This is a genomic window from Vibrio aphrogenes, from assembly GCF_002157735.2.
GTDB lineage: Bacteria > Pseudomonadota > Gammaproteobacteria > Enterobacterales > Vibrionaceae > Vibrio > Vibrio aphrogenes.
In genome coordinates this window covers 576,715-807,400 of record NZ_AP018689.1, presented here as the reverse complement: position 1 = coordinate 807,400, position 230,686 = coordinate 576,715, and the positions used below count along the sequence as shown (strand labels likewise).

The window sequence follows — 230,686 nt, the reverse complement described above, 5'->3', positions numbered from 1 at the left end:
GTACAACCCACTCTCTCCTGCTGTACTGACTGTGATTAAGCAAGTTATTGATGCATCTCACAAAGAAGGCAAATGGACAGGTATGTGTGGTGAGCTAGCAGGTGACGAACGTGCTACTCTACTTCTACTGGGTATGGGTTTAGATGAATTCAGCATGAGCGGTATCTCTATCCCTCGCGTGAAGAAAATCATCCGTAACTCAAACTACGCAGAAGTTAAAGCAATGGCTGAAGAAGCGCTTGCCTTACCAACTGCGGCAGAAATCGAAGCCTGCGTTGATAAATTTATCGCAGAAAAATCGAATTAAGAATATAATCTTTTAGTTAAAGATTAAAAAGTTAACTGCTTAGGAGCAAGACATGGGTCTGTTTGACAAACTTAAGAAGCTAGTATCTGACGACACAGCTGACGCAGGCGCGATTGAAATCATCGCACCACTTTCTGGTGAAATTGTAAATATCGAAGACGTGCCAGATGTCGTTTTCGCTGAAAAAATCGTTGGTGATGGCGTTGCTATCAAGCCAAACGGTGACAAAATGGTTGCACCAGTAAACGGTACAATCGGTAAAATCTTTGAAACTAACCACGCTTTCTCTATCGAGTCTGACGATGGCATCGAGTTGTTCGTTCACTTTGGTATCGACACTGTTGAACTAAAAGGTGAAGGCTTTACTCGTATCGCTGAAGAAGGTCAAACTGTTAAAGCTGGTGACACAGTTATCGAATTCGATCTTGCCTACTTACAAGAAAATGCAAAATCAACACTAACACCAGTTGTTATCTCTAACATGGACGAAATCAAAGAGCTTAATAAGCTTTCTGGTAACGTTGTTGTTGGTGAAACTCCGGTTATCCGTATCACTAAGTAATTTTCTTACTCAGTGATACAAAAAACGCTGCTCTCGGGCAGCGTTTTTTTATATCTTTATTTTTTATCTTTCTGCTTTTGATACCAATCACACTAATACCAACTAAGCTCATTCAGTGATCAGATATTTTAACTAACCTCAACTGCGGATAAGAGTGTCACAACAACAATTCTAACCTTACGATATATAAAAGATATATCAGGTACATAGGGTTGGTTACTTTCTCTCAATATTGCAAATTGGGATAGCTAACAAGGCAAAATCATAAGTCAATAGCTGGCCTATTGCATTGATTTTAACGAAGCTAGATGCCCAAAATGCGGTATTGAATGACTTCTAGTTATCCGCATCTGAGGTTAACTACCAAAAAAAAGGCAGCAAAATTGTCTTTGCTGCCCTTCGATGATCATTACAACGAACTAGACTAACTCTAAGCTCGCTAACATCTCTTCTGATGGCGCAAAGAAGTACGCCCCTGTTACGGCTTTGGTAAAGCGTAATAAGTGATCGGTTTTACCATCCGTTTCACCAAACATACTATCTAGTAATACTTTAAAATTATGTAGGCGATTACAATAGGCAATAAATAGCAAACCATGCTCTCCAGACACCGAACCATATGGCAGGCTATGACGGAGCATTTTTAAACCTTTACCTTCTTCTTTGATATCTACACGGCCCACGTGTGATTGCGCAGGTACATTATCCAGTTCAATTGAATCTGGCTTAGTACGACCTATCACTTTTTCTTGTGCTGCAACGTTTAAACGGCTCCACGCTGGTAAGTTATGGACATAACGCTGCACCATCACATAGCTACCACCAGCAAACTCACCTTCAGGAATGACAGCAATAGCACGACGCTCATCCCCTTCTGGGTTTTCAGTACCGTCAATAAAATCGGTCATATCACGGCTATCTAAATAGCGGTAACCGTAAGTTTCATCGATAACCTCAACCTCTTCACTGATCTCAGAGAGTAATTTACGCAATACATAAAAATGCAGATCATGACGGGTAGAATGGCAATGTATTAACACATCCACATCGGTTGCAGGAGCATAGGCATCACCTTGTCCTAGCTCACAGAAAGATTCTAACTCTTCTGGCATCGCTTGGTTTGTCTTTTTCCAAAACGCGTGAGTAAAGGCAAGAGACAGATATAAATTCGCCCCTGTTTGCTCTTTATTTAACAATGCAACTAACTCAGGAAGCGCTTTTAGTTGCTCTAATACATGAGTGTGATTGCTTTTAATTTTCAATAAACACTTCAATGAAAATGGGCTGGCTTCTGGAATAATTGCCGATTGTGGTTGTGACATGCATGTTTCCTTAATCTTTATTGATGTACTCACTCAACAAAGTACAGTTATTGATTTAATTCAGTTGTGGCGTGGTAAAGGTATCTCGAGCCCGTTTTGATTGCAGTAAGAATATCAACAGCCAAACAAGGCCTAATAGGGTAATCGCATCACTCCAATTAAACTGCCATTGGGTTATAGAGAGATGGTAAAAGGTTAATCCCATTTGTACCAACACAACCAAAACCGTATATTCTCGACCAAAAGACAATAGCCTATTTAACCATTGCCGTTCCGGTGTTCTTAAAGGCATACTCCAAGCGAGGATAATAATGGGAAAACCAACGATTAGCCCCAAGTATAAACTATCTGTCAGCGGATAAATAACTTCTAGCAAAGTCGCACTCATCGTACGGCTGGCACTGGCAACAATAAACACCACCCAAGCTTTCGCTAAAAACAGCCAACCAAACCATAACCAAAGACTGGGCTTTAAAAACCCTTGTTTATCATAATCTTCTAATCGGTACGTGACGGCATATTGCACTTTATCAGTTTATCCTCTGTTGTGACTCTTACCTATGTTAATCTAGGCATTAACTCCAATGTATCATCATTGAATCAGCCTCAATCAATCGACCGTTACTTTACCAAAAAATAAGCGCAATAAAATGAAAGTAAACAAGAAAAATATCTCTCCGCAAACTCAGCAAGATGCATTAACCGTTGCGAAATCGATTCAAAAGCCAGGTCAAACAAAAGAACAAACTAAACTTATCGCTCAAGGTATAGAAAAAGGCATCGCTTTATACAAAAAGCAGCATAAAGAAAAACTCAGAGAAGCCGATAAGCTACGTAAAAAACAATCTCAAAATGCCTTTAAGTCCGCACAAGACTTACCTGCGCACACAGAAGAGTCCTCACCACGCTCTCAGCCTACGCTTCTTCCTTGGTTACTGCTGCTCGTAAGTTGGGTTGGATTTATCAGTTATTTACTGCTCTTAAAATAAATTACGGTGCTTAAAACAAACTACTGTGCCTAAAACAAACTACCGTGCGTAAAATATGGCGCAGCTATCACAATACCCCAATAGCGCTGCCTGTTGGGGGCCCCGATTACAGCTTGGCAGGCAGGCTCAAAAAGCTCGCAATATCTGTTTTCCATTTTTTGAGTACTCGGACATCAAATGGCCCCCAGTTATTGACAGTATAATAGCCATCATTATGGCGGCGACCATCTTGCACAAAAGATAAATCAATACCAATGGCCGGCAAGGCTTTTAACACATCCTGAATGGTCCTTCTTGGCCAACCTGTTATCGCCATCAATTTCGGCACATTTGGGCGATCAACATCTTTTATTAGCAAAGCAATATACAAACGCCTTGCAAATACCGGGCTTAACTCCACAGCTTCATCCTCAACAATGACCCATTGGATCGGTAAAATCACTGTTATCCATTATCCTCAGATAAATAGCGGTCTTTTTGCTCAGGATCAATTGGAATCGAATCCCACAAAATTCTTTGTTCATTTACACGGAAAAATGTGCATTAAAACGTTCAATTGTGTACGATTCGTTACATGCTTTATTGAGATATGAATTTATCGCTTACGTTGACAGAGCATCAGCAAGTTCGCTTTTTTAATAGAAGTAACTCATTAAAAAAACAGATAAAACAGGAAAACTATATGCTTACCATGTACGGTATCCCAAATTGTGACACCATAAAAAAAGCCAAAAAGTGGTTAGAGTCCGAAGGCATTGACTATCAATTTCATAACTACCGTAAAGATGGTATTACCCCGGAACTCGTCACTGCATTTTGTCAAACATTTGGCTGGGACAAAGTCGTCAACAAACGCAGCACAACGTATCGTCAACTGACTGAAGAGCAAAAAAATCAACTGGATGAACATGCGGCGATCGCTTTATTGGTGGAACACCCTGCTATGATAAAACGTCCAATATTACTGAGTGAATCGGTCGCGCTAATTGGATTTAAAGCCGCTGAATATGATGAAAAATTAAAATAAGGAAATAACAAGGATGTCTGCTAGCCCAGTACTCGAACTTGCACAACAGCTTCTAGAACGTCAATCGGTGACACCTGAAGATGCTGGTTGCCAAGATCTTATGATCGAACGTTTGCAAGCATTAGGCTTTGAAATTGAAGTCATGGTGTTTGAAGATACGACAAACTTTTGGGCCCGCCGTGGCACCAAAGCACCACTCTTTGCTTTTGCAGGCCATACTGATGTTGTTCCGTCAGGGCCACTGGACCAATGGCATACTCCCCCGTTTGAGCCGACGGTGATTGATGGTTATTTACATGCGCGTGGTGCGGCTGATATGAAAGGTTCGTTAGCTTGTATGGTCGTCGCCGTTGAGCGATTTATTGCAGAGCATCCTAACCATCAAGGTTCTATTGCGTTTCTCATCACCTCTGATGAAGAAGGGCCTTTCATCAATGGCACCACTCGTGTTGTCGATACCTTAATGGCACGCAATGAAATTATTGATATGTGCATTGTCGGGGAACCCTCTAGCACTAGCCAAGTGGGTGATGTCATTAAAAATGGCCGTCGAGGTTCGATGACTGGCGACTTGACCATTAAAGGTATTCAAGGGCACGTGGCTTACCCACATTTAGCCAATAATCCAGTCCATCAAGCCTTGCCTGCTTTGGCCGAATTAGCCTCCACCACCTGGGATAACGGCAATGCTTATTTTCCACCGACCAGCTTCCAAATCCCCAATGTGGCCGCCGGGACTGGTGCTTCGAATGTTATCCCTGGAGAATTTCACGTCCAGTTTAATTTTCGCTTTAGCACAGAGTTGACCGATCAAGAAATTAAACGCCGAGTCCACTCTATCTTAGATGCTCATGGTCTTGACTATGATCTAAAATGGACTTTAAGCGGACAGCCATTTTTAACCGATACCGGACCATTAATTGATGCGGTGGTCGCTGCAGTAAAAGCGGTGAATCATCAACCAGCGCAACTGCTGACCACGGGGGGCACATCGGATGGTCGTTTCATCGCACAAATGGGCAGCCAAGTGGTTGAATTAGGTCCCGTCAATGCCACCATTCATAAAGTCAATGAATGTGTGAAAATTGCCGACCTAGAAAAGCTGACCGATATGTATCAAAAAACTTTAGAGAATTGTCTAGCATCATGATGAACTATTCACTTGAGCAATTAACCGGATTAACTCAAACCCATTTAACGTCAATCCTCGTGGGAGAGAAAACGTTTTTAGTGCATAAACAGATAAAACCGCAGTTAGAGGGGTTGATCCAACAGGCTCAAGTGAATGGCTTTGCATTTTCTATCGCCAGTAGCTTTCGTGATTACCCTCGCCAAGCATTGATCTGGAATGGTAAATTTTCTGGCGAACGCCCTATTCTCGATAACCATAGCCAGCCACTTGATCCTCACCGGTTATCCGATTTGGAAAAAGTCTATGCGATTATGCGTTGGTCGGCTTTACCCGGAGCCAGCCGTCATCATTGGGGGTGTGAGCTGGATGTGTATGCACGTAATTGCCTCCCCTCAGAAGTCAGTCTCAAACTCGAACCATGGGAATATTTAACTGGGCATCAAGCTGAATTTAACCAATGGCTTAACGAGTACCTGCCTCAATTTGGCTTTTATCGCCCTTATCAAGCCGATCGCAATGGGGTAGCGATTGAACCTTGGCATATCAGCCATATTCAAACTGGCCAAACGATGCTACAGCAACTCACTGTCGAAAAATTACAACACGTTTGGGAACAGCATCCATTCCTAGGCTCAAAGCTCGTCTCTGAGCATGCTGAAAGCCTATACAAGCGCTTTATTGTCAATATTAGTCAAGCATAAACTAAAACTCAGCTTATGCTCACAGTGGCTTAGGTTGAACTCTCTTAAACTGATAGAATTGGTCACACTCTGTCATTGTCGGTCAGCTCCGCTCATCATAGGTGAATAATATGAATGTCGAATGGTTACTCAATCCTTGGGTCATCAGTATCATTATCGTGGTCTTTATCATTGGTAACTTAGCTTCCATGAAATACCTAGGTAACTCTCATTTAATACGCAAGAACCCAAAACAAAAATCCGATTTAGATAAACTGATAGAGATTTATAAAGAGAAAGACCGGCAAGCAGCTCATGAGAATCAAGCTGTCCATGAAAATCCAACTGTTCATGAAGATAAAGACAAGACGCCTCACTCTTCTCATGAGCAAGAACCGCCTCAAAAATAAATCGATAAACTCCACCTCATAAAAAACCCTGTATGGCCAGCAAGCTATACAGGGTTTTGTACTTTTCATCCACTTAATAGGTGGTGGTATTGTTTAACCTTAACTGCGGATAGCGTGATTTCTCGTTATCCGCCGTTGATGAGGTTATTTATGTTGTTTATCGTTATCAAACAACGCCTGCAATACGGGGATCAAGGTTTGCAGCTGTTCTTCTGGAAGTGGTTTACCATCATCATCGGTCACGTTGATCGACGTACGGTTATCCAAGTCACCTAATAAGAAACTGTAGTTCTTATTATTTAGCGTTAATGGTTCAACCCCTAATTGCTGCCAAACTGAATCTTCAGGCGCTTTATAATCGGTATCCATCATACCTTGAGAGCGGTTCTTATCTTCTACCGTAAAACCAATCGATGGTAATGTCTTATCCAGTTTAGTCCATAACAAATCATACGGAGCACGAGCAATAATCACCGGTAAGCCACTGCGGTCTTTACCCATAACGACCGGAATATTATTAATCAATTCTAAAGCTCGCAGTCTTGCTTCTTCCGTTACTTGCTTGTCGTATTGAGTCGTAATGTAGTTAACCATAGTGCTGGAATAACGATCTTTGATCTCTGGTGTTAACTGAATCTCATCACCATTTTCTTTCCATTCCACCAAGGAAACATGAAAGCCATAACGCCCCCCGGCTTGCAAGCGCTCAATCTCATAGCGACCCGCAATTGGGTAAGATTCATCTTGAGCACTCAAATTCACCCAATCGGTTTCTAAAGAGGTCGCCGTATCGCTACGTAACGCGATCTGTTTTTCATCCGCCACTCGGTGAATCATAGTCCAAACTTTGTCTAGCTCGTCTTGGCTAATTAACCATACGGTCACGTCGCTATCTTGTTTTTCAATTCGAGCACCAGGGATAAGCTCTAACACTTGTTGTGGGGCACGAATATCAACAGCAGGGCCTAAGTTGCCAGAAAAGTTACCTTGCGGAACATTATATTGAGGGTAAAACTGAGGTTGCGCATCTGGCAAACTTTTCCATTGCTGATCTAACGAGGTATCTAAATAAGCAAAATCATCTTTTGCCTGACGACGTTCTTCAGGATCGCCAGCACATGCCGACAATACCAATACCGCTAACGAGCTAATCACCAGCTGGTGAGAGAATTTCATGTAAATACAACTCCTGATAAGAAACCTGAAAAAAGCTTCAGGTCCATCTTATTGAATACCGGCATCCTTTAATGCTTGTGTAACGATAACTTGAGCAGGCTCAGATAATACGGTTAATGGTAAACGTAAATCGCCTTCTTTAATTAACCCCATCTGATGAGCGGCCCATTTCACTGGAATCGGGCTAGATTCAACAAATAAGTTTTTATGTAAAGGCATCAATTTTTGGTTAATTTTCTCAGCTTCTTCAAACTGACCATCTGCCGCTAATTGAAACATTTGAGCCATGTCTGCCGCGGCAATATTGTTGGTCACAGAAATCACACCATCACCACCGAGCTTAACAAAATCTAAGCCTGTCGCGTCATCGCCACTTAGTAAGATAAAATCTTCACCACAAAGTTCACGGAATTTTTCAACACGAGACAAATCCCCTGTCGCATCTTTAATGCCGACAATTTTATCCAGTTTAGATAAACGACCTACCGTTTCAGGCAACAAATCAACGCCAGTACGGCCGGGTACATTATAGAGAATCACCGGAACTTCACTGACTTCAGCAATCGCTTTATAGTGCTGGTATAAACCTTCTTGTGTCGGCTTGTTGTAATATGGCGTGACGCTTAAGCAGCCCGCTACACCAGAATTGTTCAATAAACGGCTAAAGGTCACCGCTTCATGTGTAGCATTTGCTCCCGTACCGGCAATAATAGGAATACGCCCTGCCGCAAACTCTACGGTTTTATTTACAACTTTCACATGTTCTTCCACTGTGAGTGTTGCCGATTCGCCCGTCGTTCCCACTGCAACAATGCCATTTGAACCTGACTTTATGTGATATTCCACTAGGCTTTTTAGGCTATCGTAGTCAACTTCACCGAGATGATTAAAAGGCGTAACTAATGCAACAATACTTTTTGAGAACATGTTTTTCTCCTTATCCAATGATTACTGCATGTTACTTTAACCTCCTTAATAAAGACAAGCACCCAGCCAGCCTTTCTCAGCATTTACAACGAAATAATGACATGAGGCAAAGTTCTCAAGTTAAACAACTCTTTTCGATCAAATGATGGATTCGCGTATACTGAATCACTTACCTGTCTTTCATGGTATGATATTTAGGTTATTTCAATTGGGATGCTGAGCTTATGATTCATCATTTAGTCATTACTGCCGTCGGAACCGATCGTCCAGGAATCTGTAATCATTTAACGCAAGTCGTTACACACTCCGGTGGCAATATTGTCGATAGTCGCATCGCGTTATTCGGCAAAGAATTCACCTTAATTATGTTGGTGTCGGGTAAAACCAATACCATTACGCGAATTGAAAATTTACTGCCTTCGATCAGTGTTGAACACGATCTTATGGTCGTCATGAAGCGTACCGCGCCTCATCAAGTCCCCCAATATACTTACAAAATAGAATGTACTGTTGAATCAGAAGACCGAGTGGGGTTAACCGAAGCCTTCACTCAATTTTTTTCCAATCATCACATCAATATTTCAGCCTTAAGCGCACAAACGCTCAAAGCCCCGGACAATACGCATGATGCGCTCTCCGATCAGTTCCACATTTCTATTTCAGGATTAACCGAGTTAGACATCGACATTCAAGCCCTGCAAGCCTCGTTTGAAAAACTCTGTAGCACCTTATCCGTCTCAGGTGAACTACAAATCCATCCCAAAGCAGACTGATGCGTCGATGGCTCACACGATTTAACTCAAGACATTTCACTCAAGAAAGTGACAGACCATAAAAAGGAATCGATATGCAAACGCTAACGGCAGGCACCCCTGCACCACAATTTTCTTTGCTTGATCAAGATGGCAACACCGTCTCGTTGACCGATTTTAGTGGCAAGAAAGTTCTTTTTTACTTTTACCCTAAAGCCATGACACCGGGTTGTACGGTACAAGCTCAAGGCTTACGTGATATTCAACAGCAATTAGCTGACAAAAATGTTGTGGTATTGGGCGTCAGTATTGACCCGGTAAAACGTCTGGGTAAATTTATTGAACGTGATAACTTAAACTTCACTTTACTCTCAGATGAAGACCACAGTGTTGCCGAAGCATTTGGTGTGTGGGGCGAGAAAAAATTCATGGGTAAAGTCTACGACGGACTGCATCGTATCAGCTTTTTAATTGATGAGAATGGCGTTATTGAGCATGTCTTCAATAAATTCAAAACGAAAGATCATCATGAAGTTGTGCTGAATTATTTAAATGAACAAGCCTAGTTATCTGATAGCTATTTTAGCATTTGTATATCTGTAGATTCGGGTTGTTATTGTGACACTCTTATCCACCATTGAGGTTAAATAACAAAAAATGCCCAGCAAGTTGGGCATTTTTTATTCATCAGCAATAACGACTTTTCGCTTAATAATAGCTACTTTGATTGTGTTTATCGTTTTCTTCTGTACTGGGTAGCGCATGCCAAACTGCCTTGACTAAGGTCGCTAATGGAATCGCAAAAAACACTCCCCAAAAGCCCCATAATCCACCAAATACTAATACCGCAACAATGATGGCAACCGGGTGTAAGTTAACCGCTTCTGAAAATAAAACTGGCACCAATACATTCCCATCCAACATTTGTACAATCCCATAGGCCAAAATGACCCAATAAAATTGTGAACCTAGGCCCCATTGGAATAAAGCCACTAAGACCACTGGGACAGTAACGGCTACTGCGCCTATATAAGGGATCAAGACCGAAAACCCAACTGCCACTGCCAATAACACAGGGTAGCGCAAACCAAAGAAGAAAAAGACCAAATAGCTTGCCACGCCAACAATCACAATCTCAACGACTTTACCGCGAATGTAATTGGAGATTTGGCTGTGCATTTCATCCCATACTTTGGTGGCTAAGCGACGATTTTGTGGCAATACTCCACTTAAAATGGCCAGTAATTCTGATTTATCTTTTAACAAGAAAAAAATCAGTAACGGTACAAGGACCAAATACACACCTAAGGTAGCAATGCTTAATAGTGACGACATTGAGCCACTTAAAATCGCATCGCCCATCCCTAAGATTTTTGCTTGAGCGTTATGCATAATCACTTCAATAATCTGCAAATCAGCTAAGTCAGGGTAGCGTTGTGGTAACGTGGCGATGTAGCGTTGAAAGGTCGCGTACATATTCGGCATATCATTCAATAAACTAGCAATTTGTCGCCAGATAGTTGGGATAAGACCAAATAACGCCAACAACATCAAACCAATAAAAGCACTCACTACCACCGCAACGCTGGCAAGACGAGGTAACCCCATTTTGGTTAAACGATTCACGGGCCATTCCAATAAATACGCTAAAACAATTGCTATCAGTAACGGTGCAATTAAATGCCCAAAAAAATAAATAGTAATAAAACCAAACAATAAAATCGCCACTAAGCTTACCGCATGTGGGTCAGAGAACCGTCGTTTATACCAATGAACTATCATGTCAAACATTTAACGTTGTTCCTTTTTTGTCACCAATAAAGTCCACTCAGCTTGTTGCTGTTGTACTTCTACTGAATATGGGTATTGGCTAAAATAGCGAGTCATATCGACTACTGAAGCCTGATCGTGAGATAAAATGGTTAAACTCTGATGCTGCTGTAACGTTTTGCTATGCCGCTTGGCTAACAGCAGTGCCATAGGGCAACGTTCAGCTCGTAAATCCAGGCAATTGTCTTTCATTTGTCTATCCATTTTTATGCAAAACTCGACCAAATGACTTTATGATTTGAATCCCAGCGAGTATAAATAGTTTATACAAAAAAGAAACCAAGTAGAGGGCATAAGGTCTTATATAATTGAGTAACAAAAGATAAACTCTCAATCATTGACTTTATAACGTAAATTCATAAATGGATGTTGCTTAACGATATGCGCCAATTTTTTCGCACTACCGCCTGTGTTTGTCTTTCGACTTTACTGTGCCTACAACCTGTCGCTTATGCCCAACAAGATTTGCCGGATATAGGGACCACTGCGGCTGGCACATTGACTATTGCTCAAGAGCTCGAATATGGGGATGCTTATATGCGAATCTTACGCAGCAGCAGCCCTATTATTAATGACCCGGTAATGGATGAGTATATTACTGCTTTAGGCCACCAGTTGGTCGCTAATGCAAATGATGTCAAAACGCCCTTTCATTTCCATCTTATCCGAGATGGCAGCGTCAACGCCTTCGCCTTTTTTGGTGGTTATGTCGTCGCCAATACTGGATTATTTTTGCATGCAAGCAACGAAAGTGAATTGGCTTCTGTTTTTGCTCACGAAATATCCCATATCACGCAACGTCACTTAGCCAGACACATGGAAGATCAGGCTCGCCGCACCCCACTCACCATTGCGGCATTAGTCGGTTCATTATTGCTTGCGATTGCCTCTCCCGAAGCCGGGATTGCCGCCGTCAATGCTACAACCGCAGGATCGATGCAAGCCAGTATTAACTACACTCGCTCTAATGAACAAGAAGCCGACCGCTTTGGTATCGCGACCTTAGCCAGAGCCGGGTTTGATCCTGAAGGTATGCCTAACTTTTTTGGTCATCTTGCCGATCAATATCGTTATGCCAGCACGCCACCACCGATGTTATTGAGTCACCCATTACCAAAATCGCGCTTAACTGAAGCCAGAGATCGAGCAGGACAATACCCAAGAGTCAATCCCCCAGTTTCACTTGATTTCCACCTTGCCAAAGCGCGAGTGGTGGCACGCTATGCCAATATTGATTCTGATCGCGCCTTAGATTGGTTTAATCGCAAATTAAAGTCCGCCACCCCAATCATGAAACCAACCTTAGAGTATGGACAAGCTTTGGTGTATTTAGACAGCGGTAAAATTAGCCAAGCAGAGTCGATCTTAACCCGATTATTACAAAGCGATCCCTATAATAATTTTTACTTAGATGCTGCCGCAGATTTATATATCCATAAAAAGCAATATGACACGGCAATAAGCTTGTTAAAAAAAGCGTTGGAAAGAAAACCTGGCAATAGCGTCTTAACCATTAACTATGCCAATGTCTTAATTGAAGCCAACCAGAATAAAGAAGCCATTTCAATTTTGCAAAAATACACACACGCCAACCCAGATCAACCGGTTGGCTGGTCATTATTGGCAGACGCAAATGGTCACCTTGCCAATGAAGCAGAACAATTAGCGGCTCAAGCTGAAATCTTTGCCCTGAGTGCCAACTGGAATAAAGCGATAACCAATTACACCCGGGCCAGCCAAATTGTTAAATTAGGCAGTTTACAGCAAGCCCGTTACGATGCTCGAATTGATCAATTACGCCTCGAGCAACAACGTTTTGCAGCATTACAATAATCATTTATCCAATACAGGAATACACTATGTCCGTTATTATTTATCACAATCCACGCTGTTCAAAGAGCCGTCAAACCTTAGAACTGTTGACACAAAAAGGTATTGAACCACAAATCGTTAAATATTTAGATGACACCCCTAGTGTTGAAGCGTTACAACAATTATTCCAACAGCTTGGTTTAAATGAGGTACGTGACATGATGCGTACTAAAGAAGATATTTATAAACAGCTGAACTTAGCAGCAGCTCAAGTCACTGATCAGCAATTATTCGAAGCTATGGCCGCTCACCCTAAATTGATCGAACGCCCCATCGTAGTCGCTAATGGTCAAGCCCGTCATGGTCGCCCACCAGAACAAGTACTTGAGATCCTATGAGCCTCACGCCAACTCATCAAGTGAGCTTGTTAGTGTTGTACCATAGCCGCCATGGTACAACTCAACAATTGGCTCGCCACATTGCTCGAGGTATTGAAAGTGTTCCTCATTGCCAAGCGCGCTTACGAACTGTCGCGGAAATCGAGGCCAGTGACTATTCGCCCCTCGACCCAATTGTGGATATACAAGAACTGAAACAATGTGATGGTTTAGCCTTAGGTAGCCCGGTTTGGTTTGGCAATATGAGTGCTGCAATGAAGCACTTTTGGGATCAAACCAGCTCACTGTGGCTATCAGGAGCCTTAATCGATAAACCCGCTTGTGTCTTCACTAGCTCGTCATCACCCCATGGTGGACAAGAAACCACTCAGCAATCAATGATGTTACCGCTGTTACATCATGGCATGTTGATTCTAGGGATCCCTTATTCTGAACCTCAATTACACACTAGCTTTAAAGGAGGGACTCCCTATGGAGCCAGCTCTGTGAGTAAGGAAAACCAACAATTTTTAGATAAACAAGTGACCGAGTTAGCATTTGCTCAAGGTCAACGTTTAGCCAAAGTCGCATTGGCTTTATCATCTTCCGACCGTCTCTAGTTGAAAATGGATTTATGACTTACGCACCCCAACCTTCACTTCATGCTTCTCGCTATTTAGCGCTGCTCAGTTACTTGGCCTTATTAGCTTGGGTTATCTTATGGCACGGATTCCTTTCACCACACCCCGACCTCAATCCAACCGCAGTCACGGTCGGTTGGTGCATACCGTTATTGCTGCCTTTTATCGGCATTATCAAAGGTAAGCCTTACACCCATGCGTGGGCGAACTTTATTTTAATGTTTTACTTTTTGCATTCTTTGACTCTTTTATACGTTGATAATGGCGAGCGCTGGTTAGCCGCGGTAGAACTTATCCTAACCAGTCTTAATTTTGTGGGCAACATCTTATACGCAAGACAACAAGGCAAAGCACTTGGCCTTAAATTAACTCGCCTTTCAGAAGTTGAAAAACAAGAAAAGGCCAAATTTGAACATCAAAAATAATCGTCTTGGCTATTAATCTTCAAAGGCTTGCGAGATCACTTTTTGAATTTCCGTTCTTAACCAACGATGCGCCAAGTTATTATGTTGTCTAGCATGCCAAACCATATAATATTGGTAATCTGCGGTTTCTATCGGTGGCTGACGAATCACAATATCCAGTTGTTCAGCCATCTTTTTCGCCAAACAACCCGGTAACGTCAGTAACAAATCACTCTGTTCTACCGCATAAGGAGCTGCAGTAAAATGCGGCATTCTTAATACCACATTGCGCTTATGACCAATCTTGGCCAGCGCCACATCAATCGCCCCAGCGCGATCGCCTCCCATAGTGATTAAGGCATGAGCACTGTCGCAATAAGCTTGCAAAGTTAATTCTTTATCCGCTAATGGATGACCTTTACGCATGATCGTGACCAAACGATCAGGGCCTAAAGCTTGAGCATAAATATCCGCCTGCGCTTTTTGTACATTGCTACTAAACCCTAAATCAGCCTCACCTAATGACAATTTTTCCATCATGTCAGGCTGGCGATTCAAGCAGGTTAAAGACACGCCCGGCGCTTGATCAAATAAAGTTTTATACACTGGCGGCATAAACACCTGAGAAAAGAAATCACTCATCATTAAGGCAAAATGAGTATGAGCATCTTGTGGCTCAAAAGCAGCAGGATTTAACAAGGTTTCCGCATGTTGCAACAAACAATCGAGAGAGCTCGACATTTCGATGGTGCGTTCCGTTGGAATTAACCCCCCTTTAGTGCGAACAAATAGAGGATCGCCGAACTGATGCCTTAATCGCTGTAAAGTGCGACTCATTGCCGATTGAGTAATATTCAGTTGAATCGCCGCTTTGGTCACACTTTTCGCTCGTATCAAGGCTTGCAGTGCCACTAATAAATTTAAATCAACTTGGCTTAACTTATTCATGATATGATTTTTACTCATTTTGGTAATCAAAATTATGCATTAGGAATATATTACATTTACGGCTAATCTAAAAATCTAATTTGAAAGTTCTTCATCACATATAGAGGTTCCGATGCCCATTGAAAGTAAAGGTTATGCTTTAAAACAGCGCCCAGCAGGATTGCCAACCCTTGATTGTTTTGAACTCCAAACTGAAACCATCAGTGCGATTACTGATGGTCAAATTGTCATTAAAAACCTTTGGTTATCAGTCGACCCTTATATGCGTGGTCGTATGTCTGATGCAGAAAGCTATGTGCCACCGTTTCAATTAGGTGAGCTGATGCAAGGCTCTGCTATTGGTGAAGTTATTGAATCTAAGCACCCCGATTTCAAGGTAGGCGACAAAGTCAACAGCATGCTCGGATGGCGCGAATACGCCGTATCGAATGGTGACATGGTGCAAAAGCTACCGCACACCGAACTCCCAGATCAAAGCTTTCTTGGCGTGGCAGGAATGCCGGGACTCACCGCTTGGGTCGGCTTGAATATCATCGGTGAATTAAAAGAAGGCGATACCGTCTTAGTCTCTGCCGCCTCAGGTGCTGTCGGCAGCCTAGTCTGTCAATTTGCGAAACTTAAAGGTTGTCGCGTTATCGGTAGTGCTGGCAGTGCTGAAAAAATTGAATGGTTGCAATCACTTGGTGTGGATGCCGTGATTAACTACAAAGATTATCACAACGCACAACAGCTTGAGGCCGCCTTGGCAGAACATTGCCCTGATGGCGTTGACCTGTGTTATGAAAACGTTGGCGGTGATCATTTTGAAGCGGCCCTCAACCTCTTAAACCGATATGGTCGTATGGCCGTTTGTGGAATGATTGATTTATATAATTTAGAAGACGCCAAAGCCGGACCGAATAACCTGGCTAACATCGTTAAAAAGAGTTTAAAAATTCAAGGCTTTATTGTCTCAGATCACTGGGAACATTACCCCAATTATGTGGCGCAACTTAGCCAATGGGTCAAAGAAGGAAAAATCAGTTGGAAAGAAACCGTACGACACGGTATTGAATCAACGCCTAATGCTTTCCTTGGTCTATTCAATGGTGAAAATATCGGAAAAATGTTAATTCAGCTGTAAATAAATCCAGCAAGACATTAACCCAAAATAACGATCAATCCGTAGACAACATGACATATTTACACTGAGTTAATACTCGATTTTAGCCGCAGACGGACCATGACACTGGTCAGCACCAGAGATCTCTAATGCGGTTAATTTTAGCAGGAGCAATACATGAACAACTTTAGTTACCAAAACACCACACAAATTCATTTTGGCCAAGGTCAAATCGCGGCAATCGCCAGCAGTATCCCTAAAGATAAAAAAATCTTAGTCACTTATGGTGGCGGCTCAATTAAAAGTAATGGCGTATACGATCAAGTGGTCGCTGCATTAAAAGAGCATAACTGGGATGAATTTTCTGGTATTGAGCCAAACCCACAATACGATACTTTAATGAAAGCGGTCGACAAAATTCGCGCAGAAGGATTTGACTACTTACTAGCGGTCGGTGGTGGCTCCGTAGTTGATGGAACAAAATTCATCGCCGCTGCTGTCAATTTCTCAGGTGATGAAGCTTGGGATATCTTAGCTAAACGTGCACCTGTAGAATCCGCCCTACCATTAGGCTGTATTCTGACTCTTCCGGCAACGGGTTCGGAAACCAACATTGGTGCAGTAGTGACTCGCGGCAAAAACAAATTGCCTTTCATGAGTCCATTCATCCGTCCACAATTTGCAGTATTAGATCCCCAAACCACATTAAGCCTATCAGAACGCCAAACCTCTAATGGTGTCGTCGATGCTTTCGTGCACGTTATGGAGCAATACCTCACTTATCCGGTCAATGCTAAAATCCAAGACCGTTTTGCGGAAGGTATTCTGTTGACGTTAATCGAAGAAGGTCCAAAGCTTATTGATAACTTGCAAGACCTTGAAGCTCGAACCAACGTAATGTGGGCCGCAACACAAGCGTTAAGTGGTTTGATCGGAGTGGGCGTTCCTCAAGATTGGAGCACACACATGATTGGTCATGAGTTAACCGGTAACTTTGGTGTCGACCATGGCCGCAGCTTGACCATTGTTTTGCCAGCGGTTATGGATGTGTGTCGTGAAGAGAAAAAAGCGAAGTTACTCCAATACGCAGAACGCATCTGGAATATTACGGAAGGGTCAGAAGATGCTCGTATTGATGCCGCAATTGCAAAAACCAAACAATTTTTCTCACAAATGAAAACACCGGTTTCATTGTCTGAAATTGATTTAAACGCTGCCGATATTGATACTGCAATGACTAGCTTAGAGGCCCACGGGATGCTACAGCTAGGTGAACACGCTGCTATCGATTTAGCTCGTTCACGTCAAATTTTAGAAACAGCGCAATAAGCTAAAAGCCCAAAGCCCAAAGCCCAAAGCTAAAAGCTAAAAGCTCAAAGCTCAATAAGAGCAAAAATTAAGATAGAAAAAAGGGACTCTAACTAGGGTCCCTTTTCTTTCGCTTTTTGTTTGGCTCTTTTATTCACAAAATCAATATGCGATCAGCCTAAGTGATTCTGATCGTGATAAGGTTTTATTATGGAGCTAAACCAAACCACAAAGATTTTTCTGTTGACGCTGCTTGTGATTCAGTCTTTTGAGGTGATGAGGCCGTCTCACTTTGAGGCTGTCCTTGCTCAGAATCGGCTGTAGTTTCCGCTTGTGGGGCTAACGCCGGCTGAATCGGCGCAGCAACGGATGATATGCCTTTTTGCTGAGTAACTTGTTGCTTAAACGCTTCTTCGGTGGTGAGTAATTGTACCTCAAAAGTCACGCTATCAGCTTGAATCGAGCGGACTTGAACCGTCGCCACGCTATCCAAACTATTTAAACGTCTTTCCAAATCAAAAAATGCCGACGCTGACTTTATACCCGAAAAATTCGCCAAAAGATCATCATCCACTGTTTTCGATTGAGTATCAGGTTTATTTTTGTTGGCATAATAAGCGCTCACTTTTTGAATGGCTTGTGACAACGCCAACTCACTGCTTGCCGATTCCGTACCATTCAAGGTAGGTTGCGGGTTTTGCTCTATCTGTTGAGGTACGCCATCATACAACTGCCAATTCACTTCCGACGCATCACCATTTTGAGTAAGCTTTAATACTAATACCGCATCCACTGGATAACGCACGCTAGCCTGTTGTAAGGGTTCAGCAAAACTCCCCCATAAATCAGTCGCAGAAATTTTAGTTAAGTCATCCATATCACCCAATGGCAAGGTGATCGGTAACCCGGCTTGTTGCGCAGAAACTTGTAAATCATGAACTGAGTCTAACCCTGATTGTTCCCAACCAATTTCACGATTGACATTGTCATCTTGTACTAACCACACTAATAGATTTTCACGTTCAGCAGGCCAAAAAGACACCTTAGCTTGTTGTAATAAAGCATGGATTTGTTTTGGATTATATTGCATATCCAGACTTTGCTGACCATCTAGCTTACCGTAAGTAAACTTAGCCAGGTAATCCGAACCATCTCGAGCCGCCTTTTGAATGACAGGATTATTAGTAATATTGACATCACCCGATGCTTTAATCAGCACTTGTTCTAACCCTTGGCTCCATGCAATAGAACGAGAATTTTTTTCTTGAGTTAAAGGCACTTCCGCATGATAAATATCCACTTTGGTCTTCGCAAACACCGAAGTAGGTAATAACAGTGAAAGAATAATAGGGGCAACAAAATAACGCATAACCAACCTGATTTGATCTATAAGAGCTAAGTCATTTTCATCTCTATTGTTCAAATAAATTAGAGAGAAAACATTGATAAATTTAAGCGAGCTATCATACCTGATTTCAAGATAGATATCTCAATCTCCACTGTGCTTCCCTTGACTCTCTTTCAGCCTAATCGGAAAAAACAGCGGAACGTTGCCTGTTATAAAATAAAAAAGCGACCCTCTATAGAGTCGCTTTTGTGTAAATAATTCCGTCAAATATCATTGAAAAAGAATCAAAAATTATAGAGTACCGAAGATTTTATCACCGGCATCGCCTAAACCAGGAACGATATAACCTTTGTCATCCAATTTTTCATCGATTGCTGCGGTATAAAGCTCCACATCAGGGTGAGCTTTTTCTAACGCTTCAATCCCTTCTGGCGCCGCAACTAACACCAATACTTTAATCTGTTGACAACCTTGCTCTTTTAAAAGATCGATGGTTGCGATCATTGAGCCACCAGTTGCCAACATTGGATCAACAACTAATGCGATACGCTCATGGATATTAGAGGTTAATTTATTGAAGTACGGAATAGGTTCTAGTGTTTCTTCATCACGATAAACACCTACGACCGAGATGCGCGCACTTGGCATGTGCTCAAGTACTCCATCCATCATACCTAAACCGGCACGTAGAATAGGCACTACAGTAACTTTCTTACCTTTGATTTGATCAATTTCAACTGGACCGTTCCAACCTTCGATGGTCACTTTCTCAGTTTCAAAATCAGAGGTCGCTTCATAAGTAAGAAGGCTCCCAACTTCAGTGGCTAATTCACGGAAACGTTTAGTACTGATATCAGATTCACGCATTAAACCAAGTTTATGTTTAACCAATGGGTGCTTAACTTCTACGACTTTCATGTCCTACTCCATGCTTAGATTTTTGACAAACTGGACAAGTATACTCTAAAAAATGGCGAAATGGTTGATAGATATCATTTAAAATAACCACATTAGAGAGAAAAATAGCGACAAATAAAAAATGACGCAAACGTTTTCCTTTTTGTTTCATCCCCTGTTAGAATAGCGCCGTTTTTCACATCCAATCAAAATCAAAGCGAGGATATCCCCGTGAGTGGTAACAATTCTTCTCTAAGCTATAAAGACGCTGGTGTTGATATTGATGCAGGTAATGCATTAGTTGATAAAATTAAGGGTGTGGTAAAGCGCACTCGTCGTCCAGAAGTGATGGGTGGCATCGGTGGTTTTGGTGCATTATGCGAACTTCCCACTAAATACAAGCAACCTCTTTTGGTCTCAGGCACCGACGGTGTGGGAACCAAGTTACGCCTTGCTCTAGATATGAAAAAACATGACACCATTGGTATCGACTTAGTCGCTATGTGTGTCAATGACCTTATCGTTCAAGGTGCCGAACCTCTCTTCTTTTTAGATTATTATGCAACGGGTAAGCTCGATGTAGAAACTGCGGCTAGCGTGGTTGCCGGTATTGGTGAAGGCTGCATCCAAGCAGGTTGCGCACTTATCGGTGGTGAAACGGCTGAAATGCCAGGTATGTACGAAGGCGAAGATTACGATGTGGCCGGTTTTTGTGTTGGTGTCGTTGAAAAAGCCGATGTCATCGATGGTTCTAAAGTCGCAGCTGGCGATGCTTTAATTGCCGTAGCTTCCAGTGGCCCTCACTCCAACGGTTATTCTTTAATTCGTAAAATTTTAGAAGTTTCTCAAGCGGACTTAAACGAAGATTTACAAGGTCGTACTATTGGTCAACACTTAATTGAACCGACCAAAATCTACATCAAATCAGCTTTAAAAATGATTGAGACTCATGACATTCATGCGATCTCTCACATCACTGGTGGTGGTTTCTGGGAAAATATCCCTCGCGTATTACCGGAAAATACCAAAGCCGTTATCGATGGTAACAGCTGGGAATGGCCGGCAATCTTCACCTGGCTACAGCAAAAAGGTAATGTGGAAACTTACGAAATGTATCGTACCTTTAACTGTGGTGTCGGTTTAATTGTGGCATTACCACAAGACCAAGCACAAGCCGCCGTGGAATTATTAAACGCGGAAGGTGAGCATGCTTGGGTAATTGGTCAAGTTGCTCATGCGGCAACAGGCGAAGCTCAAGTAGAAATTAACTAATACCGAGAGCCGAGAGCCGAGAGCCGAGAGCCGAGAGCCGAGAGCCGAGAGCCGAGAGCATTTTGGCTTAAGGCTCATTTTATTATCAAGATTTTTCTTATTTCGGCTTCCCTCACCTTAATTTTGTTATCTCAAGTAAACCTCAATCAGCAAAAAATAACCGAGTTTAGGAAAAACATGAAAAAGATAGTGGTATTGGTTTCAGGGAATGGTAGCAATCTACAAGCCATCATTGATGCTTGTGAATCAGGACAAATTAAAGCCAATATTGCTGCTGTATTTTCTAATCAAGAAAGTGCTTATGGGTTAGAAAGAGCTCGTCAGCATGGTATTGCGGCTCACGCTATCTCAGCACAAGACTTTCTTACACCACAAAACCAACCAGACCGCCAAGCCTTTGATAGCCAATTGATGAAGCAAATTGATGATTATCAACCTGACTTGGTGATTCTAGCTGGCTATATGCGCATTCTCAGTGCGAATTTTGTTGAGCATTACTTAGGTAAAATGCTCAATATCCACCCTTCGCTTCTGCCTAAATATTCCGGCCTTCATACCCACCAGCGTGCTATTGAAGCCGGTGATAAAGAACATGGTACTAGCGTACACTTTGTGACCGAAGAACTCGATGGTGGCCCAGTGATCTTGCAAGCTAAAGTTCCCGTTTTTGAAGATGATGATGCCGAAGCCTTAGCTGAGCGCGTCTTAGTACAAGAACATCAGATCTACCCACTAGTTACCCAATGGTTTGTAGATGATCGCTTAGTCATGAAAGGCAATCATGCTTATCTCGATGGACAGCAACTTGGTTTGCATGGATACGCAGAAGATTAGAGCAGTTGCGGGTTGCGGGTTGCGGGTTGCGGGTTGCGGGTTGCGGGTTGCGGGGAAGATTGTGCTTAGCTCTTACTTAATATCAAGCACAATCTCACCATTTTATTATCTGACCTACTGCTCTCTTACCTACTATGACAAAGCTAGCTCGCGCCTAAACCGAGTGCCTAAATATCTCTAAGCAAACGATTTGTCGAGCAGCTCTAAACTGTTATCCAAAATCAGTTCACCAAATTGGAACACACCGAATTCACCCGGCTTCATCTTATGCCAGCGTTCATTATCAGTTAATGGTTGAGTTGCAATAACCGACACCACATCGTTTGGCGTGGTTTCCTGCTGAAAATCAATGGTCACATCCTCATCGATTAGGGTCGCCTGACCAAAAGGAGCACGGCGCGTAATCCAATGAAGATTATTGGTGCAATACATCATCACGTATTCACCATCACTCAAGAGCATATTGAATACACCTAAGCTTTTAAGATGATCGCAGCACTGTGCTACAAACTGAAAAACTTCAGCCATTTGACGAGCATGAGGTGGTTCTGGATAACGTTGTTCTAATTGTTTTAAAATCCAACAAAAAGATAATTCACTATCCGTTTCGCCAACTGGGCGGTGACGTCCGGTATCTAAATCTTGATAACCCGTCAACTGACCATTATGAGCAAATGTCCAGTTTTTGCCCCAAAGTTCTCGGGTAAACGGGTGGGTATTTTCTAAATTCACCTCCCCCCGATTCGCTTGACGAATATGACTGATTACTGCACAACTTTTAATCGGATAATTTTGTACTAACTCAGCAATTTTAGAATGGCAGCTTGGGTTCGGATCTTTAAAATTTCGACACCCTTTTCCTTCATAGAAAGTAATTCCCCAGCCATCGCGATGCGGGCCAGTTTTACCACCACGTTGAATTAATCCGGTAAAACTAAAGCAAATATCCGTTGGGACATTGGCGCTCATACCGAGCAGTTCACACATTCATTTTTCCTTAAATCGTATTTCAATGACACTCACCCATTCTCAGAGCCATGAGTGAGTGTCATGGCGGTTATTTTTCCATTTCTTTTTCGATCAACTGAATCACAATGTGAATGATCTTAATATGTACTTCTTGAATACGATCAGCGTAACCAAAATGAGGAACGCGGATTTCAACATCAGCAATACCTGCCATTTTACCGCCATCTTTACCGGTCAGAGCAATTGTCTTCATGCCCTTTTCTTTCGCCGCTTCCATCGCTTTTAAAATGTTACCTGAGTTACCAGAAGTAGATAAGCCAAACAGTACATCGCCTTGTTGACCAACTGCTTCAAGGTAGCGAGAGAACACATATTCATAGCCAAAATCATTACTCACGCATGATAGATGGCTGGGATCTGAAATCGCAATTCCAGGATAACCCGGACGATTTTCACGGTAGCGCCCGGTTAATTCTTCAGCAAAGTGCATTGCATCACAATGTGAACCACCATTACCACAAGACAGAACTTTGCCACCTTGTTTAAACGCATCAGCAATCAGCTTAGCGGCAGCTTCAATATCTTGGATATTTTTATCATCACTTAAAAACGCATTCAGCACAGTAGCCGCTTCGGTTAATTCACTTCGGATCAAATCTTGATACATGGGAGTTTCCCTTATTTGGATTATTATCAACCTCGAGTTTACCCATAAAGAACAACCTCTGTCACCCGTTGCTCGCAAATTTTATGGTTCATTTCTGCTTGCCTTTGCTTGTTATCACGACAAAAAGCTAAACATAGGTTTAAAACATTTATTTCATGCTTTGGATCACTTTTTGACCATGCCAACCTTTTACAATTAAGCAACAAGAGGACTACAATGAATTTACTGGTATGACCAGATATTGTTAGTGTCGGGTAATTGCTATTAACGTCAATTATTAACTGCAATCCAATAATAAAGAACAATAAACCCCGTAACGACCTAAAAGACATCATAACGTAACGTTCAACAAACGCTCTCATTCATCATAATAAGGAAGACAACGATGACCACCCTATTCACATTGATCCTCGCCTTTATTGCGTTAGGATTTTGTTTATATCACCGTAAATCTCAAATTATCACCTTAGCCTCAATGGCGGTAATCTTAGTGATTTCAACGTTAATGGGTGGCTTTTCTGCCTTTCTGCTCGGGCTCTTTATTCTGGGCTCGGCGCTTATCGCCATCCCATCTATCCGCTGTGCTTTGTTCTCCAAACCCATCTTAACGGTATTTCGCCGCATCTTACCGGCAATGTCACAAACAGAAAAAGAAGCCATTGATGCTGGTACCGTATGGTGGGAAGCCGAATTGTTCAAAGGCAAACCTGACTGGAAAAAACTCTCAGCTATTCCAGCCCCTCAACTGTCAGCTGAAGAGCAAGCTTTTATCGATGGCCCAGTCAATGAAGTCTGCCGTATGGCGAACGATTTTCAGATCACTCACGAGTTAGCTGATCTACCTCCCGAAATTTGGCAATACCTTAAAGAGCATAAATTCTTCGCCATGATCATTAAGAAAAAGTATGGCGGCTTAGAATTTTCTGCTTATGCCCAATCAGTGGTATTACAAAAATTAACAGGCGTATCTGGTGTGTTATCATCAACAGTTGGCGTACCAAACTCATTAGGCCCTGGTGAATTGCTACAGCACTACGGTACTCAAGAACAACAAGACTACTATTTACCTCGCCTGGCTGAAGGCAAAGAAATCCCATGTTTTGCCTTAACTAGCCCAGAAGCAGGCTCTGATGCGGGCGCTATCCCAGATTATGGCATTGTGTGCAAAGGCGAATGGCAAGGAAAAGAAGTGCTTGGGATGCGCCTAACATGGAATAAACGCTATATTACGCTAGCACCTGTTGCAACCGTACTTGGTTTAGCTTTTAAACTGCGCGATCCTGATGGTCTACTCGGTGATCAACAAGACATCGGCATTACTTGTGCCTTAATTCCAACGGATACCCAAGGGGTAAAAATTGGCCGCCGCCACTTCCCATTAAATATCCCTTTCCAAAATGGCCCGACCCAAGGTAACGATATTTTTGTGCCATTAGATTACATCATCGGTGGCCCTGAAATGGCAGGACAAGGTTGGCGCATGCTAGTGGAATGTTTGTCGGTAGGTCGCGGTATTACGCTGCCGTCGAATTCAACCGGAGGAACCAAAACCGCCGCCTTAGCCACCGGAGCTTATGCTCGTATTCGTCGTCAATTTAAGCAACCTATCGGTCATATGGAAGGTATCGAAGAACCTTTAGCACGCCTAGCTGGTAATGCTTATGTGATGGATGCGGCAAGCCAATTGACCGTCACTGGTATCGATCTGGGAGAAAAGCCTTCCGTTATTTCAGCTATTGTTAAATACCATTGTACCCACCGAGGCCAGCGCGCCTTAATTGATGCGATGGACATTGCCGGTGGTAAAGGCGTTTGTATGGGCCCTGCTAACTTCTTAGCTCGTGGTTATCAAAGTGCTCCGATTGCCATTACAGTTGAAGGGGCCAATATTCTAACCCGTTCTATGATCATTTATGGGCAAGGTGCTATCCGTTGCCATCCTTATGTTTTAGAAGAAATGGAGGCGGCTCATTCAAGCGAGAAAAATGCCCTATCACGCTTTGATCGTGCGGTGTTTGGTCATATTGGTTTTAGCATGAGTAATGCAATACGTAGCTTTTGGTTAGGGTTGACCGATGGTCGAGGTTCAGATTATGCGGTGCCAACTGATGCGAACTTTAATGGCATTATTCATGATCAAATTAAAGGCTATTATCAAAAACTCAATCGTTACAGTGCGAACATCGCCTTCATGTCCGATATTTCAATGGCTGTTTTAGGCGGCTCATTGAAGCGCAAAGAGCGTCTTTCTGCTCGTCTTGGCGATGTATTAAGCCAATTATATTTAAGCTCAGCCACCTTGAAACGATTTGAACTTGAAGGTTATCAAGAAGCCGATTTACCTTTGGTACACTGGGGCGTACAAGATTCTTTGTATCAAGCCGAACAAGCCATAGAGGATTTTTTACGTAATTTCCCATCTCGCGGAGCGGCAACCTTGATGCGAATGATCATCTTACCATTGGGTAAAGTGCGTCAAGCGCCTAGTGATAAATTAGACCACCAAGTAGCGCAGCTTTTACAAACACCATCACAAACCCGTTCTCGCATTGGGCGCAATCAATATCTTGAACCAAGCGAACATAATCCTGCGGGTAAAATTGAACGCGCTTTAGAGGTGATCTTACAAGCCGAGCCGATCTTCGAACACATTTGCAAAGAGCTGGGTAAGCGTCGTGCTTTTGTTCAATTGGATAAATTGGCAGACATCGGTTTAGACAACGCCTGGATTGATGAAAACCAAGCTCAAATATTACGTGATGCAGAAAGCTATCGTTTAGAAACCATCAATGTTGATGATTTTGATCCAAGCGAGCTTATGATAAAGAAGCCCCAGCCACTTAATAGCAAAGTCGCTTAATAGAAAAGTCGCTTAATCTGAAACCGTAAACTCACTATCACACCTCAATACGTCAATATCCGTATTGAGGTGTGTTTTCCTGCGCTGAATTACTGTTCAGGCTCGCAACGCCATAAACAAGTGCCTTTTTTAGCAAAGACATCCAAACGTTCTTCGTGTTGCTGTAATTCTTCTTCTGTGGCTTTCAGTACCTTCAACGCCTTACGGCCAGTAACGCGCTTAATGGTTTCTCCAACCCCACCATCTTTGGCTTGGCCAGCATTAAATTGCATCGCCGTCTGACCACCGGTCATTAACAGATAAACATCCGCTAAGATCTCGGCATCGAGCAAAGCGCCGTGCAAGGTACGATGTGAGTTATCAATACCATAACGGTCACACAACACATCTAAGTTGTTGCGTTTGCCCGGGAAGATTTTCTTCGCCATGGCTAAGGTATCGGTAATTTTACACACTTGAGAGGTTTTGACTGGCTGACCTGCGAGTTCAAACTCATAATCCATAAAGCTCACATCAAAGGGTGCGTTATGTGCAACCAGTTCAGCGCCTTTAATGAATTCGAGAAACTCTTGATGGACTTGTTGATAATCGGGTTTATCAATCAAAAATTCATCGGTGATACCATGAACCGCGATCGCTTCAGGATCGATATCTCTATCGGGTTTGATATACACATGAAAGTGCTTCCCCGTCAGCTTACGATTAACAATTTCAACCGCACCGATTTCAATAATTCGATGCCCCATATACACAGGGCCACCTTCTCTATTCATACCCGTGGTTTCGGTATCAAGAACGATGATGCGATCGTAAGACACATTTGTGCTGGTATTCATAATAAACTCTTGTCAGACTAGTCACATTATTGACTGGTTATTCCAATATGGACTCATAGTATCAAATCATGACGAAACACGTAGAAATTTTCACAGATGGTTCTTGTTTAGGTAATCCCGGCCCTGGTGGCTATGGCATCGTTTTACGCTATAAAGGGAAAGAAAAATATTTATCCGAAGGCTTTACTTTAACCACGAATAATCGCATGGAAATGATGGCTGCCGTAGTGGCATTGCGAGCCTTAACTGAACCTTGCCAGGTTACCTTAACCACAGACAGCCAATACGTACGCCAAGGTATAACTCAATGGATTCATGGTTGGAAGAAGAAAAACTGGCAAACAGCGGCCAAAAAACCAGTAAAAAATGTTGATTTATGGAAGGCGCTCGATCAAGAAACCGCACGTCATCAAGTCGATTGGCATTGGGTTAAAGGCCATGCTGGGCACAGAGAAAATGAAATCTGCGACGACTTAGCACGTACCGCCGCAGAAGCGCCCACTCAAGAAGACCAAGGCTTTGAAGGGTAAGACTATTATCTTTTAGAGCTCATCCCCTTTTAGAATTGATTACCTTTTAGAACTGATTCCGTTATTAAATCCAACACTGGCTGGTGATAAGCCTCGGCGTTTCACTTTCCAGTGGGGTTTGATGGGTTTTAAAGGGTACATCCTTTTCTTAGCCACAATGAAATACGTGGTACCAAAAGTAGAGCCAAAACCACCTAAACTGTGCTCTAGCCAAGTGGTGACGGCTTTCCCTCTACGTAGCGGAAATAACGCATAGGTATCACAATACAAGACTTCATAATTTAATAAGCCCAGCCAATCTTTAATTCGATAAGGGGTGAACATCCGCCCACTCCAAGGTAAATTATTTTTACGCCATGGCAATAAACTAGCCATCCCCGTTAAGCTTAATGGGTTAAAGCCTGTGAGGATTAAATAACCATCATCAATAATTATTCTATCAATCTCTCGCAACAATCGATGGGGATCGCTACAATAGTCTAGCTGGTGGCAAACCAACGCCGCGTCGATACTTTTTTCAACAAAAGGCAAATCATAGGCATCAGCAATCACAGAATGAAGCGGATTTTCAATATCAACGTTCACTTGGTGTTTTATATTGCAATTATGCGTGGCAAATTCACAACTCAATCCGCCGAGCTTGAGCATGTGATAACCAAATAATTTGGGGCACCACTCATCTAAGCGAGTTTGAATGGATTCAAATACCCATTCTCCATTTTTTAGCTGCTGCCAAGAATGGGGTTGAACTAATGACTTTTGAATGCGTGCTGGCTTCATTGATTCGATATCTCTTCGCAGTCAGGATTGGAGATCCACATGTTAACTGATAATCAGACTTCAGGCTTAACCGTCGAAAGCATACCTGCATTTAATGATAATTACATCTGGCTAATTCAAAAGAATAGTGCCTCTTGTGCCTTGGTTGATCCGGGAGAAGCCGCTCCAGTCTTAGCAAAGTTACAACAAGACAATCTTGAGTTAGAACTCATTCTTATCACTCACCATCATCAAGATCATGTTGGTGGGGTTGCTGAATTATTACGTCACTACCCGAAAGCCAAAGTCATTGGGCCAAGCCAAGACCCTGTATTGATGTTAACTCAATCAGTACAAGGTGGCGATAGAATCGACATCTTTGGTGAAACCTTTCTCGTCATGGATGTACCAGGCCATACGCTCGGCCATATTGCTTATGTGGGAGATGGCAAACTCTTTTGTGGCGATGTCTTATTCTCAGCTGGCTGTGGCCGCGTGTTTGAAGGCACGTACGAGCAAATGTTCCATTCGTTACAAAAATTGGCGTCTTTACCTCAAGAAACCCAAGTCTTTTGTGCCCATGAATACACCTCATCCAACCTTGCCTTTGCACTTGCTGTCGAGCCCGATAATGCACAACTTCATGAATATCGAGATGAAGTGAACCGCTTACGTGCACAAGAAAAACCAACGATTCCCACAACGATTCAACAAGAAAAATGGATCAACCCGTTTCTTCGTTGCCAAGAACCGAACGTCATGAAAGCCGTCTCAGCACGCACAGATGAATTAACTGAGTTATCGGTTTTTGCAGCCTTACGTGAATGGAAAAATGAGTTTTAACTCAAAATATTCCATGTGAATGGTCATTTTATCTAAAAAGATGTGGGTTGTTACAATTTTTTTCATTTTATGAATTGGCGGTAAATTAATCATATTACTTGCAAAATTAATCAAACCGTCATTTAGCCTTACATTTTTAATGGGAATATGGGCGGTTTTAGACTATTTCTTACTTGCCTCTTATTCATAAACAAAAGTATTATTTGCAGCCGTTTTATAGAGGCTGCTTTAATGAATTCGAAATACATTTGGACTTTGACCTTGCTATTGGCAGGCTGTCAGAGCGTACCGACAACCACCGTTCCACAGACCGATGAGCCGGCAAAAGTCACCCCAACTGTATCTGTTGAATCGCCAAAGCCAAGCAAACCCGTTGCACCTGTCACCTTGACACCTCAACAACAACAAGATCTGTGGAAGCGTATCTCAATGCAATTTAAGCTACCAATTCCTGACGATCCCTCTATCGATTATTACCGAAATTGGTATTTAAAAAATCCTACTCATTTAAAAACAGTCTCTGAACGTGCTGCCCCGTTTTTATACCTGATCACCACACGAATTGAAGAGCGTCACTTACCACTCGAGTTGGCGTTAATGCCAGTAGTAGAAAGTGCGTTTGACCCATTTGCCTACTCCTATGGCAGCGCCGCAGGGTTATGGCAATTTGTGCCTATGACTGCCGACCGCTTTGGACTAGAACGTAATTATTGGTATGACGGTCGCCGTGATGTCAGTGCATCCACTAATGCAGCATTGGATTACATGACCTATTTAGGCGATCGTTTTGATGGCGATTGGGAAAATGCGATTGCCGCTTATAATAGTGGTGGTGGCCGTGTCTCTAGCGCGATTCGCCAAAACCGCAAAGCCGGCAAGCCAACTGACTTCTTCTCGCTAAACTTACCAAAAGAAACGCGAGGTTATGTACCTAAATTATTGGCTTTGGCTGATATCTTAGCTAACCAAAAAGAATATGGTGTCGATATTCCTGCGATTGCAAACCAGCCAGTATTAGCTGAAGTGAACCCTAAAGAGCAATTGGATCTGGCTATCGCAGCGCAATATGCTGGTATTTCAGTGAAAGAATTACAAAGTTACAACCCAGGTTACAACCAATGGGCGACCTCTCCTACTGGCCCTTATAGCTTTTTGGTGCCTATTGATAAAGCCGAGCAATTTACTCAACAAGCCGCTAAAAACAAAGGCAAAGGGATTAAATTCATTCGTTATAAAGTGCAATCTGGCGACAGCTTAAGTGTGATAGCCAACAAAAACCAAACCACCAGCAAAGCGATTCAAACGGCGAATAGTTTATCGGGTAGTCAGATTCGTGCTGGACAATATTTGTTGATTCCACGTTCTACTCAGAATAATAACCGCTATACGTTAAGTGCCGAAAACCGCTTAGCCAAAATTCAGTCGACGTCTCGTGGACAATTAAAAACCGAATATACAGTAAAAAGTGGTGACAGTTTCTGGGCGATTGCAAAACACAATAACATCTCGGTCCAAGCTCTTGCAAAATGGAATGGCATGGCGCCCAATGATTCATTGCGTATTGGTCAAAAATTAGTGCTTTGGAAAGAAAATAAAACGGGTGCGGTGATTCGTACCGTGGTTTATAACGTGAAAACTGGTGATACGGTAGGCAGCATTGCCCAAAGATTCAAAGTTCAAACTCATCAAGTGTTGGCTTGGAATAATTTAAACAGCAAAGACTATTTGCAACCGGGCCAAAAACTTAAACTGTATGTTGATGTCACCAAAGTGGGTAATGCTTAACCGCTAACTGTCCTGCGTCATATCCCATCTAATATTGATAGAGCCTCGTGTTATCGCGAGGCTTTTTTAATGAGGTGATTCCAGCTGAAAGCTTATTAGCATCGGGTTGTGATCCGACGCTTCAGTTGATGGCGCTTGCGCTTGGATCAATTGTAATCCTCGATAAAAAACATGATCAAAAGGCAAACCATTTAGGAAGGTTTTTCGATGATCAGGGGTAAATTTCACCTCTTGCAAACCCAAGCTTTGAGCTATCTGATAGAGCTTGTCTAAACGTGCTTGGCTCCAAGTATTAAAGTCTCCCGCTAACAATAATGGCCCTTGATGAGATTGAACCGCTTTCTTTAATTGACCAATTTGCTGCTGAAAATCAATCGTTCCAACGGTAAAATTAATTGCGTGGATATTTAATACCACTAAATCTTGCCCATTGGACAAAGAGTATCGAGCATAAAGCGCCGATTTAGGAAGCTGGAGCCACGGCTCAACTTGAGTATAAGCACAAGCTTGCTTTGGTAGCTGAGAGGCCAAGTTTAATACCCCTGCACTCACACCAAAAGCTTTAAAGGCATTCACATAGCTGGCTCCCCAGTCTTGTGTTGCAACCCAGTCAGTTAACGCCTCAGTTAAGCTGGCTTCTTGTAATAAAATCAATTGACGATGTTGACTAAATGTCGCTAATGCTTGCTCCCAACCCTCATCATTCTGTTTATGAATATTCCAAACAAGCAGGTTAAGGTTGCCCGCCTCATCAATAGGTAAGCGGTTAGTCCGATCTTGATGACAATACCAATCTGAATGAGATTGATGCTGCTCGATTGAGATGATTTGTGGTTTATTAGGAATCGTAAAAATTGAGTAAAAACCGATAAAGCAAGCCGCAACCACCGTCATCACAAACATGACCCAACGCTTCATTTTCATTGCATACCCTAAATAAGATCAAAAAAGGAAGCTCAGTCGCTTCCTTTTTTTTGGCTATCAATTATACCGCTTCGTCATCTTCTTCGCCGGTACGAATACGGATAACGCGTTCTACGTCAGTGACAAAAATCTTACCGTCGCCAATTTTACCGGTTTGCGCCGTTTGGATAATACAATCAATACATTCATCAACCACATCATCAGAAACTACGATTTCTAATTTAACTTTAGGTAAAAAATCCACCATATATTCTGCACCGCGGTACAATTCAGTGTGGCCTTTTTGACGCCCGAATCCTTTTACTTCAGATACGGTCATACCGGTAATACCCACCTCAGCTAATGCTTCACGTACATCATCCAACTTAAAAGGCTTAATGATCGCTTCAATTTTTTTCATTGATTCTTATCCCTAAAACTCTGAAATTATTATTAAGTATACCTGCCAGACTAGATTGTGAAAAGCTCGTTATAAGGCTCTATTTAAACAGCGTTTTTAAGCCAAACAAGCTGATGATTGGCACCACTATAATCACGACCGACACAAAGCCCTACCGCGGCAACCAATTCATTTCCTGCAACTAAAAATGGAATTTGATTGCGTTGCCATGTTGGCACAGACCATTCTGGTAATAACTTTTTCAGAGCTCGACCATGGGCACGATTTTCTGGGTGGGCATGAATACCAGTGGCACTAAATGTCACGGTAAGTTGTTGCGTATTAGGAGGCAAACTTAACGTCTGAACACTTTTAGCCGCTAGCGTTTGTAGTTTAAAATCTGACCACGACTCCACAGAAATCAAATATAGCGTGCCAAGGTTATTGGGCAATAATAAAGGTTGCGTTATCTCCCATTGAAGCACTAACTCAGAATGATCCGAGCGCTTTGCAAAGACCCAAAGCTGATGTTGATGACGACCAATTTCAGTCTGACCATAACAAAAAATTGGCGCCGCATCAGGTTGCGCTAAAGCAACATCTTGCCAAATATGCGCTAATTGCTTTTCACTCGGCATTGGAAAGCCCTGCTCTTGTAACCAAAGCCGTAAAATTGCGCCTCTCGCTGCCTCTGATTGCAGTTTGAGCAATTGAATATCCAATGCCCCTTCTGGACTTAACATCTGCTGATAGCGCTCATACAAGAGCTCTTTTAATAATGCTTCTTGTTGCGCACACAACGCCGCACTGCGTGTAACGGCTTTTTCAATGTTCGGCCAACGCTGTTTTAATAATGGCGCAATGTCATGGCGAATAAAATTCCGTTCAAAACGAGTATCCTGATTACTCTCATCTTCGACCCAGCTTAATTGATGCTGATGAGCGTACTCTTGCATTTCTTCACGGGAGATATCCAGCAAGGGCCGCAATAATTGGCCGTCACCAAAAGCCATTTTTCTAGCCATCGACGATAAACCTTTCGGGCCACTCCCACGTTTTAATGCCAATAAAAAGGTTTCTAATTGATCACCTTGATGATGAGCCGTTAATAACAGGCTGCGCGAAGTGATATGTTTCTTCAAAGCCTGATAGCGAGCCTCGCGGGCGGCTTGTTCGATACTAATTCGAGGGCCTAAGGCTAATTGCACTCTTTCTGCCACAAACTCAATGCCCTCTAAAGAAGACCACGTTTGGCATTGTTCCAGCCAGGTATCCGCATTATGACTTAACCCGTGATGGACATGCACCGCGACATAATCAAAATGAGGATGCTCTTGTTTGAATCGAGCCAGTAGATGTAATAGAACCCTAGAATCCAATCCTCCACTTAACGCCAACACGCACTGTTGCAACGCCACCACACCGGGTTGCTCTGGGGTCATTTCAGCAATTAAACGTTGGGAGAATCGGGAGTACAGCATCATCGAAACACTCAATAATAAAAAGTCAGATGTACAAAAGCGAGCCGAGGCCCGCTTTTAGTGGATTAAGCATGTATTGGTTATTCAAAGCTAAGTATCCGCATTGTACTTAACCATCACCTAAGTGATTAACAATAACCATAACTCATTAGACGCTGATAACGACGCTCAAGTAAGTTGTCTTGATCTAGCCCTTCCAATTCTGCCAGTTGAGCTAATAGTGTCGCTTTCATATTTTCTGCCATGCCGACGTAATCACGATGAGCACCGCCTAATGGTTCTTCAATGATAGAGTCAATCAAGCCCAGCTCTTTCAAGCGAGGAGCAACCAGACCCATAGCTTCAGCCGCTTGAGGGGCTTTATCTGAATCACGCCATAAAATAGAAGCACAACCTTCTGGTGAAATCACGGCATAGGTTGAGTATTGCAGCATATTCACGTAATCGCCAACACCAATCGCCAAGGCACCGCCAGAGCCGCCTTCACCGACCACATTACAAATCACTGGTACTTTTAAGCCTGACATAACTTTTAAGTTACGTGCAATCGCTTCAGATTGACCACGTTCTTCTGCGCCAACACCAGGGTAGGCACCTGCAGTATCAATGAAAGTAATCACAGGAATATTGAATCGCTCAGCCATTTCCATTAAACGTAATGCTTTGCGATAACCTTCTGGACGTGGCATACCAAAATTACGGCGAACTTTTTCTTTCGTTTCGCGGCCTTTTTGATGACCAATCACCATAACAGGACGACCGTCTAAACGAGCTAAACCACCTACAATGGCTTTATCGTCAGCATAAGCACGATCACCAGCCAGTTCATCAAACTCAGTAAAAACATGCTCTATATAATCAAGCGTATAGGGACGCTTTGGATGACGAGCAAGTTGCGCAACTTGCCATGCCCCTAAGTCACTAAAGATTTTTTTCTTTAGTTCTAAACTTTTTGCTTCTAGTTGGCTGATTTCTTTACCCAAATCAACAGATGTATCACCACCATGACGTGAGACTTCACGTAAAGCTTCAATTTTCGCTTCAAGTTCAACAATGGGTTTTTCAAATTCAAGAAAATCTAGGCTCATCAAAGAATCCTTTATATCGTTTTAATTATTCCTATCACGTTCATCTTACCGCAATAAAAATCACTCGGCGCATTATTATTCATTAATGTGATAATAATGCCCTGTTCTTTAGTTAAATTCGAGTTCTACTTGCTTAGAACCAATAAGAAGTTTTAATTCATCAAGTAAATTATCATCCGGTGTGACTCGCCACTCTACTCCTAGCGAGAACTTAGCTCTAGCATTTTCCCGTTGATAATAAATATTGACTGGCACGGTACCCGCTCGATACGGCGCTAATATCTGGCTAAATTTTTCAAAAAATTGACCATCAATTTGTGATTGTTCTAAGGAGATGGACAGTCCTTTGGCATATTTTTCTCGGGCATCGCCTAAACTCATCACTTCCCGGGCCGACATTCTAAGCCCACCATTGAAGTCATCAAAGCTGACCTGTCCAGAAACTACCACTATTTTATCTTGTTCTAGCAATTCCGCATAGCGTTCCAGTGCATCGGAAAACAACATCACTTCCAAACGACCTGAACGATCGTCTAATGTCATTAAGCCAATCCGGCTGCCACGTTTGGTGGTCATCACACGAGAAGCAATCACTAATCCTGCGACAGTAATCGATTGATCGCGACGTGTCGGTTGTAAATCAGTTAAACGACATTGAGTGTACTTGGAGAGTTCTTTCAAATAAGCATTAACTGGGTGTCCGGTTAAGTATAAGCCTAATGTGGCTCGCTCACCTTCCAACCATACTTTTTCAGGCCATTTTGGAACTTGAGCATAAGCTTGTTCGACTTCTTCAGGCGCTTCAGTGAGTACACCAAACATATCCGACTGGCCGAAAGCTTCTGCTTGGTGGAATTGCCCGGCTGCTTTAACTGCTTCATCTAACGAGGCCATCATTGCCGCTCGGTGAGGACCTAAGCGGTCTAAGGCACCGGCTTGAATCAATTTTTCAATGACACGCTTGTTGCATTTTTTAAGGTCGATGCGGGCACAAAAATCGAATAAATCTTTAAAATAGCCATCTTGCTCTCGGCAAGCGATGATGTTTTCAATCGGCGCTTCACCAACCCCTTTTATCGCACCAATGCCGTAAACAATCGCGCCATTTTCATCGACATTAAAACGGTATAAACCTGAATTGACATCCGGTGGTAGCACTTTTAAATTCATGCGTTGGCATTCATCCACTAAGCCAACCACCTTCTCGGTGTTATCCATATCGGCAGTCATTACCGCCGCCATAAATTCCGCTGGATAGTGGGTTTTTAACCACAAGGTTTGATAAGACACCAAGGCATAAGCGGCGGAGTGTGACTTGTTAAAACCATAACCGGCGAATTTCTCCACCAAGTCAAAGATTTTCATCGCCAGTTCGCCATCAACGCCATTTTTCTCCGCCCCTTCTTTAAAGATTGAGCGTTGCTTTGCCATTTCTTCAGGTTTTTTCTTACCCATAGCACGGCGTAGCATATCTGCGCCACCTAGTGTATAACCTGCCAAAATCTGGGCAATTTGCATTACCTGTTCTTGATACAAGATAATGCCGTAAGTCGGTTCTAGGGTTTCTTTTAGGGATTCATGTTGCCAAGTAGAATCGGGGTAAGAGACCTCTTCACGGCCATGTTTACGGTCAATAAAGTTATCCACCATGCCCGATTGTAATGGGCCTGGGCGGAACAAGGCAACTAAGGCGATGATGTCTTCAAAACAGTCGGGTTGTAGACGCTTGATCAAATCTTTCATGCCTCGCGATTCCAGCTGGAATACCGCGGTGGTTTCAGAATTTTGTAGAATTCGGAATGAGGCAGGGTCTGCTAAATCAATCGACTCAATTCTGACTGGCTCTTTTCCCTCTTTGGCTAAGCGAGGGTTTATCAAGCCAAGCGCCCAATCAATGATGGTCAGTGTACGTAAGCCTAAGAAGTCAAATTTTACTAGACCGGCGTATTCAACATCATTTTTATCAAATTGCGTTACTGGGAAATGGCCTTCCGCATCACAATAGATCGGTGCGAAATCAGTGATGGTGGTCGGTGAAATCACCACCCCACCGGCGTGCTTACCAGCATTTCGAGTACAACCTTCCAAAATACGGCACATGTCGATCAGTTCTTTGACTTCTTCATCGGCATTGTACAGTTCTGGTAACTGTGGTTCGGCTTCAAATGCTTTTGCCAGTGTCATTCCAGGATCTGGTGGCACTAATTTAGAAATGCGATCCACAAAGCCATAAGGATGCCCAAGGACACGGCCCACATCACGAATCACCGCTTTAGCTGCCATCGTACCAAAAGTAATGATTTGCGATACCGCATCACGACCATACATTTCGGCTACGTGATCAATGACTCGGTCACGCTTATCCATACAGAAGTCGATATCAAAATCGGGCATGGAGACACGTTCAGGGTTCAAGAATCGTTCGAACAGAAGGTCATATTCAAGAGGGTCTAGATCGGTGATTTTTAATGCATAGGCCACCAAAGAACCCGCACCAGAGCCACGTCCGGGGCCAACCGGAATATCATTATCTTTCGACCATTGGATAAATTCCATCACGATCAAGAAATAACCGGGGAATCCCATTTGGTTAATCACATCCAGCTCGATTTGAAGACGTTCATCGTACTCTGGTCGTTTTTCTTTACGAACGGTTTCATCTGGAAATAAAAACGCCAAGCGGTCTTCTAGGCCTTCTCGTGATTTTTTGATCAGATAATCTTCAATCGCCAAGCCTTCGGTAGGAAAGTTAGGTAAGAAATATTCGCCTAAACGTACCGTCACATTGCAACGTTTAGCAATTTCAACACTATTTTGTAGCGCTTCTGGAATGTCTTGGAAAAGTGCACACATTTCTTCTTCGGTACGAAGGTATTGCTGCGCGCTATAGTTTTTAGGCCGGCGAGGATCGTCTAAAGTGTAACCATCGTGAATGGCGACCCGAATTTCGTGAGCGTCAAATTGATCAGGGGTTAAGAAGACCACCTCATTGGTCGCCACAACGGGTAAGTCGTATTGCTCAGCAATATCGAGGGCAAAGTGCAAATACGTTTCTTCGTCAGCGCGCCCCGTACGCGTTAATTCAAGATAAAAATGATCGGCAAAATGAGTTTGATAAAATTCAATACAGTTTTCTAGCAACGCCTGGTTGCCTTTTAATAGTGCTCGGCCAATTTCGCCAACGCGCCCACCCGATAAAATGATGAGACCTTCTTTATGGTTGATCAGCCATTCTTTATCGATCACAGGTTGGTGTTGTACATGGCCACGTTGATACGCTTCTGAAATCAATAATGTCAGGTTTTTATAGCCCGCATTATCTTTAGCAAGAATAGTCAGCCGCGTCAGTTCATCGCCAAACTCTGGAGATTGCAATGTAAAGTCGGAACCAATGATGGGCTTCACTCCACAACCGTGCGCGGTACTATAAAATTTCACTAAGCCGCATAAGTTTGTAAAATCGGTCAATGCCATGGCAGGCATGCCTAATTCCGCCACTTTTTTTACCAAGGGTGGGACTTTGGCTAAGCCATCAACCATCGAATAGTCACTGTGAATACGAAGATGTACAAACTTTGGATCGGACATAGAGTTACTACATTTAAATTAATGGATTGAAAGTGTAAGGGTTAATTGAAAGCGCAACAATGACTTTCCAAGCGCTCTCAATAACAACCTCTTATCTTAGCGAACATTAGCGTCGAGAAGACCGAGCACTTTTTTCACTGGTTTATAGCTTTTACGGTATTGCTGCAACAATTCAGGCATTGAGTTGAGGTCATATTCTTCAATGGCGGCCATGTGTGCTTTAGTAGGATACCCATTATGTTTCGCAAAACCAAACATTGGATATTGAGCATCCAGCTGTTTCATTTCTTCATCACGAGCGACTTTAGCAATAATAGAAGCGGCACTGATTTCCGCAACTCGTAAATCCCCTTTCACCACTGCGGCACTCGCCATCGTCAGTTCAGGAACTCGGTTACCATCAATTAACACATAATCGGGCGTGACCGCTAAGCCTGCGACGGCTCTTTGCATGGCAACCATGGTCGCTTGCAGAATATTGAGTTCATCAATCTCCCACGCCTCACAACGCCCTAGTGACCATGCTAAAGCTTTTTCTTTAATTTCAGGTAATAAGGCCAGACGTTTTTTTTCACTCAATTTTTTTGAATCTGTTAACCCTGCAATTGGATTGTTAGGATCCAAAATAACCGCGGCGGTGACTACGGCTCCCACTAAGGGCCCTCGCCCCACCTCATCAACTCCAGCAATCAATGAAAAGCCAGCCGGGTATTCAAAATCTGGGTGTTCTACACTCATGATGTACTCTCTGATAACAATAAATTAGCATCAATTAGGTTTAAGACAGCCTTCGCCGCTTGGGTATCGGCATCTTTACGTATCCACTGATGCATTTCATGAAACGCCATTTGCATCTCCTTACCTTCATCGGTCATCAAGCGAGTCACTTCATTGGCTAAGTTTTCAGGAGTGCATTCTTCTTGTAAGAATTCCTTAACCAGCAGTTTATCCGCTAAAATATTGGGTAAGGACACATAAGCCGTTTTCAGCATCCGGCGAGCAATGAATGCACTCAATTCATTGACTTTATATCCCACCACCATAGGACGATTGACTAACATACACTCAAGCGCCACCGTTCCTGAAGCCAGCATAACAACATCCGAGGCCTCAATGACGGTTCGCGCCGTGCCATCACGCAATTCAAAATCCAGTTCTGGAGCGATGGTTTTCCAAGCATGCTCAAACTGTTCACGTCGTTTTTGATTAACTAACGCGACCACAAATCTGAGATCGGGGTTATTTTTGGCAAGTCGTTGGCAGGTTTGTAAAAAAGGTTCGCACAACATTTTTAATTCAGCATTACGGCTGCCAGGAAGCACTGCTAACCACGTTTTATCTTGCTCTAAATTTAATGCCTGACGAGCGGCGACTTTATCGGTTTCTAAAGGAATAGCATCGGCTAGGGTATGACCAATAAACTCACAAGGAACATTAAATTTATCGTAGAAAGCTTTTTCAAAGGGTAAGAATGCCAAGACGAGATTGGTCGCTTTTGCAATACCGTGAATACGATTTTGACGCCATGCCCACACTGATGGGCTCACATAATGGACGGTTTTAATTCCAGCTTGTTTTAATGCCAGTTCAACTCGTAAATTAAAATCAGGCGCATCAATGCCAATAAAGACATCTGGCGGGTTTTGTTTAAAATAATCAACAATCGATTTTTTGATTTTTAAAATGCGGAATAAGCGGCCTAATACCTCAACCAACCCCATCACCGACAATTCTTCCATATCAAACAATGATTCGCAGCCTTCAGCTATCATTTGTGGACCACCAATCCCCACAAACTCAGCATCAGGATGAACGGCTTTAATGGCTTTGATGAGTCCAGCACCTAAAGTATCACCAGACAACTCCCCGGCAACTACCCCAATTCTCAATCGACGTTTCATAGTTTTTCCTATTAACGAAATGCTAATAAAAAAAGGCCCAATAAATTAGGCCTCTTTACAACATATTGTTCATCCTAAATCAGGCATCTTTCGTTACAATTAACGAACAATCCCACGTTTAGAAGAATCAATAAAATCAACCATAGCTTGAACTGACTCAAATTGAGCCGCATCTTCTGCCATTTCTAATTTAGCTTCTTCGATGGTGTTTTTATTACGGTACAGTGATTTGTAAGCACGACGAATTGCATGGATTTCTTTTTTCTCGAAACCACGGCGCTTAAGGCCTTCGAAGTTTACACCATACGGCTTAGCGTGATTACCTTGCGCAATAACGAATGGAGGAACATCTTGAGCCACACCTGATGCGCCACCAACCATACTATGTTGGCCGATTTGACAAAATTGATGTACTGCCGACATACCGCCAATAATCGCAAAATCACGTACTGTCACGTGGCCTGCTAAAGTCGCGTTATTTGCAAGAATACAACGATTACCCACAACACAATCGTGCGCTACATGCACATTGATCATAAAGAGGTTATCACTACCTACTTGAGTGATGCCTTGGTCTTGCGTCGTACCACGGTGCATAGTAACACTTTCGCGGATAATATTTCGGTCACCAATGATCAATTTGGTTGGCTCACCTTTGTATTTCAAATCTTGGCAAGCTTCACCAATAGACGCAAATTGGAAAATTTTATTCTCTTTACCAATGACTGTTGGGCCTTTCACCACAACATGCGAATAAATTTCAGTCCCTTCGCCGATTTCAACATCCGAGCCAATGTAGCTAAAAGGACCAATTTTAACGTTAGCACCAATGGTAACGCCTTCTTCAATAACAGCAGAAGGATGGATTTGTGCGGTTTCATGAATCATAATGACGACCTTTTAGAATTCGCGACGAGCGCATTTTAATTCTGCAGAACACACAACAGCACCGTCTACTTTTGCGACACCATTGAATAAAGCAATACCACGACGGTCCTTGATAAACTCAACTTCAATAACCAGTTGATCACCCGGTACCACAGGTTTGCGGAATTTTGCATTATCGATACTAGCAAAGTAATACAATTCATTTTCAGCCGGTGCACCAAAAGATTTAAACGCTAATAAACCTGTTGCTTGTGCCATAGCTTCTAAAATTAATACCCCAGGTAAAATAGGAAGCTGAGGGAAATGACCAGTGAATTGAGGTTCATTGACCGATACGTTTTTCAGCGCTACAAGATACTTTTCTTCTTGGTAATCAGTCACACGATCAATCAATAGGAATGGGTAGCGATGAGGAAGAAGTTCGCGAATTTCCGTAATATCGAGTGTTTTCTTTTCTGTAGTCAAAATGTGTTTCCTATTAAAAATCGTCTCTACTTAACCAGATCATTGAGGTGATACCGATATAACATGGTCTGAATGCCAAATCAGTACAATGATACAATTATAAACACAAAAGACCTGCAAAGGCAGGTCTTTATCTGTGCTTAACCTGGTTATTCGTCAAACTTTTTTTCTAATGTTTTTAGACGTTTGTACATATCGTCAATTTTCAGGGTACGAGCAGCCGTTTTACGCCACTCTTTATTTGATTGTAGTGGGATCCCTGAAGAATAGATGCCCTTCTCACTGATACTGCGCATCACCATGCCCATACCCGTAATAGTAACACCATCGGCAATTTCAATATGGCCATTGATCACGGACGCGCCACCAATAATACAATATTTGCCAATTTTGACACTGCCAGCAACGGTCGTACAACCAGCCATCGCAGTGCCATAACCAATGTGTACGTTATGGGCAATCTGTAAGTGATTATCCAAAATAACATTATCTTCAATTACAGTATCGTCGATAGCACCACGGTCAATCGTCGTACAAGCACCAATCTCAACACGATTACCAATAATCACCGAACCCAGTTGAGGGATTTTCACCCACTCACCACGATTATTTGCATAGCCAAAGCCATCCGAACCAATCACGGTATTGGCTTGAATTAAACAAGATTCGCCGATACTGATTTCATGGTAAACCGTAACATTGGCCCACATTTTGGTGTTGGCGCCAATTTTGGTATTTTTACCAATAAAACAACCTGCGCCGATCACTACGTTGTCACCTAGCACAACACCTGATTCAATCACCGCATTGTGACCAATACAGACGCCTTGGCCTAAAGTCACATCATCGGCCACCGCAGCCGTCGCTTCAATGCGCTCAGCTGGCTCTGGCGTAGTATCTAAAGCTTGTGCAATCAGCGCAAACGCTAAATAAGGATCAGGAACGACGATCGCATTAGTGTGGCAAAACTCTAACTCGCTTGACTTAATTAAAATCGCACTCGCTTTGCATTGTTCTAAATGCTTACGATATTTAACATTGGTCAAAAACGTTATGTGGCCTTCTCCGGCTTTATCCATGGCAGCAATACCGGAAACGATAACCTCACCGTTTCCATGTAACTCGCCACCAGTAATCGTTGCTAATTCAGCAAGAGTCAATTTTGGCATGTTCAACTTCTATTATTTTAATTCTTTAATAATGGCATCTGTAAGATCAGAACTTGGTGTTGCGTACACTAAGGCTTGAGCATTTACAACCAGATCATAACCTTGAGCTTTGGCAACTTTATCGATTGCAGATTTAATTTGTGTATCGATTTTCTTCATTTCTTCTTGGCGAACTTTATTCATATCAGCTTGATAAGTCTTCGCTTTAACTTCTAACTTAGCTTGCATAGATTGAATATCAATTTTCGCGTTATCCACATCCGACGCAGACATTAACTGGCCATCACGCTTTAGCTTTTCAACTTTAGCATCAATTTGGCTTTTCAGTTTATCGAGTTCCGCTTTTTTATCTTTGCCTGATTTTTGTAGTTTTTTCTCTACCGCTTGCACTTGAGGCATAGTTTGAAAGATTTTCGCCGTATTCACATAACCGACTTTTTGTGCTGCTTGAGCTGCGGTAGCAGAAAGAGAAGCAGTTAATACAACTAGGCTAATACCAGCTACTTTAATCAATTTTTTCACAATCATTTCCTTACAAAAATCTAAAATTAGAAGGTTCGACCGATAGTAAAGGTAAAGAACTCTTCATCATCACCATCGTATATTTTAATCGGTTTCGCCAACGAGAAGACCAAAGGCCCCATCGGAGACATCCATTGCATCGCTACCCCATAGGAAGCACGATATTCCATCGGATCAGAGTAATCGTAATAATAATCACGGCCAGACATATTGGCGTCCATTTCACGATATTGGAACTCGGTATCCCATACACTGGCAAGGTCAACAAACACACTTGTACGTAATGAGCTTTGTAATTCTTCCGACGCAAATGGCGTTGGAACAATTAACTCAATACTCGCCAAGGCGGTGGCGTTACCACCCACAGATTCATCGGTTGCCACATAGTTCGGGTTATTACCTCCGTCACTACCACCTTCATCATACACCGCTTTTGGTCCCGCTGAGTTAGAGCCAAAACCACGTAATGACGAGAAGCCACCAGCATAATAGTTTTCATAAAATGGGAAGAGGTTGTCATTCCCTTTTGATGAACCATAACCATTACCGTAGCCTAAGCGCCCACGTAATAGTAGAGTAAAGTCCTCTTTCTTAGTCAGTGGAATATACTGCTTAGCATCATACTGGATTTTATAGTATGGAACGTCAGAGCCAGGTACGGTAATTTTAAAAGTAGTACGTTGGTAGTTACCCGCCGTTGGGAAATACCCTTTATTCAAATTGTTTCGAGTCCAAGACACGTTGACGTCAAAGTCATTAACGTTTAGCTCACCAGATTCCGAATCGTAGTTACCGGCTGCTGCTTGGGTTTGCAAGAAACTTTCGTTTTGCACATAAGGGTCAATATTAGAAATTTTATTGTGCGTATAGCCAACCCCTAACTCGATAAAGTTAAGTTCATTAATTGGGAAACCCCAAGTTAAACTGGTTCCATAACTTTGGTTGGTATAGTCAACAATACCTGCATCGGATGCTTCAAATTCATTATAGAAGACTTTGCCGCCTAAACTCACACCATCTAATGTCCAATAAGGGTCGCGATATTCTAAGCTGACATTTTTTTGATAATCGTTGGTCATCGCGCTGATGCCAATGCGATTCCCGGTGCCTAAGAAGTTATCTTGTTGCAAGCCCACTTGGAAACTGACGCCAGACTCGGTACCGTAACCAATACCAAAGTTGATGCTACCTGAGTTGGCTTCTTTAACGTTATAAACGATATCCACTTGGTCATCCGTGCCAGGAACACGTTGAGTTTGCACATCCACCGTTTCAAAATAGCCTAAACGGTTTAAACGTGCCTTACCGGTTTCAACCGATTTGGAGTTAAGCCAACCGCTTTCCATTTGACGCATTTCACGACGTAGTACTTCGTCTTTGGTGATGTTATTTCCGGTGAAGCGAATATCACGCACATACATGCGGTTACCTGGATCAACTTGAACAGTTAACATCACTTCTTTCGTTTCGTCATCAAACTCAGGAATGGTCTGTACTTTTGGATAAGCGTAACCCGACTCACCTAGAATCTTTTTAATGCCTTCTTCAAGACTGGTAACTAAAGAACCATTGTAGACGTCGCCAGTTTCAAACGGCACAAGCGCGCTAAAGGCCTCTTGCTTACCCACCAAGTCACCACGGAATTTAATTCCCTTAATGGTGTAAGGTTCACCTTCACTTAAATTCAAGGTGATATAGACACCCTTTTTATCAGGAGAGATGGATACTTGAGTCGATAGGACCTGGAACTTCAAATAACCGCGGTCGTAGTAATAACTGCGCAGCTTTTCAATATCACCCGCTAGAACTTGCTTTTGATATTTTTCATCGGCCATGAAGTTCCACCATGGAACATCTGCATTTAAGTCAAAACGAGACAATAACTGTTCATTAGTAAAGACTTTATTACCGATAAAGTTAATTTGTTGAATTTTTGCCGACACACCTTCGGTAAAGACAAATTTCAAGTCAGAACGATTACGAGGAAGCGGAGTGACAACCGCTTTAACGGTCGCATTATATTTACCGACACTGTAATAAAAATCCTCTAAGCCTTTTTCGATAGTACTGAGCTTAGTGCGATCTAACGCTTCACCTACTCGAATACCCGAGGCATCCAAGTTCTGTTGAAGTTGTTCATCTTTAATGGCTTTATTACCAGAGAAAGAAATATCCGCAATGGTTGGGCGTTCTTTGACTTCAATTAACAGAACATCGCCATCACGAAATACTTTTACATCTTCAAAGTTACCCGATGAATACAATGCTTGAATAATGGATGAAGCGTCTTGCTCATCAACCGTGTCACCCACACGAACAGGCATTTTTAATAATACTGCACCTAAAGCGACACGCTGCAGACCTTCAATTTTGATATCAGAGACCTCAAAAGAATCTGCGCGTGCAACCGTGCTCAACATAAGCAAGGTTGAAATCCATAAACGTTTGATCGCCATAAAATTTATTATTAATCCTTTATACTTCTAGGCCTTGTTAGGCCACTACTGGCACTACAGGCGAGCAAAATCATTGAAAATTGCAATTAGCATTAGAGAAAATATTGCTGCACTACCGATACGATATCCCATTTCTTGTACTTTTTCAGGAACAGGACGACGAATCACAGCTTCTATTGCGAAAAATAACAAATGCCCACCATCAAGTACAGGTAAAGGCATCAAGTTTATGATTCCCAAGTTAACGCTAATCAATGCAAGAAAGCCTAAAAAGTACACCAAGCCATAATCTGCCGTTGTACCCGCCCCTTTTGCAATGGTAATTGGCCCACTTAAATTTTTAATACCCACATCGCCAGTGAATAGTTTTTTGACCATTGTAAGAGTTAAATCAATGATTTGCCCAGTTTTTTCTATTGCTTTAGGTATTGAAGCAAAGACGCTGTATTTTTGGTCAATCAAATACGACTCAGGCCACTGACCAATGGTTGGGGCAACGCCTGCAAAACCAATTCTTTCACCATTTTTCAATTGTTTACTAGAAGGTGTTAAAACCAAGGTAACGAATTGGTTATTACGTTCCACCTCAACATTTAATGCAGTATCTGGGTTGGCTGTCACTTGTTCAACAAATTGCTCCCAACTACTGATCGTCTTACCATTAACCGACACAATCGTATCACCGACTAACAATCCTGCTTGCTCGGCAGCACTGTCTTTGGTGATCGCCGTCAAAGTTGGTGTCACTTGTGGGCGATAAGGTTTAAAACCAAGAGTAGTAATCGCAGAATCAACTTCTGGATCAAAATTCCAATCTTGAGTATTTAATGTGATGATTCGCTCACGACCGATCTCTTCCGGTGACGTGACCTTTAAGATAATCTGGTCATCACCGATATGAGAGACCAGCGCCATATTCACTGAATCCCAATCAGGGGTTTCGATGCCTGAAATCTCTTTAAGTTCCATCCCATCTTGAATTCCTGCTTGAGCAACGATGGAATTGGGCACCACATCACCAATCACCGGCTTAACCGATGGAACGCCGATCATAAACACTAGCCAATAAGCGAACACCGCAAACAAAAAGTTAAACACCGGTCCGGCCGCAACAATAGCGCTGCGACGCCATAAGCTTTTATGGTCAAAGGCAAGGTGTTTTTCATGTTCTGGTACATCATCTACTCGAGAATCGAGCATTTTGACAAAGCCGCCCATCGGGATCATTGAAATGGAATATTCCACCCCATCTTTCCCTTTACGACTCCATAAAGATTTACCGAAGCCGATAGAAAATTTTTCAACTTTTACACCACAACGTCTCGCGACCCAGAAATGGCCAAATTCATGTATGGCGACTAAAATAGCAATGGCTACAATAAATGAAGCGAAATTCCATAAGATGCCAGTCATTAAGTACGCTCTACTCAGGTTTTAATGGATTGATAATGGAGTTACACAAATATTCAGTTGCGTAAACTCGGGCTATTCTATCGAGCTCAAGTAAGCTTTCCAAACTGTCGGTTTGCAGGGTCGAGAAAGCACACACTTTATTCATGACCTCTTCATTGACTCGAACAATATCAGTAAATTTTAGCTTACGATCTAAAAATGCAGCGACCGAGATCTCATTAGCCGCATTAATTGCCGTTGTGGCGTGTTGACCGGTATAACAAGCATCAATCGCCAATTGTAAACATGGGTAACGAGCCATATCTGGTGCTAAAAAGGTCAATTCATTTAGCTGTGTAAAATCCAACGGCTTGACCCCTGACGGAATCCTATGTGGATAAGACATTGATAACGCGATCGGTGTTTGCATATCCGGCTCACCCATCTGCGCTAGGACAGAGCCATCGTTATATTGCACCATTGAGTGAATGACTGATTGAGGATGAATCAGTACTTTTAACTGTTCTTGTTTGGCGTTAAATAACCATTTGGCTTCAATAAACTCTAAACCTTTATTCATCATAGTGGCAGAATCTACTGAAATTTTTGGTCCCATTGACCAATTAGGATGTGCGATCGCCATCTCTGGGGTAACCGCATCAAGAGTATTAATGTCACTATAACGGAAAGGCCCGCCTGATCCGGTTAACAAAATCGAATGCACGCCACCTTCTTCTAAGTCACAATAACCTAATTGGGTTTGCATCGACTGAGAAAGGCATTGGAAAATGGCATTATGCTCACTATCAACCGGCAAAATTTGAGCGCCATATTGCTTCGCCGCATCAATAAAAAATTGGCCAGACATCACTAAGGACTCTTTGTTCGCCAATAAAATGCGTTTACCTGCCTTCACCGCTGCCATGGTGGGTAATAGGCCTGGAGAGCCTACAATTGCAGCCATCACCATATCTACTTCCGGCGCAGAAGAGATCTCACATAAACCGTCAACACCTGCAACCACTCGGGTCATACTGCCCGCTTGTGCCAATTGTCTTTCTAATGCTAATGCAGCCGACTCATCGGCCATTGCAGCGTATTCTGGTTGCCATTTAAGGCACAGCGCCAACATCTTATCGACATTAGTGCCTGCCGCTAAAGCATAAACGGAAAATTGTTGCGGATTATGGGCTATCACCGATAGGGTACTTGCCCCTATTGAGCCAGTTGCCCCTAAAATCGTTATCTTTTGCATTAAAATTCAACCACTAGAGATAAAGCATCTAAACGATATTGCTTATTGGAGATTGCTTATTGGCAAACTGCTACTGAAAGAGAAAGTACAACAAGGCAAAAACAGGAAATGCAGCCATTAAGCTATCAATACGGTCCAACACACCACCGTGCCCAGGAATAATATTACTGCTGTCTTTTATATTGGAGACACGCTTTAGCATACTCTCAACTAAATCACCTAATACTGAAATCACCACCGTAACAAAGGTCGTAAAGAGCATCACAGGTATACTGCTAAAGTGAATAGACAATAATGATGAAGCAAACCAACCAACAACCATGGCTAACACTACACCACCAAATAATCCTTCTAAAGTTTTATTTGGGCTCACGTTAGGGGCCATTTTATGTTTACCAAAGGTTTTCCCCGAGAAGTAAGCACCAGTATCGGCCGCCCAAACTAATAAACAAACAAACATAACCAGTTTAGCGCCATGATATGGCAAAGAGGCGTAATCTTCTGCACGCAGCAAAAAGACGCTCCAGATAAAAGGAATGAGTGAGAGCATACCAAAGCTATGGCGTAACCATTTTTTATCTTGCCAAAGCACCATACTTTTAGGATAGGTTAAGGCTAAACCACTGGCGATAACCCACCACACGGAGCCGGCGATCAACACCCAAACATGAGACTCTGTGACTTGTGACAAACTGGCAGTATCAAAAGGAAGGGCCACAAAACTCGCAGCGACGACCATCAAAGAAGGGATTAAGCTAAGCACACGGGATTTAGGCTCGACAAACTGTGTCCACTCCCAAAAACCAATCAAAGCAACTGCGGTCAAGGCCACAATAAAGAAGGGAATTGAAAGCTCAAACACTCCCCATAAAACAAGAGGAGCTAAAATTAGGGCTGTAATTATTCTTTGTTTCAAACTTTCGTCCTTTATTCTTTTATCATCAACGCTTGTAATTGCTCACTGGTGCAGCCAAAGCGTCTTTCGCGATTGATAAACCAAGATATCGCCTCGAGTAACGCTTGCTCATTAAATTCAGGCCAACAAAGGTCCGTAAAATACAATTCTGCGTACGCCATTTGCCAAAGCATAAAGTTGCTGATGCGTCGTTCACCACTGGTACGGATCATGAGATCCACATCTGGCAGCTCCGACATAGATAGATGCTGAGAAATCATCGATTCTGAAATCTCATCGGGATGTAATTGACCCGCCGCCACATTGTTCGCAATGGATTTAACCGCTTCGGTAATATCCCATTTACCACCATAGTTTGCCGCGATATTAATCACTGTCCCGGTATTATGCTGGGTTAACTCTTCAGCAGCGGCAATTTTTTTCTGTAACCCTTCACTAAAGCGAGTTTTATCACCAATAATCTGCAAACGGAGATTATTTTTATGTAATTTTTTGACTTCACGAGTCAGCACCGTCATGAACAAGTCCATTAATACACGAACTTCTTCTTCTGGGCGTTTCCAATTTTCACTACTAAATGCAAATAAAGTAATGGCTTTGATTCTCAAGCGACTGGCAGTGGCAATCGTTTCACGTACGGCTTTGACCGCTTGTCGGTGACCATAAATGCGAGGTTTACCTTGGCGTTTTGCCCAGCGACCATTTCCATCCATAATGACGGCAATATGTTGAGGCAATAAATCCGGTGAGAATTGAAAGTCAGACATTATTTTATTCATACTTGTAGGCGGGGCTGCATAAAAAAGGCGCCATACTGCATCGCACAGCGCCTCTAGCAACAAATGAGGTAGATTACACTTCCATCAGTTCTTTTTCTTTCACTGCAAGTAGCTCATCAACATTTTTGATAGCAGCATCAGTGATTTTTTGAATTTCATCTTGCGCTTTACGATCTTCATCTTCAGAGATTTCTTTATCTTTTAATAGCGCTTTAAAATCGGCATTAGCATCACGACGAATGTTACGAATCGCAACTCGACCGCCTTCAGCTTCGCTGCGTACGATTTTAACTAGGTCTTTACGACGCTCTTCGGTTAACGGTGGAAGTGGAACACGAATAACCGTACCGGCAGACATTGGGTTTAAACCTAAGTCTGATTTCATAATGGCTTTTTCAACTGCAGGAGTCAGCTCTTTATCAAAAACAGTAATAGCTAATGTACGTGCATCTTCAGCAATGATGTTAGCCACTTGGTTTAATGGCGTTGGTGCTCCGTAATACTCTACAGAGATGTTTTGTAGAATACTTGGGTGCGCACGTCCTGTACGGATTTTTGAAAGGTTATTTTTAAGAGCTTCAACACTCTTTGCCATGCGCTGTTGAGCGTCTTGTTTAATTTCGTTAATCACGATATCACCTTGTTATTTGTCATGTTGCGAAAGAGTGAAAGTCATTTTCACTCTCGCGATATAAGTTATTTATTCAGACAAGTCGCTGATTAGTGTGCCTTCTTGCTCACCCATTACCACACGGCGTAATGCACCTGGTTTATTCATATTGAATACACGAATCGGCATTTTGTGGTCACGAGCCAAAGTAAAGGCGGCTAAGTCCATCACTTTTAATTCTTTTTCAAGGACACTGTTGTAACTCAGTTTATCACACAAAACCGCGTCTGGGTTAGCAACTGGATCAGCTGTATAAACACCATCCACTTTGGTCGCTTTTAATACAACATCTGCTTCAATTTCAATACCACGAAGACAAGCGGCTGAATCAGTCGTAAAGAATGGGTTACCCGTACCGGCAGAGAAAATGACTACACGGCCTTGACGTAATTGACTAATGGCATCAGCCCAATTGTAATCGTCACACACACCTTTTAACTGAATGGCAGACATTACACGAGCATTAACGTAAGCACGATGCAGCGCATCACGCATTGCTAAGCCATTCATAACGGTCGCAAGCATACCCATGTGATCACCAACCACACGGTTCATGCCCGCTTCTGCAAGGCCAGCACCACGGAATAAGTTACCACCACCGATCACAACACCAACTTGCACGCCTAGCTCAACAAGTTCTTTCACTTCTTGTGCCATACGGTCCAATATCGTTGGATCGATACCAAAACCTTCTTCACCTTGTAGAGCTTCACCACTTAGTTTGAGCAAAATACGTTGATATGCTGGCTTAGGATTCGTAGTCATGGAGTTTACCTTTCAATGTATGGTTGATTAACGGTTATAAATGAATAGGTTAGAGTACCTAGTACCTAGTACCTAGTACCTAGTACCTAGTACCTAGTACCTAGTACCTAGTACCTAGAGGCATGAATTACCGTACTCATTTATAACAATTAACATTTTAATTTATTTAGCTAAATATAACGTATTAATAGAACGCTTTTCCTAGAAACTAGGGACTAGAAACCTAGGGACTTTTCCTCACAAAAAGACCGCAGCACAGCCACGGTCTTTTAAGACTAACAGCTCAAATAGGGATTAGCCTTTTTGTGCTGCAGCAACTTCTTCAGCGAAGCTCATTTCTTCTTTCTTCTCGATACCTTCGCCTACTTCTAGACGAACGAATGTAGAAACAGAAGCGCCTTTTTCTTTCAGCATTTCGCCAACAGATTTCTTAGGCTCCATGATGAACGCTTGACCAGTTAAAGATACTTCGCCAGTGAATTTCTTCATGCGACCTTCAACCATTTTCTCAGCGATTTCTTTTGGCTTGCCTTCGTTCATTGCAATTTCAACTTGAACTTCACGCTCTTTAGCAACAACATCAGCTGGTACGTCAGCTGGAGTTACGTATTCTGGACGAGAAGCAGCAACGTGCATTGCAACGTGTTTTAGAGTTTCAGCATCGCCTTCACCCGCTACAACAACACCAATTTTCTCACCGTGACGGTAAGAAGCTAGTGCAGCACCTTCAACGTATTGAACGCGACGGATATTGATGTTTTCACCAATTTTAGCAACTAGAGCTACGCGAACGTCTTCAAATTGTGCTTGTAGTTCTTCAACTGTCGCTTTAGATGCTAGAGCTGCAGCTGCAACTTCGTTAGCAAATGAAGTGAAGTTAGAGTCTTTAGCAACGAAGTCAGTTTGGCAGTTAACTTCTAGAAGAACAGCTGAACCGTTTTCTTCTTGAATGATGATTGCGCCTTCAGCGGCTACGTTACCTGCTTTTTTAGCAGCTTTAGCAGCACCAGATTTACGCATGTTTTCAATTGCTAGTTCGATGTCAGCGTTTGCTTCAACAAGCGCTTTTTTACATTCCATCATGCCTGCGCCAGTACGCTCACGCAGTTCTTTAACTAGGGCAGCAGTTACGGTTGCCATGGTTTAATCCTCTGTTGATTCCAAAAAGGGTAAAAAACAGGGGCCAGCCTAATTTAAAGCATGGCCCCTATTAGTAACGATAGCTCAGTCTCACTACTCAATGATGACAGCAAGACTGAGTGACTAGGAGCTACGATATTAAGCTTCTTCTACGAAACCGTCTTTATCAGCAACTTCAGCTACGTCTTTGTTACGACCTTCAGTTACAGCTTGTGCTGCAGCGTTTAGGTATAGTTGTACCGCACGGATTGCATCGTCGTTACCAGGGATAACGAAATCTACGCCATCTGGGTCAGAGTTTGTATCAACAACAGCAAATACTGGGATACCTAGGTTGTTAGCTTCTTTAACAGCGATGTGTTCGTGATCAGCATCGATTACGAATAGAGCGTCAGGTAGGCCACCCATGTTTTTGATACCACCAAGAGATTTCTCTAGCTTCTCCATTTCACGAGTACGCATTAGAGCTTCTTTCTTAGTTAGTTTTTCAAAAGTGCCATCTTGAGCTTGTGCTTCAAATTCTTTAAGACGCTTGATTGATTGACGAACTGTTTTGTAGTTAGTCAACATACCGCCTAACCAGCGGTTGTTTACGTAGAACTGGTTGCTGTTGATTGCAGCTTCTTTTACTGATTCAGAAGCAGCACGCTTAGTACCTACGAAAAGTACTTTACCTTTACGCTCACCGATTTTGCCTAGCTCAGCTAGTGCTTCGTTGAACATAGGAACTGTTTTTTCTAAGTTGATGATATGAACTTTGTTACGAGCGCCAAAGATGAATGGCTTCATTTTTGGGTTCCAGTAACGAGTTTGGTGACCGAAGTGAACACCAGCTTTAAGCATATCGCGCATTGATACAGTTGCCATTATATAATCCTCTATATGGGGTTAGGCCTCCACATCCCCCATGATACCGACTCTTTGGCTATCAATTAGCCTAAAAGAGCACCCCGGATCACGTGTCGGAATGTGTGTGATTTAAGAAATAAGTATGTGAAAGCCACACTACCTCGTCGAATAATGAAGAAAGTAGTTGCGATTTTCGGTGCGCTTTATACCACAAAAGTAACTAAAAACACCAGAAAAACCGTTGTATTTAGCATGACAATTTATCTCAATGACCAGTTAATTCCGTCTAAAAACCAGATTTATGCGCTCAAAAACGGATTTCAATTGCGATTAAGACTCACTGTCAATACACTAGACGTAACAGAAAAAACGGATACACATTATGTCGATTAAAATCAACACCGCCGAAGAAATAGAAAAAATGCGCGCCGCCTGTAAGCTTGCAGCGAGCGTCTTAGAGATGATTGAACCCCACATTAAAGAAGGGGTAACAACCGAAGAACTTAACCAAATTTGCCATGATTATGCTTTAGAAAGAGGGGCTTACTCTGCTCCACTCGATTATCACGGCTATCCAAAATCGATTTGTACTTCGATCAACCATATCGTTTGTCATGGCATTCCTGCCAGTCAAGATGAAGTGGGCAGTAACGGCCAACTTAAACCTGCTGTGTTAAAAAATGGCGATATTGTCAACCTAGACATCACAGTGATCATTCCTAATGATCCTGATGCTGATTTAAGCGTTCGTCCAGAAGGCTATTACGGTGATACCTCTAAAATGTTTTTAGTGGGTGATGTTGCACCTGCCGATAAGCGCTTATGTATGGTTACTCAAGAAGCATTGTATGTCGGTATGCGCAAAGTGAAACCAGGTGCCACTATTGGTGACATTGGTAGTGCCATTGAAAAGTACATTAAAGACAACAACAAGAAGAACCCTCGTAATAAGTTTTCAATTGTTCGCGATTTTTGTGGTCATGGTATCAGTGATGAATTCCACTCTGAGCCACAAGTGGTGCATTACAAAAACACCGACCGTCGTGTGATGAAAGAAGGTATGATCTTCACCATTGAGCCGATGATCAACGCTGGAAAATTTGGCGTGACTGTTGATGCACAAGACGATTGGACTGTTTACACCGGTGACGGTAAGAACTCAGCTCAATACGAGCACACCATTTTAGTCACTAAAAATGGTTGTGAAGTTCTTACTCTGCGTGCAGAGGAGTCCATTCCTCGTTTAATGAACAATAACTAATACCCGAAGCTCGAAGCTCGAAGCTCGAAGCTCGAAGCTCGAAGCTCGAAGCTCGACAATAAAGCCTTTATCCTCCAAAGATAAAGGCTTTTTTATTGGTTTTTAAACTCTTGAACAGGTACTATCTAAACCAGTGTTATCTGTTGCAAGGACTGCATCTATGTCGTTTCAATCCCCCGTTTCTCTCGAGGATCAACCGTTGTCATCAATGGCGCTTAAAAGCCAACTTGAACTGTTTTCGGAATATCAAAAAGACGCGTTTCTCAATCAAAAACAACCCGTCCAAGACCTTGTCTATGAACGCTCAGCTTATATGGATACAATGCTCAGCCGTTTATGGGAATCCTTCGGGTTTAACCAAGTCGCATCTTTAAGCCTGATTGCCGTCGGCGGTTATGGACGCTCTGAGCTGCATCCCCTCTCAGATATTGATATTCTCATTCTCTCACAACGAAAAATCCCTGATGACGTCAACAAAAAGATCAGCGAATTTATTACTCTGCTATGGGATTTACATTTAGAAGTAGGCCAAAGTGTCCGTACATTAAAAGAATGCATACAAGTTGGGAAAGACGACCTCACCGTTGCGACAAACTTGCAAGAAGCTCGTTTTTTATGTGGCTGCGAAACCACTTATGATGAACTGATTACTCGCATAACCGATCAAAAATTTTGGCCAAGCGATGTATTTTATAATGCTAAGTTAGAAGAACAACGTGAGCGTCATGCTCGCTATCATGACACTACCTACAACTTAGAACCCGACATTAAATCCAGCCCAGGCGGTTTACGTGATATTCACACCTTAAGTTGGGTGGCCCGCCGTCACTTTGGCGCAACCTCACTTCGAGAAATGAGCTATGCGGGCTTTTTAACCGATGCTGAATATCGAGAACTGTTGGAATGCCAAAACTTTTTGTGGCGTGTGCGTTTTGCCTTACACATCGAGCTCAAGCGCTACGACAATCGACTGACCTTCAACTATCAAGCCAAAGTGGCAGAAAATCTCGGGTTCGTTGGGGAAGGTAACCGCCCTATCGAAATGATGATGAAAGAGTTTTACCGCACTCTACGTCGCGTCGCTGAGCTCAATAAAATGTTACTCAAACTGTTTGATCAAGCCATTATCAACAAAGGGCAATTACAGGAAGCCAAAATCATTTCCGATGATTTTCAGCGTCGTGGCTCGTTAATTGAAGCGAGAAAACCTGCGTTATTTCAAGCGCGCCCTGAAACCATCTTAGATATGTTTTTGCATATTGCCAATGACTCGACCATCGATGGCGTCAGCCCTGCCACGTTACGCCAATTACGTACCGCAAGACGTCGCTTAAATCGCTTTTTGCATACCATCCCAGCCGCACGTGAAAAATTTATGGCGTTAGTCAATCACCCCAACTCATTACATAAAGCCTTTGGTTTAATGCATAAACTGGGAGTATTAGCAGCTTACTTGCCACAATGGAGTCAAATCGTAGGACAGATGCAATTTGATTTGTTCCATGTTTATACCGTCGATGAGCACAGCATGCGAGTGCTCGAACACATACATATTTTCAGTAATATTGATAACCATGAGCGCCACCCCATTTGTTGCGAAGTTTATCCTCGCATTCAAAAAAAGAACTTATTGATACTTGCTGCTATTTTCCATGATATTGGTAAAGGTCGAGGCGGCGATCACTCTGAAATAGGAGCGGTCGAAGCGTATGATTTTTGCATCGAACACAACTTATCCAAACCGGAAGCCAAGCTGGTTTCTTGGCTGGTGCAAAATCACCTGCTGATGTCGGTAACAGCACAACGCCGTGATATTTATGATCCCGATGTCATTACCGAGTTTGCTAAAAAGGTCCGCGATGAAGAGTACCTCGAGAATCTAGTTTGCTTAACGGTTGCAGATATTTGTGCCACCAACCCAGAATTATGGAATAGCTGGAAACGAACCTTATTAGCCGAGCTCTTTTATTCCACGCAACGAGCCTTACGCCGTGGCCTAGAAAACCCGGTCGATTTACGTGACAAAATTCGTCACAACCAACACATGGCTTCTGCAATGCTCCGCAAAGAGAACTTCACTCCTCGTGAGATCGAAGTATTATGGCAACGCTTTAAAGCCGATTATTTTCTGCGTCATACCCCAAAACAAATCGCTTGGCATAGTGAGCACCTACTTACCCATCCAATCGATCAACCTTTAGTGTTAATCAGTAAAAATGCCACCCGAGGCGGAACCGAAGTCTTTATTTACGCCAAAGATAAAGCCAGCTTATTTGCCACCATGGCCGCCGAATTAGACCGACGTAATCTGAGTATTCACGATGCGCAAATTATGACTAGTAAAGATGGTTATGCACTCGATACCTTCATGGTACTGGACCAAAATGGCGAACCCATTGATGACATGCGCCATGAACAAATCCAACAATATTTGACTAATGTGTTAAATAACACCATTTCGGCCAATACCCGTTCACGCCGCATTCCAAATAAACTCAAGCATTTTCATGTCAAAACACGCGTTGATTTTATTCCGACTCGGACAGGAAAACGCAGCCTCATGGAGCTGGTCGCACTGGATACTCCTGGGTTACTGGCCACTATCGGCCAAGTATTTGCTAACCAAGGAGTGAATTTACATGGTGCTAAAATCACTACCATTGGCGAACGTGCTGAAGATTTATTCATTCTAACCTCACCCAGCGGCGGACGCCTTGAACCTGAAGTTGAAGAAAGCTTAAAGCTGGAATTAGCCGAGGCCATTCAAGCCTTATCACCACATTAAGGGTGTTTTTGTTATGGACAACAAAACTGTCGCTATACTTGATGAGAGGCAGTTTGCTGTTTCGCTGTGATCATTTTTCGATTGAGAGGTTTATAATTTATGCATCCAAATTTAACCCAGCTTGGTATTCCCGATACTTCCCTCATTTCACGTTACACCTTGCGCCAAGAAGCCCAAGTTGATGTTTTGAAAATTTACTTTCATAAACAAAAAGGGGAATTGTTTGCCAAGAGCCTCAAGTTTAAGTACCCAAGACAACGTAAAAATATTCGCATCAATAATCAATCTGGTCAGTACAAAGAAACCACCGAGATCAGCCCAAGCCTAACTCAAGTCATGACAGAGCTAAATCAAATTACTCAACATAAAGAGTTAAGCCCTGCTGATGTTAAACATAAAATCCTAAGCGATTTACGCCATTTAGAAAGAGTCGTCGCTGGCAAGATTGCTGAAATTGAAGCGGATTTAGAAAAGCTGAAATAAGAGCCGAGAGCCGAGAGCCGAGAGCCGAGAGCCGAGAGCCGAGAGCCGAGAGCCGAGAGCCGAGAGCCGAGAGCCGAGAGCCGAGAGCCGAGAGCCGAGAGCCGAGAGCCGAGAGCCGAGAGCCGAGAGCCGAGAGCCGAGAGCCGAGAGCCGAGAGCCGAGAGCCGAGAGCCGAGAGCCGAGAGCCGAGAGCCGAGAGCCGAGAGCCGAGAGCCGAGAGCCGAGAGCCGAGAATTTTTGAGTGCTGCTTTACTGGTGTCAAGCGTTCTTTTCGGCTCCCGAGCGTAGCGTACCCGTAACTCGAATGACGTTATTCCGTACATAGGCCTAAGCGAAGAAGATACAAAATATCCTACAACCTTTTGAAACTCCAATGGCTGTCGGAGATCCTGAACCGCGCTCCTACGTCGCTTTTCAGGATGACGGCTTTAAATTACAACACATACAAGCTTAAGCCATTCTTGCTAAAAAACGAAAAGTGAAATGGCTAGATTCAAGTCACGAAACCGCTGTTCGGCTCCCAAGCGCAGCGTACCCGTAACTCGAATGACGTTATTCCGTACATAGGCCTAAGCGAAGAAGATACAAAATATCCTACAACCTTTTGAAACTCCAATGGCTGTCGGAGATCCTGAACCGCGCTCCTACGTCGCTTTTCAGGATGACGGCTTTAAATTACAGCACATACAAGCTTAAGCCATTCTTGCTAAAAAACGAAAAGTGAAATGGCTAGATTCAAGTTACGAAACCGCTGTTCGGCTCCCGAGCGCAGCGTACCCGTAACTCGCCCCCGTGTCTTCCGAGCAACACGCACTCGCTAGCCGAAACAACCACTCCAACCAAACTCTTCAACAAGCTTTAGCCACACCTCATCAAGCCCAGCCTTTATAACTACCGGCGCTTGTGTAAATGGGTGATTAAATTCCAATTGACTGGCATGCAACATTAAACGTTGCGCCTGATACACTTCTCGAAAAAGACGATTTTGCTTGCCATCACCGTGTGAAGTATCTCCAATGATGGGGTGACGTAGGTGCGCCATATGACGACGTAGTTGATGTTTACGCCCGGTTAATGGCTGCATTTCAACCAAACAAAAACGGCTTGTTGGAAAACGACCTGTAGAATGGGGGACTTCCACTTTCGCTAACGGTTGATAATCCGTAATCGCAGACTGGGCTTCCACCTCTTTTGAGGCAAATTTATCCGCGATTTTATCTTGCTCTTTTTTCAACGGATAATCTAAACGCTCTCCCGTTTCAATCCAACCTCGAACGATCGCATGATAGGTTTTCACAAACTGATGTTCTGCAAACATTGGCGCGGTTTTCGAGGCAATATCACTGGATAAGGCAAACAGCAGCACCCCTGACGTAGGGCGGTCTAAGCGATGTAAGGGAAAAACGTGCTGACCAATTTGATCGCGCAAGGTTTGCATAACAAATTGTGTTTCATGTCGATCTAACCATGAACGGTGCACCAACATACCCGCAGGCTTATTCACCGCAACAAAATAATCGTCACGATAAATAATCTCTAATTCAACCGGCTCTGGGGCTATTTTTTCTAGAGCTATCGTTTCTAGCTGCGCCTTGTCAGAGGTTGTCTGTTCACCGCGCTCTATCTGTTTACCTGTGTCTATCTGTTTACCAGTGTCGGTCTGCTCACCGATATTGTGGATTGGCTCATTGGTGTGGTTAAATTCTGTTGTGCTCATCGTACCGTTTCATCTAGTTGTTGCAAAATGGAGAGGATCGTCTCTAAGTGAGGATGACTCGCCATCGATTCTTCAAAATAAGGACTGATCTCAAAACCAATCGGCACTTGCGATTCAGATTGGATCAATTCACGCATTTTAGGAATAAAGATCCATTGCAACCACTGTGTCGGTTCGAGCGTATCAACCGCAAAAGGTTGTGTACTTTGTAGCGCCGCTTCACTCGGGGGTATCGACTCCCACAATGATAATTGAATCAATTGATCTTCAAGCTGTTCAATCACATCTAATAATGCAGTGTAATCACTCATTTTATGATATCTCCCTTGATATTTGCCGCATAAGATACCATTTGATATCCAATCACGGCGATCTAATTTATCATTGCTACTTAATTTTACCTGCTTGAATGAACTTGGAATATTCTATGAATGCAATTTGCAACCTAAGCCAATTACTCGAACAAAGTCAGTGCCAATATAAAATTTTCGACTTAGGAAGACGTATTCAATCGATTGATAATAAAGAATTCAAACAGGTTGAGCGGGGTGAAAAGCCCTACCCTTATCCTTTGCAACGCTATGCGCATTTAGCCGTCACCTATTGGAATCATAGTCAACAGCCGTGGATTTGGTTCTTAAAATTCCCATTGGATGAACGAGGGCTGCTCAATCAAACCGACATTGGCAATTTCTTAAAATACGTCACTGAAGCCATGGGAGCACACCTAAGCCAAGAGTTAAGCGAAGAGCAACAACAGCACCTTGCCAATAATCCTTACACGTTCAAGCCAAATGACGACAAAATGGCGCTATTTCATAGCCTGATTCGCGCCGAGCTGTCACTGCCAACCAGCCAATATTATGAGCATGCTCAACATTACTTTAGTGGCCAATTAGGTTGGAATAACTGGCAAACCGTCGGGCTACAAGGCATCACTGATATGGTCAGTCGCTTAGATAGTGAACAAAATGGCGTACTCATTCGTAAAGCCCTCCCCCACCTGACAGCGACCACTACTCAACCGGCCTTGTATGCGCTACTCGGTGCTTTAGAACATGTCTCCTTGCCCAATAAACTGGCGCAACGCTTATTTGAGCTAGCTCAGCAAGAATGCCAAGCATCACAGCCGGATCTTTTTTTAATTTCAGCTTATGTTCGCGCACTTTCTGGGGCTCATTCGGACTATTTACAACCATTATTAGAAAGCATTTTCGCGCAAGCTGAATTAAGTCATAGTGAAATATTAATCGCCATAGCTGGTCGTTGTTGGGCCCAATTAAATACCGAAGCTCGCGCCGGTAAATTCTTATTACGCTTGGCACAAACCAACAACCAAACCTTGTTCAATCAATTATTTGCCGATTTAGTCATGATCCCCGAACTGCGTTTTACTTTTTTACCACTATTAAGCCATACTCCAAGTCCAGAACTGGCCAATGCGCTATATGCTTTGCAACAACAAACCAAAGCACGTTAACCGACAACAAAGAGCATGTAACAATGATAACGGACCTATTGATGATCCTTTTAGTGGTTTTGATCGCGTTTCTGTTTTGGCAACAACGCAGACAATCGGAGATCGCACATCACGCCATTAAACGTCATTGTGATCAATTAGATCTACAAGTACTGTCTGTTTCCTTGTTGCGTTATCAATTTCGCTTACCCGATGGACGCCTGTGTTTTCACTCACTCTATCAATTTGAATTTTCAGCCCGCGGCGATGATTATTATCAAGGGCGAATGATCATGATCGGTTTCAAAGCGGCGAAGTTTATGCTGCCACCTTATCGCCTAGTGGATAACGATTTTTAAAGGATGATCCCATGCAAACTCAGAATGTCACCGAAGAGCTACACCGCGTTTTAACCTCAATCAGTGCTGAAGGTAAAGAACCCACTGTCGCACTGATCAAAGCCCGATTATCCATTCCGGTTCCCATGCCAGCAATTATTACCACATTAAAATCATGGAAAACCTCCAATAACGTGCCTAAGGTCGAAGTTGCCGTCCCACAAACGGCACACTCTGTCGAAGAACGAATCGCTCAACTCGAAGCGCAAGTTCAAGCCTTAACCGCACGTTTAGAACAATTAGAAAGGAAATAATATGAAAATTTGGGTTGATGCCGATGCCTGTCCAAAGACCATCCGTGAAACCATTTGTCGCGCGGCTGAACGCACCGGCATCACAACCACCTTCATTGCCAATCACTTAGTCCCGGTGCCGAAACGTAATAATATTCATAGTGTGCAAGTCGAAAGTGGTTTTGATATTGCTGATAATGAAATTGTGCGCCGTGTGGAAAGCGGGGATCTGGTGATCACCTCAGACATTCCACTGGCCGATGAAGTGATCACCAAAGGTGGCCAAGCGCTCAGCTCACGTGGCGAGCTTTATACTAAAGACACCATAAAAGCACGTTTAAACATCCGTGATTTTATGGATACTATGCGCTCTAGCGGCCTACAAAGTGGTGGCCCAGCGCCTTTATCGCAAACCGATAAACGTGAATTTGCAAATCATTTGGATCGAATTTTAGCCAGAAGAGGCAACTAGGTTACTCGTCCCTAATAACTAGCCACTAGCCACTAGCCACTATTTTAAAAAATCCCACGACAAATTCGACACAATTCGGCATTCATCACATTTGAAATGAAAAATGTCATGCAGGGGTTCCGCCAACTTCCATTCCCCACCGCAGCGTGGGCATGGTCGTTGTTGTTCAGCTTGTAAACTCTGCCCTCCTACTCGATACAAATAGTAATACGTCGGGATCTTGGTCATGAACTCTAAGCGTCCACGTAAGTCCCAACCACGACGAAACAGGTCACTGTCCACTTGAGCGATTTCTCGCAGGGCGGCATGTTCGGCTTGGCAAGCACCTGCCATTTGAATTTCATCGCAGGCTTGCCACTCTGTTTGCCATTTCACAATCGATTTATGATCGCCATTTAAGGTGGGTGGATTATGATAAAGCGGGATCGGCCGGAAGGTATCGCCACATCGTAATGGAGAGCAAGAATGCACATAAGTGGTATAAAGCACTTGCCAGCTTGGTTTTTCCGCCTCATCAAATGCGACCGTTTGCTCTGAGTTGAGATCTTGCCCTAAGACCTTCACTTTGGGCGCAAGCACTTTCGCTTCGGTCAGTCTCTGCAAACACACTTTGACATAATCGGAATGATAATCTGCATGCAAGCTATCGGCTTCTGGGCAAATTAATCGAGCACGAAACTCACCTTCACCAATAATAATCGGAAACTCTCGACCTAAAATTTGCCCGTTATAACGCAAAGCATCTAACAATCCGTTAATCGATTTTTCAACGGCGGCAATGGTGGTATTATCAAAACACTCAAATCGTAACTCAACAACGTACACGTAAAACTCCAACTACACTTCGGCTTGGCACTGTAATAAAAATTGTTCAACATTCGAACATAACACGTCACGTTTATTGGTTCCTAAACGCTCCAAAATCACCTCACCACTGATATTGCAGATCGAAATCACATCAAGTTCAGCATCCGTAGTACCAATAAAAACAGTGGGTTTTAATTTAAGACGACGCTGCGTCACTAAATGACCTAAAATATTTTCTTGTAAGCGAATAAAATCCTCATCACTCCATACTTGTAACAAGGTAAATGGTTTGCCTTGCCAAGATGCCGTAAGATCGGCACTGTATTGAGAGCCATAAAAGGCTTTAATATCGGGATGGATCAATAATTCGATCCCACGCTCTAATGCGCTAAAATCTGCCACGTCATCGCGTTCTTGAGGCAGCCATTCGATGTTATGCTGATCCGAAGTAGGTTGCACACAAGGGGATGGTAATCCTTCCATTTCATTAGCCAGTGGCAAACTGTGATAAGCCTGCTGCCACTTATCGACAAATTCAGAAGTTAAAACAGCCAATGCTTGGGCGATATTGTGATTCATTGAAGACTCCATGATGACAGTAACGATTGGATTCAGTACTATTTGCGCATTTTTTAGAAAGTATTTTAACGAGATTACGCTATGTCCCATTCAACGCAGACAAAATATGCTAATGCCAAAGAATTGCAAGGATTAACATTAGGTCAAGCCACCGAATATCGTCACGATTATGATCCAACTCTACTTCAACCGGTTCCACGCAGTTTAAACCGCAATGATCTTGGCCTTGCCGATAATGCGTCCTTGCCGTTTTCTGGTGGTGATATTTGGACTTTGTATGAATTATCTTGGTTAAACACTAAAGGGCTACCACAAGTTGCAATTGGCGATGTGATTTTGCCCGTCACTAGCCCTAACTTAATTGAATCCAAATCATTTAAATTGTATCTCAACAGTTTTAATCAAACCCGCTTTGAGCATTGGCAGCAAGTTCAAGAAACCATCGCTCGTGATTTATCTCAATGCGCCGGAGAAAACGTCGAAGTCGTATTACGCCCTCTTGACGATTACACCCAACAACCGATTGTGACCATGCAAGGACAATGTATTGATCACCAAGATATTGAGATAGATAGTTATCAATTTAATGACGCTTATCTTGACGGTGCCACTCATGACGGTATGGTAACGGAGTGCTTACACAGCCATTTACTAAAATCAAATTGCTTGATCACCAATCAACCCGATTGGGGCAGTGTTGAAATTGAATATTCAGGTAAACCCATCGACCAAGAAGCCTTGTTGCGCTACTTAGTGTCGTTCCGTGAGCACAACGAATTTCATGAACAATGTGTGGAACGTATTTTCTGTGACATTATGAAATATTGTCAACCAGACAAGCTCAGCGTCTATGCTCGTTATACCCGACGTGGGGGGTTAGATATTAACCCATTCCGTTCTAATCACGCTTTGCGTCCACAACAAATGGCTCGAATGGCGCGTCAATAACTCACCGACCAATGAGCTGAGCTGAAATGAAGTGAGCTGTGACTGCGCAGCTGACTTCACTCATGTTAGAATAATAACTTTCCCGCTTTAGATAGAGATAATACTCCCATGAAAAAGACCTTTTGGCTCTGTATCGCTTTCATACTGATGTTCAGCTCAGCTATTCAAGCTAAGGTCTACCTTTCTCCTATCTTAAACGAAGCGCATAAATTACTGACCATCAACCCAGAGCAATCACTCAGTATCACTCAGCAATTTATGAGTAAAAGAAAACTGGTATCGACTAAGAGCCAAGACTACACCATCTCAAGAGAAGGCAGTGAGAATACCATCCGAACGCCATCTTCGTCGGTAGAAGCGCTACAAATTATGGCGTGTTCTTATTTTGAACTGCATGCCCCGCAAGATGCTTTTTCTGCCATCCAACAAGCTGAAATCTTGGCCCAGCAATATAATATTATACAGCCGCTTTTAAGCAGTAAGTTTATCCATATCGAACTGTTATGGCGTGCCCATAAAGACCCTCATCAAATCACACCTTTGATTGATGATTTGGCCGAACAAGTCGAAAAAGAAGCGACCAATAAAAGTTGGCAGCAAGAAACGCTTTACCAAATTTACATGTTGCGAGCTGAAATCCATGCTAGCACTGGCGATAAAGTGCGTACCAAAGCGGCATTTCAACAGGCTCTTCAGTCTCTAAATAGTGAGCCATCAACCTCTTTAACCATCGATTACCATTTACGTCTAGGTCAATATTACTTAAATCAAGATGAGTACGATGATTCATTAACAGAGTTACTGACTACCTACTGGCTTGCTATCAAAGAAAGTGACAGCATTGAATTGGCAAGAACCAACCTGTTGTTATCGGAACTATTTTACTCTCGTCATGTGTTTGATAAAGCCATTGAACACGCCACGGAAGCCGCCGATTTTTACGATAATTACCCAACCTCGAGCGCTTTAGCTGCCACCGTAAAACTCATGGCGGACACTTATTATAACCAAGGCAAATATAACTTGGCTTTAGTCAATTATTTGAATGTATTAGACAATGAACCTAACCGCTCCGATAAGTTTTATATCATTCAATTACATATCAATATTGCCAACACTTATTTAAAGCTCTTTGATTTTACCCATGCTCAAATCTACCTAGATCAGGCTGAAAAACTGGCGGCTAATACCAAACATCAACGTTTAAAATCAGAAATCCTCCTACTTAAAGCCGCCCTTTCTTTGTCCAAACACAATGCCGAGCAAGCGTTATCCAGTAGCGAAGCGGCCTTAAGTATCGCCATTAATTTGCAAAACAAACTATTGCAAATGCAAGCGTATCAGTTGCAATCAGCGGCCTACGAACAAAAGAAACAATACCAACAAGCGCTGCATGCTAAAGAGCAGTACTTACACATTTGGCAAAACCAACAAGAGCAATTTAATGCGGTCAATGAAGATGTGTTTCGTCAACAAAAAGACATCATAGAAAAATCCCTTCATTACAATGGGTTAGAGGAAAAACTACTCATTCTCAATGAAGCCTACAATAAGTACCAACGTGCCACCATTATCACTTTGTTTATCGCCTTCATTTTATTGTTGATCGCGCTTTATCGCGGCCACCTCAATCAAAAAATTCGTGAAGAACTCGAAACTCAAACTATCGATTTATACACTCATCCAAGATCAGGATTACAAAACCTGAAGCTACTAAACACTAAGCTACCGAAATCATTAGAAAAAAGTAATGTGTTGTTTGAGCAATGGCGCTTAGGCGAGCTGATTAATGAACCTCTGAGTGACCGGTTAAATTTCGTGATGTTTGATTTACCTTTTTTACGTAATATCTATTTAAAACAAGGCTATCAAGTTGGCTTACATATAGAAAAACAGTTTGGCGATTACATGAGAACCTTAATCACTAAACCCGCTCGTTTGTATCATTTTTCTGATGGCCTGTTTTTGTACATTGCGCCTCAAGTGAATGAAGAAAACGTTGCTGAGTATTTTTTCAATAAAATACAAACATGGATTGATGGTTTTGAGCACTGCGCCAATATGGACAAACATTTCAAAATGGGGCTGGCTGAGTATCCCTTCTTGCCGCGAGCCTATACTGCGATTAATGATAAAGATCTGATAGATATTTTATTTATGGCCATTTATCTGGCGAGAAAAATTCATGACCGTTACCCTAATGAGGAGCAATGCTGGGTTTCTTTGTCGGCAATCGAAAACGCTCCAGCGGCAAGCTTTGCAAGTAATAAAATTCGCCAGACTTTCGAACAAGCTGTCGAGCAAGGCTTAGTCAAAATCCATACCTCTGGCCAACATGATGAGTTAGCCAAAGCCATTTTAAGAAATGATAACGGGGTTAAAGAAAAGCAATAATACCGATCACACTAATTAGAGGGTCAGAAATTGCCTAATGAAAAGGTGTGAGAACAAGCAAGCATGAGCAGATAATTAGTACGATTGGTATAACATGTTAACTTAGCGAGAAATTTTACTCTCTAGCAGTAGCGCAGTTTCGCAAACCTGTGTAATGTGGAATCACCTAACCGAACTAACATAACGACTAATCGGTGAAAAGGAGCATTCTATGATTACACAAATTAGCCCAATGGGCAGTTTAGATTTACTCTCTCAATTAGAAGTCAATAAACTCAAAAAAGCCGCTTCAAGTGACTTATATCAATTGTATCGCAGCTGTTCATTGGCTGTATTAAATTCTGGCAGTCATACTGATGATTCTGAGCAATTATTAAGCCTGAACCAATCCTTTGAAATTGAAGTAATGAGGCGAGAAAGAGGCATCAAACTTGAGTTAACTGATCCTCCCGCTCATGCCTTTGTTGATGGCACTTTGATCAAAGGGATTCAAGCGCACTTGTTTTCGGTATTACGCGATATCGTCTTCTTGCATGTTCACCTTGCCGATAGCCAGCGCCTACATTTAACCGATTCGGCTCAGATCACCAATTTAGTGTTTGGCATTTTACGAAATGCGAAAGCGCTGCATACCGGAATGGAACCTAACCTTGTGGTTTGCTGGGGGGGGCACTCCATCAACCCAACTGAATACCAATACACTCGTGAAGTAGGTAACGAATTAGGGCTGCGTGAAATGAATATTTGTACTGGCTGTGGCCCCGGTGCAATGGAAGGCCCGATGAAAGGTGCCGCTGTCGGTCACGCAAAGCAGCGTTATACCAATCAACGCTATATTGGCCTAACTGAGCCTTCCATTATTGCCGCAGAGCCGCCTAATCCTATCGTGAACGAGCTGATCATCATGCCTGATATTGAAAAGCGTCTTGAAGGGTTTGTGCGTATGGGACATGGCATTATTATCTTCCCTGGAGGCCCGGGCACCGCCGAAGAGCTGTTGTATATTTTGGGTATTTTAATGCACCCAGATAATGCTGACCAACCTCTTCCTTTGGTCTTAACTGGGCCAAAAGAAAGTGAAGCCTACTTCCGCTCCTTGGATCAATTTATTCACGATACTCTTGGCCCTGCAGCGCAAAAACACTATCAAATTATTATCGGTGATCCGGCTAAAGCAGCGCGCATCGTAAAAGATGCCATGCCAAAAGTAAAAGAGCACCGTAAAGCGCATGGCGATGCTTATAGTTTCAACTGGTCTTTGCACATTCCGGCTGAATTCCAAGCGCCTTTTGAACCAACGCACCAGTCAATGGCGGCATTAGATCTGCATTTAGAACAACCACCAGAAAAACTTGCCGCGAACTTGCGTAAAGCTTTCTCTGGCATTGTGGCCGGTAACGTTAAATCCGAAGGCATTCGTGAAATCAAAAAACACGGCCCATTTATTATCGATGGCGACCGTAATTTGATGGAAAAAATGGACACCTTACTCAATGACTTTGTTGAGCAACAACGCATGAAATTACCGGGTTCTGAATACACTCCTTGTTATCGTATTGCCCGTTAGCTCTCTTTGTTATTGGAATAATGATGTTATTGAAATGATGCTGCTCTTGGAATGACCTTAATGAGAGGATTTTGTTCTTAAACGAGTCAAACTTATCTCACCCTCATAGCTTGTCAGCGTTCAAGAGTGTCATTCAGCACATTAAATTTGTTACACTAGCCTCTACTTTGAGTTCTGACTCAGGCAGAGGCTTTTTTATGCAAAACGATAGAGTAAATAGGAATTAATATGTCGATTCATTTGGTGATCATTGATGCACTCAACCTCATTCGTCGCGTTCACTCGGCCCAGCCCGATCCCAACGATATAGATCGCACTATCGACACCACCAGCCGTACTTTGCATAAAATTCTCAATGAATCTCAGCCGACTCACATCATTGCGGTTTTTGATCATCACTTACAAGACCGAGGATGGCGTGCGCAGGTCCTACCAAGTTATAAAGCCGACCGCAAACCGATGCCAGAACCATTAGTCGCTGGCTTAGAAAAAATTCAAGCGGCGTGGTGGGAGCTCGGTATTGATTCCTTATTATCAGATGGCGATGAAGCCGATGATCTTGTCGCAACACTGGCCCATAAAGTAGCCTCTGCGGGAGAAAAAGCCACTATCATTTCAACCGATAAAGGCTATTGCCAGTTGTTATCGCCCAACCTACAAATTCGCGATTACTTTCAACATCGGTGGTTAGATGCACCATTTATTGAGCAAGAGTTTGGCGTGAAACCTGAACAACTTGCCGATTATTGGGGCTTGGTCGGGATAAGCTCAAGCAAAGTGCCGGGAGTCCCGGGGATCGGCCCTAAAGCAGCGAAAGAGATCTTGCAACAATATCACGACATTGAAAGCGCCTATGCTGCCGAAGATTTAGTGACAAAATACCGTAAAAAACTCGATGAGCATATTGAGCTCGCACGCACTTGTAAACGGATTGCGGCACTTCAAACGGATATGGAGTTAGGATTTAATTTGCAGGATATAAGGTTTACTAACGGGACTCGTAGCTAGGACGCTACCGCTGCTCGAAGCTCGAAGCTCGAAGCTCGAAGCTCGAAGCTCGAAGCTCGAAGCTCGAAAAAGATAAAAGATAAAAGATAAAAGATAAAAGATAAATTTAAATTAGTGGCTCATACCATCGAGATACGAGCCACGCTAAGCGAAGCGCCCTAGAAGCGCAGCGATCGCTTATTAATACGGCGAAATATTTTTCAAAATCTGTACATGCACGGTAATTTCTTCACGATCATGATACAAATGTTTTGCTTGCAGTTTGAATGGCACTTCATTTTCTTTAAAGAAGATCTTTAAGTTTTCAATGTCTTCCAATACTTCGTCATAACGACCTTTCATAGGCAGTTTTAGGTTAAAGATCGCTTCTTTCGCTAGACCGCGAATTAACCATTCACCCATCAATTGCGCCACACGAGAAGGTTTTTCAATCATGTCACACACTAACCAAGTGACATTCTTCTTCATTGGTTCAAATTTAAAGCCATCTACCGCGTGGTATTTTACTTGGCCGGTATCCATCAAACTTTGTGCCATTGTGCCGTTATCGACCGCGTGCACAAACATCGAACGTTTGACTAATTGATAAGTCCAGCCTCCTGGGCAAGCTCCTAAATCTACCGCCCACATCCCCGGTGCTAAACGAGTATCCCACTCTTCTTTTGGAATAAACACGTGAAACGCTTCTTCCAATTTTAAGGTTGAACGACTTGGTGCATCGGTTGGAAATTTTAAACGAGGAATCCCCATAAAAAATTGTGAGTTATTTTGAGTGAGTGAGTAACCCACAAAACAATGCCCCGGTGCGACAAAGCACACGTGTAATACTGGTTTCTTAGCATTGTCTTTTGCGTACAAATGGCCCTTACCACGCAAAGCGCTACGCAATGGCACCGTAAACTTGCGGCAAAATTTTAATAGCTCTTTCGCTTCGTTGGTATCTGGCGTTTCAACGCGAATATCACCACAAGTCGGAAATTTCTCTAACTCATCAATGGCATGCAAAATAGGAGAAATACGATCATCACTTGGTAAATCAGTCAGTGCATCCGTCACTGCGATCATTTGACGAGCAAAAATCAACGCTTTGAAGTCGATTTTCTTAATCAGTTTGTCGGCATCACCTTGTTGATAACACTCAAATAAGACATATCCTGATTGCTTTTTGACACGTGGAAAGCCAAAAATCTCTAAATTGTTCGCTTTATCTTGGATTTCTCCCGCACATTCTTTTTCAAACCCAGAACGGCAGTAAAGTAGGACGTGTTTCACTGTGTCACCTTATTTAATCGTAGAACAGAGATGGTAAATGTAATCCAACCCAACATAAAAAAGACACCACCTAGCGGTGTAATTGGGCCAAACCACTTAATTCCAGTTAAAGCGAGTGCATACAGGCTACCACTGAAACAAAGGATGCCGATCATAAAGCAAATGCCAGCAAAGACCAGACCTTTACGCCCCTTTTCGCTATATTGTTGCGTCTCTGATTGTTTGGAATGAGGAGCAGTGATCATTAATATCACTCCACAAACCAATAAAGCAAAAGTATGCCAAGCTTGATATTGCACACCGGTTTTAAACACCGATAATAAATATTCAGGCAAACGATGTGACAACCCGTGTGCTGCAAATGCTCCTAACGCTACCGCAATGAGCCCTGAAATACCTGCCACGGCTAATAACTTTTGTCCACGACATTGTGCAATAGACATATAACCTCCAAATGACTATGAATGTGTACGGATGAACTCGACCATGCTCTCCACCGCTAAACGGCGATTACCTTGCTCGGTAAACCCAGATTTAACTCGGGGTTTAAAACCATGATCGCCATCGGGAATAAATACCAGGTCAACAGCATCAGACAATGAAAACCCTTGGCATTCTTGTTGAGTACCAAACGTGTCGCGCTCACCTTGTAAGATCAAGGTCGGTTTCGTTAATGATGCTAAATGCTCACCTTTAAAATTGTCTGGTTTACCCGGTGGATGAAAAGGAAAACCTAAACACATGACGCCGGCAACTTGTGGATGCTCCGCCAAATGGCTGGCCATCCGACCGCCCATCGATTTTCCAGCTAGAAACAAGCTCCCTTCTTGGCGATAAAATGCCGCAATTTTTTGTTCAAAATCTTCCAATAATTTCGGGGCTCGATCCGGTGGACGACGTTTGCCATCTTGTGCTCGTTTCACCATATAAGGAAAATTAAAGCGAACGACTCGCATTCCAGAGCCTGCCAACTTTTGTGCGATATCTTGCATAAATTCATGCTCCATACCGGCTCCTGCTCCATGGGCGAACAATACCGTCACTTGCGCTTTTTCATCGCCATCAATAATAATGCTGGAGTCTTGCATGTTGCCTTCCTTATCCATCGGATTTTTTATTCTTTTTTACAGGTTTAGCTGGAGTTAATTCATCTGCTGGTAGCTCATGCTCTAGCAACTGATCTTGTTCACTGGCCGCTTTACTCAGCATCCAATCACGGAAAGTCGCCACTCGTCCAACCTCCGCTTGTTTGGCATCACACACCACATAAAACGCATTTTGGCTGATCAACACTTCATCAAAAGGCTGCACCAAGCGACCGGAATCGAGGTCTGGTTGCGCTAAGACATTATTGACCAGAGCAATCCCTTGTCCATGCATCGCACCTTGTATCACCATCGTCGAGTGACTAAAAATAGGGCCATGATTCACATTGACTCCTTCCAAATGGTGCTCTTTAGTAAATTGCTTCCAATACTTACGAGAGCTGTCATGCAATAAGGTATGATGTTTAATATCAGCTAAACAATTCAAAGGCTTACTGCCTAACAGCAATTGAGGTGAACATACGGGGATCAAACATTCAAGGTATAACTTATCCGCGCGCACTCCCGGCCAATTACCACGTCCATAATAAATCGCCACGTCCACATCATCAGACAATAAACCTTCATCCATATCCACGGCTTTGATACGAACATCAATATCCGGCTCTTGCTGATTAAAATCCGCAAGTCTTGGTACTAGCCATTGAATCGCAAAACTGGGGGTCAAACTGATGGTTAATGCCCCTTTTTCGCTCCTTTCTAACACTTTATCCGTGGCATCTGAAATCGAGGTAAAAATGTCTTTAATGTCTAAAAAGTAGCTTTGTCCTTCTTCTGTTAACAATAACGAGCGGTTACGACGACGAAAAAGCTTAATTCCTAAAAACTCTTCTAATGCTTTTACTTGATGACTGACTGCAGCTTGAGTCACAAACAATTCTTCGGCAGCTCGAGTAAAACTTAAATAACGCGCTGCAGCTTCAAAAACTCGTAATGAATTTAAGGGCGGTAAACGTCTAGCCATAAATCAAACCTTTAATTAACCAAAAACGTGCAAAAATGCTTCTAATCCAAAATACAAACAGCTAATCATTATTTTTTCTTATGCGAACCATTATAATTTGTCCCTTGTCGATCTTCCATGAAAACTCTATATTTCATAGCACATTAATGAGTTACAGCATTTATCTCAAACCTGTAAATCTGTGATTGACTAATGCTAATGTTGTGTTTGCATTAACTCTTTTGAGTTTTATGACTAAATGGCGATACTCCCTCATTACCATTCTGTCCTGATTATTTGAAAATTATTCAAATTTATGCACAGTTAAAATCCTTTCGATTTAAACTGTGCTTTTTTTATCTCTGCGATTCATCCTCTTTAGCTTCCTCCATTATAAACAGCCAAATATAAAAAACGCCGACCTAAGCCGACGTTTGTATATCCTGTTGACTCAACGTAATAAAAAGCGCTCAATCAGTGAGCACCGTCATTACGATAAGAGATTATGGACGATAGACCTTCACATTTTGATAGCCTAAATCTTTAAGATATAAGGCTTGCAAACGGCTCATCACACCACGCTCACAATACAATAAGTACTGTTTCGTTTGGTCTAGATCGCCAAATTGAGTCGCAAGTTTGTAAAACGGCAGATGCTTGATCTCCACGCCTGTAATCTCAAGCGGGTTCATATCTTCTTCATCTGGGCTACGAATATCTAACACAATGGCTTGGTCTGCAATTTCGGCCACAAGTTCCACTTCTGGCACCTGTTCTTGGCTTTCTGCTTCAATCGCACGGATATCCATAACGCGAGCATTCGCTACCACTTGCTCAAGAAGCTCAAAATTGAAGTTTTGTTCTTCTTTTTCAAGCTTGCTCTTCACCGCTTTCACTGTCGGTTTTTTCGAAATTACACCACAATATTCTGGCATGACTTTGGCAAAGTCTTCAGTACCAATATCACGCGCTACATTAATGATGTCTTCTTTATCCCAGTTGATCAGCGGACGCAAAATCAAGGTATCAGTTACGTTATCGATCAAACGTAGGTTTGTCAGTGTTTGACTTGATACCTGACCGAGTGCTTCACCTGTTACTAATGCTTCGATGCCAAATTTTTCAGCAACCATGCCGCCTGCTCGCATGAACATACGCTTCAAGACAACACCCATTTGACCGTCATCGATTTTTTCTAAAATTTCCGCCACAACCGGTTCAAAATCAACCGCGATAAACTTAACTTTGGCGGATGAACCGTATTTCTTCCACAAGTAATGGGCAACTTGTTTCACGCCAATTTCGTGTGCAGGGCCACCAAGATTGAAGAAACAAAAATGGGTTTTAGAGCCACGTTTAATATGTAAGTAGCTTGATACTCCAGAGTCAAAACCTCCAGAAATCAAACTTAAAACATCTTCTTGTGTGCCAAGAGGGAAACCGCCTAAGCCTTTATGACGTGCAATAACTTGGTTAAGCTTTTCATTGGCAATCTCAAGGTTCACCGTCACTTCTGGGTTAGTCAGTTTTACTCGTGCCGATTCAACCGCTTGGTTTAAGCCCCCACCGACATAACGCTCAACGTCAATCGAGGTAAAATCGTGTTTACCACGGCGCTTAACACGCACCACGAAGGTTTTTCCTTCAATGAGGCCACGGCTTTGTTCTAAAGCTTGTTCATAGATATTATGCAAATCGGTAAAATCCGACTGCAGCACTTCTAATGAGTGATGAATCCCAGGTGTGTGTGTCAGAATCTCTAACACTTTCTCATAATATTCATCACTATTGGCAGCAACTTCAATGTGATCACGACGGTTTAACACCGCAACAGATTCTGTTTCACGTTGAATAATATTACGTAAGTTACGCTCCAACGTACGAGTGAAACGTTTACGAACCGAGTCACTTTTAACAAAAATTTCTGGATGGGGTTTTACAATAAACTTCATATCATGATTCACTTTTTATCAGATTATTTGGCATTAGCCGGACATCAACTCAAATAACGCCAAAACTAAGGCGCAAAATTATACACGACAATTGGCGACGGCGGAATGAATTTCCTAACAGAGAGTAAGAGTGGGCCCTTTTCACAGAAAATAGAGATTAGGCCTTGTTTCAAGCCCTACAGGTCAAATACAATTACAGCTAACGTTTTAGCTAATCTAAAATGCTATAATGTCTACATAATTTTAACGTCCTGACCTTGAACTCACTTAACGCTGGCAGATTTCAGGAGTAAGCGTTCTCGCGAAACTCAGCAGTAATGTGATTCACTCGATAAAAGTACTCACTATTATGTGATCGGACAGAACGTTTTTTAAAAGAAAAGCTTCATGCTATTTGGAATCCAATTAGCGCCGCCAAACTGACGCATCTTGCAACACGATGCCTTCATAACAAGCAAAATAACTATCATATAAGTACACAATATGGCCACTAAAAAACCTGAAAACATGAGCTTTGAAGAGTCATTAACTGAACTCGATGCTTTGGTTAACCAACTTGAAAATGGTGACCTTGACCTCGAAGATGCATTAAAAAAGTTTGAACGCGGCATCGCCCTAGCTCGATCTAGCCAAACTAAACTGACTGAAGCTGAGCAACGTGTTGAAATCTTACTAAAAGATGATGATACGTCAGAACTCATTCCTTTTGACACACAAAGCGACATTTAGCATGACCATTTCCTTGGCTGACTATCAAGAAAGAAATAACCAACAATTAAACCTGTGGTTGGACACGATTCCTCACCAACAACAAACCTTAACCAAAGCCATGCGTTACGGTTTGCTCTTGGGGGGAAAACGAGCACGTCCTTATTTGGTCTACATCACTGGACAAATGTTTGGTCTTACGCTCGCCGATCTCGATACTCCAGCATCGGCTATTGAATGCATCCACGCTTATTCATTGATTCATGATGATCTTCCTGCCATGGATGACGATGAGCTACGTCGAGGCCAACCCACTTGTCATATTGAATTTGATGAAGCCACGGCTATTTTAACCGGTGATGCCTTGCAAACCCTTGCCTTTACTATTTTGGCTGAAGGTCCATTATCTTCCCAAAGTGAGCCACAGCGCGTGCAATTAATTAAAGAGCTGGCCAACGCATCTGGCGCATTAGGCATGTGCATGGGTCAAACCTTAGATCTGGAAGCTGAAAATCGCGCGGTATGTTTAGAAGAGCTGCAAGAAATTCATCGCAATAAGACAGGTGCATTGATCAAGTGTGCCATTCGTATGGGCGCTTTATGTGCCGGTGCTAATGGCATTGCCACTCTTTCTCATCTTGACCGATATGCCGATGCCGTGGGGCTGGCTTTCCAAGTACAAGATGACATTCTCGATATTATCTCCGATACCGAAACGTTAGGTAAGCCACAAGGTTCTGATCAAAATTTAAATAAAAGCACTTACCCGGCTCTGCTAGGATTAGAAGGGGCGCAGCAAAAAGCACAAGACTTGTTACAAGAAGCACTTCAAGCTTTACAAGCGATCCCTTACAATACGCAATCACTCGAAGATTTCGCCCGATATGCAGTCGAGCGCAGCCATTAAATATAATAAAAACGAACAGATTAAGCGCGACTATTTATGACTCTTGATATTTCAAAGTACCCAACACTCGCCCTCGCTAATACACCTGACGAGCTGCGCTCCTTACCAAAAGAAAGTTTATCCGCTCTTTGTGATGAACTTCGTACCTACTTATTGAACTCAGTGAGCCAATCTAGTGGTCACTTAGCTTCAGGTTTAGGGACGGTAGAACTGACTGTCGCGCTACACTATGTTTATAACACCCCTTTTGATCAGCTCGTTTGGGATGTCGGCCATCAAGCTTATCCCCATAAAATTTTAACTGGCCGTCGTGAACAAATGCCAAGTATTCGTCAAAAAGGTGGGCTGCACCCTTTCCCATGGCGTGGCGAAAGTGAGTACGATACTTTATCAGTTGGTCACTCTTCAACGTCAATCAGTGCCGCGTTAGGCATGGCGATCAGTGCGCAAAAAGAAGGTCAAGACCGTAAAGTTGTGAGTGTGATTGGCGATGGAGCGATCACCGCGGGTATGGCCTTTGAAGCCATGAACCACGCTGGCGACGTACATGCGGACATGCTAGTGATTTTAAATGACAACGAAATGTCCATTTCAGAAAACGTGGGCGCGTTAAATAATCACCTTGCACAACTTCTGACTGGGAACTTTTATACTTCAATTCGTGAAGGTGGCAAAAAAGTCTTATCTAACGTGCCGCCGATTAAAGAGTTGGTTCGTCGTACCGAAGAACATTTAAAAGGCATGGTGGTTCCCGGTACCATGTTCGAAGAGTTAGGCTTTAACTACATTGGCCCTATCGATGGTCATGATGTGAAAGAGCTCGTCAAAACATTGAAAAATATGCGTGGCTTAAAAGGCCCTCAATTTTTGCATGTGATGACCAAAAAAGGCAAAGGCTATGAACCTGCGGAAAAAGATCCGATTGGCTATCATGGCGTGCCTAAATTCAACCCTGAAGAAAGTTCATTACCAAAAAGCAGTGGCGGCAAACCAACCTTCTCTAAAATTTTTGGCGATTTCTTATGTGATATGGCCGCGCAAGATCCTAAATTGATGGCCATCACCCCTGCCATGCGTGAAGGCTCTGGTATGGTGCGCTTTTCCAAGGAATACCCAGACCAATATTTCGATGTGGCGATTGCTGAGCAACATGCCGTCACCCTAGCTTCCGGTATGGCAATAGGTGGACAACACCCTATCGTTGCCATCTATTCCACTTTCTTACAACGTGGTTACGATCAGTTAATCCACGACGTTGCCATCATGAATTTACCCGTGATGTTTGCGATTGACCGTGCCGGTCTTGTCGGTGCGGATGGTCAAACTCACCAAGGCGCCTTTGATTTAAGCTTTATGCGCTGCATTCCCAACATGGTGATCATGGCACCAAGTGATGAGAATGAATGCCGTCAAATGCTCTACACGGGTCATCAACACCAAGGCCCAAGTGCGGTACGTTATCCTCGCGGTTCTGGCTGTGGTGCTGCAATAGAAAAAGACATGGTTGCATTGGAAATTGGTAAAGGCCGTCTTGTACGTAAAGCTAACCTTGAAAAGGATACGGCGAAGAAAGTTGCCATCTTATCTTTTGGTACCTTCTTACCAGAAGCCTTAAAAGCAGCCGAATCACTGAATGCTACCGTAGCGGATATGCGCTTTGTGAAGCCATTAGATGAAGCGTTAGTGCTGAAACTGGCGGCTGAACACGATGTATTAGTCACACTAGAAGAGAATGTAATTGCCGGCGGCGCAGGCTCTGGCGTAATTGAACTCTTAATGCAACGCAAACAAATCAAGCCAGTACTGCAACTAGGCTTACCCGATGAGTTTGTCCATCAAGGCACACAAGATGAGCTGTATGATGAATTAAGACTAAACGCGGCTGGAATTGAACAACAAATTAAAGCCTATTTAGACTAATTGTTATCAAAAATACATCACCATTAAAAAGAACAAGACCATTAAAAAAGGACGATCGCTCGTCCTTTTTGTGTTTTTGCCATTATGAATCTATGAAATCTTAAAACTTTGGTGCATCGAAATCATTTGGTTCATCGGTATAAACCGCGACATTCGATTTTTCCACTAAGCCCGTTTCAGCAACGCATTGTTGTTGGAAAAAATCCCCAATTTCTTTACGTTGACAATGGGCTTCAAAAGCTTCATTGCTGGCCCAGATTTCATGAAAAGCAATCGGGTAACTTTCACCGCCTGCAAATGGACTTGGGCGATGACGAGTGACTACATATTGTAAGCATCCATCTTCACGTAATGTGTTTGGCTCTAGCGCTTGTAATACCGCAAATAATTCATCTAATTTGCCTTCTTTGGGCTGAAATTGAGCCACACAATATACTTTCTTAGACATCTTTTTTTCCTACATCATTAAAACCAATACACCACGACCAACAATAAACTGATCGCGGCAAATATTCCTGCTAAAACATCATCAATCATAATGCCGAAACCACCATGCACATGACGATCCAATAGGCTGATCGGCCAAGGTTTTAGCATATCGAAAATACGAAAGAGCACAAAACCAAACGCAATAATTTGCCAATCATTGGTAGCCAGCCCTAAAAAAGGCACCACGCTCATGGTGATCCAAAAGCCAACAAATTCATCCCATACAATCGCACCATGATCGTGCACTTTCATATCATCGGAAGTTTTCTGGCAAATCACAATACCGAGCAACGCCGCTACAATGACCACGGCACAATAAGCTAATGTAGGTAATTGCACCAACAATAAATAAACAGGAATGGAAGCGAGTGTGCCCGTGGTGCCGGGAACCCATTTTGATAGGCCACTGCCAAACCCCACGGCCAATAAGTGCCAAGGATTCGTTAGCTTAATGCGTGACAATGGGTTCGTGGATGGTTGTTGTTGTGACATGTTGTGCCTATTCTTCATTATGATTAATTAAAATGGTCAAACCCTTGAGCAAGCAAAATAGGATCATTGGCTAAGAGTGGATGAGAGGCTCGCAATAAGGTGATTCTTGAGCTTTCATCGGGTGATTGTTCAACAATTTGCCCAATGCAAGTCAATGTACAACCAGATTGCTGAGCGAGCGTCTCAACTTGCGCTTGATGAGCTACCGGAACGGTAAAACACAGTTCGTATTCTTCACCACTTTGTAAAGCCGCATGTTGAGCTTGTTGCACTTCCCCATAAAAGGCAATCACTTCTTTTGATAACGGCAATAAAGCCACATCGATTTGTGCCGCAACTTTAGAACGTTTTAAGATGTGTCCAAGATCCGCAATCAGACCATCAGAAATATCAATACAACTGGTTGCAATGCCGCGCAGCTTCTCTGCCACACGAATACGAGATTGCGCGTAAAAATGACGTTTTACAAGCTCTGTTGCATACGGCTTTGTGTTCCGTTGTGGCTGTAAAATAACACTTAAACCGGCATGGCTATCACCCAAGTTGCCTGTCACATAAATCGCATCACCGAGGTTGGCCCCGCCTCGAGTCAGTGCTTTCCCTGTTGGCACAAGACCTTGAATGGTAAATGAAATACTCAATGGTCCTTTGGTGGTATCTCCGCCAATTAATTGCAATTGATGTTCATCGGCCAATGTAAACATGGCATGACAAAATGGCGTCAACCAGCTTTCATTGATTTCAGGAAGTGTGAGAGCCATAGAAAACCACGCCGGGGTTGCCCCCATCGCCGCCAAGTCGCTAATGTTTGACATTAAGGCTTTATACGCCACAGCAGCCGGATCGGCATCAGCCAAAAAATGCGTCCCTAACACTACAGTGTCGGTACTGATCGCAATCTGATAACCCTCTGGTGGTGAAATTAACGCACAATCATCACCTAAAGAAATATCGACATCCGGTCGATTCGCTTGCTTATGGGCAAAATATTTTTCGATTAAGTTAAATTCACCAGACATGAAATATCTCGAATAAGATAAAACTCAGATTATACAAAAAAGGCCAGCATTTAGCTGACCTTTTCTCAATGAACGAGGAGATTCAAATAGTGAACCTCAACCATTCAATATTACTTCTTACGTACGTGCGGCGCGGCTTTATCCAGCACACCGTTAATGAACTTATGGCTATCTTCAGCAGCAAACACTTTTGCTAATTCAATCGCTTCGTTGATCACAACTTTGTAAGGAACATCATCACGTTGCGTCATTTCATACATTGCAAGACGCAGCAACGCCAATTCCATCATATCCAAATCTTGCATTGGACGTGATAAGTATGGACGTAGCTTGCTATCTAATTCCATATTTGAGTTAACGACACCCGATAATAAATCTTGGAAGTAAGCGACATCCGTTTCTGGTGCTTTTAAGCTAGGTTCAGCGGCATGATGTTCTTCTTCATCATACTTTTCACCAGTTAAAAACTGATGTTCAATAGTTGCCACATTTTCTTTAGTGACTTGCCAAGAGTAAATCGCTTGTAGTGCGAATTGACGTGCATTACGACGTGCGGCTGGTTTCACGCGAGCCCCCATTAGGAATTAGATTGCAAAAAATTAGTTAATTTCATTTAAAACGTTGATCATCTCAAGTGCGCTCAGGGCTGCTTCTTGCCCCTTGTTACCAGCCTTGGTGCCTGCGCGTTCAATCGCTTGATCGATAGTATCAACAGTTAATACGCCAAATGCGACTGGAAGACTGTATTCCAAAGACACTTGCGCTAAACCTTTATTACACTCACTACATACGTAATCAAAGTGTGGCGTACCACCACGAATAACCGTACCTAGAGAAACAATAGCATCAAATTTTCCAGTTTTTGCGACACGTTGAGCCACGAGAGGAAGTTCAACGGCACCAGGGCAACGAACGACAGTAATATTGTCATCACTTACTTGTCCATGACGCTTTAATGTATCAATCGCACCTGAAAGTAAACTTTCGTTAATAAAGCTATTAAAACGAGAAATAACGATAGCAATTTTTGCATTTGGAGCTGCAAATGCACCTTCGATTACTTTCATAAGTTATCCTTTAACTATTTTGTAGAGAGTGGGAATCGGCGGATTCTATCACAAATTTGTGAGCAATATCTATGGGGAATTGTCCCTAGTAACGAGTTCCTAGTAACGCTTCGCTCCTAGAAAAAGAAAAGCTAATCCAAAACCTCATGAAATGAATGAGATTATGGCGGCGCCCTCCTCCTAGAAACTAGAAACTCGCAACTAGAAACCTTGTTTAGTTCGTTACATAATCGACAACATTCAAACCAAAGCCAGACAGCGCATGATAACGTTTATCTGATGATGACAATAAACGCATATCTTTAACGCCCAGATCCGCCAGAATTTGTGAGCCAACCCCAACGCGACGTGATGTTCCTTGCTTCTTAGCTAAGGTCGGCGCGGTTTGATTGTCTTGTTGCTCCAACATTTTTACTTTATGGATAATGGATTGCGGCGTTTCTTCATTGCCTAAAATCACTAACACGCCACCTTCTTGGTTAATGCGTTTCATCGCCGCATCCAATGACCAACTGCGATCGGCTGTGCGGTTAGAGTGCAATAAATCCGTAAACGTGTCTTGCAAATGCACGCGCACTAAACACGCTGAGTCACTGACATTGCCTTTACGTAACGCATAATGAATTTGATTATCAATGGTGTCACGGTAAGTCACTAAATCAAACTCGCCAAATTCTGTTGGCAATTTACATTCCGCTACACGCTCAATCGTGGTTTCAGTGTTGTTACGGTATTCAATCAGATCAGCAATGGTACCTAATTTAATACCGTGTTTTTCAGCAAATATTTCTAAATCAGGGCGACGTGCCATAGTGCCGTCTTCATTTAAAATCTCAACAATCACTGAAGCAGGTTCTAAGCCCGCAAGACGTGCTAAATCACATCCTGCTTCCGTGTGGCCTGCGCGAGTCAGCACGCCACCTTCTTGAGCGGCTAATGGGAAAATATGCCCAGGTTGCACTAAATCAGAGGCTTGAGCATTTTTGGCTACAGCCGCTTGTACTGTCACTGCGCGGTCGGCAGCAGAAATACCAGTGGTCACCCCTTCTGCCGCTTCAATTGACACGGTAAAGTTCGTGGTATATTGCGCATTATTGTCTTGCACCATTGGCGGTAGGCCCAAGTTATTACAGCGCTCTTTGGTTAAGGTTAAACAAATCAAACCACGACCATGAGTCGCCATAAAGTTAATCGCGGCGGGCGTAATATGTTCTGCCGCCATGATCAAATCGCCTTCATTTTCGCGGTCTTCGTCATCCATCAAAATGACCATTTTACCTAAGCGAATATCTTCAATAATCTCTTTTGAACTGCTAATTGCCATGTTAGATTCCTTTATTCTTTGGCTTAAGCAAAGCCATTTTTTTGCAATAATTCCATGGTAATGCGAGATTCAGGGCTATCAAGTTGTTCTGTCTTTCCTGAAATCAAGCGCTCTAAATAACGGGCGATCACATCAACTTCAAGGTTAACCTTGCGTCCAACCACAAAGCTATCTACGGTAGTTTCTTGTGAAGTATGCGGCACGATAGTGATTTTAAAGCCATTTTTACGAATATCATTCACCGTGAGGCTAATTCCATCCACTGTCACCGAGCCTTTTTCGGCGATATAACGTGTAAGATGCGACGGGACTTCGATCCAATATTCCATCGCGCGGCCCACTGGTTGACGATCGACAATCACGCCAACATCATCCACATGGCCAGAGACAATATGTCCACCAAAACGAGTGCTTGGTAACATTGCCTTTTCCAAGTTCACCGCATCACCCACTTGGTATTGGGAAAAACCCGTACGTTTCAGAGTTTCTAATGATAAATCAGCACGATAGCTGCGTTCATCAAAGGCAACAACAGTTAAACACACCCCATTGGTGGCAATGCTATCACCTAGATGCACATCCGACATATCAAGTTGGCCTGCATCAACGGTAATCGTGACATCTTCACCTTTTGGGGTGATCGCTAAAATAGTGCCAACGGCTTCAACAATTCCTGTAAACATAATTTCTCTTTATTGATTAAGGCAAGCGGTAATGCGCAGGTCTTTTCCCACCATGCGTAAATCGGTAATATTCAAATCAAGCGCTTGTTTCATTTCCGTAAAACCAGCAATCTGGGTTAAGCCTCGCCCATCGGTTCCCATTAGCTTCGGCGCCATATAGATAATCAGTTCATCGATCAGTTGCTGCGTAATCAAATTGGTGGCTAACGTCGCTCCCGCTTCTACCCAAATATGATTAATATTATGCTCCTCTGCCAGCTGTTTTAATAACTTGGGCAGATCAAATTGCTGATTATGATCTAAGGCGGCAACAACCTGATTCTCAGCTAAGCCAGTATCCTGCCCAACCAATAAAAGGTCACCCTCACTATGAAATAGCTTGAGCTTGGGGTGCTCGCTCAATTGTTGTTGGCGGTCTAAAATAACTCGCACCGGTTGACGCAATGATGGTGCAGAATATTGTGCTTGAATATCTTGAGGTAGCTCCTGCCAACGAACATTTAATGACGCGTCATCATCAAGTACGGTTTTCGCGGTAGAAAGAATTGCCCCAGCTTTTGCTCGGTACCGTTGCACATCTTGGCGGGCTTGCGGGCTAGTAATCCATTGGCTGTGACCATTTGCTAGCGCGGTTTTGCCATCGAGACTGGCGGCTAGTTTGAGTTGCACATAAGGCATCCCAGTTTTCATGCGTTTGATAAAACCTGGATTCAGTGCAATGGCATCAGCTTCTAATAGCCCGACATCCACTTGAATACCCGCTTGACGCAACATCGCAATACCACGCCCCGCAACTTGAGGGTTCGGATCTTGCATCGCACACACCACTCGTGACACTCGAGCTTTCACCAAAGCTTCTGCGCAAGGTGGCGTTCGACCATAATGAGAACAAGGCTCTAAAGTGACATAAGCAGTTGCCCCTTTTACCTTATCGCCGGCTTGGCACAAAGCATGCACTTCAGCATGAGGCTCACCGGCTTTTAGGTGTGCACCTTGTCCAATAATCTCTTGCCCTACCGTGATCACACAGCCGACATTGGGGTTGGGCGCAGTGGTATAGATCCCTTGTTTAGCTAATGCAATTGCTCGTGCCATCATTTGATGATCAAATGCAGTAAATGGGCTTTGATTCATCGCCTATCATCCTTTTTGAATTTACTATCAACGCGAAGTTTCATTACGACTAAGATCAATCTTCAAGACGGGCGATTTCTTCACCAAACTCTCGAATATCTTCAAAGCTTCGATAAACCGAAGCAAAACGAATGTAAGCAACTTTATCGAGAACTTTCAGTTGATCCATCACTAAGTTACCAATCATTTCACTAGGCACTTCACGCTCACCAGTGGCGCGCAGTTGTGACTTAATGGTACTGATCGCCAACTCAACAGCGTCGGCACTCACCGGACGCTTTTCAAGCGAACGTTGAATACCACCGATCATTTTATCTTCATCAAAAGGTTCACGATTTCCATTAGACTTAATCACTTTTGGCATCACCAATTCAGCACTTTCAAACGTAGTGAAACGTTCGCTACAGGCTAAGCATTGACGACGACGGCGAACTTGATGACCATCCGCCACGAGGCGTGAATCGATCACTTTAGTGTCATTTTCGGAACAAAATGGGCAGTGCATACTCTCTCCCTTGAGTTAGAGTCTGTGCGATTGTATTAATTACTTTTGAAAGCCTTCAGAAGACATGGAAAATCAATCCATTCACTGAGCTTCTCTTAGCTCGTAGTTTATCCGAAATCATACGGGTTAGCGATAACCTAGGGTGACTTCACTTTATCAATGAAGAATTTTTCGACTAAAGTTGAGTGATGTCAGCGATAAGGTTACACTTAATGGAGTTTAAATGATTGCCTAGCTTATACTTCTTTAAAGCAATCATTCACATTTTGATCCGTTTACCCTCCGGATAAGTATAGGAATTAAGAGTATGAAATATTTAGGATTGGCAGGATTACTGACACTCGTATTAGCAGGCTGTTCATCAACCACTCAAGAAGATAACTACCTAGATGCGTCTTTTGAATTATGTAATACCGAAGTCAAAGTATTCTCAACTAGCGATGACGGTAAAGTTCGCATCGTATGTGCTGACGGTTCAAAATTTGCTATGAGTAACGCTAAAACACTCGACACTATGCGTGACCTAAACGCATCTTACTGTTCTGGTGAAGGCTTAGGTCAGTTTAACGAAAGCTCTCGTTACTACATGTTCAAATGTAAATCAGGCTCAATGATCAGCATTAACAAAAACGACTAAATTCAGTTTCGAGTTTCGAGTTTCGAGTTTCGAGTTTCGAGTTTCGAGTTTCGAGTTTCGAGTTTCGAGAAAACTTTAAAGCCTCAGTTTGAGTATTCAAGCTGAGGCTTTTTTATTTAGCACGTATTGAATATAGATCCTCGATGTCGCTTAGGCTCCTCAAGGATGACAGGTATAGGAACTAGAAGCTAGAGACAATAAAGCTATGTTGTTCTTTTAAAAACAAAACCCAGCCATGTCTGACTGGGTTTTTATCTTTTTCGAGCAGCGAAGCGGTCTAGATTCGAGTCACGATATTCTTCTCTTCTCTGACGCTGTTTTACGCTAGCTATAATTTCAAAATAAAAAGAGCAAGTTCAAGAAAGAGGCACGGAGTTTACGCTAGTAAATGAGTACCTCTGACGCAGAAATTGCTCCTTTTTATGCAGAAAGATTATGCGTAAACAGGTTTGCGCTTACAAATTTCTAATACTTTTGCTTTCGTCGCTTCAATCACAGACTCATCGCCCATGTTGTCTAGAATGTCACACATCCAGCCAGCAAGGTTTTTGGCATCTTCTTCAGTGAAGCCACGACGCGTGATTGATGGAGAACCAACACGAATACCTGAGGTAACAAACGGGCTGCGTGGATCGTTTGGTACTGAGTTTTTGTTCACTGTGATGTTAGCTGAACCAAGAGCGGCATCGGCATCTTTACCAGTAATGTCTTTATCGATAAGGTCAACAAGGAACAAATGGTTTTCGGTTGAACCAGAAACAATGTTGTAACCGCGAGCAATAAATTCTGCGACCATGGCTTTCGCATTCGCAACAACGCGTGCTTGGTATTCTTTAAATTCAGGTTCTAATGCTTCTTTGAAGGCAACCGCTTTCGCTGCGATAACGTGCATCAGTGGGCCACCTTGACCACCTGGGAATACTGCAGAGTTTAATTTCTTGTACAGGTCTTCACCGGCATTAGAAAGAATCAAACCACCACGAGGGCCTGCCAGTGTTTTATGCGTTGTCGTTGTCACAACGTGTGCATGAGGAACTGGGTTCGGGTAAACGCCAGCAGCTACAAGACCTGCAACGTGAGCCATATCAACAAAAAGGTACGCGCCTACTTTGTCTGCAATTTCACGCATACGCGCCCAATCACACACTTGAGAATAAGCCGAGAAACCACCAATGATCATTTTTGGTTTGTGTTCTACCGCTAACGCTTCCATTTCTTCGTAGTCAATTTGACCTTTTTCATCAATGCCGTAAGGAATGATGTTGTAAAGCTTACCGGAGAAGTTTACAGGAGAACCATGCGTTAAGTGACCACCGTGTGCCAAGCTCATACCCAATACAGTATCACCCGCATTTAGTAGCGCCATATAAACCGCACTGTTCGCTTGAGAGCCAGAATGAGGTTGCACGTTAGCGTATTCTGCGCCAAATAGTTGACATGCACGGTCAATCGCTAGTGTTTCTACTTTATCGACATACTCACAACCACCGTAATAACGCTTGCCAGGATAACCTTCCGCGTATTTGTTAGTAAGTTGTGAACCTTGTGCTTCCATTACACGTGGGCTAGTGTAGTTTTCTGAAGCGATGAGCTCAATGTGCTCTTCTTGACGAAGAGTTTCTTCCTGAATTGCGGCAAATAGATCCGCATCATAATCCGCAATGTTCATGTCACGCTTAAGCATGTGTATCTCCTAGCTCAGGTTGATACCAACCATTCTCATTATTTGGTCATGCTGCCAAGTTAAAATACTCGATAACGGGGTAAAAATGTGGACAGTAGCGCCAACTACTTATCGACCATTCCTCCCTGTGCTCAAGCCTTTTCCCTACGCAATGTCTGATCATCTAATTAGTGTGATTGGTACTAATCAATAATTCCTAAATAAACCAAAAGGTCATAAAACGATAAAATTCTTAAAAAACTGGTCCAACGACTAAAAGCAAACGTTTTCGTCACTCATTTAGATGGCGGTATTCTACCTAATTTGCTTCACGTCAGAAAGTAGCAATCTGCATTTTCTGCATGCAAAAGTATCACGATTAAGATGAAAAAAAATAATACAAGGCTGAATAAGTGCAGATTTATTGATTTGAGTGTAAAAACCAACAACGCGATTTTACAAGTTCGTAAACATTAAAATACAAGCCGTTTACCTTGATATTCACCTCTAAGTATCAAAAGTACTCTTTTTTGATTACTGTTTTAACTCTTTATGGATAAAAAGATTGAAACTGTGATGGAAAAACATACACCCAAAGAAGATATAGTCGCCTTAATGGTCGGCAGTTTTATTGTGGCGCTTGGCGTTTATTTCTTATCTTCCGCTCAACTGATTACTGGTGGCACTGCCGGGCTCTCTCTGTTACTGAGCCAACTCACTCCATTTAGCTTTGGTAGCTTGTACTTTGTCATTAATCTGCCATTTTATGCTCTGGCTTGGCTACGCTTTGGTAAAGCCTTTGCTATCAATAGCTTAATTGCTGGCAGCTTGGTGGCCGTCTTTGCCGATCACATGCATTATGTCATTCAAGTAAATCATATTGATGCCATTTTCAGTGCCGTGGCCGGAGGGCTACTGATTGGCATCGGTATGCTGATTTTATTTCGCCATCGTTCGAGTTTGGGTGGTTTTAACGTCATGTGTTTACTGATTCAAGATAAAACCGGCATTTCCGTGGGCAAAACGCAAATGGTTTTGGATTGTACGATTGTCATCGCATCATTATTTTTTGTTTCACCTTGGCTCATCGGCTTATCGGTTGTTGGTGCTATTATGCTCAATATTACCTTAGCCATGAATCATAAACCGACGCGATATACGGTGACCTACCCTAAATAGCCATTAACCTAGACAAACTACTTCACTAAGTAACAGTCGTTAAACGTTTCGTGGTTAAAGGTAATCATGGCGCTGTCGCCCTTACCCCAGAACTCTTGCATGCCATCGACTGAAGCGTATTTGGCCCCCGAAGCGGATTTCACTCTCACCAAAGGATAAGAACCTGAACGCTCAACTAAAGTGGCGTTCTCGTTATCTTTTCCAGAATATTCAATCAAAAATGGGATTTCGAACTGAGCTTGATAGTCGCTATCTGATTGGGCAACTCGGCATTTGTAAGCAAAGCTAGTCACAGGAACGCCATCCACTGAGGTAGTCGTGGTCACAGGTTCCGTAATCGGGGCATCATTAACTACGGTACAACCCGATAATAATGCAATAGACAAAGTGGTAAATAAGAATGGCTTACTTAACATGAATTGGCCTCTTTAATCATTTTCTTTAATGGTGTTGGGTTCATTATAGAGAAAACACGATACTTGATGGTGATTGTGCTCTAAATAAGGTCGAAGTTCTGGTGCTGTGCTCGCACATTTCGGCATCACTTTAGGACAACGGGAAGCGAAATGACAACCTGTTGGCCGCTCTATCGGTGAAGGAATATCCCCTTGTAATAAGATTCGCTCTCCAATGCCTTGTTCTTTTTGGCGTAAAGTAACATCTCGATATTTAGGATGAGTAATCGGAATCGCTGACAACAAAGATTGAGTATAAGGATGCTGAGGAGATTGATACACCTGCTGCGCTTCACCATATTCAACAATTTTCCCTAAATACATCACCGCAATTTTATCGGATATGTGACGTATTACCGATAAGTCATGGGCAATAAAAATCAACGTCAGTTCCATTTCTTGCTGCAGCTTCATTAATAAATTTAAAATTTGCGCTTGTACTGACACATCCAATGCCGACACTGATTCATCACACACCACCAGCTTAGGCTTTAAAGCAATCGCCCGCGCGATACCTATCCGCTGTTTTTGTCCGCCTGAAAATTCGTGTGGGTAACGTTGAGCCGCTTCAGGAGTGAGCCCGACTTTAACTAATAATTCGCTCACCCATTGTTGTCTTTGCTGCTCGGTTCCTAAACGGTGAATCACAAACGGTTCTTGTAAAATCATCCCAATGGTATGGCGTGGGTTTAATGATTCCGTTGGGTCTTGAAACACCATCTGCATTTCCTGGCGTAAGTGGCGCATCGCTTTATGATCAAGCTGACAAATATCTTGGCCTTCAAAAAAAACTTGCCCAGCTGTCGGCTCATACAAACGTAATAAACTACGGCCTAAGGTGCTTTTACCACACCCTGATTCACCGACGATGCCTAAGGTCTCTCCTTTTTTAATACTGAGTGACACATCATCGACCGCATGCACGGTATAGCCTTTTTTGAAAATACCTTTACCAGAATGAAAATATTGTTTGAGGTTTTTGATTTCCAATAAGTCGGTTGTCTTTAACGGTACTTGCTTCATAAATGCTCCTTAGACATACCGCGCGGCCTCAATTGTGACCAATAATGACAACTCACTTGATGATCGTGTGATTTATTTTTTAATGTGGGGCTCTGCTGCAAACAGTGTTCTTGTTGATATGGGCAGCGGGAGGCAAAACGGCAGCCACTTGGCATCGAGGATAAATGAGGAACTGAGCCCTCAATCGTGGGGAGTTCCGATTTAGGTTCCGATTGTTGATTGGGCATCGACGCCAATAAACCTTGGGTATAAGGATGAGTTGGAAAATCGAATAATGAAAACACCTCTGCTTGTTCCACCACTTTCCCAGCATACATCACCACCACTTGATCGCACATTTCCGCTACCACACCTAAATCGTGGGTGATAAAAATAATCGACATCCCGGTTTCTTGCTGCAACGATTTCATTAAATCTAAAATTTGTGCCTGTACAGTGACATCCAGCGCCGTGGTCGGTTCATCACAAATCAACACATCCGGTTTACAAGCCAATGCAATCGCGATCATCACTCGTTGACGCATGCCACCTGACAATTGGTGAGGAAATTCTAACATCCGTTGTTTCGCCGATGGGATCCCGACTTTTTCCAACATCTCCAACGCCTGTGTATAACGCTGTTTTTTATTTAATTGCGGCTGATGCAGCTGATACACCTCCATCAATTGTTTACCAATGGTATGCACCGGATTAAGCGCGGTCATGGGATCTTGAAAAATCATCGAAATCGCATTACCACGCATTTGATAAAGTTGTTTTGCCGGTAAACGAGCTAAATCAACCACCTTATCTTGATAGCGATACTCAATGTGACCAGATACCACCTGACCAAAAGGTTTTGGCAATAACCCCATAATCGACATTGCGGTAACGCTTTTACCGCATCCTGACTCACCGACTAACCCAATGGTTTTGCCTTTAGGGACATGAAAAGTCACCCCATCGAGTACCCTCACCACCCCATCATCAGTGGTAAATTCAGTACATAAATCAGTGATGGTTAAAACAGGGTTTTGGGTCATTGGGTTTCCGTTAATTCAATTTTTCGGTTCTCGTTACTCGGCCGCTGCGCTTATCGTGGATCGAAAAAGATAAAAGCGAATGACCGAAAAACGAGCAGTGAAACGACCGAGACTCGAGCTACGAAACCGCTTTTCGGCTCTCGAGCGGAGCGTCCCCGCAACTCGGCTGTTGCTTTTGCTTTTTGCTTTTCCTAGAAACTAGCAACTAGTCACTCGAAGCGTAGCGCCCTCTTTTACCTATACGTCTCATCTTTTATTGTCATAGGCTCAAACGCTTTACCCGACTTCATCGCATCCAGCGTTTCTTTTTTGACTTCTTGATCAATCCAGAATGTCCCATAAGCGCCCATAAACCCAGCAGGATAAAATAGAAACTCGGATTGCTTAGTACCTAATGCCTTAGGCAACTTCATCCAGCGCCAATAACCTTCACGAGTATAAGGCACCATGTAACCAGGAATGATCACTTTCGCTTCATCAATCAGGCTCTGAATTTGACGCGACAATTGATGTTTTTTTTCTAAATCGAATTCATTGCGATAATCTTCAATCAGGCTCTCTAACTGCGGCGTAGTATAATTGGTAAAGTTATTATTTTGTGGCTTGTTAGCAAAGTCAGCAGAGAAGTACTGCCAATACACAGGAATGCGTGAAGCCGACATATCATGAAAAGATAATTGATGTTTTTTCTCCAGCACATATTTGAACATGCTCGAACCATCAATCAAATTTAAGCTTAAATCTAACCCAGCTAATTTCGCTTGCTCACGTAAATAAGCGATTCGCGGAGTATGGGCAGGGGTGGCATAAGTAATGGCAAAGCTTAAGCGTTGACCTTTGCCATTGTGACGAATGCCATCTGGACCGATGTGAGTAAACCCAGCTTGTTCAAAATAAGACACCGCCAATTTAGGATCGAACGTCGGCGCTTGAATGTTTGTGTCATCATACTCACCATGCCCCATCCCCATGGGATTAGACTTGCGCACATAATCGTTACGCAGAGTCTTTTCAATCATGCCGTCATAGTCCATGGCATGCATTAACCCTTGACGTACATTGATGTCATCCAAGAGCGGCATCGCTGTGTTAATCCATAGACCACCAGCGCCTATTGGTGCTTGGTTAAATACCCACGCTTTGTGGATATAACCTTTATCGAACAATTCTCCCGTTGCTTTATCGTGCCAAAGCGTTGGGCGAACCAATGGAAAAGAATCTAACTGACCTTTTTCAAAATACTTAAATGCGATATCCGGATCGCGAATGACTTTGATGCTAATGCGATCAACATTGAATCGGTATTGATAATACTTATTGCTGTAGCCCCACCAATCTTTAACATGCTTGAAAGTGACCGCTTTCCCTTTATCAATATCATCAATGTAATACGGGCCAACGGTTGGCTCAGGCTTAAAGTTATAACGACGCACGAAATCATCGGCAATGCCGTCACCATTCTCATCTTTTTTGGGATTAGCATAAAAATGGGCAGGAATAGGTGCAAGGTTAACGTAGTCCATCAGTTCATCGGCATTGCGAGGTTTGCCCGATACCACTGCAATGGTGTGCGGATCGTAGACAATGATATCGCTCACTTCATTGGTGTAAAAATCGTTATACCAAGGAGCAACAATGTCTTTAGAGCGCATCATTTGTAGCACAAATTTGAAATCATCAGCGGTGACTGGCTGACCATCACTCCACTTCGCTTTGGGATCAAGCTTAAAATAAACGGTTTTATGATCATCACCAAATGCCCAAGAGATCGCAATCGACGGCAACCAATTATCGGTATTAGGATGTCTATCAAGTAGTGCCATGGTCGAGCGAGTCCAAGCGGCAAAACCCCCATTGGCATCCGGGCCAACCGTGCGAAAGGTTTGTGGAAAACTATCGATATAGGTGTGATAGATGCCACCGTATTTTGCATCGGGTGACGCAAAAATAGGATCACTTTCATTGGTTTGCCATTGTAAGTTTGTTGGCAAACTCTCTGCATGGCTCAAGGTTGAGTAACTCAAAGAAGAGAACAGCGCCAAGCAAAGGGAAACACCCACTGCAACCTGAGCGGTTAACCTCGAGCTCGATACACTATTTAATAATCTTTTTGTCATTGATAGATATTCCTTACTGTTTTTTTAATCCCTAATGAAACAGGCTTTATGTGTATTGAGTAAACCGCTTAGGATCAAAGGCTTCTCGAATGGCCTCTCCAATAAAGGTCACCATCACCAAGACCGCCACAATCGCACTCACCACAGAAACGGCAATCCAAGGTGCATCTAAATTCGATTTTCCTTGTTGTAATAACTCTCCCCAACTTGGCGTAGGCGGCATCAAACCCAAGCCTAAATAATCCAGCGCGGTCAGCGCCGTAATATTGGCCACAATAGTAAAGGGCGCTAAAGTCACGATCATCACCATGGTATTCGGTAAAATGTGGTGAAACAAAATCCGCCAATTCGACGCGCCTAAAGCTTTAGCGGCTAAAGTGTATTCTCGAGCTTTTTCTTTATAAGTCATGGTGCGCATATACCAAGTCATGCCCATCCAACCAAACAATACATTAATGAAAGTAAACAACATAAAGCTAGGTTGCATGATGGAGACTAAAATCATGATCACATATAAAAATGGCACCATTGACCAAATTTCAATAAAACGCTGAAAGAAGAGATCAAACTTACCGCCCCAAAAGCCCATCACACAACCGACCGTGACGCCAATTGCATAAGAAATTGCCATTGTCAGTAATGCAAAGCCCATCGCAATACGAAAGCCATACAATAAACGCGCCAAAATATCGCGCCCAATGGTGTCTGTGCCTAAATAATGCTGATGGTCAATACTTGGGGCAGCCGGTGGAAAATCACTATCAAAATCTTGCTCATAAGGATTCCAAGGCACCAATGGCATCAAGACAAACCCTTCGGGATCTTTTTCTTGGATAAGCGTTTGCAGGTGGCGATAATTGGTTTCCGATGGGTAACCTAAATCAAATTGCGTCCCTGGGATCACATCCGCGTAAGTTGGAAAAAACCACTCTCCTTGATATTTCACCACCAAGGCACGGCTATTGACCAAAAGCTCCGCCAATAAGGCGAGCACAAATAATAAGCTCAAAACCATTAATGACCAGTAGCCGCGTTTGATCGCTTTAAAGCGTTTCAGTTTTTTTTGAGTTAACGGATTAGACAATAAGCGCATCTTAAGCTCCAAACTTAATCCGAGGATCGACTATCGCCACACAGATATCCGACAAAATATTGCCAATCAACAGCATAAGCGCATTAATCGCAAACAGCCCCATCACCACCGGATAATCACGCTCCATAATGGATTCATAACCTAATAGACCAATACCGTTGATATTAAAAATCACTTCAATCAAAAATGAACCGGTCATAAAAAACATCAACGAATTTCCAAATGAACTGGCCACTGGGATCAAACTATTTCGCAGAGCATGGCGCTTGATCGCTTGTTTAAAAGGTAACCCTTTAGCGATTGCCGTACGCACATAATCGGCGGCCAAGTTTTCCATTAAATTGTTTTTCATGGTCATGGTGAGCAGCGCAAAATCGCCAATCAAATAACAAAACAGAGGTAACACGGCATGCCATAACAGATCTTTTATTTGTTGTGGAAAACTGAAGTAATCAAAGTCATCGCTGACAAAGCCGCCCATCGGAAACCATTCCAAATGAAAACTAAATAAACTGAGCAGCAATACCCCTATGACATAACCGGGTAACGCAAAACCGACAAAAATGAAGATGGAACTGGCAGCATCTAACACACTGCCATGGCGTAAGGCTTTAAAATAACCAAGAGGAATCGAGATAAGGTAGCTAATGAGAAAGGTCATGCCACCATAAAAAAGGGACACCGGCAGTCGCTCAGCAATCATCTCACTGACAGGCTCATAATAACGGGTCGACTCACCAAGATCTAAATGGAGTAACTTAGTTAACCATTGCCAGTAGGCTTGCGGGATAGGTTGATCTAACCCATAAAATTCATTGAGTTCGGCAATTTGGTCTTCAGATAAGGCATTATTCCCACCATGTGTCGTGCTAGTGGCAACCGCAGTATCGCCTTGCTGCATTTGTAAACTCAGCAACATCCGCTCTACCGGCCCACCGGGAACAAACCGTGTTAAGGTAAAAATGAGTAATGTGATACCAATAAAAGTCGGAATGACTAACAGTAATCGCCTAAAAATATACGCTAGCATCCAATCCAGCCTGTGTTCATAACTCTCTCATCCTTTTGTCAGCTCATCTGGCACTGAAACAGCGACACCCACCTTCAGCCCCAGTGACGTCAATGGGGGTAATCTTATACTAATCTCTCTCATTCGATGGTCCAAAATTGCGTATCGAACTTTTTAACAAGCAAGGATAATCAGATAAATGAGTACGCTTGATATTACAATCTATCTCACTGTAAAAATGATACTTAATTGATTGTAAGGCGAATAAACCAGATGTGCTAGCGCTTGTCTTAATCGGTTAGCAGTAAAGATGAGTTTGCTCTAAAAATAGCATTTGCTTTAAAAGTAGCATTTGCTTTAAAAGTAGCATTTGCTTTAAAAATAACAAAGGCCGCATCAGCGACCTTAACTATTACACAGTATGTTATTGATTTAACCTCAGTTGCGGATAACTAAAAGCCACTCAATACCGCACTTTGGACGTCTAACATTTTTAAAATCAACGCTATAGGCTAGATCTTCAGTTGAGGTTAATTAGCGGTATTATTTACGCTCAGCTAAGTATTTAGGCGCATCATTGATGCTATCGAGGACCACATCGGCTAATTGCTCCGCCTCTTGCGTTACCGTCTTGCCACTGCGCACTAAAATTTTCGTGTTCACGCCGGCTGCCATCGCCGCTCGCATATCATCCGCTTTGTCACCGATCATGACCGACTTGCTCATATCGATATCTAATTCTTCTTGAGCAGAAACAAACATACCCGCGGCAGGTTTTCGACAATCGCACACCTGCGCGTATTTTGTCACTGAGCCTTCTGGGTGATGAGGACAATAATAAAGACCATCAAACTCCACACCTTTATCGACAAAATTCCAATCCATCCATTCAGTGAGCGTTAAAAACTGTTTCTCAGTGTAATAGCCACGAGCAATACCCGATTGATTAGTGACCAGAACCAATAAGTAGCCTAAATCTTTGAGTGCTTTGGTCGCTTCAAATACACCGTCAATATATTCAAAATCATCCACGTTGCTGACATAACCATGATCGACATTAATAACGCCATCACGATCGATAAAAACGGCTGGTTTAGACAAAATCACTCTCTCTCTTTAAGCTCAAACAAATATCCACTGGATCTGAGTAGTTCCAACGCCAATTATCGCACGCTTTGCTTAGTTGTTCATTAAGATTCCTCAGAGCCTAAGCTTTCTCTCCTCTATTCTAATCAATTACACCGATAATTCGCTCGATAACCCAAATGGTTGCCTCTTCATTTCATTAACCTCGCTTAATAATTAATTCCATTTAGACGTCTAGACGTAAAAATACCTATTGACTTGAGAAAGCGAAAACCATAGCATCATCTACTAAATCGCAATATCAATGCGTATTTTCACTAAATCAATATATGTTTTCACAAGGCATATGCGTTTTACTAAGCCAATGCTTTATTGAAAATAAAATGAGACCCCAAGTCACCTCAAGGAGCGAGTTTCAGCAAGAATAAAATACGTTTAAGTAAGTGAATTGAAATATGTATCACGCTTTGATCTCTTTTCAAGTTCACGCAATCTAAAACTTGTTTGCCTTGCCCTTTGGGAGCTTTATTTAGACCTTTATGTTATATATAGAGGCACTTGGGAACATGGAATGTATTACCCAGTCAGGTTGTTAAATGATTGAAATTAATCAAGTCAATAAAGTGTTTTATCAAGGCAGTAAAACAATCCCTGCCTTAATTGACATTAATCTTCATATTCCTCAAGGGGAAATCTTTGGCGTGATCGGCTCATCAGGGGCGGGTAAAAGTACCCTAATCCGCTGCGTGAATATGCTTGAAGCGCCCACGTCTGGTTCTGTCTTAGTCGATGGACTCGATCTTACTCAACTTTCTGCCAGCGAATTAAGTCAGGCTCGCCGTAATATCGGCATGATCTTCCAACACTTTAACCTCCTGTCTTCTCGAACCGTTTTTGATAATGTGGCACTTCCCTTAGAGCTGGCGAAGGTCAATAAATCTCAAATCGATCAGCGTGTAACCAAACTGCTCGCCTTAGTTGGTCTAGCTGACAAACGTGACACCTACCCTGCTAATTTAAGTGGTGGACAAAAACAACGTGTTGCGATTGCTCGTGCACTGGCCTCTGAGCCTAAAGTGCTACTTTGTGATGAAGCCACCAGCGCGCTCGACCCAGCAACCACTAAATCTATTTTAGAGCTACTCAAAACCATTAATAAGCAGCTTAATCTGACCATATTGATCATTACTCATGAAATGGATGTGGTGAAAAATATCTGTGACAAAGTTGCCATTATTGGTGGTGGCCGCTTAGTGGAACAAGGATTAGTCAGTGATATTTTCGCTCACCCGAAAACCGAATTGGCACAAGAATTTATTCGCTCAACCCTCGATTTATCTATTCCTGAAGATTACAAAGCGCGCCTACAAGCCAACCAAGTCGAAGGCTCAGTGCCATTAGTCCGCTTAGAGTTTACTGGTGATTCTATTGATATTCCGGCGGTGAGCCAGCTATCTCGCCAATTTAATGTCGATGTTAGTATTTTAAGTGCCGATATCGATTATGCCGGGGGCGTACGCTTCGGATTAATGGTGGCAGAATTTTTTGGCGACCAAGAACCCGTGACTCAATCACTCACTTTCCTAAAAGAACACAATATTAAAGTCGAGGTACTTGGCTATGTTTTATGATCACATCATGGATTGGTATTACGATCATCGCACCTTCCGTTTAATTTGGGGCGCAACATGGGAAACCTTGTATATGGTCGGTGTTGCGGGACTCATCGGCTTTATTATTGGTATACCTATGGGCGTGGTTTTACACGTGACCAAAAAACATGGTTTGTTAGAAAACCGAATCGTGAATACCGTATTAGGTGCCATTGTTAACATTGGTCGTTCCGTTCCCTTTTTAGTCTTAATGGTCGCTATCATTCCCTTTACGACCTTATTAATTGGCAAATTCATTGGCACAACCGCCGCCATCGTGCCTCTTACTGTTGGCGCAATTCCATTTATTGCTCGCTTAGTTGAAAGCGCTTTAGTTGAAGTGCCGAGTGGCTTAATTGAAGCAGCACAATCAATGGGAGCCAGCCCAATGCAAATTATCGCTAAAGTTTTGCTACCAGAAGCACTGCCTTCGATTGTTAATACTATTACCATCACTTTAGTGACACTGGTCAGCTACTCAGCCATGGCCGGTACTGTCGGCGGCGGTGGCCTAGGTGACGTAGCGATGCGTTATGGTTATCAACGTTATCAACCCGATATTATGTTTATCACTGTCGTACTCTTAGTGATCGTGGTACAAATCATTCAAATGGTGGGCGACCGAATTGCCAGCCGAGTGGATCATCGTTAAATATAAAAAACCAACACTATACCCAAGTCATTGACGTGGCTGTAAGACGATAAGTAAATGACCTCATAAGCAGAATACCTGCATACGATTGGGAGAAATGGACTTCATCAACAAAACCGCCGCAGTCAATACTCTGGGAATATTTACAAAGCATTTATACATGGAGATTAGTATATGAAATTGAAAAGCCTGATTAGTGCCGCCGCCGTTGCCACATCCTTACTGCTCACTGGTGCAGCGAATGCGGCAGAGAACACCATCAACGTCGGCGTGATCGCTGGCCCTGAAGCGCAAGTTGCCGAAGTTGCCGCGCAAGTTGCCAAAGAAAAATATAACCTTGACGTTAAATTAACCATTTTCTCTGATTACATTATTCCTAACGCCGCTTTGGACGATGGTTCTATTGATTTAAATGCTTTTCAACACTTGCCGTATCTTGATAAGCAAATTAAAGACCGTGGTTATAAACTAAAGCCTGTCGGCAATACGTTTGTTTATCCAATTGCAGGTTACTCCAAGAAAATCAAATCTCTTGATGAGTTGAAAAAAGGCGACAGCATCGCGATTCCAAACGATCCAACCAATGAAGGCCGTGCCCTACTGTTGCTTGAACAACAAGGGTTAATTAAGTTAGCAAAAGACGCAGGTCTTGAAGCAACACCACTTGATATCGTTGAAAACCCGAAGAAATTGGATTTTGTTGAGTTAGAAGCCCCACAACTTCCGAATGCGTTACAAGACGTGGCGATTGCGATCATCAATAACACCTTTGCCGCTCAAAATGGCTTAACTGTTGAGCAAAATGGCGTCTTTGTTGAAAGCAAAGAATCTCCATACGTTAACCTAATCGTAGCCCGTGAAGACAATGCCAACGACGAAAACGTACAGAACTTTGTTAAAGCCTACCAATCTGATGCAGTTTACCAAGAAGCCATGAAGCTGTTTAACGGCAGCGTAGTAAAAGGCTGGTAAGCTTCCATTCTTATCACTGAAAAAGTGTAGAAATAACAAGGGTGGAACTGTATTCCACCCTTATTTATACCCCTGACCCGTCCTAAATCAGGTACTCATTTCTATCACGCTTTATTTTTGCACAGCTTTAAATCTTGGATTCGCTTTACAGATCACATAAAGCCTTCCTTTCCTTTTGACGACTTGACAATCGGGATGGCGATTTTTCGCACTTTTCAGTGATTTTAATACTTTCATTTATTTATCCCCTGTTGAAAATTGAGCAAAGCGGCGATTAAAGTTTGCTACGCGACCTTCTTTTTGAATCACCATCTGCTTACCGGTATAGAAAGAATGGGAGAGAGAAGATACTTCAATCGTAAAGTACGGATACGTCTTGCCATCTTTCCATTCGATCGTCTGCTTGGTTTGTAGTGTTGACCCTATCAAAAAATATTCATCAACACTGGTGTCATGAAATACCACTGTACGGTATTCCGGGTGAATGCCTTTTTTCATACCAACCTCAAAGATATGTTATAACATAACAATTAATTTATCAGTAATGAGATTTGTTATCAATTTTAATCGTACTCATAAAGCACCTTGTGGTTGAAGAGTTTCTCAACTCCTTGAATAGAGGTATGATGTGGATAACGTCATCATCAGTAAAATCATCATGTCATTTGTTATTCAACCTATTGGTAAAATCCATTCCCCTTACAAAGAAAAATTTGCCGTACCAAGACAGCCGAGGCTTGCTCCCAGTGCCACAGCTCGTATTGAGTTATTAGGTGAGGCCAATTCGCCAGAATCGGTACGTGGTCTTGAGCAATTTAGCCATATTTGGCTGCTCTTTTTGTTTGATCAAAATTTATCGGCGGGTTGGAAACCGACGGTGCGACCACCGCGCTTAGGTGGCAATGAACGAATTGGGGTCTTTGCTTCTCGCGCCACTTTCCGTCCTAATGGCATTGGCATGTCGGCGGTGGAATTGAAAGGGATCACACAACAAGGCAATCAAACTTGGCTCGAACTGGGAAGTGTTGATTTGGTGGATGGAACCCCTATCATCGATATCAAACCCTATATCCCCTACTCTGACTCAATTCCTGACGCCAGCGGTGGTTTTGCAGAAGCGGCACCTGACAATTTACCGGTCATCTTTTCAACCCATGCTCAGTTAACCTTAAAAGAGCTGCCTGAACACAGCATGATTCAAGCGGTCATTGAACAAGTACTGGGACAAGACCCTCGTCCGGCTTATAAAAAAAACAAACCTGATAGCAAAGAATACGCCGTTCATTTATTCGACTTGAACGTTAAATTTACCGTTGTGGATGATAGCGCCAATCAAATAACCCCATTTAATCGCAATTTCATCCATGTAACCTCAATAGAACGCTTTTGAGATCTTGTCGGTACTGCTATTATTACGGGCTATATTGTCGCTTTATTCAAAAGCATGACAACAGATTCAATTAACTACTATACAGAAAAGCGGGTACAAAAATGCGCACCAGCAACTACCTTGTTTCTACCTTAAAAGAAACGCCAAACGATGCCGAAGTGATCAGCCACCAGCTGATGCTACGTGCAGGTATGATCCGTAAACTTGCGTCAGGCCTTTACACTTGGTTGCCGACAGGTTTACGTGTGTTCCGTAAAGTCGAAAATATTGTTCGTCAAGAAATCGACAACGCAGGTGCTGTAGAAACGTTAATGCCCGTGGTTCAACCGTTTGAGTTATGGGAAGAAACGGGTCGCTCTGAAAAAATGGGCCCTGAATTACTTCGCCTAACTGACCGTCACTCTCGTCCATTTGTCTTAAGCCCAACAGCCGAAGAAGTGATCACGAGCCTAGTTCGTAACGAAGTCAGTTCTTACAAACAACTGCCATTGAACCTATACCAAATCCAAACTAAATTCCGCGATGAGCGTCGCCCTCGTTTTGGTGTTATGCGTGCTCGTGAATTTTGCATGATGGATGCATACAGCTTTGATATTGATAAAGCCGGTTTAGAAAAATCTTACGAATCAATGCACGCCGCTTACTGTAAAGCATTTGATCGCATGGGCTTAGACTACCGTCCAGTATTAGCTGACACTGGCGCTATCGGTGGTAACGGTTCTCATGAATTCCACGTATTAGCTGAAAGCGGTGAAGATTTAATTGCCTTCTCAACTGAATCAGATTACGCCGCTAACATCGAAAAAGCGGAAGCGATTGAACTGAAACAAGCTGCGGATGCTCCAACTCAAGAAATGACCTTGGTTGATACGCCAAACGCAAAAACCATTGCAGAATTAGTTGAGCAACATGGCCTAGCGATTGAAAAAACCGTTAAGACGCTATTTGTTAAAGCCTCTGATGAAGTGGATGCGCCAATCGTGGCTCTTATCATCCGTGGTGATCACGAGCTAAATGAAATCAAAGCAGAGAAATTACCACAAGTTGCCGCTCCGTTAGAAATGGCGAACGAAGATGAAATTCGCGCTCTCATTGGTGCAGGGCCTGGCTCTCTTGGTCCTGTGGGTCTTGAACTACCGTTTATCGTGGATCGCAGCGTCGCGGTTATGAGTGACTTTGGTGCAGGTGCTAACGTTGATGGTAAACACTACTTTGGCATCAACTGGGGTCGTGATGTTGCACTTGGTCAAGTAGAAGACTTACGTAACGTCGTGGAAGGCGATCCTAGCCCATGTGGTAAAGGCACATTGATGCTAAAACGTGGTATCGAAGTCGGTCACATCTTCCAATTGGGCACCAACTACTCAGAGAAAATGAACTGTAACGTGCTTGGCCCAGATGGTAAGAGCGTTACTCTTGAAATGGGTTGTTACGGTATCGGTGTTTCTCGTGTTGTTGCGGCAGCAATTGAACAAAATAACGATGAATCAGGCATTATCTGGCCAGATGCGATTGCCCCATTCCAAGTAGCAATCGTGCCAATGAATATGCACAAATCTGAGCGTGTGAAAGAAGCAGCAGAAAAACTGTACGCTGAACTGACCGCCGCTGGCATCGAAGTACTATTTGATGATCGTAAAGAACGTCCAGGGGTAATGTTTAAAGATATCGAACTTATCGGTATTCCGCACACGGTTGTGATTGGCGATCGCAGCATGGACGAAGGTAACTTTGAATATAAAAACCGTCGCAACGGTGACAAAGTAGCCATCGCCATGGACAACATCATTGAGCACATTCAGTCTCAAATGAAATAAAACACAAAGGCGAGCTTAGGTTCGCCTTTCTTTTTTCATTATTATACCAATCACACTAATTACGCTGTTATCAGGCCTTGTAACCTTCAAAGATGAAAAGATAATTAGTACAAATGGTATTAAGTCCTTATTTTAAAATAATCACCTGAGATAAAGAGCAGGAATGAAATGAAAGTATATGATTGTTGTGAGTTGGTACGTGAACTTTATGCACAAATTGGTAGCGGCGACCAAGGCTACATCCCACAAGCGATTACCTGTGTGGTTAAGACCTTAAATGATATTGCTGCCGATCAATCACTTCCTATGCCAACCCGAGAAAAAGCAGCATTTGCAGCCGCCAATTTATTGATTTCTGATTTTGAAGATTAACCAAAATACGTTTTAAAAATAGATACGTCTTAAATAATAGGAGTCGTTATGGATTTAGCTAACTTTGAAAAAATGGATCCTATCATGCTTATGAGCATCGTTAATATGAAATTACGCGATGAATACGGGGATCTTGATAATCTAGTCAAAGCCTTTGATATAAACAAAGATGCATTAATTACAAAACTTTCTGCCGCTGGGTTTGATTACTTGACCGAAGCCAAACAGTTTCGATAAGCCTGCCCAGCATCGCTTATTCAACTAATCATTAAATGGGTTAATGTAAAACAATAAGCTCCCTCCTCGAAGTGAGCTTCCATAATTAAAATTGACACCAACTCCTCGGTGTCAATCCATTCGTTGTTTCAATGCTAATTAAAACACATAACGGAGCCCAGCGCCTAAAATCCAGCTTTCATATTCATAAAAATCAATATTTGATAGCTGCTCTCGATAACCCGCAAGCAGTCCGACGCCCACACCTTTCCAATCAAAAATATCATTATAAGTATAGGTCGCCACAACCCCGATAGCGTCATCTTCTTGAGTTAAGTTAAAAAGTGGGTGAATCTCATCAAATTTTGCGTATTGATACTTTAAGCTCAAGGTCAAGGTTGATTGCTGATACCGCTGAAACAAAGCAATTTGCCCGGTATAAGCATTAGAAGACACAGCCTCTCCGTTTGCCTGATTACGTAAATAAGAAAATGAACTGCGTAGCAAAGTTGAACGCGTTACTGGCGTCAAATAATAGAGTTCACCGTAGTACAGATCGCCTTCTCTATTGAGTTGTGACTGGATTTGAGAGCTATATTGGCTTGCACTCAACTCATCATCAAGTTTATTTTTGCCAGCGGAGATCTCCATACCTAACCCGGTATCAAAGATCTCTGAGTATTGCAGCCTCACCCCTTCGATGGTTTGATCGGTTTCTTGACGTTTGGCACCGACTAAAAAAGGATCTTGCCAAGTTTTACTCCCAATGATTCCAGGAATATAAGATAACTTCACAACCCCTACTTGATCGATATATTGCCCATAGCCTATTTGTATATGTGGCCGCCCAAGTGCAATATCGGAATTACTCGTACCAATAAAAAGTTGATTATCGCCTCCTGAAAAAGTGTAACTTAAATGGCTGCTGGCGACGGGGAAAACAAAGCCTTTCGATTCTCTTTTGCCTTTATCCTCCAAAGAAGTAATGGTCTCGCTGCCTGAATCTGCTTGTGAATTTGATTGAGTGACCCCGACTAAAAACATCGCGGTACCTGAGACGCCTTCTTGCCATTGGCCAGTCTCTTGCGCATAAACCTTAGCTAAAGGGCTAGCTATCATAAATAGCAGCAAAGCCTGTCTAATCCTCATTATCACTCCTTGAAAGGTAAAGTTCCGTATATTGAATTGTGAACAAAAAAATACCAGTTAATTTACGTTAACTGGTATTTATTCAAATAACAAAACAAATTATAAACTGAATTTCATCAGGCTTTATTTTTATAACACCTAGGTTTCATAATACTCAGATCTAATGAGATCTGTCTCTTAGTCACAGCAATCCAGTTAAATTCATTTCTATTTTCTAAATCACAAAAACTTCATATCCTTTTAATTCAGGAATTTGTTGGCGAAGTTCAGCTTCATCTTTTGCTAAACCTTGTAAGTTTTCACAATAGGTATTGGCTTCTTTTTGTAACTCAGCAGAATTTGTTTCTAATTTACTTTGCACATTCGCTTTTAAATCAATGAGCTTATTTTGTAGCTCGCTTAAATTAACGCTGCCGTCTTGTTGCATTTGTTTTGATAAAACAGCAAAGGCACTGGAGAAAAATTCGCCATTGAAACGCTGCATGGCGGCAGCTGAATCCGATTTCCAATTCGATATTGCTTGGTTGATGGCATCCTTTTTCAATACCCACTCACCATTGTTGTAGTAGCGAGACTCAATATCAGCATAAAAATCATTCATGGCCTGTTTTAAATTATTAAACGAGTTAGGGTCTTGGAATGAATTACTGACATCATCGATCACTTCATTAGCAAGCTCGACACCTTGATCGGCAATCTCTTTGGCTTTCGGTATGTAAGTACTGACTTTTTCACGATAAGTTTTAACCGCTTGTTGCTGCAATTGGTTCAAGTCTAACTTATCGCCATTAATAAAAATTTGATTGTTTTGATCAATCACAACTTTCGGTTTGCCTTGTTGATAAACCGATACCACATTGTCTTTTAAACGCAATTCATTCTGAATATTAATATCACACTTAGGTGTTTGAGCCATCGCCGTCATCGACGACAAGGTTAATACTGTAGCCAACCATGTTTTTTTCATTTAAAGCGTCCCATTAGAGATGAGTAAAGTCTTCGTCGCAGGTAAATGTCCTAACATTAACCATAGCAAGATAAACGAATGTAACGTCAGTAATAAGTGAAATCATTCAGCATTTCAATTAAAACAATCTAATCACTTCATAATTCTTGCTATTTTCACCAACTTTTAACACAAAATCGTCATCAACGTATTTTTTGTTCATACTTTGACCAAGCGGCGAAGCTAAGGTAATTAAGTGAATGGTTTTATGATTAAATTCTACATTTAAGCCCCCTGCAACTGGGCTGATAAAAAACCATTTAGAGCATTCCTGTTGAACATCATACAGCTCAACTAAGGCGCCTAAACCAATCTCATCATCTTGGCTATAAGTTTGCGGTATTAAAGCTTTAAAACTTCGGATATCTTGCAAACATTGCTCGACTCTTTGTGCCTGCCCATGCGCTAAGTAAGCGGCTTCTAAACTTAATGTGTCATATTTATGCTCAGGAATATTTTCTTTATCCGTTGCAGTCTTAATTGCCGTTTGAGTCGCTTGATGAGCGACATCATGAAGACGAATCAAAGCTTTTGTGATCACTTGGTGCAACATTTCTTTATTCATAGAATCCTGCAAGTTCCTTTTTCATTCATGCCGCTAACAGGCTAAGATACTTTCTCATATTGAATTATCTTATTTTGAATTAATTGACGATACGTGGGTGTTATGGAGCAGATTCAGCAAACCTTACAAGAGTACTTTGGCTTTACTCATTTAAGAGGTGGGCAACAAAAAGTTATTGAGGCCATTCTTGCTGGTCATTCTGCTGCGGCAATTTTTCCAACCGGTTCAGGAAAGTCATTGTGTTATCAATTACCAGCGCTCATTTTGCCAAATTTAACCCTAGTAATCTCTCCTTTACTGGCGCTGATGAAAGATCAATTAGAATTTTTACACAGTAAAGGTATTGCCGCAGCCTCTATCGATTCTAGCCAGGACAAAGAAACCACTAACCGAACGATGCAACAAGTTCGAAATGGTGACATTAAAGTCTTGATGATCTCTGTAGAAAGGCTGAAAAATGAACGTTTTCGTCAGTTTATTTCACAAGTCCCTATTTCAATGCTTGTTGTAGATGAAGCGCACTGTATTTCAGAGTGGGGGCATAATTTCCGTCCTGATTATCTCAAGCTCCCTTTCTACTGCCAAAGTTTGAATATTCCGCAGGTATTGTTATTAACGGCAACGGCAACACCAGCTGTCATTCAAGACATGAGCCAAAAATTTAATATCAACCAAGATAACATTACGGTTACTGGTTTTTATCGCTCCAACCTCGATTTATCGGTCTTACCGTGTGAAGAACCAGATAAACCACAAGCTTTAGTCGATTTATTATGTAAACAGCCTAGCTTACCCACCATTGTCTATGTCACGTTACAGCATACTGCTGAGCAAGTAGCCCAATATTTACAACAACACGGACTCAATGCGTTGGCTTATCATGCTGGACTTGAATCAGAATTGCGTCAACGTATTCAACAGCAATTCATGCAAGGGGAGGTCCCTTGTATTGTAGCGACCATTGCTTTTGGTATGGGTATTGATAAAGCGGATATTCGCCGAGTGGTGCATTACGATCTGCCTAAATCGATAGAAAACTACTCACAAGAAATTGGTCGTGCTGGACGAGATGGTAAACCGTCTTATTGTACGGTACTCGCCAATAAATCCGGACTCAATGTCTTAGAAAACTTTGTTTATGGTGATACTCCCGACTCGCAGTCCATCCATTACTTATTGGAATCGATTTTTGAACAGCAAAGCGCTTCCGGATTATGGGAAGTCATGCTCACTCGCTTATCTCGTGATACCAATATTCGCCAATTGCCATTAAAAACATTATTAGTGTACCTAGAGTTACAACACATCATTCAAGCCAAGTACAGTTATTACGCTGAATATCGCTTCAAACATATTGCCTCTGAAGCAGAGATCTTGGCGCGCTTTCCCGCTGCAGGCCAACACGCTGAGCGTCACCAGTTTATCCAAGCGATTTTTAGTTGCTCAAAAATCGCTAAAACATGGCGCAGTGTAGATTTTGATGCCTTATGGATGGGCTATCATGCCGACCGTAAACGTGTGATCGCCGCGCTTGATTATTTCCATGAACAAGGTTTAATCGAATTAGAAAGCAAGCAAATCACCGACGTTTACCAAGTGCTTAATGACCAATCCAAAGCTCACGATCATCAAGTCGTCGCTCAACAATTAGCGCAGCTATTTAAGCAAAAAGAACATGGTGATCTAAACCGAATCCAAACACTCATTGATTTATTCGAAAGCCCGTCCTGCTTGAGTTCCAAGCTAGCCAGTTACTTTTTAGATCATGATGTTCCAAATACTTGCGGACATTGTAGCGTGTGCCGTGGCAAGATTGCGAAATTGCCAATTCCCTTTCTTGATGACGTTGCTTTAGACTCGGTAAGGTCATGGTTAAAACCTTATCAACAAGCCTTTAAAGATAGCGAAAAATCTCTATCTTGGACTTTAACCATCGAGGCTCAAACACGCTTCTTATGCGGCATCGCTACTCCGTTAAGCAGCCAATTAAAAGCATCAAAAATGGACGGTTATGGCAAGCTCGAACACTACCCTTTTGCTCAGGTTCAGAGCTGGGTTACACAAGCGCTTGATTGAACAAATGATTCCAAGCTATTGCTCAAACTGCGCCAATCAAACTCGCGTATATTTCATTGAACCTACAATAAAAAAACGATCACTTTGCAGTGATCGTTTCCATTGCCTGTACTCTATTTTGAGTTGCGATTATTTCGCAGAACGGCGTTTATTACGCTCAGCTTGAATCTTTTGAAATTCAATCAATTCTTTTTCAGCCCATTCTTTCGCTTCGGCTTCCGTCGCAAAACCAAGCTGACGCTTAGAAACTAATGTTCTACGTGAAGTAATTTGACGGATAATTTCAGCCGCCCAACCATTACGTTTTTCTACTAATTGATAATTGTATTTTTTACTCATGATACTTTGACCATTCCTACCCCAAATAAGGAAACATTCGCTCTGGCATAGGAATAAATTAGGCGCGTATTACAGCATAATTTCCGATAAAAAGATGTAATTTTGTTACCGCTATTTATTCTGCTTGAAAAACAAACTGCGCAGTCACTGGAATTATTGGTGAAATAACCTCTAAATTAGCGATATTTTGCAATGCTTTAATGCCATCAGACATCCCAAATAAATCTGCGTTAATTAAAATAGGTTCAAGTGTATTGATGGAAAATGATCCATCTTCTATAGCGACAACCGAAACGTGAGTTTGAATACTTTGTTGCTGGTCATGTAAAGACAACACTGCATTCAATGGTACGATTTTTTGCTCCCCGAGTTTCATTTGTTGTAATGGCTTCATATCAATTTGAGCACTTAAACTGGCTTCAGGATAATGCAACACATTAAACAGCTTCTCTTTTATTCTTTGATCGCGGATATCAACTTTAGTATCAACACTCGCTAAATCAATATCCACTACGGCTGCGCCTTGGTCATTAATGATCCCCGTAATCGTCTTAAACTGATTCACCTCAGCGATAGTTGAATTTTTTACTGTAATAAAATGTACTTGAGAGAGTTTAGGGTCCAAATGCCATGCTGCTAAAGATGGTTGTGAAAAAACGGTGCAAGCAGCAGGGAGCATGACTGGAATAACATGTCTCAACCATTGAGAGGGGATGATTGTCTTCATGGTTGCCTTCCTAGATTGTGTTAAAACGGGTGTTTACTATAGTTTATGCTGCCTTTGTAAGAATTAAGTACTCACAATGTCAGGGCTTTATTAATTTTATGACAATATGAAAAAACGGCCACCGAAGTGACCGTCTTATGCTTGCTTAGCTTTTTCAAGTAACGAGAAGCGAAGCGCTCAAGCTACGAAAATCGATTAACCTATATGCTTACGTGCGTTACGGAACATACGCATCCATGGGCTGTCTTCATTCCAGTCCTCGGGATGCCATGAGTTCGCAACCGTTCTAAACACACGCTCAGGGTGCGGCATCATAATACTCACACGACCATCAGTAGTCGTTAAACCGGTAATCGCATTAGGTGAGCCATTCGGGTTATTCGGATATTGCTGAGTTGGGTTACCCATATTATCCACATAACGTAGTGTCACCGTACCAGAATCTTCAATCGCTTGTAGATGTGTATTATCACGCACTTCAACACGCCCTTCACCATGAGAAACCGCGATAGGCATACGAGAGCCCGCCATTCCATTAAAGAAGGCTGATTTTGACTCCTGCACTTCCACTAAGCTAAAGCGAGCTTCAAAACGCTCAGATTCATTGCGCACAAAACGTGGCCATAAATCAGCTCCAGGAATTAAATCGCGTAGATTCGATAGCATTTGACAACCATTACACACGCCCAAAGCAATCGTTTCTTGGCGTTCAAAGAAGGCCATGAATTGCTCACGTGCATTATCGTTGAACAAAATCGATTTCGCCCAACCTTCACCAGCACCTAATACGTCACCGTAAGAGAAGCCACCACAAGCGACTAAGCCTTGGTATTCTTCTAATGCCGCTTGGCCAGTTAAGATGTCACTCATGTGAATGTCTGTCGCATCAAAGCCTGCACGGTCAAACGCTGCCGCCATTTCAACGTGAGAGTTAACCCCTTGTTCACGCAAAATCGCCATTTTGGGTTTAGCGCCCTTATTTATCATAGCGGAGGCAATATAAGGCGCGGCAATATCTTCGTTGATATCAAAGCTGAGTTTAACGTTTAACCCCGGATCGCTGTTGTCTGCTTTAGCAGCAAATTCTTGGTCGGCACACGCAGAGTTATCACGCAATGCTTGCATCTTATGGGTTGTTTCTGCCCAAATAGTGCGAAGTTCAGTGCGATTGCGCTCAAGGACAACCGTGTTACCAGAAGTGATCACAATAGAATCAGATGCATCAACAGCGCCAATCACGTGTGAGCAAGATGCTAAGCCATTTTCAGCTAACACAGCTTGAACGACGTCAAGATCGTCATTGCGAACCTGAATTACCGCACCTAATTCTTCATTGAATAATGCGGCTAAGCTATCTTCACCTAAAGCAGCAATATTTGCTTTCACACCACAGTGACCAGCAAACGCCATTTCAGCAAGAGTAACAAATAAACCACCATCACCTTTATCGTGGTAAGCCAGAAGCTTGTTGTCACGAACCAAAGACTGCATGCCAGTATAAAAGCCTTTTAACTGCTCGGCGTTATCAACATCGGCAGGTTTATCACCCAGTTGTTTGTAAACTTGCGCCAGCGCCGTCGCGCCCATGCGGTTTTTACCATTACCTAAATCAACTAAGATCAGGCTAGTATCACCTTTGTTGATTTGCAGTTGAGGTGTAACGGTTTTACGTACATCTTCAACGCGTGCAAACGCCGTGATCACCAATGACAATGGAGACGTCACTTCACGCTCTTCACCATCTTGCTGCCATTTAGTCTTCATCGACATAGAGTCTTTACCCACAGGGATAGTTAGACCTAATGCAGGACAAAGCTCTTCACCGACCGCTTTTACCGCTTCATACAGACCGGCATCTTCACCCGGGTGACCGGCTGGAGACATCCAGTTCGCCGACAATTTAATGTGTTTAATATCACCAATATCCGTCGCCGCAATGTTAGTGATGGATTCACCCACCGCTAAACGTGCTGATGCGCCAAAATCAAGTAATGCTACTGGCGTACGCTCACCCAGAGACATCGCTTCACCATGATAAGAATCATAACTTGCAGCGGTCACAGCGCAGTTGGCTACAGGAACCTGCCAAGGACCGACCATTTGATCGCGAGCCACAAGCCCCGTCACTGTACGGTCACCAATAGTGATAAGGAAAGTTTTCTCTGCCACCGTTGGAAGGCGTAGTACGCGGTCTACTGCTTCATTAAGCTCAATACCACTGCGATCAATGGCTAGATTATTAGCTTTTAGCGTTTTGGCATCACGGTGCATCTTAGGCGTTTTACCTAAAAGAACATCCATCGGCATATCGATTGGTGTATTGTCGAAATGTGAATCTTCTAATTTCAATTCACGCTCTTCGGTTGCCACACCAACCACAGCATAAGGGGCACGTTCACGCTGACAAATCGCATCAAACGTTTCCATATTTTCTGGTGCAACCGCCATTACGTAGCGCTCTTGAGATTCGTTACACCAAATTTCTAATGGGCTCATTCCAGGCTCATCGTTCGGCACATCACGCAACTGGAAAATGCCGCCACGTTCGCCATCATCCACCAACTCAGGTAAGGCGTTAGAAATACCGCCCGCGCCCACATCATGAATAAAGGCGATTGGGTTTGCATCCCCTAACTGCCAACAACGGTCGATCACTTCTTGGCAACGACGTTCCATTTCTGGGTTCTCGCGTTGAACAGAAGCAAAATCGAGATCTTCCGCCGATTGACCTGACGCCATAGAAGATGCTGCACCGCCACCAAGACCGATGTTCATTGCTGGGCCACCTAAAACAATTAAGCTTGCGCCAACAGGAATTTCTTTCTTCTGAACGTGTTCATCACGGATATTGCCCATACCACCAGCCAGCATGATTGGCTTGTGGTAACCACGAATTTCTTCACCGTTATGAGAATTGACTTTCTCTTCATAAGTACGGAAGTAACCCAATAAGTTAGGACGACCGAATTCATTGTTAAATGCCGCGCCCCCTAATGGGCCTTCTAGCATGATATCTAGCGCAGTGACGATACGGCTTGGTTTACCAAAATCGGTTTCCCAAGGCTGTACGAAGTTTGGAATTTTAAGGTTAGATACCGAGAAGCCGACTAAACCTGCTTTTGGCTTACCACCAATACCGGTTGCGCCTTCATCACGAATTTCACCACCAGAACCAGTAGAAGCGCCCGGCCAAGGAGAAATAGCGGTTGGGTGGTTATGAGTCTCTACTTTCATCAAGATATGAGCTTGTTCTTGATGGTAACCATATTGACGTGTTTTAGGATCAGGGAAGAAACGACCAACGGTAGAGCCTGTCATGACCGCTGCGTTATCTTTATAAGCAGACAACACGTGATCCGGCGTCACTTCAAAGGTGTTTTTAATCATTTTGAACAATGATTTTTCTTGCGCCACACCATCAATCGTCCAATCCGCATTAAAGATTTTGTGACGGCAGTGTTCAGAGTTCGCTTGAGCAAACATCATCAATTCAATATCAGTCGGATTACGTTTCAGCTTTTGCGTAAAGCTTTCAACTAGGTATTCAATTTCTTCTTCAGCTAACGCAAGGCCAAGCGTAATGTTCGCCTCTTCTAACGCAGCACGGCCACCTGAAAGCAAATCAACCTCAGTTAATGGTGCTGGCTCTGCCACTTTGAATAAAGCCTCGGCTTGTTCGAAATCGCTAAAGACTACTTCCATCATGCGATCGTGTAATAAGGCTTTTAACTCAATAAGTTGCAATTCAGATAGATCAACCGAAGATTCAACATAATAGGCCGTACCGCGTTCAAGTCGTTTAATTTGCTTTAAGCCACAGTTGTGAGCAATGTCGGTTGCTTTTGACGACCAAGGAGAGATGGTGCCGGGACGAGGTGTAGTAAGAAGAAGTAACCCTTGAGGTTCATGATCCTCGATGGTTGGGCCGTAAGTCAGTAGCTTTTCAAGCTTAGAAAGCTCTTGCGGATTCAGCTCAGAAGTGAGGTCTGCAAAATGCGTAAATTCAGCATAGATGCCAGACACAGGTAGATTCAATTCACGACAAAGCTCTAAAAGCTTATTGACACGAAACTCGGATAAAGCGGGTGAACCACGCAAAATTCTCATGTGCTTAGGTCTCTTTAGCAGTTGTTTTTAAAAAGAAAAGTGATATTGAAATCCATTCATAAGTGCCTCTTACAACCTCACTAAGCAACAGATTTCAATTTCACCTCTATAGCAAATTAACATCAACCTTCAACCTTTGCGGCGTATTATAGAGCAATTTTCTGTGAGACGTAACTCAAAAAGCAACCGTTTGCGCAATTTTTTTGATTCCCGTCTTTTTATCAAAAATAGCTAACCTAAAAAGGCCAGTTATTACCTATTAACCCCTCTTCCCGCTCCCTACATTCGCCACAATTATTGCTGTGAATTTTGCTGATATCGACGCCATTTGGTATAAAGTAGCTTCTAATGGCTTTATGAGATTTCCTTTTGAGCACTCTTTACTCTCATTTTAAATGTAAGCGACTGGTTTTTATGGCTTTTGTGGTTACTTTCCTCACCGCCTGTCAACCAGATACTCAATCAATGACCGATTTGGAGAAGATCCAAGAACGTGGTGTTCTACGTGTTGGAACACTCAACAACCAACTGTCTTATTTTATAGGACCGGAAGGCCCTACAGGTCTGGAATATGAATTAGCGAAACAGTTTGCAGATGAACTTGGGGTAAAATTAGAAATCAAGCCGGCTTATCATTTAACAGGCTTACTTCCTGCTCTAGACAATCAAGAAGTTGATATTGTGGCTGCTGGTTTAAGCCATACTCCGTCACGCTTAAAACGCTATAACGCGGGCCCGGCTTATTATTATATTAGCCAACAAGTTATCTATAAGAAGGGAACGTGGCGTCCAAGAAACCTACAGCAATTGATTGATAAAGGGGCCGAATTGACCGTAGTTAAAGGTTCTCAATATGACTACACCCTGCAACAACTCAGTAAAATTCATCCTGATTTAAAATGGAAAACCAGTGCGACAGAAGACAACACCGATCTTCTAAAGGATGTTTCAGAAGGTAAGCTAGGCTTTACGGTCGTTGACTCAGTGTCCCTGTCTATCACCCAACGGTTACATCCCAATTTAGCCCTAGCGTTTGAATTAACCGAAGACCAACCGGTATCTTGGTTTATCAGAAAAAGTGATGATGACTCACTTTACGCCTTAATGGTCGAGTTCTTTGGCAGCTTTAATCAATCCGGTCAACTGGCCAGTTTGGAAGAAAAATACTTTGGCCACATTCAAAGCTTTGATTATGTTGATACCCGTGCTTTTATTCGCTCACTTGACTCTAAGCTACCTAAATATAAACACTTATTTCAAAAGTATTCGAAAGAATTTGATTGGCGTTTAATTGCGGCTTTATCTTATCAAGAGTCTCATTGGAACCCTTATGCCAAATCACCAACAGGCGTAAGAGGCATGATGATGTTAACGCAATCTACCGCGAAAATGGTTGGAGTGACGAACCGCTTAAACCCCGATAAATCGGTTTATGGTGGGGTTGAGTATTTACGCCGCATGGTCGAACGAATCCCGGATTCTATTCCAGATCATGAAAAAATCTGGTTTGCTCTCGCTTCTTACAACGTGGGTTATGGCCATGTTATGGATGCAAGACGCATTACCCAACACGAAGGTGGCAACCCTGATTCATGGACGGACGTTAAAGAACGCTTACCTAAACTGCGCATTCCAGGCTATTACAAATACACCCGCTATGGATTTGCCCGAGGTGATGAAGCCAAAAATTATGTTGAAAATATACGTCGCTATTATCAAACCATCATAGGTTATGAAGCGGAAACACAACCGAATCAAGATGGCTCAGCTCAAGATGACGATTTCCAAGTGATTAGTCCCATGATTGATTTACAAGCAGAAAGTGCAGCTTTGTCGCTAGAGCAAGATAATGAGTCTCTGTCTTTAGAAGAGACCTCTCATCAATAAAATTGATAAGTAAATAAATCAAATGGCAAGTGAATAAATGAAAAAGTGAGATCTTGGATCTCACTTTTTTTATGTCAAAAATAAATGGTTTATTTACCGAAAAAAGGGTTAGCTGGAAAAAATAAACTGTGCTAAAACTGTCATGGATATGTCACAAAAAGACGATATAAACAGAGAAGATATAAACAAAACAACAAACATTGCAAACTAAGAAGGAGGCATAAGAATGTTCTCTAAAAAGAAACCATTGAACAGAATCGTTCGCAATAAAGCGAGCTCTACGCGCAGAAAACGCATGCTCGCAAATAATAAAAAACAAGTGTTATGGCGTCACCGTTCTTACGTATTCTGGTCAGAAGTGTAAGACATAATCCCGACCATCGGCAAACATCCTTACTGACTTGTTTGCCGATAAATACCTCATTCGAAACTAATCTTTGGCTTTTCGCGCTTCTTTAATTTCTTTGCGTCTACGCTTAAAAAAAGCCTGTAATTGGTGTCGGCATTCTTCTTCAAGCAAGCCCCCTTCAACACGTGCGTGATGATAAGCGGCCTCACTCTTAAATAAATCAAGCACTGTTCCAGCCGCCCCCGCTTTCAAATCATAAGCACCAAACACAATTCGACCAACACGGCTGTGTAAAAGCGCACCAGCACACATAGGGCAAGGCTCTAACGTCACGTATAACGTGGTCTCTAATAAACGATAGTTTTGTAATTTTTGCCCCGCTTTTCGCAACGTGGTGATTTCAGCATGGGCCGTGGCATCATGATGGCTAATTGAGGCATTCCAACCTTCTGCAATAATCTCATCACCTTTTACCAACACCGCTCCAACTGGAACCTCGCCATGCGTTTCAGCAACAGCAGCTAACTCAATAGCACGCCGCATAAATTGTTGGTCTTGTTCAGTAAAAATAGGCGCTGATTCAGGGGTAGATAAAGACATTGCAGAGAACTCATAATAAACGGAACTTTAAATTATACCTGATTTATAGCGAAATACAGAGTCGCTAGCAGTCCGTTATCCTACGCAATCATTCCTTCAATTATCAAATTCATTATATTGCGAAATCATCGTTCTTAAGGCTACCGATTGACGTTCATTCCAACGGTTTTTCCAACCAGTTTCAATATCAATAACCTTAAGTTTATCATTCAGAGAGTTTGTGATTTTCCACTCTGTAATATATGGGCCTGAAACACTTTGCCCATCAGAGATGGAATTAAAAACGATAGTCCCATTGGCTCCACTGATAGAACGACTTCGAAAATACTCAAGCTGGGCTTCTGCAAGATGAAGAGCCTTAATACTATGTTCAGCGTAATCCGCTTGTCTTTCCATATAGGTTTGCAGTTTCACCAACCCCATGATCCCGACAATTAAAATCACAAATGTGATCAAAACTTCAATCAAGCTAAAGCCTCGTTGTTTAGAAATCATTCCATGATCCTTTTAGCCATGTCGGCTTTAATAATTGACCAAGTGGATTTTCGATTTTGGATTTATCATAGGAAAAGCTCACGCTACCATGAAAAACAGCCAGTTGACCCGGTGCATCAATCACCATCAACCCATCGGGTACATACGAACCGGTTAAATACATCACAGGTACAACCGCAATATCGTCATACACATTTTTGACAAATAGGCTTCCGGTGAAATTCTCCCAATGGTTTAAACTTGGTGAAAGCGGCAACGTATATAATTGATACAAAACACCATTAAAAGGCATACTTCCCGTTGACGATAAAATGCCATTTTGCACCACAACAATCGTCCCTTTTTGGCCTTGTCCCTGATCAGCAGTATAAATTTTGCTTCCATTCCCTATATCGCAGTCACCGTTTACCCAAATCAACTTTTCGCCACTTTCAATTTCTTGAGCAATTTTTTTATCACAAGCACAATTAACGGGGTCTCGCCCTGGTACACCATTCAAATAAGTAGAACATAAACCACCAGAGATCGATTTAAAGCGATCTTTAATTACCGATAATTGGGATTTTGGTACTCCAAATAATTCCTGAAATGGGTCAAAGTTGAGTTGGTAGGAGTAATCTGAAAAAAACAGAGCCTCACTCGCTAAAGCGTCCCCAGATTGATCTAATCCATCATTTTCGCTCTGCAATGAAATGGTCGTTAAACTAGAAATAGAGGTTGTATATTCAGGCGCTTTACACTTGACGCCATTAACAAAGGCTTCTTGACTGGTTGGAATCTTCGTATTCAATGTACTTGCAGCACTCGAAGACGCTGGCGCTAAATACAAATTATTAGAATAAGTCACACTGACACAGGAATATTCACCATTAGGCATTTTTTCTAATGGTTGAGGATGAAAGTCATAAGAACCCACAAAATAAATATCAGAACTTGCTGATAGTGCCCCCATAGCCCCCACCGTTGGGACTCTTAACACTTTCGCGATTCGATAACCATTTTCGACAGACTCAACGCTGTAAAGGTTCGAGAAACCTTGCCTGGTAATGTGAATTTTATTCGCATCATCACACTCTGTGTATGACACTAAATGAGGTTCGGTTGAGGACACATCGATAACTGTCGCCAAGGCACATTCCAAGCGCCCCTCCGCTTTCCAATGTAGTTGGCGAGCGGCAATTTCATTTTGTACTCGCTTACTTTGAAAAAAGACACCTTTATAGCTCACAAGTGAAAGGACTAAGGCTCCAGACAAAAGCATCACCACCACCAATAACATGGCTGCCCCTTGTTGATGAGCATAAGCCTTTAAATAACGCCCTCGAGATAACATTAGTTCCAGTTCCTTTGCTTAATTTGAGTACTTAAGGTTTGAGTATGCGTCCCATCATTAAGAGAGGCCGTTAATGATAAGTTGATCAAAGCCGAACTGACCGAGCCTCCTAAAGGCGTTTCCGAAACCACAAATGAATCCACTCTTAATCTATGTTGATCCAAGAGCGACAGGGCTGGAGTACAAGCATTCACTATAGGAACAACCTCCGTATTGACACATAATTTCAACTTTGCATCATCCAATAAAAACGTGACTTGAGTGTAGTCGCCATCTGGTTTTTTATAGGTATAGGCTAAACTTGAGTGAGAAGTACTTATCACATTAAATGCACCAGATAACATTAACGAAGCCCCTTCAGAGCCATTAAACCCTGCTCGTTGAGCATCTTCTTTGATATAACGTAGCGCTTCATTAATGCCTTGAATCACCAATAAACGTTGCATTCGTTCCGTCGCTAATTGCTGCCCTGACAGAAAAATACTGCCAACGGCAATCATCACCACAATACTGATTGTAGAAGCCACCAGCATTTCAATTAATGAGACCCCTAATTGACGACTACGTAGGTTACTTACAGGGCGGAAAACCATAAAATGCTCCGTCTTTACCACAAATTCGAATACGCCCAGTAATATTGCTAAACACTAATTTGAGCCTTTTATGATTATCGATAAAAAAAGATAAACTAGAAGATTGATTCGGCTTTCCGTTCACTGGTTCAAACTCTAATTTTGACAGTAAGCTAGAGTTATTCGCCTTTGGAAAATTCATCGTTACATATTTAAATGGCTGTCCATCTAGATACATCAGTGCGTCAGTTTGTGCCGAAGAAAGTGAGGCTACCGGGGTACTTGTGAGTCGAGTCGCCAACCCCCACTCACCACTATCAGGGGCTCCTACTTGCACAAAATGAAGATAAACAGTCTGATTGCGTAATACCGCTTCTGATTTGCTTTGAACAAAGAAACCTTGCAGCTCTTCAGCCAATCGCTGCATTTTGGCCTGTTCACTCATCCCACTAAACGATGGCACGGCAACCGCCAATAAAATGCTCAAAACAACCACAGCAATCAGCATTTCAATTAATGTAAACCCTCGAGCCATTCCCCAAAATCCTTTGTAACTAGTTACATTCTGATTTTTCATCTTGCGCCGATGCTAGCACTTAACAAAAATGGCATAAGTCTCTAAGTGGAAGTAATGGAAATGATTCGAATAAATCAATGCAACAAATTAATCACTAAACACATGGGAATGACATTGATCGAATTATTGATCGTCATTACCACCATTGGCGTGTTAAGCGCCATCGCCTATCCTAGCTACCAAGCTCATGTTTTAAAAAGTCACCGCTCAGCCGTCATGAGCGATATGATGAAAGTTCAAATGAAATTAGAGCAACATCGAACGCAAACTGGCAGTTATGACTACACCATTATCGATAACTCAACTGGTGACTGTGATGCCTCTGTGGGCTGTCAAAATGACACTGACCGCTACAAATTATCCATCACGTCTGGAGCAAGCGGCATTAATCTTTACATTATTAAAGCCGTCCCACAGGCGAAACTGGGCCAAACAAAAGATAAATGTGGCAGGCTAAGTATGAATGCGGGCTCTGTTGGTTCAGCAGAAAAGAATGGGATAAGCGTGGATGGGTGTTGGAATTGAGGTGCGTAACTCGAGGCGCGACCGTTTCACTTCTCGTTGCTCGATAAAGATAAAATCCCACTAGAAACTCATCTTATTCTTTTCCGATAAACGAGCGGCGCAGCGCCCGCAAACCGAGCTCCGAGAACCAACAAAGCCCCCATCACTGGAGGCTTTGTAATTTATCAATTAGTTCATTTTAAACTTAACGTCGCTTTAGCTAGTCAAATCATCAAAGAACTTCTTCACGCCATTGAAAAAACCATCTGATTTCGGTTTATGCTTTTGACTGGCTTCTTCACCACCAAAAGACTCTTCCAACTCACGTAATAGCTCTTTTTGACGAGAACTTAGTTTGACTGGTGTTTCTACAACCAACTTACAGATCAAGTCACCGGTTGCACCACCACGTACTGATTTTACGCCTTTACCGCGCATACGGAACATACGACCCGTTTGCATTTCAGCCGGTACTTTTAATTTAAAACGGCCATCCAGTGTCGGTACTTCCACTTCACCGCCTAACGCCGCTAAAGTGAAACTTACAGGCACTTCGCAATGCAGGTTATTACCATCACGTTCAAAAATATGGTGCGGTTTTAAATGTACTTGGACGTATAAGTCACCTGCTGGTGCGCCACGTTCACCCGCTTCGCCTTCACCATTTAAACGAATGCGATCACCGGTATCCACGCCTGCAGGGATCTTAACATTAAGCGTTTTGCTCTTATTCTTGCGACCTTCACCATGACATGAACCACAAGGATCTTTAATGATTTTACCGCGACCATTACAGGTTGGACAGGTTTGTTGAACCGCAAAGAATCCTTGACGCATTTGCACTTGGCCATGACCATGACAAGTACCACAAGTTTGCGAACTTGATCCTGCTTTAGCGCCGCTACCATCACACACTTCACATTCAGCTAAAGTTGAGATGTGGATTTCTTTTTCACAACCACGAACCGCTTCTTCAAGTGATAATTCCATGTTGTAACGCAAATCAGCACCACGTTGAGCACGCTGCGCACCGCCACGACGGCCACCGCCACCAAAAATATCACCGAAGACATCACCAAACATGTCTTCAAAACCGCCGCCGCCACCGAAGCCACCGCCGCCGCCCATACCACCTTGTTCAAAGGCGGCATGTCCATATTGGTCATAAGCTTGCTTTTTCTGTGGATCAGTTAAAACTTCATACGCTTCTTTAACTTCTTTAAATTTATCCGCGGCATCCGCTTCTTGGTTACGGTCTGGGTGATATTTCATCGCAAGACGCTTGTACGCCTTTTTAATATCGCGCTCTGATGCATCACGGCTTACACCTAATACTTCATAAAGATCACGTTTTGACATGCTCGTTTCACCAATTTATTTAAACTAATAAGCCTTTGCTTATTAATATGTTTTTCAAAATGTTTATCTAAAAGTTCCCAGCTATATCTAGCTAGATAATCCTATCCATTAGTCAAACTAGGAAATGATTATCTAGCAGGACATTGTGCTCATAAATTCTCTGACAGTAGATCGAAAATTGCGGGCGTGAGAGGTGAACTCTAAACGCCCGCACATCGATTCACTGATTCTGTAAATGAAAGACTTCAATTACAGGACAGCAGACTTAACCACAATCCGTTGGATTATTTTTTGTCTTCGTCTTTTACTTCTTCAAATTCAGCGTCAACCACATCGTCTTCAGGTTTAGCTTGTTCGCCACCTTCAGCTTGTTGTGCTTGGGCTTTTTGCTGAGCAATTTCCATCAGTTTTTGAGCTGCAGCGGCTAATTCTTGAACTTTAGTGTCAATCGCTGCTTTGTCATCGCCTGATTTCACAGATTCAAGTGCTGAGATCGCTGCTTCAATTTTCTCTTTCTCATCAGCAGGAAGTGCGTCACCGGCTTCTTCAATTTGCTTACGAGTACCGTGAATCATTTGGTCAGCTTGGTTACGAGTAGTTACTAACTCTTCGAACTTTTTGTCCGCTTCTTTGTTAGCTTCCGCTTCTTGTACCATTTTCTCGATTTCTTCATCTGATAGACCGCCAGATGCTTGGATCGTGATTTTTTGTTCTTTACCAGTCGCTTTATCTTTTGCAGATACGTTCAAGATACCATCCGCATCCAAGTCGAAAGTCACTTCGATTTGTGGCATACCACGTGGCGCAGGGTTGATACCTTCTAGGTTAAATTGACCTAAAGATTTGTTGTAAGACGCTTGCTTACGTTCACCTTGCAATACGTGAATGGTTACAGCGCTTTGGTTATCTTCTGCTGTTGAGAACACTTGATTCGCTTTTGTTGGAATCGTTGTGTTTTTCTCAATCAGTTTCGTCATCACACCACCCATCGTTTCGATACCGAAAGATAGAGGCGTTACGTCTAGTAGAAGAACGTCTTTTACGTCACCCGCAAGTACACCACCTTGAACCGCAGCACCTACCGCTACCGCTTCATCAGGGTTCACGTCTTTACGTGCTTCTTTACCAAAGAACTCAGCCACTTTAGCTTGAACCATTGGCATACGTGTTTGACCACCAACTAGGATAACGTCAGTAATTTCGCTTACAGATAGATCCGCATCCGCTAGTGCTACTTTTAAAGGCTCTAGAGAACGTTGTACTAGATCTTCAACTAGAGATTCTAGTTTCGAACGAGTTACTTTTACGTTCATGTGTTTAGGACCAGTCGCATCCGCTGTTACGTATGGTAGGTTAACGTCTGTTTGTTGTGCAGAAGATAGTTCAATCTTCGCTTTTTCAGCCGCTTCTTTCACACGTTGCATCGCTAATGGATCGTTTTTCAGATCAATGCCTTGCTCGTTTTTAAACTCAGAAACTAAGTAGTTGATTAGACGGTTATCAAAGTCTTCACCACCTAGGTGTGTATCACCGTTAGTCGCAAGAACTTCAAATGTTTTTTCGCCTTCAACTTCATCAATTTCGATAATTGAAATATCGAATGTACCACCACCAAGGTCATAAACAGCGATAGTGCGGTCGCCGCCTTTTTTATCAAGACCGTAAGCCAATGCTGCTGCAGTTGGTTCGTTGATGATACGTTTTACTTCTAGACCTGCAATACGACCCGCATCTTTTGTTGCTTGACGTTGAGCATCGTTAAAGTAAGCAGGAACCGTAATTACTGCACCTGTCACCGCTTCACCTAAGTAATCTTCAGCGGTTTTTTTCATTTTTTTCAAGATTTCAGCTGAAACTTGAGGAGCCGCCATTTTTTGGCCTTTCGCTTCTACCCAAGCATCACCGTTATCAGCCTTAACGATTTTGTAAGGCATGATGCTGATGTCACGTTGAACTTCTTCGTCTTCAAAGCGACGACCGATCAAACGTTTGATTGCGAACAATGTGTTTTCAGGGTTAGTTACCGCTTGGCGTTTTGCAGGTTGACCTACTAATGTTTCGCCATCTGTATAAGCTACCACTGATGCCGTTGTACGCTCACCTTCAGCATTTTCAATTACACGTGGTTTGTCGCCGTCTAATACTGCAACACATGAGTTAGTTGTACCTAAATCAATACCAATGATTTTACCCATTTGAGATTCTCCAAAGAATTCAGTTATTCAGTTTTTGCTATACCCAGCTTTATTTCAATTAGATGGGGGCTCAGAATTGGGATTCAACCCTGTAAGCTAATTTGTTTTGTATTTCGCATTACGTTTTTCTGTATGCTCAATAGATAGGGGCATACAAAAAGTTTTCAAGGGGAAAAAATAAAAAAATGCCGAGTTTTTTATTACTCGGCATCTAAAAGGCTTAAATAGCGAGGTTTGTTATTTCGCAACCATTACCATTGCAGGGCGAATTACACGACCATTAAGCTCATAACCCTTCTGCATCACCAGCATGACAGTGTTTGATTCATGCTCAGGGCTTTCTTGCATACCAATCGCTTGATGCAATTCTGGGTTGAATGCTTCACCTTCTGGGTTGATAGCAACTAAACCAAATTTAGCCACGATATCAACAAAAGATTTATGCGTCATTTCAACACCTTCAAGGATCGGCTTCACTGTTTCATCTTCAGGGTTACCGGCTTGAATCGCACGCTCTAAGTTATCAATTACTGGTAAAAGTTCTTCAGCAAACTTGTTCAACGCGTATTTACGGGCTTTATCCATTTCTTGCTCATTGCGACGACGCATATTTTCAACGTCAGCTTTTGCGCGAAGAACGGAATCTTGTTGCTCTTTAACTTGCGCTTCTGCAGCTTGTAAGGCCGCTTCTAACTCAACAACACGAGAAGACTCTTGTTCGCTCTCTTCATTCCATTCAATATCGCCTTCGCCACCAATCGTTTGAGCGTCATCCATCAGAATCTCCTCATCGACAAGCTCTTGCTCAACTTGCACGTCATCAGCTTTTAGATCTTCATTTTGCGGTTTGTTGTGTTCGTTAGTCATGTGATCTCCAAGAATAAATTCAACACTACGCGCGTGCCATAACGGAATAGGCACAAAATACTCGCATAGTCGTTCCACTTGCCTTTATTATGGGGATGAAGATTTGTGATTCAAGCGTAATAGCGACTTTATCTTTTATTGTTATGCTTAAAATGAGTATATCCGCCCAATAATTGAGGCTAATGCTTCAATCATGAACATAATGACCTATTATAAACCTCTTTATTTATCGAGCCGACACTATGCAAAAGCCTTTTAACGTTATCGCCATTATTGGTAAACCGCGCGACCATAAAGCCGTGCAAACGCATAAAGAGCTTTTCTATTGGCTAATGGATAAAGGTTATACCGTTATTATCGATGAACGATTACGTGATATTTTAGATGATATACCGAGTGAGGTATTTACCAGTTTGTTGCAGATTGGCGAACAAGCCGATTTAGCCATCGTCGTCGGTGGTGACGGCAATATGCTGGGTGCTGCGCGCATTCTTTCTCGTTTTGATATTTCAGTGATTGGGGTCAACCGAGGCAACTTAGGCTTTTTGACCGACCTTAATCCTGAAGATTTTCATGACACTTTACTCAGTGTGCTTCAAGGGAATTACCTCGTTGAACAGCGCTTCTTGTTAGAAACAGAAGTTCACCGTGGCAACCACATAAAAAGTCATAACTCAGCCCTCAATGAAGTGGTCCTTCACCCGGGAAAAGTGGCGCACATGATTGAGTTTGAAGTGTATATTGATGATCGCTTTGCATTTTCTCAACGCTCCGATGGGTTAATTGTCTCAACCCCAACAGGCTCGACGGCTTATTCGTTATCCGGCGGTGGGCCAATTTTATCTCCCAGCTTAAATGCGATTTCTTTAGTACCAATGTTTCCACACACGCTTTCAAGCCGCCCATTAGTGGTTGATGGCGATCGAAACATCAAATTACTCGTCTCACCAGATAATCGAGGCACTCAAGAAGTCAGTTGCGATGGTCAAATTTCTCTGCCAGTTTCGCCTGGTGATGAGATTCAGATCTACCAAAGCCCAAATAGCTTAAAATTAATCCATCCTGAAGATTACAGCTATTACCACGTTTTGCGTCATAAGTTAGGTTGGTCAAGCAAGTTGTTCTAATTCCTTTTCACATTTGAAGCCGTTGTTTTGCTCACTGCGACGCCAACAACTTAGAGAATAATTCCTCCCTATTTAATGCCCTGTTGATTTGTGATCTACAGGGCATTTTTGTATGTAAATCAATATACGAGCAAAAATTCACACAAAAAACTTTACTGTATAAAAAGCCAGTATATACTGTTTGTACATACAGTGATTTTTCTCTTTTCTGAAGGTGGATTTATGCTCTCCCATTTAAGCATTAATAATTTTGCGATTGTTAAATCTTTACAGCTAGAGCTTTTCAAAGGAATGACAACCATTACCGGCGAAACTGGCGCAGGTAAATCAATTGCCATTGATGCGCTCAATTTATGTTTAGGTGGTCGTGCTGATTGTAATATGGTTCGCCCAGGAGAGGATAAAACCGACATTACTGCTGCCTTTATTTTAGACAACAACCTCAACGCTAAACGCTGGTTAGAGGATAATGAATTACTAGAGTCTGGTGAATGCATCATTCGCCGTATTATTACCAATGAGGGGCGTTCTCGCGCCTTTATTAATGGTAATCCAGTGCCACTTTCTCAGCTCAAAGCACTTGGGCAAACTTTAATTAACATTCACGGTCAGCACGCACATCATTTATTAATGAAGCCTGAGCATCAACTGACATTGCTCGACCAATATGCAGGGCATCAACAACTGATCCAAGTGACAAAAAAATCGTATTCAGATTGGCGTCAACTGCAAAACCAACTCAAAACACTAAAAGCCAACAGCCAAGAAAACTTAGCGCAAAAACAATTGCTTGAATACCAAGTAAAAGAGCTTGATGAAGTGGCTTTAGGAGAAACAGAATTTGAAGAGCTGGAACAACAACATAAAGTGCTCTCAAGCAGTGGTCAAATTGCCATGACCTGTCAACAAACAATCAACGAGTTATACGAAGGCGAAGATGTCAATGCGATGGCATTATTACATTCTGTGAGTCATTCTTTAGTAGAGCTAGCCGACTTAGACCCCTCATTAAGTCACTTATCCAGCTTGATATCTGAAGCTATGATCCAACTGGAAGAGGTTAATTCAGAGTTACGTCATTATGCTGACAGTATCGATGTTGATCCGGCCCATATTGCCGAAGTAGAAGAGCGCTTTAGCAAAGTCATGACGACCGCACGTAAACATCACGTTCGCCCTGAAGATCTGTATCAATACCATCAAGAAATCAAAGCACAAATTGAAGCTCTTGATTGCTCCGATGAAAAGTTCGAACAACTGGAAAATGAAGTCACCGAAAAATATCAGATTTTTTTAATGGCAGCAGAAAAACTCAGCAAAAGCCGTCATCGCTATGCCAAAGAGCTCAATAAACTGATTTCACACAGCATGCATGAGCTGAGCATGGAAAAAGCACAATTTTGTATTGATATTGTCAGCAATGAAAAACACTCAGCACCATTGGGCATCGATCAAATTAGCTTCTTGGTATCCACAAACCCTGGCCAGCCTTTGCAAGCCTTGGCAAAAGTGGCCTCTGGTGGTGAATTATCACGTATTTCTTTAGCCATTCAAGTGATCACCGCCCAAAAAGTACAAACACCGAGTCTTATTTTTGATGAAGTGGATGTAGGGATCAGTGGTCCAACGGCTAGCGTGGTTGGCAAAATGCTGCGTCAACTTGGCGAATCAACTCAAGTATTATGCGTCACTCACTTACCTCAAGTGGCTGGATGTGGGCATCAACAGCTCTTTGTTGCCAAACAAACTAAAGCCGGTAAGACTGAAACTCAAATACATCAATTATCAGAACAACAACGCATTGATGAGCTAGCACGTTTACTTGGCGGCAGCACGATTACTGATTCAACTAAAGCAAATGCCAAAGAATTGTTAATTGCAGCTTAAGTCTAGGGTCTAGGGTCTAGGGTCTAGGGTCTAGGGTCTAGGGTCTAGGGTCTAGGGTCTAGGGTCTAGGAAGAATAACGTCTATTGATATAAACTTTGCAACTAAACTCTAAAATTTAGGTCTTATTTGCATGTTTAACCCTGAGGGCTTTTACTTCTGAGCTGGGCTTGTTTATTATCAAGGCAGTTTTTAGCCTTTAACTCTAAGAAAACCACTATGCATTTAAAAAAGTGGATATTAATTATCCCTTTCGTATTAACGATATTATCGGGTTGTAGCGTACTTGAACGCTTCGTTTATCGCATCGACATTGCTCAAGGTAACTATCTAGAGCAACCGGATGTCAACAAACTCCGTATTGGCATGACCAAAGAACAAGTTCGTTATGTTCTCGGTTCACCAATGTTGGTTGAAAATGGTTACCCTGACACTTGGTATTACATTTACCACTTTACTCATGGACATGATGATTCAGTCCAAAAAAACTTTATTGTGAAGTTTGATCCTCAAACTCAAAAGCTGGCGAATGCGTCAGGGGACTTTGAACTCAGCTCGGATTTCTATACTCCATTGAACTGAGTACCCCATTAAACTAAGCCCTCTGCTCAATCATTCATAAAAAATGGCCTGACATCTGAACTGACCCCCAATAGTTGGACACCAACATTGGGGGTTATTTTATGTCTAAGTACATCAGAGAATTAAAGCTGTGCATTGCTCAGCGTTGCCTTGATGGCGAATCATCGACATCTCTTGCAAAAGAGTTATCTATTCCTGCGAACCAAATTCGTTATTGGACTTCTGTTTACAGGATCCATGGTTCATCTTCATTTTTACCTCTTGATTATGAAAACTCCGCAGATTTTAAATTCTCGGTATTAAAATCAATGTGGGAAAATAACTGGTCTATAAGCCAAGCGAGTGCTGAATTCAATTTTTCTTCTAACGGGACTATTTCTGTTTGGTTAAAGCTTTATAATCAGTCGGGATTCCAAGGCTTACATTCCCGACCTAAAGGCAGACCATCTATGAAAACTCAATCAAATAAGCGTCCGACTAAACCTGATGAAGACATGTCACTTGATGAACTCAGAGAGGAACTGGCTTATTTGAGAGCGGAGAATGCTGTTCTAAAAAAGTTAGAGGAGCTGGACAAGTTAAAACGTCAAGCAGCAAAGAAAAAGCGTTGACTGTTCAAGCTCTAAAACACCAACACAAAATCCAGCATTTATTGCAATCCATTGGATTGCCCAAGAGTGTGTATTACTACCAATGCCAAGTGTTGAGCACTCCCGAGCCTTACGCGAATGAGATAGCGAGTATTGAAAGAATATTTCATAAGCATAAAGGTCGATATGGTTATCGACGCATTCATTATGCTTTACGTAGAGAAGGCATCTACTTAAATCATAAAACGGTTCAGCGCTTAATGGCAAAACTAGGGCTAAAATCGACCGTAAGACCGAAGAAATATCGTTCTTATAAAGGTGCGATTGGGCGTATTGCCCCGAATATTCTGAAGCGAGACTTTAAATCGACGAAACCAAATGAAAAATGGGTGACCGATGTGACGGAATTTAAAGTGGCAGGTGAAAAAGTCTATTTATCTCCTATCATCGATTTATTTAATCAAGAAGTCGTTAGTCATACTGTAGCGACCTCACCTAAATTACATCTCGTGACCGAGATGCTAGAGAAAGCGACGAGTAAGTTAAGTCAAGCGTCCTCGTTAACTTTACATAGTGATCAAGGGTGGCAATACCAACACCGTGATTATCGTAACAAGCTAAAAGAGAAAAGAATAAATCAGAGTATGTCGAGAAAAGGAAACTGTCTTGATAATGCTGTGGCTGAAAACTTCTTCGCACTTTTAAAAACAGAAATGTACCATGGTTACCACTTTGACAGTGCTGAGCAACTTATGGCATGCATTGATGAATATATTGATTATTACAATAACGATCGGATTAAGGTGAAATTAAAAGGCCTAACTCCGGTAGAATACCGAAATCAGGCCTTAGAAGCCGCATAACAGAAATGTCCAACTTTAAGGGGTCACTTCACTCACAATAAGAGCCATTTTTATACCAATCACACTAATTAACCTCAGTTGCGGACAATTAGATAGCCAGAAATTGCCTAGAAAAAGGCTTGAGAACAAGATTAACTATTTTTGGCTTGTTGCGCTCGTTTACGGCGAATCTCTTTCGGATCAGCCAACAAAGGTCGATAAATCTCAATTCGGTCTTTATCTCGAACCGTCGCATCTAACTTGACATTACGGCTATAGACACCCACTTTATTTTGGCGTAAATCAATCTCAGGATAACTTTCTAATACTCCTGATTGCTCAATAATTTCTTGTACTGTCAAATCAGACGCTACGGCTAACTCAAAGACTTTTTGTTCATGTGGTAGCGCATACACGACTTCAACATGAATCAAGGCATTTTCATCCATCATTACTTATCCACTCAGATTTCTATATCAGCAATTATAGCTTTCTAGGTCGCCAATTAATTTTTATAAACTTGCTTGGCGCGCAGTGTAAAAGAGTTCACCATATTATTCGTCAACTCATTAAAGATTTTTCCAAATGCCATTTCAACAAGCTTATTGGTAAATTCAAACGATAAACTCAACTCCACTTTACACGCAAACTCATCTAATGGGGTAAATAACCAAAAACCTGCTAATGACTTGAAGGGACCATCCACCAATGTCAAATTAATTCTATGCCCAGGTTCCATGGTGTTCGATGTCGTAAACGTCTTTCTAATACCAGCCTTTGATACATCCACAGAGGCAGTTAACGATGTTTCCGTCGACTCAAGCAACTTTGCACCAGAACAGCCAGGTAAAAACTCGGGATACTTTTCAACATCATTGACCAGATCATACATTTGCTTTGCACTAAAAGAGACCAAAGCAGAACGGTTAACTTGGGGCATATTTTTTCCTAAATTTGAGCCATAAAACAAATTCTCTAAGATAAACAAAATATTATCAAGAATGAGTTAACAGGAATCATCAAAATAACGTTATTCCAACCCCAAGCAAAATCAGAAATGAAACATTCAAACTGTTAACAAAAAACGTTATATTCGCGCACCAGAATAAAGAGATAACTCTACGATGACATTTTCAATATGCCTTAGCGAAAACTTGTTTTATTCTTGGCGGAAACTCGCATCTTAAGATTACTTAGGTATATAATGAGGCCATTATGGCAAAGAAAAAATCAAAATCAAAAGCCGGTAGTAATACTATCGCTCTTAACAAGCAAGCTCGACACGAATATTTCGTCGACGATGAAATTGAAGTTGGTCTAGAGCTACAAGGTTGGGAAGTAAAATCTTTACGTCAAGGTAAAGCCAATATCGCAGAAAGCTATGTCTTTCTTCGCGATGGTGAAGCCTTCCTTAGTGGTGCGTCTATTATCCCACTTCAACAAGCTTCTACCCATATCGTGGCTAACCCAACACGCGTTCGTAAGCTGTTATTGAACCGACGTGAACTCGATAATTTATTTGGCCGAGTCAATCGTGAAGGCATGACATTAATTGCCCTATCACTTTACTGGTCTAAATCTTGGGTCAAAATGAAAATTGGGGTCGCGAAAGGTAAAAAACTTCACGACAAACGAGACGACAAAAAGAACCAAGATTGGCAACGTGATAAAGCTCGCATCATGAAGAGCAGCTTACGTTAAAATCAAATAGGTGAGTTAATAATAACCACTTGAGCGCAAGTCACTAGACTCTAAAAAAGATTATGTTACTATGCGCTCACTGTATTAATAAATAATACACAAAGTAACAGTTTGATATTTTGTTGAGTAGTGCAAAATCACTCAAACGACCTTGGGGCTGATTCAGGATTCGACGGGAATTTGTAAGTCTGAGGTGCATGCCGTGGGGCGGTTTGCCACGTAAAAAGCCGCAAAAAAATAGTCGCAAACGACGAAAACTACGCACTAGCAGCTTAATACCCTGCTGAGAGCCTTTCTGCCCTAGCTTCCGTTTGTAAGACGGGGAATAACAGAGAGTCAAACCCAAACAAACTCGTGTGGCGTCTCCCGCCTGAGAGACAAAGCATTAAAAACAATTCAGGATAGCCATCAACTAGCGTGTCGGTTCGCAGGTCGGTGGTGAAATTAAAGATCGACTAAGCATGTAGTACCAATGATGGATGGTTTTCGGACGCGGGTTCAAATCCCGCCAGCTCCACCAATTCTACATTTAAAGACGTCCTAGGGCGTCTTTTTTTGTGCCCAAGAAACCTAAAATCAATAACTTAGCATACATTAAGGTTCAAAGACGTCTTTTAACATCTTTGACTTTTAGTAACCAATGTAGGAACCTAGATAAAAGTTCCTACATTAATGGTTACTACGATGCCTAGACAAACAAGACCACTTACCGCTACAGAAATCAAAAATGCCAAGCCGAAAGAAAAAGAATATAACCTTGTTGATGGCCAAGGCTTAAAACTTAGGATATCCCCTAGTGGCTCAAAACAGTGGCAACTCAACTATTATCGACCAACTAACGGAAAGCGTGCCAATTACAGCTTAGGTCGATATCCTGACATTTCTCTTGCTCAAGCACGTAAAAGTATAATTCATTTAAAAGAGCTGATCGCCCAAGGAATCGATCCACAAGATGATAAAAAAAGAAAACAGAAAGAATATAAAGAAGTTCATGAGCACACTTTTAAAAATGTCTCTCAAGAATGGTTTGAAATCAAAAAAGATTCAATCACTCCAGACTATGCAGACGATATCTGGCGCTCTCTAATGCTTCATGTATTTCCTAAGCTAGCAGATACACCAATCAAAGAAATAACCGCCCCACTAATTATTGATTTATTACGTCCTATCGAAGCGAAAGGAAGCCTTGAGACCGTCAAGCGTTTAACGCAGCGCCTCAATGAGATAATGAATTACGCGACCAACTGTGGCCTAATACAAGCCAATCCTTTAACTGGTATAAAGGCTGCTTTCAAAAAACCTAAAAAAGAGAATATGGCCGCCCTAGCACCACATGAGCTACCTGAGCTTATGAGTGCTATTGCTAATGCCAGTATCAAACGTACTACTCGCTGTCTCATTGAGTGGCAGCTCAATACCATGACTCGCCCTGCTGAAGCTTCCGGTGCTCGCTGGGATGAAATTAACATTGATGAGATGATATGGACTATTCCACCAGAGCGAATGAAAAAAAGAAGAGAGCACCGCATCCCACTCACAGAGCAAATGCTGGCGCTATTAGAAATCATGAAGCCTATAAGTGGACACAGAGAATTTGTTTTTCCATCTGACCGTGATCCTAAAAAACCATGTAATAGTCAGACCGCTAATATGGCCTTAAAAAGAATGGGATTTGCTGGTCGTCTAGTAAGTCATGGCTTACGCTCGATAGCGAGTACCACACTCAATGAGCAAGGGTTTGAATCTGATCTGATTGAAGCGGCATTAGCACACGTTGACGATAGTCAGGTTCGTGCCGCTTATAATAGAACGGATTATCTTGAGCGACGTAGACCAATGATGATCTGGTGGAGTGGGCATATAGAACAATCATCACAAGGGAACTTATCCATTTCAGGCTTAAAAAATCTAAAAGCCGTTATTTGATTATTGTTACTTCCCTTCTCAAACAACAATAATTATACTGTATTTTTATACAGTATAATTATTGTCGTCTTATGAAAGTAATCCCAATCAAAGCAAGTGCCGGGATCTCAGGGTTTGAGTCGCCAGCACAAGAATATTCTCAGCTATCATTAAGCTTAGATGAATTACTTATCGAGCATCCAAATGCGACTTTTATTGGTCGTGCTTGTGGTGAATCAATGCAAGGTGTCGGTATCTTCAGTGATGATATCCTTATAGTGGATCGGCATGTTACACCTGGTAATCTTGATGTAATCGTCGCTAACTTTAATGGTGAGTTTGTGTGCAAAATATTAGATTCAGCACGACGATTATTATTGTCAGCTAACGAAACCATCCAACCAATCCCTATTCATGATTACGATACCTTTACCATTGAAGGCGTGGTGATCCGATCTATACGCTGTCACCGCCCTAGCTATTTGCTGGTGGATTAGCTCATGTACGCTTTAGTTGATGCCAATTCCTTTTATTGCAGTGCTGAGCAAGTGTTTCGTCCTGAATGGCGTGGTAAGCCAATTATCGTGCTTTCTAATAACGATGGTATGGTGGTCGCTGCAAATCGTCAGGCTAAAGAAGTTGGTGTACCGAAGCTCCAACCCTACTTCAAGATCAAAGCTTTATGCGAGCGAAAAGGAGTGATCGCCCTTTCATCGAACTACGAATTGTACTCCGATCTCTCAGCTAAAATGATGCAAGTCATTGGTCGTTTTTCACCAGAGCAACACATCTACTCTATTGATGAATCATTCCTACGCTTTAACCGTTGTCACGCGATGATCACTGACTTTACAGAGTATGGAATCAATATCCGTAAAGCAGTGTGGAAGGAATGCCGCTTACCGGTTTGTGTAGGAATGGGATCAACCGTTACCTTGGCAAAATTAGCTAACCATGCGGCTAAAAAAATAAAGAGTTTTAATGGTGTCTGCGTCATCAATAATGACGTGTTACGAACAAATATATTAAATCAATTGGATGCGTCAGATGTATGGGGAATTGGAAGAAAGCTGTCGATTAAATTACGCAGTGTAAAAGTAAAAACTGCTTTAGATTTAGCATTATTTTCGCCCGAGCGAGCAAGAAGGGAATTTAGCATTGAGGTAGAGCGAACCATTCGTGAACTCAACGGTTTGTCTTGTATTTCGTGGGAAACAGCTAGAGCCGATAAACAACAAATCTTTTCAACTCGCAGTATGGGCCAAAGGATCACTAGCCTGGATGAACTACAGCAAGCATTAGCTAAACATGCTTCTATAGCTGCTTATAAAGCCCGTCAGCAAGGTAGTGTGTGTAAAGTGTTAATGTGCTTTGCTGCAAACTCTCCGTATGATGAAAAGCCTTCTAGATTTAAAAAGCTACATCATTTCGCCTATCCAACCAATGATACTCAGGTGATGACTCAAGTCGTTACACAGATTGCTAAGCAACTTTATCAGCCAGGAATTTCCTATTACAAAATTGGCGTAGGACTTTTAGAATTAATATCATCTAGCCACCAGCAATTAGATTGGTTAAACCCAAAACCAGACGATACTCGGTTGATGAATACCTTTGATAAAATTAATCAAAAATACGGTAATGATACTCTATTTCTAGCAGCTCAAGGCATAGATCAAAAATGGGGCATGAAGCGTGAACTTCTTACCCCACAATACACAACCAAGTGGCATGATGTGCCTAGAATCAAGTGTTAGTATCAATTCTATAAATGTATTGTAAACTCATACATTATTATTCCTAAAGCGCTTATACAAGCTCTTAGCAATATCATTAATTGCAATGCCGCGTACATCAGCATCGCCCATTAAACGCTGAAAGATTTCTTCATTACCATCCATGCGATCAATTAATATATCTTCGAACACTTTAGACAATATAGATGAAAAGTCATTAAAGCTGTTTGCTGAAGCGGCCTCTTTGAGATCTTCACTTTCAAAAGCCTCTTCTTCTATCTGTTCAAAAAACAAACGATCAGCTTCGGTAAAGTCCGTTCCAAACCTTTCATTAATTGCTTTAACTAATTCAGATAAAGGGACTTCTTCTTCAGTAGAAGAGCCTGTACCTACATCAGAAGGCCCATATAAATTATCGGCATCACCCGGTTCTAAATTAATAGATCCTTCGCTGATTTTTTGTAAGCGGTAATATTCAAGTTCAACATTTCCATCTATTTGATAACCAGGACCTGAAGCATCCCTTGGTAATTTCGTTAACAAGTAACGTAAGTAGGTATAAAGTTTTTCTAAATCAGTATCTTGATAAGGCATTACTTGTGATAAGAAGCCATACATATTTCTGAAATTAACCAATAAACCTTTAAAATCTGCTTGCGACTCTTCATCTAATTCAAGATATCGATCTACTGCTAGATCGATAATCCCATTCATTTTTGCGTGATCATGTACGCTCTCTTTTCGTTTTGGGGCAAAATACACAGTGCAAAAATCATTTACTTCATTTTCATGGATGACTTGGTGTTCATCAATTTGAGTTTGCAAACGATAAAGATGATGTGGATCCGTTAATTCTTCTGCGTGAGTAACTCTATAAAATGGTTTGAATGCTTCAAAAATTTCGTCAGGCTCGTTTCTAAAATCCAATACAAAAGTATCTTCTTTACCTGCTGCTGTTCTATTTAACCGAGAGAGCGTCTGTACGGCTTGTATACCTGATAGCTTCTTATCAACATACATTGTATGGAGCAAAGGCTGATCGAAGCCTGTTTGATACTTTTCAGCTACTAATAACACTTTATAATCATCGGTTTCAAACGCTTCAGGTAAAGCTTTTTCAGCAATACCATTATTCATGCCAACTTCAGTATAATTAACACCCAGCACTTCAGGGTCTTCAACAGTACCTGAAAAGGCAACTAGGCTACGTACGTCGGTATAGCCTTTCTTTTCAATATAATCATCGAATGCTTTTTTATAACGCACTGCATGTAAACGTGAATCAGTTACTACCATCGCCTTAGCACGTTGCCCTATTTTGTGACGAACATGCGCTCTAAAGTGCTCAATCATCACTTCTGTTTTTTGTGCAATATTATATTCATGTAGTGTCAAAAAACGAGCGAGTGCACGAGCAGCCTTTTTACGCTCTACGTTGGGATCTTTTTCTGCCGCTTGCGTAATTTTGTAGTAGGTTTTATAAGTGGTGTAGTTCGCTAATACATCGAGTATAAACTTCTCTTCAATGGCTTGGCGCATAGTGTAGTGATGAAATGGGGCTTCACCTGTTTTGCCTGGCTCATCAAATATCTTGAGTGTTTTGTATTTTGGCGTAGCAGTGAAAGCGAAAAAGCTTAAATTATCCTGTTTGCCACGGCGGAGCATAGTACGGATCACTTCATCTTGCTCATCTTCTTCGTTGTCAGCAATATATTGCTTTGCTTGTGCTTCAACACCATCTTTATTAAGTACATACTTCATATCCATAGCCGTTTCACCAGACTGTGAGCTATGGGCTTCATCAACGATTACCGCATATCGCTTACCTTTGGTGCTTAACTCAACAGAGCCTTCACCTAACTCCTCATTAAGCTTTTCTAGCGTCTCAGATACAAATGGGAATTTTTGCACAGTGGTGATAACAATAGGCGTACCACTTGATAACGCTTTTACTAACTGTCGCGTATCTTCATCAATTTTTACAACCACACCTTGCTTATGCTCAAACTGATAAATAGTATCTTGTAGTTGTTGATCAAGTACTTTTCTGTCAGTCACAACTATAACCGAGTGAAAAACTTTCTCATCGGTCTCAGTATGCAAACTTGATAAACGGTGAGCCAACCATGCAATAGAGTTTGATTTACCTGAGCCTGCCGAGTGTTGAACTAAGTAGTTTTTACCAGCACCATTAGTTTTAGAGTGGTCAATTAACTTACGCACAACATCTAATTGGTGATAGCGCGGAAAAATCATGGTTTCTTTTTTGATTTTCTTAAGAACGTTATCTTTAAGTATCTTTTTCTCTTCCACTTGCAAATGCATAAAACGATTAAGAATATCTAGCAAGCTGTCACTTTGCAGCACCTCTCGCCACAGGTAAGCAGTACGATAACCACCGTCTTCAGCTGGCGGATTACCTGCGCCATCATTAACACCTAAATTAAACGGCAAGAAGAAGGTTTTATTACCGCTTAGTCGAGTTGTCATAAAGGCTAAATCAGTATCAACAGCAAAGTGGACTAATGCACCTTTTTTAAACTGAAAAATTGGCTCGTTAGGATCTCTGTCATTTTTATATTGCAGCTTAGAATGTTCCGTTGATTGACCGGTAAATTTATTTTTGAGTTCCAAAGTAACAACAGGTAAACCATTTAAAAATATCGCCATATCGAGCGATTTTGTGTCTTTATTAGAAAAATATAACTGACGAGTTACCGACAACTGATTTTTATTATAAAGCGCAATGGTATCGGCATTGAGCTGATTATTGGGTAAAAAGTACGCCACCTTGAATTTTTTACCAAAACATTTAAACCCATTTCGAATAACACTTAGCAGCCCCTTTGTGCCAATATGCTTACGTAAATCAGCAATAAGTACATTATCGGTTTCATCACCATGAATAACCTCAAGGGCTTGCCAAGTTTTTAGCTGTGTCTCTTTAATAAAGTTAATAATACGGGATTTTTCAAGGCATAACTCAGGGTCAAAATCAGCAGAATTCCCTTTAACGTATTTATCATTTTCAATGAAGTGATATTGAATGGCGTCTTCAAAATGGATTTCTTTGGTTTTTTTCATGGTACTCCCTTACTTCACTGTTTCAGTGCCCGCATGGTTTAATTCGCCTAATGCTAGGCCATCTATATCTTTATACAAAAAATGTTTTACCGATGGATCTCGTGCCAAAAACTGACCATTTTCTTCTAAATAACTGCCGAGCTTATCTTCAGGGCATTCAGAAACAACAAGCTTTGTTAACTCAAATTTACATTTTTTGTTTACGTAAATGTCGATCGTAGCTAATAAAGCACGACACCACTTTTCAGCAGATTGAAGTTGTCCTGCAATACTTTCAGTATCAAGAGACTGAGACTTAAATTCGAGACAATAAACAAATATTTTTCTACCGACAAGATTAAAAACAATGAAGTCACAACGCTTAGTCCAAGGTTGACCATTATTACCGAGAAAATGGTACAAAGGGTCCTGATTCCCGTTTTTGTTAAGACTATCTAGCTTTATTGCAAATAATTCACCTTCATGTTTTAAAGTGACTTTGTATTCTTTTTTTTTGCTACCAACGTGAATTTTTTCTTTCAACACTATTTCATCACCAGGAAACTTAGGGACTCCATAAAAGTCTGTATTTAAATAGTTACGTAGATGATGAAAATACCCTTTAGCATCCATTATTGAAATTCCTTTGGAAGTTCAATTTCTCGCACATCTATTTTACCTGTGACAGCGGATGTGATGAGTGCTGAACGGTATTCTTCAAGCTTTTCTATAGTCAATTGAGTTGCTTGCTCTAAAAGGGATAATTTAGCTAATTCCACCTCGATATAACGAACAATTTCTAACTGATTTTCTATTGGAGGGATCGGGACTGTTCTAGATTTAATAGTTTCTCCCGTTATCAATGGTTGAGCATTTTTATTGGCATCATCATTAAGTTTCATTGTTCTCAATAACCAATACAGGTAATCCTGATCAAATGAATCAATAATTTTGATTCTTAATGCATTATCGGTTACCCAACTTTTAGTTCGAACAAGATGAACATTTCCACAATGAGCTCCTACACGTCCAACGACCAGTGCATTCTCACTAGTATTTTCAATTGAAGTATAAGCCATCAAGCCATTACCACCTATAACAGGTATTTGACAGCTAACTGTAGACTTAGCTTCCATACTGACGTTATCTAAGTAGTCACCGGAACCAACTTTAATGAACCAACGAATTTTGCTAATTTCCCAATGCTCAGGCACATCACCTAACCAATCGACGCCTGAAGGTTTTAGCTTGGCATTTTCGTCAATGCCTTTGGTAACGGCTTGGGTGATAATGGCTATTCGTTGTTCTTCGAGCTTTTCTATTAGTTCTTTTTTCTTTTCAATTAATTGGTCAATTTGTTGGGTTTTATAATCGAGAAACGAGGCTATTTTTTCTTGTTCTTCTATACGCTTGGGATAATATGCGGGTATGCATACTAAATCAGAAGCGTTGATTGCTGGGTAGCTAACACCTACGGAGTTTGCAACTACAAGCTCAACAAAGTTCTGATTTTGTAAAAAATATGATAAGTACCCTGCATCTATATCTTCCCTAGGTCTTATAACAGCAAACCCCGTAGAGACTATCGTATTGTCAGAAACATCTTTTATTGGAGCTATTGCTTTTAAATAAGTCCTAACAGTTGAAACAATAGTGTCTCCATTTTTAACTAACCTTCTAGCTCGAGAAGGAGCTTGTTCAAAGGTTGTAATTTCAAAAGCTTGTATGCCCTTGATTAAGTCAACACTAGAAATATCAATATATTCCATCTCGAATTCATCAGGTGTTGTCTCTGGTAGAGATTCATCGTTATGTGATGCTATAAATTTAAGACGCTTTTCTTCCCAGCTCTTTGGTATTTCAATATTTGAATCCAATCTACTAGTAATATATTCAGGATAATTTGGATATTGCATCAAACCACCTCCGCAAGCATATTCATAATTTCTAGCTCAAGACCTTTTATATCAGCTTCAATTTCTGCAAGCTCACGCGGTGGCTCATACTCGTAAAAATGACGGTTAAAGGGAATTTCATAACCCAATTTAATTTTACTGTGGTCAATCCATGCATCAGGTCGATAGGGTAAGACTTCTTCTGCTAAGTATTTTTCACAATGTTGTTTTACTAATGCAAGTAATTGCGTTTTATCAACTTTACCTTTATTTTGCCCTTTATTTTCATAATCTAAGGGTAGAGGTAGCGTTATATCTTTTGGTAGTGGCACATTTTCGGTATCACGCAAATCACCATCGGCTTCAAATTCACCTTTACTATTGGTACATGCTTCAGCGGTTGGGTCTTTTTCACCTAAACTACCAGGCGCTAGTAACGCCTTTTTCAGTATGGCATCAAATTTAATGCCTGCATCAACAAAGGCTGGTTTAATTCGTGCCTCAAAGTCATCACGATTTTTAATCAATTCAGAATTTTCAAACTCGGATATTAAGGACTCAAGTACAGTAATTAACTCCGCTTGTTTCGCTTCACCTTCTGCAACTTCTAATTCCATAGCTGCGATGTTTTTGCGCTTTTTACTAATAGATAAACCTGTGAAGTAAGCAGTGGATTTAAAGGCATTAATACGCTCTTGATCAACAGTAAAATTAAGGCGTAGTGGGCGTTCAACCGTTATTTTTAAGTAACCAAAATCCTGGTTATTAAATACTTTGCTTACCGTGACAACTTTATTCATGTCACGGGCTTTCTTTTTCGGTAGCTCTACGTTGGTATTAATATCTGCAAGCGTACGGGTCTCTTCATCTTTAAAAGCCGCATAAATTTCTGTGAGCATACGGATATGATCAGGTTCATTCTTATTGTATTCCGAAGGCCCTTCACCAATTTTTTTACGCTTATCACCCAGTGATTTTTTCATTTTCCAAGCGAAGTCAGTACCATTGATTAACTGCACTTTTCCACGTCTATCATGTGTGTTGTTACTACCGTCTGATTTTCGGTTAGTGACAATCCAGATATAGGTATAAATACCTGTGTTATAGAAGAGTTGATCAGGCAAAGCGACCACTGCTTCAAGCATATCGTTCTCAATAATATAACGACGAATATTGCTTTCACCGCTCCCTGCATCACCTGTAAAAAGTGGCGAACCGTTAAATACAACTGCAATGCGTGAACCATTTTCAGCTTCTTCACCTGCTCGATGAAGTGGATATTGTGCAGGTGGGTTTTGCATTTTTGACATCATGTGCTGTAAGAATAACAAAGCACCATCATTGATACGCGGTAAACCTGCGCCAAAACGACCATTAAAACCAAATTTTTCATGTTCGTTGGTGACGTAATCCTTTTCCGGTTTCCATTCAACACCGAACGGTGGGTTTGCTGCCATGTAGTCAAACTTCATGTCAGGGTGGCCATCACCATCAACACGGTCGTCTTTCGTTATACCTGTACCTAAGGTGTCACCGAACGCAATGTTGTCGGCTTCTTCACCTTTGATCATTAAATCTGAGCCACAAATTGCATAAGATTCTGGGTTATACTCTTGACCAAATAATTGCACTTTAGCTCTGTCGTTTTGAGCAATGATCTCTTTTTCAGATTCTGACAAAATACCACCCGTACCACACGCTGGATCGTAAATTTTTATCAAGTTACCAGCGGTATGAATAGCTTCTTCACCAGTGAAGAGCAGATTCACGATAAGCTTAACCACTTCACGGGGTGTGAAGTGATCCCCCGCTTCTTGGTTTGCTTGTTCGTTAAATCGTCTAACCAAGTCTTCAAAAATATAGCCCATCTCTAATGATTCAATTTTATCAGGGTGGAAATTAACACTGGCTATTTCGCTAAATACTTTGAATAAGCGGTTAGCGTCTTCTAAGTGTTCGATTTCTTGATCGAAACGGAATTTTTCTAATATCTCTCGTGCTCTTGTTGAAAAACCTGCAATGTATTTATTAAGGTTTTTAGCAAGATTGTCAGGGTCGCCAATTAATTTTTTGAAGGTAAAGCCGCTGGTGTTAAAGAATTTATGGTTAAACTTTTTGAAAATTATCTTTTCTATTATTTCAGTACGATTGTCTTTATCTTTGTATTGTTCAAAAAGTTTGTCGTATTCTACCTTTACTGCATCAGCATCAGCCTCAAGCACACAATCCAGACGACGTAAAACAGTAAGAGGAATCATTACTCGACGGTATTGCGCTGGTAAGTATGGGCCTCGCAATAAGTTGGCGACATCCCATATAAGGTCTGAATTTTTTTTGATTTTATCTGTATTAGCCATTAGTTACTCTCAGTAAATTGGGGTGAGCTTGATTTTCAGATCAAGCGTCAAAAAATTCTTCGTCTATCTTTTTCAGGTGTAGGACCTGTTCATCTCGGCTGCCAATGTTATATTTCAACATTAATTTGGCTAATTCTTTTCCATTGATCAGCACTATTCGCATACCAAGGTCTTTGGCGGTTTGAGTGGCTGAAACTGTAAAATCTGAGGTGGTGATAAAAATACCTTTTTGGGCTTTTTTCAGGTTCAGCGCCCCGAAGAAATCACGGATATCACCAGAGCCAACATTGTTACCTTGCGCGTAACGCTTGGCTTGAATATAAACTTGATCAACACCGAGTGGATCTTGATTAATCACACCATCGACACCGTTGTCTCCGGTTTGACCTAATGTATGCCCCATGCCTTCACTGCTACCGCCATAACCCATTGCAATCAACAGATCGACCAATAATTGTTCAAAAAATGCGGGGGTAACTTGGCGAGTGCGAATAAGTATTTCATCCGCTAATGCGTTGTTGATTTGTTTATAAGCCGCACGAAGGGTTTCATCTGGTGTGATGTCATCTTCACATGTTGTTTCCGAGAGTGTTGGATTAGGTTGTATCTCGTTCTTTTGTTCTTTAAAGGCGTTAAACTCTTCAAACTGTTTTAGGTAGGCATTATTAATCTCTACTTTTGGATCCTCTAATGCTCGTTTACCTCGCTCTGTAATCACAAAATGAGCACGTCGTGTTGATTCAAGCAAACCAGATTTGGTGAGATACGTTTTTGCCCAACCGACACGGTTATCTAATACTGTCACACGACCACTTGGTAGTTTTTCTACTCGTTCTTCTGGGGTGAGATTATATTGATCTGCCAAGGTCTTAATCGCATCTCGAACCTTAATTTCTCGACCATTGCGTGCAATCTCAAGTAGGGGCTGCATAAACTCTTGATAAGTTGGAATCATTCTTTTCTCGCCTCAATCCACGCTTCTAAATCTTCACGCTTAAAGCGCCACGAACCACCGACTTAAAAACCAGGAAGCTTTCCTTCGCTTGCTAATCTATATGCTGTTTTTTCGGCCAACTTTAGATAAGCAGCCACTTCTTGCAAGGTTAAAATTTGGTCTACCATTCAGAGTGTTATCTCATGTTGGTTTTTCTTAAAATTGATACTGAGAGAATATGGGAAAATTGAGGAGCGGGCAATCCAAAAGCTTACATAAAACCATTTAGATCAAAAAATTAAAGATTATGTATTTCCGTGCCCGAATAACTGGGCACGGATTTAGTTAATTATCAGCAACCACTTCCCCCAATGGGACGTATTTCGCCTTATTACTCTCATCCCAAAACACTTGCTTACTGACCTCCCATCCATGATGACGATACGATTTATTCGTTAAACAAAATCCAAAACCTAAGCCGTAATCATTGCGATGCTCTGTGCCTTGTTCTTTATCATTTAAGAATTCGGTATCAGGATGGTTTAAACACGCTTTTCTCAATTCAGGGAACCTTTTTTGAGCGTGTGTAGACCAGGATAAAATAATGCACTTTTCGGTTTTCGAAAAATGCTCACAACTATAAGGATCACTTTCTTCATGGTCGTATACTGTAAAAGTTGCGATGATGACTCCTTTTGCCCAATCAGGTATCACTAGGCTTTGTTGGAATAAAGCCTGCTGCTTGTTCTGCTCCTCTGTGGCTAATCTTTGTTCTTCTAACTTTTCTAATCTTTCTATTTCTTCTTGCTGCTTCGCTTCCTCCGTTGCCTTAATAGCGTTCTCTCTAGCGTATTGAACCAGTGACCTATCTAGCTGGTAACTTTCTATTAATTGGATAAGCTCTCGCTGATGTTCTTCCTGCATCCACGACATATTAGGGTTATCGTGATTCTTTTGATGGAAAGCATGGATGGATAAACAATGGTCGTTAAAGCCTAAATCATTACCCATGCAGCCTAAATCTAAACGGCATTGATGTTGGCTGTTATCTGAAAACGTAACGGTCACATTGGTTTTGTCATAGCCACCTAAAGGATTGGTTAATGCAATGCTGAGCGCCTTTTTCTCAAACTCAGCAAAAGGGTAAACCTCCCCCGTATTTAACTCGTTAGATTCAGACCAGTTGATGTACACAGTTTTTGGTGTAATGGATGGTTTCATGTGGGTATCCTTATTAAATTGAATGCAACAAAAAAGCCGCCCCTGAAGGACGGCTTAGTGTTTTGTTAAGTTCTAATGTATCGATTGATACTATTTAATCGACAGTGGAAATTTAAGGTTATTGAAGAAGGTATTCACCGATTGGGTTAAGGCACTATCAGCGATAAGGGCATTCCCCGTCATCGGTGTGCCGACGGTGCAATCTTGCCCAGATGTCACTTCCCATGTATCCGGATCTCTATCTAAAGATTGAAAGGCGTCATTCTCAGCGTAACCTGATACCGATGCTCCTAACTTAGATACGCTGTAATTGGCACTCTCACCAATGTTAATTGCACCTTCAGCCAAATACCCTAATGGATAAAAGCTGACAGGACCGACACCAATCACATCACAATTGGCGCTATAAATTTTTGGCGCGTCATTAGTTTGCGCTTGACTATATCCGGTTGCGCGAATTTCAAATAAGCCAGCTTGCCCATCAAAGGAAACTAAAGCTTGTACTTCCGTAGCTTCATCTGCCAAGATTTGTACATTGCTAAGCTGATTGCCATTGGCATCGTAAAGGTGCTTAACCAGTTGAGTAGGTTTGTCATTAACCAGTAAATTGTCGCCATCTGATTTTAAGACAACGTTAGCACTGGCAAGCATTGGTATCATCGCCAATAGAGGGATTAATTTAAATGTGTTCATCTTTACTCCAAAGTAATTGAGGCCGTTGAGGTTAAGGTAATGGGGGCCGTCGATACGGTCAATGTCTGAGCAGTAATGTCAGTCTCTAAAACACAACCTGAGTTCTCACACTCAGAGAGTAAAGCGGCATTATCGGTTGGCGTTTCTGGATCAATCGGTGTGATGGGTTTGTCTGGCTCTGGTGAGCTCTCACTTCCCTCACCTCCACCACAACCCATTAAGCTTGCAGCGATAAACATCGCCAATAAATAACGTTTCAAGGTTTTCACCTCCTCTTGAGTTAAGCTGCTTTAATAACAGCGTGTTACTGTATGGATTTGAGTTAATGGCATTCGGCTCAATTTCCCTTTACCACGATGTAGCGGGTTATCTACGGATAGGTATCCCAACTCACAATCTTGTGTGGTAACAACAAGGTGTTGGGGCATGACTTTTTCTTTGTGAACTTGTGCGGGATTATCTAGTGAGTAATACTCGACCCATACCGGCTCATCACGATATAAAGCCGATAACAGGGTTTCTATCTTTGGAGAGAGCTCGCTTGTAAGCCAACTGCCTAGTGCATCAATTTGGATATCAAGTTTATCTTTCCACCTTTTATCAGGGTAAGCCTCATCTAGCGCAGTAAATGCAACTAAATGATGTGCCAAATGCGTTTTCAACTGGCTGGCTACCTTTGGTGGTAAAAGGTGAGGAAGGTATTGAATAATTAAATCGGCAATCAAACCGTGATGTGAAAACTTATCAAGTAATGATCCTCTATGGCGAAAGCCGTGAGCCCTTCCGGTTTTAACCCGTTCAATATCAAGCAAGTTAAGAACACCTTGATGTTTTAACATTCGGTAAACAGAGTGATAACTCGTTGTAATACCCATATCAACGAGTGCATCCACCAGCTCGTGATAAGTCATGGGGGCCGCTGGAGGGTGCGGAATGATGTTTCTTAACGTTAATAACGTATCTAAAGTTTTTCGTTCATTTCTGTCGTTCACCGCATGTCACCTAACTCATTTCAGATGACTCCTCACTATAAGCATGAACTTTGCATAATTTGCAAAGTAGATTTTGAACATTAAATCTTCCCGAAATTTGTGACCATCATCTCACTATTTTCGATAAAATTTGTTGGAGTTTCTGTATATCTACCCCTCGCACTTTCTTGTATTTATAATGCCGACCCTCCCGCCTTTCTTCTACGTACCCAACAAAGCACCAAGCTTTTAACCAACGGCGGATAGAATCTGTACTTTTTTCTATCCCCTGTTGCGCGAGTGCTTGTTCGATATCATTCAGGCTCATACTACGATTTGCTGATAACGCCTTATAAATCAGCAAGGCATTCTCGATATGGCTAATCCTAGTCATGACTCCTCCCTAAAACACATGAATACGTATTTGGTCATAAGCACCGGCTTTACTTTGCGCCAAAAATCGCCGTTCCCATTGAGCATACAAACTTAAACAAGCAAAATTACTGCGCATGGATTGCCAACACTGGGTGCTCGGTAAGAAACATGTTGATGAATCGAAATCAAAATCCAAATAACGGCTGAGCGCTTTATGATTTGGTTTTAAATACGCCCATTGAGCGATATAAGCGATATGCCATAACGCTGAGTGACTTTTATCTCGCTTGATTAAGTATTCTGTTGGGCGGTGCCCTCCATCCAGAGCGCAGTATGACGTGTCATTGAATTTAAAGTAGAGGCTGGTTGCACCTTCTAGTCTCAGGCTTAAGTCGTGCACTTTTAAATGGTCCGTCAAGCACGCATTAAGATAGCGCCTAACCTCTGGATCCATATCGACAAAAGGTGGTGAAACAATATTAAGGGGAGTTTTATTCATGATGCTATCCTCAAGAAAAAAGAAAAACCACCAGCGTTGGGGCTGGTGGGTTCATTCATATCAAGGATATATAGGTATACATTTTTAATCCGATACGCCAAACACTGAGGTCGATTTTCCTATTGCTTTGTTCCACATTCGGGGCAGAACTTGACGTTATCATTAATCAACATGGTGTTACATGATGAGCAGTACACGGCTTGTTGTGACTTTCTCAACATTGCGATATGAACCACACAAGGGATAGTGACACTAAAAGCAGGACCGGCTAAATCAACCGCAGTCCATACCCCAGTAATAGCCCAACCAACAGGGCCAGCTAAAGTAGAAGCGGTCCTCACTATAGTGGTATTGGTGGCAAACATCAGCCCTCGACCTAAGATGATTTTAGCTATTTGATTCGCAATAATGAGCGTGAGTTGATAAGAGTAAAACCCTCCTGAACGAAATAAGGTGATTAATGCTGCGCTCGTCATCGCACCTTTAGATAAACCTCCAGAGCTATCTAAACTTTCAAAAAGCTCCGCTTTTTCGGCTTCACTCATTTGCTCAAAGGCTTTTTTTAAAATTGCTTCCAAAATCGCGGCTTCATTGTCTTCAATTCTCGCCCCTTTGATGACTGATGCTTTGAGCTTCTTACCCACATCATAAACAATCTCACTATAACTTGGCCCTTCTCCACGCTTAAGGTTGGCAAAGGAATTACCGCCCATATCACGGATTTCCTTGGCAATTAAATCAAAGTATTGAGTATGCTCAGGGCTATGCGCTTTATAGGCTTCTGAATAAGTTAAATCCTGTGAAAATTTCTTTTCGATATAGCCCACTAAAGGGGCTAAATCTTCACTGGTGGCTTTTTCTAAAACAGGGTTTATATCTGAATCGTATATATGGGTATTATTCATAACGTTCTCCATCATTTGATTGACAGAGCCAGTGTACGGATTAGCTTTGCGGTATTTGCAAACCTACCAATTAATAACAAATACGTGATAAAGATCACCTTATTTACTGACGTTGCGCTATTTTCATTTCAATCCACTCCTCAACCTCTTCCTTAATCCAAGCCACCGCACGGTCGCCTAATGAAACTGATTTTGGAAATTGATCTTCATTCATGAATTTATAAATGCTAGAACGGCTTAAACTCGTTAATGTAATGACTTCTTTTAATCGAATGAATTGCATGATGAGGCTCCTTTAAATTAATGGCTCAAAGGAATGCCTCTGGTTGTATTTTTTATAAGAGCCGTTGCTGTATCCGCGCCCCATCAAGATAAAAAGATCACACTCATATATCACCTCCTTGATGAATCATTGCTTCAAGGAGAAAATAGACATGTCTACTCATCATTATCCCACTCAATCCATCACCCAGTCACAACTGCAAGTACTCGAACAAGCGGCTGAAATAGTAGAAAGCATTTATTTAACCGGTGATGTTTATACTGCGCCACAAAAGGTTAAAGCCTTCCTACAATTTAAGCTCACACCTTACGAGCAAGAAGTCTTTGGTGTGATGTTCTTAAACAACCAACATCAATTGATTAGCTTTGACATCATGTTCAAAGGCACCGTTAATGCAGCTTCTGTCTATCCCAGAGAAGTCGCTAAACTTGCACTGCAACTTAATGCATCCGCAATCATCGCCACTCACAACCACCCTTCAGGGCAATCTACGCCATCACAAGCAGATATACACATCACCCAACGATTAAAGGAAGCATTAGAGTTGATTGACGTACGTATGCTCGACCACATCATCATAGGAAAAGACACGTCATCATTAGCTGAATTAGGTCACATGTAAGTTTATAGATTAGAGGAGAAAACCGATGAATTATTCAATGAAACTCGCCAGAGCGATTCAAGGAACGACTGCCGTTGTCAGCGTTATTGTCGCAGCCCCTGTATTTGGACCTGTTGGGACTATCACTGCCGCAGGCTTTACCATAGCAGCAGTTATTGGTGGTGTAGCAGCAGCTACTGAAGATAATTGAGAATTGATATTTAAAACAATAAAAGAAAGCCCCCATTACGGGGGCTATAATTATTAACCTTTTTATTTTTTACTCGCCCCAAATGAACGAACGCCATGATCCATTACTTTGGTTTCCATTTTAGCTAAATAAGAAAATCGATAGAATGCTTTTTGATAAGAGCGTATATCATCTCTTTTTATTACATAGGTGCAATTCTCAGGAAAATGAACCAATTTCTTAACGGATAAATAACCATTAAAATCATCCAGCTTAACTCCTAGAGCACTTACCCAAGCATTAATAATCTTAGAACACAGATGCTCTTCATTTAAATCATTCAAATTACCTATACTTCGAAATACATCATTATTAAAAACCAATACTAAATGAAAGTGATCTTTTTCAGAATCATTCCTTTCTCTTGACCATACATATCGAATTTTATTATCCCTTACCCGAATACCTTGATTCAGTTTTCTAACACTGTAACTTTTTATTTGGGCATCTAATGAAGCAATAAATCGTTTCATACAATCATTCAACTGATAACATTCAAAATCAGTTGGCAGCCTTAAATCCACTCTTACACAAAATATTCTTGAATAACATCCCAAAGCCATATCTAAAGTTGAACATATTCTATTTAAATATTTTTCACTCACTGAGTACTGAATCATCATTGGAAGTATTTCATAAGGCATACCATTGATATCAGATTCATGTAGAACTGCTTTGTATTCTTTCATTGATTAAGTTCCTATAGTCAAGTTAACCCTATAGAGACTTAATGTGTTTGTAATTTAACTTTAGATTATTGCTATTACTTGTTTGTAATACTAACCATTACCGCCAGCTCGATAGATGCTCACCCCACAAACCATAAAACACGAATACAAAAAAACTAATCTGAAGTTAAACCGTATAAAACCCAACTAAACGTAGATATAAACCTTAATTAAAAACCATAAAATTAATAAAAAACCAACGAATAAAAAATTAAAAACAAACCAAAAACAAACCAAAAACAAACTTGAAACCAACGTAGTCATCATATAAAATAAACACTACTTGAATTTAGGGGGATAGGTAATGGAACTAAGCATTGAATATATAAAAAACATAAAAGATGATAGAACACTAAATATTATTTGCTGGATATTAATAAATAAATACGGGTTAGGATTTAGAGAATTAACATCCATGGACCAAGGTCCATTTTATAATTTCAATATTCAAAAGGAAAATTTAATAAGCGTCCTATCAAATAAAAACTTAAACTTTATTCATATTGAAAAAAATATACTAAATTCAATAACAAATACGCCTCACCTATCAGAATTAAAACAAAGAAAAAACATAAGGCTATGCAATTACGTATTTAATAAAACATTTAATCAAGATAAATTAATTCTCACCATACAGTCACATCAATACGAAAGAGGATTAGAAAACAAACCATCCGCAATATTTTTCAATCAAAACTATCAATACAGATTAATAGCATCTAATTACGATTATCATTATGGCACGGAAGATAATAATAAATTCGTAAGAGAATCAATAGAAACAAATATTAACAATGGATTAAAACATATAAGACACTTCAACTTTAACTGGTTAAATAAAAAAAACAAAGAACAAATTAATTGGTGTTATGACTATATAGAAAAAATAAAAGATGAATATAACTACGAAAAAAATTTAGAACTATACTCTTTAACAGGTGAACTAGACTATTATTTATATTCCATTGCATTCTTTGATTCTCTTCATGAAAGTATAGGTACTCAAAAAAGCTTATATTCAAAAATGAGAACTAATTGGTTACAAAAACAAAAAAGAGAAAGAGATAAAAAGAAAGGTAAAAAGCAATGTAACTTTCTTCTGGATAAGGAAACTAGAAATAATCTAGAAAGAATCACTGAAGAACTAGGGATGAATAAAAGTGATTTCATTACAAAACTGATTAACGATTATATCTGAGTTATCCTCAACCTATAGTCACCAATATGCTTGGTTTTCCATGTAGCTCTCGTATGCTGCCTCCAAGAGACATCATACAGCCCCTGACAACAAAATTTGTAGTCCCTTGCAGGGCTACCACATAACCAAGCAAGTAATTGTTACAATAACTCCTTAAAAATTTTTAATGATATCTATTCATTTGATGTCACGAAACCATGTAGTAACCAACTTGGTAACCAAAATAAAAATTAAACCAGAAAATACCATTAAAAATCAAAGTAATATAAAATCAATTCAACTTACGCCAGCCCACCACTTCAAAAGAGAAAAGACTTATAAATCAAAGATTTATAGGTCTTTTTTTTGACCAAATGTTGAGCAAACAAGAGAAATATGCGTTTTTAAGTAGGTGATACACCAAGGTAGTACACTTATGAAAAACAACTTTTTGATCAAAAATCAGTTTGGCATTTTTTACTTTCGTCTAAAAATACCTCAATATATCGCCATCCTTATCCCTAATCTCAAAACAGAGATCAAGATAAGCCTTAAAACAAAGGATAAAAGTAAGGCGTTAAAGATCGCCCGACATCAAAAAGTGATGTTCGACTTTTTATTCGATGATCTGATAAAGAGTGTAGAAATGCGAGAAAGGACACTAATGGCATTTGCCGAACTTCCCCCTATGGAACAAGATCAGCTTCTTTTAAAACAACGAGCAAAAGAAGCAATCAACGATCAGCAATACACACAACAACTCTTCTTATTATTAGAGCGAAAAGACCGTATTAAAAAGGCTTTCACTCGTTTTGAAGCATTAAGTCCCCTTTCTCTTTCTGATATAGATTTAAGCAGTGTTGATAAGATCAATCACTTTGTAGCGATTATCGATCTCCTGTCTTCCCCAACACTTATTGATGCCAGTCCCTATATCTCTGAAATAAAATTAAAGCCCAAAATTAATTACACTAATAGCAATAGTTCTACATTCAAAGAGACCAAAATCGCTCAATTAAAAGTAAGTAGAAAGAAAATTAAACCACCACTTTCCACTCCTGATCAAATAAAAAAAACTTCACAAGAGCATCGTTTAGCTGTCGGTAATACTGTTTTAAACCTGGTTGATAATGATTTTGACCCCGATCTATTACTCGAAGATCAAGAAGACATTTTATTAACAGGTATTACTTTAGAAAATGCCGAAGATCATAAAAACTTTGCTAACCTTCTTCTAATGTTAGAGAAAGGTGAAAGTGTGAATGCGTCAGATTTTGAAGCCTTTTCAAAACCAGTCATAGTGCCTAAAACTATGCTACGAACATCAGAAATTTTTGAAAAATATTACATAGAGGTTTCGCCTGAATGGAAAAGCCCCAAAACACACACAGCTAATAAAGCCATTTATCAAAACTTTTTAGATATATGCGGTGATAAATTTATCGACCAATTAAGTTATGACGATGCGCGATACTTTATTGATGTGATGGTGAAACTCCCTGCTAATCGTAATAAGTTAAATCAATTCAAAGGCAAAGCAATTGCTGATTTGCTCGCTATGGTTGGAACATTTGAACCAATGACGATCACCAATGTAAATAAAAATATAGAAAAATTAAGCAGTGTTTTTCTGTTTGCTGAACGAAAAAAATACATTGATAAGAACATTTTTGACGGTATGAAGATCCGAAATAAAGTTCAACGCAAGAAAAATGCCCTGCAACGAGACCGTTTTGATGATGATGATTTGAAAAAAATCTTTAACTCTCCCCCTTATACCAAAGATGGATTTGATCGCACTTATAAGTATTGGTTGCCGTTATTAGGATTATACAGTGGTGCAAGGCTTGGTGAACTGGCACAGCTACGCCTTAACGATATTTACACCAAGGATAGAGTTTGGCTATTTGATTTCAATGAAGACGAAGATAAACAAATCAAAACGATCAATGGTATTAGGCAAGTTCCAATCCATAAAAGTCTCATCAAGTTAGGATTTTTAGATTATGTCAGCCACTTAAAATGGCTATATGAACACGGAACTTTAAAGACAAATTTATTGTTTCCAGACATAGTAAAAGGTCGTGATGGCTATGGCCATAATCCTGCAAAACGCTTTGCTTATTTTCTTGAAACCATCGGTGTAAAAGCAGAAGGAAAATCATTTTATTCTTTCCGTCATACATTTGCTGATGAACGCAAGCAAGCGGAAGAAAATCCAGTAATGACCGCCGAGCTACTTGGTCACGAGGTCGATAGTGAAACACTTGGTCGATATGGTAAAAGCTATAAAATCACCCTTAAAAAAGCGCATATAGACAAATATCAACCTTTACCTGATTGTGTATTAAATAAAATTAATCGTTTTAAATTATGGAAAGAATTCCATCCCAGTGGCACATTAGCAAAAGTGAATAAAAAAGTGATTAATACAGACAAGACAATCAAATCTAACAAAGTGCTAACAGGCATTTTCAAGGATATTTTAGATAGTTAAGTTCAAACCTATAAACCTAACAGAATGCGGAGCTTTTGCTCCGCCTTGCTTTTATATTTCCTCTACTCCCATCAACCTACCCCCTTATTATTTCAATAATCATTCCTTTGCTCAATTTGACAACATCATTATTTATGGTTGACTACAAATATAAGAGTGTAGTCTGTAGTCAATAAAGCTTGAAGCCTTTAAAACACTGGGGATATGGGCTTGTCTATCCCCAGTGTTGCTTTGTAGTCAGTAAGAAAAAAATGTCTACAAATGGCAAAAAAAAGACTTCACAGACTACATTAGGTTTCGTAGTCAGGTGGAAAGGAAAAACGCTATAAATAAGCAAAAACTAATTCGCAGACTACATTAGATTTTTAAAAAATAAGGAAAAACCTGACTACATTGAAAAAGTGCGTAGTCCGTAGTCTGGGTAATTATGGAGGAATGAATGAGCGAGAAAAAAGAAATAAAATTAAGGCAATGTGAACTGGTCACCAATCTTGAATATATCGATTTAGAACAAGTAAAACAAAAACTCACGGATTTAACAAAAAACGGTAAAAGCGTGACTGAGTATGCTTTTATCATTCACGATAAAGATACTTATGATCAAAGTGGTAAAAAAGCCGATGGCACAAGCTATAGCGAAGGAGACTTGAAAGCCCCACACATACATTTGATGATGAAATTCAAATCTCCCGTAAGACTGCATTGCATAGCAAATTGGTTCAATGTCAAAGAGAATAATATCAACAAAATCAAATCAAAGTGGGTTTCTGCTCTGCGATATTTAACTCATTCAAACCACCCTGAGAAACATCAATATGATGATAGTGACGTTATTTCTAACTTTGATTATTCCGAAGAAAAGGACAACTTCAAAGTTAGCAATAGAGGTGGGTCTGCTCGAAAGGACGAGATTTTAAACAATGTTTCACAGGGGCATTGGAAGATGTTGGACTTATACAAGCCAACTAATATTACTGAATTAGAGTTCGTGAAATATAGCGCAGACATCAACAAGGCATTGCAATACCGACAAACATTTTTACAACTAAACGAGAAAGGAAGAAATATGGACGTTATATATATTAGTGGAGGCTCAGGGAGTGGCAAAACAACATTAGCAAGAGAATATGCTGAAAAGAAAGGACATAGCATTTATGTGAGCGATGGTGGTAAAAACCCGATGGATAATTATATGGGGCAAGATTGTATTATTTTAGATGATTTTAGACCTGATGTGATGGGATTAAGCGACCTATTAAAATTACTGGATAATCATACTTCATCGATGGTCAATGCTCGCTATTACAACAAATATATGGGTGAGTGTAAGCTTTTGATTATCACTACGATTGAGGACCTACCTGACTTTTTTAGTAAGATCCCTAACGCAAATGGTGAGCCGATAAAGCAACTTGAAAGACGCTGTAAGACCAAAATGATTGTCGATACTGATAGTGTAGGGTTTTATAGTTATATCGAAGGTGAGTATCAATTTAGTGGCTCAATTCCTAACCCAATTAAGGATAGAAGTTTCGCACAAAAACCTACCGTTGATGTTAACGATTTTGCACAAGCGTTTGGTCTATCGGATCAGATATCAACAACCAATATCATTAATTTTTAGTAAAGTGAATGTGCGTTCTTTTTACTAAAAAATCACTAATAAAAAATCAATCATCGTCATAATCTGATGGTGATTTTTTTATTGTAATAGTTCATTTTCTCATTTAAAAACAAATCATATCGGCAAGTTTTGCATCGAAATTAGTCGAAGAACTACATATCGGTTTCTAATGCAAGACAAGCCTCTATCTACTATAAAATAAAAAGTAGTATCCAAGGATACTAAACTTATTATTTATAGTAGCTGATGCAGATTAAAACTCGTCATTTCATTTGTGTTTTACTCCCTAACGGTCGTTTTTTTGATCAATAAATCGACCGTTAGGGAATAAATCAACTCATCAAGAATTAGTTTAAATGGACGCAGGTATTACATAAAATCGATACAATGCCCGGTTGGCATTATCGATACTGATGTGATGACAATAGGCTTGTCTTGCATCTAAAACCTACAACGAGTTCTTCAAAAAATAACACCCATCGTTTAAGGCATTGACATCACAAGATAACCGCATTACAGTTTTTGTAATCAAAATGATTACGACATATGCATACAGTGGTTTTTATGAAAAACATATTTAAAGAATCAATTAGCTCAGCGATTTTAGATCAGATCGACGATATAACAACTGTTCCCAATTCATTTCGTCTCCCTGTCTCGTTAAATAATCAACTTGATGAGTTATCATTAACATTAGAAAAATCTAAAAGTTTTTTGATTATCGAATATATAAAAGCAGGGATTAAAGAAACAAATCTAATTTTAGAAGAAAACAGCCTACATTATGATATAACATTCCCAGCAGGAAATGAGGTAAATTCAGACTTATCTCATCCAAAGTATTTTATGCTCAATACAAACTATAATAACAATCCTGAAGACCATTTTAGTATGATAAAAAACAAAGAAGCCTCCGCTTTTTGCTCTGGGTGGAAGGAGTATATCCAAAACCTATCTAAAGGAGATTATGTTTTTTTATATCAGAGTGGGGTCGGTGTAATTGCGTGTGGAGAAGTTTGTGGTGATTTAGTAAAAAGTCAATATTATGGAGTGAAAGATGATAAATATTCCAAATCATTAAAACACTTCAAAGTAGGATTTAAAGCAATATCAGCCAGAGACTTTAAAAATATGACTGACGATAGTGTAAATTTCAGACGAACAATGGTAAGTATAACGCCTAACCAATTTCATAAGTTAAGTGATGAAATTGAAAAACGATTAAAAAGCAAGACTAATATTTAAAATTTGAAATATAAGGTGGTAAAATGAAGATTTTTAAAGCTATCATCAGCATTGTATTTATCAGTGTATTAAGTGGTTGTGGAGGAAGTAATGTCGATATTGTAAAGAATGGATTTTTTGAAAAGTATTCTACAAACAACACATATAAATCAATGACAATAGGCCAAGCACTCGATACCTATTTTGATAATGTAAAATGGACATCTTTTAAGTCCACTGATGGAGAAAATATCGTTGAATTTAATGGTGTGGTATCATCAAGTTTAAAAGACAAGTTTGACGAACATTTATCTAATACATGGGATTTAAACAATAACTCTGTTGCCAGTAGTTTTATTGCCGATGGGATTAAATTTGCAAAATCAACGAACGATCCTTACTTTTTGAAACTGAACCAAGCTTATATGTGTGATCCAACTCCTGCTGGTCGATTTAATTACTCTCCTAATTGTGATGATCCAGAAAACAATGAAAAATATAAAGCTGACGCTATAAATTATGTTAAAGATAATATTTTCCCTCTCGGTATGCCACTAAAAATCCAATGGGTTATAAACGAAGACGAAACTGACTTTAATCTGAAAGTGTATTCTAATCCTACTCTTTCGACTAAATATCGCTCATTATCAAGTGTAGTTCGAGTAATGTTTGGTGTTTACAAAAAATAAAACTTCGATACTAATTGTGTTCAAGAAACTGAACCGTTGTCCGAAAAATAAAAAGGTGGAGCTACACTACGCTATAAAGGTGTTTAAACAACCTAAAAACACCTTTTTCATGGCACACCATTGTGATACTTTATGAATATACAAGATAACATTTATCATTAACATACAATCACTTACAGCAAGAAATAGCTAATCTTTTCTCATATGGTACGCTCGCCAGCTCCACCAATTCAACATTTAAAGACGTCCTAGGACGTCTTTTTTTGTGCCTGGATACTTAAGATAGCTTTAACATTTACATTGATAGTTAGATCAATACCATTCATAACCTAATACTTAGTTTTGCACAGGCTATCTCAACAAGGGTTTCAATCAAAGAATGGCTTATCGTAAATACAACGCCCCTCTAGCAACAAATAACCCATACATGTTGAAAGTATCAGACCTTTATCAAAAAAACCAAGAATAATCTAATTTGAGGATTTTTAATGATCACATTAAATCACTTGTAATATCTATCGCAGGATCATCTACTTTATATGCTTTTTTACTTAAACCATAATCTTGTTTATTAGACACACCATCAAATAAATCATAAGGCTCTATTAAATCACCTTCAACTCCCATCCAATCAGCTACCCCATTAACAAACATTAGACCTGATTTTCTTGATTCTAATACCTTTCTTTCATTATCATCAGATGATATTTTTACTAAAGGTATATCATAATGATATTTACTAACATAATTATTATTAAGTTGTATCTCACCATTTACTTCACGATGAACCATTCCATGATCTGAAATATACATAATTGAAAATGTTCTTCCATTATCATTATTCAACATCATTTCATAAGTGGATTTTATGAAATCATCTGTTTGTTTTATGCTTGAAACATAACATGCTATATAATTATTTATTTTACTTTTTGATTTATATTGATTTTTAAAATCATCTATTCGATCACATGCATTTGGATGAGAGCCCATTGTATGCAATACAATAAATCTCTTCTCATTACTTTCTTTTGATACAATACTTTGTAAATTTTTCAATAATAAAGAATCTGGAATATTTTTTGAATTATATGCCCCTGATTTTGTAAAATATGAATATTTAGCTTTATTAGCAATTGAAGATATAGGTGTATCAAAGCGACCAAATAAGCCTTGATTTGATAACCAATAAGTCTCAAATCCAGCATTATTAAGCATCCCCATAATATTTAGGTTATAGTTGGGTTGCCACTTACCTTTATTTCCTTGAGTTAACATCAATCTCAAAGAACCTATCGTATACGTTCCACCAGCATTTAAGCCATTAACTATAGTGCCATTAGTTGAATCGAGGAAAGGAGTATTCTCTATAGGATATCCATAAACGTGGAAATAATCCCTCCTAGCACTCTCTCCAACAATAAGAATATAGTCATCATATTTTGTTTTATCTGTTTGGTATACATCCCCCCAATCATTTCTTTTTGTATATTTAGAAAACTCATTCATTTCAAGCATTACTTTATCTATAGCAGCTTGAGCTTTTTTTATAAAAAGAAAGGCTTCCGATGATAAACTTAACATTATCAAGGAAATAAAAATATAAGTTCTATTTTTAACTGGGTTGATTTTCATTCTATATGATAATAAATGTATCACATAGAATGAAAAAGGTATTAAAACTGAATATAAATATGATTTATAAGGTATCAGAGATAAAAACTCCAAACTTTCTTGTGTATCGGTAGCGATAAGAGACACTAAATATTGATATGAAGGTAATCCATATGTAAATCCAACAGGGCCATACAATGAAATAACTACAGATATCGGCAACATTATAAAATAATAAGTTTTCTTTGAATTCATAAAAAAACTTATTATTAACGAAAATATTAATACATTAAAAAATTCCGGACTAGAATCTCCAGTCGCTCTTAATGTAAACTTGGATAAAACTACAATAATCGAAAACAAAAAAATAATCTGAGCATATTTTTTTATTATAGGATACTTATTGGCAATGTTGTAAATATTAATTTTTTGTTTATTTAATTTTATCATATTGTTTTTATTTGTTTAAGGTTAGAATTGTTGAATTTATTTTCCATATATTAACATCCACCATTCACATCTCACAATAAAACCTTATTAAATCAAAGAATAAAATCAAAACGACATAAACTGTTATAAAAAACCACCAATTCAAATATCAACCAAAATTTACTACGTATTAATCATTAAAATCATAATTTCCACATTAAATTATAAGTTCACAAAAAAACTCATGATAACTTTAGAGGATTGATAAGTAATAATATAAAAATAGTTACGTTAAAAACCCTTTCACTTCCAATATCACGGCCATAATTAAATTTATGGTCGTGATATGCTCTTCACTCCATTGAGGCTCAGGTTGTTGCATTGCTGAATAAGCAAAAAACCAATAACGACTTTATTGATTACTTAACCCAAACAAAGGGCGTAAGCGGATACCGATGATACTGCCGCATAAGGCCATTAGCATCCAAATCCAGCCGTGTAGGCTACCGGATGCGATCCCATCGAACATGCCGCCTAGGTTACAGGCACTGTACATCGCGCTCATCCCCATCAATAAGCCGCCCACAATCGATGCGAATATATGACCAATTGGGCTGGGCGCTTGAACTCGCTTAGGGGATAGGCTACGGGCTAATGCTGCGCCGAGAATCCCTAACCAAAACATCCCAACCATTGGATTGAGAAATAAAGGTTGATCCAACATCGGGTTATTATGAAATAGTCCAAAGAAACCCGCACTGTGCAATGCCATCACATACACGGCATCAGTGATGGTCCAAGCTGAACCATGTAAAGCGACTACGCTCGAGTTTAGAATCGCAATAATGATCCCGCCGGTTAATACAGTAAAACGACCATCTTGCCAAAATAGATTCTTCTTATTAAAAATCGGGTTCAAGGTGGTGTTGTTACGTAATTCAGCTTTTCTAAATAAGTAGAAAAGAACTGCTAACAAACACAGGTTAATCAACATCCCGTGCCAAGCACTGCCGGTGACGTCTTTAGCGATCACTACAGGGTTTGAGAAGGTACTTTCTAAAAAAGGTCGGAATTGGTTACTGATCAGCGTTCCCACTCCGTAAAAGATCAATACCAGCCAAAAGCGAGGTCGCGCCTCTCCGCAGCAATATAAGGTTCCGGTTGCACAAACGCCCGCCAGTTGCATACCAATACCAAAGATAATCGCGCCGATAAAAAAGGGAATACCAATGCCCATAATATTGCCGACCATTTTGTCGCCGAATAAAGCATGGCTAAAAGACAGTATTGCAGTAAACAACACGATTTCGATAGCGATAGTGATGAGGTGAATACGCACATAATAACTATTGCGTTTGGTGATCATTTCACGCCAACCAAAGACAATACCAAAACGGCTAAACGCCAAAGTAAAACCAAAACCTAAGCCAACTAACCCCATTAATGCCCACTTCATGCCAAACGATGCATCGAGCCAAATCATGGCCGCAATAGAAATGAGTAAAATGACCATAGGCCAAAAGCGATTCATATTTCGTTCCTTTTTCTTATTCAAGCTCCCCCAATATGGGAAATCTTTATTTTTTACATAGCCATAAATTAAGGTAAGTCATTTATTAAATTAATAATTTACCTATTTGGCTATTTAGTTATTTAACTAAGATAATCTCGCTGTTTCAGCAGGTCGGCTCGCCAATATTTAGACACGCAAAGAAAAGCCAATAACCTGTGCTATTGGCTTAAAAAAAGCGGTTACTTTAATAAAATGGTGCCTTAATAAATCACGGGATTTATCGCGAGTTATCTCACCTTAACGGTAAAGTCACCTTGCGCTGAAACAAATTGCCCTATCGCCTCTGACTGTAATTGATGCTCTTTAAGTAAGGCTTTCACTTGAGCAACCTGCGCCGGATCAACAGCAATCATTAATCCACCAGAGGTTTGTGGGTCACACAAGATCGCTTTTTGTTTCTCAGTAATCGGTGCCACTTTGTGTCCATAACTGGCAAAGTTACGCAAGGTTCCTCCCGGCACACAACCTTGCTCAAAGTAGTAATCGAGATCAGCCATCATTGGAATGCGATCAAATTCCAGTTGAGCATGAACCTGAGCCCCTTCACACATTTCAACCAGATGGCCTAATAATCCAAAACCGGTCACATCCGTCATGGCATGAACACCATCTAATTCAGAAAGCTGCTGCCCAATTTTATTTAAACGACACATCCAGTCACGCGCGGTATGTTTATCGGCATCCAGCAGTTTGGATTGCTTTTCTGCGTGACTTAACATGCCAATCCCAAATGGCTTAGTAACAAAAATCACATCTCCTTCTTTGGCGCAGCTATTTTGCTTAATACGAGCGGTTGGAATAATGCCCGTTACTGCCAAACCAAAGATCGGTTCCGGCGTATCAATAGAGTGGCCACCTGCTAGCGAAATTCCAGCTTCCGCACACATGGCGCGCCCACCTTCAATCACTTGTTGTGCTATCTCAGGAGATAATTGATTGACCGGCCACCCAAGGACCGCAATCGCCATAATCGGTTTGCCTCCCATGGCATAGACGTCGCTGATCGCATTGGCAGCCGCAATGCGTCCAAAATCAGTAGGGTCATCAACAATCGGCATAAAAAAGTCGGTAGTACTAATAATGGATTGCCCATTGCCAATGTCATACACCGCAGCATCATCGCTGGTTTCATTACCGACCAGCAAGTTAGGATCTGAAGCCCATTGAGTTTGAGTGGCTAGAATTTCACTCAATACTTGTGGCGAGATTTTGCATCCACAACCACCACCGTGGCTGTATTGTGTTAGACGAACTGTTGACATAATCCCCTTTCCTCATATTGACCGGATGAATATAAAACATACACCCACTAATAATGTGGCTTTTGATACACATCAAACGATCCGCCTTAAAAAAATGGCGACGCTGCATTATCATTTTCCAAAAATGAAACGAACACTGATCAAATTAGATAGTCTAGGCAAACATGATGTATATCAAAGATTTCACCATCTATCTCCCCTAGCATTCTTAGCATGGAATGAGATGGGGTCTGGTGGCCCTCTCGGTCTTCAAAACCGATGTGAGCCGAAAAGGCTTTGGTAGGTTCGATTCCTGCCTCTTCCGCCAAAGTGCCACACCCACATTTGCTATTCAGGCACCCGCCTATCAGTGGCTCGATTTTCTAAACGATTAGGAAAAACTATGACGACTGATTCAGCAAAACCTTGCTACCGCTTACCTCAAGTCGAACAACTGCTACAGCATCAAGCTTTAGTTGTTTATATTGAGCAATTAAGTCGCCCATTAGTCACTCAATTAATTCGTCAAACCCTACAAGCCATTCGTGAATCCCAGGCGTTTAAGCAATCAGGAACACACGGTATTGATGTCATCGCTGCTATTGAGAAAAATTGCCAACATCGGTTAAAGCAACGTCAACGCTCGGTCATTAATGCTACCGGGATTGCCATTCATACCAACCTTGGCCGCTCTCCGATTCATCCAGACATTTGGCAAGACGTTTCGCCGCTCAATACTGGTTATTGTAATTTAGAGTTAACCCTCAATGATGGAAAACGCGGTCAGCGCAACGGGTTATTGCCGGATCTAATTCAAAGCTGGGTGGGGGCAGAAGATGCCTTGATCGTCAATAATAATGCCGCCGCAGTTTACTTAACCTTAATTGGTTTGGCTCAAGGTAAAGAAGTAATCGTCTCTCGTGGGGAACAAGTACAGATAGGTGGTGGCTTTCGTATCCCCGATATTTTGAAAATGTCAGGATGCACTTTAGTCGAGGTGGGTACAACCAACATTACCACCGCGCAAGACTACCTCGACGCGATTACCGAAAATACCGCCGCGATTTTAATGGTGCATCAATCCAATTTCTCCATTCAAGGTTTTACCGAAGCGCCCGATATTCATCAATTAGTCAAAAATTTGCCCTATCACGTCTCATTATTAGTCGATCAAGGCTCGGGGTTATCGGATGAATCTTATTCAAGTGATGAACACTCCATTCGCTATTATTTAAACGCTGGCGCAGATTTAGTGTGCTTTTCTGGCGATAAAATTCTCGGTGGTCCACAAGCCGGCATCGTTGCGGGTAACACGCATTTAATCAAAACGTTAGCTAAACACCCGATGATGCGCGCTTTCCGACCAGGCCGCATCGTGTTGTCTTTATTGGAATCGTTATTAATCAAAAAGCTCAATAAACAACATTCTGGTAAAGGAGTCGCAGAGCGCCTAATTGATGCCATTCCGGAGACGCAATTCTGGGCGGAACAATTAGCCCAACAATGGCAACCTTTTGCTCGTCTCGAACAGTTAGAAGCACAAGTGGGAGGCGGCTCATTACCCAGTGAGCGCTACCTCAGTTATGGTCTTGCTCTGCAATTACCAGGTAAGGCACAAAGCCATCTTGATCGCTTACGTGACCTGCCTACCCCGATCATTGGTTATCTCAACAAAGATCGTCTCATGGTTAATTTATCTACGATTTTAGAACAAGATAAAGCGATTTTTGTCCAGCAATTAGATCATTATATTCGCTCATTTCAAGCTTAATCGTTTTCGGTAAATAGGAAAGCCAACCACCATGCACGCATCTTCACCTTATCAGGCCGTTATCGGGTTAGCCGGCCATGTCGATCACGGTAAAACCAGCTTAATTCATGCACTTACTGGCATCATGACAGCAAGGGAACATGAGCAAACCTTAGGAATGACTCAAGATCTCGGGTTTGCCCATTTTGAAGACGGACAAGGCAATACCATTGGGGTAATCGATGTTCCCGGCCATGAACGTTACTTGCGTAATATGGTCGCTGGCGTGTGGTGCATTAACGTGTTGTTGCTTGTGGTCTCGGCAGATGAAGGCTGCATGCCAATGACGCTCACTCACACCAAAGTGGCAAAAGCCATGGGCGTTCAACACATAGTGATTGCGTTAAATAAGTCAGATAAAGTGAGTGCATCGCAACTGGCACAAAGGGAAGAAGAGGTTCTTGAAACCATTATGGATATCTCAGGGATCGTGCCCGATATTATCTCGGTCAGCGCGCAAACTGGGCATCAACTTGAAGCACTTAAAGCCTTGTTAATCGCCAATGTTCAAGCTTCATTGCCTCCGCAGCCTCAAGACGCTCATCCGTTTATGTATGTTGACCGAGCCTTTGTGGTCAATGGCGTCGGCACCATTGTTACCGGCACTTTAGCGCAAGGGCAACTGTCATTAGGCGATAAACTCCGTTGTGAACCCAGCGGTATTATCGGCACGGTTCGCTCCATTCAGACTTACAATCAACAAGTTGAACAAGTTCAAGCAACCTGCCGTGTGGCTCTCAATATAAAAGGGCTCTCTAAAAAGCAAGTATCACGAGGCGATCTACTTCTTGCGGTGTCTAATTCTGGAAAGCCAGCGTCTCAGCAGACACTTAATAGTGAGTTTATTTCACAAGATCAATGCATTGTACGCTTAGAAGCCATTGATGATACCAACACCCACCAGCGCAATAAGCAAGTCGAAGTCGCTTCAGGCAGTTGGCATGGTATGGCGCAACTTATCCCGATCCCCAATACTCAATTAGCGCGATTACTGCTTTCTCATGCTTTACCGCTCAGCTTTGGTCAACGCATGATGATCATTGAAAATGGCGGCAAACAGCTGTTATTTCAAGCGCAAGTCGTGTGGCGAGAATGGATCCCTAAATTTAAAAAACGGGCGATATATCAAGCCTTAACTGAACTGCCTGAAACGCTGACCCCTAATGCACAAACCGCAATGTTATTAGCTCTGCAAGGCTACTATCCGGCGTTGTTAACTCCTGATGCGCCTCTGTCAGGCTGTGTAACACTCGGTGAGTTTTATGTTGCCCCAGATTGGCAAGCCCAACAAAGCGAGAAGCTCTTACAACAACTTAACCAAGGTCACTCCTTATCGGCGCTGGAACTGGCTCATCAAGTGAAACTGGAGCAAAACATCGTCGAATCTTTGTTGCAAAAATTAAAAACCGACCAGCAAGTTCATCTCAATTATGGCAAATGGCATCACGGTGATGGCGCTAGTGAAGATGACTTACCTTCCCCTGCGCAGCACATTTTAAATCTAGCGCGAGAAGCTGGCCTTAAAGGATTGGAATTAAATAAAGTCGCTCTTGGCGAGGATAAAAAGTGGCTAAAACAACTCACTCATCAAAAATACCTCACTTCGTTAACCCCTGAGATCTATTTTGATATGCAGGTGTATTTAACGTTGGTAAAAGACATCATCGGCGACAAACAGCCTAAAGACACCACCAGCATTCAAGAAATGAAAGACATCACCGGGTTAAGCCGCAAATACATCATCCCTCTTGCCAATCGCATGGAAAAAGATGGCTGGATGCGACGAGATGATGAGCTCCGGATCATTCTCAAAGCTTGGACAGACTAACGCTTATCAGTCTTGAGGAAACAACAAACCGCAAAATAATGACAGTGAAGGTAAGAACCTCACTGCCATTTTTTAGATTGGATACTTATTTAATTAGATGTTTTGGGATTGGATATTACAAAAATAAATAGTGACGATTACTTCTGAATCGGGGCTTGTACCTCACCGGTTTCAACTGGGTTGTTCGGCTCGGCGCTCCATTCATACCAACCGCCATCAAACACACTAATCTGTTGCCAGCCCATTACATGAGCGTAGAAGAAGGCTTCTGAAGCTCGCCATCCCGTCCCGCAATAAAATGACACGTTTTGATCGGACTGAATTCCCCACTCCTTCCAAAATTGAGTGATCACTTTTTCGCTGATCATCGTATTATCAGGGTTATTAAAATCTTCCATGTGATAAGCATCCGATCCAGCATGCCCCCATTTAGATCCGCTAATCCGACCTTTTGGTTTGATATAACTATACCCACTGGTTTCACCAAGATATTCAGGCCAACTGCGGATGCTAACTAAAGAACTTCCTAGCTGATCGGCTAGGAGCTTTTTGGCTTGTGGAACATCAATATACAACTCTGGATGTAATGGAATTTGGGCACCGAACTTCACTGGCTGCGCGGAATTTTTTAGTGCCTCGGTTGGGTAATCTGCTTGTTGCCAAGCTTGCCAACCGCCATTAATTAAACGTACGTCCTTAACGCCTGCATACATCAAAATACTGGCGGCACGCGCGGCGGCACTTTGGTCACGACCGTATAAGATCACCGAAGAATCTTTATCGATACCAAGTGTGGCGATGGTTTTTGCCAACTGGCTATCGCTGACTTTATTCCATAACGGCTCTGACTCAATATCATTGGTATTGAGGTATAATGCACCGGGAATATGCGAGACTAAATATTTGACGGCAGGCCCCCAAGCCACCTCCACAATCTTATAATTAGCTTGAGGTGGATGCATCACTTGCTCCCCATCAATCAGTTTTTTCACCCACCAAACCGGTACTAAATCTTGGTAGTTAGCTAAGCTATCACGCTTCCCATCATAATAATGAATCGACTGCGCTATCCCATGCACCTGTTGAAAGCCTGCTTGCTTTAATAAACTAACGGTTGTGTGTTGCGCCTCTTGATCGCAATACACATACGTCGGTTTATTCTTATCCAAATGATTGAGGTGAAATAACGCCTCTTGTTGAGTCGAGGACAGGCTGGTTAACCAACTTGGCTCAATATTACTGGCATTGGGAAAGTGCCCTCCACGAATATGGTAAGCCGGCAGATCCCAGCCGTTATAAATATTACTCGAACGACAATCAATCACTTGCGTTTCACTGGCAGGCTTATCAGCTAACTGCTCAAACGTGGTAGCTCCAGCCGGAAAAATCGCCGCCATAGAAAACATAACGGTGGCGATATGTCGGTAACTCGTTTTCATTTTCGATCCTTTGCTTGGCGATTACAGTGACTTGATATTTTGTTCCAGCCAGCTTAACCATGCTTCAAACCCTTCGCCAGTGGTCGCTGAGACGCTTAGGACTTGAATGTTAGGATTGACTTTACGAGCATTGGCAATACATGTTTCCACATCAAAATTAACGTACGGTAATAAATCAATTTTATTGATGATCATAAGCTCAGAGGCCGCAAACATATTAGGGTATTTCAGCGGCTTATCTTCCCCTTCGGTAGTGGATAAGATCGCAACTTTGCATTTTTCCCCCAAATCAAAACTGGCAGGACACACTAGGTTGCCGACATTTTCAATAAACAGCACCCCTGATTTCGGTAAAGACAAATCGTGATAAGCCTTGTGGATCATATCCGCATCTAAATGGCAGCCCTTACCAGTGTTCACTTGAATAGCAGGTACTTGGGTTTCACGAATACGGTCGGCATCATTACTGGTTTGCTGATCCCCTTCAATCACCGCGCAATGAATGCGATCTTTGATCAGAGTAAGGGTTTTCGTCAGAAACGTGGTTTTACCTGAACCAGGGCTAGACACCAAATTCAATACTAGGTGTTGATTTTCAATGAAGTGAGCACGGTTATGTTCTGCGACATGATTATTTTGCCCTAAAATATCTTGCTCTAATTGAATCAATTGACGTTGAGGCACTCCCGCCACATGCACTTGAGCTTCCCCTTTGCCGTAATGCAAATCACCATTATTGGCAATATGAGGTTGATGCTCATGCGGCTGAGAATGGGCCGCAGCGGCATGATGGTGCGCCGTGTGTTCACCTTGTGGCGCGAAATCGCCATGAGAATGAGTGTCTGCTTGATGGGATGGCATCGCGGCGACGGTATAATGAACATGATGATGCACATCGCCTTGGTGATGATAATGATGGTGAATCACCGTAGGGGGTTGAGGTTGTGAAGCGGCATGAGGATGAGCATGGTCGTGGTGCTCATGATCATGATGAGCGTGATGATGACCGTGGTCATGTCCGTGAGAATGGGGATGCTCATGGCCGTGTTCGTGATGGTGTTCATGGGGGTGAGAGTGCTCGTGCCCTTCATGAGCATGCCCTTCAATTGTTGCATCGCCGCAACCGCATACATTACACATTTACGCTACCTCAATATATTTTACTTTCAATTCTTCGCCAGTTTCGATTAACAGTTGATACCCCTGGCAAATAGGACAGGCATCTTGATGCATCGCAATCGACACACTCTGATTGCATTCCGCACACCACGCCGTGGCCGCGACGGTTTCAATCGTAATTTTGGCGCCTTCTGCCACCGTTTCACGTGCGGCAAATTCCAACCCTGTACGCAATGACTCATGCTCAATACAAGACAAAGCCCCCACCGTTAACACGATGCCAGTCACCTGGTTCACTTTGTGTTTTTGAGCTTGCGCAACCACCATATCAATGGTTTTTAAGCTAATTGATAATTCGTGCATGGTGATGACCTACTTTTAAAACAACATGATTAACAAATGCGTGGCAATAACTCGCCAACCGGAAAATCCAAATAGCGGCGACTGCCCCAAGGACTGGTTAAGATCGGTTTACAAGGCATCGCCTCAACTACCTGACCAATCACACTAGCTTGAGGTTGAAAACGCTGCAAAATCGCCAAAGCACGCTCAGCACACTCGGCGGGAACCGCTAATACGAAAGTACCTTCATTGGCTAAATCAAACGCTTCAAAGCCAAATAGCTCACACACGCCTCGTACCGATTCACTCACTGGAATATCACTTTCATGTAGCTGCATTTGAACTTGAGAACACTGACACCATTCATTTAACACTGCCGCAATCCCACCTCGTGTGGCATCTCGCATGGCATGAATATCAATCTTCTCATTCAGCAGGGCTTCTACCGCTGGCCACAATAGATCACAATCTGATTGAATCGCGTGCTCTAAACGCAGCGCTTCACGGTCAGCTAAAATACTGGCCCCATGACAACCGACATCACGCGACACCAATAACACATCATTGGCTTGTAGATTGGCCGCTGAAATACCAGATTGTTGAATTTCACCGACACCGGTGGTGTTAATAAATACTTTATCTGCCGAGCCTTTCGGCACCACTTTGGTATCGCCACACACCACTTGTACAGAAATGCGCGCCATCTCGTGGGCCATCGTCGCAACAATGGTTTCTAATTCGGCGATCGCCATCCCTTCTTCAATGATGAAGCTGCAGGTTAAGTATTGGGGTTTGGCCCCGACCATCGCCAGATCGTTACACGTTCCCGCTACCGCCAATGAGCCGATATTTCCGCCTTGGAAAAACAAAGGAGACACGGTAAAACTGTCCGTGGTCATGGCTATTGGCCCATTAATCTCTAACGTGGCGGCATCTTCATCACGTGACAAAATAGGATTATTGAATGCTTCAAAAAAGAGTCGATGAATGAACTGATTCATTTCAAGGCCGCCACCGCCATGGCTAAGTTGCACGTATTCATGAGATTTCATATTAAGAACCGTTCGCTTTTTAACAAATTAACTGTCACCATTCACACAACTGAATGGGCTTTATATTGAGTTAGAGACTAATTGAGTTATAGGCTAATTGAGTAATAGACTAAGCCTGCCTGCCCCACTTTATGCTTGAGACTTCCTGATCATAAAATAGACGCGTACTTATAATACGCATTGCAAGCCCCTTCCGAGCTCACCATACAGCTTCCCATTGGACGCTCGGGCTTACACGCTCGACCAAAGACTTTACAATCCGGTGGCGTTGCTAAACCTCGTAAAATATCGCCACAACGACACACTTTATGATCAGCAATTTCGTGATGAGGCAAAACTTCGGCAAACACCACTTCGGCGTCCATCGAGGCCAACTCATCTCGTAGTCTCAGTGCCGATTGCTCAATATGTCCAAGGCCACGCCAGTTAAAGTTGTCACGAGTGACAAACACTTTATCCATCAATTGTTGCGCGGCGACATTCCCTTCATAGCTAACCGCACGGGTATATTGCACCGCCAGTTGTGCTTGCTTGGCGACGGCTAACTCAACCAATTGCAGCACCGACGCTAGAACATCAACCGGTTCAAAGCCCGCCACTACTACAGGAACTTGGTGTTTATCGACCACCGATTGATAAATTTTGGAGCCGGTAATCACGCTCACATGTGAAGGGCCGATGAAGGCATTAACCGGTGTTTGTTCATCCGCTAGAACGGCGTGCATTGCTGGTGGCACTAACACATGGTTGATATGGAAAAATAAATTGGTTAATTGACGGGCTTGCGCTTGTTGAACTAAGACTGCGGTCATTGGCGTAGTCGTTTCAAAACCGATAGCAAAATACACCACTTTTTTGTCTGGATTTTGCTGGGCAATTTTTAGCGCATCCATAGGGTCATAGATCGGCTCTACTTGCCCACCTTGCGCGCGGCACTGCGCCAAGGACATTTTAGAACCCGGCACACGGATCATGTCGCCCAAGGTCACTAAAATCACCTCGGGCATTTGCGCCAAAGCAATCGCATGATCAATACGCTCTTTCGGCATAATACAAACCGGACAACCGGGGCCGTGTACAAAATGCAGTGAGGCCGGGAGTAATTGCTTCAAACCATATTTCATGATGGTATGAGTATGGCCACCACACACTTCCATAATGTATAGAGGTTCAATTAAATCTTGCGCTTTGCGTGCAATATTCTCTGCTAACGCTTTGACTAATTCAGGTTGACGAAAAGCTTGATAAAGATCGGCGACCGAGGAGTGTTGAGACATAAAACCTTCTTAAACAATATCAAAAACAAACAAGCGCTTAGGACAACAACATGTTGATGTCATCTTTTTCCATTTCTGCAATGAGTTTCTTATAGGTTTCAATGCTTTCCATTGCTTCTTGATAATCAATTTTACTGATAGCAAAACCAACGTGGATCAGTAAATGATCTCCAACGGCAATCGGCTCAGAAATTAAATGTGTACTGATTTCTCGGGTCACGCCTAGGGTGTCCACCACCGCCGATAAGCTCGCCGGATCAAAAGACACCACCTTAGATGGAATACATAAACACATAATAACCTCAATCGTTTAACGACATCATTGTTGATGAATGGAGTACCAAAGCTGACCTGCCGCAATGCCAGCATCATTGGTGGGAATGGTTTTATTTACATACCATTGACGGTCAGCAAGAGAGTGCGGAGCCAATTGCGCTACATATTCCATGAACACTCGGTTTTGACACACGCCCCCTGATAGAGCCACCTCATAATCGGGAAAGTGCTGGCAGATCGAGAGCACAGCCTGTGCCCACGCCAGACAAAATGCATCACACAGTTGATTGACGGTGTGGTTTGGTTCTTCCTTATGTTGCAACGTGTGCTCACTGTGCTGCAACGGTTCCGGGCCGTCTTGCAACTCCTTACTGCCTTGCAAGACTGCTATCGTGCGCTGTAACGCTGGCAGCCAATCCAATTGCCAACCGCAGTGGGCATCATCTTTAGCTGCGCTTACCTCGGCAGTTTGGTTTCGCTGCTGGGTTTTGTTTATTGAGTGACTTGCGTCTATCGCTTGCCAAGGCAGATCCAATTCCAGTGCATCCAAGGTTTTGGCCTTGTGCTCAGCCTCTCGCTCATTAGAAAACCCAGATGATTGACGAGTGCGCTGCGCCGCTTGCGCCCCCGCTTCGATCAATAACCCACTTTCCCCTTCATAATCTAAGTGGGAAAGTAATCCTAACAACACCGCCCAAGCATCAAACAGACGCCCTGCTGAGCTACAAAGTGGAGAGTGGGTTGGGTTTTTCCATAATAAATATAAGTTTAAAAACTTGCCTTCAGTCCACAATTCAAAAGCGGATAAATGCATTGCCTGAATCTCAGCCGGAGAATAAGCTTCAAGCAATAAGGCATACAGCAAACGCGCTGGCTCTTGAATGGCTTGATGGCGACCAATCAAGCGAAAACAACGAACATGAGCTACTCGTTGATAATCATGCACATCCGCCACTAATACTTCGCCGCCCCACACGGTTTCATCGTCACCAAATCCGGTTCCGTCTAACGCGATCCCCAGTAGTTTATCGGTCAATTGGTGCTCAGCCATTACCGATAAGATATGCGCATAATGATGCTGAACGCTGTGAGCGCTTTGACAAACTGCTGCGTGAGTTGCCGCTACTTGCTTGAGTGCATACTGATGAGAAAAATAATGAGGATGCTTATCCATTACCCATTGGGTGGCTTGGCTGACATATAAGTGTTGAAACCAATCAATAGTGCTCATAAAGCGTTCTTGGGTGTCAAGGTCATCCAACTCACCAAGATACGGCGATAACACCCAACGATGATGATGGGCAAATGCAAAGGTCGATTTTTGTTGTGCCCCAACCGCTACCGTTGTGGGCAGATTGCGCTCTAAATAAAAACTTAACGGCGCATAACCACGAGCTAAACGTAATACTCGCACTTGGTTTGCCACCACTTGAACCAAACTATCATCACAGGCTTGGATTATGGGGCGATCATGGTCAAGCACCCCATCTAACTGATCGCTAAATTGCCCCCAAATTTGCCCGCACTCAGTGGCAATAGGGATTCCAGAACGATTTGCACTGGTCATCACTAAAGTTTGCGATGCGCCCATCTGCTCTAAAGCATCAAACAATAAAATATGCAGCGGCGTATAAGGCAGCATCACACCAAGGTAGGGATTATTATGCGCCACCTGAGTTGCCAAGCTCAGCGGAGCCTCTTCATCAAGAAGCTGTTTTTTCATCAAAACAATCGGCGCATTTTGATGGTTTAAGGTTTGCCATTCGAGTGTATTGCCCACCACCCAAGATTGCGCCACCGCTTGGTTTGCTACCATGACCGCCAAAGGTTTACGTTGACGCTGTTTGAGGGTTCTGATCTTTTGCACCGCCGAAGCTTGAGTCGCATCACAGACCAAATGAAACCCTCCCAATCCTTTAAGCGCAATCACGCCACCTTCAGCAATCACTTGTGCAGCCTTCAATAAAGCAGAATATTGCTGAGCAAGCGCTTGGCTAGGCTTAAGATAAAAGGACAACTGTGGGCCACATTCAGGGCAACTGATCGGTTGAGCGTGGTAGCGCCTATCCATTGGGTCACGATATTCCTGAGCGCATTGCGGACAGAGTGGAAACTTGTGCATGCAGGTATGCACTCGATCGTATGGAAATTGTTGAATGATGGTATAACGAGGGCCGCAATGAGTGCAGTTGGTAAAAGGGTAGTGATAGAAACGAGATTGGGGATTTAAAATATCATCACGGCAAGCCAAACAAGTCTTTTTATCTGGCGAAATATCAACATCCATCTCCCCTCGCTCATGACTTTCTCGTATTTCAAAATGCTCAGGTAACGCAGAATCTACAGTCAATATTTGAGAATCAATGCTGTCAATGCGAGCCAAAGGAGGAATTTGCGTGTGAAATAATGCGATAAATTGTTCAATCTGCGCTTTAGCACCTTGGACCTCAATGTGTACGCCACTGGTCGTATTACACACCCACCCAGTTAACCCTAACCGAGTGGCAGATTGGTATACAAAAGGTCGAAAACCCACCCCTTGCACAATACCAGTAATTTTTAGATAGTGACGTACAAGCATCTTGAGTATCTCTTATGAAATCAATAAAGATCCGCCAAGTAATGCCATGATCCCGCCGGCAATTCTTGCAAACACACGGTTAGAAGTTAAATACAGACCCGCTTCACCAATCGCAATCCCGGTTAAATGTAGAGCCGCAGTTGAAATCACAAAACCACTAAAGTAAGACAGAGCTTGAGAGTCTAATGGCATTTCTGCACCATGGGCTAAGCCATGAAAAGCGGCAAACGCCATGATCAAACCAGTCGCTAATTTTTTAGACATGTTAGCGCCCGAAATCAGCATAGAACCCATCGCAATCACAGAAATAGCAATCGCAACTTCCATGCCCGGTAATACCAGACCGCCCATACCAGCAAGACCACCAATGATCATCACACCCACAAAGGCTAATGGCATGCTCCAACGAGCCGAGCCACCAAACAAGGAAGCCAAAATACCCACCGCAATCATCACGCTTAAGTGATCAAGCCCTGTAATTGGGTGCATGATGCCACTTTCAAAACCATGGCTACCTAAATGCAAATGACCAGGGTGAGCCATGGCTAAAGGCGAAATTAATGTCAACAGCGCTGGAATTAATGTTATTTTTTTCATAATACTATTTCACTCACATTATTTGATTATAAAAATAAATTACCTTTCATTGAAAAACCCTCAAGAAAAGCAAAAGAATATTAAAATACAAGGGTTTAACCAGCATTTTAACTGATGGTAAATTTAAGTTTCCCTTTATTATTGAAAACTTAAATTTCAAAACTTATTAATAATAAAAAACCATTAACTTATTATTTCTCCCACGATACGTTGCGGGTGAGAATATATTTCTGCGCGACCTGAACGACAAAATCCACCTAAGGTTAATTGACTGGAAGCTGCTAATTCAATTGCCATTTGTGTGACGGCTGAAATAGCAAATAAATATTCAATACCAGCACAAACCACTTTTTGTACCATTTCATAACTGGCACGACTGGTGACAAAAATGGCTCCGCCTTGATAATGATGGCGCACAATAAAACCAATTAATTTATCTAATGCAATATGACGCCCCACATCTTCAAAAATCGCGATCATTTTCCCTTGTTCATCACAATAAGCCGCCGCATGCGAGGCACCCGTTTTATGATTGAGTTGTTGCAGTTGTGACAACTCACGAAATGCTGGTTGCAAGGCATTGATGTTGTATTGACTACGAAAAGGGACGGTAGGCAGCAACTGGCACACTGAATCTAATTTTTCCGCACCACAAATACCGCATCCTGTTACGCCAGCTAAACTGCGCTGTTTATTTTTCAAATGATTAAGACAACGATTTGCGACCTCAATGTGTAACGTAATACCTTGTTTGCTATGCGAAATCTCAATATCGTGAATGTCATGATAATGAGTAATAATTTGATTGGTATAGGCAAAACCAATGGCAAACTCTTCCAAGTTAGTTGGGCTGCACATCATTACCGTATAGGCAATCCCATTAAATTCAATGGCGACCGCTGTTTCTTGAATCACAGATTGCGATTGGCTATAACAGGCTTGGTTAGGGCGATAACAAGTGACCTCAGTCGTTGCCGTATCGGGAAAAACCTCACTGTCCTGTAACTGTTCAAGTGCCATATAACTCTGCCTAGTTGCTGTTGATTTACGGTCTCTGTTCAAGATTGATGTCTGTATAAATTGCCTGCCGCCATTAAGCTTCTGACAAGTAATCGCTACTGGTAATACCCATTTTTTGCATGCGTGAAAGTAAGGTGGTGCGTTTTAAGCCTAACCGCTTAGCCGCTCCTCTTTCTCCGGCAACGATGCCATTACACGCACGTAAACTTTCTAGAATATCTTCTCGCGATAACTCTTTCTTACAGCCGTTTTCTTGCGGTATGTTGAGTGGCTTGTGGTTACTTGCGGGTTGAACCTTTAAGCCCATTTTGACTAAATCATTCATCGGGACATGAAGAATATTACCGCGCGTTAAGATCACGCAGCGCTCAATAAAATTACGTAGCTGGCGGACATTTCCAGGCCAGTCTAAACTCGATAACGCTTCCATGTCTTTATAAGCAATCTTAGTAATTCCTTTCCCCATCTTTTTCGAAAGAACACGAGAAAAGTGTTTAATAAGCAATGGGATATCTTCATTTCGCTCACGTAATGGTGGTATTTCTATTGGAAAGATATTCAAGCGATAATAGAGATCACTGCGAAACGTTTTGTCTTGGATTTTTTCCAGTAAATTGGCATTGGTCGCGACCACAATGCGCACATCCACTGGGATCAACTGATTCTTCCCTACCCGCTCAATCTCACTTTCTTGTAACACCCGTAATAATTTAGGCTGTAACTCCATTGGCATTTCACCAATTTCATCTAAAAACAACGTGCTTTGATTCGCTTGTTCAAATCGGCCTACTCGCTGAGTCACAGCTCCGGTAAAAGCGCCTCGTTCATGACCAAATAATTCACTTTCAAACAAGCCACTCGGCACCGCTGCACAGTTCATTTTGACCATTCGTTTATGATTACGGCGGCTCATTTTATGGATCGCTTGAGCAATCAATTCTTTGCCAGTACCGGTCTCGCCTAAGATCAAAACCGTGCTATCACAATCGGCCACCATCGCGACTTGATCCAAGACTTGGTTCATATTTTCGCTTTGGCTAATGATGTCATCAAAGATTTGGTAGTGTTGATAAGTGTCTTCGATCTCAATGTATTCTGAGACCGGCAAGTTCTTTTTAACTTCTTTGAGTTTCAGCAAACTGTGCATGGCTAAAGCAACACGAGCGGTGATCTGCTGTAATAAATCGAGATCTAACGGCTGTTGCTGGCGAGTTTTATCAATCGCATACAGCAAAAAACCATGCTTGCTACTGCGAAAAACCAAAGGAACTAAAACCGCTTGTTCAATGCTTTTATCCAGTAATAACGACGGCGATTGCAGTTTTAAATTAGCGAGCTTTTGTTCTGAAAAAATAGCCACTTGGTCATTTTCAAGTACTTGTATAAAACGGTTATCCGGTTGAAAAGTATGTTGAAAATAAGCCGTATCCGATAACTGGCTATAACGTCGTTGCGTAAACCCAAAGTCAGGGGTTGGGTTTAATAACGAGATTTCTTGGATCGGGAAATGGGTATTTAAGCAAGCCATCAACGAATGAAGCAGAGATTCAATGGTGCTTTGGCTGATCACAGCGTTAGTCACATCCACCAATAATCGGTCTTGTTGTTGTCTTTCTAAGTCGATGTTGGGAGAGGCAATCTCATGTTCCAATATGTGTGATACATAAGCCGCTAACATACTTGTCAGTAAACCAAACTGCTTTTCATGCTGAATGTTAGGGTTAATGAATTCCAACATTCCAAATGAATGAAAGGCATTATTTAACGGTGTTCTTACATAGGTTTTGATGTCGGGATAGGCGTCGTGTTCTTGATGCTCAGGATAAGATTGATAATAACTTTCCTCATGATGTATGGAAAAATTATTATCAATATAATATTGGTACAAATCATCATCTTGATAGAAAACATTTCTTTTTACACAATTGTTATCATCGAGATAATACACATCGACTTTATTTTCAACATGATCTACCAACACCATGTTAATTTTTTTAACATCTAAAAACTCGCAGCCCTTTTTATTTAAAAAGCGAACTAAATCCTCGGTATCTAAAATAGATAACATGGAACGAGAAAATAACATTAATTCTTTTATTGTTTTGTCCATGATCGCTCACAAATAAAGGCTTACTGATTCATTGTTACAAATTATCAGCAAGCCTTCATTGATCTTAAATAAATTAAACTTAAACGATAAATCCCTTAAGTAAATTTATTATGCTTTTTCAACGTGTGATTTTAATCGCGCTTTCATTTCACTATATTCGGTTTGAACATAGTTCTCTGCCCACGCTTGATCATCAATCACTTCAACTTTAACCGCACAGTACTTAAACTCTGGTGTGTTCGAGATCGGGTCAACATGTTCAATCGTTAACTCGTTACACGCTCCAATCCACCATTGATAAGTCATGTACACTACGCCTTTATTAATTCGTTCACTGCAACTCGCACGAGAAATGACTTTACCTCGACGAGATGAGATCCAAATTAATTGCTGATCTTTGATACCAAAGGCAGCAGCGTCATCCGGGTTCATTTGTACGTACCCCGGTTCATCGGCCAATGTTGCTAAAGCCGAGCAGTTCCCTGTCATCGAACGACAAGAGTAATGCCCTACTTCACGTACCGTTGAAAGGACAAGTGGGTATTCTTCATCCGGTTGTTCTAGCGGCGGACGCCATTCTGCGGCAATAAATTGTCCTTTACCTGATGGCGTGGAGAACTTATTCCCTTCAAATAAGAATGGAGTACCTGGGTGGTCTTCCGTTGGGCAAGGCCACTGTACCGATTTCAACCCTTCCATTTTTTCATAGGTTGCCCCAGCGTATAACGGTGCCAATGAACGCAACTCATCCCAAATTTCTTGAGTGTTGTTGTAATGCATTGGATACCCCATACGAGTGGCCAATAAGCTGAAGATTTCCCAATCTGGTTTTACATTTGGTGGCGGAGTAATCGCCTTGTAAAAACGTTGGAAACCTCGGTCTGCACTACTGTAGACACCTTCATGCTCACCCCAACTGGTTGCAGGGAAAACCACATCCGCTAACTCAACGGTTTTGGTCATGAAGATATCTTGCGCAATCACTAACTCCATTTTGCTCAACGTTTCACGCATCGCATTTAAGTCAGCTTCGGTTTGCGCTGGATCTTCACCAAAAATATAGAATGCCTTACAAATGCCTTCTTCTACTTTGTGACCAATTTCGGTTAAGCGATAACCCGGTTTATTCGACAATTTCACGCCCCAAGCTTTTTCAAACTTGTCACGAATCGCATCGTCGGTTACCGATTGGTAGCCTGGGAATTGGTGCGGCAACATCCCAAGGTCACAAGTACCTTGTACGTTATTTTGCCCACGTACCGGCCCACAACCTACCCCTTCACGACCAAAGTTACCGGTCATTAAAGCGAGGCCAGCCAGACCACGAACCACATCCACGGCTTGTCCGTATTGTGTTACCCCCATGCCCCATAGGATCATGGCTTCACTTGCTTGAGCGTAAGTTCTTGCCGCTAAACGTAAGTCCGCAGCGTTTACGCCCGTGATATGCTCCACTTTTTCAGGGGCATAATTTTTCACTACATCATAGAAAGCATCAAAGCCTTCTGTGTATTGCTGTACATAGTTTTTATCGTACAGCCCTTCTTCGATTAAGGTATAAGCCATGGCATTCACGAGTGCCATGTTGGAACCATTTTTCAGTGATAGCCATTGATCGGCGATACGGGCAGATTCAATCTTACGAGGATCGACCACGATAACTTTAGCGCCGTTTTCTCTGGCTTTAATAATATGACGGGCAACGACTGGGTGAGAATCTGCCGCGTTATATCCGAATATGAGCAAACATTTGGTTTTTTGAATTTCGGGAATCGCGTTGCTCATTGCGCCATTACCTACTGTTGACTCCAGACCGGAGACTGATGGGGCGTGTCACACCCTCGCGCAGTGATCGACGTTATTCGTCCCGATCGCCGCACGTGCAAGTTTTTGCATAACGAAGTTGGCTTCGTTACCTGGACCCCGAGCAGAACCCGTGGTCATAATGGCGTCTGGGCCATATTTCGCTTTGATTTCGTTGAGCTTAGTCGCTGCAAAATCCAGTGCTTCATCCCAAGAAACACCTTCTAACTTTCCGCCTTTTTCACGGCGAATCATCGGTTGTTTTAGACGGGGAGTCAGCAAATTAGTATCGTTTAAGAAATCCCAGCCATAATACCCTTTCAGGCATAATTGACCTTCGTTTGTACGACCATTTGCAGCTTCCGCGCCCACTACCTTGTTATTTTCAACAAGGAGTTTGAGTTTGCATCCCGTACCGCAATACGGACAAACTACGATGGACTTTTTCATAATAAACCTTCTTTAAAACATTCCATTAAAGATTAATAGCCAGCGCACTTAAGGCCGCGGCTTCGCGTTTATCTTGGCTAGATTGTTTGAGTTCATCAGGGTTAATAATGCTGATGGCTCCTGTTGGACAGACACGTACACATTCAGGCCCCCCGGCTTGGTGTGCACATAAGTCGCATTTAAGAGCACGAGAACGTGGCACTTTACGTTTAAATAACGCACCGTGACCGTTGTCTTCTTCCACCATTTCTGTCACAACATTCATGGCACCATACGGGCAAGCAATCACGCAGGTTTTACAACCAATACAACGAGATTGAATGACTTTAATGTGACCATCTTCGTGAACAATGGCATTGTTTGGGCAAACTTGAGCGCAAGGCGCATCGTCACATTGACGACACATCACTGGCGTTGAAACATTGACGTTTTTAACCAGTTGTAGCCTTGGAACAAAGCACTCTGTGCTATCAAGTGTCCCGGTATTATTTTCTTGGTGAGAAATCGCACACGCGATCTCACAAGTGCGACAACCAATGCATTTATTGGCGTCGGCAAATACAAATCGGTTCATGTAGCATCCTTAATCGAATAAATATCAGCGAGTGTTATTGATATCGTGACTTATCGACGCTGATATTACGGAAAGAGTTAATCCCACACGTTTAGTAAGCATATATCATGCCAAAAAATAGATTAGTGATAAGGGCATGATTTTCATAAAAGAACGATGAAAACTTACCCGGATAGCTCTGTCTTTTTGACGTAAGCGCTCGCAATACTGTCGAATTCGACACTTGTGTCGACACCAAGCTCTTTTTTAACAGCATTTATCAAACCACATGATGATGCGTATCAAAGGGAATACCAATCACACTAATTAGGTGATCAGAAATTGCGCGGGAAAAAGGCTTGAGAACAAGGCGGAAATTTCCGAGTCTTTTACAAGCAGGGATGATCAGATAAGGCCTACGCTTGGTGTCACCAAAACGCCGCTCACTAAAATAAAAAAGCCCACCGAATAAGTGGGCAAACCAACACTGAATGACGCCAATACTTTGCAGCATTGACCCCCATTTAACAGTGTTCAAAAGTAGCGTATTGTTGCCAATCGCTAAGTGCGTAATGTATTTGTTCTACCGCGTCTTTCACCATATCGGTTAACGGCGCATAAAATGCCACAATCGCGGGTTGAATCCCCACAAAGGTGACATCAGGTATAAAGGTTTTCAATTCATCAATTAAGAAGTTAAGCGGCAAACTGTGAGTCGACACCATGAACATATCATTGATGGTATCCGATTCAATAAAGCGAATTTCGCCAGGCTTTTCACCAAAATCGGCGGCATCCACCACCACCACTTGCTTAGGTTTGATTTTGCGAACTTGATGAAGGCAATCTTCTGGCATAGTGCCACCTTCAATGACGGTCCAGCCTGCCACCGGTTGTTCTCGGCATAAGGTCGCTAAGAGAGGCCCCGCCCCATCATCGCCCATCATGCTATTGCCGACAGTAATCAAAATTCGCTCAGCGGAAATAGACTCAGTCACGGTGAGTACTCCTGATCATAAGGTACATATTCGGTTCATTATAAATCGCAGTTAAGATCGCAATCAGCCCTTGCGTAAGCTGCTGTGATTTCTCCGTTTGAGTGTTTGCCTCAATCGCATCAAAGGCTAACGCCAACATATTAATGTGCTCTGGCATGATGGTGATTTCACCAAATAAAAAGTAGCCATACATTTTACGGTGAGCTTCACTGTCCGTTGGCAAAGCAGAGATCCAGGTTAAATACTCCTCTCCGCTACAGTTCATTTCCGATTTTAAACAATCGACCACGCCTAAATGATGCCCAATACCTAAGCTGTAATACATAATATGTTGTGCTTCTGGTGGGACTTCTTTGTCTTCAATAAACTTACGGCTTAAGCGATAAAAGTCCACTTGATTGGCAAGATTACGCAGCTCAGTGCTCGTCATTGTTTTATTTTCCAGAACAGCCATGGCAGCCTCCATTGACCACGCCTGAGTCATCAGTCCCTGTCAGTTGCTGCATCACTTTACGCATTAAGCGATCCACAATTTCAGTTAAACGCGGGTCGTTTTTCTGCGCGAGATAAGCTTTTACATTGGCATCAACATTGGTTTGATCGCAATTGGCTAACACGTCCATTAAGTCATTGGAGATATGTTTACCATGACGATAACCCGCCAATAGACGAGCTTCATGTTCAATCATGACGCGAATATCCAACGGAATGCCGGTGTGACGTAAGGTGATCGGCTCTTGCTCTGGATGATGCGTTTTGGCCTGCATTTTTTGCTCTAATAAGCCTAAAGCGACAGCAAAACCATATAGGGTTGCAGCAGGAGTGGGAGGACAGCCCGGAATGTACACATCGACAGGCACAATTTTATCTGTCCCACTCCACACGCAATATAGGTCATGAAAAATACCGCCATCACAACCACAAGCTCCATAAGAGACGACAATTTTAGGATCAGGCGCTGCCTCATAAGCTCGTAATGCTGGGCCTCGAGTGGCACGAGTCACCGCACCAGTAAACAATAAAATATCCGCATGGCGAGGAGTGGCGACCACTTTAATCCCAAAACGCTCAGTATCATAAACTGGCGTCGTTGAGGCAAAGATCTCAATTTCACAGGCGTTACAGCCACCACAGTCCACACGATACACATAAGCGGAACGTTTAATTTGCTTTAATAACGCGCCTTTAAGCTTTTCATGTTCAGGAGAAACTTCCATCGGCACAGCTTGAGTATGTTGAGTGCCATTAATTTGCTTTATGCCTTTCATGCTTGGTCTCCTGTGTGCTGAGTGGTGGATGATTCCGTAACATCGACAACGTGAATGTAACGATGACTGGCTAGGTTTTCGCCGTCTAACATATTGGCTTTACGACGACACTCAGGACAGGTTTCCAATTGTAAGCGACGCATCTTGAGCTGCTCACCGGTTACTCCCGATTGCTCTAGGCTTGCCAAGGTATATTCCAACAGTTTTTTGGCAACAAAAGGTCGTTGGCAACAAGTGCAATTATGCAAATGAAATTCAGCCTGCTCATACAGATCGGCTTTGTTAGTCACGGCCAATTCAAACTTTTCTGACAGCTCGATGGCATGCGTTGGGCACACTTCTTCACAGCGACCACAATAAATACAGCGGGCTAACGATAATTCCCACCGACGCAAGCCGGTAGTTTCATCGGTTTCCATGATTAAAGCATTGGCAGGACAAGCTCGAGTACAAGCCCCACAAGCAATACATTGATTGGCATTGAGCTCAGGCTTACCTCGAAAGTCCTCTTGTACTTCAAAAGGTGCAAACGGATATTTAGTGGTTGCATCCCCTGTTTTAAAGACGGTTTTTAATAACTTAAACATGCTGACCTCTAGCTCATTTTCAATGGTGAGTTTTTACGGCTCACACTGTATTGTTCAATCGCTTTATAAGGCACGGTTTTTGAACGTTTTTTCTTAGTATCGACAATGGTGACGCGGTCGGTACAAGAGTAACAAGGGTCCAAACTACCAATGATCAACGGCGCATCTGCCACCGTATTGCCACGTAGCATATAGCGTAAGGTTGGCCAGTTCGCGTAAGTGGCAGCACGGCAACGCCAGCGGAAAAGTTTTTGATTATCGCCAGTCATACTCCAATGCACGTTTTCACCACGAGGCGCTTCAGTAAAACCTAACGCAAACTTGTTTGGTGTGTATTCAAAATCTTCCGTTAAAATCGCGCCAGCAGGTAAGTAATCCAGGCCAAATTCCACCATGTTCAATGAGTCAAAGACTTCACGAATACGCACTAAAACACGCGCCTGAACATCGCCGGTATCCACGGTTTGTAATTCCATTGGTACACTGGCATAACTTTCAACTGTTTGCGCATGCACGCTGCGCACATCCCGTTTAAAACCACTGCCACGAATCAAAGGGCCCACTGGGCTAAAATCACGTGCAATGTCTTTTGCTAAGATCCCAACTCCCGCAATACGGCTGTCAATGTTGGGGGTCGCTAACAGCATATCGACCAAATCTGAAAACTCTTTACGAACCTGACGAACGACTTGAATCGCTTTTTCTCGTTGCGCTTTTAAGAAGTCTCGGCGAATACCACCAATCAGATTCACCCCATAGGTTTTACGAGCGCCAGTCAAAAGCTCAGCCAGTTCCATGGTTTTTTCACGTAGGCGGAAAAATTGCATGAACCCAGAGTCAAACCCCACAAAGTGGCTAGAAAGGCCAATATTTAATAAGTGGCTGTGTAAACGTTCGACTTCTAACAAGATGGTGCGAATCATTTTGGCGCGTTCTGGCACTTGGATAGATAAGGCATTTTCAACGGTATTGATGTAGCCAACACTGTGAGTAAAACCACAAATGCCACACACACGGTCAGCGAGGAAAGCCACCTCGTTATAGCCCATGCGAGTCTCTGCCAGTTTTTCCATGCCACGGTGCACGTAAAACATACGGTAGTCGGCATCAACAATGTCTTCACCATCCACAAACAAGCGGAAGTGACCCGGTTCATCATTGGTGATATGCATTGGACCAACCGGCACAATGCGGTTAGAGTCATCACCCCGTTCATTTACAAATGGATAAGTTTCAGTTTCCGTTGTAGGTTGCGGACGTTGGCGATAATCCATGGCATCTTTACGCAATGGGTGCATGTCTTCAGGCCAATCGTCAGGCAAAATCAAACGACGCTCATCGGGCAAGCCAACCGGGCGTAAGCCATACATATCACGAACTTCACGCTCTCCCCATACCGCTGCAGGGATCGTTGGCGTAATGGAAATAAACTCTTGGTCAACCGGATCAACCAGCACTTTAACCGTTAACCAGCTGTTGACTTCCCCTTCCATCGACAACGCATGATATACCGCAAAGTAACCATTGATGCTGCGCTCATCATTACCAAAAGAGACGGTTAACCAGCCACCTTGGTCGTAATAAAGCCATTTCATCACCTCAATTAACGAGGTCATTTTCACGGTAATCGTGCATTGGTTTTCAGTTTGCCATTCTTCATCTAAGATTGCAGACGGGAATAAGTGACGAACACCTTCAACGTACTGTTTACCAATTTGTTTTGGATTTTGTGTGTGTAATGCTTCCATTAAATTGACTCTCTTAAATTATTGAATAGCACTGGCAGTGATGCCTTGCCAAGGAAAGTGAAGGGATTGGCTAAGTAACGCTGGGTCTTGTCCTGTCACGACGGAAGCGGCTTGAACCACACCATCAATGACCACACTCGGAATATGAGTGCCCATCACCAGCATCATCACCATCAACACCACTAAAGGTAAAATTGTGAAACCATTCACTTCGCCTTTTTCCATTCCTTCTGGTGCTTTGCCTAAGACGCAGGCAGAAACTAAACGAGTAAAACCAGCTAACACTAGAGTTAACACCAGTAATAACCCAATGGTGATCCAAGGGTGCTGGGCGTAAATACCAGAACACACAATCATGAATTCACTGATAAATAAGTTAAACGGTGGCACTCCGGCTAACGCTAATGCCCCTGCACCAAATAACAATCCTGTCCAAGGTGCGACACGTACCACCCCTTTAATCACGCTGATATCACGGGTTCCGTATTTCAACATGATGTTACCAGCGCCACAGAACATCAGAGTCTTGCCTAAACTGTGGTTAATCACATGCAACATTGCCGCTAAGATCCCAAGTGGCCCTAAACCTAAAGCCAAAGTGATCAGCCCCATGTTTTCGACACTGGAATAGGCCAACAAACGTTTAATATCTTGTTGAACCAAAATGAACATCGCGGCAATGACAACCGATAGCAGGCCAAACGCGATCAGTAAATACTGAGTAAAGCCTTCACCAATCACTTGAGCATCGATCACAAAATAACGAATGATCACTAATAAGGCGCAGTTCAATAAACCGGCAGATAATAAGCCAGAAACCGGGCTTGGTGCTTCGGAGTGAGCGTCAGGAAGCCAAGTGTGCATTGGGAATAATCCCGTTTTGGTCCCAAAACCAATCAAGATAAAAATAAAGCTGATTTGCATTAAACGCGGGTCAAGCAAATGAGCATTATCACGAATAGCGGTCCATAAAATGGCTTGGCTTGGTTGTGCAAAACTGGCGACGCCATTGGCATAAGTTAACACCGTACCAAATAAACCAAATGCCACCCCAACGCTGCACAGCATGATGTATTTCCAAGCCGCTTCTAGCGATGAGCGTTGATAATAAAGGCCGACTAAGAACACTGAACTGATCGTGGTTGCTTCAATTGCTACCCACATCATGATGATGTTATTGGAGGTTAATGACACCAACATGCTGGCTAAGAACAAGTTAAATAAGCCATAAAATAACGACACTTGGCGCGCGGTCAGTTCACCATGTTTCAATTCATGGCCAATATAACCAATCGCATGCAATCCGGTAATTAAGGCCACCAGCCCTAATACCGCAGCAAATAATGCCGATAGGCTATCGAGTAATAACCAGCCCCCCGCTGACAACATCGCGCCATGAGTAAAAACTTGCCCCGCCAAGCTCCAAGTTAACCAGAGTGTCGCAACAATGCTCACACTATGTAAGCCAATTGAAATCCGGTGCTGACCTGAGGTAAACAGCGAAAGCAGTAACCCTATCAAGCCTGCGACAAAAGGGATTCCCACTAAATATGGAAAAACAAAATCTAAAGACATCATGTCATTACCCCTTCAGTGTCGTAAGTTGTTGCACATCGAGTGTGCCTAATTGGCGGTAAATCAGACGCGCTAAAATCACCATCACAATCACCGCAAAAATGGCATCAATGGTGATCCCAATCTCCATTAGGTGAGGTGCATCGTGAGCCAATAACGCTAAGGTCAAAGACGAGCCGTTCTCCATTAAGCAATAACCAAAAACTTGTTTGAGAATATTGCGTTGAGAAACGATGCACAGCAAACCAATAAAAAAGTGCGCTAAAGACACCGCTAAGGCCGGTTTAAGGTTCGCCACTAAAGGAACATTGACAGGATCAACTGCATAAAAAGCACCAATCGAAATCACTGCCACTAAAATGGCAATCAAAGCGGTATGCATCAAAGGTTTTTCTGCTGCTGCATCGCGCATTTTTCCCAAAAAGATAAACAAAATCGCCGGTAATAAAATCACCTTAGACACCACCGCGGTCGCCGCCCATGCAAACAACTCATGAGCCTCATATTGATAGGCAATGGCACAGAAAATACCGACCAAGACCAAAGATTGGATGGCATACAAAATCGATGCCGTACGAGCTTGTTTTGCAATCACAACCATAAAAGATGTGACCACAAGTAAACCCGCGAAATTATTAATTAATAAATCATTCATATCAGGTTCCTTAACCTAGCCACGCAGAGGCAATCACACTGGATGCCAAAGACATCACAATCAGAACAATCAACGTGAGTTTCATCGATACCGGTAATGGCGAAACATTATTGACGGCAGGTGAAGGCTCACCGATCACAGACTTACCGAACCAGTACAACAACCAACCGAATGTGGCGACTGACTCAATTAAGGCTAAAATCAACACTGGGGTTAACCACCAATATTGTTCACTTAATTGGAAACCCGCTTGCAATAGTGGGAATTTACTAAAGAAGCCGTTAAAGGGCGGTACGCCAGAGATCGCCATCGCCGCCACACAAAAGCCAACACCAAGCAAAGGTGCTTTAGTTATAATGCCTTTGAGTTCCGGTAACATCCTAGTGCCACAGGCATAACTTAACGCCCCTGCGACTAAGAAGAATAAGCTCTTCGCGAATGCGTGGTTGAAGATATACGTCACCCCACTTTCTAATGCGAGGTGTGAGCCTAACGCCCCCATCGACAACGCTAAAAAGATATACGCCAGTTGAGCAATCGTGGAATACGCCAATAAACGTTTCATGTCTTTTTGTGGTAGATACATCATGAAACCGTAGATCATGGTGATCATCGCACCGATAATCCCAACCACGCCGACAATTTCAGGCACTTCACCAGCCGATAAAATTCCGCGAGCAAAAATGTAAACTCCCACTTTCACCATTGAGGCGGCGTGTAAATACGCACTCACTGGGGTCGGTGCATTCATCGCATCTGGTAACCACATGTGCATCGGTAGTTGCGCCGATTTACCCCACGCCGCAAATAAGATACCCAATAAGACAATCGTTTTAGCGCTCGCTGATAGCGTTGCAATTGCGGTTAACTCAAAGGTTCCCGCATTCACAAATAACACCGCAGCCGCTAAAAAGAGTCCCAATGACGCAATGTGCGTAACCAATAACGCTTTTAATGCGGCGCGAAAAGCCACTGGCGTTTGGTAATAACTGATCAACGACCAAGAACAAGCACCGGTAATTTCGAAAAACAGCAATTGCCCAAGAATGGTGGAAGATTGAACTAGCCCCGCCATGGCCCCGATGAAAATCAACAAAAAAGCGTAATAACGAGGATCGCCTTCATGCGGATGCTCTTTGTTACCTTTACTCATATAACCTAATGAATAAACAGCAACAATCAGACCTAAGCCCACTACAGCAACTAAAATAAGCGTGCTGACTTTATCAATGGTTAAACCGAAAATCAGAGTATTGGCGACCTTTACCAACTCAATAGATTGCGCCTCACCACCGTGCGCAAAAAACTGGTAAGCAATCGCCCAAGTTCCGGCGGTCGCCAAGGCTGCAAATAATTGACACACCCATTTTGCTGATTGCTTCGGTACAAACAAAGTAAGAATCGCACCGAGAAACGGTACTAATATTGTAAATAAACCTATCATCTCCATGACTTTGCCTCACAACCCCATGATGTAAAACGCTAACGCTAAAACAGCGAGTGCAAATGCTGACCAGGTTAGACGATTGGTATTTAAGAAACGAACCCGCGCCATGGAGTTCTCCACAATGCCGGCTAATAAGAAAACCACAACCAACTTCACCACCAACCACACAAAGGCAATCAATAAGCTCATGAAGGTAAAATCAACGGCTTTCCCCCAAGGGATAAAAATGGCTAAGAACAATTGTGCAACCACTAATTGCTTGAGTCCTAAACTCAATTTCACCATCGCAAGTCCTGAACCTGAATATTCCGTCACCGGACCTTCTTGCAGTTCTTGCTCCGCTTCTGCGCCATCAAACGGCAATTTGCCCATCTCAACAAACATGGCAAAAGCACAGGCCGCACCTGCCAAAATCACTGGAATCGGCTGCAGTTGAATTTGCGCGACCATGCCTTGGCTGATATGGCCTAAGTCAGTTGAGCCCACCATCAAGGCCGCGATAATGATCGACAGCATTAAAATCGGTTCAACTAACACCCCAATGGTTAACTCACGGCTGCTGCCGATCCCGGCAAACATGCTGTTTGAATCAATCCCCGCAAGAGCAAAGAAGAAGCGACAAATCGCTAACAGATAGATATCGGTGATCAAATCTCCTGAAATAGGAAACGGTGAGAATGAAGTTAAGGTTGGCAAAGCCATAGCAATCAACAACATGGTAGCTAAAAAGACCCATGGCATAACCCAGAAAATAACGCCTGCATTGGCCGGTGCAACCGACTGACGACGCAATAACTTGGCAATATCACGATAATCTTGTAATAAGCCTGGTCCACGACGCGAATGAAGACGCGCTCGCAGCACACGAGAAAATCCCGTTATTAATGGTGCAAAAAACAACATTAATAAGGCTTGTGAAATGGCAAGTATCATCATACTTGCGCTTGGCATATGTAATTCAGCCATTACTTCACTCCTAAACCGAATGACAGACACAGCAACACGGTCAACGTGATCACTATGTACAAGCAATAAATACGGAAATCGCCACCTTGCATTTTGCGCACCCAATGACTCAAGGCCATGGCGGCATGACAACAAGGTTGAATGAGATAACGGTCAAACATGGGTTCAACTTTCGCTGAGGCATTCGTGGCCGTCTGCAAGCTACGCCCCATCCAACCGCTAGGATCGAGTTGTGTTCTGATGCGATAAACCGGCGCAAACATGTGACGTAACGCTTGTGTGACCCCTCCGGCGGAGACCGTCATTTCTTTTTCAAAGGTATAACCACAAGCCCAAGGATCACCTTGATGACGGTTATCGATACGAGCGCCTCCTTTGAACAAGGCAAGTACCACAGCAGGAACCAGCAATAACACCACTAAACCTATCGCGATAACTGGCGTTGAAAGAATGGCTTGAGTAGTCGATACAGGATGTAAGGAGATGCCGTTTTGAACCACAATCGGTGACGCAGCTAAAGTACGGGTGGCAATGTCAGAAATGTAAGGTGAAATCCAGGGAGAACCTACCCCTAAAACGATACACAGCACCGCTAATATCGCGCAACCTGCGATCATTGGCCACGTCACTTCTTTGGCCTGACTGGCTTGTTCGGTTCTTGGAATGCCGCTAAAGCAGATGCCATACACTTTCACAAAACACATGCAAGCTAAAGCACCAGTGATCGCCAGCATAACAATCGCCGCAGGGCCAGCAATCAGCATCGAAATATGACTTTGTTGGCTCATATTAAACAGCGACTGGTAGATGAACCATTCACTGACAAACCCATTTAAAGGTGGCAAGGCGGAAATCGCCATCGTACCAATGAGAAAGGTCATTGCGGTGTAAGGCATTAACTTGGCAAGTCCGCCCATTTTTTCCATATCTTTGGTATGAGTGCGATAAATCACCGAACCGGCACCCAAGAACAATAAACCTTTAAAGACTGCATGGTTTAACAAGTGATACAAGGCGCCAAGTAATCCCAAGGCGGCAAAAGTTGGATGATCAGTTGCCATTCCCACCATCGCCACGCCAACGCCCATTAAAATGATGCCGACGTTTTCCACCGTGTGATAAGCCAATAAACGTTTAATATCGTGCTCTGCCAAGGCGTACATTACGCCAAGAACCGAAGAAACCGCACCAAACGCTAACACCAAGTAGCCCCACCACGCTTGTGAAGCGCCCAGAAACATCAGCCCCACTTTAATGATGCCAAAGACACCGATTTTAACCATCACACCTGACATTAATGCTGAGGCATGTGAAGGCGCTGCTGGGTGAGCAAGTGGTAACCAACCGTGTAAGGTGATCATGCCGGCCTTGGCTCCGAAACCGAAAAACGCCAGTAAGAAAATCACCGACGATTCCCAAGCTGGCAATGACAAATGACTAAAGTCAGAAAAATTCAAAGAGCCCGATGCGCGATACAACATGAAAAAGGCAATCATGATCAAAACCGAACCGGCGTGAGCGATGAAGAAATATTGCAAGCCTGCCTTGACACTTTTCTCAGATTGTTCCACCAGCACTAAGAAGTATGAAGCCAGTGACATCATTTCAAAAAATACGATGAAATAAAATGCGTTATCGGTAACGACTAAGGTCACCATCGAGGCCACAAACAGGTTTAAGAAAAAGCTAATTCCCCAAGCGCCTTTACCAAAATACTCACGTAAGTAATGGAGGGAATAGATGGCGGTTGCCACCACTAATAACGAAATCACCAACACCATAAACGCCCCTAAGGCATCCATGTTGATCAAGAAATCGGCAAAATAAAATGGACTGGCTAATTGAGTGACCCAAGCTTGACCTGAAAGTAGAGCCTGAATCGCACTGCCCGTTCCGAGAACCCCGCCCACGACCGAAGCCGTGCTAGATAATCGCACTGCTAATGCTTCTTTTCCTTGAGCGCCGAATAAAGCCAATAGGCTCGCCAAGATGTAAAAAGCAATAGAAGTACCTAATAACGATAATGGACTCATATTATGATCTCTCCATAGTCACATTAGCAGCCACTTGAGCCGCCTCTGTACGCTTGCTCGCACGTGACTGTTCAACAACCTGTTCATTCACAATGGCAATGGCACCGGTAGGGCATACCTGAGCGCAAGCTGGCCCTTCTTCGTGGAAGCCACAAAGATCGCACTTCACGGCAATGCTTTTCACGCCGGGTTCCCAAGCTAAAATGTCATGACCAAAAGTGGATGGAATCGAGGTGGATGGATTACTCGAGCGTGGGGTTGAGGGAATGTAAGTGTCATAACTATTCGCCATCGCAACCGGGCGACTGCCATCAAGTGCAATCGCACCAAACGGACAGGCCACTGCACATAACGTACAGCCCACACATAATGTTTCTTTTAATAAGATGCGGTCTTCTTCTTTGGTGATCGCTTGAACAGGACAAACCGCCGCACAAGGTGCATCTTCACAATGCCGGCACATCACAGGCGCTGTTGCATCCTTATGTTTAATCACTGTCAAACGTGGGTGACTTTGCAAACCTTCTTTTTTATGCACATCAGAGCAGGCGGCCATACATGTTTGGCACCCGATGCATTTTTTCGGATCTGCGATCACAAAGCTTTTCATAGCATACCCTTCAATTAAATGAACAAGCCCTTTAAAGCAATTAGTATGCCAACCAGTAAAAATAAAAATAAAAACAATAAAAACAAATGGTTATAAAATTAAACTCGATAATCAGCCTCAGATAATCGGCTGTCGACATCACTTACCGACAGTCATACCGACACTTATGCCGAATGATAACCACGCAATAGAAACCTAAATTTTCGAGTTTATTTAACCTCAGATGTGAGTAACTAGAAATCACTCAATCCAGCGCTTTGGTTATCTAGCCTCTTTAAAGTCAAGGTAATAGGTCAGGAATCAACGCACGAGGCCTGTTATATAAACAAGCCGCTACATAAAAAACCGGTTATATAAGCAAATGGACAACTAGCACGAGGAAATGGAAGAAATAGAAGAAATAGAAGAAATGAGATATGAAGAAAAATAAAAAAACCACTGAATTTAAATAATCGGGAAATTCAAATCCAATGGTTTTTATGTTTATTTAAGCGAGGCTATTATTACTTAACCTCAACTGCGGATAAGAGTGTCACAATAACAAACCTAACCTGCTGATATATATGAGATAAAAATAGCCACAAGGTATATAGGAAGTAATGACTTTCTCTCAATGCTGCAATTTGGGATGAATAACAAGGCAAAATCATAAGTCAATAGCTAGCCTATTGCGTTGATTTTAACGAAGTTAGACGCCCAAAGTGCCGTATTGAGTGACTTCTAGTTATCCGCAGCTGAGGTTACTTATTGACCCAATTGGTGAGCCGTTAATAACGCTGCAAAAACTGCTTTAGGCGTAACCGGGAAAGGCATGTTATGGATTGTTTCGCCTTCGGCACAAGCCACTTCAGCCACTTCCATTAGTTTGTCTTTATTAATTTCCTTCACACCCATATCGTGTAGGTTGGTTGGCAAGCCAACAGCACGGCAGAAATCAAGTACTTCTTGAATTTCTTCGCTATCAGCATTTTCCAACACTAACTGAGTTAATGTACCAAAGGCCACTTTTTCCCCGTGTAGCAAATGGTGACACTCTTCTAACTTAGTCAAACCATTATGGATTGCGTGAGCGCCAGCAAGGCCAGAACTTTCAAAACCAATACCCGATAAGTAAGTATTCGCTTCAATGATATTTTCTACCGCTTTCGTTGACACGCCATTTTCAACCGCCGCTTTCGCTTTAACGCCATCTTCAATGATGGTTTCATAACATAGTTTCGCTAACGCTTGTGCAGAACGCGTTGGCGCACCACCTGCCATGGTCGCTTTACCAGATAAACCGTTCGCACGTGCTTCAAAGTATGTTGATAACGCGTCACCCATACCGGCAACCAATGTACGAACTGGCGCTGCCGCAATAATACCTGTATCCATAATCACCATATTTGGGTTTGATGGAATCATTAAGTATTCACTGAACTCACCTTCTGGGGTGTAGATAACCGCAAGAGCTGAAGTCGGCGCATCCGTTGACGCGATTGTCGGTACAATTACCACTGGCAATTTAGTATAAAAGGCAATCGATTTAGCGGTATCTAAGGTTTTACCTCCACCAATACCCATAATGACGTCGTTTTGGTTGGCTTTAGTCACTTCAATGATGCGATCAATTTCAACGCGACAACATTCACCGTTAAACTTATCAAAATCCACTGCCAAACCTTCAGCTTGAATGCTAGTTTGAACGCGGTCATGTACCAGACCCATCACGAAGTCATCGGCAATCGCTAATGGTTTTTTACCAAATAGGGAAACGTACTTACCGATGTTATCGATGGCGCCTTCACCTTGGATATATTTACTTGGAGAAATAATGATATTATCCATGCTAGATTCCTACTTTTTATTTAAATTGGTTAAAGACAGTTTCAACAGCGAAAGCACCTGGATCTTTAGTGCCAGACAAACTATCACTGTTCAAATATGAAGAACGACCTGCTTTTGCATTCGTCATCTCCACGGTAGATTCTGCACCTTGTTGCGCAGCGTCAATGGCGGCGGTAAAGCCTTGATTTGACCAAGCTTGTAGGGCTGGGTACAGAGCATCAATCATGGTTCGGTCGCCAGGTTTAGCCCCACCATATGCCATCATTTGTTGTAATCCAGTTTCAAAGGCGCGAGATAATACGCCATTTTGTTCAAAATCACGTCCGGCAGCAGTAAAGAAAATCGACAATAACACACCTGAAGAGCCGCCCATGGCTGCTGTGAGACAATCGGCAACGGCGGTGCATAATTTCGCTTTGTCTTGAAGCGGTAGATTTTTCGCCTCTAACTGCGCTAACACATTGCGAGCCCCTGCGGCAAAAGTCGAGCCTGTATCCCCATCACCCACGATAGAATCTAAATGGTTCAGCTCAGCTTCAATACCAATGATGGCATGACACACTTTCGCCACCACTTCAGCAGCACTTTCATCGGCTGATGGGGTGAAATGATTCTTTTTGATTTGGCTTTGGCACGAAGTAACTGGAAGCGCATGACAGTGCGCGACACCTGGCCAGGCTTGAGTTTCAACATCAAACAACAAGGCTTGTTTTGTCGCGTCATCCAATTCAATGCTTGAAATTGAGAAGCCTTTCATATCAATCGCTGTCATCAAGGTGCCACAGATCACTAACTCAGCGTGTTTAGCGAGCTCAGACTGCAATACTTCTTTAGCCACAATATTCAATTCAATGGTAGATAAACCACCTAAGTTATTAATTAAAATTGCATTTTTTTGCATTGGTTTGGCTTGGATTAACTTGGCTGCCATGGTTTCAATCAAGGCTTTTGCTTTAGGCAGATCAATCGTATCAATGCCCGGCTCACCATGAATACCTAAGCCCAGTTCTGCTTTACCTTGAGCAATACGATCGTTCGGCTCACCCGGCAAAGAACAACTGGTCAACGCCACACCAATCGACGCCGTCTGTTGATTGGCTTTAATCGCTGCCGCTTTCACTTCTTCTAATGAACCGCCCACTTCAGCCACATAACCCGCTACTTTTTGGACTAAAATAGTGCCTGCAATGCCGCGTGGCTGAGGGTTATTAGGAATCGAAATATCATCACCTACAATGATAAGATCCACTTTCTTGCCCATTTCTTTAGCTTTTTCAACGGCTAAACCAAAGTTCAATCGGTCACCGGTGTAGTTTTTAATGATCACCAAACAGCCAGCATCACCAGTAACATGCAAGATGGCATCTAAAACAGCATCCACACTTGGCGCAGCAAATAGATCACCACAAACCGCTGCGGTTAACATACCTTTACCCACAAAACCGGCATGGGCAGGCTCATGACCAGAACCACCACCACAAATTAACGCGACTTTATCTTGTTGCCAGTCAGAACGTGCAACTACTTTAGTATTATTGTTAAAATCTAATAGCGTTAGGTTATCTCGTTGAGAGGTATATAGGGCACCTTGAATAGAATCTAATACGAAGGATTCTTTTTCATTTAAGATAAGATTAGACATTTCGATTCCTCTAATTATTAATGTTTTTTATTATTCTTTTGTTCAAATGCTTTAAATTGTTCAATGCTTGGATAAGAAAATTGTGTGCCTTTTTCTGTCACACTTAACGCTGCAAATAAGGTGGCTTTTCTTAACGAAGTTAGTACGTCATTGGTTTGTAGGAAATAGTGAGAGAAGCAACCAATAAAGGCATCCCCCGCTCCACTGGCATCGACCGCGTTCACTTTCACCGATTCAATAAAGGCTTCATCACCATGTTGGCTTAACCATAACGCCCCCTTTGAGCCCATGGTCACAATGACATTTTTTAACCCTTTATTAAGTAAGATGTTGGCGGCATTTTTGATTTGTTCAATGGTTTGAACCGGCTCACCTACCAGCGTTTCTAATTCTGTTTCATTGGGCATAAAGAAATCACAACGACAAGCGTATTCAATATCTAAATCCGCAACCGCTGGCGCGGGGTTTAATAGCACTGGAATATTGTATTTATTGCCTAAATCAATCGCGTAATACACGGTTTCTAGTGGTACTTCTAATTGCAGCACAATCAATCCACATTCCATGATGGCGTCTTTGGCTTTATCAATATCGTAAGGAGTTAAATATTCGTTGGCCCCTTTAATCACTAAAATGGCATTTTGTGAGGAAGAATGAACAAATATTGGCGCCACGCCACTAGAGACTTGGGGCATTTTGCTCACGTATTTGGTATTGATCCCATAAGATTGAAAGTTGCGAATCGTGTTATCGGCAAACATATCGTCACCAACTTTGCTGACCATCAGAATATCAGCGCCTAATTTAGCAGCCGCCACCGCTTGGTTCGCTCCTTTACCGCCACAGCCCATTTTAAAAGCTGGTGCTGCGAGAGTCTCTCCGCCTTTAGGCATGCGATCCGTATAAGTAATCAAATCAACCATATTCGAACCGATAACCGCAATCTTCTTCATATTCACCTCACTGATGTAATAATAGTAACATTAACGTATTAACGACTCACCAAACAGTGACAATGATCGCATAGCGCGCAGCATTTATGTAATTAAAGTCACAAAAAATAACAAAATCAGCTTAACATTCTTTATTAATGCCCCTCAATGTTAGAATCTTAACATCAAGGTTATCTTGTCTATGACCAGCAATTCGAAATGAATAAAAAAAATGACTAAAACCATTGAATTTATTGGCATTGTGACTTAATTAATTGACAAAAAATAATGCTTGATAAACTATCGACCAAAGCGCTATCGATGAGTCATCCCGAAAATGCCATCGCAGGCCAAAAGAAAGACGGATAGGGAAAAAGATGATTACCAAACAGATGGAACGCTTACGTAGAATTGAATCTTGCTTAAAGCATTGTAATAAGATCCACCTAAAAGAAGTGGCGCGTTTATTAGAAGTCTCTGAAATGACGGTCAGGCGTGATCTTAGCTCTTTAGCCGCCGATTCATTTTCATTTGAATATTATGGTGGTTACATTCGACGTGGCGTGCCTATTGTCGATAATGAACTTTCCACTCAAGGTTATGCTTTACGTAAGCTCTCCGAAAGTCCTGTCTCGACGCATGCCAAAAAGCGACAAAAGCACGCTAAAACCAATTCTTTTATTTCCGCAACCGTGTCTGATTTTATCGAAATGTACGATGTGGTGTTTTTTGATAATGGCGATCTGATCCCAGATATTATCGGCTCAATTCCAGAGCACATTGAATTTACCGGAGTAACCTCATCGTTAAGTTCTTTCTTAGCCTTAAAAAATAAACCACGCTGCCATGCCGTATTACAAGGTGGGAGCTATCAAGCTGATACCGATTTATTTATCGCATTAAATGAAAATGAATCTGTGCCTATGGTGTTTAAAAAAGCCATCATCACCGCTAAAGGAATTGATAACCAATTTGGCATCACCACCGCAGATGAAGCCACCTACAAAGTCATTACCGCCGCATTAGCGAAAAGCTTGAAGAAATACATCATTGTTGAAAAAGAAGCCCACAATGAGGTGAAAGCTTATAAGATCAGTGAGTTTACTGATCTTCATTATTTGATTTCAGACACTAACTTACCTTTGGTTTTAAAAGAAAAATGCCGTCAATCTAATTTGCAAACCTTGACCCCAGAGACGCATGTTCAGTTGTTGTGATCTCGGTGAGGCCAATCATAAATTCGCTTGATTTGAGTCAATCACCTATTTTTCTTAATGGTTTAGCTTTGATAGGTAAAACCAATCGATATGATAGAAACAATCAATTTTGATTATTTCTACAAAGCTGTCATTATATCTCCCGTAAACAAAACAAAGCGCGACTGAAACAATAATCAGAGCCTTTATTAGCGAACGACTTATATCGATAAACGCTAAATTTTTATACAGAATTTTCAATAATAAAAGGGAAAGTGAACATTATGATTAACACTCAAATCAAGCCATTTTCAGCAACAGCATACAAAAACGGCGAATTTGTTGACGTGACAGAGAAAGACGTACTAGGCAAATGGGCAGTGTTCTTTTTCTACCCAGCTGACTTCACGTTTGTTTGCCCAACAGAACTTGGTGACCTAGCAGATCATTACGAAGAACTACAAAAACGTGGCGTTGAAGTATTCTCAGTATCTACTGACACTCACTTCACTCACAAAGCATGGCACGATAGCTCTGACACTATCGGCAAAATCAACTACTACATGCTTGGTGACCAAACTGGCAACATCACAAACAACTTCGGTGTAATGCGTGAAGGTCAAGGTCTTGCTGACCGTGCTACTTTCCTAATCGACCCAGAAGGTACTATCCAAGCAATGGAAATCACTGCTGAAGGTATCGGTCGTGACGCAGAAGACCTACTACGTAAAGTAAAAGCAGCGCAATACGTTGCCTCTCACCCAGGTGAAGTTTGCCCAGCTAAATGGAAAGAAGGTGAAGAAACACTAGCTCCATCTTTAGACCTAGTAGGTAAAATCTAATTCATAGCGAATTAAAGAATAAGTGTTGCCTATTCCCCTATAGGTAACATTTGAGGGCAGGCTGGTCATATTACTTCTGACGACCTATATGACTTACCTGCCCGACCCTATATTTTAACTCATTTGAGTTTTATCTAGAGTAACCATTTTAAAGTAAGGTGCGATCGAGATGTTAGATCAAGCGATTAAACAACAATTACAACAATACCTCCAAAACTTAAAACAAGATGTTCAGCTAGTGGTTAGCCTAGATGAAAGCAAAGCAGCTCAAGATATTTTGTCTTTGGCTAATGAAATTGCTGAGCTAAGTGACTTTGTGTCAGTTACCCGTGACGATGCGGCGAGCGAACGCAAACCAGTCATGACCATTTCTAACCCACAAAAAGGCACTCAGCTTCGTTTTGCTGGTTTACCTATGGGCCATGAATTTACCTCATTAGTGTTAGCACTTTTGCATTCTGGTGGTCACCCGATCAAATTAGAAGCAGAGACTATTGAGCAAATCGCGCAACTGGATAAAAAACTAGACGTTGAAATCTTTATTTCTCTGTCATGCCAAAACTGTCCAGATGTGGTGCAAGCTTTCAACATGATGGCAGCAATCAACCCAGATGTTCGTGTCACTATGATCGATGGTGCTTTATTCCAAGCGGAAGTGAAAGACCGTGACATCATGGCGGTGCCAAGCGTATTCGTGAACGGTGAATTGTTCGGTCAAGGCCGCATGAGCCTGAATGAAATCTTAGCCAAAGTAGATGATGGCGCAGCAGAAAAAGCCGCCGCTAGCCTAAACGAAAAAGACCCATACGATGTATTGGTTGTTGGTGGTGGCCCTGGTGGTAGCGCAGCCGCACTTTACGCCGCTCGTAAAGGCATTCGTACTGGTGTGGTAGCGAAACGCTTTGGTGGTCAGGTTATGGATACCATGGCAATCGAAAACTTTATTTCAGTGAAACGTACTGAAGGTCCACGCTTAGCTTCTGACTTAGCAGAACACCTAAAAGAATACGATGTTGATGTGGTCACTGAGCAACAAGCCGATAAAATCATGGGTAACGCTCATACTGAGGATGGCTTAATTCATGTCAACCTTGAAAGTGGTGCGACACTGAAAAGTAAAAGCATCATCTTGAGCCCAGGTGCTCGCTGGCGTGAAATGAATGTTCCTGGTGAACAAGAATACCGTAACAAAGGTGTAGCTTACTGTCCGCACTGTGATGGCCCACTGTTTAAAGGCAAGAAAACTGCGGTTATTGGTGGTGGTAACTCAGGGATTGAAGCGGCTATCGACCTTGCAGGTATTGTTGAACACGTGACCGTTTTAGAATTTGCTGACGTCTTACGCGCTGACCAAGTTCTGATCAACAAAGCGAACTCAATGCCAAATATCGACATCATTACTATGGCGCAAACCACAGAAGTGATCGGTGATGGCAAACGTGTGACTAGCTTAAAATACAAAGACCGTAACACTGATGAAATCAAAGAAATTGAATTAGCCGGTATCTTTGTTCAAATTGGTCTAGTACCGAATACGGAATGGCTAAAAGACAGCGATGTGAAACTTTCAGAACGTGGTGAAATCATTGTCAATGACCGTGGTGAAACTAGCATGCCAGGTGTCTTTGCCGCTGGGGATGCAACCACAGTTCCTTACAAGCAAATCATTATTGCGATGGGTGAAGGTGCCAAAGCGAGCTTAAGTGCTTTTGATTACCTAATCCGCCAAGAAGGTTAAGATTGATTAAGCCTCGCTTTTGATATCACTGCTTAATAAAACGCCCACTTCAATCAATGAAGTGGGCGTTTAGTTTTTTCATTAACTTTAAATCTCGTTATGCGTTAACTATTCAATGACTCTTTTTACCTAGCCTCATTTACCTAACCTCATTTCACCTAACCTCAACGGCGGATAAGAGTGTCACAATAACAAGTCTAACCTTATGATATATAAGAGATACAAAATCCATCAGTGAGCTTACCTAATAAGTTCGGTGTGTTTGTGTTTAACGCTAGACTTCAGGTTGAGTATGAACTTGCTCTTCAGGAAGCTTTTCTTTAACCACTTCAGGCACTTGCCCTTCACTGACCGCTTCTTGGTAACAGCCACTCATTTTAATCGCTAAGTACATATCCGCACGGATACGAATGCCCTCTTCTCCGACTTTAATACCGGATAAAGCACACCATTGTTTTAAACGACGTTTATGGCCAGCTAACACCAAACGAATACCACGCTTTTTCAAGATAGTTTGAATATCATCAATGACCGCCATCACACTGACATCAAGATGAGTAAAACTGGCAACCGCATCAATAATCACGCAGTTAACCCCATCACTACCCGCTTCGGCCACATGATGCAATAAACGACGCTTAAAGTGCGCGGCATTAAAATAAGTTAATGGTGAATTAAAGCGATAAATCACCAAGCCGGGGATGGGCTGCGCTTTCCCTGAACTCCCTAAACTTCTGACCGTACCTTTGGCATCCAAACCAAGCACTTGATCGGTTGGTCGCATTACAATGCGGATAAATTGGAATAACCCTAATAACACCGCCATAGTAATACCGGGAATCACCCCAATCACCAACACCGCAATAAAAGTAATGGTCGATAAGTAAAAGGCGTCTTTATTACGTCTGCGTAGTCCCCAAATTCCTTTCAAATCGATCAAAGAGAGTGAGGCAATGATCAGCACCACACCTAAAGCTGCCACCGGAATAAACTTCAATGGTTGGTAAGCTAAGATCGCAATAATGGCAATAATTAAGGCTGCAATAATTGAAACCAATTGAGTTTTGCCTCCATTGGCATCATTAACCGCAGTGCGTGAATCTGCGCCACTGATAGCAAAACCTTGTGAAAAAGCCGAGGCGAGGTTCATCAACCCAAGTGCGCGAAATTCTTTATCGGCATCAATATCATAACCATTTTTAGCCGCAAAGCTTCGAGCGGTCAGCATCATACTCACAAAACTGACCATCGCAAGGTTTAACGCTGGCATCACTAATTCACGACTGATCCCGATATCAAACTCCGGAGCTTGAAAAACCGGTAGTCCACCTTGCACCATGCCAACCACATGAACGCCAATACTCTCAAGATCGCACAACCAAACAAATAAGCTGGCAATAATGATGGCAATCATCGCCGCAGGCCAAGAGGGTCTTAATTTTTTGCAAGCAAGATAGATACTAAAGGTAATAGCGCTGACGATAACCGTTTGCCAGTGAATATTCACCCACTGTGAAGGCGCTTCCCACACTTGTTCAATCAGGTAGGATTCATTGTAGGTAATGCCAAAAACTTTAAATAATTGCCCCACCACGATTGTGATGGCAACACCATTTAATAAGCCCAATAAAATAGGACGAGATAGGAAGTCGGCAAAAATGCCTAATTTAAACTTACTGGCAATTAAACACCAAGCGCCAGTCATGGCCGTCATGGTGATCACCAGCTGCCAATGTTTCACTGTGTCTCCGGCCGCTAATGGCGTCACTACCGCAGCAATGACCGCACAGGTCGCCGCATCCGGGCCAACGATCAATTGCTTTGAGGTTCCAACTAGGGCATACACCAACATCGGCAATACGCAAGAATACAAACCAACAATTGCACTCACACCAGTTAATTGCGCATAAGCGATCGCCACAGGAAGCGCAACGGCTACGACAGATAATGCCGCTCGGACATCATCCCCTAGCCAAACTTTCTCATAATTTTTTAATTGAGATAAACCTGGAAACCATTCATTGATCCATGCCGTTTTCAATTTGCCTCATCCTTTTATGCACTATCCGTTATCACACTATATCTCATTTTTTCACAATAAAAATGTCAGAAATGACTGATTATTTATAAAGAAATAAGACCTGAAATAAAGATAACGCTGCCCAGCAAAGAGTACCGTGCAGCGGGGGTTGAATTGCCTATCAAAGGAGGTATTAACGAGGTGGATCGACTCGATTATTCCCTGAACTATTGACCCTAAACCAACCGGCAATCGAATAACGATCTCGGGTAGCCGGTAGCACTTCATGTGGGAAATCTTCACTCAAAAATACCACAATCGTGCCGAAACTTGGGGTTACTCGCACGAGCTCTTGTTGGCTGTCGTCTTGATAGATAACCAACTCACCTTGATCTTCTTTTAGCCAATCAGGATTGAGATACACCACAATAGTGACCACTCGGTTCGATTCTCCTTTAAAGGCATCTTTATGAGTTTTATAAAAATCGCCAGGAGAATAATGGGCAAAGTGGCTTTCAAAAGAAAACAATCCTAAAAATAGATGTCGATTCAAATAACGCTGCAATTGATTGGTCCAATCTAACCAAGCTTGCCCTGCGGCACTGTCACCATTAATCCAACACACTTCATCTTTGCGGACAAATTGATTCAACATGAGTTGCTCTTCACGACCAATTCCCGCGCGCTTAAAATAATCGTCCGGCATGGAGTGTACATGTTGATGCAATTGAGTCAGTAATGGCTCCGGTAAAGCATTAGGATGAATGCTATACCCTTGGTTAGCTAAGTTATCAGTGATAGTTTCAAACAGCTTAAGGTCGACAGTTGGCTCAATCGCCAATTCTTCAGTAAAAACAACGCTCATTTTTCCCTCAAAAAAATACACGCTGCCTCTCTTTCTTTAACCATTTAAAGAACCCAAAGAGGTCAGGACGGTAAGCGATTTTAGAGCGAGTTTTCTATTGAGGCTAGCAATTTTTTGCTTAAAAATGATCCAATAACTAAATGATGCTAAAAGTAAAAAAACACCAAGTTGGGGAGACTTGGTGTTTTTCATTTACCACTAGTTTAACTTGGAGTTGGACTAGATTTTATTCACGATTAATCGCTATTCCAATTGAAACAACATCTGGTTATTTCAGCGATAATCAGGCTGTAACTCGATTGCTCAGTGAAAGAAAACACACAACACCTTAAAAACAACCTGATTACATTTTATTAATTATGCTTACATTTCTTTAAAGTTAAACCATTATTTTTGAAATGTTAATTTACTTTAAAAAAGACGTTTTTTCATGGCGTTCAGCGTATTTTCAACTAGCTCTTTTTAACCCTGTAAAAATAAACTTTCACTAACTCAAGCTAAATGGAATGAGCTCCACCCCTAAGACAGTGCTGAATGCCATTACCACCAGCAACGAGGTTTTGAATACTGATTTAGACCATTGGATATAATCACTGTCATCCATACGTTTAAAAGTGACCTTAGACCAAGAGTAGCAAGAGATTGCCGCCACAATTAAATATTCATACCCCGTATGACCAAAAGCATAAAGCCCAAAGGCGACCAAAGAAAACGCCACGACATAAGCCATCATATGTTGACGAGCCTTTTGTATTCCTTTTACCACTGGCAATACCGGAATACCCGCTTGTTGGTAGTCCTGCATTCTAAACATCGCAATCGCATAAGAATGCGGCATTTGCCATAGACAAAACAACCCAAACAATAAAACCGCTTCTAAACTAATGTAATTGGTCACGGCTAAGTAACCAACCAAAGGTGGAATCGCCCCCGATACACTGCCAACTAAGGTGCCGTATACCGAGGTGCGCTTGTACCACATGGTATAAAAGAACACGTAAAAAACGTAACCGAGCAAGACCATCACCGCAGATAACGGATTAGCCATTTTGTACAACAAACCAGTGCCCAGTAACAGCATCACTATGGCGTACAAAAAGGCATGATCCACCTTGATGCCACCTTGCACTAGGATGCGCTGTTGGGTACGTGACATTTTCAAATCGATATCTCGATCAAAAATATTATTGATCACGCAGCCAGAGGCAATCACTAACCCCACACCAAGCAAGGTATAGCCAAGTAATGCCAAGGTGACTGGCTCCGATTTTGCAGCTAAAAAATAGCCTGCCAATACAGAAATCAAATTCCCGATGATGATGCCCGGTTTGGTGATGGATACGTATTCTTTTAACATCAGTCTCAACCTACATCATCATATTGTGGTTTAGGTTCCACATGATCCAAATAGACCCAGCGACCACAATAAAGACAATCACGACGGTGAAGGCGAAAGACAAGGCGTTAAACTTGCCCTTCTCTGAGCTGTCCATGTGTAAAAAATACACCAGATGAACCAGTAATTGAGCCACGGCGGTGATGATCAAAATCTCAATCGTGGTTTCACGCGACACTATCCCAGTATAGGCAAAGTAAAATGGGATAATCGTCAGAATAAGTGAAGCCACAAAGCCAATCAGATAACCTTTCGCACCAGACTGGTCATGGTTTTTAGATACCGATGAATTAGACATTACACTACCCCCAATAAATACACGATGGTAAAGACACAAATCCATACGATGTCTAAGAAGTGCCAGAATAAACTTAAGCAGTAAAAACGGCCCTTCATTAAGTCATTCAAGCCTTTGCTATTTAGTTGGTAATAACACACCGTCAACCAAATAAGGCCAAAAGTAACGTGTAAACCGTGAGTACCAACCAAGGTAAAGAAGGCCGATAAGAACGCACTGCGCTGTGGACCGAAGCCTTCCGCTATTAAGTGATGAAATTCATAAACTTCCATCGCAATAAAGCCCAGCCCCAGTAGCGCGGTGATCAATAACCAACGTTTTAAACCGGTAACATCTTCACGCTTCATTGCAATAATGCCAAAACCAAAAGTGATACTACTTAAGAGCAACAGCATGGTTTCAACGAAGACAAACGGAAGTTCAAAAATATCCTTTCCGGTTGGTCCACCCGCAGTGGCATTGACTAAGACAGCATAAGTGGCAAATAAAGAGCCAAATAAAATGCAGTCACTCATCAAGTAAATCCAGAAGCCGTATTGCTTCATCTCATTTGCGTCATGATGATCGTGATCATCATGCTGACCATGCTCAGCTAGCGAATTAGCGTGCATAATCGACCTCCATATCTTCATCATCTGACGGATTAGTTTGTTGTGCTTGGGCTTTTTTCAGCTGTTCTTTATGGGCTTGTTCAATAGCTTTAATTTCTTCTACCGTCACGTAATAATCTCGGTCTTCATTAAAGCTGTGAACAATGGCAGTCACAATAACGCCGACAACTCCCACAATGGCGAGCCACCAGATATACCAAATCATGGCAAAACCGAAAATCAAAGAGAATCCAGAAATCACTAACCCTGTTGCGGTATTTTTCGGCATGTGAATCGGGGTGTATTCTTCTTTTTCGTTCAGCTTAGCTTCAATCCCAGCGACACCATTTTGTTTTTGATACCAGAAAGCATCTAGCTCATCACCCATTGGCGACTTAGCAAAGTTATAAAATGGCGGTGGTGATGATGTTGCCCACTCTAATGTCCGTCCATCCCATGGGTCACCGGTCAGATCGCGGTTTTGTTCACGGTCGCGGATACTGACAATAAATTGCATCGCTTGACACAATACGCCACAGAAAATAATGAAAGTACCGAATGCTGCCGTCGCTAACAGCGGGAAGTATTCAGGGTCAATATGCTGGCTCAAACGACGAGTCATCCCCATAAAGCCCAAGGCGTACAGTGGAATAAAGGCAAATAAGAAACCAATAATCCAGCACCAGAAGGCACGCTTGCCCCATTTTTCATCCAACATAAAACCCGTGGCTTTCGGGAACCAATAGGTCACACCGGCGAAACAGCCAAACACCACCCCACCAATAATCACGTTATGGAAATGCGCGATCAGGAACACACTGTTATGTAATACGAAATCGGCACCAGGTACGGCCATCAGTACCCCTGTCATCCCACCAACCGTAAAGGTAATAAGAAAACCGATCATCCATAACATTGGAGAGGTAAATTCCACACGACCACGGTACATAGTAAATAACCAGTTGAAGATCTTAACCCCTGTCGGAATTGAGATAATCATGGTAGCAATCCCAAAGAAGGCATTAACGTTCGCCCCTGAACCCATGGTAAAGAAGTGATGTAACCATACGACAAAGGCTAAGATGGTGATCACAACGGTTGCCCAAACTAGTGAGGTGTAACCAAACAGTTTTTTACGTGAGAAGGTGGCAACCACTTCAGAGTACACACCAAAAATAGGCAAGATCAGAATGTACACTTCCGGGTGTCCCCATGCCCAAATTAAGTTAACGTACATCATCATGTTACCGCCCATATCATTGGTAAAGAAATGGGTTCCGAGGTAACGGTCAAGCGTTAATAGAGCAATCGTCACGGTAAGAATTGGGAATGAAATAATGATCAAAACGTTGGCGCACAATGAAGCCCAAGTAAAGACAGGCATTTTCATGAGCGGCATGGATGGCGTCCGCATACGCATGATCGTGGTAAAGAAGTTAACCCCTGATAACGTGGTTCCTATACCCGATATTTGCAGCGCCCAAATCCAATAATCTACCCCTGTTCCTGGGCTGGCTTTGATGCCAGATAATGGTGGATACGCCAACCAACCAGTACGGGCAAATTCCCCAACACCGAGAGACACATTAGTTAAGATTACGCCCACCACAAACAACCAAAAGCTCAGGTTATTCAAATATGGGAAAGCCACATCGCGAGCACCGATTTGCAACGGCACCACAATGTTCATCAAACCAATAATTAATGGCATGGCGACAAAGAAAATCATGATCACGCCGTGAGCACTAAAAATTTGGTCATAGTGTTCAGGGGGCAGATAACCTGCTTCACCAGCCGAAGAAAGGAGCTGCTGACTGCGCATCATCACGGCATCTGAGAAGCCGCGAATCAACATAATCAAGGCTACCGCAATGTACATAAAACCGATTTTTTTATGATCAACCGAGGTAAACCATTCTGACCATAAATATTGCCATTTACCGTAATGAGTAATAGCTGCGACAACCGCTAAACCCACGATCGCAATGATCGTCAAGGTCACCATGATAATAGGTTCATGGTATGGCACGCTGTCGAGAGAAAGTCTTCCAAACATAGTATTTCCTACCTTTACTGTTTCGCCATATCCATAGAATGCCCTTCACTCATGCCTTGTTCGCTTGAGTTTAAAGATCCTTTATATTGCTTAACCACATCCGCAAATAAATGTTCTGGAACGCTGGAGTAATACGTCACCGGCACATTCTCACTCGGTTTCGCCAATTCACGATATCCATCAAAATCTTTCATCACTAAGGCATTCGGTTGCTGTTTCACCGACTTGACCCAGTCATTAAATTCTTCAGGTGTGTTAGTGACATGAGCAGTAAATTTCATTCCAGAGAATCCAGCACCGCTATAACTGGCTGAAATCCCTTTATAATCATTCGCTTCATTAGCCATCAGATGCACACTCGTCATCATGCCTGGCATGGCATAAATTTGACTGCCCAAGCGTGGAATAAAGAAGGAGTTCATGATGTTGTCTGAGGTGACTTTGAATTTAATCGGCACATCTTTAGGGAAAGCCACATAATTGACCGTTGCTATATGTTGTTCCGGGTAAATAAATAACCATTTCCAATCTAAAGAAACGACTTCAATGGTCATGTGGTCAATCTCACTCACGAGAGGCTTAGATTGCTCCAGTTCATGAGTTGTACGCCAAGTGATCGTGCCTAAAATGGCAATAATAATGATAGGAATTGTCCACACCACCACTTCTATTTTGGTTGAATGCGCCCATTCTGGATCGTATTTCCCCTCTTGATTCGTTGAACGATATTTATACGAAAAAAATACCGTCATCAAGATGACAGGAATAACAACGATCAACATCAGTAATAACGCGGTGATGATCAATTCTTTTTCTTGAATGCCAATGACCCCTTTCGGATCCAGCAAAGCAGATTCACATCCTGACAACAGCAAAGGCGCTAACAGCATCCCTCCCCGTGACAAAATGTTTTTGTATCTTGAGGCTTCCATTCTAATTCTCGATATTAAAGGCGAAGAAAAGCGCCGTCGTGTAACATTGCGGCGGCACGGTTCAACGCAAAACCATGAAATCGATTGAAATGAGTTTTAGTTGCAAATTCAAACAACACCAGCTCATTTGCGACCAAGTAAATTTCACTACTTTTCAGTCAATTGGCACGATAGCCAGAAAACCGTTAAGTTAAGAGAAGAGAATAACAAAGCTAATTTGGTTACAACCAAATACACATTGTTACATTTGCAACATTATGCTTACATGTAAGCGCGTTCTCATTACAAATTAATGAGAACTAATTTTCCAAAAATGATAACAAGAGCTTGTGAATACATAGGACAGGAATAAACGAAAAGTTAAACGCTATTATTAAGCTTTTTAACAAGTAAGGTTAAGCTGATAATTAGTACCATTGATATTGATATGAGAAATAAAAATAAACCAATAATAACAATCCTCTATCGGCAAAATAAAAATACATTGTCGTGATATCATTTTTGTTTTTTCTTACTACATCCAATGCAACATTTATGTTACTTTCACCAAAACCACAAACTTAATATGGATTTAAATGGATTGCTGTATTTTGCTAAGGAGTATGCATGAACACGCAAAAAAATCCCTTCACCCTTATTGATAAACCCACCTTCTTTGGAGCACTTTTTCTGCTTTTTGTCGCGGTTGTTCCTTTACTTATTTTTCCAGAGAAAGGAGCAGAGTGGATCGCAATAGCCAAAACTTTTATGACCGATGAAGTCGGCATCTTGTACCTCATTTTGGGCTTAGCGAGCTTTTTCTTCATGATCTACATCGTTTTCTCAGATATTGGTCAAATCAAACTGGGTGATCCGGATGAACAACCTGAATTTAAAACCAGCTCTTGGGCTGCCATGCTATTTTGTGGTGGTATTGGAGCCAGTATTTTGTATTGGGGGACTATTGAATGGGCTTTCTATTACCTATCACCTCCCTTTCAGTTAGAGTCTGGAAGTGAAGAAGCCATTCGCTGGGCAGCCACTTATGGGATTTTCCATTGGGGTCCTATCGCTTGGTCAATTTATCTTGTCCCAGCCATTCCGATTGCTTATTTCTTTTATGTTCGTAAACAACCCGTCTTAAAAGTTTCCGCAGCATTGATGCCCGTTATTGGTGAAAAACGAGCTCATGGTTGGCTAGGAAAAATGATTGATGTTTTATTTATTTTTGGTCTACTCGGTGGTGGCGCAACGACCTTAGGTCTTGCCGCACCACTAATTACGGAAGGGTTAAACAACCTATTTGGCATTCCACAAACCACCACAGTTCAGCTCGGAGTACTCTTAGTTTGTACTTTAATTTTTGCTTATTCCGCTTATGCCGGCATGTCTAAAGGCATCCAACTTTTAAGTAATATCAATTTTTGGGGGGCTATTGGCTTATTAATCTTCGTTTTTTTGGTCGGCCCAACCAACTTTCTAATTGAGACCGGGTTAGACGCTTTCGGGCGTATGCTGACTCATTTCTTTAGAATGGCCACTTGGGCGGAACCCTTTGGCGGATTAGGTGATTTCAAAGATACACACTTCCCACAAGATTGGACCATTTTCTACTGGGCTTGGTGGCTAGTCTTCGCACCAAGCATGGGGCTATTTATTGCTCGTATTTCTCGTGGACGTACCATCAAACAAATGGTCGTCGGCTCTATTTTCTTTGGTTCGCTTGGATGCTTTCTCTTTTTTATGATTTTAGGTAATTATGGATTATCTTTGCAGCTCACCGGTGCAGTGGATGTTGTAGGGATTTTACAACACCAAGGCACAACAGCAGCGATCTTCGCAACGCTAGAACAATTACCTATGAGCACCGCAGTTATTGCTGTATTTACCATTCTTTGTATTTTATTTACAGCAACAACCTTTGATTCCATCTCTTACATCCTAGCTTCTGTAGTGCAAAATAATGTAACTGAGGAACCAATGCGTTGGAACCGCTTATTCTGGGCATTTACGTTATCTTTCATGCCTGCTGTTCTGATGTTTATGGGTGGATTATCGACATTACAAACGGCGGCTATTGTCGGCGGTATTCCATTAATTGCGATTGCTTTTATGCTAATGGTTTCAACCGTAAAAGCAGCTTCTTTAGATTTATCACACCAAGATGGTTATGAAGATCCTGTCATTAATATCGAAGACTTACCAGAGGTCGACCCGTGGTCAACCGAAGGGGTAGCTTTAACTAAGTTTGAAGATCTCAAAGCAACTGCGATAGAAGCCGCTAATGATGAACGTACAGCATTAAAAGCCATTTGGAAATTGAAAAAGAAAATCCGTGAGCAAGCCTTAACTTATGGAGATAATGGTTTAGAGTTAGGTGACATTCCACCTGAAATGCGACAAGAACTGGAACGTTTAACAACCGATGCGATGGCAGCCAAAGAAGTGAAATTATCCGCATCTGAAGAAGCGCAGCAGGCACGTATAGCATTTAATGCTTTGATAAAAGAAAAAAATCAACAAGAGCATCAAGATGCTTCGGCAACAGAGGAAAAACCTTCCCACCAAGTCGCCAGTTAAACTTCATCCTTAAAATGAATAAGGGCAGCCACCGAGCTGCCCTTATCTTATTTCCTAAGTATTATACCAATCACACTAATTAGATGGTCAGATAATTAGTATTACTTCAAATACTGATCATGAAACTTCACATGCTCATCAATGAAACTCGCAATAAAGAAATAGCTATGATCATAGCCAGAGTGCACATTAATCTGAAATGGGTAGCCCACCTCATTGGCGGCATTTTCTAATAAATGCGGCTTTAATTGTTCCTCTAAAAAGTTATCGGATAACCCTTGGTCCAGTTTTATGGGCGGTAAATACGCTTCATTGCCTTTGATTTTTTTCATTAGCTCAACTGCATCGTATTTTACCCATAATGCTTGATCATCCCCCAAATAAGCCGTCAATGCTTTGTGGCCCCAAGGACAATGCAGAGGGCTCACGATGGGGCTAAACGCTGAAATCGACTTAAAGCGCGGACTATTGCGCAATCCAATGGTTAATGCGCCATGCCCGCCCATCGAATGACCAGAGATCGCACGTTTATCATTAACGGCAAAATTCGCTTCAATCAAAGCTGGCAGCTCATACGCAATGTAATCGTACATTTGATAATGCTTAGCCCACGGCTCTTGAGTGGCATTTAAATAAAAGCCAGCCCCTTTGCCTAGGTCATAAGCCTCATCATCCGCAACCTCATCACCTCGTGGGCTGGTATCCGGCGCGACAATCGCAATGCCAAGTTCTGCTGCTATTCGCTGCGCACCGGCTTTTTGGACAAAGTTCTCATCAGTGCAGGTTAACCCCGACAACCAATATAAAACTGGTACTTTTTGCTCACTGGCTTGTGGCGGCATAAAAATCGAAAAGCGCATAGTACAATTCAACACTTTAGATTCATGTTCGAACTGTTGCTGATAGCCACCAAACGATTTATTTGAATTGAGTTGTTTCATTATACGGTTCTCGTTTATACGTTTCTCGTAGCTCGGAAGCTCGGAAGCTCGGAAGCTCGGAAGCTCGGAAGCTCGGAAGCTCGGAAGCTCGGAAGCTCGGAAGCTCGGAAAAGTCTATACCCGTTCCCAAGACTAGAACAACAGCCCTAAGCTACACTTTAACCTTAAAATTCATCGAACTTACAACTAAAAAAGCCCCTACTATTGTTGCTCTATCTTAAGCATCTCACCTCAAGATACGAACAACGAGTTTCCTAGCTACGTACCAATCTTCAAAGTAATTGGGCTTACCGCTAAGAATGCACTTATTATTGTTGTTCGATCTTAAGTATTTTACCTCGAGACACGAGCAACGAGCTTCCTAACTACGTACCAATCTTCAAAGTAATTGGGCTTACCGCTAAGAATGCACCTATTATTGTTGCTCGATCTTAAGTATTTTACCTCGAGACACGAGCAACGAGCTTCCTAGATACGTATCTTAATAATGAATGACGGTTCGGATACTCTTACCCTCATGCATCAATTCAAATGCTTTATTGATGTCTTCAAGCCCCATAGTATGAGTAATGAAATCATTGAGTTTGAATTCACCTTGCAGATAACGTTCTACATAATCAGGCAATTGAGAACGCCCTTTCACCCCACCAAATGCCGAACCTTTCCAGACTCGGCCCGTCACTAATTGGAATGGACGCGTTGAGATTTCTTGACCCGCCCCTGCCACACCAATAATGATCGATTCTCCCCAGCCTTTGTGACAACACTCTAACGCCGAACGCATTAAGTGAACATTACCGACACATTCAAAAGAGTAATCCACACCACCATCGGTCATTTCAACGATCACTTCTTGTATTGGCTTATCGAAATCTTTTGGATTCACCACATCGGTTGCGCCCAATTTCTTGGCTAACTCAAATTTGGATTCATTAATATCAATCGCAATAATACGCCCAGCTTTTGCCATTGCAGCGCCAATAACCGCCGATAAACCAATGCCACCCAGGCCAAAGATCGCAACAGTATCACCCGGTTGAACCTTAGCGGTATTCGTCACCGCCCCCATACCCGTTGTTACGCCACAACCTAACAGGCACACTTCTTTTAAGTCGGCTTGCGGGTTCACTTTTGCCAGTGATATTTCAGGCAGAACCGTATATTCAGAGAAGGTAGAGCAGCCCATATAGTGGAAGATTGGCTCGCCATTGATTGAAAAGCGAGTCGTTCCATCAGGCATTAAGCCTTTGCCTTGAGTTTCACGTACGGCGGAACACAAGTTGGTTTTACCAGAAGTACAGAATTTACATTTGCCACATTCTGCCGTGTAAAGTGGAATAACGTGATCCCCAACTTTTAGTGAAGTCACGCCTTCCCCTACTGATTCAACGATACCGCCGCCCTCGTGACCTAAAATGGCAGGAAAGACGCCTTCTGGATCATCGCCAGATAAGGTAAAAGCATCGGTATGACATACGCCAGTTGCAATAATTTTTACACGTACCTCACCCGCTTGTGGCGGCATCACATCCACAGTTTCCATTGTTAATGGCTCACCTGCTTTCCAAGCAACGGCGGCGCGTGATTGAATTACTTGTGCTGTCATTTCAATTCCTTACTCATTAATCTCAGGGAATAAGTCAGCGGCTTTTTTATCAAGCTCACCACTTAAGATATCCATTCAGTATAGACACCAATGGCGAAATGATAAGACTTGAATAAGTAAAACACTTTTACATATATACAATAATAGATAAAATATTAGAAAGATTAATACATATAGGTGATAAATATGCAGTGGCAAGGAATTTCAGAATTTGTGGCTGTCGCTGAAACCGGAAGCTTCACCTTAGCGGCTAAACAACTCAACGTCTCAACTGCGCAAGTGAGTCGCCAAATTAATCAATTAGAGAAGCGTCTCGCCATTCGTTTATTTTATCGCACCACCCGCCAAGTCAAACTCACCGATCTCGGACAGTCATATTTCGAGCAATGTCGAGCAATTTTAGATCAATTAACCGAAGCAGAACGCTCTGTCACAAACTTAAATCATAGTCCTCAAGGTCGACTCAAAATATCGGTTCCGATCGCTTATGGGGAAAGCCATGTGGCTCCTCTGATTAATGATTTTTACCTCGCTTATCCTGAGCTCAACATTGAACTGTGGCTCACTAATCAAGTGGTCGATTTAACCGAAGAAAAGGTCGACTTAGCCATTCGCCTCGGCCCATTAGAAGATTCCAGTATGATGGCGAAAAAATTACGTTCTCGTCAGCAGTACCTTTGCGCAGCACCGAAATACCTACGTCAATGGGGCCAACCAGAAAACTTAAATGATTTAAAAAAGCATAACTGTTTAGTTGGTACGCTCAATTATTGGCGTTTTCATCATCGTAAGATCACGATTAAAGGCGGGTTGAGTTGCAATAATGGTTACGCACTCTTAGATGCTGCATTAAAAGGGATTGGGATTGTGCAGTTGCCAGATTATTACGTGCAGAGTTATCTCGAATCGGGGCAGCTTATCTCGCTGTTTGAATCACATCAGCCTAAAAATGATGGTGTGTGGGCGGTGTACCCACACAACCATACTTTATCCACTAAAGTGCGCTTGTTGCTGGATTATCTTGACCAACATTTACCGGCCTAAGCCTGCGCTGCTGACCAAGATTCTCTTTAGCTTAGGGACGAGCTTGCCATTGACGGAAATCATTACCGGTTGGCGCTTGTGATACTCGAAGATCAAATTCCGGCAATACCGCATAAATATGATCAAAAATATCCGATTGAATCGACTCATATTCTAACCAAGCCGTGGTATTGGTAAAGCAATACACCTCTAACGAGATCCCTTCATGGGTTGGGCTCATTTGACGAACCATTAACGTCATTTCTTTGTGAATACGTGGGTGCGCATAAAGGTAATGTTCTAAATATGCCCTAAAACTACCGAGATTGGTTAATTTGCGACCGTTAATACCACACTCATGGTCAAAGTCATTACTGGAGTTATATTCCGTTAACTCTTCCACTTTATTGAGCAAATAAGGTTTTAATAATTGTGCTTTGGTTAAATAGCCAATTTCTTCTTTTTTAAGAAAATGCACACTGGTAGCATCAATTAGCACACTGCGTTTAATGCGGCGGCCCCCAGAATCTTGCATTCCTTTCCAGTTTTTAAACGAGTCTGAAATTAGAGCATAAGTTGGAATAGTCGTGATGGTTTTATCCCAGTTTTGCACTTTTACCGTGGTTAAACTGATATCAATCACATCACCATCCGCCCCATATTTCGGCATTTCCAGCCAATCGCCCACACTTAACATTTTATTGGCAGATAATTGAACCCCAGCCACTAAGCCTAATATTGGATCTTTAAAGACCAACATGATGACGGCGGTCATGGCACCTAAACCACTTAATAGGATGACCGGTGATTTACCAATTAAAATCGAGGTAATAAGCAGCGCTGCAACCACAAAGAAGATGATCTTCAAACTTTGCATGATGCCGCGTATTGGCATGTTTTTACCGGCTTGTGTACGACTTACCGCCCGTTCAATTACATCTAAAATTGAAAACACCACCAGCAAGGTATAAATCACGACCCACAAGGCAACGGCAGTCATGATGGCTTCTCGGATAAAACTTTCTTGAGAGAGCCATAACTTAGCTTGAATACCGATGACCGAACCTTGAATTAACAGCGCTAAACGGCTAAATAAATTTTCATTAGCAACGATACCTCGCCAGATCCCACCTGAGACATTGGCGCGATTTTTAATCCATCTCAATACTCCTCGATGAAGGAATAAATGAATAATAATCGCAATAATGACAATAAGACCGAGAGCTTTCGCCACCGGAAGCATTTGTTGTAAGGGGACGCCGAGCTCCTCAAACCAATTTAGTACATTCTGATACATAACCACACCTTAAAAGACAACATCAGAGAACATTATAAAATCTGACGCATTTTTTAAACTAACTACTGGTAAAATAATCCTTTCCTTACAAAAGTTGTAATAATCAGGATGTCTTTGCCAATCAATAATACCGATAGGCTATCCGCTTATACTAAGCGTACTAATTAGATGGTCAGATAATTAGTACGATTGGTATTATCATAAGGCGTTAGCTTAATGGAAATCTAACGCACTAGCTCAATAGAAATCATGACGATCCCATGACCGCCATTTGGGTAGTATTAGTTTGTAAAAATGCAATCAATATCGTATTGACAGTGTACCTTTCCCCACTGTGATTTTCGACCGGGTTTTCCTTATTTATCAATAATTTTGATAGCAATCACCTTGATACTATTCCGGCTTGAGATCATTGTTCTTAATCGCCCCCCTCAGCTAACAGTTAATCCTTCAATTGATGAAGAGAGCGTTGTAATTGCTCCAGTTTTTGATGCAGCTCTTGAATTTCTTTTGAGGTAGCAAGCTTATCTTGTTCTGGTGCCCTTTCTTCACGCAATTGCTTATGCTCTTCTGACATCACTTCTAAAATCGTCCCCACCATCATATTTAAGAAAATGAAAGCCGTTAAGAAGATAAACGTGAGGTAATAGATCCAACTTAGTGAATAGACTTGCATGGTTTCGTACATCACATCCGTCCAATCTTCAAAGGTGGCGACTCGAAATAAGGTCAACATCGAAATCGACACATCACTCCACAACGTTGGATTAATATCTGCAAATAACATACTGCCAACGGCGGCATAAATATAGAAAATAACGAACATCAATAAGCCAATGTACCCCATCTGCGGAATGGCTTTGATAAGTGCATTCACCAGCACCCGTAATTCCGGCACCATAGAAACCAAACGCAGCACTCGGAAAATACGTAATAAACGAGCAACAAACATGGTTGAACCCGCCGCTGGATACAAACTGCCGATCACTATGATGGTGTCAAAGATATTCCATCCTTTTTTAAAGAAAGCGCGAAAGCCATCACTAGCGAGATAGCGAATGACCAGCTCGATTAAAAAGAAGACCGTGATCGCGATGTCCATAATGTTCAATGCTGACTCAATAGTCGGAGGCAAAGAATAAGTATGAGCGCCGACGGTTAACGCTGAAATAACAATGACCGCAATCACAAACCATTGGAATGTATTGCTTTTATCAATACGTTTAAATGCATTTTGTAAATGGCGGAATGTCTTTGTCTGTTCCAATCACATCACCTTAAAAAATTACGAATTATGGTTAACAGTGTCAGTCTCACCCTGTATGGTAAATAGCTCAAAAATGAACATTCAACGAGGACGTTGTCATGATGAAACTGGGTTTTATTGGCTTTGGAAAAAGCACGAACCGCTATCATATGCCTTTTATTGATGCGGCAAACAAGTTTGAAGTAACAGGGTATTACACCCGGGGTACGCGACAATTTGACATGCTTTATCCTAATCTCAATAACCACATTCAACGCTTTGAAACTCTGCAATCTTTGTTAGACAGCCCTGTTGAGTTAATTGTTATTACTACCCCAGCCAGTACCCATTATGAATTAGCCAAACAAGCCATCTGCGCGGGTAAGCATGTGATTGTCGAAAAGCCATTTTGCGATACGCTCGCACAAGCTCAAGATCTCTTCCAACTCGCCAAACAACACCAGGTTCGTATCACGCCCTACCAAAACCGCCGTTATGACAGTGACTTTCTTACTATTAAAAACGTGTTAAAGCGCCAAGATATTGGCAAAGTAATGGAAATCGAATCTAACCATACGCATTATCGAACCGATGGTGCCGAGCATTCTGGCTACCTATATGATGGCAGCGTGTATGGTCATGCCGTGCATTTTCTCGACCAAATTGTGTCGCTATATGGCGAGCCCGATGAGGTGATTTATGACATTGCTAACCAAAAGAATTACTACCTTGGTGAAGGTTTGAGCTACCAAATGGATCACACTCAAGAAAATGGCGTTCCAGAAGATCATTATGATATTAAACTGGTTTACGGCAATTTACGCGTGCGTATTCGTTTCTCACAATTGATCGTCAAAGAGCCGCCCCGCTGGATAATCAATGCCACCAACGCGACAGTTGAAAAATATCAAATTGACCAACAAGAGCGCGATTTAAAACAAGGCATCTTCCTTGATACGCCAAGCTTTGGTCAAGACACCGCTCAAGGTACTTGCACCATTTACTTTAACGATCATCATGAGCTAATAGCGCCCATCCACCAGCATTACACCCAGTTTTATCTCGATACCTATCAAGCGATTCGTGACAACACCGAAATGCCAGTAACCGAGCAACAAGGGTTGATCGTTTTGAATATCATGGAATCAATTGTGGGACATAGGAAGTATCAAAAGCTAATTTAAATAGGTTCAATTAAAAGAGAAATATATGGATGATAAACAATTAGAACGAAGCTTACATTCGATAGGAAAAGCATGCTTTGTAAAATATTATGATTTATTTCAAAACCCAAATTGGTCAAGAGAAGATCTTATCGAGCATTTAATGAAAGCTGAGGGTTATTATGAATCTGGTTGTAAAACTAGAATTTCTCAGTCTAAACGGATATTTGATAAAAACCGTGCTCTGGATGCTTTAGATATAATTATCAACTCAAATAGGCTACCTGTTGAAATCATTGAAAAGGCAAGAAAGCTAAAAATCCAGAAATAGAGAAGATAAAAAAAGTCCGCAATTACGCGGACTTAAGGTTGATTTGGTGCCTGTTAATGCCAGACCTTTCTTAAAGGAGGATTATTCCCACTCGATTGTCGCTGGTGGCTTACCAGAGATATCGTAAACGACACGAGAGATACCATCGATTTCGTTGATGATACGGTTAGACACTTTACCTAGGAAGTCGTAAGGTAATTGCGCCCAATGTGCGGTCATAAAGTCGATCGTTTCTACTGCGCGTAGTGACACAACCCAATCGTATTTACGGCCATCACCCATAACGCCAACAGAACGTACTGGTAAGAATACCGTGAACGCTTGTGACACTTTATGGTAAAGATCCGCAGCATGTAGTTCTTCAATGAAGATAGCATCCGCGCGACGTAGTAAGTCACAGTACTCTTTCTTCACTTCGCCCAGTACACGCACACCTAGGCCTGGACCAGGGAATGGGTGACGGTACAGCATATTGTATGGAAGACCTAATTCAAGGCCAATCTTACGCACTTCATCTTTAAACAATTCACGTAATGGTTCAACTAAGCCCATTGCCATGTCGTCAGGTAGGCCACCTACGTTATGGTGTGATTTGATTACGTGTGCTTTGCCAGTTTTTGATGCCGCTGATTCGATGACGTCTGGGTAAATTGTACCTTGAGCTAACCATTTTGCGTTTTTCAGTTTCTTCGACTCTTCATCAAAGATCTCAACGAATACGCGGCCAATGATCTTACGTTTCGCTTCTGGTTCAGCTTCGCCACCTAGTGCATCTAAGAAACGGTTTTCAGCATCAACGTGGATGATGTTAAGACCGAAGTGATCGCCAAACATTTCCATTACTTGCTCTGCTTCGTTTAAACGTAATAAGCCGTTATCTACGAATACACAAGTCAGTTTAGGGCCAATCGCACGGTGGATCAGCATAGCAACGACAGATGAATCAACACCACCAGATAGACCTAGAATCACTTCATCATCACCAACTTGCTCTTTAATACGAGCAACAGCGTCTTCAATGATAGAAGATGGGGTCCATAGTTTGTCACAACCACAGATGTTCAGAACAAAGTTCTCTAACATGCGTAAGCCTTGACGAGTATGAGTCACTTCTGGGTGGAATTGTACGCCATAGAAACGTTTTTCATCGTTTGCCATCGCGGCGTATGGGCAAGTATCTGTTTGAGCAACTTTGGTGAAATCATTTGGGATCTCAACTACTTTGTCACCGTGACTCATCCAAACATCCAATAGTGGTTTGCCATCTTCAGCAATCGCATCTTCAATGTTTTTGAACAGTTCACACTCTTCAACCATTTTCACTTGCGCGTAACCAAACTCACGTTCGTTCGAGCCCGCTACTTTACCGCCCAATTGCTCAGACATGGTTTGCATGCCGTAGCAGATACCAAATACTGGTACGCCAGCGTTAAAGACATATTCAGGTGCACGTGGAGAACCTGCCTCTGTCACACTTTCTGGGCCACCAGATAAGATAATACCGTTTGGATTGAATTCACGGATATCCGCTTCATCTACATCCCAGCTCCATAGTTCACAGTACACACCGATTTCACGGATACGGCGAGCAATCAACTGAGTGTATTGAGAGCCAAAGTCTAAAATTAAAATACGCTGAGCATGAATATTGGTCGTCATTCGTTTTCTCTAATAATCAAATCAAGGTTGATAATGGTGTGAGTTTCGAGTTTCGAGTTTCGAGTTTCGAGTTTCGAGTTTCGAGTTTCGAGTTTCGAGTTTCGAAAAGCATACTTTTGCATTTCTAACTCAACAACTCACACCTTTATAAATTCTTTTACTATGCAAATTTTTAATTTCTCACACCGGAATTAAGTTCCAGAACAAGGCGAATACGCGGAGTTGACGCTAGTCAATGAGCACATTCAACACAGTTATTGAACTTAATAACCTGTGAGAAATAAAAATCTTAACCTAAGCGGTAATTTGGTGCTTCTTTAGTGATTTGCACGTCATGAACATGCGACTCTTGCATACCTGCGCCAGAGATACGAACAAATTCGGCTTTCGTACGCATATCTTCAATAGTAGCACTGCCTGTCAAGCCCATGCTTGAACGTAAACCGCCCATTTGTTGATGGATGATTTCTTTTAGGTGACCTTTATAAGCAATACGACCTTCGATTCCTTCAGGAACAAGCTTGTCTGCTGCGTTATCTGATTGGAAGTAACGATCAGATGAACCTTGAGACATCGCACCTAAAGAGCCCATACCACGGTAAGATTTGTATGAACGACCTTGGTAAAGGATCACTTCGCCTGGTGCTTCTTCTGTACCAGCAAACATTGAACCTACCATCACACAAGAGGCACCCGCAGCAATCGCTTTACAGATATCACCAGAGAAACGAATACCACCGTCGGCAATCACTGGAATACCAAATTCTTCGGCTGCACTTGCCGCTTCAGAAATAGCTGTAATTTGTGGAACACCAACACCTGTTACGATACGAGTCGTACAGATAGAACCAGGGCCAATACCCACTTTTACGGCATCAACACCAGCGTCGATAAGTGCGCGAGCACCCGCCGCTGTTGCCACGTTACCACCGATGATTTGTAGATCTGGGTATAACGCACGAGTTTCTTTAATGCGGTCTAATACACCTTGTGAGTGACCATGTGAAGAGTCGATAAGTAGGACATCAACACCCGCTTCCACTAATGCTTTCACGCGTTCTTCATTACCAGCACCTGCACCAACAGCTGCGCCAACACGTAAACGGCCACGCTCATCTTTACAAGCGTTTGGTTTGCTTTCTGCTTTTTGGAAGTCTTTGGCTGTGATCATGCCTGACAGTTGGAAAGCATCATTAACAACCAGTACTTTTTCAACACGATGCGCTTGCATGCATTGTTGAACATCACTCATTGATGCGCCTTCTTTTACTGAAGCCAAACGATCTTTTGGCGTCATCAGTACTTCAACTTTTTTCGTTAAATCAGTTACGAAGCGAACATCACGGCCAGTAATGATACCAACCAGTTCGTTGCTTTCTGTTACAACAGGGAAACCAGCAAAGCCATGTTTTTGAGTTAATGCTTTCACATCAGCAATCGTATCAGTCGGACGAACTGTCACAGGATTACTTACCACACCCGCTTCGTAAATTTTAACTAAGCGAACTTGCTCGGCTTGTTGTTCAATCGACATATTCTTGTGAATAAAACCGATCCCGCCTTCTTGAGCGAGAGCAATGGCTAAACGAGCTTCTGTTACCGTATCCATAGCGGCAGAGATCATTGGAACATTAAGTGTGATCTTTTTAGTCAACTGAGTGCGAAGATCAGCTGTATTAGGAAGAACAGTGGAGTGTGCTGGGACGAGCAGTACGTCATCAAACGTTAAAGCTTCTTTGGCGATTCGTAGCATTGCAATATCTCACATAAGAGTGTTAGAAGGATAAACCCCGTGGTTGATTCATTTCATCGTTTCGCATAACAAAATGAATTTGGGATTTGATATTGCAGCGGGATTATACGCCTCAGGCAATCGGTTTGCCAGCCATTTTTCACTGTTTCTTTATTAAAATTAAGTGAATTCACTAAAAATCGTCTCAACAGCCTGAATTCACAAGAAACTCGCTTAGTGCAAACGTTTTAATGAAAAGCAAAAAGAGCGCCTAAATTGATTCTCTTTCGCCATTTTTAGACAAATTTTAAGCCTCCATCAATGAAACGGAAAGAAACGTGATAATCTTAGGCAGTTAAATATGCCCATTGATGAGAGTTACAATGTCTATCACCACCAATACGAATGCCAATATTTTTACCGTTTCACGTTTAAATGCGGAAGTGCGCATGTTACTTGAAAATGAAATGGGCATCGTGTGGCTAGTTGGAGAACTCTCCAATTTTTCAGCGCCAGTTTCAGGCCATTGGTACTTCTCGTTAAAAGATGCGCGTGCTCAAGTAAAATGCGCCATGTTCAAAGGCAATAACCGCCGTGTCACTTTTAAACCCAACAATGGTAATCAAGTATTAGTGAAAGCTCGCTTATCTCTTTATGAGCCACGTGGGGATTATCAGCTAATCATAGAAAGCATGCAGCCAGAAGGTGATGGACGTTTACAACAAATGTTCGATGAACTGAAAATGAAACTGGCTGGTGAAGGCTTATTTGCTCAGCATCTTAAAAAGCCCTTACCCGATAACCCCAAGCGTATCGGGATTGTCACCTCAAAAACTGGGGCCGCTTTATACGATATTTTAGATGTCTTAAAGCGTCGTGACCCTAGCTTACCGGTGGTGATTTACCCCACTATGGTCCAAGGAGAAGAGGCGGCTTACAAAATAGCTCAAGCGATAGGTCGCGCCAATAGTCGTAATGAATGTGATATTTTAATCGTCGGTCGTGGTGGTGGCTCTTTAGAAGATCTGTGGTGCTTTAACCATGAAATTGTCGTACGTACTATTGCCGCTAGCCAAATTCCGGTTGTTAGTGCCGTTGGACATGAAATTGATGTCACCATAGCTGACTTTGTGGCCGATGTTCGCGCCCCTACTCCATCTGCCGCCGCCGAATTAGTCAGCCGTGATAATAGCCATAAAGCACATACCTTATTGGCTAAACAGCGCGATTTGCTGGCCGCTTGGCGTCATTACTCCCATCAACAAAAAAGTCGTTTGAGTCAATTGCAATTTTCATTAGAAAAACAGCACCCTCGTTATCAATTGGATAAGCAAAGCCAACGACTCGATGAATTACAAATTCGATTATCACGTGCCATTCACGCTCATTTACAACGTTTGCAAGTTCAATTACATCGTACAGAGCAATCCCTTGGTTTTTACTCTCCAACCAAAACCATTGAACGTCATCAAGATCGTTTACATACTTATCAAGCACGTTTGATCCAAGCCATCCATCGCACCTTACGTGATCAACAATACAAGCTGGCATTACAAGCTGAAAAGCTCGATACCGTAAGCCCGCTTTCAACCTTAAAGCGTGGCTACTCGATCACTCGTGATAGCAAAGGGGCAGTGCTCACAAGCCGTCAGCAACTTCAATCGGGCGATACCATCATTACTCGCTTTAGTGACGGGGAAGTGGCTTCGGTTATCGTATAACCCACACGCCGTAATATAAAACCAGACACCTCAGCGATGTGGTGTCTTTTTTTTACTTTTCATTTTATTACTTAACCTCTACTGCTTTTTCTTTTGCCAATCTTGAATCACGCGAGATTTGGACTTTAATTCATTACAGCTTGGGCAAAAATAGCTGGTTGAGCCGCAAGCTTGAATGCGCTCTAGTTCACTTGGACAGTCTGGACACATCATCCGCATGACCCATTCGTTCTCACAGCTAGAACAATGGAAGTGATCCTGTGCCTGATTTTCTATTGAGATCCAAGTCAGAGCTTTTTGGCAGTCTGGGCAGAGATTCGTTTCCATTTATCACCTTATATTTTGTCAATAAATACCATTCGATCTTGATCTGATCTTACGCTTTCTACTTAATGAGCAGCGATCTACCCCATTAAGAATATTTATATCACCATATACCGAAAGCATAAGTTACATATTCTGCATTTCAATTTTAAAAAGGATAAAAATCTAAATTAAATTTTAAAAAGCCAATGATCCGATATTTTATATAAAAGAAAAAAGCCAATTTGACCGATAAAACTCGTCGATCGTAACAAAACAGCAGATATTACTGTTCTTGTCATTTTCATTCATTTTGAGCATACCTTTTAGATAAAAAAATGCCACTCATTACGAGTGGCATTGATAATCGATAAAGTCGTAAACGCTATTTTTTACGTCCGCGTTTGATAAGGCTCATCATCTTCTTACGTTTTTGATCGTCAGAGTAGCCAGATTTTTTCGTTGGTGCTTGGGTTTCAAATGGGTTTTCACTATTCTGGAATTGAATACGAATAGGCGTGCCCATGATCTCCAAAGAACGACGGAAATAGTTCATCAAATAACGCTTGTAAGAATCCGGTAATTCTTTCACTTGGTTTCCGTGCACCACAATAATCGGTGGGTTATAACCACCTGCGTGTGCGTATTTCATTTTCACACGGCGACCACGGATCAGTGGTGGCTGATGATCATCTTGAGCCATTTTCATAATACGAGTCAGTACCGATGTACCCACGCGTGTGGTCGCTGATTTATACGCTTCTTGTACTGATTCGAATAAATGGCCAACTCCGGTACCGTGTAAGGCAGAAATAAAGTGGATACGAGCAAAGTCAACAAAACCTAAACGACGATCCAATTCTTTTTTCACGCGTTCTTTTACGTCGGTATCCAATCCATCCCATTTGTTCACGGCAATCACAATAGAGCGCCCTGCATTTAAGGCAAAGCCCAATAAGCTTAGATCTTGATCGGAAATATTTTCACGAGCATCAATGATCACCAAAACCACGTTAGCGTCTTCGATCGCTTTTAGCGTTTTGATCACAGAGAATTTTTCAACGGCTTCATTGATACGTTTACGACGACGTACACCTGCGGTATCAATCAAGACATATTCACGCTCATCACGCTTCATTGGAATATAGATCGAATCACGAGTTGTTCCTGGCATATCGTAAACCACCACGCGTTCTTCACCTAAAATACGGTTAGTCAGCGTGGATTTACCTACGTTTGGACGACCAATGATCGCCAGTTTAATCGGCTGATCTTGCAGACGTTTAAACTCAGCTTCCGCTTCTTCTTCGGTGTATTCTAGTTGCTCTTCTTCTGCGTCAACCAGGCCGGTCAGATCTTCAATTTCACCATTAAGCTTTGCTTCTTCTTCGGCTAATTGATCAGAAAAAGGTTTTAAAGCTTTATCAATCAAGCTCATTACGCCACGACCATGGGCGGCTGCGATTTGATAAATTTTATCCATACCAAGCTGCCAGAACTCAGCACAGGCAGCATCGGCATCAATACCATCGACTTTGTTTACTACTAGCATGCTTGGTTTTTCACGCATACGTAAATGGCGTGCAATCGCTTCATCGGCTACGGTTAGCCCAGCACGACCATCAACCATGAATAATACAACGTCCGCTTCCTCAATCGCAGCTAAAGACTGTTCCGCCATTTTGGTTTCAACACCATCTTCAGTGCCATCAATACCACCGGTATCAATCACGATGAACTCATGCTCACCTGACTTAGCTTGACCATATTTACGATCCCGAGTTAAGCCCGGAAAGTCTGCCACTAATGCATCACGCGTGCGCGTTAGGCGGTTAAATAACGTCGATTTACCCACGTTTGGACGCCCAACAAGAGCAACTACTGGAATCATATATACCTCAATTAATACTTAAATAACCTAGAGTAGTTATAGGTAAAGTGAGTTTACCTATAACTACTAATTCGTTATGGCTGCACGATTATCGCTTTTCATTCATATCGCGATAACCATCGCATTATAATGCTATCCACGACTCATAAAAAAAGTCATCGATAGAATAACAAAGGCCCCTATTCACCTGTTATGGATAGGAGCCACACAATCAAACACTGAAAAAATCAGGGCGCGTATTGTATCACGATCCTTCGGGGATCTGCATTTTCTTTATATCGCCCTCTCGGGTGATGATAACAAAGCCATCGTCAGTTTCCACCGGAGGAACCGCAATGCCATCTTCATCAATCAATTGTTGAGCCACAAATTTCCCGGTTGCGCGATCAATCCAATGCAAATAGCCTTCTCCATCCGCCACCACTAAGTATTGATTAATCAAAACTGGTGCGGTTAATTGGCGGTACTCTAATGAATCATTTGTCCAAAGAGGCGTACCACTGCGAACGTCTACGGCTGCAATATGATCTTTATCAGTCACCACAAAAATACGACTGCCATCAGAGGCTAAATCAGTGGCTGATGAATAGGTTCGTTTCCACATCGGAGCGCCTGAGCGTAAATCAATTGCCACTAATTGACCATTGACTCCAACCGCATACAAATTTGAACCTATGATTAACGGCGACGCATCCACATCAACTAAGCGATCAATTTCGGTTGAACCTTTTGGCGTACCAATCGGTTGTTGCCATAATAATTGACCACGTTGAATCAATGCAGCGGCTAAACGACCGTTAGCCATTCCCCAGAACACACCACCCGAAATCGACACCGGTGAACTGTCCCCTCTCAAGGTCAGGTTGGGAACGTCATTATTGATTTCCCAAAACGGCTCACCAGAATCTTCTTTTAGGGCAACTAATGTACCTTTGCTGGTATGGAACATCACTAAGCTTTCGTCGGCTAATGGTTTAGCCAGCACTTCACCGTCAATGTCTTTTTTCCAAACAACCGAACCATCATCGACTGACAATGCAAACGCTTGACCATTTTCATCGCCAATATACAGCTTGTCATAAGAAGCGGTTAGTCCACCAGACAAACGAGCAGGTTGATCGCCTTCAAGATCAACTTCCCAAAGCGTTTTACCCGTTTCAGGATCCAGTGCTTTGACTTCACCATCACGGCTCGCTACAAACACTTTTCCATAGGCATAAACAGGGGATAACTTTGAAAAATAATGCCCAACACCATCACCAATCGATGCCGTCCATTCCGTTGCCGGAGTAAATTGACTCTCGACCACAGGTAGAGGTGCCATCACAATGGTGTCTTCTTCTCCAGCACAGCCAAATAAACCTAATGCAACAAGTGACATGGCTAGACTACGGTTGAACATTTTTTTCATGCAAGACATCCTTTACTTTGCAAGATCATCTAGTTTGATTTGTAGCACTTGGCTGTTTGAGCCATCTTGCTGAGCTTGTGTATACGCTTTTTCAGCTGAATCTTTATCACCTTTAAGCAGATAAATATCGCCTAATAGCTCTTGATTGCGAGCTTTCCAAGCATCTGATTTCACTTCGGTTACGGTGTTAATCGCTTCATCGTATTGACCTTTAGCAGCCTGCACGCGCGCGGTACGATAAGCAATCATCGGTATTAAAGTGTCATCTTTGGTATGCGCTTTCGCCCATTGTAATTGCGTTAAGGCATCATCCAGTTTATTGGCTTGGACCTGCACTTGAGCTAATTGCAATGAGGTTAATACCGCATAAGAGGTGGTATCGTAATTATTGATAAAATCTTGGGCCGATTCCGTTGCCTCTAAGCCTTTTGCTTCAAGGTTAGAAACCACAGCAGTATAACTGTGAGAAGCCGATTCTTGGGCATTAGCTAAAGAATCTTGATAATAACGCCAACCGATAATGCCACCAATACCGACCACGATACCGATCACGACAGCTTTACCATTCGCACGCCACCAATCTTTAATTGCTTCTACTTGTTGTTCTTCGTCAGCGTCGTAGATACTCACGTCCTGTCCTCTTAAAAATTCAATCCAATAATTAAATAATGCTTGCTAAGTAAGCGGCAACCTCTGATTGCGCCATGGTTTGTTGCTCACCACCGGTCAAATCTTTTACGACAACCGTGCCTTCTGCAACTTCATTTTCACCTAATACTAAAGCAATGGATGCGCCCACTTTATCGGCACGCTTAAATTGTTTTTTAAAGTTACCGCCACCGAAGTGCGTCATAAGACGTAAGCCTGATACAGATTCACGTAGCTGTTCGGCTAACTTCATTCCGTTAATCAATGTGCCTTCACCCGCAGTGACTAAATACACATCAACGGCTTTACGAACGTCATTCAGCTCTAAGGTTTCTAGCATCAGAACTAAACGCTCTAGCCCCATTGCAAAGCCAACCGCTGGAGCTGGTTTACCACCTAATTGCTCAACTAAACCATCATAGCGACCACCACCACATACGGTACCTTGTGAACCTAGGCTTTCGGTGATCCACTCAAATACTGTTTTGTTGTAGTAATCCAAACCACGGACAAGACGTTGATTGACTTGGTATTCAATGCCCGCTGCATCCAATAATTCACATAAGCCAGCAAAGTGTGCTTTTGAATCATCATCAAGATAATCAGCAAGTTGCGGTGCATCAACTAAAATCGCTTGGATATCAGGATTTTTGGTATCCAGAACACGCAATGGATTGGTGTACATACGACGTTTACTGTCTTCATCCAGAACGTCCATGTGTTGCTCTAAAAACTCAATCAATACGCTACGGTAATGTTGACGCGCTTCTAAAGAACCAATGGAATTCAGCTCTAAACGAACATGTTTATCAAGACCTAATTCACGCCATAAACGTGCGGTCATCATGATTAATTCAGCATCGACATCTGGGCCTTGTAACCCAAACACTTCCACACCCACTTGGTGGAATTGGCGGTAACGACCTTTCTGTGGGCGTTCATGACGGAACATCGGGCCCACATACCAAAGACGTTGCTCTTGGTTGTAAATCAGACCATTTTCGATACCTGCGCGTACACAACCGGCTGTACCTTCAGGACGCAAGGTTAAGCTATCACCATTGCGGTCTTCAAATGTGTACATTTCCTTTTCAACCACATCGGTCACTTCACCGATCGCACGTTTAAATAAGTTAGTCATCTCCACGATAGGCATACGGATTTCACTGTAACCGTATGAACTGACAACACGTTTTACCGCGTCTTCCACTTTATGCCAAAGCGGAGATTGTGTTGGAAGGCAATCGTTCATGCCTCGAATTGCTTGAATTGTTTTACTCACAGTCTATACCGTTCAAATTGTAGAGTTAATTATTTATCGATGTGGCTGATATCAATGCGATTTTTACTGTCTAACATCGACGCTTTAGCGCGAATTTTGGCTTCTAATTGGTCGATAACATTATCATTATCAAAACGCTCTTTTTGACGTTTACCGTCTTCATAAAAAGCACTTTTCTTGTTACCACCAGCAATACCCATGTGTGACACTTCCGCTTCACCCGGGCCATTCACGACACAACCAATAATAGAGACATCCATTGGCGTAATAATATCTTCTAAACGCTCTTCTAAAGCATTCACTGTCCCAATCACATCAAACTCTTGACGTGAACAGGTTGGACAAGCGATGAAATTGATACCACGAGAACGGATACGTAAAGATTTTAAGATATCAAAGCCAACTTTAATTTCCTCAACTGGATTCGCCGCTAAAGAAATACGTAAAGTATCACCAATGCCTTCAGCCAGTAGCATACCTAGTCCGACCGCTGATTTCACGGCTCCAGCGCGAGCTCCGCCGGCTTCCGTGATCCCAAGGTGTAAAGGCTGATCAATTTTTTGTGCTAATAGACGATAAGAGTCTACCGCTAAAAATACGTCAGACGCTTTGACACTGACTTTAAATTGATCGAAGTTCAAACGGTCAAGAATATCGACGTGACGCATTGCTGACTCAACTAACGCAGCAGCCGTCGGCTCACCGTATTTTTGTTGAATGTCTTTTTCTAGCGAGCCGCCATTCACACCAATTCGAATAGGAATATTATTGTCTCGTGCACAGTCCACAACGGAGCGAATGCGCGCTTCATTACCGATATTTCCTGGGTTAATACGCAAACAATCGACGCCGTATTCCGCCACTTTCAGGGCTATACGATAGTCAAAATGAATATCAGCGACTAAAGGAATGGCGACTTGTTGCTTAATTTGTTTAAACGCCTCTGCGGCATCCATCGTTGGTACCGATACGCGTACGATATCAGCGCCCACTTTCTCAAGCGATTTAATTTGAGCGACCGTCGCTTCCACATCGGTGGTACGAGTATTGGTCATAGATTGAACAGCAATTGGAGCGCCGTCGCCAATCGGCACATTGCCAACATAAATTCGAGTCGATTTACGACGCTTTATAGGAGATTCGTGTTGCATAATAATTCTACGGTAATGTCAATCGAGCCACTTTACCTGCAGTATACCTAGAAAGGTCAACAGGTTCATCGGCTAAAGTAATAGAGACGCCTTCCGGCGCGCCTAAGATGATGGAATAAGGCATTTGCCCTGACAGGGTTAAAGACTGGCCCGCTTTTTTTAACCCAATCGATAACACTTTACCTGAACTGTCTTTAACTTGAATCCAGCAATCATCTTTAAATTGCATAGACAGTTCATTGTTGTTGGTTTGTTGTTGGGTTATTTGTGCGATGGCTTCACTTTCTGTGGAGGAAGCTTCATTTGCTGTAGTCGACAGTGAGGTCACATTAGATGAGTCAGCATTCGTTGTCGAGGCAAGCTCGTTCTCTTGATCACTTTGATTCGACGCTAAGCTTGGTGTTGC

Annotated in this window: 215 protein-coding genes, 1 tRNA gene, 1 other RNA gene and 2 pseudogenes (2 of these 219 running past the window's edge); 76 read left to right on the top strand and 143 right to left on the bottom strand. The window is 42.1% G+C overall.

Features of this window, described 5'->3' with window-relative positions:
- Both ptsI and crr read left to right on the top strand, forming a co-directional pair.
- Positions 1-307, top strand: the end of a protein-coding gene (gene ptsI / locus VCA1004_RS03790; RefSeq protein ID WP_086982688.1) for a phosphoenolpyruvate-protein phosphotransferase PtsI. Its footprint begins 1,418 nt before the window's first position; the window shows 307 of its 1,725 coding nt (coding positions 1,419-1,725); its start codon lies beyond the left edge, outside the window; its stop codon occupies positions 305-307.
- 52 nt (positions 308-359) lie between these two features.
- Complete coding sequence (crr, locus tag VCA1004_RS03785) at positions 360-869, top strand: PTS glucose transporter subunit IIA (protein ID WP_086982686.1); 510 nt, start codon at positions 360-362, stop codon at positions 867-869.
- A gap of 419 nt (positions 870-1,288) precedes the next feature.
- On the opposite strand, the gene VCA1004_RS03780 is transcribed toward crr, so the two are convergent.
- Together VCA1004_RS03780 and VCA1004_RS03775 are read right to left on the bottom strand one after the other, a co-directional pair.
- Positions 1,289-2,191, bottom strand: coding sequence for a Dyp-type peroxidase (locus tag VCA1004_RS03780; RefSeq protein ID WP_086982684.1), 903 nt, complete (start codon positions 2,189-2,191; stop codon positions 1,289-1,291).
- 55 nt (positions 2,192-2,246) lie between these two features.
- Positions 2,247-2,717: a DUF2919 domain-containing protein gene (locus tag VCA1004_RS03775; protein WP_086982682.1), complete on the bottom strand. Its 471-nt coding sequence runs from the start codon at positions 2,715-2,717 to the stop codon at positions 2,247-2,249.
- Between the two features lie 124 nt (positions 2,718-2,841).
- On the opposite strand from VCA1004_RS03775, the gene VCA1004_RS03770 reads away from it, so the two are divergent.
- Complete coding sequence (locus VCA1004_RS03770) at positions 2,842-3,180, top strand: DUF2956 domain-containing protein (protein WP_086982680.1); 339 nt, start codon at positions 2,842-2,844, stop codon at positions 3,178-3,180.
- A gap of 106 nt (positions 3,181-3,286) precedes the next feature.
- Here the strand turns inward: VCA1004_RS03770 and VCA1004_RS03765 are convergent, their stop codons facing one another.
- On the bottom strand, positions 3,287-3,580 hold the full coding sequence (locus VCA1004_RS03765; RefSeq protein ID WP_086984626.1) for a helix-turn-helix domain-containing protein: 294 nt from the start codon (positions 3,578-3,580) through the stop codon (positions 3,287-3,289).
- Between the two features lie 282 nt (positions 3,581-3,862).
- Between VCA1004_RS03765 and VCA1004_RS03760 the strand changes: the two genes are divergently transcribed.
- From VCA1004_RS03760 to VCA1004_RS03745, 4 genes are all read left to right on the top strand, one after another.
- Entirely contained in the window at positions 3,863-4,207 is a 345-nt protein-coding gene (locus VCA1004_RS03760; RefSeq protein WP_086982678.1) for an ArsC family reductase, read from the top strand.
- A gap of 13 nt (positions 4,208-4,220) precedes the next feature.
- On the top strand, positions 4,221-5,357 hold the full coding sequence (gene dapE / locus VCA1004_RS03755; protein ID WP_086982676.1) for a succinyl-diaminopimelate desuccinylase: 1,137 nt from the start codon (positions 4,221-4,223) through the stop codon (positions 5,355-5,357).
- A complete protein-coding gene (locus tag VCA1004_RS03750) occupies positions 5,354-6,040 on the top strand; it encodes a M15 family metallopeptidase (RefSeq protein ID WP_408646876.1) in 687 nt (228 codons plus the stop codon). Before dapE ends, VCA1004_RS03750 begins: the two co-directional genes overlap by 4 nt.
- A gap of 110 nt (positions 6,041-6,150) precedes the next feature.
- Entirely contained in the window at positions 6,151-6,429 is a 279-nt protein-coding gene (locus tag VCA1004_RS03745; protein ID WP_086982674.1) for a hypothetical protein, read from the top strand.
- Between the two features lie 144 nt (positions 6,430-6,573).
- On the opposite strand, the gene bamC is transcribed toward VCA1004_RS03745, so the two are convergent.
- Positions 6,574-7,605, bottom strand: a complete 1,032-nt coding sequence (gene bamC, locus VCA1004_RS03740) for an outer membrane protein assembly factor BamC (protein WP_086982672.1) — start codon at positions 7,603-7,605, stop codon at positions 6,574-6,576.
- Positions 7,606-7,653: 48 nt separating this feature from the next.
- Complete coding sequence (dapA, locus tag VCA1004_RS03735; RefSeq protein ID WP_086982670.1) at positions 7,654-8,532, bottom strand: 4-hydroxy-tetrahydrodipicolinate synthase; 879 nt, start codon at positions 8,530-8,532, stop codon at positions 7,654-7,656.
- A 224-nt stretch (positions 8,533-8,756) separates the two neighbouring features.
- Between dapA and VCA1004_RS03730 the strand changes: the two genes are divergently transcribed.
- Positions 8,757-9,305 (top strand): glycine cleavage system protein R, encoded by a 549-nt coding sequence (locus VCA1004_RS03730; protein ID WP_086982668.1) that lies wholly within the window; start codon positions 8,757-8,759, stop codon positions 9,303-9,305.
- A gap of 74 nt (positions 9,306-9,379) precedes the next feature.
- Positions 9,380-9,850 (top strand): thioredoxin-dependent thiol peroxidase, encoded by a 471-nt coding sequence (gene bcp, locus VCA1004_RS03725; protein ID WP_086982666.1) that lies wholly within the window; start codon positions 9,380-9,382, stop codon positions 9,848-9,850.
- A 142-nt stretch (positions 9,851-9,992) separates the two neighbouring features.
- On the opposite strand, the gene VCA1004_RS03720 is transcribed toward bcp, so the two are convergent.
- Together VCA1004_RS03720 and VCA1004_RS03715 are read right to left on the bottom strand one after the other, a co-directional pair.
- Complete coding sequence (locus tag VCA1004_RS03720; protein WP_086982664.1) at positions 9,993-11,075, bottom strand: AI-2E family transporter; 1,083 nt, start codon at positions 11,073-11,075, stop codon at positions 9,993-9,995.
- Complete coding sequence (locus VCA1004_RS03715) at positions 11,076-11,306, bottom strand: sulfurtransferase TusA family protein (RefSeq protein ID WP_086982662.1); 231 nt, start codon at positions 11,304-11,306, stop codon at positions 11,076-11,078.
- Between the two features lie 189 nt (positions 11,307-11,495).
- Here VCA1004_RS03715 and bepA point away from each other — a divergent pair, with 189 nt between their 5' ends.
- Genes bepA through VCA1004_RS03695 form a run of 4 tightly spaced genes read left to right on the top strand, consistent with a single transcriptional unit; the run spans position 11,496 to position 14,369 of the window.
- Positions 11,496-12,947 carry a beta-barrel assembly-enhancing protease gene (gene bepA / locus VCA1004_RS03710; RefSeq protein ID WP_086982660.1) on the top strand — a complete coding sequence of 484 codons (1,452 nt, stop codon included), beginning with the start codon at positions 11,496-11,498 and terminating at the stop codon, positions 12,945-12,947.
- A 26-nt stretch (positions 12,948-12,973) separates the two neighbouring features.
- Complete coding sequence (gene arsC / locus VCA1004_RS03705) at positions 12,974-13,324, top strand: arsenate reductase (glutaredoxin) (RefSeq protein WP_086982658.1); 351 nt, start codon at positions 12,974-12,976, stop codon at positions 13,322-13,324.
- Positions 13,321-13,923, top strand: coding sequence for an NAD(P)H:quinone oxidoreductase (gene wrbA / locus VCA1004_RS03700; protein ID WP_086982656.1), 603 nt, complete (start codon positions 13,321-13,323; stop codon positions 13,921-13,923). The genes arsC and wrbA overlap by 4 nt, the downstream gene beginning before the upstream one ends.
- 14 nt (positions 13,924-13,937) lie before the next feature.
- The gene (locus VCA1004_RS03695) at positions 13,938-14,369 is read left to right on the top strand and encodes a DUF2069 domain-containing protein (protein WP_086982654.1); all 432 of its coding nucleotides are present in this window, start codon (positions 13,938-13,940) and stop codon (positions 14,367-14,369) included.
- A 12-nt stretch (positions 14,370-14,381) separates the two neighbouring features.
- Here the strand turns inward: VCA1004_RS03695 and VCA1004_RS03690 are convergent, their stop codons facing one another.
- Positions 14,382-15,314, bottom strand: a complete 933-nt coding sequence (locus tag VCA1004_RS03690; RefSeq protein WP_086982652.1) for a LysR family transcriptional regulator — start codon at positions 15,312-15,314, stop codon at positions 14,382-14,384.
- Positions 15,315-15,408: 94 nt separating this feature from the next.
- Between VCA1004_RS03690 and VCA1004_RS03685 the strand changes: the two genes are divergently transcribed.
- Both VCA1004_RS03685 and VCA1004_RS03680 read left to right on the top strand, forming a co-directional pair.
- Positions 15,409-16,419 (top strand): NADP-dependent oxidoreductase, encoded by a 1,011-nt coding sequence (locus tag VCA1004_RS03685; RefSeq protein ID WP_086982651.1) that lies wholly within the window; start codon positions 15,409-15,411, stop codon positions 16,417-16,419.
- Between the two features lie 156 nt (positions 16,420-16,575).
- The gene (locus VCA1004_RS03680; protein ID WP_086982648.1) at positions 16,576-17,727 is read left to right on the top strand and encodes an iron-containing alcohol dehydrogenase; all 1,152 of its coding nucleotides are present in this window, start codon (positions 16,576-16,578) and stop codon (positions 17,725-17,727) included.
- A gap of 187 nt (positions 17,728-17,914) precedes the next feature.
- On the opposite strand, the gene VCA1004_RS03675 is transcribed toward VCA1004_RS03680, so the two are convergent.
- Both VCA1004_RS03675 and upp read right to left on the bottom strand, forming a co-directional pair.
- The gene (locus VCA1004_RS03675) at positions 17,915-19,075 is read right to left on the bottom strand and encodes a DUF2066 domain-containing protein (RefSeq protein ID WP_086982646.1); all 1,161 of its coding nucleotides are present in this window, start codon (positions 19,073-19,075) and stop codon (positions 17,915-17,917) included.
- Between the two features lie 270 nt (positions 19,076-19,345).
- A complete protein-coding gene (gene upp, locus VCA1004_RS03670; protein WP_086982644.1) occupies positions 19,346-19,972 on the bottom strand; it encodes a uracil phosphoribosyltransferase in 627 nt (208 codons plus the stop codon).
- 210 nt (positions 19,973-20,182) lie between these two features.
- Here upp and purM point away from each other — a divergent pair, with 210 nt between their 5' ends.
- Together purM and purN are read left to right on the top strand one after the other, a co-directional pair.
- On the top strand, positions 20,183-21,223 hold the full coding sequence (gene purM, locus VCA1004_RS03665) for a phosphoribosylformylglycinamidine cyclo-ligase (protein WP_086982642.1): 1,041 nt from the start codon (positions 20,183-20,185) through the stop codon (positions 21,221-21,223).
- 177 nt (positions 21,224-21,400) lie between these two features.
- A complete protein-coding gene (gene purN, locus VCA1004_RS03660) occupies positions 21,401-22,057 on the top strand; it encodes a phosphoribosylglycinamide formyltransferase (RefSeq protein WP_086982640.1) in 657 nt (218 codons plus the stop codon).
- Positions 22,058-22,234: 177 nt separating this feature from the next.
- Here purN and VCA1004_RS03655 read toward each other — a convergent pair whose 3' ends face one another.
- Together VCA1004_RS03655 and lpcA are read right to left on the bottom strand one after the other, a co-directional pair.
- Complete coding sequence (locus tag VCA1004_RS03655) at positions 22,235-23,044, bottom strand: class II glutamine amidotransferase (protein ID WP_086982638.1); 810 nt, start codon at positions 23,042-23,044, stop codon at positions 22,235-22,237.
- 70 nt (positions 23,045-23,114) lie between these two features.
- Positions 23,115-23,693, bottom strand: a complete 579-nt coding sequence (gene lpcA, locus VCA1004_RS03650) for a D-sedoheptulose 7-phosphate isomerase (protein ID WP_086982636.1) — start codon at positions 23,691-23,693, stop codon at positions 23,115-23,117.
- 385 nt (positions 23,694-24,078) lie between these two features.
- On the opposite strand from lpcA, the gene fadE reads away from it, so the two are divergent.
- Positions 24,079-26,553, top strand: a complete 2,475-nt coding sequence (gene fadE, locus VCA1004_RS03645) for an acyl-CoA dehydrogenase FadE (RefSeq protein WP_086982632.1) — start codon at positions 24,079-24,081, stop codon at positions 26,551-26,553.
- An 89-nt stretch (positions 26,554-26,642) separates the two neighbouring features.
- Here fadE and dnaQ read toward each other — a convergent pair whose 3' ends face one another.
- Complete coding sequence (dnaQ, locus tag VCA1004_RS03640; protein ID WP_086982630.1) at positions 26,643-27,389, bottom strand: DNA polymerase III subunit epsilon; 747 nt, start codon at positions 27,387-27,389, stop codon at positions 26,643-26,645.
- 68 nt (positions 27,390-27,457) lie between these two features.
- Between dnaQ and rnhA the strand changes: the two genes are divergently transcribed.
- Positions 27,458-27,919 carry a ribonuclease HI gene (rnhA, locus tag VCA1004_RS03635; RefSeq protein ID WP_086982629.1) on the top strand — a complete coding sequence of 154 codons (462 nt, stop codon included), beginning with the start codon at positions 27,458-27,460 and terminating at the stop codon, positions 27,917-27,919.
- Positions 27,920-27,958: 39 nt separating this feature from the next.
- Here rnhA and VCA1004_RS03630 read toward each other — a convergent pair whose 3' ends face one another.
- Entirely contained in the window at positions 27,959-28,699 is a 741-nt protein-coding gene (locus tag VCA1004_RS03630; RefSeq protein WP_086982628.1) for a class I SAM-dependent methyltransferase, read from the bottom strand.
- 39 nt (positions 28,700-28,738) lie between these two features.
- Here VCA1004_RS03630 and gloB point away from each other — a divergent pair, with 39 nt between their 5' ends.
- Entirely contained in the window at positions 28,739-29,521 is a 783-nt protein-coding gene (gene gloB, locus VCA1004_RS03625) for a hydroxyacylglutathione hydrolase (RefSeq protein ID WP_086982626.1), read from the top strand.
- A gap of 231 nt (positions 29,522-29,752) precedes the next feature.
- Complete coding sequence (locus VCA1004_RS03620; protein WP_086982624.1) at positions 29,753-31,306, top strand: LysM peptidoglycan-binding domain-containing protein; 1,554 nt, start codon at positions 29,753-29,755, stop codon at positions 31,304-31,306.
- A 66-nt stretch (positions 31,307-31,372) separates the two neighbouring features.
- On the opposite strand, the gene VCA1004_RS03615 is transcribed toward VCA1004_RS03620, so the two are convergent.
- The 20 genes from VCA1004_RS03615 to rpsB form a co-directional block, all read right to left on the bottom strand.
- Entirely contained in the window at positions 31,373-32,230 is an 858-nt protein-coding gene (locus tag VCA1004_RS03615) for an endonuclease/exonuclease/phosphatase family protein (protein WP_086982622.1), read from the bottom strand.
- A 61-nt stretch (positions 32,231-32,291) separates the two neighbouring features.
- Positions 32,292-32,630 (bottom strand): nitrogen regulatory protein P-II, encoded by a 339-nt coding sequence (glnB, locus tag VCA1004_RS03610; RefSeq protein ID WP_086982620.1) that lies wholly within the window; start codon positions 32,628-32,630, stop codon positions 32,292-32,294.
- Positions 32,631-32,713: 83 nt separating this feature from the next.
- The gene (gene tilS / locus VCA1004_RS03605; protein ID WP_232012620.1) at positions 32,714-34,093 is read right to left on the bottom strand and encodes a tRNA lysidine(34) synthetase TilS; all 1,380 of its coding nucleotides are present in this window, start codon (positions 34,091-34,093) and stop codon (positions 32,714-32,716) included.
- Positions 34,094-34,218: 125 nt separating this feature from the next.
- Positions 34,219-35,178 (bottom strand): acetyl-CoA carboxylase carboxyl transferase subunit alpha, encoded by a 960-nt coding sequence (gene accA / locus VCA1004_RS03600; RefSeq protein WP_086982618.1) that lies wholly within the window; start codon positions 35,176-35,178, stop codon positions 34,219-34,221.
- Positions 35,179-35,286: 108 nt separating this feature from the next.
- Positions 35,287-38,766, bottom strand: a complete 3,480-nt coding sequence (gene dnaE / locus VCA1004_RS03595; RefSeq protein ID WP_086982616.1) for a DNA polymerase III subunit alpha — start codon at positions 38,764-38,766, stop codon at positions 35,287-35,289.
- 96 nt (positions 38,767-38,862) lie between these two features.
- Positions 38,863-39,504: a ribonuclease HII gene (rnhB, locus tag VCA1004_RS03590; protein ID WP_086982614.1), complete on the bottom strand. Its 642-nt coding sequence runs from the start codon at positions 39,502-39,504 to the stop codon at positions 38,863-38,865.
- Positions 39,501-40,667: a lipid-A-disaccharide synthase gene (gene lpxB / locus VCA1004_RS03585; RefSeq protein ID WP_086982612.1), complete on the bottom strand. Its 1,167-nt coding sequence runs from the start codon at positions 40,665-40,667 to the stop codon at positions 39,501-39,503. The genes rnhB and lpxB overlap by 4 nt, the downstream gene beginning before the upstream one ends.
- 99 nt (positions 40,668-40,766) lie before the next feature.
- Positions 40,767-41,555, bottom strand: a complete 789-nt coding sequence (gene lpxA / locus VCA1004_RS03580) for an acyl-ACP--UDP-N-acetylglucosamine O-acyltransferase (RefSeq protein ID WP_086982609.1) — start codon at positions 41,553-41,555, stop codon at positions 40,767-40,769.
- Between the two features lie 12 nt (positions 41,556-41,567).
- Entirely contained in the window at positions 41,568-42,020 is a 453-nt protein-coding gene (gene fabZ, locus VCA1004_RS03575; RefSeq protein ID WP_086982607.1) for a 3-hydroxyacyl-ACP dehydratase FabZ, read from the bottom strand.
- A gap of 149 nt (positions 42,021-42,169) precedes the next feature.
- The gene (gene lpxD, locus VCA1004_RS03570) at positions 42,170-43,189 is read right to left on the bottom strand and encodes a UDP-3-O-(3-hydroxymyristoyl)glucosamine N-acyltransferase (RefSeq protein ID WP_086982605.1); all 1,020 of its coding nucleotides are present in this window, start codon (positions 43,187-43,189) and stop codon (positions 42,170-42,172) included.
- 12 nt (positions 43,190-43,201) lie between these two features.
- Complete coding sequence (locus tag VCA1004_RS03565) at positions 43,202-43,717, bottom strand: OmpH family outer membrane protein (RefSeq protein WP_232012619.1); 516 nt, start codon at positions 43,715-43,717, stop codon at positions 43,202-43,204.
- 20 nt (positions 43,718-43,737) lie between these two features.
- Entirely contained in the window at positions 43,738-46,167 is a 2,430-nt protein-coding gene (gene bamA / locus VCA1004_RS03560) for an outer membrane protein assembly factor BamA (protein WP_086982603.1), read from the bottom strand.
- A gap of 54 nt (positions 46,168-46,221) precedes the next feature.
- Complete coding sequence (rseP, locus tag VCA1004_RS03555; RefSeq protein WP_086982601.1) at positions 46,222-47,580, bottom strand: sigma E protease regulator RseP; 1,359 nt, start codon at positions 47,578-47,580, stop codon at positions 46,222-46,224.
- A gap of 10 nt (positions 47,581-47,590) precedes the next feature.
- Positions 47,591-48,814, bottom strand: a complete 1,224-nt coding sequence (ispC, locus tag VCA1004_RS03550) for a 1-deoxy-D-xylulose-5-phosphate reductoisomerase (protein ID WP_086982599.1) — start codon at positions 48,812-48,814, stop codon at positions 47,591-47,593.
- Positions 48,815-48,884: 70 nt separating this feature from the next.
- Entirely contained in the window at positions 48,885-49,730 is an 846-nt protein-coding gene (locus tag VCA1004_RS03545; protein WP_086982597.1) for a phosphatidate cytidylyltransferase, read from the bottom strand.
- A gap of 11 nt (positions 49,731-49,741) precedes the next feature.
- Positions 49,742-50,497, bottom strand: coding sequence for an isoprenyl transferase (locus VCA1004_RS03540; protein ID WP_086982595.1), 756 nt, complete (start codon positions 50,495-50,497; stop codon positions 49,742-49,744).
- 85 nt (positions 50,498-50,582) lie between these two features.
- Positions 50,583-51,140 (bottom strand): ribosome recycling factor, encoded by a 558-nt coding sequence (gene frr / locus VCA1004_RS03535; protein WP_086982593.1) that lies wholly within the window; start codon positions 51,138-51,140, stop codon positions 50,583-50,585.
- Positions 51,141-51,209: 69 nt separating this feature from the next.
- Entirely contained in the window at positions 51,210-51,944 is a 735-nt protein-coding gene (gene pyrH / locus VCA1004_RS03530; protein ID WP_086982591.1) for a UMP kinase, read from the bottom strand.
- Positions 51,945-52,238: 294 nt separating this feature from the next.
- Positions 52,239-53,084 carry a translation elongation factor Ts gene (tsf, locus tag VCA1004_RS03525; protein ID WP_086982589.1) on the bottom strand — a complete coding sequence of 282 codons (846 nt, stop codon included), beginning with the start codon at positions 53,082-53,084 and terminating at the stop codon, positions 52,239-52,241.
- A gap of 138 nt (positions 53,085-53,222) precedes the next feature.
- Positions 53,223-53,951, bottom strand: a complete 729-nt coding sequence (gene rpsB / locus VCA1004_RS03520) for a 30S ribosomal protein S2 (protein ID WP_086982587.1) — start codon at positions 53,949-53,951, stop codon at positions 53,223-53,225.
- Between the two features lie 364 nt (positions 53,952-54,315).
- Between rpsB and map the strand changes: the two genes are divergently transcribed.
- The 3 genes from map (at position 54,316) to VCA1004_RS03505 (ending at position 58,462) form a co-directional block, all read left to right on the top strand.
- Complete coding sequence (map, locus tag VCA1004_RS03515) at positions 54,316-55,194, top strand: type I methionyl aminopeptidase (protein ID WP_086982583.1); 879 nt, start codon at positions 54,316-54,318, stop codon at positions 55,192-55,194.
- A gap of 160 nt (positions 55,195-55,354) precedes the next feature.
- A complete protein-coding gene (glnD, locus tag VCA1004_RS03510; RefSeq protein WP_086982581.1) occupies positions 55,355-57,979 on the top strand; it encodes a bifunctional uridylyltransferase/uridylyl-removing protein GlnD in 2,625 nt (874 codons plus the stop codon).
- Positions 57,980-58,078: 99 nt separating this feature from the next.
- Complete coding sequence (locus VCA1004_RS03505; protein ID WP_086982580.1) at positions 58,079-58,462, top strand: DUF3461 family protein; 384 nt, start codon at positions 58,079-58,081, stop codon at positions 58,460-58,462.
- An 817-nt stretch (positions 58,463-59,279) separates the two neighbouring features.
- Here VCA1004_RS03505 and truC read toward each other — a convergent pair.
- A complete protein-coding gene (truC, locus tag VCA1004_RS03500) occupies positions 59,280-60,179 on the bottom strand; it encodes a tRNA pseudouridine(65) synthase TruC (protein ID WP_086982578.1) in 900 nt (299 codons plus the stop codon).
- On the bottom strand, positions 60,176-60,490 hold the full coding sequence (locus VCA1004_RS03495; protein ID WP_086982576.1) for a YqcC family protein: 315 nt from the start codon (positions 60,488-60,490) through the stop codon (positions 60,176-60,178). The genes truC and VCA1004_RS03495 overlap by 4 nt, the downstream gene beginning before the upstream one ends.
- A 116-nt stretch (positions 60,491-60,606) precedes the next feature.
- On the opposite strand from VCA1004_RS03495, the gene VCA1004_RS03490 reads away from it, so the two are divergent.
- Genes VCA1004_RS03490 through VCA1004_RS03475 form a run of 4 tightly spaced genes read left to right on the top strand, consistent with a single transcriptional unit; the run spans position 60,607 to position 62,741 of the window.
- Entirely contained in the window at positions 60,607-61,659 is a 1,053-nt protein-coding gene (locus VCA1004_RS03490) for a DUF3549 family protein (RefSeq protein WP_086982574.1), read from the top strand.
- A 23-nt stretch (positions 61,660-61,682) separates the two neighbouring features.
- Positions 61,683-61,997: a DUF3301 domain-containing protein gene (locus VCA1004_RS03485; protein WP_086982572.1), complete on the top strand. Its 315-nt coding sequence runs from the start codon at positions 61,683-61,685 to the stop codon at positions 61,995-61,997.
- Positions 61,998-62,008: 11 nt separating this feature from the next.
- Positions 62,009-62,290 carry a hypothetical protein gene (locus tag VCA1004_RS03480; protein WP_086982570.1) on the top strand — a complete coding sequence of 94 codons (282 nt, stop codon included), beginning with the start codon at positions 62,009-62,011 and terminating at the stop codon, positions 62,288-62,290.
- A gap of 1 nt (position 62,291) precedes the next feature.
- Entirely contained in the window at positions 62,292-62,741 is a 450-nt protein-coding gene (locus VCA1004_RS03475) for a YaiI/YqxD family protein (protein WP_086982568.1), read from the top strand.
- A gap of 39 nt (positions 62,742-62,780) precedes the next feature.
- Here the strand turns inward: VCA1004_RS03475 and VCA1004_RS03470 are convergent, their stop codons facing one another.
- Both VCA1004_RS03470 and syd read right to left on the bottom strand, forming a co-directional pair.
- Positions 62,781-63,566 (bottom strand): Zn-ribbon-containing protein, encoded by a 786-nt coding sequence (locus VCA1004_RS03470; protein ID WP_086982566.1) that lies wholly within the window; start codon positions 63,564-63,566, stop codon positions 62,781-62,783.
- Positions 63,567-63,578: 12 nt separating this feature from the next.
- Positions 63,579-64,127 (bottom strand): SecY-interacting protein, encoded by a 549-nt coding sequence (gene syd, locus VCA1004_RS03465; protein WP_086982564.1) that lies wholly within the window; start codon positions 64,125-64,127, stop codon positions 63,579-63,581.
- An 81-nt stretch (positions 64,128-64,208) separates the two neighbouring features.
- On the opposite strand from syd, the gene queF reads away from it, so the two are divergent.
- From queF to xni, 4 genes are all read left to right on the top strand, one after another.
- Complete coding sequence (queF, locus tag VCA1004_RS03460) at positions 64,209-65,075, top strand: NADPH-dependent 7-cyano-7-deazaguanine reductase QueF (RefSeq protein WP_086982562.1); 867 nt, start codon at positions 64,209-64,211, stop codon at positions 65,073-65,075.
- Positions 65,076-65,183: 108 nt separating this feature from the next.
- Positions 65,184-67,469: a tetratricopeptide repeat protein gene (locus VCA1004_RS03455; protein ID WP_086982561.1), complete on the top strand. Its 2,286-nt coding sequence runs from the start codon at positions 65,184-65,186 to the stop codon at positions 67,467-67,469.
- 211 nt (positions 67,470-67,680) lie between these two features.
- Positions 67,681-69,036, top strand: a complete 1,356-nt coding sequence (gene ppnN / locus VCA1004_RS03450; RefSeq protein ID WP_086982560.1) for a nucleotide 5'-monophosphate nucleosidase PpnN — start codon at positions 67,681-67,683, stop codon at positions 69,034-69,036.
- Between the two features lie 228 nt (positions 69,037-69,264).
- The gene (gene xni / locus VCA1004_RS03445) at positions 69,265-70,044 is read left to right on the top strand and encodes a flap endonuclease Xni (RefSeq protein ID WP_086982558.1); all 780 of its coding nucleotides are present in this window, start codon (positions 69,265-69,267) and stop codon (positions 70,042-70,044) included.
- Between the two features lie 180 nt (positions 70,045-70,224).
- On the opposite strand, the gene rlmM is transcribed toward xni, so the two are convergent.
- The 5 genes from rlmM to thiI all read right to left on the bottom strand — a co-directional run bounded on the left by rlmM (position 70,225) and on the right by thiI (position 75,317).
- Positions 70,225-71,316: a 23S rRNA (cytidine(2498)-2'-O)-methyltransferase RlmM gene (rlmM, locus tag VCA1004_RS03440; protein ID WP_086982556.1), complete on the bottom strand. Its 1,092-nt coding sequence runs from the start codon at positions 71,314-71,316 to the stop codon at positions 70,225-70,227.
- Positions 71,313-71,759, bottom strand: coding sequence for a DUF423 domain-containing protein (locus VCA1004_RS03435; protein ID WP_086982554.1), 447 nt, complete (start codon positions 71,757-71,759; stop codon positions 71,313-71,315). Before VCA1004_RS03435 ends, rlmM begins: the two co-directional genes overlap by 4 nt.
- A 15-nt stretch (positions 71,760-71,774) precedes the next feature.
- Positions 71,775-72,404, bottom strand: a complete 630-nt coding sequence (locus tag VCA1004_RS03430; protein WP_086982552.1) for an alpha/beta family hydrolase — start codon at positions 72,402-72,404, stop codon at positions 71,775-71,777.
- A gap of 10 nt (positions 72,405-72,414) precedes the next feature.
- Entirely contained in the window at positions 72,415-73,386 is a 972-nt protein-coding gene (locus VCA1004_RS03425) for a transcriptional regulator GcvA (protein WP_232012618.1), read from the bottom strand.
- A 482-nt stretch (positions 73,387-73,868) separates the two neighbouring features.
- Complete coding sequence (gene thiI / locus VCA1004_RS03420) at positions 73,869-75,317, bottom strand: tRNA uracil 4-sulfurtransferase ThiI (RefSeq protein ID WP_086982550.1); 1,449 nt, start codon at positions 75,315-75,317, stop codon at positions 73,869-73,871.
- A 483-nt stretch (positions 75,318-75,800) separates the two neighbouring features.
- On the opposite strand from thiI, the gene xseB reads away from it, so the two are divergent.
- The 3 genes from xseB to dxs are packed head-to-tail and all read left to right on the top strand — an operon-like array spanning position 75,801 to position 78,852.
- Positions 75,801-76,046, top strand: a complete 246-nt coding sequence (gene xseB, locus VCA1004_RS03415; protein ID WP_086982548.1) for an exodeoxyribonuclease VII small subunit — start codon at positions 75,801-75,803, stop codon at positions 76,044-76,046.
- 1 nt (position 76,047) lies between these two features.
- A complete protein-coding gene (gene ispA / locus VCA1004_RS03410; RefSeq protein ID WP_086982546.1) occupies positions 76,048-76,932 on the top strand; it encodes a (2E,6E)-farnesyl diphosphate synthase in 885 nt (294 codons plus the stop codon).
- A 36-nt stretch (positions 76,933-76,968) separates the two neighbouring features.
- Positions 76,969-78,852, top strand: coding sequence for a 1-deoxy-D-xylulose-5-phosphate synthase (dxs, locus tag VCA1004_RS03405; protein WP_086982544.1), 1,884 nt, complete (start codon positions 76,969-76,971; stop codon positions 78,850-78,852).
- Positions 78,853-78,952: 100 nt separating this feature from the next.
- Here dxs and VCA1004_RS03400 read toward each other — a convergent pair whose 3' ends face one another.
- From VCA1004_RS03400 to nrdR, 9 genes are all read right to left on the bottom strand, one after another.
- Positions 78,953-79,300 carry a putative quinol monooxygenase gene (locus VCA1004_RS03400; RefSeq protein WP_086982542.1) on the bottom strand — a complete coding sequence of 116 codons (348 nt, stop codon included), beginning with the start codon at positions 79,298-79,300 and terminating at the stop codon, positions 78,953-78,955.
- A 17-nt stretch (positions 79,301-79,317) separates the two neighbouring features.
- The gene (gene pgpA, locus VCA1004_RS03395; RefSeq protein WP_086982540.1) at positions 79,318-79,833 is read right to left on the bottom strand and encodes a phosphatidylglycerophosphatase A; all 516 of its coding nucleotides are present in this window, start codon (positions 79,831-79,833) and stop codon (positions 79,318-79,320) included.
- Positions 79,834-79,856: 23 nt separating this feature from the next.
- Positions 79,857-80,852: a thiamine-phosphate kinase gene (thiL, locus tag VCA1004_RS03390; protein ID WP_086982538.1), complete on the bottom strand. Its 996-nt coding sequence runs from the start codon at positions 80,850-80,852 to the stop codon at positions 79,857-79,859.
- A 110-nt stretch (positions 80,853-80,962) separates the two neighbouring features.
- Positions 80,963-81,430 (bottom strand): transcription antitermination factor NusB, encoded by a 468-nt coding sequence (gene nusB, locus VCA1004_RS03385; protein WP_086982536.1) that lies wholly within the window; start codon positions 81,428-81,430, stop codon positions 80,963-80,965.
- 21 nt (positions 81,431-81,451) lie between these two features.
- A complete protein-coding gene (gene ribH, locus VCA1004_RS03380; protein ID WP_027696879.1) occupies positions 81,452-81,919 on the bottom strand; it encodes a 6,7-dimethyl-8-ribityllumazine synthase in 468 nt (155 codons plus the stop codon).
- Between the two features lie 214 nt (positions 81,920-82,133).
- On the bottom strand, positions 82,134-83,243 hold the full coding sequence (gene ribBA, locus VCA1004_RS03375; protein ID WP_086982533.1) for a bifunctional 3,4-dihydroxy-2-butanone-4-phosphate synthase/GTP cyclohydrolase II: 1,110 nt from the start codon (positions 83,241-83,243) through the stop codon (positions 82,134-82,136).
- 23 nt (positions 83,244-83,266) lie between these two features.
- Positions 83,267-83,926 carry a riboflavin synthase gene (locus tag VCA1004_RS03370; RefSeq protein ID WP_086982531.1) on the bottom strand — a complete coding sequence of 220 codons (660 nt, stop codon included), beginning with the start codon at positions 83,924-83,926 and terminating at the stop codon, positions 83,267-83,269.
- Between the two features lie 9 nt (positions 83,927-83,935).
- Entirely contained in the window at positions 83,936-85,060 is a 1,125-nt protein-coding gene (ribD, locus tag VCA1004_RS03365; RefSeq protein WP_086982530.1) for a bifunctional diaminohydroxyphosphoribosylaminopyrimidine deaminase/5-amino-6-(5-phosphoribosylamino)uracil reductase RibD, read from the bottom strand.
- A gap of 55 nt (positions 85,061-85,115) precedes the next feature.
- Positions 85,116-85,565 (bottom strand): transcriptional regulator NrdR, encoded by a 450-nt coding sequence (gene nrdR / locus VCA1004_RS03360; protein WP_086982528.1) that lies wholly within the window; start codon positions 85,563-85,565, stop codon positions 85,116-85,118.
- Between the two features lie 307 nt (positions 85,566-85,872).
- Here nrdR and VCA1004_RS03355 point away from each other — a divergent pair, with 307 nt between their 5' ends.
- Positions 85,873-86,202 (top strand): hypothetical protein, encoded by a 330-nt coding sequence (locus VCA1004_RS03355; RefSeq protein WP_086982526.1) that lies wholly within the window; start codon positions 85,873-85,875, stop codon positions 86,200-86,202.
- A gap of 433 nt (positions 86,203-86,635) precedes the next feature.
- Here the strand turns inward: VCA1004_RS03355 and glyA are convergent, their stop codons facing one another.
- Positions 86,636-87,886, bottom strand: a complete 1,251-nt coding sequence (gene glyA / locus VCA1004_RS03350; RefSeq protein ID WP_086982524.1) for a serine hydroxymethyltransferase — start codon at positions 87,884-87,886, stop codon at positions 86,636-86,638.
- 555 nt (positions 87,887-88,441) lie between these two features.
- Between glyA and VCA1004_RS03345 the strand changes: the two genes are divergently transcribed.
- Positions 88,442-89,044: a YitT family protein gene (locus VCA1004_RS03345; RefSeq protein WP_086984622.1), complete on the top strand. Its 603-nt coding sequence runs from the start codon at positions 88,442-88,444 to the stop codon at positions 89,042-89,044.
- A gap of 17 nt (positions 89,045-89,061) precedes the next feature.
- Here VCA1004_RS03345 and VCA1004_RS03340 read toward each other — a convergent pair whose 3' ends face one another.
- The 7 genes from VCA1004_RS03340 to gmhB form a co-directional block, all read right to left on the bottom strand.
- A complete protein-coding gene (locus tag VCA1004_RS03340; protein WP_086982522.1) occupies positions 89,062-89,460 on the bottom strand; it encodes an MliC family protein in 399 nt (132 codons plus the stop codon).
- Positions 89,461-89,472: 12 nt separating this feature from the next.
- Positions 89,473-90,522: an ABC transporter ATP-binding protein gene (locus VCA1004_RS03335; RefSeq protein ID WP_086982520.1), complete on the bottom strand. Its 1,050-nt coding sequence runs from the start codon at positions 90,520-90,522 to the stop codon at positions 89,473-89,475.
- Positions 90,519-91,544: an ABC transporter ATP-binding protein gene (locus VCA1004_RS03330; RefSeq protein WP_086982518.1), complete on the bottom strand. Its 1,026-nt coding sequence runs from the start codon at positions 91,542-91,544 to the stop codon at positions 90,519-90,521. Before VCA1004_RS03330 ends, VCA1004_RS03335 begins: the two co-directional genes overlap by 4 nt.
- 233 nt (positions 91,545-91,777) lie before the next feature.
- Complete coding sequence (locus VCA1004_RS03325) at positions 91,778-93,661, bottom strand: extracellular solute-binding protein (protein ID WP_086982515.1); 1,884 nt, start codon at positions 93,659-93,661, stop codon at positions 91,778-91,780.
- A 46-nt stretch (positions 93,662-93,707) separates the two neighbouring features.
- The gene (locus VCA1004_RS03320; RefSeq protein WP_086982513.1) at positions 93,708-94,754 is read right to left on the bottom strand and encodes an ABC transporter permease; all 1,047 of its coding nucleotides are present in this window, start codon (positions 94,752-94,754) and stop codon (positions 93,708-93,710) included.
- Between the two features lies 1 nt (position 94,755).
- Positions 94,756-95,784, bottom strand: a complete 1,029-nt coding sequence (locus VCA1004_RS03315; RefSeq protein WP_086982512.1) for an ABC transporter permease subunit — start codon at positions 95,782-95,784, stop codon at positions 94,756-94,758.
- A 522-nt stretch (positions 95,785-96,306) separates the two neighbouring features.
- Entirely contained in the window at positions 96,307-96,864 is a 558-nt protein-coding gene (gene gmhB, locus VCA1004_RS03310; RefSeq protein WP_086984621.1) for a D-glycero-beta-D-manno-heptose 1,7-bisphosphate 7-phosphatase, read from the bottom strand.
- Between the two features lie 581 nt (positions 96,865-97,445).
- Between gmhB and metN the strand changes: the two genes are divergently transcribed.
- The 3 genes from metN (at position 97,446) to metQ (ending at position 100,125) form a co-directional block, all read left to right on the top strand.
- On the top strand, positions 97,446-98,480 hold the full coding sequence (gene metN / locus VCA1004_RS03305) for a methionine ABC transporter ATP-binding protein MetN (protein ID WP_086982510.1): 1,035 nt from the start codon (positions 97,446-97,448) through the stop codon (positions 98,478-98,480).
- Positions 98,470-99,153, top strand: coding sequence for a methionine ABC transporter permease (locus tag VCA1004_RS03300; protein ID WP_086982508.1), 684 nt, complete (start codon positions 98,470-98,472; stop codon positions 99,151-99,153). The genes metN and VCA1004_RS03300 overlap by 11 nt, the downstream gene beginning before the upstream one ends.
- A gap of 174 nt (positions 99,154-99,327) precedes the next feature.
- Positions 99,328-100,125 carry a methionine ABC transporter substrate-binding lipoprotein MetQ gene (gene metQ, locus VCA1004_RS03295; protein ID WP_086982506.1) on the top strand — a complete coding sequence of 266 codons (798 nt, stop codon included), beginning with the start codon at positions 99,328-99,330 and terminating at the stop codon, positions 100,123-100,125.
- A gap of 111 nt (positions 100,126-100,236) precedes the next feature.
- Here the strand turns inward: metQ and ykgO are convergent, their stop codons facing one another.
- Both ykgO and VCA1004_RS03285 read right to left on the bottom strand, forming a co-directional pair.
- Complete coding sequence (gene ykgO / locus VCA1004_RS03290) at positions 100,237-100,362, bottom strand: type B 50S ribosomal protein L36 (RefSeq protein ID WP_086982504.1); 126 nt, start codon at positions 100,360-100,362, stop codon at positions 100,237-100,239.
- Positions 100,363-100,623 carry a type B 50S ribosomal protein L31 gene (locus VCA1004_RS03285; RefSeq protein WP_086982502.1) on the bottom strand — a complete coding sequence of 87 codons (261 nt, stop codon included), beginning with the start codon at positions 100,621-100,623 and terminating at the stop codon, positions 100,363-100,365.
- Between the two features lie 160 nt (positions 100,624-100,783).
- Between VCA1004_RS03285 and tsaA the strand changes: the two genes are divergently transcribed.
- The 4 genes from tsaA (at position 100,784) to VCA1004_RS03265 (ending at position 103,941) form a co-directional block, all read left to right on the top strand.
- A complete protein-coding gene (tsaA, locus tag VCA1004_RS03280; protein ID WP_164520862.1) occupies positions 100,784-101,515 on the top strand; it encodes a tRNA (N6-threonylcarbamoyladenosine(37)-N6)-methyltransferase TrmO in 732 nt (243 codons plus the stop codon).
- Positions 101,516-101,616: 101 nt separating this feature from the next.
- A complete protein-coding gene (locus VCA1004_RS03275) occupies positions 101,617-103,332 on the top strand; it encodes a proline--tRNA ligase (protein ID WP_086982500.1) in 1,716 nt (571 codons plus the stop codon).
- 168 nt (positions 103,333-103,500) lie between these two features.
- Positions 103,501-103,704 (top strand): YaeP family protein, encoded by a 204-nt coding sequence (locus tag VCA1004_RS03270; RefSeq protein ID WP_086982498.1) that lies wholly within the window; start codon positions 103,501-103,503, stop codon positions 103,702-103,704.
- Between the two features lie 48 nt (positions 103,705-103,752).
- Positions 103,753-103,941, top strand: a complete 189-nt coding sequence (locus VCA1004_RS03265; RefSeq protein WP_086982496.1) for a DUF4250 domain-containing protein — start codon at positions 103,753-103,755, stop codon at positions 103,939-103,941.
- 24 nt (positions 103,942-103,965) lie between these two features.
- On the opposite strand, the pseudogene VCA1004_RS15350 reads toward VCA1004_RS03265, so the two are convergent.
- From VCA1004_RS15350 to VCA1004_RS03245, 4 genes and pseudogenes are all read right to left on the bottom strand, one after another.
- Positions 103,966-104,040 (bottom strand): annotated as a pseudogene (locus tag VCA1004_RS15350) (hypothetical protein); the annotation flags it as partial.
- A gap of 39 nt (positions 104,041-104,079) precedes the next feature.
- Positions 104,080-105,069, bottom strand: a complete 990-nt coding sequence (locus VCA1004_RS03255; RefSeq protein ID WP_086982495.1) for a surface lipoprotein assembly modifier — start codon at positions 105,067-105,069, stop codon at positions 104,080-104,082.
- Positions 105,070-105,283: 214 nt separating this feature from the next.
- Positions 105,284-106,036 carry a DUF2884 family protein gene (locus tag VCA1004_RS03250; RefSeq protein WP_086982493.1) on the bottom strand — a complete coding sequence of 251 codons (753 nt, stop codon included), beginning with the start codon at positions 106,034-106,036 and terminating at the stop codon, positions 105,284-105,286.
- Between the two features lie 118 nt (positions 106,037-106,154).
- Complete coding sequence (locus VCA1004_RS03245; protein ID WP_086982491.1) at positions 106,155-106,640, bottom strand: GreA/GreB family elongation factor; 486 nt, start codon at positions 106,638-106,640, stop codon at positions 106,155-106,157.
- A 102-nt stretch (positions 106,641-106,742) separates the two neighbouring features.
- Here VCA1004_RS03245 and VCA1004_RS03240 point away from each other — a divergent pair, with 102 nt between their 5' ends.
- Positions 106,743-108,716 carry a RecQ family ATP-dependent DNA helicase gene (locus tag VCA1004_RS03240; protein ID WP_086982488.1) on the top strand — a complete coding sequence of 658 codons (1,974 nt, stop codon included), beginning with the start codon at positions 106,743-106,745 and terminating at the stop codon, positions 108,714-108,716.
- A gap of 129 nt (positions 108,717-108,845) precedes the next feature.
- Here VCA1004_RS03240 and VCA1004_RS03235 read toward each other — a convergent pair whose 3' ends face one another.
- The 3 genes from VCA1004_RS03235 to purL all read right to left on the bottom strand — a co-directional run bounded on the left by VCA1004_RS03235 (position 108,846) and on the right by purL (position 113,889).
- The gene (locus VCA1004_RS03235; protein ID WP_086982486.1) at positions 108,846-109,055 is read right to left on the bottom strand and encodes a DUF3622 domain-containing protein; all 210 of its coding nucleotides are present in this window, start codon (positions 109,053-109,055) and stop codon (positions 108,846-108,848) included.
- Positions 109,056-109,170: 115 nt separating this feature from the next.
- Positions 109,171-109,782 (bottom strand): YceI family protein, encoded by a 612-nt coding sequence (locus VCA1004_RS03230; protein ID WP_086982484.1) that lies wholly within the window; start codon positions 109,780-109,782, stop codon positions 109,171-109,173.
- A gap of 195 nt (positions 109,783-109,977) precedes the next feature.
- Complete coding sequence (purL, locus tag VCA1004_RS03225) at positions 109,978-113,889, bottom strand: phosphoribosylformylglycinamidine synthase (RefSeq protein WP_086982482.1); 3,912 nt, start codon at positions 113,887-113,889, stop codon at positions 109,978-109,980.
- A gap of 414 nt (positions 113,890-114,303) precedes the next feature.
- Between purL and mltF the strand changes: the two genes are divergently transcribed.
- A complete protein-coding gene (gene mltF / locus VCA1004_RS03220; RefSeq protein ID WP_232012617.1) occupies positions 114,304-115,776 on the top strand; it encodes a membrane-bound lytic murein transglycosylase MltF in 1,473 nt (490 codons plus the stop codon).
- 226 nt (positions 115,777-116,002) lie between these two features.
- Positions 116,003-116,140, top strand: a complete 138-nt coding sequence (locus tag VCA1004_RS15170; protein WP_164520817.1) for a hypothetical protein — start codon at positions 116,003-116,005, stop codon at positions 116,138-116,140.
- A 66-nt stretch (positions 116,141-116,206) separates the two neighbouring features.
- On the opposite strand, the gene tadA is transcribed toward VCA1004_RS15170, so the two are convergent.
- From tadA to VCA1004_RS03195, 5 genes are all read right to left on the bottom strand, one after another.
- Positions 116,207-116,725 carry a tRNA adenosine(34) deaminase TadA gene (gene tadA, locus VCA1004_RS03215; RefSeq protein ID WP_086982478.1) on the bottom strand — a complete coding sequence of 173 codons (519 nt, stop codon included), beginning with the start codon at positions 116,723-116,725 and terminating at the stop codon, positions 116,207-116,209.
- 96 nt (positions 116,726-116,821) lie between these two features.
- On the bottom strand, positions 116,822-117,220 hold the full coding sequence (locus VCA1004_RS03210; RefSeq protein ID WP_086982476.1) for a type IV pilus modification PilV family protein: 399 nt from the start codon (positions 117,218-117,220) through the stop codon (positions 116,822-116,824).
- Positions 117,210-118,553, bottom strand: a complete 1,344-nt coding sequence (locus tag VCA1004_RS03205) for a hypothetical protein (protein ID WP_086982474.1) — start codon at positions 118,551-118,553, stop codon at positions 117,210-117,212. Before VCA1004_RS03205 ends, VCA1004_RS03210 begins: the two co-directional genes overlap by 11 nt.
- Positions 118,553-119,146 (bottom strand): PilW family protein, encoded by a 594-nt coding sequence (locus VCA1004_RS03200; protein WP_086982472.1) that lies wholly within the window; start codon positions 119,144-119,146, stop codon positions 118,553-118,555. The genes VCA1004_RS03205 and VCA1004_RS03200 overlap by 1 nt, the downstream gene beginning before the upstream one ends.
- Positions 119,124-119,702, bottom strand: coding sequence for a GspH/FimT family pseudopilin (locus VCA1004_RS03195; protein ID WP_086982470.1), 579 nt, complete (start codon positions 119,700-119,702; stop codon positions 119,124-119,126). The genes VCA1004_RS03200 and VCA1004_RS03195 overlap by 23 nt, the downstream gene beginning before the upstream one ends.
- A 60-nt stretch (positions 119,703-119,762) precedes the next feature.
- On the opposite strand from VCA1004_RS03195, the gene VCA1004_RS03190 reads away from it, so the two are divergent.
- Positions 119,763-120,227: a type IV pilin protein gene (locus VCA1004_RS03190; RefSeq protein ID WP_086984619.1), complete on the top strand. Its 465-nt coding sequence runs from the start codon at positions 119,763-119,765 to the stop codon at positions 120,225-120,227.
- A gap of 195 nt (positions 120,228-120,422) precedes the next feature.
- Here VCA1004_RS03190 and dnaJ read toward each other — a convergent pair whose 3' ends face one another.
- From dnaJ to grpE, 3 genes are all read right to left on the bottom strand, one after another.
- Complete coding sequence (dnaJ, locus tag VCA1004_RS03185; protein WP_086982468.1) at positions 120,423-121,565, bottom strand: molecular chaperone DnaJ; 1,143 nt, start codon at positions 121,563-121,565, stop codon at positions 120,423-120,425.
- 284 nt (positions 121,566-121,849) lie between these two features.
- Positions 121,850-123,760: a molecular chaperone DnaK gene (gene dnaK / locus VCA1004_RS03180; RefSeq protein WP_086982466.1), complete on the bottom strand. Its 1,911-nt coding sequence runs from the start codon at positions 123,758-123,760 to the stop codon at positions 121,850-121,852.
- A gap of 237 nt (positions 123,761-123,997) precedes the next feature.
- The gene (grpE, locus tag VCA1004_RS03175; RefSeq protein WP_086982464.1) at positions 123,998-124,627 is read right to left on the bottom strand and encodes a nucleotide exchange factor GrpE; all 630 of its coding nucleotides are present in this window, start codon (positions 124,625-124,627) and stop codon (positions 123,998-124,000) included.
- Positions 124,628-124,869: 242 nt separating this feature from the next.
- Between grpE and nadK the strand changes: the two genes are divergently transcribed.
- The 5 genes from nadK (at position 124,870) to VCA1004_RS03150 (ending at position 129,674) form a co-directional block, all read left to right on the top strand.
- Positions 124,870-125,754: an NAD(+) kinase gene (gene nadK, locus VCA1004_RS03170; RefSeq protein ID WP_086982462.1), complete on the top strand. Its 885-nt coding sequence runs from the start codon at positions 124,870-124,872 to the stop codon at positions 125,752-125,754.
- A gap of 222 nt (positions 125,755-125,976) precedes the next feature.
- Complete coding sequence (recN, locus tag VCA1004_RS03165; RefSeq protein WP_086982460.1) at positions 125,977-127,641, top strand: DNA repair protein RecN; 1,665 nt, start codon at positions 125,977-125,979, stop codon at positions 127,639-127,641.
- A gap of 217 nt (positions 127,642-127,858) precedes the next feature.
- Positions 127,859-128,221: an outer membrane protein assembly factor BamE gene (bamE, locus tag VCA1004_RS03160; protein WP_086982458.1), complete on the top strand. Its 363-nt coding sequence runs from the start codon at positions 127,859-127,861 to the stop codon at positions 128,219-128,221.
- Positions 128,222-128,322: 101 nt separating this feature from the next.
- Positions 128,323-128,832 (top strand): helix-turn-helix domain-containing protein, encoded by a 510-nt coding sequence (locus VCA1004_RS03155; RefSeq protein ID WP_086981789.1) that lies wholly within the window; start codon positions 128,323-128,325, stop codon positions 128,830-128,832.
- Complete coding sequence (locus tag VCA1004_RS03150; protein WP_086982454.1) at positions 128,829-129,674, top strand: IS3 family transposase; 846 nt, start codon at positions 128,829-128,831, stop codon at positions 129,672-129,674. The genes VCA1004_RS03155 and VCA1004_RS03150 overlap by 4 nt, the downstream gene beginning before the upstream one ends.
- Positions 129,675-129,805: 131 nt before the next feature.
- On the opposite strand, the gene VCA1004_RS03145 is transcribed toward VCA1004_RS03150, so the two are convergent.
- Together VCA1004_RS03145 and VCA1004_RS03140 are read right to left on the bottom strand one after the other, a co-directional pair.
- Positions 129,806-130,105, bottom strand: a complete 300-nt coding sequence (locus VCA1004_RS03145; protein ID WP_086982452.1) for an RnfH family protein — start codon at positions 130,103-130,105, stop codon at positions 129,806-129,808.
- 53 nt (positions 130,106-130,158) lie between these two features.
- Positions 130,159-130,593, bottom strand: coding sequence for an SRPBCC family protein (locus VCA1004_RS03140; RefSeq protein ID WP_086982450.1), 435 nt, complete (start codon positions 130,591-130,593; stop codon positions 130,159-130,161).
- 275 nt (positions 130,594-130,868) lie between these two features.
- Between VCA1004_RS03140 and smpB the strand changes: the two genes are divergently transcribed.
- From smpB to VCA1004_RS03115, 5 genes are all read left to right on the top strand, one after another.
- Positions 130,869-131,354, top strand: a complete 486-nt coding sequence (gene smpB / locus VCA1004_RS03135) for an SsrA-binding protein SmpB (protein ID WP_027696831.1) — start codon at positions 130,869-130,871, stop codon at positions 131,352-131,354.
- A 153-nt stretch (positions 131,355-131,507) separates the two neighbouring features.
- Positions 131,508-131,874, top strand: a transfer-messenger RNA (tmRNA) gene (gene ssrA, locus VCA1004_RS03130).
- A 164-nt stretch (positions 131,875-132,038) separates the two neighbouring features.
- A complete protein-coding gene (locus VCA1004_RS03125) occupies positions 132,039-133,280 on the top strand; it encodes an integrase domain-containing protein (RefSeq protein ID WP_086982448.1) in 1,242 nt (413 codons plus the stop codon).
- A 71-nt stretch (positions 133,281-133,351) separates the two neighbouring features.
- Positions 133,352-133,756 carry a LexA family protein gene (locus VCA1004_RS03120; RefSeq protein WP_086982447.1) on the top strand — a complete coding sequence of 135 codons (405 nt, stop codon included), beginning with the start codon at positions 133,352-133,354 and terminating at the stop codon, positions 133,754-133,756.
- A 3-nt stretch (positions 133,757-133,759) separates the two neighbouring features.
- Positions 133,760-135,016, top strand: coding sequence for a Y-family DNA polymerase (locus VCA1004_RS03115; protein ID WP_086982444.1), 1,257 nt, complete (start codon positions 133,760-133,762; stop codon positions 135,014-135,016).
- A gap of 27 nt (positions 135,017-135,043) precedes the next feature.
- On the opposite strand, the gene VCA1004_RS03110 is transcribed toward VCA1004_RS03115, so the two are convergent.
- The 13 genes and pseudogenes from VCA1004_RS03110 to VCA1004_RS03050 all read right to left on the bottom strand — a co-directional run bounded on the left by VCA1004_RS03110 (position 135,044) and on the right by VCA1004_RS03050 (position 148,191).
- Positions 135,044-138,079, bottom strand: a complete 3,036-nt coding sequence (locus tag VCA1004_RS03110; RefSeq protein ID WP_086982442.1) for a type I restriction endonuclease subunit R — start codon at positions 138,077-138,079, stop codon at positions 135,044-135,046.
- 9 nt (positions 138,080-138,088) lie between these two features.
- A complete protein-coding gene (locus tag VCA1004_RS03105) occupies positions 138,089-138,691 on the bottom strand; it encodes a hypothetical protein (protein WP_086982440.1) in 603 nt (200 codons plus the stop codon).
- Complete coding sequence (locus VCA1004_RS03100; RefSeq protein WP_086982436.1) at positions 138,691-139,974, bottom strand: restriction endonuclease subunit S; 1,284 nt, start codon at positions 139,972-139,974, stop codon at positions 138,691-138,693. Before VCA1004_RS03100 ends, VCA1004_RS03105 begins: the two co-directional genes overlap by 1 nt.
- Positions 139,974-142,310, bottom strand: a complete 2,337-nt coding sequence (locus tag VCA1004_RS03095; protein WP_086982434.1) for a type I restriction-modification system subunit M — start codon at positions 142,308-142,310, stop codon at positions 139,974-139,976. Before VCA1004_RS03095 ends, VCA1004_RS03100 begins: the two co-directional genes overlap by 1 nt.
- Positions 142,311-142,350: 40 nt before the next feature.
- The gene (locus tag VCA1004_RS03090; RefSeq protein WP_086982431.1) at positions 142,351-143,265 is read right to left on the bottom strand and encodes a restriction endonuclease; all 915 of its coding nucleotides are present in this window, start codon (positions 143,263-143,265) and stop codon (positions 142,351-142,353) included.
- Positions 143,262-143,432, bottom strand: a pseudogene (gene mads1, locus VCA1004_RS03085) (methylation-associated defense system helix-turn-helix domain-containing protein MAD1). Before mads1 ends, VCA1004_RS03090 begins: the two are co-directional and overlap by 4 nt.
- A gap of 157 nt (positions 143,433-143,589) precedes the next feature.
- Positions 143,590-144,465, bottom strand: coding sequence for an LPD25 domain-containing protein (locus tag VCA1004_RS03080; RefSeq protein ID WP_086982429.1), 876 nt, complete (start codon positions 144,463-144,465; stop codon positions 143,590-143,592).
- Positions 144,466-144,555: 90 nt separating this feature from the next.
- Complete coding sequence (locus VCA1004_RS03075; protein WP_086982427.1) at positions 144,556-145,158, bottom strand: hypothetical protein; 603 nt, start codon at positions 145,156-145,158, stop codon at positions 144,556-144,558.
- Positions 145,159-145,160: 2 nt separating this feature from the next.
- Positions 145,161-145,418: a hypothetical protein gene (locus VCA1004_RS03070; RefSeq protein ID WP_086982425.1), complete on the bottom strand. Its 258-nt coding sequence runs from the start codon at positions 145,416-145,418 to the stop codon at positions 145,161-145,163.
- A 30-nt stretch (positions 145,419-145,448) separates the two neighbouring features.
- Positions 145,449-146,150: a hypothetical protein gene (locus tag VCA1004_RS03065; protein WP_086982423.1), complete on the bottom strand. Its 702-nt coding sequence runs from the start codon at positions 146,148-146,150 to the stop codon at positions 145,449-145,451.
- 382 nt (positions 146,151-146,532) lie between these two features.
- The gene (locus VCA1004_RS03060) at positions 146,533-147,003 is read right to left on the bottom strand and encodes a DUF2787 family protein (RefSeq protein WP_086982419.1); all 471 of its coding nucleotides are present in this window, start codon (positions 147,001-147,003) and stop codon (positions 146,533-146,535) included.
- 119 nt (positions 147,004-147,122) lie between these two features.
- Complete coding sequence (locus tag VCA1004_RS03055) at positions 147,123-147,908, bottom strand: ubiquinol-cytochrome C chaperone family protein (RefSeq protein ID WP_164520816.1); 786 nt, start codon at positions 147,906-147,908, stop codon at positions 147,123-147,125.
- Positions 147,909-148,011: 103 nt separating this feature from the next.
- Positions 148,012-148,191 (bottom strand): AlpA family transcriptional regulator, encoded by a 180-nt coding sequence (locus VCA1004_RS03050; RefSeq protein ID WP_086982415.1) that lies wholly within the window; start codon positions 148,189-148,191, stop codon positions 148,012-148,014.
- 151 nt (positions 148,192-148,342) lie between these two features.
- On the opposite strand from VCA1004_RS03050, the gene radC reads away from it, so the two are divergent.
- Both radC and VCA1004_RS15165 read left to right on the top strand, forming a co-directional pair.
- Positions 148,343-148,813, top strand: a complete 471-nt coding sequence (gene radC, locus VCA1004_RS03045) for a RadC family protein (protein WP_086982413.1) — start codon at positions 148,343-148,345, stop codon at positions 148,811-148,813.
- Between the two features lie 37 nt (positions 148,814-148,850).
- Positions 148,851-149,003, top strand: a complete 153-nt coding sequence (locus VCA1004_RS15165; protein WP_164520815.1) for a hypothetical protein — start codon at positions 148,851-148,853, stop codon at positions 149,001-149,003.
- A 62-nt stretch (positions 149,004-149,065) separates the two neighbouring features.
- Here VCA1004_RS15165 and VCA1004_RS03040 read toward each other — a convergent pair whose 3' ends face one another.
- Complete coding sequence (locus VCA1004_RS03040) at positions 149,066-149,731, bottom strand: inovirus Gp2 family protein (RefSeq protein ID WP_086982411.1); 666 nt, start codon at positions 149,729-149,731, stop codon at positions 149,066-149,068.
- A 343-nt stretch (positions 149,732-150,074) separates the two neighbouring features.
- Here VCA1004_RS03040 and VCA1004_RS03035 point away from each other — a divergent pair, with 343 nt between their 5' ends.
- The 5 genes from VCA1004_RS03035 (at position 150,075) to VCA1004_RS03015 (ending at position 156,981) form a co-directional block, all read left to right on the top strand.
- Positions 150,075-150,968: a hypothetical protein gene (locus VCA1004_RS03035; RefSeq protein ID WP_086982409.1), complete on the top strand. Its 894-nt coding sequence runs from the start codon at positions 150,075-150,077 to the stop codon at positions 150,966-150,968.
- A 415-nt stretch (positions 150,969-151,383) separates the two neighbouring features.
- Positions 151,384-153,444 (top strand): site-specific integrase, encoded by a 2,061-nt coding sequence (locus VCA1004_RS03030; RefSeq protein ID WP_086982407.1) that lies wholly within the window; start codon positions 151,384-151,386, stop codon positions 153,442-153,444.
- Between the two features lie 439 nt (positions 153,445-153,883).
- Positions 153,884-155,068: a Rep family protein gene (locus VCA1004_RS03025; protein ID WP_086982405.1), complete on the top strand. Its 1,185-nt coding sequence runs from the start codon at positions 153,884-153,886 to the stop codon at positions 155,066-155,068.
- A gap of 564 nt (positions 155,069-155,632) precedes the next feature.
- Positions 155,633-156,313, top strand: coding sequence for a ribbon-helix-helix domain-containing protein (locus VCA1004_RS03020; RefSeq protein WP_086984618.1), 681 nt, complete (start codon positions 155,633-155,635; stop codon positions 156,311-156,313).
- Positions 156,314-156,336: 23 nt separating this feature from the next.
- Complete coding sequence (locus VCA1004_RS03015) at positions 156,337-156,981, top strand: hypothetical protein (protein WP_086982404.1); 645 nt, start codon at positions 156,337-156,339, stop codon at positions 156,979-156,981.
- 492 nt (positions 156,982-157,473) lie between these two features.
- Here VCA1004_RS03015 and VCA1004_RS03010 read toward each other — a convergent pair whose 3' ends face one another.
- The 3 genes from VCA1004_RS03010 to selD form a co-directional block, all read right to left on the bottom strand.
- Positions 157,474-159,045 (bottom strand): phosphoethanolamine transferase, encoded by a 1,572-nt coding sequence (locus tag VCA1004_RS03010; protein ID WP_086982402.1) that lies wholly within the window; start codon positions 159,043-159,045, stop codon positions 157,474-157,476.
- Positions 159,046-159,436: 391 nt separating this feature from the next.
- A complete protein-coding gene (locus VCA1004_RS03005; RefSeq protein ID WP_197715830.1) occupies positions 159,437-160,555 on the bottom strand; it encodes a YeeE/YedE family protein in 1,119 nt (372 codons plus the stop codon).
- 269 nt (positions 160,556-160,824) lie between these two features.
- Positions 160,825-161,862 (bottom strand): selenide, water dikinase SelD, encoded by a 1,038-nt coding sequence (selD, locus tag VCA1004_RS03000; RefSeq protein WP_269461545.1) that lies wholly within the window; start codon positions 161,860-161,862, stop codon positions 160,825-160,827.
- 212 nt (positions 161,863-162,074) lie between these two features.
- Here selD and VCA1004_RS15160 point away from each other — a divergent pair.
- From VCA1004_RS15160 to selB, 3 genes are all read left to right on the top strand, one after another.
- Positions 162,075-162,166, top strand: a tRNA-Sec gene (locus tag VCA1004_RS15160).
- Between the two features lie 75 nt (positions 162,167-162,241).
- A complete protein-coding gene (gene selA, locus VCA1004_RS02995) occupies positions 162,242-163,609 on the top strand; it encodes an L-seryl-tRNA(Sec) selenium transferase (protein ID WP_086982396.1) in 1,368 nt (455 codons plus the stop codon).
- A gap of 31 nt (positions 163,610-163,640) precedes the next feature.
- Positions 163,641-165,476, top strand: a complete 1,836-nt coding sequence (selB, locus tag VCA1004_RS02990; protein WP_086982394.1) for a selenocysteine-specific translation elongation factor — start codon at positions 163,641-163,643, stop codon at positions 165,474-165,476.
- 137 nt (positions 165,477-165,613) lie between these two features.
- Here the strand turns inward: selB and VCA1004_RS02985 are convergent, their stop codons facing one another.
- The 27 genes from VCA1004_RS02985 to rbsK form a co-directional block, all read right to left on the bottom strand.
- On the bottom strand, positions 165,614-166,915 hold the full coding sequence (locus VCA1004_RS02985) for a sulfurtransferase (RefSeq protein WP_086982392.1): 1,302 nt from the start codon (positions 166,913-166,915) through the stop codon (positions 165,614-165,616).
- A gap of 21 nt (positions 166,916-166,936) precedes the next feature.
- Positions 166,937-168,055 carry a hydrogenase nickel incorporation protein HypB gene (gene hypB, locus VCA1004_RS02980; RefSeq protein ID WP_086982389.1) on the bottom strand — a complete coding sequence of 373 codons (1,119 nt, stop codon included), beginning with the start codon at positions 168,053-168,055 and terminating at the stop codon, positions 166,937-166,939.
- Positions 168,056-168,397 (bottom strand): hydrogenase maturation nickel metallochaperone HypA, encoded by a 342-nt coding sequence (gene hypA / locus VCA1004_RS02975; RefSeq protein WP_086982387.1) that lies wholly within the window; start codon positions 168,395-168,397, stop codon positions 168,056-168,058.
- Positions 168,398-168,426: 29 nt separating this feature from the next.
- Positions 168,427-169,428, bottom strand: a complete 1,002-nt coding sequence (gene hypE / locus VCA1004_RS02970) for a hydrogenase expression/formation protein HypE (RefSeq protein WP_086982385.1) — start codon at positions 169,426-169,428, stop codon at positions 168,427-168,429.
- A gap of 149 nt (positions 169,429-169,577) precedes the next feature.
- On the bottom strand, positions 169,578-170,705 hold the full coding sequence (gene hypD, locus VCA1004_RS02965) for a hydrogenase formation protein HypD (protein ID WP_086982382.1): 1,128 nt from the start codon (positions 170,703-170,705) through the stop codon (positions 169,578-169,580).
- Positions 170,706-170,742: 37 nt separating this feature from the next.
- Positions 170,743-171,000 carry a HypC/HybG/HupF family hydrogenase formation chaperone gene (locus VCA1004_RS02960; RefSeq protein ID WP_086982380.1) on the bottom strand — a complete coding sequence of 86 codons (258 nt, stop codon included), beginning with the start codon at positions 170,998-171,000 and terminating at the stop codon, positions 170,743-170,745.
- A 24-nt stretch (positions 171,001-171,024) separates the two neighbouring features.
- On the bottom strand, positions 171,025-173,562 hold the full coding sequence (gene hypF / locus VCA1004_RS02955; RefSeq protein ID WP_086982378.1) for a carbamoyltransferase HypF: 2,538 nt from the start codon (positions 173,560-173,562) through the stop codon (positions 171,025-171,027).
- A 12-nt stretch (positions 173,563-173,574) separates the two neighbouring features.
- Entirely contained in the window at positions 173,575-174,159 is a 585-nt protein-coding gene (locus tag VCA1004_RS02950) for a HupE/UreJ family protein (protein WP_086982376.1), read from the bottom strand.
- A 183-nt stretch (positions 174,160-174,342) separates the two neighbouring features.
- Positions 174,343-175,179 (bottom strand): formate dehydrogenase accessory sulfurtransferase FdhD, encoded by an 837-nt coding sequence (gene fdhD, locus VCA1004_RS02945; RefSeq protein WP_086982374.1) that lies wholly within the window; start codon positions 175,177-175,179, stop codon positions 174,343-174,345.
- A gap of 73 nt (positions 175,180-175,252) precedes the next feature.
- Positions 175,253-177,289: a sigma 54-interacting transcriptional regulator gene (locus VCA1004_RS02940; RefSeq protein ID WP_086982372.1), complete on the bottom strand. Its 2,037-nt coding sequence runs from the start codon at positions 177,287-177,289 to the stop codon at positions 175,253-175,255.
- A 108-nt stretch (positions 177,290-177,397) separates the two neighbouring features.
- Entirely contained in the window at positions 177,398-179,542 is a 2,145-nt protein-coding gene (gene fdhF / locus VCA1004_RS02935) for a formate dehydrogenase subunit alpha (RefSeq protein ID WP_086982370.1), read from the bottom strand.
- A 25-nt stretch (positions 179,543-179,567) separates the two neighbouring features.
- Positions 179,568-180,116: a 4Fe-4S binding protein gene (locus VCA1004_RS02930; protein ID WP_086982368.1), complete on the bottom strand. Its 549-nt coding sequence runs from the start codon at positions 180,114-180,116 to the stop codon at positions 179,568-179,570.
- Between the two features lie 259 nt (positions 180,117-180,375).
- Positions 180,376-180,609 (bottom strand): hypothetical protein, encoded by a 234-nt coding sequence (locus VCA1004_RS02925; protein ID WP_126000518.1) that lies wholly within the window; start codon positions 180,607-180,609, stop codon positions 180,376-180,378.
- Positions 180,610-180,619: 10 nt separating this feature from the next.
- Positions 180,620-181,093 carry a hydrogenase maturation peptidase HycI gene (gene hycI / locus VCA1004_RS02920; protein ID WP_269461544.1) on the bottom strand — a complete coding sequence of 158 codons (474 nt, stop codon included), beginning with the start codon at positions 181,091-181,093 and terminating at the stop codon, positions 180,620-180,622.
- Positions 181,086-181,547 carry a formate hydrogenlyase maturation HycH family protein gene (locus VCA1004_RS02915; protein ID WP_232012616.1) on the bottom strand — a complete coding sequence of 154 codons (462 nt, stop codon included), beginning with the start codon at positions 181,545-181,547 and terminating at the stop codon, positions 181,086-181,088. The genes hycI and VCA1004_RS02915 overlap by 8 nt, the downstream gene beginning before the upstream one ends.
- Complete coding sequence (locus VCA1004_RS02910) at positions 181,528-182,361, bottom strand: NADH-quinone oxidoreductase subunit B family protein (RefSeq protein ID WP_086982366.1); 834 nt, start codon at positions 182,359-182,361, stop codon at positions 181,528-181,530. The genes VCA1004_RS02915 and VCA1004_RS02910 overlap by 20 nt, the downstream gene beginning before the upstream one ends.
- Positions 182,358-182,948 carry a formate hydrogenlyase complex iron-sulfur subunit gene (locus tag VCA1004_RS02905; protein ID WP_086982364.1) on the bottom strand — a complete coding sequence of 197 codons (591 nt, stop codon included), beginning with the start codon at positions 182,946-182,948 and terminating at the stop codon, positions 182,358-182,360. The genes VCA1004_RS02910 and VCA1004_RS02905 overlap by 4 nt, the downstream gene beginning before the upstream one ends.
- Before the next feature lie 8 nt (positions 182,949-182,956).
- Entirely contained in the window at positions 182,957-184,696 is a 1,740-nt protein-coding gene (locus VCA1004_RS02900; protein ID WP_086982363.1) for a hydrogenase large subunit, read from the bottom strand.
- A gap of 18 nt (positions 184,697-184,714) precedes the next feature.
- Entirely contained in the window at positions 184,715-186,274 is a 1,560-nt protein-coding gene (locus VCA1004_RS02895; RefSeq protein WP_232012615.1) for a hydrogenase 4 subunit F, read from the bottom strand.
- 4 nt (positions 186,275-186,278) lie between these two features.
- Entirely contained in the window at positions 186,279-186,926 is a 648-nt protein-coding gene (hyfE, locus tag VCA1004_RS02890) for a hydrogenase 4 membrane subunit (RefSeq protein ID WP_086982361.1), read from the bottom strand.
- A 10-nt stretch (positions 186,927-186,936) separates the two neighbouring features.
- Positions 186,937-188,376 (bottom strand): hydrogenase 4 subunit D, encoded by a 1,440-nt coding sequence (locus VCA1004_RS02885; protein WP_086982360.1) that lies wholly within the window; start codon positions 188,374-188,376, stop codon positions 186,937-186,939.
- A 9-nt stretch (positions 188,377-188,385) separates the two neighbouring features.
- A complete protein-coding gene (locus tag VCA1004_RS02880) occupies positions 188,386-189,339 on the bottom strand; it encodes a respiratory chain complex I subunit 1 family protein (protein ID WP_086982358.1) in 954 nt (317 codons plus the stop codon).
- Positions 189,339-191,372 (bottom strand): hydrogenase 4 subunit B, encoded by a 2,034-nt coding sequence (gene hyfB / locus VCA1004_RS02875; RefSeq protein WP_086982356.1) that lies wholly within the window; start codon positions 191,370-191,372, stop codon positions 189,339-189,341. Before hyfB ends, VCA1004_RS02880 begins: the two co-directional genes overlap by 1 nt.
- A 1-nt stretch (position 191,373) precedes the next feature.
- On the bottom strand, positions 191,374-191,982 hold the full coding sequence (locus VCA1004_RS02870; protein ID WP_086982354.1) for a 4Fe-4S dicluster domain-containing protein: 609 nt from the start codon (positions 191,980-191,982) through the stop codon (positions 191,374-191,376).
- A 744-nt stretch (positions 191,983-192,726) separates the two neighbouring features.
- A complete protein-coding gene (locus tag VCA1004_RS02865; protein ID WP_086982352.1) occupies positions 192,727-193,809 on the bottom strand; it encodes a glycerol dehydrogenase in 1,083 nt (360 codons plus the stop codon).
- A 16-nt stretch (positions 193,810-193,825) separates the two neighbouring features.
- Complete coding sequence (locus tag VCA1004_RS02860) at positions 193,826-195,451, bottom strand: dihydroxyacetone kinase subunit DhaK (protein WP_086982350.1); 1,626 nt, start codon at positions 195,449-195,451, stop codon at positions 193,826-193,828.
- A gap of 17 nt (positions 195,452-195,468) precedes the next feature.
- A complete protein-coding gene (gene rbsK / locus VCA1004_RS02855; protein ID WP_086982348.1) occupies positions 195,469-196,404 on the bottom strand; it encodes a ribokinase in 936 nt (311 codons plus the stop codon).
- Positions 196,405-196,760: 356 nt separating this feature from the next.
- Between rbsK and VCA1004_RS02850 the strand changes: the two genes are divergently transcribed.
- From VCA1004_RS02850 to ahpF, 3 genes are all read left to right on the top strand, one after another.
- Positions 196,761-197,600 (top strand): DeoR family transcriptional regulator, encoded by an 840-nt coding sequence (locus VCA1004_RS02850; protein WP_086982346.1) that lies wholly within the window; start codon positions 196,761-196,763, stop codon positions 197,598-197,600.
- A 263-nt stretch (positions 197,601-197,863) separates the two neighbouring features.
- Positions 197,864-198,421 carry an alkyl hydroperoxide reductase subunit C gene (ahpC, locus tag VCA1004_RS02845; protein ID WP_086982344.1) on the top strand — a complete coding sequence of 186 codons (558 nt, stop codon included), beginning with the start codon at positions 197,864-197,866 and terminating at the stop codon, positions 198,419-198,421.
- Between the two features lie 169 nt (positions 198,422-198,590).
- Positions 198,591-200,159 carry an alkyl hydroperoxide reductase subunit F gene (ahpF, locus tag VCA1004_RS02840; RefSeq protein WP_086982342.1) on the top strand — a complete coding sequence of 523 codons (1,569 nt, stop codon included), beginning with the start codon at positions 198,591-198,593 and terminating at the stop codon, positions 200,157-200,159.
- A gap of 274 nt (positions 200,160-200,433) precedes the next feature.
- On the opposite strand, the gene VCA1004_RS02835 is transcribed toward ahpF, so the two are convergent.
- The 7 genes from VCA1004_RS02835 to cyoA all read right to left on the bottom strand — a co-directional run bounded on the left by VCA1004_RS02835 (position 200,434) and on the right by cyoA (position 208,316).
- Complete coding sequence (locus tag VCA1004_RS02835) at positions 200,434-202,200, bottom strand: SulP family inorganic anion transporter (RefSeq protein WP_086982340.1); 1,767 nt, start codon at positions 202,198-202,200, stop codon at positions 200,434-200,436.
- Positions 202,201-202,372: 172 nt separating this feature from the next.
- Positions 202,373-203,044, bottom strand: a complete 672-nt coding sequence (locus VCA1004_RS02830) for a 2OG-Fe(II) oxygenase (protein ID WP_086982338.1) — start codon at positions 203,042-203,044, stop codon at positions 202,373-202,375.
- 487 nt (positions 203,045-203,531) lie between these two features.
- Complete coding sequence (gene cyoE / locus VCA1004_RS02825) at positions 203,532-204,401, bottom strand: heme o synthase (protein ID WP_086982336.1); 870 nt, start codon at positions 204,399-204,401, stop codon at positions 203,532-203,534.
- 10 nt (positions 204,402-204,411) lie between these two features.
- Positions 204,412-204,738: a cytochrome o ubiquinol oxidase subunit IV gene (cyoD, locus tag VCA1004_RS02820; protein WP_086982334.1), complete on the bottom strand. Its 327-nt coding sequence runs from the start codon at positions 204,736-204,738 to the stop codon at positions 204,412-204,414.
- A complete protein-coding gene (gene cyoC / locus VCA1004_RS02815) occupies positions 204,738-205,349 on the bottom strand; it encodes a cytochrome o ubiquinol oxidase subunit III (protein ID WP_232012614.1) in 612 nt (203 codons plus the stop codon). The genes cyoD and cyoC overlap by 1 nt, the downstream gene beginning before the upstream one ends.
- On the bottom strand, positions 205,339-207,384 hold the full coding sequence (cyoB, locus tag VCA1004_RS02810; RefSeq protein ID WP_086982333.1) for a cytochrome o ubiquinol oxidase subunit I: 2,046 nt from the start codon (positions 207,382-207,384) through the stop codon (positions 205,339-205,341). Before cyoB ends, cyoC begins: the two co-directional genes overlap by 11 nt.
- A 14-nt stretch (positions 207,385-207,398) precedes the next feature.
- Positions 207,399-208,316: a ubiquinol oxidase subunit II gene (cyoA, locus tag VCA1004_RS02805; RefSeq protein WP_086982331.1), complete on the bottom strand. Its 918-nt coding sequence runs from the start codon at positions 208,314-208,316 to the stop codon at positions 207,399-207,401.
- Positions 208,317-208,922: 606 nt separating this feature from the next.
- Between cyoA and VCA1004_RS02800 the strand changes: the two genes are divergently transcribed.
- Positions 208,923-210,875: a BCCT family transporter gene (locus VCA1004_RS02800; protein ID WP_086982329.1), complete on the top strand. Its 1,953-nt coding sequence runs from the start codon at positions 208,923-208,925 to the stop codon at positions 210,873-210,875.
- 101 nt (positions 210,876-210,976) lie between these two features.
- Here the strand turns inward: VCA1004_RS02800 and fghA are convergent, their stop codons facing one another.
- The gene (gene fghA / locus VCA1004_RS02795) at positions 210,977-211,816 is read right to left on the bottom strand and encodes an S-formylglutathione hydrolase (RefSeq protein ID WP_086982327.1); all 840 of its coding nucleotides are present in this window, start codon (positions 211,814-211,816) and stop codon (positions 210,977-210,979) included.
- A 481-nt stretch (positions 211,817-212,297) separates the two neighbouring features.
- Positions 212,298-213,422 (bottom strand): S-(hydroxymethyl)glutathione dehydrogenase/class III alcohol dehydrogenase, encoded by a 1,125-nt coding sequence (locus VCA1004_RS02790; protein WP_086982325.1) that lies wholly within the window; start codon positions 213,420-213,422, stop codon positions 212,298-212,300.
- Positions 213,423-213,608: 186 nt separating this feature from the next.
- On the opposite strand from VCA1004_RS02790, the gene VCA1004_RS02785 reads away from it, so the two are divergent.
- Positions 213,609-214,466, top strand: a complete 858-nt coding sequence (locus tag VCA1004_RS02785) for a LysR substrate-binding domain-containing protein (RefSeq protein WP_086982323.1) — start codon at positions 213,609-213,611, stop codon at positions 214,464-214,466.
- A 31-nt stretch (positions 214,467-214,497) separates the two neighbouring features.
- Here VCA1004_RS02785 and VCA1004_RS02780 read toward each other — a convergent pair whose 3' ends face one another.
- Together VCA1004_RS02780 and VCA1004_RS02775 are read right to left on the bottom strand one after the other, a co-directional pair.
- Positions 214,498-215,742 (bottom strand): mechanosensitive ion channel family protein, encoded by a 1,245-nt coding sequence (locus VCA1004_RS02780; protein ID WP_086982321.1) that lies wholly within the window; start codon positions 215,740-215,742, stop codon positions 214,498-214,500.
- A 442-nt stretch (positions 215,743-216,184) separates the two neighbouring features.
- Complete coding sequence (locus VCA1004_RS02775) at positions 216,185-217,009, bottom strand: ion transporter (protein WP_086982319.1); 825 nt, start codon at positions 217,007-217,009, stop codon at positions 216,185-216,187.
- 98 nt (positions 217,010-217,107) lie between these two features.
- Here VCA1004_RS02775 and VCA1004_RS02770 point away from each other — a divergent pair, with 98 nt between their 5' ends.
- Together VCA1004_RS02770 and VCA1004_RS02765 are read left to right on the top strand one after the other, a co-directional pair.
- Positions 217,108-218,172 (top strand): Gfo/Idh/MocA family oxidoreductase, encoded by a 1,065-nt coding sequence (locus VCA1004_RS02770; RefSeq protein ID WP_086982317.1) that lies wholly within the window; start codon positions 217,108-217,110, stop codon positions 218,170-218,172.
- A gap of 25 nt (positions 218,173-218,197) precedes the next feature.
- Positions 218,198-218,482 (top strand): hypothetical protein, encoded by a 285-nt coding sequence (locus VCA1004_RS02765; RefSeq protein ID WP_086982315.1) that lies wholly within the window; start codon positions 218,198-218,200, stop codon positions 218,480-218,482.
- An 81-nt stretch (positions 218,483-218,563) separates the two neighbouring features.
- Here the strand turns inward: VCA1004_RS02765 and guaA are convergent, their stop codons facing one another.
- Both guaA and guaB read right to left on the bottom strand, forming a co-directional pair.
- Positions 218,564-220,141: a glutamine-hydrolyzing GMP synthase gene (gene guaA / locus VCA1004_RS02760; protein ID WP_086982313.1), complete on the bottom strand. Its 1,578-nt coding sequence runs from the start codon at positions 220,139-220,141 to the stop codon at positions 218,564-218,566.
- Positions 220,142-220,430: 289 nt separating this feature from the next.
- Positions 220,431-221,894: an IMP dehydrogenase gene (gene guaB / locus VCA1004_RS02755; RefSeq protein ID WP_086982311.1), complete on the bottom strand. Its 1,464-nt coding sequence runs from the start codon at positions 221,892-221,894 to the stop codon at positions 220,431-220,433.
- A 362-nt stretch (positions 221,895-222,256) separates the two neighbouring features.
- Between guaB and xseA the strand changes: the two genes are divergently transcribed.
- A complete protein-coding gene (gene xseA, locus VCA1004_RS02750) occupies positions 222,257-223,594 on the top strand; it encodes an exodeoxyribonuclease VII large subunit (RefSeq protein WP_408646869.1) in 1,338 nt (445 codons plus the stop codon).
- 78 nt (positions 223,595-223,672) lie between these two features.
- Here xseA and VCA1004_RS02745 read toward each other — a convergent pair whose 3' ends face one another.
- The 7 genes from VCA1004_RS02745 to rodZ all read right to left on the bottom strand — a co-directional run.
- Positions 223,673-223,921 (bottom strand): zinc ribbon domain-containing protein, encoded by a 249-nt coding sequence (locus tag VCA1004_RS02745; protein WP_086982310.1) that lies wholly within the window; start codon positions 223,919-223,921, stop codon positions 223,673-223,675.
- 361 nt (positions 223,922-224,282) lie between these two features.
- On the bottom strand, positions 224,283-225,788 hold the full coding sequence (der, locus tag VCA1004_RS02740) for a ribosome biogenesis GTPase Der (protein ID WP_086982309.1): 1,506 nt from the start codon (positions 225,786-225,788) through the stop codon (positions 224,283-224,285).
- Between the two features lie 244 nt (positions 225,789-226,032).
- The gene (bamB, locus tag VCA1004_RS02735) at positions 226,033-227,199 is read right to left on the bottom strand and encodes an outer membrane protein assembly factor BamB (protein ID WP_086982308.1); all 1,167 of its coding nucleotides are present in this window, start codon (positions 227,197-227,199) and stop codon (positions 226,033-226,035) included.
- Between the two features lie 12 nt (positions 227,200-227,211).
- Positions 227,212-227,829 carry a YfgM family protein gene (locus tag VCA1004_RS02730; RefSeq protein WP_086982307.1) on the bottom strand — a complete coding sequence of 206 codons (618 nt, stop codon included), beginning with the start codon at positions 227,827-227,829 and terminating at the stop codon, positions 227,212-227,214.
- Positions 227,830-227,860: 31 nt separating this feature from the next.
- Entirely contained in the window at positions 227,861-229,129 is a 1,269-nt protein-coding gene (hisS, locus tag VCA1004_RS02725; RefSeq protein WP_086982306.1) for a histidine--tRNA ligase, read from the bottom strand.
- A gap of 29 nt (positions 229,130-229,158) precedes the next feature.
- Positions 229,159-230,280 (bottom strand): flavodoxin-dependent (E)-4-hydroxy-3-methylbut-2-enyl-diphosphate synthase, encoded by a 1,122-nt coding sequence (gene ispG / locus VCA1004_RS02720; protein ID WP_164520814.1) that lies wholly within the window; start codon positions 230,278-230,280, stop codon positions 229,159-229,161.
- Between the two features lie 7 nt (positions 230,281-230,287).
- A protein-coding gene (rodZ, locus tag VCA1004_RS02715; protein WP_086982304.1) for a cytoskeleton protein RodZ crosses the window boundary here: on the bottom strand, positions 230,288-230,686 show its end. Its footprint extends 621 nt past the window's final position; 399 of the gene's 1,020 nt are visible here — the last part of the coding sequence; its start codon lies beyond the right edge, outside the window; its stop codon occupies positions 230,288-230,290.

Bases quoted from the DNA above. Each gene is read 5' to 3' on its own strand.
- crr (WP_086982686.1), top strand. From the start codon at position 360: ATGGGTCTGTTTGACAAACTTAAGAAGCTAGTATCTGACGACACAGCT.
- VCA1004_RS03780 (WP_086982684.1), bottom strand. From the start codon at position 2,191: ATGTCACAACCACAATCGGCAATTATTCCAGAAGCCAGCCCATTTTCA.
- VCA1004_RS03770 (WP_086982680.1), top strand. From the start codon at position 2,842: ATGAAAGTAAACAAGAAAAATATCTCTCCGCAAACTCAGCAAGATGCA.
- VCA1004_RS03760 (WP_086982678.1), top strand. From the start codon at position 3,863: ATGCTTACCATGTACGGTATCCCAAATTGTGACACCATAAAAAAAGCC.
- dapE (WP_086982676.1), top strand. From the start codon at position 4,221: ATGTCTGCTAGCCCAGTACTCGAACTTGCACAACAGCTTCTAGAACGT.
- VCA1004_RS03750 (WP_408646876.1), top strand. From the start codon at position 5,354: ATGATGAACTATTCACTTGAGCAATTAACCGGATTAACTCAAACCCAT.
- VCA1004_RS03745 (WP_086982674.1), top strand. From the start codon at position 6,151: ATGAATGTCGAATGGTTACTCAATCCTTGGGTCATCAGTATCATTATC.
- bamC (WP_086982672.1), bottom strand. From the start codon at position 7,605: ATGAAATTCTCTCACCAGCTGGTGATTAGCTCGTTAGCGGTATTGGTA.
- dapA (WP_086982670.1), bottom strand. From the start codon at position 8,532: ATGTTCTCAAAAAGTATTGTTGCATTAGTTACGCCTTTTAATCATCTC.
- VCA1004_RS03730 (WP_086982668.1), top strand. From the start codon at position 8,757: ATGATTCATCATTTAGTCATTACTGCCGTCGGAACCGATCGTCCAGGA.
- bcp (WP_086982666.1), top strand. From the start codon at position 9,380: ATGCAAACGCTAACGGCAGGCACCCCTGCACCACAATTTTCTTTGCTT.
- VCA1004_RS03720 (WP_086982664.1), bottom strand. From the start codon at position 11,075: ATGTTTGACATGATAGTTCATTGGTATAAACGACGGTTCTCTGACCCA.
- VCA1004_RS03715 (WP_086982662.1), bottom strand. From the start codon at position 11,306: ATGAAAGACAATTGCCTGGATTTACGAGCTGAACGTTGCCCTATGGCA.
- bepA (WP_086982660.1), top strand. From the start codon at position 11,496: ATGCGCCAATTTTTTCGCACTACCGCCTGTGTTTGTCTTTCGACTTTA.
- arsC (WP_086982658.1), top strand. From the start codon at position 12,974: ATGTCCGTTATTATTTATCACAATCCACGCTGTTCAAAGAGCCGTCAA.
- wrbA (WP_086982656.1), top strand. From the start codon at position 13,321: ATGAGCCTCACGCCAACTCATCAAGTGAGCTTGTTAGTGTTGTACCAT.
- VCA1004_RS03695 (WP_086982654.1), top strand. From the start codon at position 13,938: ATGACTTACGCACCCCAACCTTCACTTCATGCTTCTCGCTATTTAGCG.
- VCA1004_RS03690 (WP_086982652.1), bottom strand. From the start codon at position 15,314: ATGAGTAAAAATCATATCATGAATAAGTTAAGCCAAGTTGATTTAAAT.
- VCA1004_RS03685 (WP_086982651.1), top strand. From the start codon at position 15,409: ATGCCCATTGAAAGTAAAGGTTATGCTTTAAAACAGCGCCCAGCAGGA.
- VCA1004_RS03680 (WP_086982648.1), top strand. From the start codon at position 16,576: ATGAACAACTTTAGTTACCAAAACACCACACAAATTCATTTTGGCCAA.
- VCA1004_RS03675 (WP_086982646.1), bottom strand. From the start codon at position 19,075: ATGCGTTATTTTGTTGCCCCTATTATTCTTTCACTGTTATTACCTACT.
- upp (WP_086982644.1), bottom strand. From the start codon at position 19,972: ATGAAAGTCGTAGAAGTTAAGCACCCATTGGTTAAACATAAACTTGGT.
- purN (WP_086982640.1), top strand. From the start codon at position 21,401: ATGAAAAAGATAGTGGTATTGGTTTCAGGGAATGGTAGCAATCTACAA.
- VCA1004_RS03655 (WP_086982638.1), bottom strand. From the start codon at position 23,044: ATGTGTGAACTGCTCGGTATGAGCGCCAATGTCCCAACGGATATTTGC.
- lpcA (WP_086982636.1), bottom strand. From the start codon at position 23,693: ATGTATCAAGATTTGATCCGAAGTGAATTAACCGAAGCGGCTACTGTG.
- fadE (WP_086982632.1), top strand. From the start codon at position 24,079: ATGACCACCCTATTCACATTGATCCTCGCCTTTATTGCGTTAGGATTT.
- dnaQ (WP_086982630.1), bottom strand. From the start codon at position 27,389: ATGAATACCAGCACAAATGTGTCTTACGATCGCATCATCGTTCTTGAT.
- rnhA (WP_086982629.1), top strand. From the start codon at position 27,458: ATGACGAAACACGTAGAAATTTTCACAGATGGTTCTTGTTTAGGTAAT.
- VCA1004_RS03630 (WP_086982628.1), bottom strand. From the start codon at position 28,699: ATGAAGCCAGCACGCATTCAAAAGTCATTAGTTCAACCCCATTCTTGG.
- gloB (WP_086982626.1), top strand. From the start codon at position 28,739: ATGTTAACTGATAATCAGACTTCAGGCTTAACCGTCGAAAGCATACCT.
- VCA1004_RS03620 (WP_086982624.1), top strand. From the start codon at position 29,753: ATGAATTCGAAATACATTTGGACTTTGACCTTGCTATTGGCAGGCTGT.
- VCA1004_RS03615 (WP_086982622.1), bottom strand. From the start codon at position 32,230: ATGAAAATGAAGCGTTGGGTCATGTTTGTGATGACGGTGGTTGCGGCT.
- glnB (WP_086982620.1), bottom strand. From the start codon at position 32,630: ATGAAAAAAATTGAAGCGATCATTAAGCCTTTTAAGTTGGATGATGTA.
- tilS (WP_232012620.1), bottom strand. From the start codon at position 34,093: ATGATGCTGTACTCCCGATTCTCCCAACGTTTAATTGCTGAAATGACC.
- accA (WP_086982618.1), bottom strand. From the start codon at position 35,178: ATGAGCCTAGATTTTCTTGAATTTGAAAAACCCATTGTTGAACTTGAA.
- dnaE (WP_086982616.1), bottom strand. From the start codon at position 38,766: ATGTCCGATCCAAAGTTTGTACATCTTCGTATTCACAGTGACTATTCG.
- rnhB (WP_086982614.1), bottom strand. From the start codon at position 39,504: ATGAGTGTAGAACACCCAGATTTTGAATACCCGGCTGGCTTTTCATTG.
- lpxB (WP_086982612.1), bottom strand. From the start codon at position 40,667: ATGAAACGTCGATTGAGAATTGGGGTAGTTGCCGGGGAGTTGTCTGGT.
- lpxA (WP_086982609.1), bottom strand. From the start codon at position 41,555: ATGATTCATGAAACCGCACAAATCCATCCTTCTGCTGTTATTGAAGAA.
- lpxD (WP_086982605.1), bottom strand. From the start codon at position 43,189: ATGCCAAAATTGACTCTTGCTGAATTAGCAACGATTACTGGTGGCGAG.
- VCA1004_RS03565 (WP_232012619.1), bottom strand. From the start codon at position 43,717: ATGATTGTGAAAAAATTGATTAAAGTAGCTGGTATTAGCCTAGTTGTA.
- bamA (WP_086982603.1), bottom strand. From the start codon at position 46,167: ATGGCGATCAAACGTTTATGGATTTCAACCTTGCTTATGTTGAGCACG.
- rseP (WP_086982601.1), bottom strand. From the start codon at position 47,580: ATGACTGGCATCTTATGGAATTTCGCTTCATTTATTGTAGCCATTGCT.
- ispC (WP_086982599.1), bottom strand. From the start codon at position 48,814: ATGCAAAAGATAACGATTTTAGGGGCAACTGGCTCAATAGGGGCAAGT.
- VCA1004_RS03540 (WP_086982595.1), bottom strand. From the start codon at position 50,497: ATGTCTGACTTTCAATTCTCACCGGATTTATTGCCTCAACATATTGCC.
- pyrH (WP_086982591.1), bottom strand. From the start codon at position 51,944: ATGACTACGAATCCTAAGCCAGCATATCAACGTATTTTGCTCAAACTA.
- tsf (WP_086982589.1), bottom strand. From the start codon at position 53,084: ATGGCAACCGTAACTGCTGCCCTAGTTAAAGAACTGCGTGAGCGTACT.
- rpsB (WP_086982587.1), bottom strand. From the start codon at position 53,951: ATGGCAACTGTATCAATGCGCGATATGCTTAAAGCTGGTGTTCACTTC.
- map (WP_086982583.1), top strand. From the start codon at position 54,316: ATGTCGATTAAAATCAACACCGCCGAAGAAATAGAAAAAATGCGCGCC.
- glnD (WP_086982581.1), top strand. From the start codon at position 55,355: ATGTCGTTTCAATCCCCCGTTTCTCTCGAGGATCAACCGTTGTCATCA.
- VCA1004_RS03505 (WP_086982580.1), top strand. From the start codon at position 58,079: ATGCATCCAAATTTAACCCAGCTTGGTATTCCCGATACTTCCCTCATT.
- truC (WP_086982578.1), bottom strand. From the start codon at position 60,179: ATGAGCACAACAGAATTTAACCACACCAATGAGCCAATCCACAATATC.
- VCA1004_RS03495 (WP_086982576.1), bottom strand. From the start codon at position 60,490: ATGAGTGATTACACTGCATTATTAGATGTGATTGAACAGCTTGAAGAT.
- VCA1004_RS03490 (WP_086982574.1), top strand. From the start codon at position 60,607: ATGAATGCAATTTGCAACCTAAGCCAATTACTCGAACAAAGTCAGTGC.
- VCA1004_RS03485 (WP_086982572.1), top strand. From the start codon at position 61,683: ATGATAACGGACCTATTGATGATCCTTTTAGTGGTTTTGATCGCGTTT.
- VCA1004_RS03480 (WP_086982570.1), top strand. From the start codon at position 62,009: ATGCAAACTCAGAATGTCACCGAAGAGCTACACCGCGTTTTAACCTCA.
- VCA1004_RS03475 (WP_086982568.1), top strand. From the start codon at position 62,292: ATGAAAATTTGGGTTGATGCCGATGCCTGTCCAAAGACCATCCGTGAA.
- syd (WP_086982564.1), bottom strand. From the start codon at position 64,127: ATGAATCACAATATCGCCCAAGCATTGGCTGTTTTAACTTCTGAATTT.
- queF (WP_086982562.1), top strand. From the start codon at position 64,209: ATGTCCCATTCAACGCAGACAAAATATGCTAATGCCAAAGAATTGCAA.
- VCA1004_RS03455 (WP_086982561.1), top strand. From the start codon at position 65,184: ATGAAAAAGACCTTTTGGCTCTGTATCGCTTTCATACTGATGTTCAGC.
- ppnN (WP_086982560.1), top strand. From the start codon at position 67,681: ATGATTACACAAATTAGCCCAATGGGCAGTTTAGATTTACTCTCTCAA.
- xni (WP_086982558.1), top strand. From the start codon at position 69,265: ATGTCGATTCATTTGGTGATCATTGATGCACTCAACCTCATTCGTCGC.
- VCA1004_RS03435 (WP_086982554.1), bottom strand. From the start codon at position 71,759: ATGTCTATTGCACAATGTCGTGGACAAAAGTTATTAGCCGTGGCAGGT.
- VCA1004_RS03430 (WP_086982552.1), bottom strand. From the start codon at position 72,404: ATGCAAGACTCCAGCATTATTATTGATGGCGATGAAAAAGCGCAAGTG.
- VCA1004_RS03425 (WP_232012618.1), bottom strand. From the start codon at position 73,386: ATGGCTAGACGTTTACCGCCCTTAAATTCATTACGAGTTTTTGAAGCT.
- thiI (WP_086982550.1), bottom strand. From the start codon at position 75,317: ATGAAGTTTATTGTAAAACCCCATCCAGAAATTTTTGTTAAAAGTGAC.
- xseB (WP_086982548.1), top strand. From the start codon at position 75,801: ATGGCCACTAAAAAACCTGAAAACATGAGCTTTGAAGAGTCATTAACT.
- ispA (WP_086982546.1), top strand. From the start codon at position 76,048: ATGACCATTTCCTTGGCTGACTATCAAGAAAGAAATAACCAACAATTA.
- dxs (WP_086982544.1), top strand. From the start codon at position 76,969: ATGACTCTTGATATTTCAAAGTACCCAACACTCGCCCTCGCTAATACA.
- VCA1004_RS03400 (WP_086982542.1), bottom strand. From the start codon at position 79,300: ATGTCTAAGAAAGTATATTGTGTGGCTCAATTTCAGCCCAAAGAAGGC.
- pgpA (WP_086982540.1), bottom strand. From the start codon at position 79,833: ATGTCACAACAACAACCATCCACGAACCCATTGTCACGCATTAAGCTA.
- thiL (WP_086982538.1), bottom strand. From the start codon at position 80,852: ATGTCTGGTGAATTTAACTTAATCGAAAAATATTTTGCCCATAAGCAA.
- nusB (WP_086982536.1), bottom strand. From the start codon at position 81,430: ATGGGGGCTCGCGTGAAACCAGCCGCACGTCGTAATGCACGTCAATTC.
- ribH (WP_027696879.1), bottom strand. From the start codon at position 81,919: ATGAAAGTAATCGAAGGTGCATTTGCAGCTCCAAATGCAAAAATTGCT.
- ribBA (WP_086982533.1), bottom strand. From the start codon at position 83,243: ATGGCAATTAGCAGTTCAAAAGAGATTATTGAAGATATTCGCTTAGGT.
- VCA1004_RS03370 (WP_086982531.1), bottom strand. From the start codon at position 83,926: ATGTTTACAGGAATTGTTGAAGCCGTTGGCACTATTTTAGCGATCACC.
- ribD (WP_086982530.1), bottom strand. From the start codon at position 85,060: ATGAATCAAAGCCCATTTACTGCATTTGATCATCAAATGATGGCACGA.
- nrdR (WP_086982528.1), bottom strand. From the start codon at position 85,565: ATGCACTGCCCATTTTGTTCCGAAAATGACACTAAAGTGATCGATTCA.
- VCA1004_RS03355 (WP_086982526.1), top strand. From the start codon at position 85,873: ATGAAATATTTAGGATTGGCAGGATTACTGACACTCGTATTAGCAGGC.
- glyA (WP_086982524.1), bottom strand. From the start codon at position 87,886: ATGCTTAAGCGTGACATGAACATTGCGGATTATGATGCGGATCTATTT.
- VCA1004_RS03345 (WP_086984622.1), top strand. From the start codon at position 88,442: ATGGAAAAACATACACCCAAAGAAGATATAGTCGCCTTAATGGTCGGC.
- VCA1004_RS03340 (WP_086982522.1), bottom strand. From the start codon at position 89,460: ATGTTAAGTAAGCCATTCTTATTTACCACTTTGTCTATTGCATTATTA.
- VCA1004_RS03335 (WP_086982520.1), bottom strand. From the start codon at position 90,522: ATGAAGCAAGTACCGTTAAAGACAACCGACTTATTGGAAATCAAAAAC.
- VCA1004_RS03330 (WP_086982518.1), bottom strand. From the start codon at position 91,544: ATGACCCAAAACCCTGTTTTAACCATCACTGATTTATGTACTGAATTT.
- VCA1004_RS03325 (WP_086982515.1), bottom strand. From the start codon at position 93,661: ATGACAAAAAGATTATTAAATAGTGTATCGAGCTCGAGGTTAACCGCT.
- VCA1004_RS03320 (WP_086982513.1), bottom strand. From the start codon at position 94,754: ATGCGCTTATTGTCTAATCCGTTAACTCAAAAAAAACTGAAACGCTTT.
- VCA1004_RS03315 (WP_086982512.1), bottom strand. From the start codon at position 95,784: ATGCTAGCGTATATTTTTAGGCGATTACTGTTAGTCATTCCGACTTTT.
- metN (WP_086982510.1), top strand. From the start codon at position 97,446: ATGATTGAAATTAATCAAGTCAATAAAGTGTTTTATCAAGGCAGTAAA.
- VCA1004_RS03300 (WP_086982508.1), top strand. From the start codon at position 98,470: ATGTTTTATGATCACATCATGGATTGGTATTACGATCATCGCACCTTC.
- metQ (WP_086982506.1), top strand. From the start codon at position 99,328: ATGAAATTGAAAAGCCTGATTAGTGCCGCCGCCGTTGCCACATCCTTA.
- ykgO (WP_086982504.1), bottom strand. From the start codon at position 100,362: ATGAAAGTATTAAAATCACTGAAAAGTGCGAAAAATCGCCATCCCGAT.
- VCA1004_RS03285 (WP_086982502.1), bottom strand. From the start codon at position 100,623: ATGAAAAAAGGCATTCACCCGGAATACCGTACAGTGGTATTTCATGAC.
- tsaA (WP_164520862.1), top strand. From the start codon at position 100,784: ATGTCATTTGTTATTCAACCTATTGGTAAAATCCATTCCCCTTACAAA.
- VCA1004_RS03275 (WP_086982500.1), top strand. From the start codon at position 101,617: ATGCGCACCAGCAACTACCTTGTTTCTACCTTAAAAGAAACGCCAAAC.
- VCA1004_RS03270 (WP_086982498.1), top strand. From the start codon at position 103,501: ATGAAAGTATATGATTGTTGTGAGTTGGTACGTGAACTTTATGCACAA.
- VCA1004_RS03265 (WP_086982496.1), top strand. From the start codon at position 103,753: ATGGATTTAGCTAACTTTGAAAAAATGGATCCTATCATGCTTATGAGC.
- VCA1004_RS03255 (WP_086982495.1), bottom strand. From the start codon at position 105,069: ATGAGGATTAGACAGGCTTTGCTGCTATTTATGATAGCTAGCCCTTTA.
- VCA1004_RS03250 (WP_086982493.1), bottom strand. From the start codon at position 106,036: ATGAAAAAAACATGGTTGGCTACAGTATTAACCTTGTCGTCGATGACG.
- VCA1004_RS03245 (WP_086982491.1), bottom strand. From the start codon at position 106,640: ATGAATAAAGAAATGTTGCACCAAGTGATCACAAAAGCTTTGATTCGT.
- VCA1004_RS03240 (WP_086982488.1), top strand. From the start codon at position 106,743: ATGGAGCAGATTCAGCAAACCTTACAAGAGTACTTTGGCTTTACTCAT.
- VCA1004_RS03235 (WP_086982486.1), bottom strand. From the start codon at position 109,055: ATGAGTAAAAAATACAATTATCAATTAGTAGAAAAACGTAATGGTTGG.
- VCA1004_RS03230 (WP_086982484.1), bottom strand. From the start codon at position 109,782: ATGAAGACAATCATCCCCTCTCAATGGTTGAGACATGTTATTCCAGTC.
- purL (WP_086982482.1), bottom strand. From the start codon at position 113,889: ATGAGAATTTTGCGTGGTTCACCCGCTTTATCCGAGTTTCGTGTCAAT.
- mltF (WP_232012617.1), top strand. From the start codon at position 114,304: ATGGCTTTTGTGGTTACTTTCCTCACCGCCTGTCAACCAGATACTCAA.
- VCA1004_RS15170 (WP_164520817.1), top strand. From the start codon at position 116,003: ATGTTCTCTAAAAAGAAACCATTGAACAGAATCGTTCGCAATAAAGCG.
- tadA (WP_086982478.1), bottom strand. From the start codon at position 116,725: ATGTCTTTATCTACCCCTGAATCAGCGCCTATTTTTACTGAACAAGAC.
- VCA1004_RS03210 (WP_086982476.1), bottom strand. From the start codon at position 117,220: ATGATTTCTAAACAACGAGGCTTTAGCTTGATTGAAGTTTTGATCACA.
- VCA1004_RS03205 (WP_086982474.1), bottom strand. From the start codon at position 118,553: ATGTTATCTCGAGGGCGTTATTTAAAGGCTTATGCTCATCAACAAGGG.
- VCA1004_RS03200 (WP_086982472.1), bottom strand. From the start codon at position 119,146: ATGGTTTTCCGCCCTGTAAGTAACCTACGTAGTCGTCAATTAGGGGTC.
- VCA1004_RS03195 (WP_086982470.1), bottom strand. From the start codon at position 119,702: ATGAAAAATCAGAATGTAACTAGTTACAAAGGATTTTGGGGAATGGCT.
- VCA1004_RS03190 (WP_086984619.1), top strand. From the start codon at position 119,763: ATGATTCGAATAAATCAATGCAACAAATTAATCACTAAACACATGGGA.
- dnaJ (WP_086982468.1), bottom strand. From the start codon at position 121,565: ATGTCAAAACGTGATCTTTATGAAGTATTAGGTGTAAGCCGTGATGCA.
- dnaK (WP_086982466.1), bottom strand. From the start codon at position 123,760: ATGGGTAAAATCATTGGTATTGATTTAGGTACAACTAACTCATGTGTT.
- grpE (WP_086982464.1), bottom strand. From the start codon at position 124,627: ATGACTAACGAACACAACAAACCGCAAAATGAAGATCTAAAAGCTGAT.
- nadK (WP_086982462.1), top strand. From the start codon at position 124,870: ATGCAAAAGCCTTTTAACGTTATCGCCATTATTGGTAAACCGCGCGAC.
- recN (WP_086982460.1), top strand. From the start codon at position 125,977: ATGCTCTCCCATTTAAGCATTAATAATTTTGCGATTGTTAAATCTTTA.
- bamE (WP_086982458.1), top strand. From the start codon at position 127,859: ATGCATTTAAAAAAGTGGATATTAATTATCCCTTTCGTATTAACGATA.
- VCA1004_RS03155 (WP_086981789.1), top strand. From the start codon at position 128,323: ATGTCTAAGTACATCAGAGAATTAAAGCTGTGCATTGCTCAGCGTTGC.
- VCA1004_RS03145 (WP_086982452.1), bottom strand. From the start codon at position 130,105: ATGATGGATGAAAATGCCTTGATTCATGTTGAAGTCGTGTATGCGCTA.
- VCA1004_RS03140 (WP_086982450.1), bottom strand. From the start codon at position 130,593: ATGCCCCAAGTTAACCGTTCTGCTTTGGTCTCTTTTAGTGCAAAGCAA.
- smpB (WP_027696831.1), top strand. From the start codon at position 130,869: ATGGCAAAGAAAAAATCAAAATCAAAAGCCGGTAGTAATACTATCGCT.
- VCA1004_RS03125 (WP_086982448.1), top strand. From the start codon at position 132,039: ATGCCTAGACAAACAAGACCACTTACCGCTACAGAAATCAAAAATGCC.
- VCA1004_RS03120 (WP_086982447.1), top strand. From the start codon at position 133,352: ATGAAAGTAATCCCAATCAAAGCAAGTGCCGGGATCTCAGGGTTTGAG.
- VCA1004_RS03115 (WP_086982444.1), top strand. From the start codon at position 133,760: ATGTACGCTTTAGTTGATGCCAATTCCTTTTATTGCAGTGCTGAGCAA.
- VCA1004_RS03110 (WP_086982442.1), bottom strand. From the start codon at position 138,079: ATGAAAAAAACCAAAGAAATCCATTTTGAAGACGCCATTCAATATCAC.
- VCA1004_RS03105 (WP_086982440.1), bottom strand. From the start codon at position 138,691: ATGGATGCTAAAGGGTATTTTCATCATCTACGTAACTATTTAAATACA.
- VCA1004_RS03100 (WP_086982436.1), bottom strand. From the start codon at position 139,974: ATGCAATATCCAAATTATCCTGAATATATTACTAGTAGATTGGATTCA.
- VCA1004_RS03095 (WP_086982434.1), bottom strand. From the start codon at position 142,310: ATGGCTAATACAGATAAAATCAAAAAAAATTCAGACCTTATATGGGAT.
- VCA1004_RS03090 (WP_086982431.1), bottom strand. From the start codon at position 143,265: ATGATTCCAACTTATCAAGAGTTTATGCAGCCCCTACTTGAGATTGCA.
- VCA1004_RS03080 (WP_086982429.1), bottom strand. From the start codon at position 144,465: ATGAAACCATCCATTACACCAAAAACTGTGTACATCAACTGGTCTGAA.
- VCA1004_RS03075 (WP_086982427.1), bottom strand. From the start codon at position 145,158: ATGAACACATTTAAATTAATCCCTCTATTGGCGATGATACCAATGCTT.
- VCA1004_RS03060 (WP_086982419.1), bottom strand. From the start codon at position 147,003: ATGAATAAAACTCCCCTTAATATTGTTTCACCACCTTTTGTCGATATG.
- VCA1004_RS03055 (WP_164520816.1), bottom strand. From the start codon at position 147,908: ATGAATAATACCCATATATACGATTCAGATATAAACCCTGTTTTAGAA.
- VCA1004_RS03050 (WP_086982415.1), bottom strand. From the start codon at position 148,191: ATGCAATTCATTCGATTAAAAGAAGTCATTACATTAACGAGTTTAAGC.
- radC (WP_086982413.1), top strand. From the start codon at position 148,343: ATGTCTACTCATCATTATCCCACTCAATCCATCACCCAGTCACAACTG.
- VCA1004_RS15165 (WP_164520815.1), top strand. From the start codon at position 148,851: ATGAAACTCGCCAGAGCGATTCAAGGAACGACTGCCGTTGTCAGCGTT.
- VCA1004_RS03040 (WP_086982411.1), bottom strand. From the start codon at position 149,731: ATGAAAGAATACAAAGCAGTTCTACATGAATCTGATATCAATGGTATG.
- VCA1004_RS03035 (WP_086982409.1), top strand. From the start codon at position 150,075: ATGGAACTAAGCATTGAATATATAAAAAACATAAAAGATGATAGAACA.
- VCA1004_RS03030 (WP_086982407.1), top strand. From the start codon at position 151,384: ATGAAAAACAACTTTTTGATCAAAAATCAGTTTGGCATTTTTTACTTT.
- VCA1004_RS03025 (WP_086982405.1), top strand. From the start codon at position 153,884: ATGAGCGAGAAAAAAGAAATAAAATTAAGGCAATGTGAACTGGTCACC.
- VCA1004_RS03020 (WP_086984618.1), top strand. From the start codon at position 155,633: ATGAAAAACATATTTAAAGAATCAATTAGCTCAGCGATTTTAGATCAG.
- VCA1004_RS03015 (WP_086982404.1), top strand. From the start codon at position 156,337: ATGAAGATTTTTAAAGCTATCATCAGCATTGTATTTATCAGTGTATTA.
- VCA1004_RS03010 (WP_086982402.1), bottom strand. From the start codon at position 159,045: ATGATAAAATTAAATAAACAAAAAATTAATATTTACAACATTGCCAAT.
- VCA1004_RS03005 (WP_197715830.1), bottom strand. From the start codon at position 160,555: ATGAATCGCTTTTGGCCTATGGTCATTTTACTCATTTCTATTGCGGCC.
- selA (WP_086982396.1), top strand. From the start codon at position 162,242: ATGACGACTGATTCAGCAAAACCTTGCTACCGCTTACCTCAAGTCGAA.
- selB (WP_086982394.1), top strand. From the start codon at position 163,641: ATGCACGCATCTTCACCTTATCAGGCCGTTATCGGGTTAGCCGGCCAT.
- VCA1004_RS02985 (WP_086982392.1), bottom strand. From the start codon at position 166,915: ATGAAAACGAGTTACCGACATATCGCCACCGTTATGTTTTCTATGGCG.
- hypB (WP_086982389.1), bottom strand. From the start codon at position 168,055: ATGTGTAATGTATGCGGTTGCGGCGATGCAACAATTGAAGGGCATGCT.
- hypA (WP_086982387.1), bottom strand. From the start codon at position 168,397: ATGCACGAATTATCAATTAGCTTAAAAACCATTGATATGGTGGTTGCG.
- hypE (WP_086982385.1), bottom strand. From the start codon at position 169,428: ATGAAATCTCATGAATACGTGCAACTTAGCCATGGCGGTGGCGGCCTT.
- hypD (WP_086982382.1), bottom strand. From the start codon at position 170,705: ATGTCTCAACACTCCTCGGTCGCCGATCTTTATCAAGCTTTTCGTCAA.
- VCA1004_RS02960 (WP_086982380.1), bottom strand. From the start codon at position 171,000: ATGTGTTTATGTATTCCATCTAAGGTGGTGTCTTTTGATCCGGCGAGC.
- hypF (WP_086982378.1), bottom strand. From the start codon at position 173,562: ATGCTTGTACGTCACTATCTAAAAATTACTGGTATTGTGCAAGGGGTG.
- VCA1004_RS02950 (WP_086982376.1), bottom strand. From the start codon at position 174,159: ATGAAAAAAATAACATTAATTCCAGCGCTGTTGACATTAATTTCGCCT.
- fdhD (WP_086982374.1), bottom strand. From the start codon at position 175,179: ATGGCACTTGAACAGTTACAGGACAGTGAGGTTTTTCCCGATACGGCA.
- VCA1004_RS02940 (WP_086982372.1), bottom strand. From the start codon at position 177,289: ATGGACAAAACAATAAAAGAATTAATGTTATTTTCTCGTTCCATGTTA.
- VCA1004_RS02930 (WP_086982368.1), bottom strand. From the start codon at position 180,116: ATGAACCGATTTGTATTTGCCGACGCCAATAAATGCATTGGTTGTCGC.
- VCA1004_RS02925 (WP_126000518.1), bottom strand. From the start codon at position 180,609: ATGCTGCAAAGTATTGGCGTCATTCAGTGTTGGTTTGCCCACTTATTC.
- VCA1004_RS02915 (WP_232012616.1), bottom strand. From the start codon at position 181,547: ATGGCTGTTCTGGAAAATAAAACAATGACGAGCACTGAGCTGCGTAAT.
- VCA1004_RS02910 (WP_086982366.1), bottom strand. From the start codon at position 182,361: ATGAAAGGCATAAAGCAAATTAATGGCACTCAACATACTCAAGCTGTG.
- VCA1004_RS02905 (WP_086982364.1), bottom strand. From the start codon at position 182,948: ATGTTTAAGTTATTAAAAACCGTCTTTAAAACAGGGGATGCAACCACT.
- VCA1004_RS02900 (WP_086982363.1), bottom strand. From the start codon at position 184,696: ATGGAAGCATTACACACACAAAATCCAAAACAAATTGGTAAACAGTAC.
- VCA1004_RS02895 (WP_232012615.1), bottom strand. From the start codon at position 186,274: ATGATGTCTTTAGATTTTGTTTTTCCATATTTAGTGGGAATCCCTTTT.
- hyfE (WP_086982361.1), bottom strand. From the start codon at position 186,926: ATGAATGATTTATTAATTAATAATTTCGCGGGTTTACTTGTGGTCACA.
- VCA1004_RS02885 (WP_086982360.1), bottom strand. From the start codon at position 188,376: ATGGAGATGATAGGTTTATTTACAATATTAGTACCGTTTCTCGGTGCG.
- VCA1004_RS02880 (WP_086982358.1), bottom strand. From the start codon at position 189,339: ATGGCTGAATTACATATGCCAAGCGCAAGTATGATGATACTTGCCATT.
- hyfB (WP_086982356.1), bottom strand. From the start codon at position 191,372: ATGAGTCCATTATCGTTATTAGGTACTTCTATTGCTTTTTACATCTTG.
- VCA1004_RS02870 (WP_086982354.1), bottom strand. From the start codon at position 191,982: ATGAAAAGCTTTGTGATCGCAGATCCGAAAAAATGCATCGGGTGCCAA.
- VCA1004_RS02865 (WP_086982352.1), bottom strand. From the start codon at position 193,809: ATGGATAATATCATTATTTCTCCAAGTAAATATATCCAAGGTGAAGGC.
- VCA1004_RS02860 (WP_086982350.1), bottom strand. From the start codon at position 195,451: ATGTCTAATCTTATCTTAAATGAAAAAGAATCCTTCGTATTAGATTCT.
- rbsK (WP_086982348.1), bottom strand. From the start codon at position 196,404: ATGAAGAAGATTGCGGTTATCGGTTCGAATATGGTTGATTTGATTACT.
- VCA1004_RS02850 (WP_086982346.1), top strand. From the start codon at position 196,761: ATGATTACCAAACAGATGGAACGCTTACGTAGAATTGAATCTTGCTTA.
- ahpC (WP_086982344.1), top strand. From the start codon at position 197,864: ATGATTAACACTCAAATCAAGCCATTTTCAGCAACAGCATACAAAAAC.
- ahpF (WP_086982342.1), top strand. From the start codon at position 198,591: ATGTTAGATCAAGCGATTAAACAACAATTACAACAATACCTCCAAAAC.
- VCA1004_RS02830 (WP_086982338.1), bottom strand. From the start codon at position 203,044: ATGAGCGTTGTTTTTACTGAAGAATTGGCGATTGAGCCAACTGTCGAC.
- cyoE (WP_086982336.1), bottom strand. From the start codon at position 204,401: ATGTTAAAAGAATACGTATCCATCACCAAACCGGGCATCATCATCGGG.
- cyoD (WP_086982334.1), bottom strand. From the start codon at position 204,738: ATGTCTAATTCATCGGTATCTAAAAACCATGACCAGTCTGGTGCGAAA.
- cyoC (WP_232012614.1), bottom strand. From the start codon at position 205,349: ATGCACGCTAATTCGCTAGCTGAGCATGGTCAGCATGATGATCACGAT.
- cyoB (WP_086982333.1), bottom strand. From the start codon at position 207,384: ATGTTTGGAAGACTTTCTCTCGACAGCGTGCCATACCATGAACCTATT.
- cyoA (WP_086982331.1), bottom strand. From the start codon at position 208,316: ATGGAAGCCTCAAGATACAAAAACATTTTGTCACGGGGAGGGATGCTG.
- VCA1004_RS02800 (WP_086982329.1), top strand. From the start codon at position 208,923: ATGAACACGCAAAAAAATCCCTTCACCCTTATTGATAAACCCACCTTC.
- fghA (WP_086982327.1), bottom strand. From the start codon at position 211,816: ATGAAACAACTCAATTCAAATAAATCGTTTGGTGGCTATCAGCAACAG.
- VCA1004_RS02790 (WP_086982325.1), bottom strand. From the start codon at position 213,422: ATGACAGCACAAGTAATTCAATCACGCGCCGCCGTTGCTTGGAAAGCA.
- VCA1004_RS02785 (WP_086982323.1), top strand. From the start codon at position 213,609: ATGCAGTGGCAAGGAATTTCAGAATTTGTGGCTGTCGCTGAAACCGGA.
- VCA1004_RS02780 (WP_086982321.1), bottom strand. From the start codon at position 215,742: ATGTATCAGAATGTACTAAATTGGTTTGAGGAGCTCGGCGTCCCCTTA.
- VCA1004_RS02770 (WP_086982317.1), top strand. From the start codon at position 217,108: ATGATGAAACTGGGTTTTATTGGCTTTGGAAAAAGCACGAACCGCTAT.
- VCA1004_RS02765 (WP_086982315.1), top strand. From the start codon at position 218,198: ATGGATGATAAACAATTAGAACGAAGCTTACATTCGATAGGAAAAGCA.
- guaA (WP_086982313.1), bottom strand. From the start codon at position 220,141: ATGACGACCAATATTCATGCTCAGCGTATTTTAATTTTAGACTTTGGC.
- guaB (WP_086982311.1), bottom strand. From the start codon at position 221,894: ATGCTACGAATCGCCAAAGAAGCTTTAACGTTTGATGACGTACTGCTC.
- xseA (WP_408646869.1), top strand. From the start codon at position 222,257: ATGTCTATCACCACCAATACGAATGCCAATATTTTTACCGTTTCACGT.
- VCA1004_RS02745 (WP_086982310.1), bottom strand. From the start codon at position 223,921: ATGGAAACGAATCTCTGCCCAGACTGCCAAAAAGCTCTGACTTGGATC.
- der (WP_086982309.1), bottom strand. From the start codon at position 225,788: ATGATTCCAGTAGTTGCTCTTGTTGGGCGTCCAAACGTGGGTAAATCG.
- bamB (WP_086982308.1), bottom strand. From the start codon at position 227,199: ATGAAAAAAATGTTCAACCGTAGTCTAGCCATGTCACTTGTTGCATTA.
- ispG (WP_164520814.1), bottom strand. From the start codon at position 230,280: ATGCAACACGAATCTCCTATAAAGCGTCGTAAATCGACTCGAATTTAT.